Source organism: Rhizobium leguminosarum bv. viciae USDA 2370 (genome assembly GCF_002008365.1).
Taxonomy (GTDB): Bacteria; Pseudomonadota; Alphaproteobacteria; order Rhizobiales; family Rhizobiaceae; genus Rhizobium; species Rhizobium leguminosarum.
Genome location: NZ_MRDL01000047.1, coordinates 164,821 through 389,617, shown reverse-complemented (window position 1 = coordinate 389,617; position 224,797 = coordinate 164,821). Strand labels below are relative to the sequence as shown.

General features: G+C 61.3%; 225 protein-coding genes, 1 tRNA gene and 2 pseudogenes (2 of these 228 running past the window's edge). 126 read left to right on the top strand and 102 right to left on the bottom strand.

All coding sequences use genetic code 11. The features are described 5' to 3' along the window. On the bottom strand, positions 1-1,713 hold the 5' portion of the coding sequence (locus BS629_RS25935) for a molybdopterin oxidoreductase family protein (RefSeq protein ID WP_018241484.1). The gene continues 492 nt to the left of window position 1, outside the view; 1,713 of the gene's 2,205 nt are visible here — the first part of the coding sequence; it begins with the start codon at positions 1,711-1,713; its stop codon lies beyond the left edge, outside the window. A 16-nt stretch (positions 1,714-1,729) separates the two neighbouring features. Here BS629_RS25935 and BS629_RS25930 point away from each other — a divergent pair, with 16 nt between their 5' ends. Continuing rightward, on the top strand, positions 1,730-2,599 hold the full coding sequence (locus BS629_RS25930) for a 23S rRNA (adenine(2030)-N(6))-methyltransferase RlmJ (protein WP_018241483.1): 870 nt from the start codon (positions 1,730-1,732) through the stop codon (positions 2,597-2,599). Between the two features lie 62 nt (positions 2,600-2,661). After that, positions 2,662-3,258: a glutathione S-transferase family protein gene (locus BS629_RS25925; protein ID WP_018241482.1), complete on the top strand. Its 597-nt coding sequence runs from the start codon at positions 2,662-2,664 to the stop codon at positions 3,256-3,258. A gap of 77 nt (positions 3,259-3,335) precedes the next feature. Here BS629_RS25925 and BS629_RS25920 read toward each other — a convergent pair whose 3' ends face one another. Further along, complete coding sequence (locus BS629_RS25920; RefSeq protein ID WP_018241481.1) at positions 3,336-3,971, bottom strand: outer membrane protein; 636 nt, start codon at positions 3,969-3,971, stop codon at positions 3,336-3,338. A gap of 365 nt (positions 3,972-4,336) precedes the next feature. On the opposite strand from BS629_RS25920, the gene BS629_RS25915 reads away from it, so the two are divergent. The 5 genes from BS629_RS25915 to BS629_RS25895 all read left to right on the top strand — a co-directional run bounded on the left by BS629_RS25915 (position 4,337) and on the right by BS629_RS25895 (position 8,920). Beyond that, positions 4,337-5,104 carry an SDR family oxidoreductase gene (locus tag BS629_RS25915; RefSeq protein WP_018241480.1) on the top strand — a complete coding sequence of 256 codons (768 nt, stop codon included), beginning with the start codon at positions 4,337-4,339 and terminating at the stop codon, positions 5,102-5,104. Next, on the top strand, positions 5,101-7,143 hold the full coding sequence (gene uvrC, locus BS629_RS25910; protein WP_018241479.1) for an excinuclease ABC subunit UvrC: 2,043 nt from the start codon (positions 5,101-5,103) through the stop codon (positions 7,141-7,143). Before BS629_RS25915 ends, uvrC begins: the two co-directional genes overlap by 4 nt. A gap of 215 nt (positions 7,144-7,358) precedes the next feature. Then, positions 7,359-7,949 carry a CDP-diacylglycerol--glycerol-3-phosphate 3-phosphatidyltransferase gene (pgsA, locus tag BS629_RS25905; RefSeq protein ID WP_003547103.1) on the top strand — a complete coding sequence of 197 codons (591 nt, stop codon included), beginning with the start codon at positions 7,359-7,361 and terminating at the stop codon, positions 7,947-7,949. After that, complete coding sequence (gene moaD, locus BS629_RS25900; RefSeq protein ID WP_017959832.1) at positions 7,946-8,200, top strand: molybdopterin converting factor subunit 1; 255 nt, start codon at positions 7,946-7,948, stop codon at positions 8,198-8,200. The genes pgsA and moaD overlap by 4 nt, the downstream gene beginning before the upstream one ends. 258 nt (positions 8,201-8,458) lie before the next feature. After that, the gene (locus BS629_RS25895; RefSeq protein ID WP_018241478.1) at positions 8,459-8,920 is read left to right on the top strand and encodes a molybdenum cofactor biosynthesis protein MoaE; all 462 of its coding nucleotides are present in this window, start codon (positions 8,459-8,461) and stop codon (positions 8,918-8,920) included. 102 nt (positions 8,921-9,022) lie between these two features. On the opposite strand, the gene BS629_RS25890 is transcribed toward BS629_RS25895, so the two are convergent. Next, positions 9,023-9,919 (bottom strand): branched-chain amino acid ABC transporter permease, encoded by an 897-nt coding sequence (locus BS629_RS25890; RefSeq protein ID WP_018241477.1) that lies wholly within the window; start codon positions 9,917-9,919, stop codon positions 9,023-9,025. A gap of 65 nt (positions 9,920-9,984) precedes the next feature. Between BS629_RS25890 and BS629_RS25885 the strand changes: the two genes are divergently transcribed. Together BS629_RS25885 and BS629_RS25880 are read left to right on the top strand one after the other, a co-directional pair. Further along, on the top strand, positions 9,985-10,530 hold the full coding sequence (locus BS629_RS25885) for a CGNR zinc finger domain-containing protein (RefSeq protein ID WP_026188347.1): 546 nt from the start codon (positions 9,985-9,987) through the stop codon (positions 10,528-10,530). Continuing rightward, a complete protein-coding gene (locus BS629_RS25880; RefSeq protein ID WP_018241475.1) occupies positions 10,527-11,030 on the top strand; it encodes a hypothetical protein in 504 nt (167 codons plus the stop codon). The genes BS629_RS25885 and BS629_RS25880 overlap by 4 nt, the downstream gene beginning before the upstream one ends. Positions 11,031-11,114: 84 nt before the next feature. Here the strand turns inward: BS629_RS25880 and ndk are convergent, their stop codons facing one another. Both ndk and BS629_RS25870 read right to left on the bottom strand, forming a co-directional pair. Beyond that, positions 11,115-11,537 carry a nucleoside-diphosphate kinase gene (ndk, locus tag BS629_RS25875; protein WP_003547097.1) on the bottom strand — a complete coding sequence of 141 codons (423 nt, stop codon included), beginning with the start codon at positions 11,535-11,537 and terminating at the stop codon, positions 11,115-11,117. Between the two features lie 81 nt (positions 11,538-11,618). Further along, entirely contained in the window at positions 11,619-12,308 is a 690-nt protein-coding gene (locus BS629_RS25870) for a glutathione S-transferase family protein (RefSeq protein ID WP_018241474.1), read from the bottom strand. 139 nt (positions 12,309-12,447) lie between these two features. Here BS629_RS25870 and BS629_RS25865 point away from each other — a divergent pair, with 139 nt between their 5' ends. The 13 genes from BS629_RS25865 to BS629_RS25805 all read left to right on the top strand — a co-directional run bounded on the left by BS629_RS25865 (position 12,448) and on the right by BS629_RS25805 (position 27,239). Beyond that, a complete protein-coding gene (locus BS629_RS25865; RefSeq protein ID WP_018241473.1) occupies positions 12,448-12,957 on the top strand; it encodes a DinB family protein in 510 nt (169 codons plus the stop codon). A 210-nt stretch (positions 12,958-13,167) separates the two neighbouring features. Next, on the top strand, positions 13,168-14,217 hold the full coding sequence (locus tag BS629_RS25860; protein ID WP_026188346.1) for a GGDEF domain-containing protein: 1,050 nt from the start codon (positions 13,168-13,170) through the stop codon (positions 14,215-14,217). Positions 14,218-14,352: 135 nt separating this feature from the next. After that, complete coding sequence (locus BS629_RS25855; RefSeq protein WP_018447434.1) at positions 14,353-16,236, top strand: ABC-F family ATP-binding cassette domain-containing protein; 1,884 nt, start codon at positions 14,353-14,355, stop codon at positions 16,234-16,236. 128 nt (positions 16,237-16,364) lie between these two features. Beyond that, a complete protein-coding gene (locus BS629_RS25850; protein WP_018241470.1) occupies positions 16,365-17,210 on the top strand; it encodes a polysaccharide deacetylase family protein in 846 nt (281 codons plus the stop codon). 469 nt (positions 17,211-17,679) lie between these two features. Beyond that, complete coding sequence (locus BS629_RS25845; protein ID WP_018241469.1) at positions 17,680-18,510, top strand: transporter substrate-binding domain-containing protein; 831 nt, start codon at positions 17,680-17,682, stop codon at positions 18,508-18,510. A 24-nt stretch (positions 18,511-18,534) separates the two neighbouring features. Further along, positions 18,535-19,281 carry an amino acid ABC transporter permease gene (locus tag BS629_RS25840; RefSeq protein ID WP_018241468.1) on the top strand — a complete coding sequence of 249 codons (747 nt, stop codon included), beginning with the start codon at positions 18,535-18,537 and terminating at the stop codon, positions 19,279-19,281. After that, entirely contained in the window at positions 19,278-20,060 is a 783-nt protein-coding gene (locus BS629_RS25835; protein ID WP_018241467.1) for an amino acid ABC transporter permease, read from the top strand. Before BS629_RS25840 ends, BS629_RS25835 begins: the two co-directional genes overlap by 4 nt. A gap of 11 nt (positions 20,061-20,071) precedes the next feature. Further along, a complete protein-coding gene (locus BS629_RS25830) occupies positions 20,072-20,854 on the top strand; it encodes an amino acid ABC transporter ATP-binding protein (protein ID WP_026188345.1) in 783 nt (260 codons plus the stop codon). A gap of 9 nt (positions 20,855-20,863) precedes the next feature. Beyond that, a complete protein-coding gene (locus BS629_RS25825) occupies positions 20,864-22,222 on the top strand; it encodes an MmgE/PrpD family protein (protein ID WP_026188344.1) in 1,359 nt (452 codons plus the stop codon). Positions 22,223-22,236: 14 nt separating this feature from the next. Next, positions 22,237-23,541 (top strand): LLM class flavin-dependent oxidoreductase, encoded by a 1,305-nt coding sequence (locus BS629_RS25820; RefSeq protein ID WP_026188343.1) that lies wholly within the window; start codon positions 22,237-22,239, stop codon positions 23,539-23,541. A 54-nt stretch (positions 23,542-23,595) separates the two neighbouring features. After that, entirely contained in the window at positions 23,596-25,638 is a 2,043-nt protein-coding gene (locus BS629_RS25815) for a prolyl oligopeptidase family serine peptidase (protein ID WP_020493382.1), read from the top strand. A 98-nt stretch (positions 25,639-25,736) separates the two neighbouring features. Continuing rightward, a complete protein-coding gene (locus tag BS629_RS25810; RefSeq protein WP_018241461.1) occupies positions 25,737-26,663 on the top strand; it encodes a Gfo/Idh/MocA family protein in 927 nt (308 codons plus the stop codon). A 72-nt stretch (positions 26,664-26,735) separates the two neighbouring features. Beyond that, entirely contained in the window at positions 26,736-27,239 is a 504-nt protein-coding gene (locus BS629_RS25805) for a hypothetical protein (RefSeq protein ID WP_018241460.1), read from the top strand. Positions 27,240-27,324: 85 nt separating this feature from the next. On the opposite strand, the gene BS629_RS25800 is transcribed toward BS629_RS25805, so the two are convergent. Both BS629_RS25800 and BS629_RS25795 read right to left on the bottom strand, forming a co-directional pair. Continuing rightward, on the bottom strand, positions 27,325-27,774 hold the full coding sequence (locus BS629_RS25800; RefSeq protein WP_018241459.1) for a DNA polymerase III subunit chi: 450 nt from the start codon (positions 27,772-27,774) through the stop codon (positions 27,325-27,327). After that, on the bottom strand, positions 27,774-29,264 hold the full coding sequence (locus BS629_RS25795) for a leucyl aminopeptidase (protein ID WP_018241458.1): 1,491 nt from the start codon (positions 29,262-29,264) through the stop codon (positions 27,774-27,776). Before BS629_RS25795 ends, BS629_RS25800 begins: the two co-directional genes overlap by 1 nt. Positions 29,265-29,408: 144 nt before the next feature. Between BS629_RS25795 and BS629_RS25790 the strand changes: the two genes are divergently transcribed. The 7 genes from BS629_RS25790 (at position 29,409) to rsmA (ending at position 37,867) form a co-directional block, all read left to right on the top strand. Next, the gene (locus tag BS629_RS25790) at positions 29,409-30,182 is read left to right on the top strand and encodes a phosphatase PAP2 family protein (RefSeq protein WP_018241457.1); all 774 of its coding nucleotides are present in this window, start codon (positions 29,409-29,411) and stop codon (positions 30,180-30,182) included. Between the two features lie 100 nt (positions 30,183-30,282). Further along, positions 30,283-31,464 carry an LPS export ABC transporter permease LptF gene (gene lptF, locus BS629_RS25785; protein ID WP_026188342.1) on the top strand — a complete coding sequence of 394 codons (1,182 nt, stop codon included), beginning with the start codon at positions 30,283-30,285 and terminating at the stop codon, positions 31,462-31,464. After that, positions 31,461-32,549 carry an LPS export ABC transporter permease LptG gene (gene lptG, locus BS629_RS25780; RefSeq protein ID WP_018241455.1) on the top strand — a complete coding sequence of 363 codons (1,089 nt, stop codon included), beginning with the start codon at positions 31,461-31,463 and terminating at the stop codon, positions 32,547-32,549. Before lptF ends, lptG begins: the two co-directional genes overlap by 4 nt. Further along, on the top strand, positions 32,549-34,876 hold the full coding sequence (locus tag BS629_RS25775; protein WP_018241454.1) for an LPS-assembly protein LptD: 2,328 nt from the start codon (positions 32,549-32,551) through the stop codon (positions 34,874-34,876). Before lptG ends, BS629_RS25775 begins: the two co-directional genes overlap by 1 nt. Positions 34,877-35,060: 184 nt before the next feature. Further along, entirely contained in the window at positions 35,061-36,005 is a 945-nt protein-coding gene (locus BS629_RS25770) for a SurA N-terminal domain-containing protein (RefSeq protein ID WP_018241453.1), read from the top strand. 6 nt (positions 36,006-36,011) lie between these two features. Next, positions 36,012-37,040 carry a 4-hydroxythreonine-4-phosphate dehydrogenase PdxA gene (gene pdxA, locus BS629_RS25765; protein ID WP_018241452.1) on the top strand — a complete coding sequence of 343 codons (1,029 nt, stop codon included), beginning with the start codon at positions 36,012-36,014 and terminating at the stop codon, positions 37,038-37,040. Next, positions 37,040-37,867 (top strand): 16S rRNA (adenine(1518)-N(6)/adenine(1519)-N(6))-dimethyltransferase RsmA, encoded by an 828-nt coding sequence (rsmA, locus tag BS629_RS25760; protein ID WP_018241451.1) that lies wholly within the window; start codon positions 37,040-37,042, stop codon positions 37,865-37,867. Before pdxA ends, rsmA begins: the two co-directional genes overlap by 1 nt. 42 nt (positions 37,868-37,909) lie before the next feature. Here rsmA and gmk read toward each other — a convergent pair whose 3' ends face one another. From gmk to fabD, 7 genes are all read right to left on the bottom strand, one after another. After that, positions 37,910-38,572, bottom strand: coding sequence for a guanylate kinase (gene gmk, locus BS629_RS25755; RefSeq protein ID WP_018241450.1), 663 nt, complete (start codon positions 38,570-38,572; stop codon positions 37,910-37,912). A gap of 3 nt (positions 38,573-38,575) precedes the next feature. Next, positions 38,576-39,463: a YicC/YloC family endoribonuclease gene (locus tag BS629_RS25750; RefSeq protein WP_018241449.1), complete on the bottom strand. Its 888-nt coding sequence runs from the start codon at positions 39,461-39,463 to the stop codon at positions 38,576-38,578. Between the two features lie 18 nt (positions 39,464-39,481). Beyond that, complete coding sequence (gene mltG / locus BS629_RS25745; RefSeq protein ID WP_020493381.1) at positions 39,482-40,699, bottom strand: endolytic transglycosylase MltG; 1,218 nt, start codon at positions 40,697-40,699, stop codon at positions 39,482-39,484. 180 nt (positions 40,700-40,879) lie between these two features. Next, entirely contained in the window at positions 40,880-42,142 is a 1,263-nt protein-coding gene (gene fabF, locus BS629_RS25740) for a beta-ketoacyl-ACP synthase II (RefSeq protein ID WP_018241447.1), read from the bottom strand. Between the two features lie 93 nt (positions 42,143-42,235). After that, positions 42,236-42,472, bottom strand: a complete 237-nt coding sequence (locus BS629_RS25735) for an acyl carrier protein (protein WP_003547058.1) — start codon at positions 42,470-42,472, stop codon at positions 42,236-42,238. A gap of 287 nt (positions 42,473-42,759) precedes the next feature. Next, positions 42,760-43,497 (bottom strand): 3-oxoacyl-[acyl-carrier-protein] reductase, encoded by a 738-nt coding sequence (gene fabG / locus BS629_RS25730; protein ID WP_018241446.1) that lies wholly within the window; start codon positions 43,495-43,497, stop codon positions 42,760-42,762. Between the two features lie 30 nt (positions 43,498-43,527). Beyond that, the gene (gene fabD, locus BS629_RS25725) at positions 43,528-44,472 is read right to left on the bottom strand and encodes an ACP S-malonyltransferase (RefSeq protein WP_018241445.1); all 945 of its coding nucleotides are present in this window, start codon (positions 44,470-44,472) and stop codon (positions 43,528-43,530) included. Positions 44,473-44,673: 201 nt separating this feature from the next. Here fabD and BS629_RS25715 point away from each other — a divergent pair, with 201 nt between their 5' ends. The 6 genes from BS629_RS25715 to BS629_RS25690 all read left to right on the top strand — a co-directional run bounded on the left by BS629_RS25715 (position 44,674) and on the right by BS629_RS25690 (position 50,428). After that, positions 44,674-45,717 carry an aldo/keto reductase gene (locus BS629_RS25715; protein ID WP_018241443.1) on the top strand — a complete coding sequence of 348 codons (1,044 nt, stop codon included), beginning with the start codon at positions 44,674-44,676 and terminating at the stop codon, positions 45,715-45,717. A gap of 369 nt (positions 45,718-46,086) precedes the next feature. Further along, complete coding sequence (gene rpsF / locus BS629_RS25710; RefSeq protein ID WP_003547040.1) at positions 46,087-46,554, top strand: 30S ribosomal protein S6; 468 nt, start codon at positions 46,087-46,089, stop codon at positions 46,552-46,554. A gap of 14 nt (positions 46,555-46,568) precedes the next feature. Then, positions 46,569-46,817 (top strand): 30S ribosomal protein S18, encoded by a 249-nt coding sequence (gene rpsR / locus BS629_RS25705; RefSeq protein ID WP_003547038.1) that lies wholly within the window; start codon positions 46,569-46,571, stop codon positions 46,815-46,817. 155 nt (positions 46,818-46,972) lie between these two features. Then, positions 46,973-47,959 carry a DUF2232 domain-containing protein gene (locus BS629_RS25700; protein WP_018241442.1) on the top strand — a complete coding sequence of 329 codons (987 nt, stop codon included), beginning with the start codon at positions 46,973-46,975 and terminating at the stop codon, positions 47,957-47,959. Positions 47,960-47,981: 22 nt separating this feature from the next. After that, positions 47,982-48,560, top strand: a complete 579-nt coding sequence (gene rplI / locus BS629_RS25695) for a 50S ribosomal protein L9 (protein WP_018241441.1) — start codon at positions 47,982-47,984, stop codon at positions 48,558-48,560. A 371-nt stretch (positions 48,561-48,931) separates the two neighbouring features. After that, positions 48,932-50,428, top strand: a complete 1,497-nt coding sequence (locus BS629_RS25690; RefSeq protein ID WP_026188341.1) for a replicative DNA helicase — start codon at positions 48,932-48,934, stop codon at positions 50,426-50,428. 24 nt (positions 50,429-50,452) lie between these two features. Here BS629_RS25690 and BS629_RS25685 read toward each other — a convergent pair whose 3' ends face one another. The 3 genes from BS629_RS25685 to BS629_RS25675 form a co-directional block, all read right to left on the bottom strand. Then, positions 50,453-50,755 (bottom strand): AzlD family protein, encoded by a 303-nt coding sequence (locus tag BS629_RS25685; RefSeq protein WP_018241439.1) that lies wholly within the window; start codon positions 50,753-50,755, stop codon positions 50,453-50,455. Beyond that, positions 50,752-51,414 carry an AzlC family ABC transporter permease gene (locus BS629_RS25680; RefSeq protein ID WP_018241438.1) on the bottom strand — a complete coding sequence of 221 codons (663 nt, stop codon included), beginning with the start codon at positions 51,412-51,414 and terminating at the stop codon, positions 50,752-50,754. The genes BS629_RS25685 and BS629_RS25680 overlap by 4 nt, the downstream gene beginning before the upstream one ends. A 67-nt stretch (positions 51,415-51,481) precedes the next feature. After that, positions 51,482-52,303 (bottom strand): AraC family transcriptional regulator, encoded by an 822-nt coding sequence (locus BS629_RS25675; protein ID WP_018241437.1) that lies wholly within the window; start codon positions 52,301-52,303, stop codon positions 51,482-51,484. A 190-nt stretch (positions 52,304-52,493) separates the two neighbouring features. Here BS629_RS25675 and alr point away from each other — a divergent pair, with 190 nt between their 5' ends. Beyond that, on the top strand, positions 52,494-53,657 hold the full coding sequence (gene alr, locus BS629_RS25670; RefSeq protein WP_018241436.1) for an alanine racemase: 1,164 nt from the start codon (positions 52,494-52,496) through the stop codon (positions 53,655-53,657). Positions 53,658-53,667: 10 nt separating this feature from the next. Here alr and BS629_RS25665 read toward each other — a convergent pair whose 3' ends face one another. Further along, a complete protein-coding gene (locus BS629_RS25665; RefSeq protein WP_018241435.1) occupies positions 53,668-54,303 on the bottom strand; it encodes a LysE family translocator in 636 nt (211 codons plus the stop codon). A gap of 164 nt (positions 54,304-54,467) precedes the next feature. Here BS629_RS25665 and radA point away from each other — a divergent pair, with 164 nt between their 5' ends. From radA to BS629_RS25645, 4 genes are all read left to right on the top strand, one after another. Continuing rightward, positions 54,468-55,868, top strand: a complete 1,401-nt coding sequence (gene radA / locus BS629_RS25660; protein WP_012756823.1) for a DNA repair protein RadA — start codon at positions 54,468-54,470, stop codon at positions 55,866-55,868. A gap of 90 nt (positions 55,869-55,958) precedes the next feature. Then, positions 55,959-56,585 carry a CvpA family protein gene (locus tag BS629_RS25655; protein WP_018241434.1) on the top strand — a complete coding sequence of 209 codons (627 nt, stop codon included), beginning with the start codon at positions 55,959-55,961 and terminating at the stop codon, positions 56,583-56,585. Between the two features lie 148 nt (positions 56,586-56,733). Continuing rightward, positions 56,734-58,224 (top strand): amidophosphoribosyltransferase, encoded by a 1,491-nt coding sequence (gene purF, locus BS629_RS25650; protein WP_018241433.1) that lies wholly within the window; start codon positions 56,734-56,736, stop codon positions 58,222-58,224. 75 nt (positions 58,225-58,299) lie between these two features. Then, positions 58,300-59,040, top strand: coding sequence for an SDR family NAD(P)-dependent oxidoreductase (locus BS629_RS25645; RefSeq protein WP_018241432.1), 741 nt, complete (start codon positions 58,300-58,302; stop codon positions 59,038-59,040). A 113-nt stretch (positions 59,041-59,153) separates the two neighbouring features. On the opposite strand, the gene BS629_RS25640 is transcribed toward BS629_RS25645, so the two are convergent. Next, positions 59,154-59,903, bottom strand: coding sequence for a glycoside hydrolase family 25 protein (locus BS629_RS25640; protein WP_018241431.1), 750 nt, complete (start codon positions 59,901-59,903; stop codon positions 59,154-59,156). Positions 59,904-60,234: 331 nt separating this feature from the next. Between BS629_RS25640 and cysS the strand changes: the two genes are divergently transcribed. From cysS to rarD, 7 genes are all read left to right on the top strand, one after another. Continuing rightward, complete coding sequence (gene cysS / locus BS629_RS25635) at positions 60,235-61,626, top strand: cysteine--tRNA ligase (RefSeq protein WP_018241430.1); 1,392 nt, start codon at positions 60,235-60,237, stop codon at positions 61,624-61,626. Continuing rightward, positions 61,623-62,099 carry a GFA family protein gene (locus BS629_RS25630; protein WP_018241429.1) on the top strand — a complete coding sequence of 159 codons (477 nt, stop codon included), beginning with the start codon at positions 61,623-61,625 and terminating at the stop codon, positions 62,097-62,099. Before cysS ends, BS629_RS25630 begins: the two co-directional genes overlap by 4 nt. Further along, positions 62,096-62,584 carry a GFA family protein gene (locus BS629_RS25625; protein WP_026188340.1) on the top strand — a complete coding sequence of 163 codons (489 nt, stop codon included), beginning with the start codon at positions 62,096-62,098 and terminating at the stop codon, positions 62,582-62,584. The genes BS629_RS25630 and BS629_RS25625 overlap by 4 nt, the downstream gene beginning before the upstream one ends. Further along, the gene (locus tag BS629_RS25620; protein ID WP_018241427.1) at positions 62,581-63,057 is read left to right on the top strand and encodes a GFA family protein; all 477 of its coding nucleotides are present in this window, start codon (positions 62,581-62,583) and stop codon (positions 63,055-63,057) included. Before BS629_RS25625 ends, BS629_RS25620 begins: the two co-directional genes overlap by 4 nt. Next, entirely contained in the window at positions 63,054-64,016 is a 963-nt protein-coding gene (gene pip / locus BS629_RS25615) for a prolyl aminopeptidase (RefSeq protein ID WP_018241426.1), read from the top strand. Before BS629_RS25620 ends, pip begins: the two co-directional genes overlap by 4 nt. A 124-nt stretch (positions 64,017-64,140) precedes the next feature. Next, a complete protein-coding gene (gene cimA, locus BS629_RS25610) occupies positions 64,141-65,754 on the top strand; it encodes a citramalate synthase (protein ID WP_018241425.1) in 1,614 nt (537 codons plus the stop codon). Between the two features lie 219 nt (positions 65,755-65,973). After that, complete coding sequence (gene rarD / locus BS629_RS25605) at positions 65,974-66,888, top strand: EamA family transporter RarD (protein ID WP_018241423.1); 915 nt, start codon at positions 65,974-65,976, stop codon at positions 66,886-66,888. 72 nt (positions 66,889-66,960) lie between these two features. Here rarD and BS629_RS25600 read toward each other — a convergent pair whose 3' ends face one another. Beyond that, positions 66,961-67,584 (bottom strand): LOG family protein, encoded by a 624-nt coding sequence (locus BS629_RS25600; RefSeq protein ID WP_018241422.1) that lies wholly within the window; start codon positions 67,582-67,584, stop codon positions 66,961-66,963. Between the two features lie 154 nt (positions 67,585-67,738). Between BS629_RS25600 and BS629_RS25595 the strand changes: the two genes are divergently transcribed. The 5 genes from BS629_RS25595 (at position 67,739) to BS629_RS39345 (ending at position 74,105) form a co-directional block, all read left to right on the top strand. Then, positions 67,739-69,763: a LysM peptidoglycan-binding domain-containing protein gene (locus tag BS629_RS25595; protein ID WP_018241421.1), complete on the top strand. Its 2,025-nt coding sequence runs from the start codon at positions 67,739-67,741 to the stop codon at positions 69,761-69,763. Between the two features lie 310 nt (positions 69,764-70,073). Continuing rightward, positions 70,074-71,951 (top strand): ABCB family ABC transporter ATP-binding protein/permease, encoded by a 1,878-nt coding sequence (locus BS629_RS25590; protein WP_018241420.1) that lies wholly within the window; start codon positions 70,074-70,076, stop codon positions 71,949-71,951. Further along, positions 71,849-72,784 (top strand): phosphatidylserine decarboxylase, encoded by a 936-nt coding sequence (locus tag BS629_RS25585; RefSeq protein WP_280950473.1) that lies wholly within the window; start codon positions 71,849-71,851, stop codon positions 72,782-72,784. Before BS629_RS25590 ends, BS629_RS25585 begins: the two co-directional genes overlap by 103 nt. An 18-nt stretch (positions 72,785-72,802) precedes the next feature. Then, positions 72,803-73,648 carry a CDP-diacylglycerol--serine O-phosphatidyltransferase gene (gene pssA / locus BS629_RS25580; RefSeq protein ID WP_018447395.1) on the top strand — a complete coding sequence of 282 codons (846 nt, stop codon included), beginning with the start codon at positions 72,803-72,805 and terminating at the stop codon, positions 73,646-73,648. Positions 73,649-73,958: 310 nt separating this feature from the next. Continuing rightward, positions 73,959-74,105, top strand: coding sequence for a hypothetical protein (locus BS629_RS39345; RefSeq protein WP_018241418.1), 147 nt, complete (start codon positions 73,959-73,961; stop codon positions 74,103-74,105). A gap of 225 nt (positions 74,106-74,330) precedes the next feature. Here BS629_RS39345 and BS629_RS25575 read toward each other — a convergent pair whose 3' ends face one another. Together BS629_RS25575 and BS629_RS25570 are read right to left on the bottom strand one after the other, a co-directional pair. Continuing rightward, on the bottom strand, positions 74,331-75,095 hold the full coding sequence (locus tag BS629_RS25575; RefSeq protein ID WP_018241417.1) for an SOS response-associated peptidase: 765 nt from the start codon (positions 75,093-75,095) through the stop codon (positions 74,331-74,333). A 41-nt stretch (positions 75,096-75,136) separates the two neighbouring features. Next, positions 75,137-75,457 (bottom strand): YnfA family protein, encoded by a 321-nt coding sequence (locus BS629_RS25570; RefSeq protein WP_026188339.1) that lies wholly within the window; start codon positions 75,455-75,457, stop codon positions 75,137-75,139. 182 nt (positions 75,458-75,639) lie between these two features. Between BS629_RS25570 and BS629_RS25565 the strand changes: the two genes are divergently transcribed. The 8 genes from BS629_RS25565 (at position 75,640) to BS629_RS25530 (ending at position 80,721) form a co-directional block, all read left to right on the top strand. Continuing rightward, entirely contained in the window at positions 75,640-76,056 is a 417-nt protein-coding gene (locus tag BS629_RS25565; RefSeq protein WP_018241415.1) for an NUDIX hydrolase, read from the top strand. Between the two features lie 34 nt (positions 76,057-76,090). After that, complete coding sequence (locus BS629_RS25560) at positions 76,091-76,534, top strand: TIGR02301 family protein (protein ID WP_018241414.1); 444 nt, start codon at positions 76,091-76,093, stop codon at positions 76,532-76,534. Between the two features lie 103 nt (positions 76,535-76,637). Further along, positions 76,638-76,895 carry a hypothetical protein gene (locus BS629_RS25555; protein WP_003546972.1) on the top strand — a complete coding sequence of 86 codons (258 nt, stop codon included), beginning with the start codon at positions 76,638-76,640 and terminating at the stop codon, positions 76,893-76,895. 18 nt (positions 76,896-76,913) lie between these two features. Further along, the gene (locus BS629_RS25550; RefSeq protein ID WP_026188338.1) at positions 76,914-77,666 is read left to right on the top strand and encodes a hypothetical protein; all 753 of its coding nucleotides are present in this window, start codon (positions 76,914-76,916) and stop codon (positions 77,664-77,666) included. 98 nt (positions 77,667-77,764) lie between these two features. After that, positions 77,765-78,646, top strand: a complete 882-nt coding sequence (ygfZ, locus tag BS629_RS25545) for a CAF17-like 4Fe-4S cluster assembly/insertion protein YgfZ (RefSeq protein ID WP_077988538.1) — start codon at positions 77,765-77,767, stop codon at positions 78,644-78,646. After that, the gene (locus tag BS629_RS25540) at positions 78,643-79,251 is read left to right on the top strand and encodes an HD domain-containing protein (protein WP_018241411.1); all 609 of its coding nucleotides are present in this window, start codon (positions 78,643-78,645) and stop codon (positions 79,249-79,251) included. The genes ygfZ and BS629_RS25540 overlap by 4 nt, the downstream gene beginning before the upstream one ends. Beyond that, positions 79,248-79,778 carry a tyrosine phosphatase family protein gene (locus tag BS629_RS25535; RefSeq protein WP_018241410.1) on the top strand — a complete coding sequence of 177 codons (531 nt, stop codon included), beginning with the start codon at positions 79,248-79,250 and terminating at the stop codon, positions 79,776-79,778. The genes BS629_RS25540 and BS629_RS25535 overlap by 4 nt, the downstream gene beginning before the upstream one ends. A gap of 58 nt (positions 79,779-79,836) precedes the next feature. Further along, a complete protein-coding gene (locus tag BS629_RS25530) occupies positions 79,837-80,721 on the top strand; it encodes a mechanosensitive ion channel family protein (RefSeq protein ID WP_018241409.1) in 885 nt (294 codons plus the stop codon). Between the two features lie 103 nt (positions 80,722-80,824). Here BS629_RS25530 and BS629_RS25525 read toward each other — a convergent pair whose 3' ends face one another. Then, complete coding sequence (locus tag BS629_RS25525; protein WP_018241408.1) at positions 80,825-81,340, bottom strand: superoxide dismutase family protein; 516 nt, start codon at positions 81,338-81,340, stop codon at positions 80,825-80,827. A gap of 219 nt (positions 81,341-81,559) precedes the next feature. After that, positions 81,560-81,913 (bottom strand): hypothetical protein, encoded by a 354-nt coding sequence (locus tag BS629_RS25520; protein WP_020493380.1) that lies wholly within the window; start codon positions 81,911-81,913, stop codon positions 81,560-81,562. A gap of 428 nt (positions 81,914-82,341) precedes the next feature. Here BS629_RS25520 and BS629_RS25515 point away from each other — a divergent pair, with 428 nt between their 5' ends. From BS629_RS25515 to BS629_RS25505, 3 genes are all read left to right on the top strand, one after another. Further along, positions 82,342-84,246: a putative bifunctional diguanylate cyclase/phosphodiesterase gene (locus BS629_RS25515; RefSeq protein WP_018241406.1), complete on the top strand. Its 1,905-nt coding sequence runs from the start codon at positions 82,342-82,344 to the stop codon at positions 84,244-84,246. Between the two features lie 137 nt (positions 84,247-84,383). After that, on the top strand, positions 84,384-85,043 hold the full coding sequence (locus BS629_RS25510) for an HD domain-containing protein (protein WP_018241405.1): 660 nt from the start codon (positions 84,384-84,386) through the stop codon (positions 85,041-85,043). A 9-nt stretch (positions 85,044-85,052) separates the two neighbouring features. After that, a complete protein-coding gene (locus tag BS629_RS25505; RefSeq protein WP_018241404.1) occupies positions 85,053-85,910 on the top strand; it encodes an MOSC domain-containing protein in 858 nt (285 codons plus the stop codon). A gap of 99 nt (positions 85,911-86,009) precedes the next feature. On the opposite strand, the gene BS629_RS25500 is transcribed toward BS629_RS25505, so the two are convergent. From BS629_RS25500 to rpoZ, 12 genes are all read right to left on the bottom strand, one after another. Further along, the gene (locus tag BS629_RS25500; protein ID WP_018241403.1) at positions 86,010-87,005 is read right to left on the bottom strand and encodes an aldo/keto reductase; all 996 of its coding nucleotides are present in this window, start codon (positions 87,003-87,005) and stop codon (positions 86,010-86,012) included. Positions 87,006-87,106: 101 nt separating this feature from the next. Next, positions 87,107-87,877 (bottom strand): DNA repair protein RecO, encoded by a 771-nt coding sequence (gene recO / locus BS629_RS25495; protein WP_018241402.1) that lies wholly within the window; start codon positions 87,875-87,877, stop codon positions 87,107-87,109. Positions 87,878-88,001: 124 nt separating this feature from the next. After that, positions 88,002-88,487 carry a response regulator gene (locus BS629_RS25490; RefSeq protein ID WP_018241401.1) on the bottom strand — a complete coding sequence of 162 codons (486 nt, stop codon included), beginning with the start codon at positions 88,485-88,487 and terminating at the stop codon, positions 88,002-88,004. Positions 88,488-88,634: 147 nt separating this feature from the next. Beyond that, positions 88,635-89,387, bottom strand: coding sequence for a Crp/Fnr family transcriptional regulator (locus BS629_RS25485; RefSeq protein ID WP_012756790.1), 753 nt, complete (start codon positions 89,385-89,387; stop codon positions 88,635-88,637). Between the two features lie 151 nt (positions 89,388-89,538). After that, positions 89,539-90,480, bottom strand: a complete 942-nt coding sequence (era, locus tag BS629_RS25480) for a GTPase Era (protein ID WP_018241400.1) — start codon at positions 90,478-90,480, stop codon at positions 89,539-89,541. Between the two features lie 7 nt (positions 90,481-90,487). Then, complete coding sequence (gene rnc / locus BS629_RS25475) at positions 90,488-91,207, bottom strand: ribonuclease III (RefSeq protein ID WP_003558092.1); 720 nt, start codon at positions 91,205-91,207, stop codon at positions 90,488-90,490. Beyond that, positions 91,204-91,947: a signal peptidase I gene (lepB, locus tag BS629_RS25470; protein ID WP_018241399.1), complete on the bottom strand. Its 744-nt coding sequence runs from the start codon at positions 91,945-91,947 to the stop codon at positions 91,204-91,206. The genes rnc and lepB overlap by 4 nt, the downstream gene beginning before the upstream one ends. A 198-nt stretch (positions 91,948-92,145) precedes the next feature. Then, entirely contained in the window at positions 92,146-92,550 is a 405-nt protein-coding gene (gene acpS / locus BS629_RS25465; protein WP_018241398.1) for a holo-ACP synthase, read from the bottom strand. Between the two features lie 38 nt (positions 92,551-92,588). Further along, entirely contained in the window at positions 92,589-93,179 is a 591-nt protein-coding gene (locus tag BS629_RS25460; protein ID WP_018241397.1) for a DUF2062 domain-containing protein, read from the bottom strand. 161 nt (positions 93,180-93,340) lie between these two features. Beyond that, positions 93,341-93,490, bottom strand: a complete 150-nt coding sequence (locus tag BS629_RS25455) for a DUF3563 family protein (protein WP_003558084.1) — start codon at positions 93,488-93,490, stop codon at positions 93,341-93,343. Positions 93,491-93,673: 183 nt separating this feature from the next. After that, positions 93,674-95,908 carry a RelA/SpoT family protein gene (locus tag BS629_RS25450; RefSeq protein ID WP_018070607.1) on the bottom strand — a complete coding sequence of 745 codons (2,235 nt, stop codon included), beginning with the start codon at positions 95,906-95,908 and terminating at the stop codon, positions 93,674-93,676. A 206-nt stretch (positions 95,909-96,114) separates the two neighbouring features. Further along, positions 96,115-96,519: a DNA-directed RNA polymerase subunit omega gene (rpoZ, locus tag BS629_RS25445; protein ID WP_018241396.1), complete on the bottom strand. Its 405-nt coding sequence runs from the start codon at positions 96,517-96,519 to the stop codon at positions 96,115-96,117. A gap of 297 nt (positions 96,520-96,816) precedes the next feature. Between rpoZ and BS629_RS25440 the strand changes: the two genes are divergently transcribed. Further along, positions 96,817-97,398, top strand: coding sequence for a LabA-like NYN domain-containing protein (locus tag BS629_RS25440; protein ID WP_018241395.1), 582 nt, complete (start codon positions 96,817-96,819; stop codon positions 97,396-97,398). 72 nt (positions 97,399-97,470) lie between these two features. Here BS629_RS25440 and smpB read toward each other — a convergent pair whose 3' ends face one another. Both smpB and dapA read right to left on the bottom strand, forming a co-directional pair. Continuing rightward, positions 97,471-97,950: an SsrA-binding protein SmpB gene (gene smpB / locus BS629_RS25435; RefSeq protein ID WP_018241394.1), complete on the bottom strand. Its 480-nt coding sequence runs from the start codon at positions 97,948-97,950 to the stop codon at positions 97,471-97,473. Positions 97,951-98,051: 101 nt separating this feature from the next. After that, positions 98,052-98,936 (bottom strand): 4-hydroxy-tetrahydrodipicolinate synthase, encoded by an 885-nt coding sequence (gene dapA, locus BS629_RS25430; protein ID WP_018241393.1) that lies wholly within the window; start codon positions 98,934-98,936, stop codon positions 98,052-98,054. A gap of 214 nt (positions 98,937-99,150) precedes the next feature. Between dapA and BS629_RS25425 the strand changes: the two genes are divergently transcribed. Together BS629_RS25425 and BS629_RS25420 are read left to right on the top strand one after the other, a co-directional pair. Further along, complete coding sequence (locus tag BS629_RS25425) at positions 99,151-101,226, top strand: lytic transglycosylase domain-containing protein (protein WP_018241392.1); 2,076 nt, start codon at positions 99,151-99,153, stop codon at positions 101,224-101,226. 65 nt (positions 101,227-101,291) lie between these two features. Beyond that, positions 101,292-102,188: an alpha/beta fold hydrolase gene (locus tag BS629_RS25420; RefSeq protein ID WP_018241391.1), complete on the top strand. Its 897-nt coding sequence runs from the start codon at positions 101,292-101,294 to the stop codon at positions 102,186-102,188. A gap of 103 nt (positions 102,189-102,291) precedes the next feature. On the opposite strand, the gene BS629_RS25415 is transcribed toward BS629_RS25420, so the two are convergent. From BS629_RS25415 to BS629_RS25400, 4 genes are all read right to left on the bottom strand, one after another. Continuing rightward, the gene (locus tag BS629_RS25415; protein ID WP_077988532.1) at positions 102,292-103,395 is read right to left on the bottom strand and encodes a porin; all 1,104 of its coding nucleotides are present in this window, start codon (positions 103,393-103,395) and stop codon (positions 102,292-102,294) included. A 555-nt stretch (positions 103,396-103,950) separates the two neighbouring features. Continuing rightward, positions 103,951-104,041 (bottom strand) — tRNA-Ser (locus BS629_RS25410). A 168-nt stretch (positions 104,042-104,209) separates the two neighbouring features. After that, entirely contained in the window at positions 104,210-105,427 is a 1,218-nt protein-coding gene (locus BS629_RS25405) for an NAD(P)/FAD-dependent oxidoreductase (RefSeq protein ID WP_026188336.1), read from the bottom strand. Positions 105,428-105,612: 185 nt separating this feature from the next. Next, a complete protein-coding gene (locus tag BS629_RS25400) occupies positions 105,613-106,728 on the bottom strand; it encodes a Gfo/Idh/MocA family protein (RefSeq protein ID WP_018241388.1) in 1,116 nt (371 codons plus the stop codon). Positions 106,729-106,936: 208 nt separating this feature from the next. Here BS629_RS25400 and BS629_RS25395 point away from each other — a divergent pair, with 208 nt between their 5' ends. The 8 genes from BS629_RS25395 (at position 106,937) to BS629_RS39340 (ending at position 115,454) form a co-directional block, all read left to right on the top strand. Beyond that, entirely contained in the window at positions 106,937-107,812 is an 876-nt protein-coding gene (locus BS629_RS25395) for a MurR/RpiR family transcriptional regulator (RefSeq protein WP_018241387.1), read from the top strand. 92 nt (positions 107,813-107,904) lie between these two features. After that, positions 107,905-109,839 carry a bifunctional 5-dehydro-2-deoxygluconokinase/5-dehydro-2-deoxyphosphogluconate aldolase gene (locus BS629_RS25390; RefSeq protein WP_018241386.1) on the top strand — a complete coding sequence of 645 codons (1,935 nt, stop codon included), beginning with the start codon at positions 107,905-107,907 and terminating at the stop codon, positions 109,837-109,839. 206 nt (positions 109,840-110,045) lie between these two features. Next, positions 110,046-111,896 carry a 3D-(3,5/4)-trihydroxycyclohexane-1,2-dione acylhydrolase (decyclizing) gene (gene iolD, locus BS629_RS25385; RefSeq protein ID WP_026188335.1) on the top strand — a complete coding sequence of 617 codons (1,851 nt, stop codon included), beginning with the start codon at positions 110,046-110,048 and terminating at the stop codon, positions 111,894-111,896. Positions 111,897-111,960: 64 nt separating this feature from the next. Next, positions 111,961-112,881: a myo-inosose-2 dehydratase gene (gene iolE, locus BS629_RS25380; RefSeq protein WP_018241384.1), complete on the top strand. Its 921-nt coding sequence runs from the start codon at positions 111,961-111,963 to the stop codon at positions 112,879-112,881. Between the two features lie 209 nt (positions 112,882-113,090). After that, positions 113,091-113,888 carry a 5-deoxy-glucuronate isomerase gene (gene iolB / locus BS629_RS25375; RefSeq protein ID WP_018241383.1) on the top strand — a complete coding sequence of 266 codons (798 nt, stop codon included), beginning with the start codon at positions 113,091-113,093 and terminating at the stop codon, positions 113,886-113,888. Between the two features lie 89 nt (positions 113,889-113,977). Beyond that, entirely contained in the window at positions 113,978-114,205 is a 228-nt protein-coding gene (locus BS629_RS25370; RefSeq protein ID WP_018241382.1) for a DUF1127 domain-containing protein, read from the top strand. A 51-nt stretch (positions 114,206-114,256) separates the two neighbouring features. Next, entirely contained in the window at positions 114,257-115,093 is an 837-nt protein-coding gene (locus BS629_RS25365; protein WP_018241381.1) for a helix-turn-helix transcriptional regulator, read from the top strand. Between the two features lie 199 nt (positions 115,094-115,292). Beyond that, positions 115,293-115,454: a hypothetical protein gene (locus BS629_RS39340; protein ID WP_018241380.1), complete on the top strand. Its 162-nt coding sequence runs from the start codon at positions 115,293-115,295 to the stop codon at positions 115,452-115,454. Between the two features lie 106 nt (positions 115,455-115,560). Here the strand turns inward: BS629_RS39340 and BS629_RS25360 are convergent, their stop codons facing one another. Then, entirely contained in the window at positions 115,561-116,928 is a 1,368-nt protein-coding gene (locus BS629_RS25360) for an MATE family efflux transporter (RefSeq protein ID WP_018241379.1), read from the bottom strand. Positions 116,929-117,013: 85 nt separating this feature from the next. After that, positions 117,014-117,454, bottom strand: a complete 441-nt coding sequence (locus BS629_RS25355; RefSeq protein WP_018241378.1) for a glyoxalase superfamily protein — start codon at positions 117,452-117,454, stop codon at positions 117,014-117,016. Positions 117,455-117,809: 355 nt separating this feature from the next. On the opposite strand from BS629_RS25355, the gene BS629_RS25350 reads away from it, so the two are divergent. After that, the gene (locus BS629_RS25350; RefSeq protein WP_018241377.1) at positions 117,810-118,142 is read left to right on the top strand and encodes a hypothetical protein; all 333 of its coding nucleotides are present in this window, start codon (positions 117,810-117,812) and stop codon (positions 118,140-118,142) included. Here the strand turns inward: BS629_RS25350 and BS629_RS39995 are convergent. Then, the gene (locus tag BS629_RS39995) at positions 118,093-118,356 is read right to left on the bottom strand and encodes a hypothetical protein (protein WP_018516529.1); all 264 of its coding nucleotides are present in this window, start codon (positions 118,354-118,356) and stop codon (positions 118,093-118,095) included. The genes BS629_RS25350 and BS629_RS39995 overlap by 50 nt on opposite strands. A 91-nt stretch (positions 118,357-118,447) precedes the next feature. On the opposite strand from BS629_RS39995, the pseudogene BS629_RS25340 reads away from it, so the two are divergent. Beyond that, positions 118,448-119,314: pseudogene (locus BS629_RS25340) on the top strand (LysR family transcriptional regulator). A 64-nt stretch (positions 119,315-119,378) separates the two neighbouring features. Here the strand turns inward: BS629_RS25340 and BS629_RS25335 are convergent. Then, on the bottom strand, positions 119,379-119,825 hold the full coding sequence (locus BS629_RS25335) for a baeRF12 domain-containing protein (protein WP_026188334.1): 447 nt from the start codon (positions 119,823-119,825) through the stop codon (positions 119,379-119,381). A 162-nt stretch (positions 119,826-119,987) separates the two neighbouring features. Between BS629_RS25335 and BS629_RS25330 the strand changes: the two genes are divergently transcribed. The 3 genes from BS629_RS25330 (at position 119,988) to BS629_RS25320 (ending at position 122,236) form a co-directional block, all read left to right on the top strand. Further along, the gene (locus BS629_RS25330) at positions 119,988-120,389 is read left to right on the top strand and encodes a DUF2177 family protein (RefSeq protein WP_018241374.1); all 402 of its coding nucleotides are present in this window, start codon (positions 119,988-119,990) and stop codon (positions 120,387-120,389) included. A gap of 234 nt (positions 120,390-120,623) precedes the next feature. Beyond that, positions 120,624-121,025, top strand: a complete 402-nt coding sequence (locus BS629_RS25325) for a pilus protein PilZ (RefSeq protein WP_003578226.1) — start codon at positions 120,624-120,626, stop codon at positions 121,023-121,025. A 95-nt stretch (positions 121,026-121,120) separates the two neighbouring features. Then, the gene (locus tag BS629_RS25320; protein WP_018241372.1) at positions 121,121-122,236 is read left to right on the top strand and encodes a pyridoxal phosphate-dependent aminotransferase; all 1,116 of its coding nucleotides are present in this window, start codon (positions 121,121-121,123) and stop codon (positions 122,234-122,236) included. Positions 122,237-122,360: 124 nt separating this feature from the next. Here BS629_RS25320 and BS629_RS25315 read toward each other — a convergent pair whose 3' ends face one another. Beyond that, on the bottom strand, positions 122,361-122,627 hold the full coding sequence (locus BS629_RS25315; protein ID WP_018241371.1) for an SEL1-like repeat protein: 267 nt from the start codon (positions 122,625-122,627) through the stop codon (positions 122,361-122,363). 443 nt (positions 122,628-123,070) lie between these two features. On the opposite strand from BS629_RS25315, the gene BS629_RS25310 reads away from it, so the two are divergent. From BS629_RS25310 to BS629_RS25300, 3 genes are all read left to right on the top strand, one after another. Further along, a complete protein-coding gene (locus tag BS629_RS25310) occupies positions 123,071-123,409 on the top strand; it encodes a DUF2147 domain-containing protein (protein ID WP_003558027.1) in 339 nt (112 codons plus the stop codon). A gap of 269 nt (positions 123,410-123,678) precedes the next feature. Next, positions 123,679-123,858: a hypothetical protein gene (locus BS629_RS25305; RefSeq protein ID WP_018241368.1), complete on the top strand. Its 180-nt coding sequence runs from the start codon at positions 123,679-123,681 to the stop codon at positions 123,856-123,858. An 87-nt stretch (positions 123,859-123,945) separates the two neighbouring features. Then, a complete protein-coding gene (locus BS629_RS25300) occupies positions 123,946-125,448 on the top strand; it encodes an AMP nucleosidase (RefSeq protein WP_018241367.1) in 1,503 nt (500 codons plus the stop codon). Between the two features lie 9 nt (positions 125,449-125,457). Here the strand turns inward: BS629_RS25300 and BS629_RS25295 are convergent, their stop codons facing one another. Then, the gene (locus BS629_RS25295) at positions 125,458-125,673 is read right to left on the bottom strand and encodes a hypothetical protein (RefSeq protein ID WP_245268222.1); all 216 of its coding nucleotides are present in this window, start codon (positions 125,671-125,673) and stop codon (positions 125,458-125,460) included. A 155-nt stretch (positions 125,674-125,828) separates the two neighbouring features. Between BS629_RS25295 and BS629_RS25290 the strand changes: the two genes are divergently transcribed. Genes BS629_RS25290 through BS629_RS25275 form a run of 4 tightly spaced genes read left to right on the top strand, consistent with a single transcriptional unit; the run spans position 125,829 to position 128,172 of the window. Then, on the top strand, positions 125,829-126,188 hold the full coding sequence (locus BS629_RS25290) for a YciI family protein (protein ID WP_018241365.1): 360 nt from the start codon (positions 125,829-125,831) through the stop codon (positions 126,186-126,188). A 10-nt stretch (positions 126,189-126,198) separates the two neighbouring features. Further along, the gene (locus BS629_RS25285; protein WP_018241364.1) at positions 126,199-126,558 is read left to right on the top strand and encodes a YciI family protein; all 360 of its coding nucleotides are present in this window, start codon (positions 126,199-126,201) and stop codon (positions 126,556-126,558) included. 3 nt (positions 126,559-126,561) lie between these two features. Next, positions 126,562-126,921 carry a YciI family protein gene (locus BS629_RS25280; protein ID WP_077988531.1) on the top strand — a complete coding sequence of 120 codons (360 nt, stop codon included), beginning with the start codon at positions 126,562-126,564 and terminating at the stop codon, positions 126,919-126,921. A 9-nt stretch (positions 126,922-126,930) separates the two neighbouring features. Beyond that, positions 126,931-128,172 (top strand): RNA polymerase sigma factor, encoded by a 1,242-nt coding sequence (locus tag BS629_RS25275; RefSeq protein ID WP_018241362.1) that lies wholly within the window; start codon positions 126,931-126,933, stop codon positions 128,170-128,172. Here BS629_RS25275 and BS629_RS25270 read toward each other — a convergent pair. Then, positions 128,140-129,102 (bottom strand): lysylphosphatidylglycerol synthase domain-containing protein, encoded by a 963-nt coding sequence (locus tag BS629_RS25270; protein WP_026242299.1) that lies wholly within the window; start codon positions 129,100-129,102, stop codon positions 128,140-128,142. The genes BS629_RS25275 and BS629_RS25270 overlap by 33 nt on opposite strands. 181 nt (positions 129,103-129,283) lie before the next feature. Between BS629_RS25270 and BS629_RS25265 the strand changes: the two genes are divergently transcribed. From BS629_RS25265 to BS629_RS25250, 4 genes are all read left to right on the top strand, one after another. After that, complete coding sequence (locus tag BS629_RS25265; RefSeq protein ID WP_018241360.1) at positions 129,284-130,777, top strand: ArnT family glycosyltransferase; 1,494 nt, start codon at positions 129,284-129,286, stop codon at positions 130,775-130,777. Between the two features lie 137 nt (positions 130,778-130,914). Beyond that, the gene (locus BS629_RS25260; protein WP_018241359.1) at positions 130,915-131,931 is read left to right on the top strand and encodes a glycosyltransferase family 2 protein; all 1,017 of its coding nucleotides are present in this window, start codon (positions 130,915-130,917) and stop codon (positions 131,929-131,931) included. A 12-nt stretch (positions 131,932-131,943) separates the two neighbouring features. Next, positions 131,944-133,443 (top strand): glycosyltransferase family 39 protein, encoded by a 1,500-nt coding sequence (locus BS629_RS25255; RefSeq protein WP_018241358.1) that lies wholly within the window; start codon positions 131,944-131,946, stop codon positions 133,441-133,443. A 1-nt stretch (position 133,444) separates the two neighbouring features. After that, complete coding sequence (locus BS629_RS25250; RefSeq protein ID WP_018241357.1) at positions 133,445-134,932, top strand: glycosyltransferase family 39 protein; 1,488 nt, start codon at positions 133,445-133,447, stop codon at positions 134,930-134,932. A 6-nt stretch (positions 134,933-134,938) separates the two neighbouring features. Here the strand turns inward: BS629_RS25250 and BS629_RS25245 are convergent, their stop codons facing one another. Together BS629_RS25245 and BS629_RS25240 are read right to left on the bottom strand one after the other, a co-directional pair. Further along, a complete protein-coding gene (locus BS629_RS25245) occupies positions 134,939-136,306 on the bottom strand; it encodes an aspartate aminotransferase family protein (protein ID WP_077988537.1) in 1,368 nt (455 codons plus the stop codon). A gap of 266 nt (positions 136,307-136,572) precedes the next feature. Beyond that, entirely contained in the window at positions 136,573-137,073 is a 501-nt protein-coding gene (locus BS629_RS25240) for a hypothetical protein (RefSeq protein WP_018241355.1), read from the bottom strand. A gap of 261 nt (positions 137,074-137,334) precedes the next feature. On the opposite strand from BS629_RS25240, the gene BS629_RS25235 reads away from it, so the two are divergent. Further along, positions 137,335-137,856: a tetratricopeptide repeat protein gene (locus BS629_RS25235; protein WP_026188332.1), complete on the top strand. Its 522-nt coding sequence runs from the start codon at positions 137,335-137,337 to the stop codon at positions 137,854-137,856. A 118-nt stretch (positions 137,857-137,974) separates the two neighbouring features. Here BS629_RS25235 and BS629_RS25230 read toward each other — a convergent pair whose 3' ends face one another. From BS629_RS25230 to BS629_RS25165, 14 genes are all read right to left on the bottom strand, one after another. Next, positions 137,975-138,535, bottom strand: a complete 561-nt coding sequence (locus BS629_RS25230) for a hypothetical protein (protein WP_018241353.1) — start codon at positions 138,533-138,535, stop codon at positions 137,975-137,977. Between the two features lie 79 nt (positions 138,536-138,614). Next, the gene (locus BS629_RS25225) at positions 138,615-139,919 is read right to left on the bottom strand and encodes an ATP-binding protein (RefSeq protein WP_018241352.1); all 1,305 of its coding nucleotides are present in this window, start codon (positions 139,917-139,919) and stop codon (positions 138,615-138,617) included. 15 nt (positions 139,920-139,934) lie between these two features. Beyond that, the gene (locus BS629_RS25220) at positions 139,935-140,879 is read right to left on the bottom strand and encodes a type II secretion system F family protein (protein ID WP_018241351.1); all 945 of its coding nucleotides are present in this window, start codon (positions 140,877-140,879) and stop codon (positions 139,935-139,937) included. A 7-nt stretch (positions 140,880-140,886) separates the two neighbouring features. Then, positions 140,887-141,840 (bottom strand): type II secretion system F family protein, encoded by a 954-nt coding sequence (locus BS629_RS25215; RefSeq protein WP_018241350.1) that lies wholly within the window; start codon positions 141,838-141,840, stop codon positions 140,887-140,889. Next, positions 141,837-143,285, bottom strand: coding sequence for a TadA family conjugal transfer-associated ATPase (locus BS629_RS25210; protein WP_018241349.1), 1,449 nt, complete (start codon positions 143,283-143,285; stop codon positions 141,837-141,839). The genes BS629_RS25215 and BS629_RS25210 overlap by 4 nt, the downstream gene beginning before the upstream one ends. Positions 143,286-143,304: 19 nt before the next feature. Further along, on the bottom strand, positions 143,305-143,877 hold the full coding sequence (locus BS629_RS25205; RefSeq protein WP_018241348.1) for a L,D-transpeptidase: 573 nt from the start codon (positions 143,875-143,877) through the stop codon (positions 143,305-143,307). Further along, the gene (locus BS629_RS25200; protein WP_018241347.1) at positions 143,874-145,016 is read right to left on the bottom strand and encodes a P-loop NTPase family protein; all 1,143 of its coding nucleotides are present in this window, start codon (positions 145,014-145,016) and stop codon (positions 143,874-143,876) included. Before BS629_RS25200 ends, BS629_RS25205 begins: the two co-directional genes overlap by 4 nt. 28 nt (positions 145,017-145,044) lie before the next feature. Next, positions 145,045-145,668 (bottom strand): TadE/TadG family type IV pilus assembly protein, encoded by a 624-nt coding sequence (locus BS629_RS25195; protein WP_018241346.1) that lies wholly within the window; start codon positions 145,666-145,668, stop codon positions 145,045-145,047. After that, on the bottom strand, positions 145,662-146,141 hold the full coding sequence (locus tag BS629_RS25190; protein ID WP_018241345.1) for a TadE/TadG family type IV pilus assembly protein: 480 nt from the start codon (positions 146,139-146,141) through the stop codon (positions 145,662-145,664). The genes BS629_RS25195 and BS629_RS25190 overlap by 7 nt, the downstream gene beginning before the upstream one ends. After that, positions 146,138-147,739 (bottom strand): TadE/TadG family type IV pilus assembly protein, encoded by a 1,602-nt coding sequence (locus BS629_RS25185; RefSeq protein WP_018241344.1) that lies wholly within the window; start codon positions 147,737-147,739, stop codon positions 146,138-146,140. The genes BS629_RS25190 and BS629_RS25185 overlap by 4 nt, the downstream gene beginning before the upstream one ends. 92 nt (positions 147,740-147,831) lie before the next feature. Further along, positions 147,832-148,137 (bottom strand): hypothetical protein, encoded by a 306-nt coding sequence (locus BS629_RS25180; protein WP_026188331.1) that lies wholly within the window; start codon positions 148,135-148,137, stop codon positions 147,832-147,834. Continuing rightward, a complete protein-coding gene (locus BS629_RS25175; protein ID WP_018241342.1) occupies positions 148,121-149,608 on the bottom strand; it encodes a type II and III secretion system protein family protein in 1,488 nt (495 codons plus the stop codon). The genes BS629_RS25180 and BS629_RS25175 overlap by 17 nt, the downstream gene beginning before the upstream one ends. Positions 149,609-149,663: 55 nt before the next feature. After that, on the bottom strand, positions 149,664-150,581 hold the full coding sequence (cpaB, locus tag BS629_RS25170) for a Flp pilus assembly protein CpaB (protein ID WP_018241341.1): 918 nt from the start codon (positions 150,579-150,581) through the stop codon (positions 149,664-149,666). A gap of 98 nt (positions 150,582-150,679) precedes the next feature. Beyond that, positions 150,680-150,877, bottom strand: coding sequence for a Flp family type IVb pilin (locus BS629_RS25165; RefSeq protein WP_018241340.1), 198 nt, complete (start codon positions 150,875-150,877; stop codon positions 150,680-150,682). A gap of 258 nt (positions 150,878-151,135) precedes the next feature. On the opposite strand from BS629_RS25165, the gene BS629_RS25160 reads away from it, so the two are divergent. Together BS629_RS25160 and BS629_RS25155 are read left to right on the top strand one after the other, a co-directional pair. Next, complete coding sequence (locus tag BS629_RS25160; RefSeq protein WP_018241339.1) at positions 151,136-151,666, top strand: A24 family peptidase; 531 nt, start codon at positions 151,136-151,138, stop codon at positions 151,664-151,666. A gap of 267 nt (positions 151,667-151,933) precedes the next feature. Continuing rightward, a pseudogene (locus BS629_RS25155) lies at positions 151,934-153,256 on the top strand (glutamine synthetase family protein). A 19-nt stretch (positions 153,257-153,275) separates the two neighbouring features. Here BS629_RS25155 and BS629_RS25150 read toward each other — a convergent pair. Continuing rightward, complete coding sequence (locus tag BS629_RS25150; RefSeq protein ID WP_018241337.1) at positions 153,276-154,220, bottom strand: diacylglycerol/lipid kinase family protein; 945 nt, start codon at positions 154,218-154,220, stop codon at positions 153,276-153,278. 301 nt (positions 154,221-154,521) lie between these two features. Here BS629_RS25150 and BS629_RS25145 point away from each other — a divergent pair, with 301 nt between their 5' ends. After that, the gene (locus BS629_RS25145; RefSeq protein ID WP_018241336.1) at positions 154,522-155,766 is read left to right on the top strand and encodes an MFS transporter; all 1,245 of its coding nucleotides are present in this window, start codon (positions 154,522-154,524) and stop codon (positions 155,764-155,766) included. On the opposite strand, the gene BS629_RS25140 is transcribed toward BS629_RS25145, so the two are convergent. Beyond that, positions 155,725-156,129 (bottom strand): winged helix-turn-helix transcriptional regulator, encoded by a 405-nt coding sequence (locus BS629_RS25140; protein WP_018241335.1) that lies wholly within the window; start codon positions 156,127-156,129, stop codon positions 155,725-155,727. The two genes, BS629_RS25145 and BS629_RS25140, sit on opposite strands and share 42 nt — an antisense overlap. A 103-nt stretch (positions 156,130-156,232) precedes the next feature. Between BS629_RS25140 and BS629_RS25135 the strand changes: the two genes are divergently transcribed. Next, a complete protein-coding gene (locus BS629_RS25135) occupies positions 156,233-157,246 on the top strand; it encodes a zinc-binding alcohol dehydrogenase family protein (protein WP_018241334.1) in 1,014 nt (337 codons plus the stop codon). Between the two features lie 305 nt (positions 157,247-157,551). Beyond that, positions 157,552-158,925: a magnesium transporter gene (mgtE, locus tag BS629_RS25130; protein WP_018241333.1), complete on the top strand. Its 1,374-nt coding sequence runs from the start codon at positions 157,552-157,554 to the stop codon at positions 158,923-158,925. 23 nt (positions 158,926-158,948) lie between these two features. Here the strand turns inward: mgtE and BS629_RS25125 are convergent, their stop codons facing one another. Beyond that, positions 158,949-159,470, bottom strand: coding sequence for an Lrp/AsnC family transcriptional regulator (locus BS629_RS25125; protein WP_018241332.1), 522 nt, complete (start codon positions 159,468-159,470; stop codon positions 158,949-158,951). A gap of 96 nt (positions 159,471-159,566) precedes the next feature. On the opposite strand from BS629_RS25125, the gene BS629_RS25120 reads away from it, so the two are divergent. Beyond that, positions 159,567-160,472, top strand: coding sequence for a DMT family transporter (locus tag BS629_RS25120; protein ID WP_018516526.1), 906 nt, complete (start codon positions 159,567-159,569; stop codon positions 160,470-160,472). A gap of 97 nt (positions 160,473-160,569) precedes the next feature. Here the strand turns inward: BS629_RS25120 and BS629_RS25115 are convergent, their stop codons facing one another. Together BS629_RS25115 and BS629_RS25110 are read right to left on the bottom strand one after the other, a co-directional pair. Next, the gene (locus BS629_RS25115; RefSeq protein WP_017990864.1) at positions 160,570-161,184 is read right to left on the bottom strand and encodes a L,D-transpeptidase; all 615 of its coding nucleotides are present in this window, start codon (positions 161,182-161,184) and stop codon (positions 160,570-160,572) included. 135 nt (positions 161,185-161,319) lie between these two features. Continuing rightward, entirely contained in the window at positions 161,320-162,984 is a 1,665-nt protein-coding gene (locus BS629_RS25110) for an electron transfer flavoprotein-ubiquinone oxidoreductase (protein ID WP_018241330.1), read from the bottom strand. Positions 162,985-163,236: 252 nt separating this feature from the next. On the opposite strand from BS629_RS25110, the gene BS629_RS25105 reads away from it, so the two are divergent. Then, positions 163,237-164,025 carry an SDR family oxidoreductase gene (locus BS629_RS25105; protein WP_018241329.1) on the top strand — a complete coding sequence of 263 codons (789 nt, stop codon included), beginning with the start codon at positions 163,237-163,239 and terminating at the stop codon, positions 164,023-164,025. Positions 164,026-164,035: 10 nt separating this feature from the next. On the opposite strand, the gene BS629_RS25100 is transcribed toward BS629_RS25105, so the two are convergent. Then, complete coding sequence (locus BS629_RS25100) at positions 164,036-164,914, bottom strand: phosphotransferase family protein (protein ID WP_018241328.1); 879 nt, start codon at positions 164,912-164,914, stop codon at positions 164,036-164,038. A 306-nt stretch (positions 164,915-165,220) separates the two neighbouring features. Here BS629_RS25100 and BS629_RS25095 point away from each other — a divergent pair, with 306 nt between their 5' ends. From BS629_RS25095 to BS629_RS39335, 6 genes are all read left to right on the top strand, one after another. Further along, a complete protein-coding gene (locus tag BS629_RS25095; RefSeq protein WP_018241327.1) occupies positions 165,221-166,516 on the top strand; it encodes an efflux RND transporter periplasmic adaptor subunit in 1,296 nt (431 codons plus the stop codon). Continuing rightward, positions 166,513-169,629, top strand: coding sequence for an efflux RND transporter permease subunit (locus BS629_RS25090; RefSeq protein WP_018241326.1), 3,117 nt, complete (start codon positions 166,513-166,515; stop codon positions 169,627-169,629). The genes BS629_RS25095 and BS629_RS25090 overlap by 4 nt, the downstream gene beginning before the upstream one ends. Positions 169,630-169,847: 218 nt before the next feature. Beyond that, complete coding sequence (locus tag BS629_RS25085; RefSeq protein ID WP_018241325.1) at positions 169,848-171,140, top strand: Hsp70 family protein; 1,293 nt, start codon at positions 169,848-169,850, stop codon at positions 171,138-171,140. 68 nt (positions 171,141-171,208) lie between these two features. Beyond that, positions 171,209-172,111: a uracil-DNA glycosylase gene (locus BS629_RS25080; RefSeq protein WP_018241324.1), complete on the top strand. Its 903-nt coding sequence runs from the start codon at positions 171,209-171,211 to the stop codon at positions 172,109-172,111. A gap of 131 nt (positions 172,112-172,242) precedes the next feature. Further along, entirely contained in the window at positions 172,243-172,434 is a 192-nt protein-coding gene (locus BS629_RS25075) for a hypothetical protein (RefSeq protein WP_003546802.1), read from the top strand. 97 nt (positions 172,435-172,531) lie between these two features. Next, a complete protein-coding gene (locus tag BS629_RS39335) occupies positions 172,532-172,690 on the top strand; it encodes a hypothetical protein (protein ID WP_017990856.1) in 159 nt (52 codons plus the stop codon). Between the two features lie 99 nt (positions 172,691-172,789). On the opposite strand, the gene BS629_RS25070 is transcribed toward BS629_RS39335, so the two are convergent. Together BS629_RS25070 and BS629_RS25065 are read right to left on the bottom strand one after the other, a co-directional pair. Next, positions 172,790-173,662, bottom strand: a complete 873-nt coding sequence (locus BS629_RS25070) for a hypothetical protein (protein ID WP_026188329.1) — start codon at positions 173,660-173,662, stop codon at positions 172,790-172,792. A gap of 244 nt (positions 173,663-173,906) precedes the next feature. Beyond that, positions 173,907-174,845, bottom strand: a complete 939-nt coding sequence (locus BS629_RS25065) for a DMT family transporter (protein ID WP_018241322.1) — start codon at positions 174,843-174,845, stop codon at positions 173,907-173,909. 344 nt (positions 174,846-175,189) lie between these two features. On the opposite strand from BS629_RS25065, the gene BS629_RS40255 reads away from it, so the two are divergent. From BS629_RS40255 to BS629_RS25045, 3 genes are all read left to right on the top strand, one after another. Then, entirely contained in the window at positions 175,190-176,296 is a 1,107-nt protein-coding gene (locus BS629_RS40255; protein WP_032980168.1) for a methyl-accepting chemotaxis protein, read from the top strand. Positions 176,297-176,484: 188 nt separating this feature from the next. Further along, positions 176,485-179,133 carry an aminopeptidase N gene (gene pepN / locus BS629_RS25050; RefSeq protein ID WP_018241320.1) on the top strand — a complete coding sequence of 883 codons (2,649 nt, stop codon included), beginning with the start codon at positions 176,485-176,487 and terminating at the stop codon, positions 179,131-179,133. A 192-nt stretch (positions 179,134-179,325) separates the two neighbouring features. Continuing rightward, the gene (locus tag BS629_RS25045) at positions 179,326-181,635 is read left to right on the top strand and encodes a PAS domain-containing sensor histidine kinase (RefSeq protein WP_018241319.1); all 2,310 of its coding nucleotides are present in this window, start codon (positions 179,326-179,328) and stop codon (positions 181,633-181,635) included. 20 nt (positions 181,636-181,655) lie between these two features. Here the strand turns inward: BS629_RS25045 and BS629_RS25040 are convergent, their stop codons facing one another. From BS629_RS25040 to BS629_RS25015, 6 genes are all read right to left on the bottom strand, one after another. Continuing rightward, complete coding sequence (locus BS629_RS25040) at positions 181,656-182,003, bottom strand: hypothetical protein (RefSeq protein ID WP_018241318.1); 348 nt, start codon at positions 182,001-182,003, stop codon at positions 181,656-181,658. A gap of 98 nt (positions 182,004-182,101) precedes the next feature. Then, a complete protein-coding gene (locus tag BS629_RS25035) occupies positions 182,102-185,059 on the bottom strand; it encodes a bifunctional [glutamine synthetase] adenylyltransferase/[glutamine synthetase]-adenylyl-L-tyrosine phosphorylase (RefSeq protein ID WP_018241317.1) in 2,958 nt (985 codons plus the stop codon). Between the two features lie 133 nt (positions 185,060-185,192). After that, positions 185,193-186,602: a sensor histidine kinase gene (locus BS629_RS25030; protein ID WP_018241316.1), complete on the bottom strand. Its 1,410-nt coding sequence runs from the start codon at positions 186,600-186,602 to the stop codon at positions 185,193-185,195. Then, positions 186,599-187,354 (bottom strand): response regulator transcription factor, encoded by a 756-nt coding sequence (locus BS629_RS25025; RefSeq protein WP_018241315.1) that lies wholly within the window; start codon positions 187,352-187,354, stop codon positions 186,599-186,601. Before BS629_RS25025 ends, BS629_RS25030 begins: the two co-directional genes overlap by 4 nt. Positions 187,355-187,420: 66 nt before the next feature. Beyond that, a complete protein-coding gene (locus tag BS629_RS25020; protein ID WP_018241314.1) occupies positions 187,421-189,016 on the bottom strand; it encodes a Do family serine endopeptidase in 1,596 nt (531 codons plus the stop codon). 338 nt (positions 189,017-189,354) lie between these two features. After that, positions 189,355-189,831, bottom strand: a complete 477-nt coding sequence (locus BS629_RS25015; protein ID WP_063824127.1) for a MarR family winged helix-turn-helix transcriptional regulator — start codon at positions 189,829-189,831, stop codon at positions 189,355-189,357. A 58-nt stretch (positions 189,832-189,889) separates the two neighbouring features. Here BS629_RS25015 and BS629_RS25010 point away from each other — a divergent pair, with 58 nt between their 5' ends. Further along, positions 189,890-190,309 carry a cupin domain-containing protein gene (locus BS629_RS25010; RefSeq protein WP_018241312.1) on the top strand — a complete coding sequence of 140 codons (420 nt, stop codon included), beginning with the start codon at positions 189,890-189,892 and terminating at the stop codon, positions 190,307-190,309. Positions 190,310-190,399: 90 nt separating this feature from the next. Here BS629_RS25010 and BS629_RS25005 read toward each other — a convergent pair whose 3' ends face one another. The 8 genes from BS629_RS25005 to BS629_RS24970 all read right to left on the bottom strand — a co-directional run bounded on the left by BS629_RS25005 (position 190,400) and on the right by BS629_RS24970 (position 197,576). Next, positions 190,400-190,855, bottom strand: coding sequence for a cytochrome c-type biogenesis protein (locus tag BS629_RS25005; protein WP_018241311.1), 456 nt, complete (start codon positions 190,853-190,855; stop codon positions 190,400-190,402). Next, a complete protein-coding gene (locus BS629_RS25000) occupies positions 190,852-192,849 on the bottom strand; it encodes a heme lyase CcmF/NrfE family subunit (RefSeq protein WP_018241310.1) in 1,998 nt (665 codons plus the stop codon). The genes BS629_RS25005 and BS629_RS25000 overlap by 4 nt, the downstream gene beginning before the upstream one ends. After that, complete coding sequence (ccmE, locus tag BS629_RS24995; protein WP_018241309.1) at positions 192,846-193,343, bottom strand: cytochrome c maturation protein CcmE; 498 nt, start codon at positions 193,341-193,343, stop codon at positions 192,846-192,848. Before ccmE ends, BS629_RS25000 begins: the two co-directional genes overlap by 4 nt. Then, the gene (gene ccmI, locus BS629_RS24990; protein WP_425338006.1) at positions 193,340-194,485 is read right to left on the bottom strand and encodes a c-type cytochrome biogenesis protein CcmI; all 1,146 of its coding nucleotides are present in this window, start codon (positions 194,483-194,485) and stop codon (positions 193,340-193,342) included. Before ccmI ends, ccmE begins: the two co-directional genes overlap by 4 nt. Before the next feature lie 181 nt (positions 194,486-194,666). Continuing rightward, positions 194,667-195,089, bottom strand: coding sequence for a lipA protein (locus BS629_RS24985; protein WP_018241307.1), 423 nt, complete (start codon positions 195,087-195,089; stop codon positions 194,667-194,669). A 118-nt stretch (positions 195,090-195,207) separates the two neighbouring features. Then, complete coding sequence (locus tag BS629_RS24980) at positions 195,208-196,611, bottom strand: sensor histidine kinase (RefSeq protein WP_003546769.1); 1,404 nt, start codon at positions 196,609-196,611, stop codon at positions 195,208-195,210. Further along, positions 196,601-197,272, bottom strand: coding sequence for a response regulator transcription factor (locus BS629_RS24975; protein WP_018241306.1), 672 nt, complete (start codon positions 197,270-197,272; stop codon positions 196,601-196,603). The genes BS629_RS24980 and BS629_RS24975 overlap by 11 nt, the downstream gene beginning before the upstream one ends. Positions 197,273-197,327: 55 nt before the next feature. Next, positions 197,328-197,576 carry a hypothetical protein gene (locus BS629_RS24970; RefSeq protein WP_018241305.1) on the bottom strand — a complete coding sequence of 83 codons (249 nt, stop codon included), beginning with the start codon at positions 197,574-197,576 and terminating at the stop codon, positions 197,328-197,330. A 374-nt stretch (positions 197,577-197,950) separates the two neighbouring features. Here BS629_RS24970 and BS629_RS24965 point away from each other — a divergent pair, with 374 nt between their 5' ends. Further along, complete coding sequence (locus BS629_RS24965; protein WP_026188327.1) at positions 197,951-199,174, top strand: MFS transporter; 1,224 nt, start codon at positions 197,951-197,953, stop codon at positions 199,172-199,174. Between the two features lie 282 nt (positions 199,175-199,456). On the opposite strand, the gene BS629_RS24960 is transcribed toward BS629_RS24965, so the two are convergent. After that, a complete protein-coding gene (locus tag BS629_RS24960; protein ID WP_003546748.1) occupies positions 199,457-199,762 on the bottom strand; it encodes a Dabb family protein in 306 nt (101 codons plus the stop codon). Between the two features lie 20 nt (positions 199,763-199,782). Beyond that, a complete protein-coding gene (locus BS629_RS24955) occupies positions 199,783-200,469 on the bottom strand; it encodes a hypothetical protein (protein WP_018241304.1) in 687 nt (228 codons plus the stop codon). A 131-nt stretch (positions 200,470-200,600) separates the two neighbouring features. Here BS629_RS24955 and BS629_RS40250 point away from each other — a divergent pair, with 131 nt between their 5' ends. Continuing rightward, on the top strand, positions 200,601-200,732 hold the full coding sequence (locus BS629_RS40250) for a hypothetical protein (protein ID WP_018241303.1): 132 nt from the start codon (positions 200,601-200,603) through the stop codon (positions 200,730-200,732). Positions 200,733-200,856: 124 nt separating this feature from the next. On the opposite strand, the gene BS629_RS24950 is transcribed toward BS629_RS40250, so the two are convergent. The 4 genes from BS629_RS24950 to BS629_RS24935 form a co-directional block, all read right to left on the bottom strand. Then, positions 200,857-201,417, bottom strand: a complete 561-nt coding sequence (locus BS629_RS24950) for a TetR/AcrR family transcriptional regulator (protein WP_018241302.1) — start codon at positions 201,415-201,417, stop codon at positions 200,857-200,859. Between the two features lie 22 nt (positions 201,418-201,439). Further along, on the bottom strand, positions 201,440-201,901 hold the full coding sequence (locus tag BS629_RS24945; RefSeq protein WP_018241301.1) for a nuclear transport factor 2 family protein: 462 nt from the start codon (positions 201,899-201,901) through the stop codon (positions 201,440-201,442). A 107-nt stretch (positions 201,902-202,008) separates the two neighbouring features. After that, entirely contained in the window at positions 202,009-202,962 is a 954-nt protein-coding gene (locus BS629_RS24940; RefSeq protein ID WP_018241300.1) for a pyridoxamine 5'-phosphate oxidase family protein, read from the bottom strand. Between the two features lie 60 nt (positions 202,963-203,022). Beyond that, positions 203,023-203,634 (bottom strand): glutathione S-transferase family protein, encoded by a 612-nt coding sequence (locus BS629_RS24935; protein WP_018241299.1) that lies wholly within the window; start codon positions 203,632-203,634, stop codon positions 203,023-203,025. Positions 203,635-203,777: 143 nt separating this feature from the next. Between BS629_RS24935 and BS629_RS24930 the strand changes: the two genes are divergently transcribed. Then, the gene (locus BS629_RS24930; RefSeq protein ID WP_018241298.1) at positions 203,778-204,677 is read left to right on the top strand and encodes a LysR family transcriptional regulator; all 900 of its coding nucleotides are present in this window, start codon (positions 203,778-203,780) and stop codon (positions 204,675-204,677) included. Positions 204,678-204,777: 100 nt separating this feature from the next. On the opposite strand, the gene BS629_RS24925 is transcribed toward BS629_RS24930, so the two are convergent. Further along, positions 204,778-205,146, bottom strand: a complete 369-nt coding sequence (locus BS629_RS24925) for a DUF983 domain-containing protein (protein ID WP_026188326.1) — start codon at positions 205,144-205,146, stop codon at positions 204,778-204,780. 314 nt (positions 205,147-205,460) lie between these two features. Next, positions 205,461-206,864 carry an aminotransferase-like domain-containing protein gene (locus BS629_RS24920; RefSeq protein ID WP_026188325.1) on the bottom strand — a complete coding sequence of 468 codons (1,404 nt, stop codon included), beginning with the start codon at positions 206,862-206,864 and terminating at the stop codon, positions 205,461-205,463. Between the two features lie 387 nt (positions 206,865-207,251). On the opposite strand from BS629_RS24920, the gene BS629_RS24915 reads away from it, so the two are divergent. Beyond that, on the top strand, positions 207,252-208,157 hold the full coding sequence (locus tag BS629_RS24915; RefSeq protein ID WP_018241295.1) for a S1C family serine protease: 906 nt from the start codon (positions 207,252-207,254) through the stop codon (positions 208,155-208,157). 72 nt (positions 208,158-208,229) lie between these two features. Here BS629_RS24915 and BS629_RS24910 read toward each other — a convergent pair whose 3' ends face one another. After that, entirely contained in the window at positions 208,230-209,231 is a 1,002-nt protein-coding gene (locus BS629_RS24910) for a LacI family DNA-binding transcriptional regulator (RefSeq protein ID WP_018241294.1), read from the bottom strand. Between the two features lie 203 nt (positions 209,232-209,434). On the opposite strand from BS629_RS24910, the gene BS629_RS24905 reads away from it, so the two are divergent. The 3 genes from BS629_RS24905 to BS629_RS24895 all read left to right on the top strand — a co-directional run bounded on the left by BS629_RS24905 (position 209,435) and on the right by BS629_RS24895 (position 212,586). Continuing rightward, positions 209,435-210,349: a sugar phosphate isomerase/epimerase family protein gene (locus tag BS629_RS24905; protein ID WP_018241293.1), complete on the top strand. Its 915-nt coding sequence runs from the start codon at positions 209,435-209,437 to the stop codon at positions 210,347-210,349. A 42-nt stretch (positions 210,350-210,391) separates the two neighbouring features. Beyond that, on the top strand, positions 210,392-211,315 hold the full coding sequence (locus BS629_RS24900; protein WP_018241292.1) for a TIM barrel protein: 924 nt from the start codon (positions 210,392-210,394) through the stop codon (positions 211,313-211,315). 107 nt (positions 211,316-211,422) lie between these two features. Further along, positions 211,423-212,586: a Gfo/Idh/MocA family protein gene (locus BS629_RS24895; protein WP_018241291.1), complete on the top strand. Its 1,164-nt coding sequence runs from the start codon at positions 211,423-211,425 to the stop codon at positions 212,584-212,586. Positions 212,587-212,688: 102 nt separating this feature from the next. On the opposite strand, the gene BS629_RS39330 is transcribed toward BS629_RS24895, so the two are convergent. The 4 genes from BS629_RS39330 to BS629_RS24880 form a co-directional block, all read right to left on the bottom strand. Next, a complete protein-coding gene (locus BS629_RS39330) occupies positions 212,689-212,859 on the bottom strand; it encodes a hypothetical protein (protein ID WP_018241290.1) in 171 nt (56 codons plus the stop codon). 66 nt (positions 212,860-212,925) lie between these two features. Beyond that, positions 212,926-213,318 (bottom strand): hypothetical protein, encoded by a 393-nt coding sequence (locus BS629_RS24890; protein ID WP_018241289.1) that lies wholly within the window; start codon positions 213,316-213,318, stop codon positions 212,926-212,928. Positions 213,319-213,382: 64 nt separating this feature from the next. Beyond that, positions 213,383-215,017 (bottom strand): chaperonin GroEL, encoded by a 1,635-nt coding sequence (gene groL, locus BS629_RS24885; RefSeq protein WP_018241288.1) that lies wholly within the window; start codon positions 215,015-215,017, stop codon positions 213,383-213,385. A gap of 48 nt (positions 215,018-215,065) precedes the next feature. Further along, positions 215,066-215,383, bottom strand: coding sequence for a co-chaperone GroES (locus BS629_RS24880; RefSeq protein ID WP_003557889.1), 318 nt, complete (start codon positions 215,381-215,383; stop codon positions 215,066-215,068). Between the two features lie 512 nt (positions 215,384-215,895). Between BS629_RS24880 and BS629_RS24875 the strand changes: the two genes are divergently transcribed. The 6 genes from BS629_RS24875 (at position 215,896) to BS629_RS24850 (ending at position 218,507) form a co-directional block, all read left to right on the top strand. Further along, positions 215,896-216,159 (top strand): hypothetical protein, encoded by a 264-nt coding sequence (locus BS629_RS24875; RefSeq protein ID WP_018241287.1) that lies wholly within the window; start codon positions 215,896-215,898, stop codon positions 216,157-216,159. After that, positions 216,156-216,491 (top strand): hypothetical protein, encoded by a 336-nt coding sequence (locus BS629_RS24870; RefSeq protein WP_018241286.1) that lies wholly within the window; start codon positions 216,156-216,158, stop codon positions 216,489-216,491. The genes BS629_RS24875 and BS629_RS24870 overlap by 4 nt, the downstream gene beginning before the upstream one ends. Continuing rightward, the gene (locus tag BS629_RS24865) at positions 216,488-216,805 is read left to right on the top strand and encodes a hypothetical protein (protein WP_018241285.1); all 318 of its coding nucleotides are present in this window, start codon (positions 216,488-216,490) and stop codon (positions 216,803-216,805) included. Before BS629_RS24870 ends, BS629_RS24865 begins: the two co-directional genes overlap by 4 nt. After that, positions 216,796-217,071 (top strand): DUF1488 family protein, encoded by a 276-nt coding sequence (locus tag BS629_RS24860; RefSeq protein WP_018241284.1) that lies wholly within the window; start codon positions 216,796-216,798, stop codon positions 217,069-217,071. Before BS629_RS24865 ends, BS629_RS24860 begins: the two co-directional genes overlap by 10 nt. A gap of 27 nt (positions 217,072-217,098) precedes the next feature. Beyond that, positions 217,099-217,941, top strand: a complete 843-nt coding sequence (locus BS629_RS24855; protein WP_018241283.1) for a transglutaminase-like domain-containing protein — start codon at positions 217,099-217,101, stop codon at positions 217,939-217,941. Positions 217,942-218,126: 185 nt separating this feature from the next. Next, entirely contained in the window at positions 218,127-218,507 is a 381-nt protein-coding gene (locus BS629_RS24850; RefSeq protein ID WP_018241282.1) for a VOC family protein, read from the top strand. A gap of 7 nt (positions 218,508-218,514) precedes the next feature. On the opposite strand, the gene BS629_RS24845 is transcribed toward BS629_RS24850, so the two are convergent. Beyond that, entirely contained in the window at positions 218,515-219,477 is a 963-nt protein-coding gene (locus BS629_RS24845) for a LysR family transcriptional regulator (RefSeq protein WP_018241281.1), read from the bottom strand. A gap of 123 nt (positions 219,478-219,600) precedes the next feature. Between BS629_RS24845 and BS629_RS24840 the strand changes: the two genes are divergently transcribed. From BS629_RS24840 to BS629_RS24825, 5 genes are all read left to right on the top strand, one after another. Next, a complete protein-coding gene (locus BS629_RS24840; protein WP_077988530.1) occupies positions 219,601-221,001 on the top strand; it encodes an MFS transporter in 1,401 nt (466 codons plus the stop codon). 96 nt (positions 221,002-221,097) lie between these two features. Next, positions 221,098-221,475 (top strand): hypothetical protein, encoded by a 378-nt coding sequence (locus BS629_RS24835; RefSeq protein WP_018241279.1) that lies wholly within the window; start codon positions 221,098-221,100, stop codon positions 221,473-221,475. Positions 221,476-221,710: 235 nt separating this feature from the next. Continuing rightward, positions 221,711-222,046 carry a hypothetical protein gene (locus tag BS629_RS24830; RefSeq protein WP_018241278.1) on the top strand — a complete coding sequence of 112 codons (336 nt, stop codon included), beginning with the start codon at positions 221,711-221,713 and terminating at the stop codon, positions 222,044-222,046. 476 nt (positions 222,047-222,522) lie between these two features. Next, positions 222,523-222,666, top strand: a complete 144-nt coding sequence (locus BS629_RS39325) for a hypothetical protein (RefSeq protein ID WP_003557866.1) — start codon at positions 222,523-222,525, stop codon at positions 222,664-222,666. A 294-nt stretch (positions 222,667-222,960) separates the two neighbouring features. Continuing rightward, positions 222,961-224,013 carry a fatty acid desaturase gene (locus tag BS629_RS24825; protein ID WP_020493379.1) on the top strand — a complete coding sequence of 351 codons (1,053 nt, stop codon included), beginning with the start codon at positions 222,961-222,963 and terminating at the stop codon, positions 224,011-224,013. Between the two features lie 126 nt (positions 224,014-224,139). On the opposite strand, the gene BS629_RS24820 is transcribed toward BS629_RS24825, so the two are convergent. Continuing rightward, positions 224,140-224,797, bottom strand: the 3' portion of a protein-coding gene (locus BS629_RS24820; protein ID WP_018241275.1) for an SDR family oxidoreductase. Its footprint extends 257 nt past the window's final position; only the last 658 of its 915 coding nucleotides appear in the window; its start codon lies beyond the right edge, outside the window — the gene reads right to left on this strand; its stop codon occupies positions 224,140-224,142.

Genomic DNA, 224,797 nt, shown 5'->3' with positions numbered 1-224,797 from the left:
GAAATGGAACTTGCCATCCGGATGGGCAAAGCCGTTCAGATAATGCGCCTCCTCGAAAACGGGCTGGCGATCGAACCATTTGTATTCGAGGAAATGGTCGTAATCCGGCAAGCCACTCGATTCGAGAATGCGGTCGACCATTTCGCGGGCAGTGAAGCCGAAGCCGGGGCGATCGGCGACACCGAGGCGTTTGGCCAGTTCCTCGATGACGAAGAGATTGGTGCGCACGGTTGGCGGCGGCTCGACCAGCTTCGGCCCCAGCAGGATATGGTTCTGGCCGCCGGCCCGGTAGATGTCATCGTGCTCGACGAACATCGTTGCCGGGATGACGATATCGGCGACCTCGGCCGTCTCGGTCATGAACTGCTCGTGGACGGCAACGAAAAGATCGTCGCGGGCAAAGCCGCGTCTGACGAGGCGCTGCTCGGGCGCGATGTTTGCGGGATTGGTGTTCTGGATCAGCATTGCCGTCACCGGGCCGCGATGGCGTAGCGCCACCGGATCGCCGGTCAGGACGCGGCCGATCTGCGACTGATCGAGCATGCGGATATCGGCATCCTTCATCGACCGGCCGGTCAGTTCGGCGCTGTTCATGCGGAAGATGTCGCTGTTCGAATGGAAGGCACCGCCGCCCTCATATTGCCAGGAGCCGAGAACGGTGGCGATCGAGGCAGCCGCATGCATGGCGACCGCGCCGTTGCGCTGGCGAGTGAAACCATAACCCAGGCGGAAGAAGGTTTTCTTCGTCGTGCCGACGAGGCTGGCAAAGGCTTCGATCTCCTCGACAGAAAGGCCGGTGATGGCAGCGGCCCATTGCGGCGTCTTGGTTTTCAGATGCGCCTCGAGACCGGCGGGATCATCGGCATATCTCGCCATGTATTCACAGTCGGCGTAACCGTCGCGGAAAGCGATGTGCATGACGGCGCAGGCGAGTGCGGCATCGGTGCCCGGTTTGACGATCAGCGCCATGTCGGCCTGCTTCATCGTCGGATTATCGTAGATGTCGATGACGACGATCTTCGCGCCGCGCTCCTTGCGCGACTTGATGGCGTGGGTCATCACGTTGACCTGCGTCGAGACCGCGTTGGTGCCCCAGATGACGACGCAATCGGTGCGGCCCATCTCGCGCGGATCGGGACCGCGCAGCGTGCCAGTCGCCATGGTGAAGCCGGTCCAGGCGGGGTTGGTACAGATCGAGGAGAAGAAGCCGGAGTAACGCTTGGCATGACGCAGGCGATCGATGGAATCGCGCTGCACCCAGCCCATGGTGCCGGCGTAGAAATAGGGCCAGATCGCCTCGCTGCCGTCCCTTGCCTCGGCCTTCACAAAGGCTTCGGCGATCTCATCCAGCGCATCGTCCCAGGAAATCTGCTGCCACTGCCCTGCCCCTTTGGCGCCGGCGCGGCGTAGAGGATGCATTAGGCGGTCGGGATGGTAGAGCCGCTCGGCGTAGCGGGCGACCTTGGCGCAGATGACGCCGGACGTGTAAGAATGGTCATTGGCGCCGCGCACACGGCCGATGCGGCCATCCTCCGATATATCGACCTCCAGCGCGCAGGTGGAGGGACAGTCATGCGGACAAGCGGTGTGGCCCACCCTTTTGTCCGGCTTGGATGATTTGGCGTGGATGGGGGTCGCAATGTTCATGGCATTTGTATATTCCAAGGCTTGCACGGCCAAAAGCCACAAAAATTCCCCATGACGCGAATTCATACGGACATCAGCAAAAATGAACTACCGCCACATCTATCACGCGGGCAACTTTGCCGATGTGCTGAAACATGCCGTGCTGACGCGGCTGATCCGCTACATGCAAAAGAAGGATGGCGGATTCCGCGTGCTCGACACGCATGCCGGCATCGGGCTCTACGACCTTTCCTCCGAAGAAGCGCAGAAAACCGGCGAATGGGTCGATGGCATCGGCAAGCTGATGGAGGCAGACCTCGGCCCTCAGGTTTCCGAACTGCTGGAGCCCTACCTCTCGGCAATCCGCGAACTCAATCCTGAGGGCGGCATCCGTTTCTATCCCGGATCGCCGAAACTTGCGCGCATGCTGTTCCGGCCGCAGGACCGGCTGTCGGCGATGGAACTGCATCCCGAGGACTACGTCAGGCTGCACCGGCTGTTCGAGGGCGATCACCATGCCCGCATCACCGAGCTCGACGGCTGGCTGGCGCTCGGCGCGCATCTGCCGCCGAAAGAGAAGCGCGGCATCGTGCTCGTCGATCCGCCCTTCGAGGAAGAGGACGAATATCAGCGCCTGGCCGAGGGGCTGGAAAAGGCCTATCGGCGCTTTCCCGGCGGCACCTATTGCCTGTGGTATCCGCTGAAGAAGGGCGCGCCGATCAAGGAATTCCACGAGACGCTGCAGGCCCTCGACATCCCGAAAATGCTCTGCGCCGAACTCACGGTTCGCAGCGACCGCGGCATTACGGGACTGACGGGCTCAGGCCTCGTCATCGTCAACCCACCTTTCACGCTGAAGGACGAGTTGCACCAATTGCTGCCCGCATTGAAGGACCATCTGGCGCAAGACCGTTTCGCCTCGCACCGTGCCTTCTGGCTGCGCGGAGAGAACAAGGCCGTCAAGGACGATTGACCGCTTAAGCTGCTTGCGGAATAGTCCGCGCCGCAGCTCCACAATCTCATCAGGTGTCCCCCATGAAGCTCCTTTGTTCGCCCGCCTCGCCCTATTCCAACAAGGTGCGGATGGCCGCGCATTTTCTGAGCCTGGAGTTGAACGCCATTCGGGTCGACACCAATACCGCACCGGCAATCCTGGTGGACAATAATCCGCTCGGCAAGATCCCGACGCTTCTGACCGATGACGAGGTCTCGATATACGACAGCGTGGCGATCATGCATTATTTCGACCGGCTGACGAAGGGCGGGCTCTACCCTTCCAAGAAGGGCAAGCGCACGGATGCGGAAATCCTCGAGGCGCTCTGCGACGGCATCTGCGATTGCCTGCTGGCGATCGTCTACGAGCGGCGCTTCCGCGACGAGGAAAAGGTTCACCAGCCGTGGATCGACCGGCAATGGAAGAAGGCGACGAGCGGTCTCGCTCATCTCAGCGCCAATCCGCCGAAGCTCGGCAAAAAGCTCAACGGCGGACATTTTGCACTGGCGGCCACGCTTGATTATCTCGAGTTGCGCTTCAAGGACCAGTGGGAAGCCGATCATGCGCCGCTGACTGACTGGCTGCGGCAGTTCGACAAGAAATTCCCTGCCCATAGCGAGCTCAAGTCCCAGGGCTGAGCGCTTCAGAACAATGAGCAGACAGCAAAAAGCCGGGCGACGTGCCCGGCTTCTTTATGTCAGTATGTTCAGTCGGCTTAGAACTTGACGCCGATACCGAGCTTGACGCTGTTCTCGTCGTAACCGCGCGAGAAGCTGCCGGAGTCGAGGTCGTAGTCCTTGCTCTGGTAGTCGGTGTAGCGATATTCCAGGCGCGTCGTGATGTTGTTGGTCACGAAGGCTTCGACGCCGGCGCCGACCGTATAGCCATAGTTCGTCTTGCTTTCGTCCGAGGTGTCGTCGGAAACCTTGACGTCGCCGATGGCAAGACCGGCCGTGCCGTAGAGCAGGAAGGGGTTCATGTCGTAGCCGACGCGGCCACGGACGGAGCCGTTCCAGCCATACTTGTTCTTGACGCCGCCTGAGGAGACGTCGTCGCCGCTGTAGCCGAGATCGGATTCAACGCCGTAAACGATCTGGCCCTGCTGCCAGTTGTAGCCGGTGAAGACCTGGCCGCCGAAACCATAGGTGTGACGGTCGGAACCGAAGTCACCCATGTTGTAGGTGCCAGCGCCGCCGAGATAAAAGCCTTCCCAGTTGCCTGCCGGCTTGACTGGAGCGTCCTGGGCGACCGGTGCTTCCGGAACCTGGTCGACGGCATCGGCCGCCTGAGCTGCCGAGACGCCCGCAATTGCAAAAACGGAGGCCATGAGGCCAGCAATGAGTACACGCATACTTAGTCTCCTTTCAGTCCCGCGCCGCTTGTCATCTGTCTATCAGTGAAGCATTGGCGGGATATTGCCAGATGTCCCTTCCGGATCGAGACTGAAATTGGAACTCAAATGCGGATTTGAAAGAGCCAAATTGTGATATCATTGTGGCTGCCGCATGGCTGAAATTCGATGTTGCTTTGGCGCAACATACACTTCATTAACCCTACTGAAGTGTTAAACTGAAAATACTTATTTTAAGAAATCGTATTCTTAAATAATACATAGAATATCCGGCTCCCGGACGCAACCGCAACGGCCTATTTATATAATCTCCGTCGGCCCCTATATAGTCTGCAGACAGACTCGCGGGATCAGAAGGCAAGATTTTGAACCACAAAAGACTTCGCTCGGCCCTTATAACAGGGGCTGCTAAAAGAATAGGCCGGGCAATCGCCGAAGACCTTGCTGCAAATGGCTTTTCCGTTGCGATCCACGCGAACGGCTCCATCGGTGAGGCCGAAGAGCTGGTGGCGGAATTGCGGCGAAAGGGATATCGGGCGACCGCCCTGCAGGCCGACCTCACCGATATCGGCGAAACAGCCGCCTTGGTCGCGAAGGCGTCGGAAGCGCTCGGGCCGCTCGATCTGCTCGTCAATAATGCGTCGGTCTTCCAGCATGATTCAGCGCGTAGTTTCAATGCCGCCACCTGGGCATTGCACTTCGACCTGCATGTACGTGCGCCCTCTATCCTTGCGGCCGCCTTCGCGCAGCAGATGCCCGCTGAGGCATCGGGGCAGATCGTCAATATCATCGACCAGCGGGTTTGGGCGCTGAGGCCCAGCTTCTATTCCTATACCCTCTCCAAATCCGCGCTGTGGACGGCGACGCAGACGCTTGCACAGGCATTGGCGCCACGCATCCGCGTCAATGCCATCGGCCCCGGCCCCTCGATGCCGAGCGAGCGGCAGGCGATGGAGGACTTCCAAGCGCAGGTCTCAGCCCTTATCTTGCAGCGAGGGCCGGCGCTGGAGGAATTCGGACAAACGATTCGCTTCCTTTACGACACGCCCTCGATCACCGGCCAGATGATTGCCCTCGACGGCGGCCAGCACCTCGCCTGGCAGACGCCCGATGTGGCGGAGATTACGGAATGAACGGACGAAAGCTGCCGGATGGCGGCGTTCTCTACGACGAGACGGATGAGAGCGAAGACGATATCGAAGTGGAAGGCGACGTTTCCGCCGCCGCCCCGCTTGCGGCGACGGTCGACTGGAATGCGGGCAGCCTCAATGAAACCGGGCTCATCGGCGCGGAACTGATCGGCGAATTCGTCAAGCGGCTTCCCAACAGTCCCGGCGTCTACCGCATGTTCAATGCCGAGGGCGACGTGCTCTATGTCGGCAAGGCGCGCAGCCTGAAGAAGCGCGTCAACAATTACGCCGTCGGCCGGGTGCATTCCAACCGCATCGCCCAGATGGTGCGCCAGACAGCCAATATGGAATTCGTGACGACGCGCACGGAAACCGAAGCGCTGCTTCTGGAAGCGAATCTGATCAAGCGCTTGCGGCCGCGCTTTAACGTGCTTTTGCGCGACGACAAGTCCTTTCCCTATATCCTCATCACCGGCGACCACCGGGCGCCGGCGATCTTCAAGCATCGCGGCGCAAGGGCGCGAAAGGGCGACTATTTCGGACCTTTCGCTTCGGCAGGCGCGGTCGGGCGCACGATCAATTCGCTGCAGCGCGCCTTCCTGATCCGCACCTGCACCGACAGCGTCTTCGAAACGCGCACACGACCCTGCCTGCTCTACCAGATCAAGCGCTGTTCGGGGCCGTGCACCCACGAGGTCAGCGATGGGGGTTACGGCGAACTGGTGCAGGAGGCGAAGGACTTCCTGTCCGGCAAAAGCCAGAAGGTGAAGTCGCATATGGCCGAGGCCATGAACCAAGCGGCCGAGGACCTCGACTTCGAGCGGGCGGCGATCTATCGCGATCGCCTGGCCGCACTTTCGCATGTGCAGAGCCACCAGGGCATTAATCCGGCCGGCGTCGAGGAGGCTGACGTATTCGCCATCCACCATGAGGGCGGCATCTCCTGCATCCAGGTGTTCTTCTTCCGCACCGGCCAGAACTGGGGCAACCGCGCCTATTTCCCAAAGGCCGACCCGCAGCTTTCCGGCGCCGAAGTGCTGAATTCCTTCCTGGCGCAGTTCTACGACGACAAGCCGGTGCCGAAGCAGATCATGCTGTCGCAGACGGTCGAGGAGCTGGAGCTGCTCGCGGCAGCGCTCAGCGAAAAGGCCGGCCACAAGGTTTCCATCCTCGTGCCGCAGCGCGGCGAAAAGCGCGATCTGGTCGACCATGTCGTCGGCAATGCGCGCGAGGCGCATGGGCGAAAGCTTGCCGAGACGGCGTCGCAGTCGCGGCTGCTCGAAGGTTTCAAGGAAACGTTCGGGCTTACCTATGCACCGCAGCGCATCGAGATCTACGACAACTCGCATATCATGGGCACCAATGCCGTCGGCGGCATGGTGGTCGCGGGGCCGGAAGGTTTCGTCAAGAACCAGTACCGCAAGTTCAACATCAAATCGACCGACATCACGCCCGGCGACGACTTCGGCATGATGAAGGAGGTGATGACGCGGCGTTTCTCGCGGCTGATCAAGGAGGAAGGCATTCCTGACCGGACGGCGCAGACGGCCACTCCCGATGCAGCCGACATGCCCTTCCCCACCTGGCCCGATGTGATCCTCATCGACGGCGGCCAGGGTCAGATGACAGCGGTGCGCGCCATCCTTGCCGAACTCGGCATCACCGACAGCGTGACGGCGATCGGCATCGCCAAGGGCGTCGACCGGGACGCCGGGCGCGAACGCTTCTTCCCGCCGGGACGCGAGAGCTTCACGCTGCCGCCGCGCGATCCGGTGCTCTATTTTATCCAGCGCATGCGCGACGAGGCGCACCGTTTCGCGATCGGCTCGCATCGGGCACGGCGCAAGAAGGAAATGATCAAGAACCCGCTCGACGAGATCGGCGGCATCGGGCCATCGCGCAAACGCGCGCTGCTCCAGCATTTCGGCACGGCAAAGGCGGTTTCGCGCGCAGCCCTGTCCGACCTGATGGCGGTGGAAGGCATCTCGGAAGCCGTCGCCAAGCAGGTCTATAACCATTTCCACGACGACGCCGCGAAATAACCGGCGTCCGTCGCAAATTCCACGCAAAGGCGGTGAAAAGACAGAAAGAATGTTGACGGTCCGCAGCCAAAGCCGTCATCTACCGCATCGGCCCGAAAATCGGAATCGACTTTCGGAAAGCTCGATGCGGATATTCTAAAGTGTTACAGCGTCCTTTGCGCGCCTGAAAAGACGTGCGGCGCTGTAGCGGCGCATCAATTCAGAGAAACGATCCCATGGCATCGCGTGCGTACAGCATTCCCAATCTTCTGACCTACGGCCGTATCCTCGCCGTGCCGCTGATCGTTCTCTGCTTCTTCATCGAGGGCAGGCTGTCGATCAGCAACACGGCGCGTTGGGTGGCGCTGTGGATCTTCGTCATCGCCTCGCTCACCGATTTCCTCGACGGCTATCTCGCGCGCATCTGGAACCAGACGTCGAATATCGGCCGCATGCTCGATCCGATCGCAGATAAGCTGTTGGTCGCTTCGATCCTTCTTCTCGTCGCGGCCGACCAGACCATCGCCGGCTGGTCGATCTGGGCGGCGATCACCATTCTCTGCCGCGAGATCCTGGTTTCGGGCTTGCGCGAATATCTGGCGGCGCTGAAGGTCAGCGTACCGGTGACGCGGATCGCCAAGTGGAAGACGACGCTGCAGCTCGTCGCCATCGCCTTCCTGCTCGCCGGCCCGGCCGGAGACGAAATTTTCCCCTATACGACGCAGACGGGCATTGCGCTGCTGTGGATCGCGGCGCTGCTGACCATCTATACCGGCTACGACTATTTCCGCGCCGGCGTGAAACATATCGTGGATGACGAGGAATGACGCGGCTTGTCTATTTCGCCTGGGTGCGCGAGCGCATCGGCAAGGGCGAGGAGGAGATTGACCTCCCCTCCTCCGTCGTCACCGTCGCCGATCTCTTGAATCATTTGAAGACGCTGGGTGAAGAATATGAGACCGCACTTCAATATCCCGACGTGATCCGCGTGGCGCTCGACATGGAGCATGTCGAACATGACGAGCCGATATCAGGGGCGCGCGAGATCGGGATCTTTCCGCCGATGACGGGGGGATGAGGCAGTGATGGTGGTGCCACATCACCCCCCTCTGCCCTGCCGGGCATCTCCCCCACAAGGAGGGAGATTGGCTGGGCGCACGGGTTTCCTCCAACAATCGACATTTCAGCCCGGCGAAACGGTACGTGGGCAGGAAGAGCGCGCCACTTGTGATCTCCCCACCTGTGGGGGAGATGCCCGGCAGGGCAGAGGGGGGCTTCCGCGGCACAGCCTTTCGGCATTCTTTGCAGCAACATCAAAGCAGCGGAGGATTTCGCTGTGACCGTCACTCCCACCATCCGCGTCCAGCGCGAAGACTTCGACCTGCAGGCCGAGGTCGATCTGCTTTCCAAAGGCAAATCCGGCATCGGCGCCGTCGTCACCTTTTCCGGCCTCTGCCGCGATGAAGGCGGCACGCTTGCAGCCCTCGAACTCGAGCATTATCCCGGCATGGCCGAAGCAGAGATGCGGCGCATCGGCGATCTTGCCATCGCGCGTTTCGGACTTCTCGGCCTCACCGCCATCCACCGTTACGGGAGGATCGCCGCCGGCGAGAATATCGTGCTCATCGTCGCAACCGCACCGCATCGGCAGGCGGCGTTCGACGGCGCCAATTTCGTCATGGATTTCCTGAAGACTGCAGCCCCCTTCTGGAAGAAGGAGCACGCTAGGGATGGCGCCACCGGCGACTGGGTCGCGGCGAAAGACGCCGACGACGCGGCGCGCGACAAGTGGAAGTAAATTAGCGCATTTCCTGATTTATCCGAGTGACGGAAATGCTCCACCTTTTTGTTTCACGCAATTCCAGACGCAAAACCGCTGCGCACTTTTACTGGAATTGCTTCAGAGAACCACGCGCTCCCTGCGGCTCATGACCAAGAGCAGGACGAGCAGCGAGAAGATGACGAGATCCCGCCAGACGAAGGGGCCGTAGGCGCCCCACATGGTTTCGACGACGGCAAGCCCGGCGGCGCCGCCTGCCGAGCGCAATGGATCGGAATAGCCGCCGACAGCTGCGATCAGCAGCACCTTCAGCCCGAACATCAGGCCGGCGCCGAAATCCATCGAGCCGTAATAGAAGGTGGCGAGGATGCCGCAGATAGTGGCGACGAGGGCGGCGGCCGCATAGGCGACGAGGAAGACGCGGTCGGCGCTGGTGCCGCAGAGCTCGGCGGCCAGCGGATCATCAGTGACGGCGCGCCAGATGCGGCCCCAGCCCGTGCGCCTGAGGATCAGCGTACCCACAGCGACAATGGCGCACATCAGCGCCGTGTTGATCAGCTGGATATGGGTGAGCGTCACTTTGAACAGGCCGTCGCTCCAGAAGACGACCGTTTCGTTCAGAAATGGCGGCAGCCAGATGGCGCGGGTATTGGCGGCAAGCCGGGCGGTCTCCATCAGCACGATCATGATGCCGAGGGCAGCGACGATGACCGTATTCGGCGATTTATTGACCAGCGGCAGCATGATCGAACGGCCGATCCATAGGCCCGCCGCCAGCGAATAGACGATGGAAGCGCAGGCACCGACGGCAAGTGCCGCCGGCAGCACCAGCCAAAACCTGACATAGGCGAGTTCGCTGAAGAGCAGCAGGATCTGGCCCGCGAAGGCGAAGATCGCCCCATAGGTGATGTCAGCCCGCTTCGTCACACCGAAGGCTACGGCATAACCGAAGGCGAGCGCGGCATAGAGAGCAGCGAGCGGAACCGCATTCGCCAGTTGCTGCAGAAGATAGGCCATTCCAGACACTCCGCGTCACCAAAATTATAACTGGTAAAACCTATTTCGCTAGTTATAATTTCATGATGAGCTTTTCCTGGACCCCTCACCGCTTTGCCGGCGGCGCGCTGGCGCTCGATGTCGTCAACAGCGTGGTTCTGCGCCACGATGCAACGCGGCGGATCGACCGCTTCGCGGACAGGGACCAGATGCGGAGCTTTCCGCGCGCCGCTGCCGAATTCTGCGCCGAGCGCGCCCTCTTCGGCGACATCGCGCCGGTGGCCAGGGAAAACGAGGCGGATTTCATCGCGCTGCGGGAAGCAATCGACCTCTATTTCCGCAAGCGTATACTGAATGGCGGCGACGACCAATTGCTGGCCAGCCTGCTGGAGGCGCTGGCGAAGGTGTTGCGCGAAGCAAGCCCTGGCAGCGTGGCCGCGGCGACCGCCCATTCGGCGCTGCGGCTGATCGCCATGCCTGATCCCCAACGCATGAAGATCTGCGGCAATTGCGGCTGGCTGTTCATCGACCGCAGCAAGAACAGGAGCCGAGCCTGGTGCGACATGGCGGTCTGCGGCAACCGCGCCAAGGCGAACCGTCACTATCGCCGCAAGAAGGAGGAGACGCCATGAGGAAATATATGATCGTAACGGTGGCAGCAGCCGGCCTTCTGCTTGCCGGCTGTCAACGCCAGGCTGAAAACCTGGTCGAGGTCACCGGCCATCTCTTCGTCTTCAACTATCGGGTGGCCAGCGCCACCTATCTGCTGACGCTGAAGAAGACAGGGCCTATCCCCGACGGTTCTGTCATCATCGCCGAATTCGAAAATCCTGAAGGCGGCGATCCGCTGGTGCTGAACCAGAAAATCTACCCGATCGACGACAAGATCGCGCTGCAGAGCGAAAAACTGCACTGCGTGCGCAAGGACCGCCCCTATTCCGTGAGTGTCCGGCTGGTCGACAAGGACGGCAAGGTGCTGCAGGAATTGAAGACGCAGTTCCGGTCCGACCTCGACCAGACCGTCCTGCCGAGCAAGCCGCTCGTCCTCGGCGCGCTTTATGAAAAGAACCCGGAGGTCTTCAAGCCTGACGGCAGCGTCGATTTCTCGAACACCGACAAATGCCCGGCATAGAGAAGTGCATAGAAAAAGCCGGAGCAAGGCCCCGGCTTTCGAGAGTCAATTCAAGGGATTGCCGGCGAATGCCGAAGCGCAGCCTCAGCCGACGATTTCGGTATCGGAGAACCAGTACTTGATTTCCTGGGCGGCCGTTTCAGGAGCATCCGAACCGTGAACCGAGTTTTCGCCGATCGACAGAGCGTGAACCTTGCGGATCGTGCCTTCGTCAGCGTTTGCCGGGTTGGTCGCGCCCATGATTTCGCGGTTCTTGAGGATCGCGCCTTCGCCTTCGAGCACCTGAACGATAGTCGGGCCGGAGGTCATGCCTTCGACCAGTTCGCCGAAGAATGGACGATCCTTGTGAACGGCGTAGAAGCCTTCGGCTTCGCGACGGCTCATCCAGACGCGCTTGGAAGCGACGACACGCAGGCCGGCATCTTCGAGCATCTTGGTGATGGCGCCCGTCAGGTTGCGCTTCGTTGCGTCCGGCTTGATCATCGAGAAGGTGCGTTCAATCGCCATAGTCAAATCCTCTGTTTTCTCGGGAAAAGTGGGCGGTCTTTACCCGCCCCAACGCCCGAAAACAAGAGGTAGGCGGCAATTTCACGCCGCTGTCACAGTCCTGCCGCGGCTTTGGTGAAGATCGAGGCAGCGTTCGAACCAAAGCGTGACGGGATCGTTGGCGGCCAGCATGGCGAGACCGGCGGAGACACGCAGCCATTGCAGCGCGCCGAAGACGATATAGTCGGCAAAGAGCGGTGTCTGCCCGCCGATGAAGGGCTGGAACTTCAGCATGTGCCGCAGCGGCTCCAGCTTGGCGCCGAAGGCTGCTTTCTCCGCCTCGCTGTCGGCGGCAACCACTTCCAACGGCTTGCCGAGCCGAGCCTCCCGGCTTTGACGGAAATAGGCCTTGTCTTCCTCGTCGAGGTTCGCATGGATATCGAGAAGGGCGATGCGCATGATCGCCGGATGGATGATCATCTGCGAATAGCCTTCCACCATTCGCGATAGCGCCTTGCCGCCCTCGCCGTTGAACAGTGACGGCCGCTCAGGATAGGTTTCCTCCAGATAAAGGGCGATGTCGAAACTGTCGGGGATCAGCCGGCCGTTATCGTCGAGAACGGGCACAATCGACGAGACGCCGCCGCCGATCGCGCGGATGCGGGCATAGGTCGTCGGAATCTCCTCGAAATCGAGCCCCTTATGCGCCAGCGCCATCACCGCCTTCCAGCAATGGGGCGAAAAGAAGCGCCGCTCGTCGGCGCCACAGAGGGAATAGAGGGCTCTGGTCATAACAGTCCTTTCGAGATCGCAGCTCGATCCATTCCACGACAGAAAGCGGCTGCGATCAAATCAGGAAATTTCATGGGCGCATCACTGCGATTTCCGGGAAAACGGGCTAGACTGCCGCGACCAATCCGGGAGGGACTGAATGCTCAGACATTACAGGATGTTCGCCGCCTATAATCGCTGGGCCAACACGCAAGTCTATGCGGCTGCCGCCGAACTCAGCGATGCGGAATTCCGCAGCGACCGCGGCGCTTTCTTCGGCTCGCTTCATCGCACGCTCAATCACCTGCTCGTCGCCGACCGGATATGGATGAAGCGCTTCACCGGCACCGGCGAAGCGCCGACGACACTCGATGCCGTGCTCTTCGGAGAACTGGATGCTCTTGCCGCCGCACGCAAAGCAGAGGACGAGCGGATCATTGCCTGGACAGGCATGCTGGACGATAGAACCCTCGCCGCCAACTTCACCTATGTAACGGTGGTACAGCCGGTCGAGATCACCCAGCCTCTGTCGGCAGCGCTCGCGCATTTCTTCAACCACCAAACCCATCATCGCGGCCAGTGCCATATGACGCTGACGGCGCTCGGCAGGCCGAGCCTCATGCTTGATCTCATCTACTTCCTGCGCAGCGAGGGCCGCGAGTGGATGTGAGGCCCGTTCCAAATTAAAGAGTGAGAGCATGATGTCATCCGGAAAACCGCTCACACTTTTCGGCATCATGTTCCGGCCATCAAGACTGAATTAACCGCCTTCGCCGGTTCTGCCGCCAATCCAGGGCTTCGCCGTTGAAAATTCAGCCTCTCTTAAAAGCTTGCGGGCATAGCGGATGTGAGAGATGAGGCCGGGCCGCGAGGGATCGTCATGCAGAATGCAAGCGCAAACGCACTGGTGCCGCGCGAGGCTGTGCGCCCGACGCCGATGGCGGATATTCAGAAGATCGCCCAGCACATGGCGCGCCTGAACGTCGCGGCACTACCGCGTAATTACGAACTCTTTCACGAGGCGATCATCGGGCTCAATGCCGGCCTTGCGCAGGATATCGCGGCACTCGGGCCGCAGCCGCAGCAGCCGATGCTCGACGAACTCGGCCTGAAATACCGCCTCGTCAGCCATTGCGGGCTGGCGGGCGAGACATCACGCAACGAAGCGAGCCGGATGTTGCGCGACGTGGCGGAAAGACTTGCCGAAGGGCTGAAACACAAGAACGCCTTTGCGCGCGCCTGCGGCACGATCCTGAAATCCGTTTCCGGCCATGACGACCAGAGCCTTGCCGCTTTCCTCGGCGAGGTCGACTACCTCACGGCTTCGCTTTCGACCGTTCTTGCAGCGGAGATGGAAATCGGCGCGAAGCTGCAGGACGATATCAAGACGCTGGAAACGCTGGAGCGCGGTATTTCGGCTATGCAGTCGGCCGCGATCGCCGACAGGATTACCGGGCTTCCGAACCGCATCGCACTGAACCGGATGATCGCCGACCTCTACGAGCGGGAAGAAGGTGCCGCCGGCAGCGCGCTGATCATGGTCGACATCGACAATTTCACCGATCTCAACAACAAATACGGCACCCAGGCAGGCAACAAGCTCCTGAAGAAACTCGCCGGCCTCCTCCAAAAGTCGATCAAGAAGAACGATTTCGTTGCCCGCACCGAGGCTGACGAATTCGCCCTCTTGTTTTCCAATGTCGGCATGCAGGATGCAATGACGATCGCTGAACGCCTGCGCTCCTCCGTCGAGGACAATCTGGTCTTTGCGACATCCGACAAGGCCGATCCCGGCAGGCTCACCATCTCGATCGGCGTGGCGCTCAGCACAGATGCGGCAACGCCAGGACAGTTACAGGCCAATGCCCGGGTGGCGCTTCTCGCCGCGCAATCGAACCCCCGACTGCCGGTGCAGACTTTCGGCCGCTGAGGCGGCGGACGAGCGCGCTTGCGGTGGGACAAGCAGGCTTGTCCCCGGGATAAGCAGGCTTGTCAGCGCACAAGCAAGCTTGGCGCGGGATAAGCGCTCTTGCCTTGGCGAGCGCTTTCGGCCAAAACGCCGGCCATGATCACGCTCACCGACATTTCCGCCCGCATCGCAGGGCGCCTGCTTCTCGACAATGCCAGCGTTTCGCTGCCTTCAGGTACGAAGGCAGGGCTCGTCGGGCGCAACGGCGCCGGCAAGTCCACGCTTTTTCGCGTCATCACCGGCGATCTCGGCTCGGAGAGCGGATCGGTGTCGATCCCGAAGGCCGCACGCATCGGCCAGGTGGCGCAGGAAGCACCGGCGACTGAGGACGCTCTGATCGAGATCGTGCTTGCCGCGGACAAGGAACGCACCGCCCTCGTTGCCGAGGCGGAAACCGCGACCGACCCGCACCGCATCGCCGAAATCCAGATGCGCCTTGTCGATATCGACGCGCATTCGGCCGAAGCGCGCGCGGCGAGTATTCTTGCCGGCCTCGGCTTCGACAAGGCAGCGCAAGCCCGCCCCGCCTCCTCCTTCTCCGGCGGCTGGCGCATGCGCGTCGCCCTTGCCGCCGTGCTGTTTTCCGAGCCGGATCTGCTTCTGCTCGACGAGCCGACCAACTATCTCGACCTCGAAGGCACGCTGTGGCTGGAAGACTATGTCAGGCGCTATCCGCACACCGTCATCATCATCAGCCATGATCGCGACCTCTTGAACAATGCGGTCAATGCGATCGTCCATCTCGACCAGAAGAAGCTTACCTTCTATCGCGGCGGATACGACCAGTTCGAGCGGCAGAAGGCGGAAGCCGACGAATTGCAGACGAAGGCCAAGGCCAAGAACGACGCGGCACGCAAACATCTGCAGGGCTTCATCGATCGCTTCAAGGCCAAGGCTTCCAAGGCCCGACAGGCACAATCGCGTGTCAAGGCGCTCGAGCGGATGGGAACGGTCGCTGCGGTGATCGAGGACCATGTGCAGCCGATCACTTTTCCCGAGCCGGAAAAGCAGCCGGCTTCGCCGATCGTCGCGATCCAGAGTGGCGCCGTCGGCTATGAGCCCGGCAATCCGATCCTGAAGAACCTCAATCTTCGTATCGACAATGACGACCGGATCGCCCTGCTCGGCTCGAACGGCAACGGCAAATCGACCTTCGCCAAATTCATCTCCGGCCGGCTCGCGCCGGAGAGCGGTGAAGTGAAGATCGCGCCGAGCCTGAAGATCGGCTTCTTCGCGCAGCACCAACTCGACGACCTCATCCCCGAGCAATCGCCGGTGGAGCATGTGCGCCGGCTGATGCCGGGTGCGCCGGAAGCCAAGGTGCGCGCCCGCGTCGCCCAGATGGGGCTTGCGACCGAAAAGATGGCGACGGCCGCCAAGGATCTTTCCGGCGGCGAAAAAGCCCGCCTGCTGATGGGGCTCGCCGCCTTCAATGCGCCGAACCTGCTGATCCTCGACGAGCCGACCAACCACCTCGACATCGACAGCCGCCGCGCGCTGATCGAGGCGCTGAACGACTATGAAGGCGCCGTCATCCTGATCTCGCACGATCGCCATCTGATCGAGGCGACGGTCGATCGGCTGTGGCTGGTCAATGGCGGTACGGTGACGACCTTCGAAGGCGATATGGACGAGTACCGCGACCTCATCGTCACATCCGGTAAAAAAAAAGAAGAAAAGCCGCAGCTAACTGAAGACGCGACATCGAAGGCCGACCAGCGCAAGCTCAATGCCGAACGTCGCGCCTCACTGACGCCACTTAAGAAAAAGATCAACGAAATCGAATCCTTGACGGCGAAGCTGGAGAAACAGATTCAGGCGCTTGACGCGGAACTTGCGGATCCGGTCCTTTACGAGAAGACGCCCGCTAAAGCCGCCGAGAAGGCAAAACAGCGCGGCGAAGCTGCTGCAAAACTGGCTGCCGCCGAGGAAGACTGGCTGATGCTGTCGGCCGAATACGAAGAAGCGATGGCGGGATAGCCACAGGTCTCATCGAATGCGTGGCGAAGTGCCGCGCATCAACGCAATTTGGGCCATTATCAACCGATCGTTAACCATAATCCGAAAGGTTGTCTCAACATTCGTTACCGATTTGTTGAGCCCTTTCCATGTATCGTCTTTTCGTTCTGTCCTGCATGGCCCTCACGGCCGCCCTCTCCGCCTGCAGCACCACCAGACAATCCGCTCCTGACACATCGATCAAGACCTCCTCGGTGATCGCGCCCGAAGAGCGGAAACTTGCCTATGCCGGCGACGATGCGACGCCGCGCCTAACCGGCTGGCACCATCTGGCCGGACGAACGCTGGAGGTCTCCTCGCTCGCCGATCTCAAGCTCCAGGACAAGGAAGTGATCCTCAGCTTCGACGATGGCCCGATCCCCGGCCGGACCGATAAGGTGCTGGCAATCCTCGACCAGTTCGGCGTCAAGGGCGCCTTCATGATGGTCGGCGAGATGGCCGAGATGCATCCGGCGCTCGCCCGCAAGGTCGCCCAGGACGGCAACACGATCGGCAGCCACACTTATGACCACGCCAACCTCGCTTCGCTGAGTTTCGACGCGGCGATGGCCGAGGTGATCAAGGGCGAATTGGCGGTGACCAAGGCGACCGGAACCGATGTCTCCTTCTTCCGCTTCCCTTATCTTGCCGAGAGCCACAGGCTGCGCGCCGCGGTCGCCATGCGCGACATGGTGGTCATGGATGTCGATATCGACAGCAAGGACTACTTCACCACGACGCCGGTCTCCATAACGCAGCGGACAATGAACCTCTTGCACAAGCGCGGCCGCGGCATCATCCTGATGCATGACATCCACAAACGCACGGCGACGATGCTACCAACCCTGCTCTCGAAACTCGAAACCGAAGGCTACAAGGTGGTGACGCTGAAATTCAAGAAGACGCCGGCGCCGAACAACGTCCTCGCCTCGGCCGATTTCGTGACGATCCGCTAAAGCGGGTTGCCCAGTCGGGATTAGCCGCAAGACGGCCGGAGTTCGGCCGAGCAAAATCCGATTTTTGATGCCATTACCGGGCGGGAAGGTTGCCGATCAGCAACCCTCTCGTGCACAAGATTTTTCAACGAACGCGCCAATTTCAGAAAATAAAATCTACATAATCCATCACAATGATGATTTTCTCTGAGACAGAACGTTCCTTCTCTCTCTCATCGGTTCCCTATGCCTTTCAAAGCCGTCCAGTTGCCGATTCGCGCAGGAAAGCGATGCGGTCAGCGTCCTTTTCTATCAGCGCGGAGAAGCATGACCAATATTGCGCGGGAAGCCGACGTCCATCTCATCACCAGCCTTTTCGGCTTCACCTCAAAGTGGTGCACATCCACGCCATAGCAGTCGAGCCAAAGAGTGCTGCAACTGCTCGGGGACCTGAACCGGTCCTTCTACCTTCCCAAGACGGAGCTCAAACATGTCACGCAAATTTCTCCCGAAGGCGCTCCTCGCCATGTCGATTGCCTTGCTGGCGGCAACGCAGGCATCCGCGGATGCCACGCTCGACCGCATCAAAGCCCGCGGCACCCTTACCGTTGGCGTCATCCTCTCGGGGGCGCCCTTCGGCTATATCGATCCCACATCGCAAACGCAGAAGGGATACAATCTCGATATTGCAAAAGCGCTCTCGGACGATCTTGGCGTCAAGCTGGAAACAGTCACCGTCACGCCCCCGAACCGGGTGCAATTTCTCCAGCAGGGCAAGGTCGATATCCTGATTGCGAACATGCAATATACCGAGGACCGCGCCAAAGTTCTTGATTGGGTGGCGACGCCGTATGATCGCAGCGGCGGTGCTGCCGTCGGACGCAAGGACAGCGGCCTGAAGGACTGGGCAGATCTCAAGGGAAAGCCGGTCTGCGTTTCGCAAGGGTCGAACTTCACGCAGCCGCTCATCGAACAATACGGCGCCGAGGTAAAGGGCTTGCCGAGCCAGCCGGAATCGCTGCTGGCGCTGCAGGGCGGCAATTGTGTCGCCGCCGTCCATGTCGGCGCAACCGTCGGCCTTCTGCTGGAGGACCGGCCAGAGGAGTGGAAGGACTACACTATTCTCTTCCCGACCGAACTGCTCCCTTCCGACTCGGTGATCTGGGTGCGAAAAGGCGAAAAGGAGACGGCCGAGGCACTCGATAAGTCGATCCGGCAGCTCCATACGTCAGAAAAGCTCCTGGAATTTGCGAAGGCGAACCGGCTCCGCAATACCGACTATCTCGAACAAGAGCGCAAGACCCTGTCGGCTGGCAAGTAAGACAGGTTACACTGGCGGATCGACATGCAGGACACCAGCATGACCAGCCTGTTCGTCAACCTGACGAACAGGCTTGGCCTTAACTACGAGTTCCTGGCGACGGGGTACGAGGCGCAGATATGGCGTGATGGTTTCATCACCACGCTCTTTCTGATTGCCCTCTTGATTCCCGTCAGCCTGATTGCCGGGCTGCTGTTTGCCGCCTGCCTGACATCCGGCAAGCCCTGGCTATCGACGCCGGTCCGCGCTTTCGTGGAAATCACCCGAAACACGCCGACGCTGGTACAGTTGATGTTCAGCTTCCTCGTTCTCAATACATTCGTATCGAACCTGGTCGGCGGGACGCAGAACAATCCGCTGACACCCTTCTTTTGGGTGGTGGCGGTGGTCGGACTGCACATCGCCGCCTTGCATGCCGAGGCGATCCGCGCAGGTATCGAGGCGGTGCCGTCGGCCACGGTGGAAGCGGCGCGCGGCATCGGCTTCAGCACGCTGCAGATCCTCCGTTACGTCGAAGTTCCCCTGGCATTGAGGGCATCGCTGCCCGCGATCGTCAACAATCTCATCAATCTCGTGAAGTTGACGACGGTGGGTAATGCGATTGCAGTCAGCGAGATTACCTATGCCTCGATCATGGTCTGGACGCAGCGCGACAACGTGGTGTCACTGATGATCGTCATCCTGCTGTTCTTCAGCATCATCAACCTTGCCGTTGCCCGCATCGGCCTGTGGGTGGAGCGCAAGCTCGCCATTCCGGGGTATGGCCTATGACGACTGCGGTACTTTCCGAGCAGCGCAGGAGTGGTCGCCTGCTGCGCAATATCGGCTTTACGGCACTCCCGCTTGTTATCGTCCTCTGGTCGCTGGCCGACCTGACGCTGGGGCGCGAACTGGTGACGTGGCTTCCCTATCTCGGCTCGGGCTTCATGATGAACGTCGTCATCAGCCTGTGCGCGATGACGCTTGGAACGACCGTCGGAGCGGTGTTCGGCATACTGGAACTGGTTCCCTTCAAGCTGGTGCGCTACCCGGTCGTCGCCTATGTGCAAGTCTTCCGCAATGCCCCGCATCTCGTGCTGATCTTCGCGACGACTTACATCTTTCCCTTCGAAATCGTGGTGGCCGGCAACTATCTGCCCTTCCCGGATTGGATGAAGGCGGTGATCGGCCTTGCCATACCGGCCAGCGCCTATGTGGCCGAGATCACCCGCGGCGCCATCCTTTCGATCCCGACCACGCAATGGGAAGCGGCAAAGGGGCTCGGTTTTTCGCGCGGCCAGGCCCTGCGCTGGATCATACTGCCGCAATGCCTGCGGCGCTCGCTGCCGCCATGGATGAACATATTGGCCTCCATCACCATGGGCACGTCGCTCGCCTCGCTGGTTGGCGTGCACGAACTATTGCATGCGGCAACCGATGCCAGCACATCCGTGCGCCGCCTCGATTTCACGATCATCGCCTATATCGTGGTGATGGCCGCCTTCTTCACGCTTTGCTACCCGATCGCCCGCCTGACCCGACGCCTCGAGCGGCGCTTCAAGACGGCCTGAGGATTTGAATGATGAACGCAAAAACCGACGAAACGATCGTGCGACTGGAAGACGTGCACCTGTCCTTCGGCCAGACGGAGGTGCTGAAGGGCATAGACCTCACCGTCAACAAGGGCAATGCGGTTTCCATTATCGGCCCGTCCGGTTCGGGAAAGTCGACGATCCTGCGCTGCATCAACGCATTGGTGGCGCCGCAGCGCGGCCGCATCACGGTCGACGGCACCCGCGTCGATCAACTGGCCAAGGAGAGCGAACGCATCGCGCTGCGCAAGCGTATCGGCATCGTCTTCCAGCAGTACAATCTCTTTCCGCACCTGAGCGTGCTGGACAATATCGTGCTGGCCCCGACCCGCATCCTCGGCGTCGAGCGGCGCGAAGCGGAAAAACTCGCACGCGAACTGCTCGACAAGGTGAGGCTTTCGGAAAAAGCCGGCGCCTATCCCGGCCAGCTTTCCGGTGGTCAGCAGCAGCGCGTCGCGATCGCCCGCGCGCTGGCGATGAAGCCGGAACTGGTGCTGTTCGACGAAGTCACCTCGGCGCTTGACCCCGAGACAGTGGGCGAAGTGCTGTGGGTGATCCGCGACCTCATCCGCGACGGCATGACCAGCATCCTTGTGACCCACGAAATGCGGTTCGCCGAGGAGATCAGCGACATCGTCGTCTTTACCGAGAACGGCCGCATCGTCGACCAAGGCTCGCCTGAACAGATTTTCCACACCTTCGACAATCCCCGTATCCGCCAATTCGTCGGCGGGCTCGCCAGTGGGCGCGGGCCAGTGCGCGAAGGCATCTAGGATTTTTTCATGACGAGCACATTCGCGCCCCTGACTTCGGCATTTGCCCAGGCGATCATCTCCTCGGATCCATCGAAAGATCCCGTGGCATTGGACGCGGCGCGCACGGCGATCATCGATTTTCTCGCCTGTGCGATCGCAGGCGCCGGCGACCGCACGACCGGCATTCTGGCAGATACCGTCGGTGCCAATCTGGCGGGCGAAGCGATCCTGCTCGGCAGCTCGCGCCGAACCGATCCGCTGGTCGCGGCGCTCGTCAACGGTCATGCCGGCCATGTGCTCGATTATGACGACGTGCATGCAAGCGTGCGCGGCCATCCGACGACCGTGATCATCCCGGCCCTGCTGGCGTTCGCCGCCGAGCGCGAATTTTCCGCAGATGCGCTGATCGCCTCCTATATCGTCGGGCTCGAAGCCATGGCGCGGCTGGGGTTGTCGCTCGGCTCAAAGCACTACGAGAACGGTTTCCATGCCACGGCGACGCTCGGGACGATCGGCACGGCGGCGGCAATCGCCCATCTGACCCGTGCCTCCATCGACGAGACCGCCGTCGCGCTGGGCCTTGCGGCAACGCAATCGTCCGGCTTGCGGCTGCAGTTCGGTACGGACGCCAAACCTTTCCACGCTGGCATGGCGGCGCGATCCGGGCTCCTGTCGGCGAGGATGGCCGCTGCGGGTTTCGGCGGCGCGCCGGATTTCCTCGACAATCCGGTCGGCTTCCATTCGGTCTATGCCTTCGGCGCGGAACGCCCGTCCGCCGTGACCGAGAACTGGGGTTCGCCATGGCAGATCGTGACGCCCGGGCTGACGCTGAAGGCCTATCCCTGCTGCACCGCCAGCCATCCGGTCGCGTCTCTCGGCATCGGCCTCAACCGGGAAGGTCTGGAGGCTGATGCGATCGAGCATATCACCTTCACCTACCCGCCCGGCGCCGATGCCGCCCTGGTGGTGAGCAAGCCCGACAATGGGATCGAGGCGCGCTTCAGTCCCGAATACGTGTTCGCCGCCGCCCTCATCGACGGGGCTCTGCGGCTCGACCATTTCGACGAGCGGCCTGTCTTGCCGCGCCTGATGGACCTTGCCCGGCGCGCCGGCCGCCGCCACGACGAGACTGCGCCGCGCATGTCGAGCGATCCACGCACCCGCTTCGTGATCGTCGATATCGTGCTTCGCGACGGCAGCGCGATACAGCGCCGCTTCGACGGCCTGCCGGGGCTGAGCGATCCGGCCGAAAAATTTCGCGACGCAACTGCGCGCAATCCCGCCTTCGCGGATGTCCCGTCGCTCGTCCGGACAATGAGCAGCACGGCCGACCTTCGCCAACTTCTGGCGCTGCTCAACCAGGATGCCGCCCAAAATCCAGAATGACGAAGGATATTGTCATGACTCGCAAAAGAGAAATCCACCTGGGCCTGTTTCTGCAAGGGGCCGGCCACCACGTATCCGGCTGGCGTCATCCTCACGCCGAGGCGGGAAGCGAGAATTTCGACTTGCTGAGACGCGTGTCCCAGATCGCCGAAGCAGCGAAATTCGACATGGTCTTTCTGGCCGACGGATTGACCAGCGGCATCGATGCTCATCCCTCGACGATCGCGCGTTTCGAGCCTTTGACGCTGCTTTCGGCGCTCGCCGTGGTGACAGACAAGATCGGCCTCGCGGCAACCGCATCCACGACCTATGGGGAGCCCTATCACACTGCCCGCGCCTTCGCCTCGATTGACCACTTGAGCCACGGCCGGGCCGCCTGGAACGTGGTCACGACATCCTATGCCCGCACGGCGAACAATTTCTCCAAGGCGCACCCGGAGCACGATGAGCGTTACGCCGTGGCCGAGGAATTCGTCGACGTCGTGCGCGGACTGTGGGACAGCTGGGATGACGACGCCTTCGTCAAGGACAAGCAGAGCGGCGTCTATGCCGACCCTGCCAAGCTCCATGTGCTCGATCACAAGGGCAAGTATTTCTCAGTCAAGGGGCCGCTGAACATTCCGCGCGCACCGCAGGGCCATCCGATCCTGATCCAGGCCGGCTCATCCGGCCCCGGCCAGGATCTTGCCGCCCGCACCGCCGACGTGGTGTTCACCGCGCAGCAGAGCCTCGAAGAGGCGCAGGCCTTCTACAAGAGCGTCAAGGAGCGCGTCGCGCGCTTCGGACGTCAGCCGGACGAGGTCGCCATCATGCCGGGCTTCCTGCCGGTGATCGGCCGCACCGCCAGGGAAGCCGCGGACAAGCTTGCAGAACTCGACAAGTGGACTGACATCAAAAGCGCCATGCCGCTTCTGGAAGAACGCATCGGCCACAGCCTTGCCGATTACGATGTCGATGGCCCTCTGCCGGACCTTCCGATCTCCGACCAGTTGCGCAGCCGTGCCGAATTGCTGACCGCGCTTGCAAGGCGCGAGAACCTGACCATCCGTCAGTTGGCGCTGCGCGTTGCCGCCGGCCGCGGCCACCATATCGTGCTTGGCACGCCGGTCGAGATCGCCGACCGGATGCAGCAATGGTTTGAAAGCCGCGCCGCCGACGGCTTCAACGTCATGCCGCCGTTTTTTCCCGAAGGGCTCGAAGACTTCACGCAGATGGTCGTGCCAATCCTGCAGGAACGCGGCCTGTTCCGCACCCAATATGATGGCTCGACACTGCGCGAACATCTCGGCCTTGTGCGGCCGGCACTATTTTCGCCCTAACTGTGCGAAATATTGGCTAGATACATCACGTCAATGGAATCAGGCAGGTCGAACATGAACCTTCATCTCGAAACGGACGATGATCCGCGTACCCGCCAATTCATCGACGAACATAACGGGCTTTCCGACAAGGCACTGAGAACACCGGAATTCGCTAGGGATCGCGATGCGATAAAAGCATTGATCGAACGGCAGGACAGGCTGATTGTCCCGATGCGCCGAGGCGGGTGGCTGTTCGATTTCCGGCAGAGCAAGGATAATCCGCTCGGCGTCTGGCTCCGCCTGCCCGCGGATCAGCAGCCCTTGCCCGATGCCGGCTGGGAACCAGTCTTCGATCTCGATGCCTTCTGCGTGCGCGAAGGCAAGCGCTGGAACTGGCGCGGCGCCGTCACCTGCCCATGGGAACCGACACGGGTACTGCTCACACTTTCGGACGGCGGCTCCGACCTTCTCCGGCTGCTCGAATTCGACGCCGGGCGGAAACAGGTTGTCGAGGGCGGCTTCGATACGCCGGCTGCACGATCGCATGCCACTTGGCTGAGCCGCGACGAAATCTGCTATTTCGGTTCCATCGACCGATTTTCGGCGACCCGCTCCGGATGGCCACGGGTCGGGCGGCGATTGAAGCGCGGTCAGCGACCGGAAGAGGCTGCCGTCATGTTCGAAGCAGCAGATGAGGACGTCTACGGCTTCAATCTCATCATCGACCCTGCTCTATCAGGCGCTTCGGCGGATCATGGATTGATCGACATTTTCGTCGCCGCCCACGAGATCGGCGTCGCCAGCGCTTTCCTGATCGCCAACGACGGGACGCAGCGGCGCATCGATCTGCCTAAGGAAGCCGATTTCCAGTTCAATCATGATCATTGCCTTTGGCGGGCAAAGACCGATGAGCGCGTTGCGACCGGCAGCCTCGTGCTGCAGCGCTTCGATCCCCGCTCGGAGACAGCTTTGCTTGGGCCGGAGCGGATCCTGTTTCAGCCTGGCGAGGGCCAGTCGGTCTCGCAGATGATGCTGATGCGCGAGTGGTGCGTCTTCCTCATCTCCGATCGGCTGCGTCCGCGTCTCGTGGTGCTGGACCTGACGAGGCCCGACGCCGAGCAGCGCGAAATCGCACTGCCGGCGGACATGCAGACGGCTCATTTCAGGCCGCTCCATGCGGATCTGCATCTTGGCGACGATACGCTCTACATCGTCGGCCAGGGCTTCCTGCAGCCTCCGGCCTGTTACCGCCTCGAGCTGTCGGATCGCGGCAAGCAGGCCGAACCGATTTTCGTCGCCACAGCGCCGAGCTATTTCGATGCGACCGATATGTCATCCGAACTGCTGGAGGCTGTTTCCGAGGACGGAACGAAGGTTGCCTACCGGCTGGTCCTGCCGAAGCAGTGGACCAAGGGCGCGCTGCCGGTACTGCTTTACGGCTATGGCGGCTTTGATGTTTCGCTATCGCCGAACTATTCCGGCGTAACAGGACGCTGGCTGGAGCAAGGCGGCGCCTATGTGCAGGCCTATATCCGCGGCGGCGGCGAATTCGGGCCCGACTGGTATCGCAGCGCCAAGCGGCAGGGGCGAGACCGGGCGTTTGCCGATTTCGTCGCCATCGCCCGCGATCTCGTCGCCCGCGGCTATACCGTGGCGTCGCGGATCGCCTGCCAGGGCGGCAGCAATGGCGGTCTGCTGACCGGCGTGATGCTGACGCGCTATCCCAATGATTTCGGCGCTGTCTGGTGCCAGGTGCCGGTCCTCGATATGACACGTTTCCACCTGTTCAGCGCAGGGCAAGCCTGGATGGACGAATACGGCGACCCGGAGACGCCGGTGGACCGGGATTTCATGCTCGGCTATTCGCCGCTTCACAATGTCAGGCCGGCGACCGAGGTCACCTATCCGCCGATCTATGTCGAAAGCTCAGCCAATGACGACCGTGTGCATCCCTCGCATGCGCGCCGCTTTGCCGCGCGGCTGGAGGAAGAAGGACACCGGCCGCTCTTCCATGAATTCGGCTCCGGCGGGCATGGCGGCGACGGCAACTCCGAAGAGCGCGCCGCCCGCGCAGCGATGGGTTACAGCTTCCTTCGCCAAACTATCATGCGATAGGATGTCATAGAATGGAGGAGGAGAGCTTGTCGGCACGCCTCTTTCTGATACAAACGCGTCAATAATCATACTTTTCATACAGGCTCGAGCGAAACACCATGTCTCCTATCAATCTCGCCATCGTCGGCGTCGGCAAGATCGTCCGCGACCAGCACCTTCCCTCCATCGCCAAGAACCCGGATTTCGCGCTCGTCGCCACGGCAAGCCGCCACGGCACGGTCGAAGGCGTCAAGAGCTATACGACGATCGAAGCGATGCTCGACGCCGAGCCCTCGATCGATGCCGTTTCGCTCTGCATGCCGCCGCAATACCGCTACGAGGCAGCCTATAAGGCGCTCGTCGCCGGCAAGCACGTCTTCCTGGAAAAGCCGCCCGGCGCCACGCTGAGCGAAGTGGCCGATCTCGAAGCACTGGCGAGCAAGCAGGGGGCGTCGCTCTTTGCCAGCTGGCATTCGCGCTATGCGCCGGGCGTCGAGGCCGCCAAGGCGTTTCTTGCCTCGACAACGATCAAAAGCGTGCATGTGATCTGGAAGGAGGATGTCCGCCACTGGCATCCGAACCAGGAATGGATCTGGCAGGCCGGCGGCCTCGGCGTTTTCGATCCCGGCATCAATGCGCTGTCGATCGTCACCCATATCCTGCCGCGGCCGATCTTCATCACCGAGGCCGTGCTCGAATTTCCCGAGAATCGCGATGCGCCGATCGCGGCCGACATTCACTTCCGCAATGCCGACGGCCTGCCGGTTCACGCCGAATTCGACTGGCTTCAGACCGGCAAGCAAAGCTGGGACATCGTCGCGGAGACGGCAGCCGGCCAGATGGTGCTCGCCGAGGGCGGCGCCAAGCTTCTGATCGACGGCGCGCTGAGATTCGCCGAGCCGGAGCAGGAATATCCCTCGCTCTACCGTCGCTTCGCCGAAATCATCAAGGCCGGCAAATCGGATGTCGACCTCGCGCCGCTACGCCACGTCGCCGACGCCTTCATGCTCGGCAAGCGGAAATTCGTCGACGCGTTCCACGACTGAGGGTCGTAATAACGTCATAGAAACCGGCAAGATTTGCCGGCCTATGGCAATAATGTTCGGGGGCAGCCGCTCATGAGCAACAAAATCCGCCGCATGGGCCGATTTTTCCGCGTGTTGAAGATTGGCATCCTTGCGGTGCCGCTTCTCGGCCTTGCAGCATGTTCGGGCGAACAGGTCGTCATGCCTCCTGATGCACCGGGCGTTTCCCGATCCGAGGAATATTCCTTCGGATCGGCGACCCAGGCCCAGGATTGGCAGGCCACCAAAAAGGTGCTGGACCAACTGGAAGGGCGGTTCGGAGAGAAATCCGTGCGTATCCTGGCGCGCAATCTCGACAGCACCACCAACCCGCAGAGCATCAAGGCTTATTATGCCGAACGCCTTGTCCATCAAGCCGGCTGGGCGGAAATGCCGGTCAGCCCTTTTGCCGACAGCGCGTGGGCATTCGCTTTCGTCAGTCCGAGCGGAAAGCGGGTTTTGGCAGTGGAGGCGCTCAATCCGTCGGAAGGTGCGGGAGGGATCGTCCCCCTCAACATCCTGACGAACCTCGACGAGGACAAAGGGTCGAACGGGTAACGGCTTCCATCGGCCGGTGAGAGGGAAGTTGGACGACTTCATGCAACAATTCAAAGTGTTACAGCGTCGTGTCGCGGTAAACCGCTCAGGCCTTTTTCTCCCACCGCCCCTCTGACGTCTGCTGCCAATAGGTGAGGTTATGCCCCTCGCCCTTCAGCTTCTTCCATTGCGCACGGGCGGCTTCCAGCTGCACCTGGTCGTGACCGTCGAACATGAAGACGATTCGCTCATAGGCATCGGCCGGCGGCGGCTCGGCGCCGTCGACGATGAAACGCACGGTCGCCGCATTGGCATTGTCTGATGTCACCGTCAAAAGCACCGGCTGGCTTTCGGCAAAATCCGCCTCGTCGGTGCCGTGCGGCAGGAAGCTCTCCTCGCGGAAAGTCCAAAGATGCTGATCGAGAGCATCACGCCGCGCCGGCTCGCGTGTCTGGACGGCAACGCGCCAGCCGCGCTCGACGCTTTTGTCGATGAGCGGCGGAAGCGCGTCCTCCAGCCTGGTTTCGGTCAGATGATAGAAGAGAACGTCGGTCATCAGGATTCATAATGGGCGCGAACGAGCTCGTCGAGCAGGCGCACGCCGAAGCCGGAACCCCAGGACTGGTTGATCTCGTCCTGCGGCGAGCCCATCGCCGTGCCGGCAATATCGAGATGCGCCCAAGGCGTCTCCTGCACGAAGCGCTTGAGGAAATGCGCCGCCGTGATCGAGCCCGCCTGTCGCCCGCCGGTGTTTTTCATATCGGCGAACTTGCTGTCGATCAGCTTGTCGTAGTCCCTGCCGAGCGGCATGCGCCAAAGCTTCTCATTGCTCGAAAGGCCGGCTGCCGTCAGTTGGGCGGAAAGCTGGTCGTCATTGGAGAACAAGCCGGCATGCACATTGCCGAGCGCCACGACGATCGCCCCGGTCAGCGTGGCGAGATTGATCATGAACTGCGGCTTGAAGCGGTCGTTGCAGTACCAGAGCGCATCGCAAAGCACGAGGCGACCCTCGGCATCGGTGTTGATCACCTCGATCGTCTGGCCGGACATCGACGTGACGATGTCGCCTGGACGCTGGGCGTTACCGTCAGGCATGTTCTCGACCAGGCCGATGATGCCGACCGCGTTGACAGCGGCCTTGCGGGAGGCGAGCACATGCATGAGGCCGGTGACGGCTGCCGCACCGCCCATATCGCCCTTCATGTCCTCCATGCCGGCGGCCGGCTTGATCGAAATGCCGCCGGTATCGAAGACGACACCCTTGCCGATGAAGGCGACGGGACGATCCTTGCCCTTGCCGCCCTTCCACTGCATGACCGCCAGGCGCGGCGGGCGCACGGAGCCCTGGGCGACGCCGAGAAGAGCGCCCATCCCAAGACGGCGCATCTCCCGCTCCGTCAGGATTTCCACTTCGACGCCGAGCTTTTCCAGTTCCTTCGCCTTGGCGGCGAACTCGACGGGGCCGAGCACGTTCGGTGGTTCGTTGACGAGGTCACGGGCAAGATTGACGCCACCGGCGATCGCTTCGGAATCGGAAAACGCCTTCTTGGCACCACCCGGATCGGCGGTGACGATCGTCACCTTGACGGATTTCGCCGGTTTTTCCTCCTCGTCGCCCTTCTTTGTCTTGTAGGTATCGAAGCTATAGGCGCGCAGCAGCATGCCCAGCGCGAAATCGGCGGCTGCCCGCGCGCTCGTCTCGAGCCCGGGCACGTCGATGAAGACAGCGGCCTTATCGGTATTCTTGATTCTCGATGCTGCGGCACCGCCGGCCTTCAGCCAGTCATGGGCGGTGAGTTCGGCGACCTTGCCAAGCCCGATAACAACGATGCGGTCGACGGGCGCACCTTCGGGGGCGACAATATCGAGCGCGCCCATGGATTTCGCGGAGAATCGGGCGATCCTGGCAGCCTTGGCGATCACGCCTGCCGGGTCGACTGTTTCGGCACCGGCAGCGCTGTCGGCCTCCGCAGTCTTCAACAGGATCGCCAGGCCGCCACTGAGCTTTGCCGACTTCGAGAATGAAATTTCCATCTTTACTGACATGTCTTCTCCGCTGGGATTCTTTGAAATCCGTCCCTGGCGGATAATTTCGCGTTTAGCGGGTCTGTCAATGGCTTGCGACAATTGTTATGGTCGCCCGCGGCCATCACGGCCCTCATGTTTTCGTCAGTTTCGTAGATATTCGCGTTGACAGTTTTTTCGAAAAATCGATGGTGGGACCTCGCAATCCGCCTGCCGAAAACGACTTTCGGTGCATTCATGCTGCTGTTTTGGATGTGGTGGGCGCTGCTTGCCGTCTTCCGGGCTTTCCCCGAAATAGACATCTATTTTTCCCAGCTTTTTTTCGTAGGCGCAGATTGCGACGCGGCTGCCGCCGCTGGGAGCATCTGCGGCGGCTTTCCCTATCGCGACGTCGCGGCCTTCGACCTACTGCGCACCCTCTTCTTCCGCTTGCCCTATGTGGTGGCGATCGTGATGCTGTGGAAACTCGTCGAATGCTACCAGCAGCATGGCGCAACCTTTAACACCGAGCGGGCGCAGAAGCTCAAAGTCGCGCTCGGAACGCTGCTGATCGGGCCGGTGCTGCTCGTCAATGTCATCTTGAAGGAGCATTGGGGCCGGCCGCGGCCGATACAGACGGACATTTTCGGCGGTGCGCTGCATTTCGCCGAGGCAGGTTCGCTTGCCGGAAAATGCGTTTCGAACTGTTCGTTCATATCAGGCGAGGCAGCAAGCGCCGGCTGGCTCTTCTGCCTTCTGCTCTTCGTTCCGAAGCCCCTGCGTTATACGCTGGCGGCGCCTGTGGCGGCGATCTCGATCCTCACCCCGGCGATGCGGCTATCCTTCGGCGCGCACTATCTTTCCGACGTCGTTCTTGGATGGCTTTCATCGCTTGTCGTCTTCGCCGCGTTGATGGCGTTAACTGAGTCGCAACAGCATCAAAAAAATTCTGAAATTTGAATGAATTTTCCACACCAGCTTGTCGCAAAAGCGCGACAAAGAGCGTAGAGGGATTCTCCTGCAAAGCCGTTTGGGCGTGCAGGTGCTTTCAAGGGCAGGCATGAAACTACTCGAGACATACATATTGCGGCGCGTCGGCCAGATGTTTCTCGTGGCGCTCCTGCCCGTTCTGGCGATCATTTGGACGACTCAGGTTCTGCAGCGCATCAATCTGGTCACCGACAGCGGCCAGTCGATCGGCTCGTTCGCCAAGCTCGCGACGATGATCCTGCCGTCGATCATTCCCGTCGTGCTGCCCTTCGCCCTCGTTATCGCGATCACCCAGACGCTGACGACGATGAACAACGATTCCGAGCTGACCGTCATCGACGCGGCCGGGGCGCGGCGCAGCGTGTTGATCCGCCCGATCCTGCTGCTTGCCGCCGTCATCAGCGTCTTTTCCTTCTTCGTCGACAACGTCGTCGAGCCGCGCGCAAAAACCGTCGTGCGCCAGATGATCGCCGAGACCTATGCTGATCTCCTCTCTTCGGTGATCGAGGAAAAGACCTTCCGCAAGCTTGATGAAGGCCTCTATGTGCAGATCTCGCAGCGGATGGCCGGCCGCATGCTGAAGGGCCTTTTCGTCGCCGACGAGCGCGATCCGGCCTACGAACTGATCTATTATGCGAAGGAAGGCGCCGTCGACGATACGGGCACGACCCTGATCATGCATGAAGGCGAAGTGCACCGCAAAACACCCGATGGCAACGTCTCGGTCATCAATTTCGATTCCTATTCCTTCGACCTCTCGGACATGACGGAGAGTCGCGGTCAGGCGACGTTGCGCGCCAGCGACCGTGACCTGTGGTTCCTGTTCAATCCAGATCCGGCCGACAAGGACTATACGATCCGGCCGCAAAGCTACCGCGCCGAACTGCACCGCCGGCTGACGGACTGGATCCTGCCCGTCGTCTTTGCACTGTTTTCACTGGCGATCGCCGGCGATGCGCGCTCGCACCGCGAAGCGCGGCTGCATCCGATGGTGAGCGCTCTCGCCTATGCCTTCGCGATGCGATGGGCGGCCTTCTACGCGGCCAATCAGATCGACACCGACCCTGAATATATCGCCGTCCTCTATGCCATACCGATCGTCAGCAGCATCGTCTCGATCGTCTTCCTCGGCCTGCACAAACGACTGGTCATGCCTTCGTTCATTCGGGACCGGATTTCGTCTTTCTGGAGACAGATGCAGGAAAGGCTGCTTGCCGCGACCGGCAGGACCGGCGGGGGCACTGCCCAATGATGTTCGGGACATTGTCGCGTTATTTCTTTCGCCGCTACCTAGTAACGACGGGCTGGTTCCTGATCGGCGTCTCGGCGATTTCTTTCCTCCTCGATTTCAGCGAGACGGCAGGCCGCATGTCCGGTCTGCCCGGCTACACGATCAGCGGCGGCGTGCTGATGACCGCCGTGCGCCTGCCGCTCATCCTGCAGCAGACGGTGCCGTTCATCGCGCTTTTCGTCGGCATGACGGTGCTGATCGGCCTCAACCGCAAATATGAGCTCGTCGTGACGCGCGCAGCCGGGATTTCGGTCTGGCAGTTCATGTTCCCCTTCATCGCCGGCTCGCTGGCGCTCGGCCTGTTGACGATGGCGGCGCTCAACCCGCTTGCTGCCTGGGGACAGCGCCAGGCACTGCTGGTCGAATCCGACTGGCGCGGCGAGAACGCAGTTCTGCGCAAAGCCCCGCAGATTCCGTGGCTGCGCCAGATCAGTGGCCGGGACGATGTCATCATCGGCGCCCAGACGGTCCAGGATAACGGAACCAAGCTGATCGACGCCGTGCTGATCCATTTCGATTCAAGGGGTCAGGTCATTCTGAGACAGGACGCGGCCACGGCAAAATTGGAAGATGGTTACTGGCAACTTAACAACGTTGTCGAACGCCAGCCTGGCGAAATCCCGGTGCGTAAAGCTTCGGTTCAACTTCGCACCAATCTGAAACAGGACTTCGTCCAGGAGCGGCTGACAGCGCCGGAAACAATTGGTTTCTTTGACCTTTCCAACCGGATTGCGGCGGCCAAATCCTTCGGCATCTCAACCAAGGCGTTGGAGACGCAATTCAACTCCCTGTTGTCCCAGCCATTGCTGCTGGTGGCCATGACTCTCATTGCTGCAACAGTGTCCCTAAAATTTAGCCGGTTCAACCAATCCCGCTCCGTGATTCTGGGTGGCATCCTTTCGGGCTTCATGCTTTATGTCATCACCGTGCTTGTAAAGGCATTCGGAAGCAGTGGAGTCGTGCCTCCCTTCGTGGCGACGTGGATACCGGTGGTCGTCGCGCTGGCCTTGGGTGCGACTATTCTGCTTCATCAGGAGGACGGCTAGTGGCGGTAGGCGACCGCAAGTATTTTAGTAATCAGCTGGTTGCCCTGCTTGTCGGCGCGACTCTATGTTCCTATTTCGGCAGTGTCCCGGTCTCATACGGCCAGGTCAGCGCGCCCGAACAAACGATCGAGAAGAAGATTCCTGCAGAGGCCAAGCTTCTGCTTTCGGCCAATGAACTCGTCTATAACCGTGACGCCGATCTGGTGTCGGCGGTCGGCGGCGTGCAGATCAATTATGCCGGCTACAAGATGGTCGCGCAGAAGGTCGAGTACAATCAGAAGACCGGCCGGATGATGGCGATCGGCAATATCGAACTGGTCAGCCCCGACGGCAACCGCATCTATGCCGACAACCTTGACGTGACCGACAATTTCGCTGACGGGTTCATGAACTCGCTGCGCATCGAAACTGCCGACAATACCCGTATCGTCGCCGAAACCGGCGAGCGCGTCGGCGGCACGCAGATGATTCTCAACAAGGGCGTCTACACGGCCTGCCTTCCTTGCGCCGAAGATCCGAAGCGCGCGCCCTTCTGGCAGGTCAAGGCCAAGCGTGTGATCCAGAACGGCGTGACCCACACGATCCGCCTGGAGAGAGCCCGCTTCGAGCTGCTCGGCTATCCGATCGCCTTCGTGCCGGTCATGGAAGTTCCCGACAATACGGTGAAGCGCAAGTCGGGCTTTCTCTTCCCGACGATGAGCCTGTCGCAGAATCTCGGCTTCGGGCTTTCCGTTCCTTATTATTATGTGATCTCGCCGAGCATGGATGCGACGGTCACCGCCACCGGCTACACCGCCCAGGGCTTCCTCGTCGAAGGCGAATTCCGCCAGCGCTTCGAAAATGGCACGCATATCCTGCGCGTCGCCGGTATTGACCAGGCAAAGCCGGACAATTTCAGCTCCGGCACCAGCGATGCCGAAGCCGGCCAGCGTGGCATGGTGGCATCGAAGGCCGAATTCCGCATCAATCCGCGCTGGACGTTCGGCTGGGACGTCATGATGCAGAGCGACAACAATTTCTCGCGCACCTACAAGCTGCGCGGCCTGAGCAGCGCGCGGCGCACCAACCAAGTCTACCTGACGGGGCTTGGGAAACGCAATTATTTCGACATGCGGGCGTTCTATTTCGACATCCAGGATGCCGACCGGACGAACACAGCCGAAAAAAAGCAGGCGATCGTCTATCCCTCGATGGACTATCACTATGTGGCGCCGCAGCCGCTTGCAGGCGGCGAGCTTTCGGCTGATGTCAACCTGACAAATATTTCGCGCACCCATGACGACTTCTATACCGTCGACGGATTCGACCGCTTCCGCGGCCTGAAGGGCCAGACCTCACGGTTGACTGCCGAGCTGCAGTGGAAGCGCACCTATGTCACGCCAACCGGCCTGGTGATCACGCCGCTACTGGCCGCGCGCGGCGACGCCTTCGCGCTGAACATGGACGATCCCACAGGTTACACCGGCAACTATGTCGACGGCAATTCCGCCACCCGCTCGATGTTCACGGCTGGGCTGGAGATGCGTTATCCGATCCTGATGACGACAGATAACAGCACTCATATCCTCGAGCCGATCGCACAGATCTATGCCCGCCCCGACGAGCAGCTCGCGGGCCGCCTGCCGAACGAGGATGCGCAAAGCTTTGTCTTCGACGCCACCTCGCTGTTCGACCGCGACAAATTCTCGGGCTACGACCGCGTCGAAGGCGGTACGCGCGCCAATGTCGGCATCCAGTACACCGGTACGTTCGACAGCGGCTACAAGCTGCACGGCATCTTCGGCCAATCATACCAGCTCGCCGGCCAGAACTCGTTTGCGACCGATGATCTCGTCAATGTCGGCGCCGATTCGGGCCTTGAAACCACTCGCTCCGACTATGTCGGCCTCGGCGGTGTCGAGACGCCGTTCGGCGTTTCCGTGACCGCCTCCTACCGCCTCGACGAGAAGGATTTCGAGTTCCGCCGTGGCGACCTGACGACGGCTTACCAGAATGACACCTTCTCTTCGCAGGTGACCTTCACCCATCTCAGCGCCCAGCCGGCATATGGCTTCGACGAGGACAATGACGAGATCCAGACCAGCAGCAAAATCAAGTTCAAGGATTACTGGTCGATCTTCGGCGGCATCGCCTGGGATCTGAACAATGATGTGATCAGCCGCCGGACGCTTGGCCTGTCCTATGAAGACGAATGCACGATCTTCACGATCGCCTATACCGACAGCAGGGATTCTGACGACGAGACGGCAAGCGACTGGACGATCGGCGCACGGCTGACCTTCCGCACGCTCGGCGACATCAAGATCGGCTCCGACAGCCTGGAGTGACGGGCGGCGGGCGCAAACATGGCCTGAAGCCATTCTTTCGCCGCAAGCCTGTGCAGGACATTGCCGCCAGTCGGTATCTGAGGCATAGGGGTTTCGCGCCGTGATGGAAGCGATTTCCGCGTGTCTCGCACTGTGGTAAGAACGCCGCGAACAACGTCTCGCGGCGCTATCGGGAGGTCAACAGATGATTGACGCGAAAAAAGCCATAACCAAGTTCCTCGCCGGGGCAGCGCTTGCATTGCTGACAGGCCTTGCCGGTCCAGCGCTTGCGGCAAGTGAAGTCAAGGCCGTGGTGAACGGCACCGCCATCACCAGCGGCGATGTCGCCAAGCGCCAGGCCTTCCTGCGCCTGCAGCATACGAAGGCCGATGCCAAGGCCGCTGAGGAGCAATTGATCGACGAGGCGCTCAAGCGGCAGGAAGTCGCCCGCGTTCATATGTCGGTTTCGCAGCAGGACGTCGATGCGTCTTTCGCGCGCTTTTCGAGCGGCAACAAGCTTTCCCCCGAGCAGATGTCGCAGATCCTCGATCGCGCCGGTGTCGGCGTCGACCATTTCAAGGGTTTCATCGCCGTGCAGATGAGCTGGCCGCGTGTGGTCAACGCCCGCTACGGCTCGACGTCGCGGCTGTCGAACTATGATCTCGTCTCGCGCATGATGCAGAACAACAAGCAGAAGCCGGTGACGACGGAATATATGCTGCAGCAGATCATCTTCGTCATTCCGCAAGCCAAGCGCGGGGCCATCACCGGCAAGCGCAAGGGCGAGGCCGAGGCGTCGCGCTCGAAATTTCCGGGCTGCGACCAGGCAAAGGTATTTGCCGCGACGATGCGTGACGTTTCCGTGCGCGATCTCGGCCGCATGCTCGCCCCCGAGATCCCGCCGGATTGGAAGCCGTTGGTCGAGCAGGCCAAGGGCAACACGACAGGGACCCGCGTCACCGACAAGGGCGTCGAATACCTGGCAATCTGCAGCCAGCGGCAGGTCTCCGACGACCAGGCCGCCGAAATGGTCTTCCGCCAGGAAGATCTCGACAAGTCCAAAGGCGGCAAGGACGCCAGCCCGGAAAACGAAAACAGCAAGAAATACCTGGATGAACTGCGCAAAAAGGCGCAGATCGCCTATCGCTGACCGACAATGGCGATACCGTTTTCGCGACCGCTTGCGCTGACCCAGGGCGATCCCGCCGGCATCGGGCCGGACATTACTCTGATGGCCTGGCTCCGGCGGCGTGAACTCGGGCTGCCGCCTTTCTTCCTGATCGGCGATCCTGATGTCTTGGCGCTGAGAGCCCGCCAGCTCAATCTGGCGGTTTCGATCCGCGAGACCGATAAAGCCAGCGAGGCTGCCGGCATGTTTGCCGACGCGCTGCCCGTCATGACCGTACCGGCCGGTATCGAGGTGGTGGCCGGCGAGCCGCATGCGGCAACGGCGAAAGGCACGATCGCGGCGATCGAGAAAGCCGTGTCGCTTGTCATCACCGGCGAGGCGCTCGCGGTCGTCACCAATCCCATCTCCAAGGCCGTGCATTACGAGGCGGGTTTCCGATTTCCCGGCCATACCGAATTTCTCGCCGATCTCGCCGCCAGGGCGACCGGCCGGCCGGTGACACCGGTGATGATGTTATCAGGACCGAAGCTCCGGGCGATTCCCGTCACCATCCACATTCCTGTTAGGGACGTGCCGCAGGCGCTGACAGGCGAACTGATCGTTGAAACCTGCCGGATCGCCCATGAAGACCTGAGGCAGCGTTTCGGCATCGAGACGCCGCGGCTCGCCGTTGCTGGCCTCAACCCGCATGCGGGTGAAGGCGGGGCGATTGGCAAGGAGGACGAGGATATCATCCGACCGGCGATCGAGCGCCTGCGCGACGAGGGCATCGATGCGATCGGCCCCCTGCCCGCCGATACGATGTTCCATGACGAGGCGCGGGCGCGATACGACGTCGCCGTCTGCATGTATCACGACCAGGCACTGATCCCAGCCAAGGCACTTGGTTTCGACGACAGCGTCAACGTGACGCTCGGGCTTCCCTTCGTGCGCACCTCGCCGGATCACGGCACCGCCTTCGGCATCGCCGGCAAGGGACTGGCGCGCGAGCAGAGCCTTGTTGCGGCGCTGAAGCTCGCCGCCCAACTCGGCCGCAGTGCGGAAAGCCGCCGCTGATGGCAGCACTCGATGGCCTGCCGCCGCTTCGCGACGTGATCCAGCGTCACGGCCTCGACGCGCGCAAGGCGCTCGGGCAGAATTTCCTGCTCGATCTCAACCTCACCCAGAAGATCGCCCGCACGGCGGGGGCGCTCGACGATGCGACCGTTTTCGAAGTCGGCCCCGGCCCCGGCGGGCTGACGCGCGCGATCCTGGCGCTCGGCGCCAGGAAGGTTATCGCCATCGAGCGGGATACACGCTGCCTGCCGGCGCTCGCCGAGATCGCTGATCATTATCCCGGCCGGCTGGAGGTGATCGAAGGCGATGCGCTGAAGACGGATTTCGAGAAATTAACGCCGGAAGGCCCGATCAAGATCATTGCCAACCTCCCCTACAACGTCGGCACGCAGTTGCTGGTCAACTGGCTGCTGCCGAAAGCCTGGCCACCGTTCTGGCAGTCGCTGACGCTGATGTTTCAGAAAGAAGTCGGCGAGCGCATCGTCGCCAACGAAGACGACGACCATTACGGCCGTCTAGGCGTGCTCTGCGGCTGGCGAACAGAGGCACGCATGGCCTTCGACGTGCCGCCGCAAGCCTTCACGCCGCCGCCGAAGGTGACGTCGACGGTCGTGCAGCTGACCCCTCGCGAAAACCCGATCCCCTGCGTTGTCGCCAATCTGGAAAAAGTGACGCAGGCCGCATTCGGCCAACGTCGCAAGATGCTGCGCCAAAGCCTGAAATCGCTCGGCGGCGAGAGCCTGCTTGTCAAGGCCGGGATCGATCCGGCGCGGCGGGCGGAAACCCTATCTGTCGAGGAATTCTGCCTTCTGGCAAACAGCCTGTAGGGCAATTCAGGAACGTGCGAAGCGGTTTTCCCAGGAGCTGCTCTAAAGCGAGGGCGTCTCTTCCAGCAATGCACGGACGAAGTCGAACATGCCATGGCGGCGGTCGCGGCGCAGGCGTTCGGCCTTGACGATCGACTGGACGGCGTCGAGGGCGGCGTTGAGATCGTCGTTTATGATGACGTAGTCGTATTCGCGCCAGTGGGCGATCTCGGCGCGGCTATTGGCGAGGCGCGTCTGGATGACCTCCTCGGAATCCTCGGCACGGCGATGCAGCCGCGACTGGAGTTCCGTCATGGTCGGAGGCAGCACGAAGATCGAGACCACGTCGGCCGACATCTTCTCCTGCAATTGCTGGGCGCCCTGCCAATCGATGTCAAAGAGCATGTCGCGGCCTTCGGCCATGGCCTGCTCGACCGGCTCGCGCGGTGTGCCGTAGAAATTGCCATGCACCTCGGCCCATTCGAGCAGCGCGTCGCTATCGCGCAGCCGCTCGAACTCGCGCACACTCTTGAAGTGGTAATGCACATCCTCGACTTCGCTCGGGCGGCGCTGACGTGTGGTGACGCTGACGGAAAGACCGATTTGCCTGTCGGTCTCCAGAAGCGTGCGCGCGATGGTGGACTTGCCGGCGCCCGACGGCGACGAGATGACAAGCATCAGACCGCGGCGGGCGATCTGCACGGGCGAGGATTTCGCCGGGTTCATGTCTTACTCCAAATTCTGGACCTGCTCGCGGAACTGGTCGATCACGACTTTCAACTCGATGCCGGCAGCGGTGACCGCCGAGGCGTTCGACTTCGAGCAGATGGTATTCGATTCGCGGTTAAATTCCTGTGCAAGGAAGTCCAGCCGGCGCCCGGCAGGCCCACCTTTCACCAGGAGATCGCGCGCTGCGGCGACATGAGCCTTGAGACGATCGATTTCCTCGCGCAGATCCGCTTTGGTCGCCAGCAGTGCGGCTTCGGCATGCAGCCTGTCGCGGTCGAGTGCGGCCATGCCATCCATCAACAAGGCGACCTGCGCGACCAGCCGCGCGGCGATCTCCTGCGGCGAGCGAGACGGATCGAGCTCGATCGTTCGTGTCAGGCCTTCGATCGTCGTGACATGGTCGAGGAGGATACGCGTCAGCGCCGAACCTTCCTGTTCGCGCATTGCTCTCAGATCGGAAAGCGCGGCCAGCAAGCCGGCAGCGATCTCGGCGTCACGGGCGGCAAGCGCCTCCTCGCCATCCTCGCTTTCGCGGAATTCCACGATGCCGCGCACCAGGAGCAGCGTATCGAGCTTCAGTGGCGACGGATCGATGACACCGTCCAACTGCTCGCGCATAGCCAGCACGGCAGCGAGCGCCTCCTTGTTCAGCACCGCCTCGAAACGGTTCTCGTCGGCGGTGACGGATAGCGATGCCTGCAGGTTGCCGCGGCTGAAGCTCTCCCCGGCGAGGCGGCGGACGTCTGCCTCCATGCGTTCGAGGCCAGGCGGCAGGCGCAGGCGCAGGTCGAAGCCCTTGCCGTTGACCGAGCGCAATTCCCATGCCCAGCGCCAGCGGCCGCTCGTTCCCTCGCGCCGCGCAAAACCGGTCATGGACTGCAAAGCCATGCGTGCCTCCCGAAAGTATCAGTTGATCTTCTTTTTCTTCGGCGGCACGACGGTGGCGCCATTATCCGCCGGCTGCTCTTCCGGCTGGCCGTCGACTGCGATGTCCGGGTCCGAGCCCTTGTCGGCTTCGAGCTTGCGCCAGCGCTTGACGTTGGCATTGTGCTCCTCGAGCGTCGCAGCGAAAACATGGCCACCGGTGCCGTCGGCGACGAAATAGAGGTCCTGCGTCTTCCAGGGATTGGCGACGGCTTCCAGTGCATCCTTGCCGGGATTGGCGATCGGCGTCGGCGGCAGACCCTTGATGACATAGGTGTTGTAAGGTGTGTCCCGCTTGAGGTCCGACTGGTAGATCGGCCGGTCGGCGGGTTTGCCCTCGCCGCCGAAGAGACCGTAGATGATCGTCGGATCGGACTGCAGGCGCATGCCCTTGCCGAGCCTGTTCAGGAAAACGGAGGCGACATGGGCACGCTCGTCGGGAACGCCGGTTTCCTTTTCGACGATCGAGGCGAGTGTCACGAATTCCACTTTGGATCGCAGCGGCAGCGAGGAGTCGCGCTTGTCCCAGATCTGATCGACGAGCTTCTGCTGTGCAGCCGCCATCTGGTCGATGATCTCCGCGCGCTTGGTGCCGCGCGAGAATTTGTAGGTATCCGGACGCAGGCTGCCCTCGGTCGGCAGTGCGGCCGGCAAGTCACCTTCGAGCACGGTGTCCTGCAACATGCGGTCGAACATCTGGCGGACCGTCAAGCCCTCAGGGAAGGAAACGGAATAGAGAATGGACTTGCCCGATTTCAGAAGCTCCATGATATCGCTCATGGAGGCCTTCGCCTTGATCTCGTACTCACCCGCCTTCAGGCTCTCACCGGCAGAAAGATGCGTTGCCGTGAGATAGCGGAAAATGCGGGCATCGCTGATGATTGCGTTGCGCTCGAGGTTCGAGGCGATTTCGGCCAGACCAGCGCCGTTGCGGACGATGAAATTGGTGTTGGTCTGCAGCGGACCCGGGTTCCGATAGGTCGATGTGGCATAGTAGAAGCCGATGACGGCGACGACGCAGACCAGAACCGCCAGCGTCATGATGAAGTTCAGGAAAAGAACGACCTGGCCGCGGGCTTTCCTGGACCGCCGCGGCGGCTCCGGGACACGCTCAGGACGCAGGGCTTCGTTCGGCGACTTCGGGATGATCGGTCCCTTCTGCGCCTGGCTATCGTTGCTCTGGTTCGTCGTATCGCTCACCGGCAATCCTCTAAAACTTGACCCTCACTTCGCTATTTCGCGAAGCAATGCGGCAAAAGCAGGTTCTGCCGCCGTTCAAAGACGCCGTTGCCGGTCGTTATGCTTTCGCACGCCCTCCTACGCAACGTAGAGGACGGCCGGTTGCGGTGTAAGGGAGACCCGCTCCACCGCACAGGACTTTTATTGCGCGTAACGGCGCAGCACGAGCGACGCGTTCGTGCCGCCGAACCCGAACGAGTTGGACAGCGCCACATTGATTTCCCGCTCACGAGCCTGATGCGGAACAAGATCGATCGCCGTCTCACGTTCGGGATTGTCGAGATTGAGCGTCGGCGGAGCGATATTGTCGCGGATGGCGAGCGTGGTGAAGATCGCCTCGATGGCGCCGGCTGCACCGAGAAGGTGTCCAGTCGCCGACTTGGTCGAAGACATGGAGATCTTCGATGCCGCGTTGCCGACCAACCGCTCGACGGCGCCGAGTTCGATCGTATCGGCCATGGTCGAGGTACCGTGGGCGTTGATGTAATCGATATCGGCCGGCGTCAGCCCGGCGCGCTTCAGCGCCATCGCCATGCAGCGGCCGGCACCCTCGCCGTCTTCGGACGGCGCAGTGATGTGATAGGCATCGCCTGACAGGCCGTAGCCGACGATTTCGGCGTAGATCCTGGCGCCGCGCGCCTTGGCGTGTTCCAGTTCCTCGAGCACGACGATGCCGGCGCCTTCGCCCATGACGAAGCCGTCGCGGTCGCGATCATAGGGGCGCGAAGCCTTCTGCGGGTCGTCGTTGTGCTGGGTCGACAGCGCCTTGCAGGCGGCAAAGCCTGCAAGCGAAATGCGGCTGACGGGGGATTCCGTGCCGCCGGCGACCATGACGTCGGCGTCACCCAGCGCGATCAGCCGCGCGGCATCGCCGATCGCATGCGCACCCGTCGAGCAGGCGGTGACGACCGAATGATTGGGTCCGCGCAGCTTGTGGCGGATCGAGACCTGGCCGGAGACGAGGTTGATCAGGCGGCCGGGAATGAAGAAGGGCGAGATACGGCGCGGGCCCTTGTCGCGCAGGGTGTAACCCGCCTCGACAATGCCTTCGATACCACCGATGCCAGAGCCGATCAGCACGCCGGTGGCGATCTGGTCCTCATCGGTTTCAGGATGCCAGCCGGCATCGGCAAGCGCCATATCGGCGGCGGCCATGCCGTAGATGATGAAGGGGTCGACCTTGCGTTGCTCCTTCGGCTCCATCCACTGGTCGACATTGAAGGTGCCGTCGGTGCCGTCACCGATAGGAATACGGCAGGCGATCTTGGCGGGAAGGTCATCGACCTCGAATTCGGTGACGAGGCGGGCGCCGTTCTGACCGGCAAGCAGCCGCGACCACGTCACCTCGGTTCCGCATCCCAAGGGTGATACCATGCCGGTACCGGTGATGACGACACGTCTCATCGCGTGCTTTCCCCCGCCTCTTATGTTCTATGGAGAAGTATGCCGAAAAGAAAAGGGCGGACTCCAGGCCCGCCCTTTCTCAAATTCACAGGATCAGGCCTGGGCCTTCTCAATAAACTTCACGGCATCGCCGACCGTCAGGATCGAGTCGGCAGCGTCGTCAGGAATTTCAACGCCGAATTCTTCTTCGAAAGCCATGACAAGTTCGACCGTGTCGAGCGAGTCAGCGCCCAGATCGTCGATAAAGCTGGCGCTCTCGACGACCTTGTCGGCATCAACGCCAAGATGATCAATAACAATTTTCTTTACGCGTTCTGCGATATCGCTCATGTCGGTTTCCTCGACCTTATGTCCTGATCGGAATGCCATCGCGGCACCCCTACCCTGTTTCAGCCTGCGATGTTTTCAGACATCCTCGGCAAACTCGTTTACCCGGCTTCAGAGATGTCCCAGGCTTGCAAAAAAGCCCGCCGGTCCGTCTGCTTTCTCGGGACGACTGTTGACAGTCATGGCCCGCTTAACATGCTTTATGTCTGCCGCAAAGCCAGAAAATCAACGGTTCGTGATTGCTCAACATGCTATTGGCGGAAATATTCCCATGCCAACAGTTTGTCGTTTCAGATCATCGCCATGCCGCCGTTTACGTGCAGCGTCTGACCCGTCATGTAAGCAGCCTCGGAGGACGCAAGGTAAGCAACCGCCGAAGCGACCTCGCCGCCCGTGCCCATGCGCTTCATCGGGATCGCCCCCATGATCGCTTCCTTCTGCTTGTCGTTCAGCTTGCCGGTCATGGCGCTCTCGATGAAGCCCGGTGCCACGCAATTGACCGTCACGTTGCGGGTGGCAATTTCCTGCGCCAAGGACTTGGTGAAGCCGATCATGCCGGCCTTGGAGGCGCAGTAATTGGCCTGCCCTGGATTGCCGGTGACGCCGACGACGGAGGTGATGTTGATGATGCGGCCATAGCGGCGACGCATCATCGGATGCGTCAATTCGCGCGTCAGGCGGAACGTCGATGTCAGGTTCACTTCGAGGACGGCGTCCCAATCCTCGTCGCTCATGCGTACAAAGAGCCCGTCGCGGGTGATGCCGGCATTGTTGACGAGAATATCGACGCCTTCGAGGTCGGCTTCGGCCTTCTGGCCGAGCGCCTTGACCTCATCGCGGTCGGACAGATTGGCCGGGAAGATCTTGACGCGCTCGCCGAGATCGGCGGCCAGCGCTTCCAGTTTCTCGACGCGGGTGCCGTGCAGGCCGACGATAGCGCCCTGCTTATGAAGAAGGCGGGCGATTTCCTCGCCGATACCGCCGGATGCGCCGGTGACGAGAGCCTTGCGGCCGGAAAGATCGAACATGGAAACGTTCCTTATATCTGGAGATACCAATCAGGCCATGAGGGCGGCGACGGCCGCGTCGATATCCGCCGGACCGTTGACGGAGATGCCGTTGATCGTCTTGTCGATGCGGCGGGCAAGGCCGGTCAGCACCTTGCCGGAACCGAGTTCATAAAGCGTCGTGACGCCATTTCCGGCGAACCATTCCACCGTCTCGCGCCAGCGGACCTGGCCGGTCACCTGCTCGACCAGGAGGCTGGCGATCTCGTCGGCGCCTGTCACGGGCGCAGCACGGACATTGGCGATGACAGGCACGACCGGATCGGATTTGGCGACCGTTGCCAGCGCTTCGCGCATGGCGTTGGCGGCCGGCGCCATCAGTGTCGAATGGAACGGAGCGGAGACCGGCAGCAGGATGGCGCGCTTGGCGCCCTTGTCGGTCGCAAGGCCGGCCGCCTTTTCGACGGCTGCCTTCTCGCCCGAGATGACGATCTGGCCGCCGCCATTGTCGTTGGCGATCTGGCAGGCGCCGGCAGCGGCCGCTGCCTCGCAAACGGCAACGACGTCGGCATGTTCGAGGCCGATGATCGCGGCCATAGCGCCGACGCCGACTGGGACGGCCGCCTGCATGGCATTGCCGCGGATGCGCAACAGCCGCGCGGTGTCGGCGAGCGAAAAGGTGCCGGCGGCGCAAAGTGCCGAATATTCGCCGAGCGAATGACCGGCGACGTAGGCGATCTTCGACTTCAGATCCAGCCCTTTGGCTTCGAGAACGCGGACGACGGCGATCGAGACGGCCATCAGCGCCGGCTGGGCATTCGCCGTCAACGTCAACGTATCCTCGGGACCGTTGAACATGACGTCCGAAAGCTTTTCACCGAGCGCCTGATCGACCTCTTCGAAAACGGCGCGAGCTTCCGCGAAATTCTCGGCGAGATCCTTGCCCATGCCGACGGCCTGACTGCCCTGACCGGGAAAAGTGAAAGCGATGGTCATTTTCATGTCCCTGATTACGCCCCTTAAGGCTGTTTTGCCTCCAATTGACATTCTTTCCGGCAGAGTCAAGTGGCGCCTCATTCTCCGCAAAGCCTTTCGCACCGGCGCAAAAGCCCGGTTTTTGCTCTTGCGCTCCGCCAAATCCAGCCTAGATTTGCGCGGACCTCCCCAAGGCTTTCACCTCTCTCCCAAGGTTTTTTCATGAAGTACAATTCACTAGGCCGCACTGAGATTTCCGTTTCAGAGATTTGCCTTGGCACCATGACCTGGGGTTCGCAGAACAGCGAAGCCGATGCTCATGCGCAGATGGACTACGCCGTCGAAAAGGGCGTCAATTTCTTCGACACGGCCGAGCTTTATCCGACCACCCCGGTTTCGGCGGCGACACAGGGCTGGACCGAAGACTATATCGGCAGTTGGTTCAAGAAGACCGGCAAGCGCGGCGATATCGTGCTCGCCACCAAGGTCGCAGGCCGCGGCCGCGACTATATACGCGGCGGCGAAGGTGCCGATGCAAAGAATATCCGCCTGGCGCTCGAGGCCAGTCTGGCGCGGCTGAAGACCGATTATATCGACCTCTACCAGATCCACTGGCCGAACCGCGGCCATTTCCATTTCCGCCAGAACTGGAGCTACAATCCCTTCAACCAGGATCGCGACAAGGCCGTCGCCAATATGCTCGACATCCTGGAAACGCTCGGTGCGCTGGTGAAGGAAGGCAAGATCCGCGCGATCGGTCTTTCCAACGAGACCACCTGGGGCATACAGAAATATCTGACGCTCTCCGAACAGAAGAACCTGCCGCGCGTTGCGAGCGTCCAGAACGAATATAATCTGCTCTACCGCCATTTCGATCTCGATCTCGCCGAGCTCTCGCATCACGAGGATGTAGGGCTGCTCGCTTATTCGCCGCTCGCCGGCGGCATCCTCTCCGGAAAATATGTCGATGGTGTCAGGCCGAAGGGTTCGCGCGGTTCGATCAACCCCGATATCGGAGGCCGCCTGCAGCCCCTGCAAGAGCCGGCGACCAAAGCCTATCTGCAGATCGCGGCCAAATACGGTCTCGATCCGGCAGCGATGGCGCTTGCCTTCTGCCGATCAAGGCCGTTCATGGCTTCGGTCATCATCGGCGCGACGTCGATGGAGCAGTTGAAAGTCGATATCAGTGCGGCCGACCTAACGCTTTCGGACGAGGTGCTCACGGAGATCGCCAAGGTGCACCGGCAGTATCCGCTGACGCTTTGATCATATTCCTTTAACGCCTGCCCGACGCCGAACGGGATGAGAGCATGATGTCGCCCGAAAACCGCTCACAGTTTTCGGCATCACGCTCTACTCACCGGTCTGGTTCGATTGTCCGATTGCGCTTGCCTTTCCCCGAAAAATCCGTATAAGCCGCGCTGTTCGTTAACCCGGTCTTCTGGCTGGTGGCTGAACGGAGGGCCGGTTTCCTTTCGGAAATCGTTCGGAACGGAAGCGTTCCAGCCTCCCGTGTCTCCGCTCTCGACCGTCTCGGAAACGCTTTCTTGCCTGGGTCCGCCCAATCAGGAGCAGTCGTTGAGGCTTAGCCGCCGAATATCGGGTTGAACCAAACGCAAGAAAGGCAAAGCTGTCATGGCTCTTTATGAACATGTATTCCTTGCCCGGCAGGATATTTCCGCTCAGCAGGTCGATGCCCTCGTAGAACAGTACAAGGGTGTGATCGAAGCGAATGGCGGTAAGGTCGGGCGTATCGAGAACTGGGGCCTCAAGTCCCTCACCTACCGCATCAAGAAGAACCGTAAGGCGCACTACGCCCTGATGGACATTGATGCCCCGGCTGCTGCCGTCCAGGAAATGGAACGTCAGATGCGCATCAGCGAAGACGTTCTTCGCTACATGACGATCGCCGTCGAGAAGCATGAAGAAGGTCCGTCTGCCATGATGCAGAAGCGCGACCGTGACGACCGTCCGCGTGAAGGCGGCCGTGGCCCGCGTGAAGGCGGCTTCGGTGATCGCGACCGCGGCCCGCGTCCGCCGCGTGAAGGTGGCTTCGGCGACCGTGACGACCGTCCGCGCCGTCCGCGCGAAGACCGTGTATAAGGGAGATCTGAGATATGTCTGAAACTTCCTCCGCTCCGGTCCGCCGCCCGTTCCATCGCCGCCGCAAGACCTGCCCGTTCTCCGGCGCCAATGCGCCGCGGATCGACTACAAGGACGTACGCCTGCTGCAGCGCTACATTTCCGAGCGTGGCAAGATCGTTCCGTCCCGCATCACGGCCGTTTCCCAGAAGAAGCAGCGCGAACTCGCCCAGGCGATCAAGCGCGCCCGTTTCCTCGGCCTGCTGCCCTACGTCGTCGCCTAATCGGTCGACGCCGACACCTTTAGGGAAGGCATTCGTGCCTTCCCTTCTCCCTTCCGCGATGGGCGCGGATCGGAACTCTTAAAACCCATGTTGAGACGTTTCTGAATTTGATTCAGCAACATCCTCTAACTGCTTGATGAAGCAGGACAGCGACCTTGAAACGACCGAACATTAGAACGCTGCTGATCGGCGCACTCGCCGGATTGACCGCCGCCCTGCTGGTGCTGGGCGCGAGCATGCAGCCGTCGTTTTTCAGCGCGCTTCTCTACACGGCCTCGGCGCTGCCGATCCTGATCGTCGGGCTCGGATGGGGCAATGCCGCCGCGGTCTCGGCCGTCGTCACCGCTGCGGCCCTCGGGGCGATCTTGATCTCGCCCTCCTTCGCGCTGATCATGACGCTGGTGACGCTTCTGCCGGCCGGTTGGCTCAGCCATCTCGCCAATCTGGCGCGTCCGGCCGCCGAACTCGGCGGCCCCGACCATCTGCTTGCCTGGTATCCGCTCTCCGATATCCTGCTGCATCTCTGCGGTCTGGTGACGCTCGCCGTCATCGTCATCGGTGTGATCATCGGCTACGGGCCTGAGATTACCGATCCGATCGTCGATCTGCTGATCACCTCGCTCAAGCAGCAGCAGCCGGAATTCATGCCCGATCCGGCGGCGACTGCGCAGACCAAGTCGCTGATCCTGCTGATGCTGCCGGCTTTGCAGGGCGGCATGTGGGTCAGCATGTTATTTGCCGCCTATTACTTCGCCGTGCGCATCGTCTCAGCGTCCGGCCGCGGCCTTCGCCCGCGCGAGGATATTCCCTCGTCGCTGCGCATGAACCGCAACTCGATCTTCATCTTCCTGGCCGGGCTTGCCGCCTGCTTTTTCGGCGGCATTCCGGCGCTGGTCGGTGCGACCGTGATCGGCACCTTCGGCGCCGGCTTCATGCTTTCCGGTTTCGCCTCGCTGCATTTCCGCACGCGCGGCAAGGACTGGCGCATACCGGCTCTCATCCTCTGCTATCTGGCCTCGATGCTCATGCTGCTGCCAGCTCTCCTCATCCTCGTTCTCGGTCTCAGCGATACGCGCAAGGCGATCGCGCTGACCCCGACGAAAGATGCTGATGCCCCCAAACAATCCGATACGAAAATCTGAGACACAAGAAAGGAAAAAGAAAATGGAAGTCATCCTTCTCGAACGCATCTCCAAGCTCGGCCAGATGGGCGAAACCGTAAAGGTTCGCGACGGCTTTGCCCGTAACTACCTGCTGCCGCTCGGCAAGGCGCTGCGCGCCAACGCCGCCAACAAGACCCGCTTCGAAGCCGAGCGTGCGACGCTCGAAGCCCGCAACCTCGAGCGCAAGTCGGAAGCCCAGAAGGTCGCCGACGTTCTCGACGGCAAGTCCTTCATCGTCGTGCGTTCCGCCGGCGAAACCGGCCAGCTCTACGGTTCGGTTGCTGCCCGTGACGTCGTCGAGATTCTCGCCGCCGAAGGCTTCAACATCGGCCGCAACCAGGTTCACCTCAACACGCCGATCAAGTCGATCGGCCTGCACAAGGTCGAACTGCAGCTGCATGCCGAAGTCGAAATCCACGTCGAGCTGAACGTTGCCCGTTCGGCCGAAGAGGCAGAGCGCCAGTCCAAGGGCGAAGAACTCACCTCGGTCGACGCGATCTACGGCGTCGACGAAGACGCGCTGCGTCCGGAAGACTTCTTCGATCCGGAAGCCGACGGCGTCGACGAAGACGAAGCATAATTTCGTCGGAGCGATCCGCGACAGGGAAGCCCGGCCACCGCGCCGGGCTTTTTCGTTTCCATCCCTTCCATAGGCGTAGTGGACTGGGTCGCTTTTTAAGGGGATTGTCCGGATGTTTTTGCTGCGTGCCTTATGGCATCGCGCTAAAGTAGCGTTCTCCGAAACGGATGGGCTGAGTCGGCGCCATACCGTGTCGTGCGGGTGACACTGCCAGTATTTCTCCTTTGTGTCGCCCAAGACTGTGGAGAAGTCGAACAACGTGCACAGCGTTCAGGATTTAGGCGAAGCGAGCCCCCGCTCCTTTCGTAGCCTCTTGATTTTCGCGTCCGGAATTGCAAATCCGGAGCTGGAAAAAGACAGAACGGATGATGATGAACGACGCCGCTCGAAAGATTACAGCTGTTGCCCCGTCGGAGCAGCATTATCGCGAAGCACCCAACAATATCGAAGCCGAGCAGGCGCTTCTGGGTGCGATCCTGATGAACAACGACGCCTATTACCGGGTGTCGGACTTCCTGAAACCGATCCATCTCTATGAACCGCTGCACCGGAAGATCTTCGAGGTTGCCGGCGATATCATCCGCATGGGTAAGATCGCCAACCCGGTGACGATCAAGACCTTCCTGAAAGCCGACGAGAAGGTCGGCGACATGACGGTTTCGCAATACCTGGCGAGTCTCGTCAGCAATGCCGTCACCGTCATCAATGCCGAGGATTACGGCCGGGCGATCTACGACCTGGCGCTGCGCCGGGCGCTGATCACCATCGGCGAAGATGTCGTCAATATCGCCTATGACGCGCCGCTCGACATGCCGCCGCAGTCTCAGATCGAGGATACGGAACGCCGCCTCTTCGAATTGGCGGAGAACGGCCGCTACGACGGCGGCTTCCAGGCCTTCAACGATGCGGTTGCGCTAGCCATCGACATGGCGGCTGTCGCCAAGGAACGTGACGGCGGGCTTTCCGGCATTTCCACCGGCATCCATTCGCTGGATTCCAAGATGGGCGGCCTGCAGCGTTCGGACTTGATTGTGCTGGCCGGACGCCCCGGCATGGGCAAGACCTCGCTTGCCACGAACATCGCCTACAACATCGCCGCCGCTTACGAAGGCGAAGTCCAGTCGGACGGCAGCATGAAGGCGAAGAACGGTGGCGTCGTGGGCTTCTATTCGCTCGAAATGTCGTCGGAACAGCTCGCCACCCGTATCATCTCCGAGCAGACGGAAGTCTCCTCCTCGAAGATCCGCCGCGGCGACATCAACGATGCCGATTTTGAAAAGCTCGTCGCCTGCTCGATGATGATGCAGAAGGTGCCGCTCTATATCGACCAGACCGGCGGCATCTCGATCGCCCAGCTTTCGGCGCGCGCCCGCCGCCTCAAGCGCCAGCGCGGCCTCGACGTGCTTGTGGTCGACTACATTCAGCTGATGACCGGTTCGGGCAAATCCAGCGACAACCGCGTGCAGGAAATCACCCAGATCACCACCGGCCTCAAGGCGCTCGGCAAGGAGCTCAACGTTCCGATCATCGCGCTGTCGCAGCTCTCGCGTCAGGTCGAAAGCCGCGACGACAAGCGGCCGCAGCTGTCCGACCTTCGCGAATCCGGCTCGATCGAGCAGGATGCCGACGTTGTGCTCTTCGTGTTCCGCGAGGAATATTACGTCAAGAATTCGGAGCCGCGCGACATCCACGATCCGAAATATCCGGAATGGGAAGCGCTGTTCGACAAGGTGAAGGGCACGGCCGACGTCATCATCGCCAAGCAGCGCCACGGGCCGACGGGCACGGTGAAACTCGCCTTCCAGTCAGAATTCACGCGCTTTGCCGATCTCGCCGATCCTTCCTTCACACAGTACGAGGAACATTGACGCGGTTTTCCGGGTCAATTTCCCTTAGAAAACTGCGGCCCGCAACAAGGCCACCGCCACAACGCCGACGACGACGCTGGCAAGCATCGGCAGGCGGCGGGCGGCCAGCGCCGTTGCGGCACATGCCAGTGTCTCCGCCCAGCCGGTCGCAAAGGCGGTCGGAGCTATCACGGCCATCAGGACCGCCGGCGGGATCGCCTCAATCGCCGTTTTCCAGCGTTCGTCCAGCTGCACATGACGGATGAGGACGAGACCACTGATGCGCGTGAAAATCGTCGCGAATGCCATAGCGAGGATGGCAAGCAGGGTATTGATATCAAGCGTCATGCGGCCTGCTCCTGTACCCGCCCCTTCCAGAAAGCCATCACCAGGAAATGATGGACGACAACGGCTGCAATTCCGCTCGCGGCCAGAATTGCGCCCGTTTCCGGTCCCTTCCAGAAGCCCATGACCAGCACGACAAACACGGCCGGAAAGGCGAAATCGAGACCGATGACCGCGGGATCGCCCAGAAAGGCGCCGAGCAACGCGCCTGCCAGCGAAGAGCCGACCCAGGCGGCATAGAAGGGCGTGACGATACCGGCATACCATACGGGCGTCAGCCGTGTGCTGCCGGCGCGGAACTCCGCCATGGCCCAGAGTTCGTCGGCAAGGAACAACATGGCGGCATAGCGCCTGATGGTGGAGAAGGACTGCATCTTCATGCCGATGGAGGCGCTCATCAGCACATGGCGGATGTTGACCAGCAGGGTGGCAAAGCCGACGCCGACCCAGCTTGCCGGATGCGCCCATATATCCATTGCCACGAACTGCGAGCCACCGGCAAAGACCAGCGCGCTCATCAGCGCTGTTTCCAAGACCGAAAGCCCCTTGGTGGCCGAAATCGCGCCGAAAACCAGGCCGATCGGAGCAACGGCGACGACAAGTGGAAAGATGGCGCGCATTCCGGCAAGAAATTCGCCGGCCGGCCGGCTCTGCTGCAACATGGCAACCTCCCGATTAAGATCGCGGAGCAGTAGCCCAGCCCGACCCAGCCGTATTGAACGTAAGTGATCAGCCCGTTCGGAATTGACCGGGTGTTACGCCTGTGCGCGCCTTGAAGTGCCGGGTGAAATGCGCCTGATCGGCAAAACCGCATTCGAACGCAATATCGGCCGGCATGCGCCCCTGCCGCAGCAACCTGCGGGCCACCTGCACGCGCCGGTCCGTCAGGAAGGCATGCGGCGTGATGTGGTATTCCTTGCGGAAGGCGCGGATGAGATGCGCGCGGCTCAACCTCGCCACCCCGGCCAGTTCCTCAAGGCCGACGTCGCTGTCGAAATTCTCGATGAGGTATTCGCGGGCGCGGGCGACGGCGCTTCGCTCCTGCGTATCGACAGGCACGACCATGGTGCTGCCGTGGCGCGCAAAGATCGCCGCCAGCACCGAGAACATGCTTTCATCGGACTCCAATGCACCTGCACCCCTTTCGAGCGTGCGATGGGCGGAGTGAAAAGCATTGGCGAGCTGCGGATCGCGTGGAAGCCCGCCGGAAAAAGACGGCGTCGCGTGAAAGGCCTTGCCGGTCACATCCTCCAGAATATCGATGAATAATTTCATGTCCGGATAGATCATGCGGTAACGGTAGCCCTCGCCGCCGGGAGCACCGTCATGAATGACGCCGGGATCGATAAGATAAAGGTCGCCGGGGCCGGTTTCCTCCCGCCTGCCGCTCAGCGTGGCGATCTGGCTGCCGCTTTCAATCGCGCCGATGCTGAATGTATCGTGCGCATGCGGCGCATATTCATGAGTGAGGAAGGTAGCGCTCAGACACTCCATATCGCGGAAGCGGCTGTCCCGCCAAAAGCGGGCCGATTCCACGTTGGCGAGCGGCATAGCCTCCGCCGCCTCTTTCTGAGATACGTTCTGCATGCGGGTAGATTAGCGCCGAAGCCGCCATGCGTCTTGAACAAAAGTGATCGTACAGGCGGCAAAGGATGGTATGTGACCGCCCGCGCTTTCCCTTGGTCGCAATGCTCACTAGACTGGGTGAGGTGATTTTCCCTTCATTTCTTCACGGCGATTCATGACAGATTTTCCCATTCCCTTCGACGACGACGATCTTTTCGCTTCCGCAGGCCTGCGGCTGACCGTCGACTTGACCGCGCTGACGGAGAACTGGCGCGATATGGCGCGCCGCTCCGGTGCAGCGCGCGCCTCGGCCGTCGTCAAGGCGGATGCCTATGGCATGGGCATCGAGGATGCCGGCGAAGCGCTCTATATGGCGGGCGCCCGCGACTTCTTCGTCGCGACCGTCGACGAGGGCGTCACCCTTCGCCTCTATGCGCCGGAGGCGCGCATCTTCGTGCTCTCCGGCATCTGGCCGGGCACCGAGCGGCGCTTCTTCGACAATGATCTGGTGCCGGTGATTTCCTCCGACGAGCAACTCGCCTTCTGGATGGCGGTGCTGGCCGATTACGGCGACTATCCCTGCGCGCTGCATGTCGATACTGGTTTCAATCGGCTCGGACTGCATATCGACGATGCGATCGCGCTCGTCGACGACGTTTCGCGGCCGGCGAGTTTCGCGCCGGTGCTTGTCATGAGCCATCTCGCCTGCGGCGACGATCCCAGCCATGCGATGAACCGGCGGCAGCTCGAATCATTCCACAGGGTTAGCGCCGCCTATGAAGGCATCGATTCAAGTCTTGCCGCCTCGGCCGGCATCTTTCTCGGCGAGGATTATCACTTCGACCTGACCCGCCCCGGCATTGCGCTTTATGGCGGCGAAGCGGTCTGCGGCATGACGAACCCGATGCGGCCGGTGGCAACAGCGGAAGCGCGCATCATCCAGGTGCGAAATGTCGAGGCCGGCGAGACCGTCAGCTATGGGCGAGCGCTGCAGCTCAACCGCAAAAGCCGGCTGGCGATCGCCTCGGCCGGTTATGCCGACGGCTATATGCGCAGCCAGTCGAGCGGTGGCGTGCCGCTGCGCCAAGCGGTGCCGCAAGGCGGGCAAGGCTTCATCGCCGGACACAAGGTGCCGGTTGCCGGCCGCATCACCATGGACCTGACGATCTTCGATATCACCGACCTGCCTGACAATGCCGTGCGCGCCGGGGATTATGTCGAGCTGTTCGGCAAGAATATGCCAGTCGACGACGTGGCGCGGGCAGCAGGCACGATCGGATACGAGATCCTGACCAGCATGGGGCTCCGCCACGAGCGGCGCTATGTCGCCGAGGAGTAGAGTTCGCCCGTCAACGGCTGCTGAGCGCAAGCCGGACCCCGAGCGCCACGAAGAGCGCGCCGAGGCTGCGATCGAGCCATAGCCCGACTTTCTGATTATGCCTGAGCGCATCGGCAAGGCGCCCTCCGAGAAGGACGAGCGGCGGCTCGATGAAGGCAGCGACGACAATGATGAGCCCGCCATGCAGCAGGAGTTGGGCCCATGCCGGTCCTGCCCCTTCGACGACGAATTGCGGCAGGAAGGCCAGGAAGAAGATCGCCACCTTCGGATTGAGCAGCGACACAAGGATTCCTTGCCGGTAGATCCTTGCGACCGGCATTTCTTCACCGTCAGCCTTTATCAGTCCATTGCCGCCGCCGGCGCGCAAAGCCTGAATGCCGAGCCAGACGAGATAAGCGGCACCGATCCATTTGACTGTCGAGAAGGCGACGGCGGAAGCGGCAAGTATGGCCGAAAGGCCGAGTGCCGCCATCAGGACATGCAGACAGGCGCCGGACCAGACGCCGAACAGCGCGGAAAAACCGGCACGTTTTCCGCTTCTCATCGTGTGGCCGAGGATGAAGGCGATATCGGGGCCAGGCGAGAGGTTGAGCAAAACCGCCGCCGACAGAAATGCAAGCCAGTGTGCGAGCGAATAATCGAACATCTTCCACCGTTCCGGATGACTAGGAGCAAAGGATAGGCACGGGTGCGCTGATGGGGAAATCATTAGTTTTGATCCGTCACGACAGCCATTATCTCAAGCACGATATTGATTCGATGAGGCGGCGCGTCTGCTTCACTTGGAAACCCGGACTGAAAGAGTAATTGATGGCGAAGGCCAGGACACAATTCATCTGCCAGAGTTGCGGCACGGTTCATAACCGCTGGGCCGGCAAATGCGAAAACTGCGGCGAGTGGAACACCATCGTCGAAGAGGACCCGATGGGCGGGATCGGCTCCGGTCCCGGCAAGACACCGAAAAAGGGCCGCCCTGTAGCGCTGACGGCGCTGTCGGGCGAGATCGAGGAGGCGCCGCGCATCCATACCGCCATGTCGGAGCTCGACCGGGCGCTCGGCGGCGGCTTCGTGCGCGGCTCGGCGGTGCTGATTGGCGGCGACCCCGGCATCGGCAAATCGACGCTGCTGATGCAGGCAGCCGCCGCCCTTGCCCGGCGCGGCCACAAGATCATCTACGTCTCCGGCGAAGAAGCCGTGGCGCAGGTCCGGCTGCGGGCGCAACGCCTCGCGGCGGCCGATACCGACGTGATGCTGGCGGCCGAAACCAATGTCGAGGATATTCTGGCGACGCTCGCCGAGGGCAAGCGGCCGGACCTCGTCATCATCGATTCCATCCAGACGCTATGGAGCGAACTTGCCGAATCCGCGCCGGGAACGGTGACGCAGGTGCGCACCGGCGTCCAGGCAATGATCCGTTTCGCCAAGCAGACGGGCGCCGCCATGGTGCTCGTCGGCCATGTGACCAAGGACGGGCAGATCGCCGGACCGCGCGTCGTCGAGCACATGGTCGACGCCGTGCTCTATTTCGAAGGCGACCGCGGCCATCACTACCGCATCCTGCGCACGGTCAAGAACCGCTTCGGCCCGACCGACGAGATCGGCGTCTTCGAAATGTCAGACAAAGGCTTACGCGAAGTCGCCAATCCCTCGGAGCTCTTCCTCGGCGAGCGCAACGAGAAATCGCCGGGTGCTGCCGTCTTCGCCGGCATGGAGGGCACGCGTCCCATTCTCGTCGAAGTGCAGGCGCTTGTTGCGCCGACCTCGCTCGGCACGCCGCGGCGCGCCGTGGTCGGCTGGGATTCGGCCAGGCTGTCGATGATCCTGGCGGTGCTTGAGGCTCATTGCGGCGTCCGGCTCGGCCAGCACGACGTCTACCTCAACGTCGCCGGCGGTTACCGTATCTCCGAACCGGCGGCCGATCTCGCCGTTGCCTCGGCGCTCGTTTCCTCACTTGCCGGTATTGCCCTTCCTGCCGATTGCGTCTATTTCGGCGAAGTCAGCCTGTCGGGCGCCATCCGACCGGTTGCGCACACCGCCCAGCGTCTCAAGGAAGCCGAGAAGCTGGGTTTTTCCGCAGCACTGCTTCCATCCGCCTCCGCCGAACTGCCGAAGGGCTCCGGCGGGCGCTGGAGCGAAGTCGGAAGCCTGCCGGATCTGGTCGCGCGCATCGCCGGATCGAAGGGAGCGCTGCGTGTGGAAGACGATGTTTGATCCTTTCATTGCCAGGAATGGTGATGATATAGGAGGCACACGATAAGGCACGACACGGCCGCCAAGCGGCAGTCCTGGAGTTGAATTTACATGCCCATTACGATTTTCGACGGTATTGTCATCGGCGTCGTGCTCTTCTCCGCCGTGCTGGCGATGGTCCGCGGCTTTTCGCGCGAGATCCTCTCGATCGCCAGCTGGGGCGGTTCGGCCGCCGCTGCCTATTACCTCTATCCCTACCTGCTGCCCTACGCGAAAAAATATACCGATGACGACCGCATCGCGATCGTCGGTTCGGCAGCGGTCGTCTTCCTGATTGCGCTCATCGTCATCTCCTTCATTACGATGAAGATCGCCGATTTCATCATCGACAGCCGCGTCGGCGCGCTCGACCGCACGCTCGGCTTCCTGTTCGGGGCAGCGCGCGGCGTGCTGCTCCTGGTCGTCGCCGTCGCCTTCTGGAACTGGCTGGTCGATGTCGACCACCGCCCGGCCTGGGTTAACGAAGCGAAGTCGAAACCTTTCCTGGATTCGATGGTCGTGAAGCTGAAATCCGTTCTGCCGGAGCAATTTGCCCAGATGATACCGGAAAGCATCCGTGATAAGCTGCAGCCGCCGACACAGGGCGCCGAAGGTACCACTCCGCCGGCGGGCGACCAGGCTCCGGCGGAAGACGCACCGACCGCGCCTGCAGACGGCGCACAGCAGCCGGCGAATTGACACAGTGTTCAAGAGCTTGACCCGCCTTCCGGCAATTGCCATTTGAGCGGAACATGAAATGAGGGTCCGGCCGGGCATTCCAGCTCCGCCGGGCTCAGCTATTTCTGGAAATGCCGATCCATTCTTGTGAGAGCAGAGGCCCGCAGAAATGAACCAGTCCCATTCCTTCCCGACCGACGATCCGCTCGACGGAGATACGCTGCATGAAGAATGCGGGGTTTTCGGAATTTTGGGACATCCCGATGCCGCCGCGCTCACGGCTCTTGGCCTGCATGCGCTTCAACATCGCGGACAGGAAGCAGCCGGCATCGTCTCCTTCGACGGCAAGCGCTTTTATCAAGAGCGCCATATGGGCCTCGTCGGTGACCACTATACCAATCCGATGACGCTCGCCCGCCTGCCCGGCAGCATTACGATCGGTCATACCCGCTACTCGACAACCGGCGAAGTGGCCATGCGCAACGTGCAGCCGCTCTTTGCCGAACTGGAAGAAGGCGGCATCGCCATTGCCCATAACGGCAATTTCACCAACGGCCTGACGCTGCGCCGCCAGATCATCGCGACCGGCGCCATCTGTCAGTCGACGTCCGATACTGAAGTCGTCCTCCACCTCATCGCCCGTTCCCGCCACGCTTCCACATCCGACCGCTTCATCGATGCCATTCGCCAGATGGAAGGCGGCTATTCGATGCTCGCCATGACGCGCACGAAGCTGATTGCCGCGCGCGACCCGACCGGCATCCGCCCGCTGGTGATGGGCGAACTCGACGGCAAGCCGATCTTCTGTTCGGAAACCTGCGCGCTCGACATCATCGGCGCCAAGTTCATCCGCGACGTTGAGAACGGCGAGGTCGTCATCTGCGAAATCCAGCCTGACGGCTCGATCAGCATCGATGCGCGCAAGCCCAGCAAGCCGCAGCCGGAGCGCCTCTGCCTGTTCGAATATGTCTATTTCGCCCGCCCGGACTCGGTCGTCGGCGGCCGCAACGTCTATACGACGCGCAAGAGCATGGGCATGAACCTTGCCAAGGAATCGCCCGTCGATGCCGACGTGATCGTGCCGGTGCCGGATGGCGGCACGCCTGCGGCGCTCGGCTATGCCCAGCAGAGCGGCATTCCCTTCGAATACGGCATCATCCGCAACCATTATGTCGGGCGCACCTTCATCGAGCCGACGCAGCAGATTCGCGCCTTCGGTGTGAAGCTGAAGCATTCCGCCAACCGGGCGATGATCGAAGGCAAGCGCGTGGTGCTGGTTGATGATTCCATCGTGCGTGGGACGACGTCTCTCAAGATCGTCCAGATGATCCGTGAAGCCGGCGCGCGCGAAGTCCATGTCCGCGTCGCAAGCCCGATGATCTTCTTCCCGGATTTCTACGGCATCGACACGCCTGACGCAGACAAGCTACTGGCAAATCAGTATGCCAATGTTGAAGCCATGGCCAAATATATCGGTGCGGACTCGCTCGCCTTCCTGTCGATCGACGGCCTCTATCGCGCCGTTGGCGGCGAGGATCGCAATCCGGCCCGGCCGCAATTCACCGATCACTATTTTACCGGCGACTATCCGACCCGCCTGCTCGACAAGAACGGCGAGTCCATGGGCAACAAGATTTCCATGCTCGCCAGCAACGGCTGACACGGCTCGGCTTTCCCATTATCCATCCCGAGGGGTTCACCGCACCCCTCTCCCCTCGTGAGGGAACACGACATCATGAATATCAATCTTGAGGGCAAGATCGCACTCGTCACCGGTGCGTCGCGCGGCATCGGATATTTCACGGCGCTGGAGCTTGCGAAAGCCGGCGCACATGTGATTGCCTGCGCACGCACGGTCGGCGGGCTCGAGGACCTCGACGATGCGATCAAGGCCATTGGTGGCGCGGCGACGCTCGTGCCCTTCGACCTTGCCGACATGAACGCGATCGACGCGCTCGGCGGCTCGATCTTCGAGCGCTGGGGCAAGCTCGACATCCTCGTCGCCAATGCGGGCGTGCTCGGCGTCATTTCGCCGATCGGCCATATCGAAGCCAAGGTGTTCGAGAAGGTGATGACCATCAACGTCACCGCGACATGGCGGTTGATCCGCTCAGTCGACCCACTGCTTGCTCGCTCGGATGCCGGTCGTGCGGTGATCATCTCTTCGGGTGCTGCCCACAAGTGCCGCCCCTTCTGGGGCGCCTATTCCGCTTCCAAGGCTGCGGTCGAAGCGCTGGCACGTACATGGGCCGGCGAAAGTCAAAGCACACCGCTGCGGGTCACCAGCGTCGATCCGGGAGCGACACGCACGGCGATGCGAGCGCAGGCGGTGCCGGGCGAAGATCCGCAGACGCTACCGCATCCCTCCGAGGTCGCAAAGGCGATCCTGCCATTGCTGGGGCCTGGTGTGACCGAGACGGGTAAGCTGTTCATTGTGCGGGAGAACAAGCTCGTCGATTACCGCCTGCCGGAATAAGCACCTGCATAATTCCTTAAGTCGGAATCGATTCAAGGACAAAATGATGCGGCAATTCAAAGTGCTACAGCGTCCTTTGCGCGTCCGAAAAGACGCGCGGCGCTGTCGACGTCTCAGTTCGCTGCAACGGCTGGGAACAGATGCGCCAGGCCCGCTTCCGACGGGCAAAGCGCATTGAGGTCAACCGGTCCCTGGATGCCGTCCAAGGTGCCGTTGTCGGCAAATTGCCAGATTGACCAACGACTGCACTCTTCCTGTCTCGGTTCCCTGAACACACTGCGCAGCCACAGATAGTGGTCAGGAAAGCGCGATTCATTGCCTTTCAGAAATTGATCGAAGAACTCCTGAGTGACGTAAAAAATAGGTTTCTCCGGAAAAGTGCCCTTCAGCTCGGTGAAGAAGGCGTTCACCTCGGCAGCCATTTCCTCGAGCGTCGGGATTTTGTTGCAATTGCCGACAAACTCCAGATCGATGGCGATGGGCAGAGTTCCCTGCTCCTTCGGCACAGTCGCCAGGACATTCTGCGCCTGATCCTTGCCCGGTCGGCAGAAGGTGAAGAAATGATAAGCGCCCCTGACCAATCCAGCATCTCCGGCGCGCTGCCAGTTGTCGGCGAATTTGGAATCCCGATGATCTCCACCTTCGGTCGCCTTCATGAAGGCGAAGCGGACATTCGCCTGCGAGGCAACCACCTTCCAATCGATATCACCTTGGTGATGGCTGACATCGATGCCTTGGATCGGATAGCTGCTTAAGGAGGGATTGTTGAAGCGAAGCATTCCGAAATCGTATGCGAAATATGCCGCGAATGCGACAACCAGAATTGCAGTCGCTCCGATCGCCGATCGAGCCAGTCTCCGCATCCCTTCCTCCCAATTAACAACAGTTTCTCAACCGGCTATGCGAATTTTGCGCCGCGAAAATGGCGAGGGAATTTCAAGGGCGCGCCAACGGGTTTCATCATCGCATGGATGGATCCTGTTGCCGCTGGATCGCTCTTCGCCCCCCTTGACCGGAAGCGCGAACCGGGCCATAAAACCCGCCATGAAAACGGTTATCTGCATTATCTGCCGGAAGATTATTCGCTAGCGCGAGCGCTGGCCCGGCCGTTTTCGTCTCCCAAATAGTCAAGATGCGAAACGCCCCGGTCCGCCGGTCGCGATATTTTTCTGATCGTGCATTTGGGAGAGTGAAATGGACGCGACGCCGGAACTGAAGCTGTACAACACGCTGACACGGGAAAAATCGGTGTTTTCGCCGATCGATCCCAACAATGTCCGCATGTATGTCTGCGGCCCGACCGTCTATGACTTCGCTCATATCGGCAATGCCCGGCCGGTCATCGTCTTCGACGTGCTGTTCCGGCTGCTGCGCCATGCCTATGGCAAAGACCACGTCACTTATGCCCGCAACATCACCGACGTCGACGACAAGATCAATGCGCGGGCGCTTCGGGACCATCCGGGCCTGCCGCTCAATGACGCGATCCGCGCGGTCACCGAAAAGACCGAGACGCAATTTCACGCCGATGTCGCCGAACTCGGCTGCCTGGAGCCGAGCTTCGAGCCGCGCGCCACCGACAATATCGTTGAGATGACCGAGATCATCGAGAAGCTGATCGGCAACGGCCATGCCTATGTCGCATCGGGCGAAGTGCTGTTCGACACCAAATCCATGGCGGATTACGGACAGCTTTCGAAGCGCCCGCTCGACGAGCAGCAGGCCGGCGCGCGCATCGCCGTCGACGCACACAAGAAGAATCCTGGCGATTTCGTGCTCTGGAAACTGTCGAGCCACAACGAGCCCGGCTGGGAGAGCCCCTGGGGCCGTGGCCGGCCCGGATGGCACATCGAATGCTCCGCGATGAGCAAGCGTTATCTCGGTGATGTCTTCGACATTCACGGCGGCGGGCTGGACCTGATCTTCCCGCATCATGAAAACGAAATCGCCCAGTCGCGCTGTGCCCACAGTACCGAGGTGATGGCAAATGTCTGGATGCATAACGGCTTCCTGCAGGTCGAAGGCCGCAAGATGTCGAAATCCGAAGGCAATTTCGTCACCATCCACGAGTTGCTGCACACGGAAACCTTCGGCGGCCGCAAATGGCCGGGCGAGGTGCTGCGCCTTGCCATGCTGATGACGCATTACCGCGAGCCGATCGATTTCTCGATCAAGCGACTGGAAGAGGCCGAACGTCTGCTCGCCAAATGGCCGGCAGCAGATGCCGGCGATGCGACGCCTGATGAAAGCGTGCTGAACGCGCTTTCGGACGACCTCAATACAGTGGCGGCGGTGCAGGCATTGCATGCGTTGGCGCAAGCTGCCCACACGGATCCTGCCTTGGGCGCCACTTTTGCGGCAACGGCCGACCTTCTGGGCCTGCTGCCGAAAAAGATGGAGATCGACGAAGCCGTCGCATCGGCAATCGATGCGCTGATCGCAATGCGTCTCGAAATGCTGAAGGCGAAGAACTTCACTGAGGCCGACAAGATCCGCGACGAGCTGACGGCGAAGGGCATCCAGCTGAAGGACGGCAAGGACCCGGTGACGGGCGAGCGCGTGACGACGTGGGAGGTCAAGAGATGACGACCTTTAGCGGCGGCTGCCAATGCGGAGCGATCCGTTTCCGCGTCAGCGGCGACATCAAGGATTCGTCGATCTGTCATTGCCGCATGTGCCAGAAGGCGTTCGGTGCCTATTATGCACCGCTGGTCTCAGTACGCGGCGCCGATTTCGAATGGACACGCGGAGAGCGCAAAAGATTCCGCTCTTCCAATTTCGTCGAGCGTGGCTTCTGCGGCGATTGCGGCACGCCGCTGACCTACGAGGCGCCGGATGGTATGGCGATTGCCGCCGGCGCCTTTGACGACCCTTCGGCGTTTCCGCCGGTGATCCAATTCGGCATCGAGGGCAAGATCGGTTTCGTCGATCATCTGCATGAATTGCCGGGGCACCGGACGGAGGAGGATGCGCAGGCGGCCCCCTTCCTGCTCGAACTCGTCTCCTACCAGCATCCCGATCATGAGACGCAGGCATGGCCACCGAAGGAGCTCAGATGACGGCGGAATCAGACAGAAGCGGCGGGTGTCAGTGCGGGGCGGTGCGCTACCGCGCAAAAGGCGAACTCGGCTATCCCCATCTTTGCCATTGCCGCATGTGCCAGAAGGCGGCCGGCAACTATTTCATGCCGCTGGCCGCCGCGATGCGCCGCGATTTCACCCTGACGCGCGGCGAACCGAAATGGTTTCAGTCCTCGGATCTGGTACGGCGCGGCTTCTGCGGCGATTGCGGCACGCCGCTGTTCTACGACATTCCGGAGACAGATTTCATCAATCTCACACTCGGATCGCTGGATAATCCCGATACGGTCAAGCCGGTGATGCAATCGAACACCGGCCGCAAGATGTCCTGGTTTCACGCGCTCGACGGCCTGCCGCTTGAACCACAGTCTGAAACACCCGACCGCGAGAATGCGATTGCGGCAAGCAACCATCAGCACCCCGACCACGACACGAAAAGCTGGCCCCTCGGAGAAAGCTCATGACGGACACGATAAAGACAGGCGGATGCCAGTGCGGCGCCGTGCGCTTCCGCATCTCGGGCAAACTAGGACGCCCCTCGATCTGCCATTGCCGCATGTGCCAGAAGCAGTTCGGCGGTTTCTTCTCGGCGCTCGTCACCGCGCCTGAGGAAGGGATGGAATGGACGCGCGGCGAGCCGAGCTACTTCCAGTCCTCGGTCAACATCGACCGCGGCTTCTGCAGCAATTGCGGCACGCCGATGACCTATCGTCATCCGGGCGGGCTGGAGCTTGCGATCGGCACCTTCGACGACCGCAGCGACCTCGCACCGCTGATCCAGGTCAACTATGAGGCCCGCCTGCCCTGGGTCGAGGAAATCTTCGAGGCGCCGGTGCTGAAGGATCAGGATTTCTACGCACGGCAGGAGGCGATCATCTCCTTCCAGCATCCCGATCACGACACAGAAGTCTGGCCCGCGAAAGGCGTGAAGATATGACCGAGATACTGCGCATGCTCTATCCCGAAATCGAACCCTATGCTTCCGGCCATCTCGATGTCGGCGACGGCCATGTGATCTATTGGGAGCGCTCGGGAACGCCTGGCGCCAAGCCCGCCGTCTTCCTGCATGGCGGCCCGGGCGGCGGCATCTCGCCCGCCCATCGCCGGCTTTTCGATCCCGCTCGCTACGACGTCATGCTGTTTGACCAGCGCGGTTGCGGCAGGTCGACACCGCATGCGGAACTCCATGCCAACACGACCTGGCACCTCGTTGCCGATATCGAGCGGCTGCGCGAGATGGCCGGCGTCGACAGCTGGCAGGTGTTCGGCGGCTCCTGGGGCTCGACGCTGGCGCTCGCCTATGCCGAGACGCATCCAGAGCATGTCTCCGAGCTCATCCTGCGCGGCATCTATACGCTGACCAAGGCCGAACTCGACTGGTATTATCAATTCGGCGTCTCGGAGATGTTCCCTGACAAGTGGGAGCGCTTCGTCGCCCCCATTCCGCCGGAAGAGCGGCATGAAATGATGCATGCGTATCATCGGCGTCTGACGCATGAGGACAGGAACGTCCGCCTCGCGGCCGCGCAGGCCTGGAGCATCTGGGAAGGCGAAACGATCACGCTGTTGCCGGAACCTTCGACGAGCTTCAAGTTCGAAGAGCCGGAATTCGCCTATGCATTTGCGCGCATCGAGAACCATTTCTTCGTCCATGCCGGCTGGATGGATGAGGGACAGCTGATCCGCGATTCCGGCAGGCTCGAGGATATTCCCGGCGTCATCGTGCATGGCCGCTACGACATGCCCTGCCCGGCCAAATATGCCTGGCTGCTGCACAAGGCCTGGCCGAAGGCGGAATTCCACCTGATCGAGGGCGCGGGCCATGCTTATTCGGAACCGGGGATTCTCGATCGACTGATCCGGGCGACGGATAAGTTTGCCGGGAAGCAAGACTGATCGCTGGAATTGGGGCGGCCCTCACCCCAGCCTCTTTCCGTGAGAAAACCGGGAGAGGTGGCGGCAGCCGGATGATGGGCAGCATCCGCACTTCATAACAACCCGCTTGGCGGGAGGAAACGACATGAAAGAACGCATCTACCTCTTCGACACGACGCTCCGGGACGGGCAGCAGACGCCCGGCATCGATTTCTCCGTCGAGGACAAGATTGCGATCGCGGCCATGCTGGACGAGTTCGGCCTCGACTATGTCGAGGGCGGATATCCCGGCGCCAATCCGACGGATACGGTCTTCTTCAGTGAGAAGCGCACCAGCCAGGCCCGCTTCGTCGCCTTTGGCATGACGAAGCGGGCGGGCGTTTCGGTCTCCAACGATCCCGGCATTGCCGGGCTGCTTCAGGCCAAAAGCGATGCCATCTGTTTCGTCGCCAAGAGCTGGGATTATCACGTCGCGGTGGCGCTTGGCTGCACCAACGAGGAAAACCTCGAATGCATCGCCGAAAGCGTCAAGGCGGCGGTTGGCGCGGGCAAGGAGGCGATCGTCGATTGCGAGCATTTCTTCGATGGCTTCAAGGCCAACCCGGTCTATGCGCTCGCCTGCGCCAAGACGGCCTATGAGAGCGGCGCCCGCTGGGTGGTGCTCTGCGACACCAATGGCGGTACGCAGCCGCCGGAGGTGCGGGCGATCGTCGAGGCGGTGATCGCCTCGGGCGTTCCCGGGCACTGTCTTGGCATCCATGCGCATAACGACACCGGCCAGGCGGTCGCCAATTCGCTTGCCGCCGTCGAAGCCGGTGTCAGGCAGATCCAGGGCACGCTGAACGGCATCGGCGAGCGCTGCGGCAATGCCAATCTGGTGACGCTGATCCCGACGCTGGCGCTGAAGAGCGCCTACAACACACGTTTCGAAACGGCGATCGACGAGGAGCGGCTGCTTAACCTCACCCGGCTCTCGCATGCCTTCGACGAACTGCTCAACCGCTCGCCCGACCACCAGATGCCCTATGTCGGCGCTTCCGCCTTCGCCACCAAGGCCGGCATCCATGCATCGGCGCTGATCAAGGACCCGCGGACCTATGAACACGTGCCGCCGGAAACCGTCGGCAACTTCCGCAAGGTTATGGTCTCCGACCAGGGCGGCAAGGCGAACTTCATCAATGCGCTGAAACGGCGCGGCATCGCGGTCGCCAAGGACGATCCGAAGCTCGACCTGCTGATCTCCATCGTCAAGGAACGCGAATCCATCGGCTATGCCTATGAGGGCGCGGATGCGAGCTTCGAGCTGCTGGCGCGCCGCACGCTCGGCACTATCCCGGAATTCTTCACCATCGAAGGCTTCCGCGTGATGATCGAGCGCCGCTTCGACAGTCTCGGCCGCGTGAAGATCGTCTCGGAGGCGGTGGTCAAGATCACCATCGACGGCCAGACGCTGATGTCGGTTGCCGATGCCGAAGGCCCGGTCAACGCGCTCGACCTCGCGCTACGGAAGGATTTCGGCAAGTACCAGCACGAGATCGACGATCTCGTGCTCGCCGATTTCAAGGTGCGTATCCTCAATGGCGGCACGGAGGCGATCACCCGCGTGCTGATCGAATCCACCGACAGCGACGGTGTGCGCTGGTGGACGGTCGGCGTCTCCGAGAACATCATCGACGCTTCGTTCCAGGCGTTGATGGATTCCGTCATCTACAAGCTGATGAAGAACCGGCAGCTGGCGGGCAAGATCGCGGCGGAATAAACCTATTCCGCCGGCTCGGCGATGAGACCCCAGCCCTCGCCCGAATACCATTCGCTTCCTTCGGCCTCCGCTCTCCACCACAGGGCGTCGGATATCTTCTCGTCCATCGCTTCGTCTCCCGCTTCAAATCCTCTCACCCTTCATTCAATGAAATGAATTGGCCTATTCACGGCGCTTAAGCTAGGCCGGATCAGAAGAAGAACAAAGATGGAAACACCGATGTCGACCGATGCATCCGTTCCCTTGGCCAAGAACGAAGACAGTCCGCGCGGGTTCGCCTTCGCGCTGACGGCCTACCTGCTCTGGGGCTTCCTGCCGATCTACATGAAGGCGGTGGCGCATATCTCGCCGGCCGAGGTGATCGCGCATCGCATCGTCTGGTCGCTGCCGCTGGCGGGCATCGTGCTGCTCGTGCTCGGGCGCACTGGGGATATCCGCACAGCACTCAGCTCGCCGCGCATGCTGGCGATGGCGGCGCTGACGGCGTCGCTGATCACCGTCAACTGGGGCACCTATGTCTGGGCGATCGGCGCCGGCCATTCGCTCGATGCAGCACTCGGTTATTTCATCAATCCGCTGTTCAGCATCTTCCTCGGCGCGGTGTTGCTCAAGGAAAAGCTGCAGCCGTTGCAGATCGCGGCGATCGTGCTTGCGGCGCTTGCCGTCGGCATTCTCGCGCTGGATAGCGGCGGCATCCCGTGGGTGGCGCTGACGCTGGCGATCAGCTGGGGTTTCTACGCCCTGTTGCGCAAGACGCTGCCACTCGGGCCGAACCAGGGCTTCTTCCTCGAAGTGCTGATCCTCAGCGGGCCGGCCCTCCTCTATATCCTCTATCTGGAATTCGGCAGCGGCCAAGGCCACCTCTATCGCACCGGTCTTGCCGACACGACCCTGCTGCTCGGCTGCGGCGTCATCACCGCCGTGCCGCTGATGATTTATGCGAACGGCGCCAAGCTATTGAAACTCTCGACGATCGGTATCATGCAGTATATCGCGCCGACGATGATCTTCCTGATCGCCGTCTTCGTCTTCCACGAGCCGCTCGGTACGGCGCGCATGATCGCCTTCCCGCTGATCTGGGCGGGGCTGTTCCTCTATAGCTGGTCGATGCTGAAGGGAAGTCGCGGGCGCTAGAGCCTTTCCAGCAAAAATGCGCAGCGGTTCTGCGCTTGCGCGACAGCCGAACCGCTCCAAAGGCGCGCCCGCCTACATCTTCGAAATCACCTCGTCCTCGCCGTTACGATCGGCAGCGAGTTGGGCTGCCTGGGCCATGATCGCCGGAATGATGCCGGAGATCTCGTCGACGACGAGCGGCTGCACCCGATGGGCGGTGTGCAGGAAGCCTTCTTCGGTCATATGGCGCATCAGCTCCATCATCGGATCCCAGAAACCGTTGACGTTGGCAAAGACCATCGGCTTCTCGTGGCGGCCGAGCTGCGCCCAGGTCATGATCTCGACGATCTCCTCCAGCGTACCGATGCCGCCGGGCAGCGCGACGAAGGCATCGGAGCGCTCGAACATGGTGTGTTTGCGCGCATGCATGTCAGGGGTTACAATGAGTTCGTTGAGTTGACCAAGCGAATGGCGAGTCGCTTCCATATCGATCAGGAATTCGGGAATGATGCCCGTGACCTGACCGCCGCCTGAAAGCACGCCGCTTGCAACCGCGCCCATGATGCCTTTGGTACCCCCGCCATAGACGAGGCGCAGGCCGTATTCGGCGATCTCTCTTCCGAGAGCACGCCCGGCCGCCATGTGGGAAGGATCGCGTCCCGGCCTTGAGCCGCAGTAAACGCAGATGGATCGAATCGATACAGATTGTTCGGTCATAGAGGCAAACAACTATTCCATTTCAATGCAGTCAAGAAAATTGACTGAAAAGCAGCGTGCCTAGCTTGCCTAATTGCTTTGAATGCTTGTGAAAAGCAACGGGAATCGCTAGCAATTTCGGTTACTACGGCAAATTGCCGCTCTGGGAGACATAATGATGAAGAACCGTGCCGGCTTGCTGGCCCTTGCAGTGCTCGTAATCGCAATCCTACTGATGGTATTTTTCGTCATGCCGCGCATCGGCGGCGATGCAACCAAGGTCGGCGACGCCATCAACCAGGCGAGCACGGAGCTCAAGAACACGGTTAACGAGGCCGCAAAGACATCGCGCTCCGCCGTTGCCGACTCGGCTGCGGTCGCCGACCAGGTGGGTCGCCTTTCGGCCGATGCAGGCGTGTCGCTCAGCGAGCTCAAGGCGCTGTTTGCCGACGGCAAGGGCCCCGCCATCGATGTCTTCACCGCCGCCAAGACCAAGGCCGTCAGCGCGCTGACCGCACTTGCCGATTTCACAATTCCCGAGGGCCTAGATCCCGCGACCCAGACCCTTGCCGCCAAAGCCAAGGACGGCGGCGCGAAAGCGCTCGCCATCGTCCAGTCGCTGCCCGAGAATATCGCCGATGCGCTTGCCGCGATCGCCAAGGCCGAAACTGCGCTGACCGGTGCGCCGGAGCCTGCCCCTGCGGCGAACACGGCAGCGGAGAATACCGGCCCGAAGCTTCCGGCCTTCGACGTATTGCGCGTTGAGCCCGACGGCTCGACGGTGATTGCCGGCTCCGCCGAACCGAACGGCAAGCTCGAGGTGCTCGATGGCGAAAAGGTGGTGACGACGGCCAATGTCGATGCGAGCGGTGATTTCGCCGCCGTCCTCGACGATCCGCTTCCGGCGGGCGACCACCAGCTCGTGCTCAAGTTCACGGGCAAGGACGGCAAGAGCATGCTCTCCGAAGAAGTCGCGACCATTTCCGTGCCGAAGGACGGCAATGGCGCCAACCTGCTCGCCATGGTCTCCAAACCCGGTGCGGCGAGCCGCATCATCACCGCGCCGAAGGCCGGAACCGAAGTTGCCGATGCCTCCAATCCGATGGCGCCGCCTGCGGACAAGCCGGCAGCGGGCGAAAGCTCGGCTGCGCCTGCTGCAACACCTGCACCAACCGGCGAGCTGGCGTTGCAGACGCCGAACCTCACCGACACCTCCTCCAATGGCGCAGCTACGGCACCGGATAAGACCAATGTGCCCGATGTGATGGTCAATGCCGTCGAAATCGAGGGCAACAAGATCTTCATCGCCGGCACGACGCGTTCCAATGCCAAGGTCATCGGTTATGCCGACGACAGCCTCGTCGGCCAGGATACCGCCGGCTCCGACGGGCATTTCGTCATCGACGGTGTGGTGTCGCTCTCGGTCGGCGACCACAAGATCCGCGTCGATGTCGTCGATCCCACAGGCAAGGTGATCGTGCGTGCGGCGGTGAACTTCAATCGCCCGGCCGGCGATCAGGTAAGGGTCGCCGCGCAATCGGTCCCCGCCGACGCGAACGGCGCTTCCTCGATGGTGCCGCTCGACGAAGGCGAGCTTGGCAAACTCAAAGCGGAGGCCGGCAAGGCCTACGGCCTGCTGAAGGGACTGTTTGCCGATGGCAAGTTGCCCGGGGCCGAACAGCTTGCGGCGGCGCGCTCGGCAACGGAATTCGCGCTGCGCTCCGTCGCCGACTTCCGCCCGGCCGCCGATGCGCCGGACAGCTTCAAGCAAGCGTCCGGCTCGTCCTCGCAGATCGCCGGCAAGGCGCTGAAGCTGCTGCAGGGCCTGCCTAAGGATGCAAAGTCCGTCGGCGCCGCGCTCGAAAGACTGGGCGGGATGATCGCCGAACTCACCGCTGCACCCGCGCCGGCAGCGCCATCTGCAAACGATGTCGGAAGCAGCCAGCCAAAGACGATCGAACAGGCGCCGCTGACGGCGAACAACGCGGCGGTCATCATTCGCCGCGGCGACACGCTGTGGCAGATCTCGCGCCGCACCTATGGCCTCGGTGTTCGTTACACGACGATCTACATCGCCAACGAGGACAAGATCATCAATCCCGATCGCATCCGCCCCGGTCAGATCTTCGGCCTGCCGAAGGATGTGTTGCCGAATGCCGAAGAGCTGCACCGCAAGCGCCTTTCCGGCCAGCACCTCTAAGCAGCAGACATCATGACGAGGCCGGGCAGGCTACTGCATAATTTCTTAAATCGGACTCGGTTTAAGGATAAAATCATGCAGCAGTTCAAAGTGCTACAGCGTCCTTTGCGCGTCTGAAAAGATGCGCGGCGCTGTCGTCGCCCGGCCTGTCTTTTCCTCGGCCCTGCAATTGTTGTATTCGTCCGCCTGGCACCCTATCTGGCGGTGGCGGCTGCGGGCTATGGGAAGCTTCAGGCACATCCCGGTTCCGTGCTCTTGCCGGCATCGAAGCGCTGCAGTCGCGGCAAGCCCATCCGGGCTGGAGACAAGCATGGCAAACGGCAAGACAGTCTCGGAATCCAACCTGCTGCAGACGCTTCTCAACCTCTGGCCCTATATGTGGCCGGCCGGCCGGCCCGACCTCAAGATGCGCGTCGTCTGGGCCTCGGTCTTTCTGCTGATCTCAAAGTTCGTCTTGCTGCTCGTTCCCTATTTCTTCAAGTGGTCGACCGATGCGCTGAACGGCAGGATGGATCTTGCCGGCTCTGTGCCGCCGCTGCTGGCCGGCGCCATCGCGCTGGTGATCGCCTATAACATCACCCGGCTGATCCAGCTTGGCCTCAACCAGCTGCGCGACGCGCTCTTTGCCAGCGTCGGGCAACATGCCGTGCGCCAGCTCGCCTACAGGACCTTCGTGCATATGCACGAGCTGTCGCTGCGCTTCCATCTGGAGCGCAAGACTGGCGGGCTTTCGCGCATCATCGAGCGCGGCACCAAGGGCATCGAGACGATCGTGCGCTTCACGATCCTCAATTCGGTCCCGACGGTCATCGAATTCCTGCTGACGGCAGTGATCTTCTGGTGGGGCTACGGCTTCTCCTATCTCGCCGTTACCGCCTTTACCGTCTGGGCCTATATCTGGTTCACGATCCGTGCATCCGACTGGCGCATCGCCATCCGCCGGTCGATGAACGACAGCGATACAGACGCCAATACCAAGGCGATCGACTCCCTCCTCAATTTCGAGACCGTCAAATATTTCGGCAATGAGGAGATGGAGGCCAAGCGCTTCGACAAATCGATGGAACGCTACGAGAAGGCCGCGACCGATGTCTGGACCTCGCTCGGCTGGCTGAACTTCGGCCAGGGCGTCATCTTCGGCATCGGCACGACCATCATGCTGGTTCTGTCGGCGCTGGCCGTGCAGCGCGGCGAGCAGACGGTCGGGGATTTCGTCTTCGTCAATTCGATGCTGCTGCAGCTTTCCGTGCCGCTCAACTTCATCGGCTTCGTCTATCGCGAAATCCGCCAGGGGCTGACCGATATCGAGCAGATGTTCGACCTGCTTGAGGTGAAGGCCGAGGTCCATGACGCGCCCGATGCGACGGAGCTTCGGATCGGCCAGGGCGCGATCTCTTTCAAGGACGTGCACTTCTCCTACGATCCGGCCCGCCCAATCCTGAAGGGCATTTCCTTCGAGGTGCCGGCCGGCAAGACGGTCGCCGTCGTCGGCCCGTCGGGTGCCGGCAAATCGACGCTGTCGCGCCTGCTCTATCGTTTTTACGATATCCAGAGCGGCGCGATCACCGTCGACGGCCAGGATATCCGCACGGTGACGCAGAAGAGCCTGCGTACGGCGATCGGCATGGTGCCGCAGGATACGGTGCTCTTCAACGACACGGTCGCCTACAACATTCGCTACGGCCGCACATCGGCCAGCGACGGCGAGGTCTTTGCAGCCGCCGAGGTGGCGCAGATTGCGCATTTCATCGAAATGCTGCCCGAGGGGTTCGAAACCAAGGTCGGCGAGCGCGGGCTGAAGCTTTCGGGCGGAGAGAAGCAGCGGGTGGCGATCGCCCGCACCATCCTCAAGGCACCGCCGATCCTGATCCTCGACGAGGCGACGTCGGCGCTCGACACGACGACGGAACGGGAAATCCAGGAGGCACTCGACCTGGTTTCGAAGAACCGCACGACGCTTGTCATCGCCCACCGGCTTTCGACGGTGATCGGCGCCGATGAAATCATCGTGCTCAAAAGCGGCGAGATCGCCGAGCGCGGAACACATGCCGCCCTCCTCGAAAGAAACGGCCTTTATGCCTCGATGTGGAACCGCCAGCGCGAAGCGACACAGGCGGAGGAACATCTGAAGCAGGTGCGCGAAAGCGACGACCTCGGCGTGATAACGCGGCTTGCTCCGGCAAGCTGAGCCGGGAGACCGACGCCGGCCGGCTTTTGTTGTTCAGAACCCCGGCATGGGAACCAGGGCCGAGGCCGCAGCATTGCCCCGGAGACGGTTTTTCGCTAACCAGCAAAAATGAAAACGCAAGGAGACCGGCAGCCATGAGCCTGTTCAACACGGTTCGCAACACGATCGTTCCCGTGCACAAGGAGGGTTATCCCTTCGTTGCCGCCTTCTTCGTCGCGTCGCTGGTCTTGGGCTGGATCTTCAAGCCGCTCTTCTGGATCGGCATGATCTTCACGCTCTGGTGTGCCTATTTCTTCCGTGATCCCGAGCGCGTGACCCCGCAGGACGACGACCTGGTGATCTCTCCCGCCGACGGCAAGGTCTCGGCGATCCAGATGGTGACCCCTCCGGCAGAACTCAACCTCGGCTCCGAGCCGATGCTGCGCATCTCGGTCTTCATGAACGTCTTCAATTGCCATGTGAACCGGGCGCCGATGCGCGGGCGCATCGTCAGCATCAACTACCGCTCCGGCAGCTTCGTCAACGCCGAGCTCGACAAGGCGAGCGAGGACAATGAGCGCAATGCACTGGTGATCGAAACCCGCCACGGCCAGATCGGCGTCGTGCAGATCGCCGGCCTCGTGGCGCGACGCATCCTCTGCTGGGCGAACCCCAACGAGCCGGTGGATGCCGGCGAGCGCTTCGGGCTGATCCGTTTCGGCTCGCGGCTCGATGTGTTCCTGCCCGCCGGTGCCGCGCCACGCGTCTCGCTCGGCCAGACGGCGGTTGCGGGAGAAACTGTCATCGCCGAATTCGCCTCCGCCAAGGGTCCCGTCATCAGCCGCCGCAGCTAGGAACGATTGGAACGCGATATGGAAACGCCTTTTCCGCCTTTCGAGCCCAACGGGCCGGATGATTCCGCCCGCGGCCCGCGTCTGCGCGAAATCCCGCTCCGGCTCGTCTTTCCGAACCTCATCACCATTCTGGCGATCTGCGCCGGACTGACCGGCATCCGGCTGGCTTTCGAGAATCGTTATGAGCTCGCCGTCTCCATGGTGCTGCTCGCTGCCTTCCTCGATGGCATCGACGGGCGCGTAGCGCGGCTGATGAAGGCGACTTCGAAGTTCGGCGCGCAGATGGATTCGCTTGCCGACATCGTCAATTTCGGCGTCGCGCCCGCCCTCGTCGTCTATGTCTTCGCGCTCGACCAGGCACGCTCGCTCGGCTGGATTGCCGCCCTGATCTATGCGATCGCCGCCGGGCTTCGCCTTGCTCGCTTCAATGTCATGGCCGAACGCGAAAACAAGGCGAGTTGGCAATCGGAATATTTCGTCGGCGTGCCGGCGCCGGCCGGCGCCATGCTGGTGCTGCTGCCGGTCTATCTCGGCTTCCTCGGGCTGGCGACGGACCGCACCTTCGCCTATCTCTCGTCGATCTACACCGTGCTCATCGCCTTCCTGCTTATCAGCCGGCTGCCGGTCTGGTCGGGCAAATCGGAAGGCAACCGCCTGCGGCGCGATCTCGTGCTGCCGATGATGCTCGGCGTCGTGCTCTATGTGGCTCTGCTGATGAGCTACACCTGGGAAGTGATGGTCTTCACCGTTGCCGCCTACCTCGTATCGCTTCCCTTCGGCGCCCGGAAATGGCGGCGGAAATACGGGACGCTGACGATCGAGGAGCCGGGCATCGGCGACGACGATATCGGCCGGCACATCTGACCTCCGAGCATTTCCGGATTTCTTCGAATGACGGAAATGCTTCTCTCCCTTCGGTCTGACGGATCCCCGGGAAAAGCATGCGCTTTATCCGGGTGAAAACCGTTCCGCGCTTTTCCCCGAAAACCGCTTTCGGACTTTTATTGGAACTGCTCTCTTCAGTAAGTATTAACCAACGTAGGCTTCAGTTAAGCCTCGCGAATTATGGTGGGCGTTTACAAATCCTGATAAGCGACGCCCCCGTTTTGTCGCTATTCGTGACGAAACATCAAACTATAAAATACCCAGGGAAGAACCACGCAAGGAGAGTATCGTGACTTCGAAGAAGAGCAGTACCGGCGAACAGCAGGTGGCCAAGCCAGACCTCGCCGCCAACTATCGCCCCGTCGCCCTGAAGGCTGTTGCCGCAGCATCGCTGATGGCCAAGCATAAGCCGACCGGCGTCAAAAAATCCGCTTGAGGCGGAAAGCTTCAAATCGGAATCATGCGTGCTTTCGGGTTACATGCGTTAGGCACCGCTGACGAAGTGAGTGACGAGGCGATCGCCGGAAATCTCCCGACAACGCTCTGGCGACATAAGCACAACCCGAAAAACCTGATGGACGAAGCGACGCATCGCCGCCGCCTATGTGAGACGTCGGCGCCGATCGGTCACCGACGGGCCCGCAGGTGCGGCGGATAGTGTTCAGAAGAAGCTGAGCTGGCCGTCGTCAGGCTTTTGCTTCTCGGGCGCCCTCAGCGGCTTTTCGATGACGACCGGCTCCTGCAGGTCGGGACCCATATTGGCGACCTTGTTGACCTTGTCGGAGACCGGGACGGCCTCGAAGAAATCATCCTGAACGGGCTGCAGCAGGTCGGCCACCTCGCGCGGTTCCTGGGTCTTGCAATCGAGCCAGCGGGAGAAATCCTCAGGTCTGATGACGACAGGCATGCGATCGTGGATCGCTGATATGGCTGAATTGGCTGCTGTCGTCAGGATCGCGCCGGTATCGACCTCGGAGCCGTCGGCCGACGACCATGTCTCCATCAACCCGGCAAAGACGATGACCCCACCCTGGCGCGGCCTGATCCAATAGGGCTGCGGCCGCTCGCCGCTTTCCTTGGACGGGCGATGCCATTCATAAAAACCGGAGGCCGGAATGAGCACGCGACGATGACGCATGGCTGCGCGGAAAGAGGCTTTGCCGATCGCGGTTTCGGAGCGCGCGTTGATTAGCAGCGGGAAATCCTTCGGGTCCTTGACCCAACCCGGCGTGAGGCCCCAGCGCACGAGCACGGCGCGCCGGTCGGCCAAATTGCTGCCCTGCTCCCTGCCCTCGCCTGATATGACGACGAGGATCGGTTGCGTCGGCGCGATGTTGTAACGCGCCGGAAAGTCGTCGAGATCGAGACCGGAGAAGACGTCGCGCAGGTCGGCGCTGGAGATTGTCAGGGCGAAACGTCCACACATCGGCTTGTCTTTGCACCCGGCTGGTGTTCGGTCAAGACACCTCAGCCTCTCGGCGCGAAGAGGATGAGGCTGGCGCCGGCAAGGCAGATCAGCGCACCGCCGATATCGTAACGATCAGGCACGCGGGCTTCGACCAGCCACAGCCAAAGCAGCGAGGCGAGGATATAAATGCCGCCATAGGCCGCGAAGGTACGGCCGGCGACCTCGCTCGGCACCAGCGTCAGAAGCCAGGCGAAAAGCACCAGAGAGACCATGCCCGGCGCCAGCCACCAGATGGACTTTTCGAGCTTCAGCCATGCCCAGAAAGCAAAGCAGCCGGCGATCTCGAAGACCGCGGCAAAGGCATAGATGATGTAGGTCACGGAAGCCCTTTCGAATCCTTCGGCTTTTTGCTTCATGCATGTCGCTTTCTCAAAACCGCTGCACACTTTTGAGCGACATGCATTGGCAACTATCCCTGCGAAAAGTGTGGAAGCCAAGCAGCGCCGGCATGCAAATGTCGGTTCATCGGATAGGATAGGCGATCACAGCAAGAGCAGTCACGATGACCTCCACCGCCAAACCCGGCTCCGCCGCCATTCTCGAACGCGACGGACGATTCCTTCTGGTGTTGCGCCGCAACCCGCCTTCCGCCGACATGTACGCCTTTCCCGGCGGGCGCGCCGAGCCCGGCGAAACGCCGGAGCAAACGGCACTGCGCGAACTCCATGAAGAGACCGGCATTTCGGCACGGAATCCGCGGTTATTTTCGACCTACGACCTGAAGACGCATGCGGCCGACGGCAGCGTCAACAGCCATTTCCTGCTGTCGGTCTTCCGCGTCGACGCGGATCGGGACGCGGTGGCGGAAGCCGCCGACGATGCAGCCGCCCTCGGTTGGTACACGGTGGAGGAAATCCGGCGGCTGCCCGTGCCACAGAGCGTACTTGAATGCGCTGAGCGGCTGGCGGGCGGCGAATAGACGTGGAAACTTTCAAGCACGCCTTGTTGCCGTCATGCTCAGCGTATCAACTACGAACATGATTCCCGTTCGACGTGTTTTTCTGTCCCTGCTCGTCCTCGCCGGCCCCACGATGGCGCAGGGCAAGAATACGCCGCCTCCACAGGAGGAGCAGATTGCACCGCCGATCGTGAACGTGCCCTATGACGACAAGCTGGCGCGGTTCGCCGAGGTGCTGGGTTCGGTGCATTATCTCAGAACGCTCTGCAAGGCGCCTGGCGGCGACGAGTGGCGAAACGGCATGCAGCAGCTGCTCGATTCGGAGACCGGTAACGAGCAGGAGCGCAAGGAAAAGCTCACAGCGGCCTTCAATCGCGGCTATCGCGCCTTCGCCTCGGTCTATACGGATTGCACCCCGGCGGCCATCGTGGCAGAAGAGCGCTACCGTAACGAAGGTGCAACACTTGCCACAGAAATTACCTCGCGCTTTGGAAATTGACGTTTAATTAACCTGTTTTCGCATGCGGACGTGTCGTTTTGGGAAAAGGCTGTTAGTGTTGTTAACGGTGCAGTAAGACATGAGAAGTGCTGAGGAAAAAACAATGGAAGCAAGCCTCAACGACATCGACGACATGATCGTCCACGAAAAGATGCAGGCAGCTCTGGAGTACCAGAACGAGGCTTGGGCCGACGGCATGGCCGACGGGATCGAGCCTGAAATCATCGCTGATGCCGCCATTGCACATGCGCTGCGCGAGACGATCAGATTGCATGGGGAAAAGAGCGCCGAAGCCCTGCTGGATTCGCTGCGTGAGCGCATGCTTGCCGGCGAATTCTCCGCGAACCGCACCCTGCAATAATTGTTATCAGAGAGTTTGATGCACACCGGTAAAGAGAAAGTTTCGCGAATTTCGCTCGCGCCGGTGCTGCTTGCGTTCAGCCTTGCCGCCGGCAATGTTTTCCTTGCGCCGGCCGCCTACGCGCTTTCCGAACTGCACAACATCCCCGGCCAGGCGGCTAACGAGACGCCGCCCGCACAGGGAAGCGCTCAGGGACAGAGCCAGCCGCAGACCACTCCCGGCGTTCCCATGGCCGATCCGCTGGTCAACAGCCAGAACAATCAGGGTGTCGACAAGACGCCCGGCGCCCAGGATAATTCCAAGCCCACCGAGGTGATCTACGACATCAGCAAGGTGCCAGAGCCGGTTCGCAAGATGCGCGAGCAGATCGTCGAAGCGGCCGCCTCCGGTGATCTCGAACGGCTGCGGCCGCTGATGGGCACCGGCGCCGACCAGACACAGGTGACTGTGGGCGAACCGACCGACGACCCGATCGGCGCGCTGAAGGATCTGTCGGGTGATCCTGATGGCGACGAGATCCTTGCCATCATGCTCGATATCGTCTCGACCGGCTTCGTGCATGTCGGCCAGGGCACAGCAGACGACATGTATGTCTGGCCCTATTTTGCCGAGAAGGACCTGAAGTCGCTGACGCCGCCGGAGCGTGTCGAGCTGCTGCGCATCGTCACGGCCGGCGATCTCTCCGACATGCAGGAGTTCGGCGGATATAATTTCTACCGCCTCGGCATTACGCCTCAAGGCAAATGGAAATTCTTCACAGCAGGCGATTGATGCCCGTCTCGCCTGCGCTTTTCACGTTACGCATGGCGCTTGCGATCCACCTCATGAAGACATACCTCTGAGCGATGACCAACGCGACAGGTTCCGCCATGCCAGCCGTATTCCTGAATGACCGCTCATTGCTCCTTGTCAGCGGCGCGGAAGCCCAATCCTTCCTGCACAACCTGATCACAACCGATATCACCTCGCTCGGCGCCGACGAGGCACGGCCCGGGGCACTCTTGACCCCGCAGGGCAAGATCCTGTTCGACTTCATGATCTGGCAGGACGGCGACGGCTACATGATCGAAACCGATGCCGGCCAGCGCGACGGCCTGCTGAAGCGGCTGACAATGTACAAGCTGCGCGCCGCCGTCACACTTGCGACAAGCACTGAAGAAGGCGTCACCGTTTCCTGGAGCGAGGATGCCGAGGGCAGCCGGGGCGTCCGGGACAGCCAGGGCGTCCGAGACAGCCAAGGTGTCCGAGACAGCCGCTTCGCCAAGGCGGGCGTCACGCTGATCCGCCGGCCCGGCAAACATGGCGATGGCAAAGAGGCGCTCTACGACGCGCTGCGCATCAGCCACGGCATCGTCACATCAGGATCGGACTTCGCCCTGCAGGACGCCTTCCCCCATGACGTACTGATGGATTTCAACGGCGGCCTCTCCTTCAGGAAAGGCTGCTATGTCGGGCAGGAGGTCGTCTCGCGCATGCAGCACCGCGGCACCGCGCGCCGGCGCGTCGTCACGGTGTCCGCCGCGACAACCTTGCCGGAGACCGGGACGGAGATCACCGCCGGCGGCAAGCCCGTGGGAGCGCTCGGTTCGGTCGAAGGCGGCAGCGGCCTTGCGATCGTGCGCATCGACCGCGCCGGCGCCGCGATGGCGGCAGGTACGCCGCTGCTCGCCGGCGAAACGCCCGTTTCCCTCGTCCTGCCGGCATGGTCCGGCCTTGTCTTTCCCACAAGCGGCGACGAGGCCAGCGCGTGACAACGACGAAAGCTCCGCGTGCCTGGCAACGCATGCTGTCCGGGCGCAGGCTCGACCTGCTCGACCCCTCGCCGCTCGATGTCGAACTCATCGACATCGCCCATGGGCTTGCCCGGGTTGCCCGGTGGAACGGCCAGACCTCCGGCGATCATGCTTTTTCGGTGGCGCAACACAGTCTCGTCGTCGAGGATATCTTCCGCCGCTTCAACGATGCGCGGCCGCAGGAGTGCCTGATGGCGCTGCTGCACGACGCACCCGAATATGTGATCGGCGACATGATCTCGCCGTTCAAATCGGTGGTCGGCGGCGGCTACAAGACGGTGGAAAAGCGGCTGGAGGCGGCCGTGCACTTGCGCTTCGGCCTGCCGCCGCATCCTTCGCGCGACCTCAAGGACCGGATCAAGAAGGCCGACACGATCGCCGCCTATTTCGAGGCGACCGTGCTTGCCGGTTTCACACCCGCCGAGGCGCAGAAATTCTTCGGCCAGCCGCGCGGCATCAGCAAGGACATGCTGATGATCGAGCCCCTGCCTGCGCTCGAAGCGCAGCGATTGTTCTGCGCGCGCTTCGCGGCGATCGAGGCCGAGCGGGGGATGGTATCGTGAGCTTCATCGTCGTCTCGCCGCTGTCGCGCATCGCGGAAATGGCGGTGCGCCATAAGGCGCGCGATATGATCAGCCTGATCGCCAAGAATCAGGCCTTTCACCGGCCGGGCGTGATTGCGGCCGAACGTCATCTGACACTTGGTATGAACGATATCCTCTTCAAGGGCACCGGCGATCTCGTGGCGCCTGACGAGACGCATGTCCGCGGAATTATCGACTTTGCCGCATCGTGGCAGCAGGAGACGCCGCTGCTCATTCATTGCTGGATGGGCGTGTCGCGATCACCGGCCGCAGCCCTCATCGCCGCGCTGTCGCTGGCACCGGATCAGAGCGATGAAACGCTTGCTCGCCGACTCCGAGCCGCCTCACCTTTCGCGACGCCCAACGCCCGGCTGATCGAGATCGGTGACGCGCTGCTCGGCCGCAGCGGCCGGCTGGTCGCGGCGGTACGGGCAATCGGACGTGGTGCGGATGCCGACGGCAATGCGCCCTTCGTGCTTGCGATCCGGGACGCCGTTGGCGGTTGACGCTGCCGCCAGCCGCTCCATCTAGCCCCCGACCACGCACAATCGACAGGGCCAGATCATGGAACAACAGGCAGCCGATGTCCTCCTCGCCACGCAAACGGCACTCAGCCAGGCAAGCGCGCTTGCGGTGCAATATTCCTTCTCCGTCCTCGGGGCGGTGATCCTGCTCGTTCTTGGCTGGGCGCTGGCCGGCTTTACCAGCCGCTGGGCCTATGAAGGCCTGTCGCGCGTTCATGGCATTGACGAGACGCTGGCGCGTTTCTTCACCAATGTGCTGCGCTATGCGCTGCTCATCCTGGTGTTCATCACCGTCCTCGGTCAATTCGGCGTCCAGACCGCCTCGATCATCGCAACCCTCGGCGCAGCGGGCCTGGCGATCGGACTAGCGCTGCAAGGGACGCTGCAGAATATCGCCGCCGGCATTATGCTGCTGATCCTCAGGCCTTTCCGCGTCGGCGAATATATCGAGACCAGCAGCGTGGCCGGCACGGTGCGCGAAATCGGATTGTTTGCCACCGAGCTCAAAACCGGCGACGGGCTCTACCGGTTGGCGCCGAATTCGACGCTCTGGAACACGCCCATTACCAATTTCACCCGCGAGCCCACCCGGCGGAACGAGCTGAAAATCAGCGTCGCCTATGAGGATGACATCGATCTGGCAATGGAGACGCTGATGAACCTTGCCAAAGCCGATTCCAGGGTGCTGACGTCACCGGCACCCAGCGTCTTCATCGACAGCCTCGGTGATGGCACGATCTCCGTCGCGCTGCGCTACTGGGCAAAGACAGGTGACTGGTGGCTGGTCAGCCGTGACATGGTGAAACGCGTGAAACTCGCCTTCGATGACAATCCTGACGCCGTGCCGGATGCTTCAGATGCCGCGCCGGCAAAAAAGTCCAACGGCAAGGTGACGGCCGAAAAACCGACGCCGACGCGGCAGTAAGACATTGCAGCGCCACGGATCTTTTTAAGACCCGTGGCGCTGTGCAGTTTGAATTGCTAATTTTGTCCCTAAATCGATGCCGATCTAAGAGTTGCGCCGTAGCCTATTGGATGACGCCGCAGGAGAGTCTTTCCCCGGCATCACCCGAAGGCTGGCTGCGATAATCATCCGAATTGGCGTGCACCATCAATGCGCGGCCGCGAATGCCGTCAGTCTTGCCGTCGAGCGTGACCATGCTGTCGAAGATCTGTGCCCGCAACCTGCCGTCCTGCCCGACATATTGATTGGGCATATCGCCGGCGTGCGGTCCCTTGGCGGCAAGGATGCCATGCTCGGCCTTATCAGGGTTGAAGTGACCGCCCGCTGATTCGTGATGGGTCGCGGCGTCGCAGCGGCCGGTCTCATGAACATGGAACGCCACCCATTTGTTCGCCGGCAATCCCGATATCTCGACTTCGATCAGGACGCCGCCATTGGCGGCAGCCGTCAGTTGCGCGCGACCGTCCTCCTTGCCGTCCTTCCCGACGAAATTGGCGACCGCCGTTTGCTTGTCCTGAGCGCCTGCCGGCAATGCAACCGCAAGCAGGCTCAAGGTGGCGATAATGCTCATGGCTTTCATGGAGATCTCCTTGCGTCCGGTTGTCCTTCTGAACGTGTCAAACCGGAAGGTGTTCCTGAGCCGCGCGTCCGATAGGACGCGCTAAGGACGCTCCAGCACTTTGCGTGGCGCATAATCCTTTCCGAAAATCACTCCGATTTTCGGGTTATGCGCAGGAATATCGAACGAGAAAAGCCGGCCAACCGGCCGGCTTGCAGATCTCTCGAATTGAGACGCCGCTCAGGCGACGGCGTCGAAATCGAATTGACCGTAGGTCTTGCGGTAGAGATCGTCGGACTGATCGCCTGATGTCGGCGCGGCCTGCTGCAGCGGATACGGAACGGCGATGCTGCTTGCACTGCCGCTGTCACGGGTGTCCATCATCAGCGCAATCAGGCTGCCGGAAAATTTCGGCTGCGTGTCGCTGGCCTTATCGTCTTCGAGGAGTTCCTTGATGATGCCTGGCTTCTCATCGGCGGCACGTTCGCCGCGGCTGAGTACGCCATCGCCATTGGCATCGAGCCGCGAAAGCGTCGCCAGATATGCGTATGAGGTGTCTGAAACGGATGTGGTGCTGGTCATACAAACCTCCATTCACCGCCTTCTGCCGGTGGTGTTTGTACGCAATACGAGCGTTGGAAAATCACTGTTGACTCGGTGGTTAAACTGATTTGCGCAGTGCGTCAATAAGTTGTTAACTTCTCATTAACGATGATTGACAAAAGTTAACGGAACGCCTGAACGCAGGCCTCCGCCAGCGTCAGAAGGCCGCTTTCCTGCGTATTTCAGCTATTTTTCACATATAAAACAAACGTCTAACGCATCGACCCCGCTGCTGCACTGCAACCGAATATTAATCCGGCCCATACAAAATGGACATCACGCATCACCAGCAGGCGTCCAGCGTATAAAAAATCAATCTCTGTATTCATTTTAGAAAGGTCTTTCATGTCCGGCGAAATGAGGCACGTTCATCAAACGAGGACGCTTTCCTCTGCTGTCGTCCCGCGAGACGTATGCACATGAAAGCTGAAGCGCTCTTCTGGCGGCAATGCACCGAGGCCGTCACCGCCGACGGATCGATCGATGCGCAGCGCCTGATGGATCTTGTGATCGCGACCTATCGCGTCCATGAAAGCGACTATGACGAAATCGAGAGAAGCGCGGAAACGCTGCTGAGGGAAAACCATGCGCTGAGGGGCAATATATCAGCCCTTAGCCAGGCGTTCGACGGACAGAAGAAACTCTTCGAAGTCATTCTCAACAACCTGCCGCTCGGTCTCAGCGTCTTCGACGCCGACCAGCGACTGACGCTTTCCAACATCCGCTTCCGTCAGCTCTTCGACCTGACGGACGAAGATGTCATTGCCGGCGCGACAATCGCCGATCTCACGGCTAAAATGCGCGGCACGGAGAGCGCTAGCACCAAGCCCGGCCGGCGGACCGGGCGACATTCCTCCGCAACCACAAGAAGCAGTAGTCTCCGTCGGCGCGAATGGTTGATGGACGATGGCCGCATCATCCAGAGCATGGTGACCATCCTTTCCGACGGAAGCAACATTTCCATTCACGCCGACATTACCGAGGATCGAAGGGCGGCCGAACGCATCACCTATCTCGCCCACCACGACCCGCTGACCGGCCTTCCGAACCGCATCCATTTCCGCGAGCAGGTCGATGCGACGCTCGCAGAGCGCAGGCCAGATCAGCAGATTGCCCTCGTTCACCTCAATCTCGACGGTTTCAAATCGATCAACAACACGATGGGCGTTTCGGCCGGCGACAAAATCCTGCAGCAGGTCGCCGAGCGCATCCGAGCCTCGGCCGGTTCGGAAAACACCCTGGCGCGCCTCGGCTCGGACGAATTCGCCATCCTGCAGACGGGCAAGCAGCAGCCGCGGAACGTGACGGCGCTTGCCGAGCAGATCCGCCGCGAGCTTTCCGCGCCATTCCTCCACGGCGAGAAACAGCTGGAGCTCAGCGTCTCTATGGGCATCGCAATCGCCCCTGGAGATGGCGAAGAAACCGATATCCTGCTGAAAAATGCCGGCGTGGCGCTGTCACATGCCAAGGCGGACGGGCGCAAACGCGAGCGCTTCTTCGCCAGTGAGATGGAAGCGCAGATGCAGTTGCGACACGCGCTGGAGGCAGACCTCCGAGCAGCCGTTGAGAAAGAGGAATTCGAGCTGCATTATCAGCCGCTCTATGACCTCTCGCAGCGACGTATCTGCGGCTTCGAAGCGTTGATCCGCTGGAACCATCCGGTCCGGGGCCGCGTTCCGCCGATGGATTTCATTCCGCTGGCCGAGGAGGTCGGCCTCGTCGTCGATATCGGCCGTTGGGTTTTGCGTCGGGCCTGCAACGATGCAGCGCAATGGCCGGAGGGCATCAAGATCGCCGTCAACGTTTCGGCAATCCAGTTCAGCAGCAGCGACCTGACGCGAGATGTCAGCGAGGCACTTGCCGCCGCCGCGCTGTCGCCGTCGCGGCTTGAACTCGAAATCACCGAGAGCGTGCTGATGGAAAATCTCAGCGAAGTGCTGCCGATCCTGCATGCGCTGAAGGAGCGCGGCATCCGCATCTCGATGGACGATTTCGGAACCGGCTATTCCTCACTGAGCTATCTCTCGAGCTTCCCCTTCGACAAGATCAAGATCGACAAGTCCTTCGTCAACGACATCGTCGACAACAAGGAAGCGCATGCGATCATGCACGCGATCATCCTGCTCGGCGATGCGCTCGGCATGCGCGTCACCGTCGAGGGCGTCGAGACGGCCGCGCAGCTGGCGCTGCTCGAATGCGAGGAATGCGACGAGATCCAGGGCTATCACATCAGTCCGCCGCGACCGGCGCGTGACGTGCCCCATCTTCTCTCCCTGCCGCCGAAGAACGGCGGCGTGACGCATCTTCCTGAAGCCAAGCACTGAGATCCCCCTCGATTGCGACTCGCATGGCAAGTCGCTACAAAATCGGTTGCGATTCCTGAGATCTTCGTTCTCGCATCCTTTTACCGCCCGCATTCAATTCAGCGCCGATGCCCTATCGGCGGAAAACGATCTTCCTCATGACAGGTGGCGCTATGTTCGCGGCTGAAGCCTTCTCCCCACACGAAACGCTTGCGGCGGCGCTGATTGCACATGCGGCCGATGGCGACGACGGCTCGCACGACCTTGCCCATATTCTGCGCGTCTTCAGAAATGCCATGCGCATCCATGCGGGAGAAGGCGGCGACGGGCGGGTGCTTGCCGCTTCCGTGCTGCTGCATGACTGCGTCGCCGTCGAGAAGAATTCGCCGCTGCGGGCAAAAGCATCGACTTTGGCGGCTGAGAAGGCATCGGCGATCCTGGCGGAACTCGGCTGGAGCGAGGCGGATATCGAAGCCGCGGCCCACGCAATCACTGCACACAGTTTCTCCGCCGGGGTGGCACCGCAAACGCTGGAGGCGAAGATCCTGCAGGATGCCGACCGGCTGGACGCGATCGGCATGGTCGGCGCCGCCCGCTGCTTCTATATCGCCGGGCGACTGGGATCCGGGCTCTACGATCCATTCGACCCGGCGGCGGCGGACCGCCCGCTTGATGACAAGCGTTATGCCATTGACCATTTCCAGACGAAGCTGTTCAAACTGGCGGAAGGTTTCCAGACCGAGACCGGCCGCAGGCTGGCCGCCGCGCGTGATAAAAGCCTGCGCGACTTCCTCTCGGCCTTCATGGACGAAATCTAGGAGCACAAGATGCGTGTCAGCGACCTCTTCATCTACCCGCTCAAGAGCGCCCGCGGCATTGCGCTGCCGGCCGCCGACATTGACGCCTATGGGCTTCCCGGCGACCGGCGGGCGATGATCACCGATGCCCAAGGGCACTTCATCACCCAGCGCGAGTTGCCCGACCTCGCACGCATCGAGGTACGACCGGAGGCGACCGCCTTTCGGCTGCTGATGCAGGGGAAAACGGACATATCGGTAACACCGCCTCAGCCCGAAAACCGCATGGATGTGACCGTGTGGAAATCTGCCGTCAGCGCCGCCGTCGCCGATCCGGAGAGCAACCGGCAGCTTTCCGAATGGCTTGGCCGCGAGGTGCGCCTGGTCTTCTTCGACGGCCAGGCACGGCGGACGGCAAATGCTGAATGGGCCGGCGAAGCCACGCCCGTCACCTTTACCGACGGTTATCAGATCCTGGTGACGACGACGGGCTCGCTGAAGGCATTGAATGCCGATCTCGCCGCCCATGGCGAAGGCAGTGTCGGCATGGAACGCTTCCGTCCGAACATCGTCATCGATACCGACGAGGCCTGGCCGGAGGACCGCTGGGCGGCGATCGAGATCGCCGGCATCCGCTTCGATCTCGTCAAACCCTGCTCCCGCTGCATCATGACGACTCAAGACCAGTTGACCGGGTCCCGCGAGGGACCAAACCCAATGCCGGCCATGGGCCGCATCCGCATGTCCGCCGACCGGCGCGTGCCCGGCCCGCTTTTCGGCTGGAACGTCACGCCGCGCGGCAACGGCAAGGTCACGATCGGTGACACCGTCAACATCGTTGAAGAGAGGCCGGAAGGCTGGGCGCTCAAACGTCGAGCTGCAGCCTGAAGCGCATCGCTTCAAACCGGATTCATCCGTGCGCTTTGAGTCTTTGACTTATGCATGTCGCCCAAAAGCATGCTTTTTGGGCGACATGCATTAAAACCCTCAGAAGCGATCGAGCGCGGCATCGATCCCCGCCATGACATCGGCTGGCAGTGGTCCCTTCTCCAGCGCGCCAGCATTTTCCTCCACCTGAGCGACGGTGCGGAAGCCCGGAATGGGAAGGGTGCGCGGCGAGCGTGCCCAGAGCCAGGCAAGCGCGCCCTGCGTCAGCGTGCGGCTGCCTGACGTCAGGAGATCGCGGACGGCATCGAGCCGTGCGGCGAATTCCGGGGCCATACGTCCATCCTTGAAATAGACCATCCAATCGAGGGCAGCACCGCGGACATCCCTCGCGCCCACCGCTTTGTCGGCGGTGAACTTGCCGGTCAGCAGCCCCATCGCCAGTGGGCCACGATTGATGGAGATCAGGCCCTTCCCCTCGATCACCGAGATCATCTCCGGCACCGGTTCGAAAACATTCATCGTATGCTGGATCGAGACATAGCCCTGTCGGCCGACATGACGGGCGGCACGATCCGGAAAATCGGTACTCCAGCCAAACGCATCGATCTTGCCTTCGGTGCGAAGCGCCTCCAGCGTATCGAAGACGGCATCCGATTGATCCATCGGAAAATCATTGAGGTGGAACTGCAACAGATCGAGGCGATCGCGCTTCAGGCGGCGCAACGAGGTCTCGACCGAACGGCGGATGAAGGCCTCGTCGGCAAAGGCGCCGGTTGCCTGCTTGCTTGCCGGATCGGTGGCGAAGCCGAACTTGGTGGCGATGACGACATCGTCGCGATTACCGATCGCCCGGCCGAGCACTTCCTCCGAGTGGCCGGCACCGTAGTTCGAGGCCGTGTCGAAGAAGCGGATGCCGAGTTCGATGGCACGGTCGATCGCCTCCACGGATTCATCGTCGTCGACATCGCCCCAGCCGAGCGGCGTGTCGCCGGCGAAGAAGGGGCCGCCGATCGCCCAGCATCCCATGCCGAGACGCGGAATTTCGCGGCCGTTCCAGAGCGTGATCGTCGTCGATGATGCGGTCTTGGTTAGCATGGGGTCCTCCTTGATTGGCAATCCTGTGAAGACATAGGAAGCGCTCATCAGCAGGTAAACCGCCAAATCCGGAGGATGTTTTGCACCCGTAAAAAACGAGGTCAGGCGGAAATACCGTTCGGGCCGGAAAGCGTCCGCAAGGCTGGATTAAGCGCCTTGAGCGCCGCCTGAACGAAACCGTCGCGGGCAGCTGCCGCCTCGATGCCGCGCGGCTCGTAGACATGACGATGCAGAAAGAACCCTGTCAGGCGGAATGCAGCCGAGAGACTATCAAAGTCGGCTGCATGGTTGTCTTCGATGCTGAGGAACGGCGGCAGGAGCAGCATTTTGTCCGCCCAGGGCTCACCCGCGGTGCGGCTGACGGCGCGGCCGGATTTCGGCGAGACATAGACGAGATCGGAACGGGCGCCGGTCGCAGCGCATTCGGCAAGATCGAGGCCGAAGCCGAGATCATTCAGCACAGCAAGCTCGAAACGCACGAAGAGTTCGCCGGCATCGGCCGGATTATGCAGGTGATCGAGGATGACCTCCAGCGCTTCGAAGAGGTGTGGATGCGGGTCACGCTCCGGCAGCAGCCGCAGCAGCGCGCCCATCGCCTGGACACCGTAGACGGCGGTCGCCGTTTCCATCAGGCGGGCGGCGCGCAGTGTCACCGGCTCGACTCGGAATTCACCGAGATGTTCGTCAAGCCGGGCACGCCAGTTGACCTCGACGGCATTGCCCGCCTGCAGCACCGGCTGCATGGCGCGCGAGCGGCCGGAACGCACCAGGCCGAGATGGCGGCCGCGATCACGCGTCATCACCTCGGCGATGACGCTCGTCTCGCCGTGGCGCTTGACGCCCAGAATGATCGCCTGGTCCTGCCATTGCATCGAAAGAAGTCCCTGCGGGTGACGAATCCATCCTACTGCATAATTCAACGCGTTACAGCGTCCTTTGCACGTCTGAAAGACGCGCGGCGCTGTCAGCAAGGACTGGATTCTGTCACGGACCGTGTCAGGCGACAGCCGGGAAAAGTCTCTGCAGGAATTCCCGCATCGCCGTTTCGTCGAACGGCTTCACCAGAAGCGGTATCTGTTGCAGGTCGGGCGGGAAATCGCCGGTATCGGAATAGCCACTGACGAAGCCGAAGGGGATGCCGATATCGAGCAGGTGGCGGGCGAATCCGAAACTCATGCCCTCGCCGAGATTGACGTCGAGAAGGGCGAAATCATATGTCTCCGCCGCGATGGCAGCCCTTGCCTGCTCCACACTGCCGACGATATCGATGCTCTTGACGCCGGCCAGGCGCAAGATGTCCTCCGCCTCCATCGCGATGATCAGACTGTCTTCAAGAACCAGAACACGGACTGCGCTCATGATTCCATGCCCCTCGTCGGCCGCCTGTCGCAGCGCCCCGGCCGTTTCGCCAACATCATTGCCCTCCGGTGCCCCGCATGGCACGCCATCGGTGAATTCCGCCACCTTTTCTGAGTAAACCATTTTTCTGTCCGGTCGGTAAGAATCAAAATCGGAGGATAAGATGACGACCGACTTTATTTTCCCTGCTGCTAATCTGCATTTAAAAAAGACATAACCAAACTGATTGGCCGGAGCAATTCCAGCCAAACGCCGAAAGCCAGGAATGCTCTAGATGAACGGGCGTTTGCCCTCTCCGAGCCCTTCCCAGCCGGCGATCGCCATCAATTCCTCGCCGTTCAGCACCTCGCAGCCGCGTTCCTGCCAGCGGATCAACCCACGTTCGCTGAGCTTTTTCAAAGTCTTGTTGGTATGAACGATCGAAAGACCGAGCGTGTCGGCAATGTGCTGCTGGGTGATGGGGATGAATTTGCGGCCGTTGAAGATATTGAGCTTGCGACCACGCTCGAACAGGAAAGCGATCAGGTAGGCTGCTCGTTCCAGCGCCGTGCGGCGGCCTATGCTCAAGAGATGCTCATCCAGAATGCGCTCCTCGCGCGCGGCGATCCAGGTGATGTCGAAGGCGAGCGAGGCGTGCTTGTTGTAGAGCGTCATCAGCCTGTCACGCTCGAAGACACAAAGGGACACGGGCGAAAGCGCTTCGACGGAATGCTGCATCTCACCGGCGATCGTTCCCTGCAGGCCGACCAGGTCGCCCGGCATGATATAATTCAGAATCTGGCGGCGTCCGTCCTCCAGCATCTTGTAGCGGAAGCCCCAGCCGGCGAGCACCGTGAAGAGATGAGCGCTATGTGCGCCCTCGACGAGGATGGTGGAGCCGGCGTCGACGGCAAGCTCACCCCTCTTGAAGCTCGAGACGAACTCTAACTCATCACGGCTGAACTCCCTGAAATGCGGCAGAGGCCGCAAGGGACATTGCTCGCAAGGGGTCTTGAAAGAATTGATGGGTCTCGACGTCGCCATACTTGCCCTTGCCGTCGCAAAATCGGCGCGCCAACAGTGGCGCGCCGTTCATGAACGGAATGCGCAAGGCACGGATATGTTCCATGAGCGAGGCGGATTTTTTATGCGGAAACAAAGGGCTGGCGCCAACCCGCCGAAATCCTTGCCGTGCTTATTTCGGGAAATCGAGACCCATTTCGCGGAACCGCTCGGGATCATCACCCCAATTCTCGCGAACCTTGACGAACAGGAAGAGATGGACCGGCTGTTCGAGGATCTCCGACAATTCCTTGCGCGACGCAGTCGATATCGCCTTGATGGTTTCACCACCCTTGCCGAGCGCGATCTTCTTCTGACTGTCGCGCTCGAGATAGATCACCTGCTCGATGCGCACCGAGCCGTCCTTGCGCTCTTCCCACTTCTCCGTTTCGACATGCGAGGCATAGGGAAGCTCCTGGTGCAGGCGCAGAAACAGTTTCTCGCGGGTGATCTCGGCGGCGAGCTGGCGCATCGGCAGATCGGAAATCTGGTCTTCCGGATAATACCACGGCCCCTCCGGGAGCGTTTTCGCCAGATAGTCCATGAGGTCGTCGCAGCCGGAGCCGTTTTCGGCTGATATCATGAAGGTGCGCTCGAAAGCGATCTTCTCGTTGGCGGCAGCGGTCAGCGCCAGCAGATCCTCACGGTTGACGCGGTCGATCTTGTTGAGCAGCAGGATCTTCGGCTGCCGGACTTCCTTGAGGCCTTCGAGGATGGCTTCGGCATCGCCGCGCAAGCCGCGCTCGCTGTCGATCAGCAGCACGATCAGATCGGCATCCCTCGCACCGCCCCAGGCCGAAGTCACCATGGCGCGGTCAAGCCGGCGGCGCGGCTTGAAGATACCAGGCGTATCCATGAAAACGATCTGGGCATTGTCGTGGATCGCGATGCCGCGAACGATGGCGCGCGTCGTCTGCACCTTATGGCTGACGATCGAGACCTTGGCACCGACGAGGCGGTTCACCAGCGTCGACTTGCCGGCATTGGTCGGACCGATCAGCGCGACGAAGCCCGAATGCGTCGGACCATTGGTTTCTGCGGCAGCTTCGGCCGCGATATCTTCTTCTTGTGTCATTGTCCCGTCAGTTTCCGGCAGACGATTGCTGCCAAATGCCTTCGCGCTCGAGCATCTTCGTTGCCGCGACCTGTTCGGCGGCACGCTTCGACCGCTCTACGCCGGTTTCCGGCTTAATGCCAGCAACTTCCACCGTCACCTTGAAGCGCGGATCATGATCCGGTCCGCTGCGTTCATCAACCCGGTAGATCGGCGTGACGCCGAATTTCGCGTGCGACCATTCCTGCAGCTCGGTCTTGGCGTCGCGCTTAGCGCCATCGGCCCGCACTGCCCTGCCCTGCCAGTAACGCAGAATGAACCGGCGGGCAACTTCGAGGCCACCGTCGAGATAGATCGCGGCGATCAGGCTTTCGACGACGTCGGCGCGCACGTTCATCATGCGCTTGCCGGTCAACTTCTTCACATCGGCGCCGGTACGGATATAGAGGTGAAGATTGAGTTCGTCGGCAACCGCAGCGCAGGTTTCAGCGCTGACGAGTTGGTTGAGGCGAACCGAGAGCTCGCCTTCTCCCGCCGTCCCGAAGGTGCGAAACAGAAGCTCGGCGATGCAGAGCCCAAGAACTCTGTCGCCGAGGAATTCGAGCCGTTCGTAATTGCCGCCCTTTTCGGTACGGGCGCTGGCATGGGTCAGCGCGCGATCCAGGCGTTCCTTTTCAGCGAAGTCATGACCGATCAGGCCTTCAAGCTTTGCGCGGTCCGCCGCAGAAAGCGTCTGCGCCTTGCTCATTCAACAACCTTGAAGAGGCGGTCCCAACGCATGTTCGTCGGCCACTTCCAGATTTCGCGGAAGGAGGTATCGTTGCCAAGCGAGAAGAAGATAACGCTGGCGCGGCCGACAAGATTTTCGGCGGGCACGAATCCGACGTCGAAGCGGCTGTCGAGCGAGTTGTCGCGGTTATCGCCCATCATGAAATAATGGCCTTCCGGCACGATGAATTCGCGGGTGTTATCGCCGCGCGACACCGGAGACTGATCAAGCGTGTCGTAGGTCTTGCCGTTGTCGAGCGTTTCGCGGAACACCGGCACATCCGCGCCCGGATCAAGCTTGTAATCCGAAGTGAAGCTGCCGTCCGCCACCTTCGGAACCGGCTTGCCGTTGACGTAGAGCACACCGTCGGTAACCTGGATATGGTCGCCCGGCAGGCCGATGCAGCGCTTGATGTAATCGATCTCGGGGTTTGGCGGGAAGCGGAAGACGACGATGTCGCCACGCTTCGGATCGGCGCCGAACAGGCGGCCGCTGAAGAGATCAGGCGAGAAGGGCAGCGAATATTTCGAATAGCCGTAAGCGAACTTGTTGACGAAGATGTAATCGCCGACGAGCAGCGTCGGCATCATCGAACCGGACGGAATGGTAAAGGGCTGGAATAGCACCGTTCGGATCACCATCGCCAAAATCAGCGCCTGGATGATGACTTTGATATTTTCCCAGAGGGCGTTCGGCTTGGCTTCGACTTTTTCGGACACGCAGTCTTATTCCTTCAAGACGCCGCGGCGGCGCAATTCTTTCTGTCGTTCTCTCTAGCGGCTTCGGCCGGTTGCGGCAATGGCGACAACATCAAAAGCGACGAGAGGTCGCGTCAAACGCTTCCGGGGTCGCGTCAAACGCTTCCGGGGTCGCGATCAACGCTCCCGAGGTCGCGATCAACGCTCCCGAGGTCGCGATCAGAGGCTCTCGGGCAACGCCTCGATAATGACGAAGGCCTGCGCCAAGGGATAATCATCCGTTATTGTCAAATGAATGGCGGGCCTGTGGCCCGCGGGCAGCAGCGATTCGAGGATCAGGGCGGCCGCGCCTGACAAAACCATGGTCGGCTTGCCGCTTGGCAGGTTGACGACGCCCATGTCCTTCCAGAAGACGCCCTGCGCTATGCCGGTGCCGAGCGCCTTGGAACAGGCCTCCTTGGCGGCGAAACGCTTGGCATAAGATTCGGCACGGTTTGCCCGGCGGTCGGAACGCGCGCGCTCGATCTCGGTAAAGCAGCGATGGGTGAAGCGCTCGCCGAAGCGCTCGATGGATTTCTCGATACGGCGAATGTCGATCAGATCGCTGCCAATGCCGATGATCATGCCGGAACCTTCCGTCGCTTAAGAATTCTTGATCGGGTTCATATGCTCGGCATGTCGCCGGCCGGAACGGCAAGGCGCAGGCGCGCCCGCTCCATCAGCCGTATATGGCGGCGCGTCTGAAAACCCTTCACGGTGTAGAATGTCAGCGCATAGAGCGCAACGGAGGTGACGGCCGCCGGCGGAATGGCGCCGACCAGCATCGGCTCCAGCACCGGTTTCCATAGCTCAGTGAAATTCAGCTTGTGGAAAAGGGCGGCGAGATCCACCGTCTGTCCGGCCAGGTGATCCTCGCGGCTCAACAGCAGATGTCCGATCTCCCAGGTGATGCCCCAGATGAAGGGATAGGTCAGCGGATTGCCGAAGGCGGCGCAACCGAGGGCGGCGGCCACCATGCTGCCGGAGAGGAAATAGGTGATGACGAAAGCCATGACGAAATGTACGCCGATGAAAGGCGTCCACGAGACGAAGACACCCGCAGCGACGCCGGCGGCAACCGCATGCGGCGAAGCGCTCAGGCGCAGGACGCGCATTGTCAGGTAACGGATCGGGCGAAGGAAACCCTTGCGAGGCCATAAAAGCTCTCGCATCTTTTCCTTGAATCCCGCAGGTTTGCGACGGCGAAACAACATGGCCGGTATTTAGTGCAGCGCACACGGCCATGACAAGAGCGGCAAATGATACCGCTCGAAAAACAGCCCCTCAGTTCTCTCTGCGAAGAGGAGCTTCTTCATGCCGAGGGGCGTCCGTTATGTATAACGTCCCTCACCCGCCTCAAGTATTAAGTTCAGTATCAGCGATTGCGGAACAGACCGCGGTCGACCTGGCGCTGACGAAACTCGAGATCGATACGATCGAGCGAGCCGTTCAAATATGCCATTTCACGTTCCTGCGTGGTCGGAGCGCGAAAGGCGCGAGCGAATTTCTTGATAGGGTCAAACATTACCTTGTCTCATCTTCTGTTTGCGTTTCGAAGACCAGAAGATAGGCTCGGCAAAGGTTAATTACCACCGCCGCAACATGGAGACAGCCATGCGCTGAGCGCATCGCTTGCCTTTTTGATGCGCCGCCAAGATCATAAAATGTGCAATTTTCCGTCCAAACCCCTGAAGGGCTTAACAAAAGCTTACTCGTAGAGCCGCCGGACCGTGGCGATGCAATCCAGTTCCTTCATCTGGGCGAGCAACTGATTGAGCTGGCGCAGATCCCAGACCTCAACCTCGAGCATCATTTCGGTGAAATCGGCAGCCACCCGCACTGTGTTCAGCAAGCGGATATTGACATCGAGGCCTGCGACCGTCTGGGCGACCTTGGCAAGCGTGCCGGGTTCATTCAGCCCATTCACCATGATGCGCGCCATGAAACGCGACTTGTTGGCTTCGTCGAGATCCCAGCGCACGTCGATCCAGCGGTCGGGCTGATCGTCGAAGCGCTGCAGGCTCGGCGACTGGATCGGATAGATGGTGATGCCCTTGCCTTGGTCCATGATGCCGACGATGCGATCGCCGGGCACGGCGCCGGTCGGCGCGAACTTGACGTCGACATTGCCGGACAGTCCGCGGATCGGCCCGATATCGGCATCCGCGTCGATTTCCGAATGGCCACCGTCGTGCCCGGCCTTGGTCTTGCCGGGGATCTTGAAGATCATGCCGGCGGCACTGCGGACGTTGAACCAACCGTCGTCGCCGGAGGGCTTCACGGTGACGCGCTCATCCTGATGATCGGGATAGACGGCGCGCAGCACGTCGAGCGAGGACATCTCGCCGCGACCGACGGCGGCGATCGCATCCTCGACATCCTTCTGGCCAAGACGGTGCAGCGCCGGCTTCATCGCCTCACGCGAGAAGATCTTGCCGGCCCTATTGAAGGTGCGCTCGAGAATGCGGTGGCCAAGGCCGGCATATTGCTTGCGGATCGCCATACGGGTGGCCCGGCGGATGGCGGCGCGCGCCTTGCCGGTCACGACGATTTCCTCCCAGGCGGCGGGCGGAACCTGCACGCCGGAGCGGATAATCTCGACCTCGTCGCCATTGGCAAGCCGCGTCACCAGCGGCATGATACGGCCGTTGATCTTGGCGCCCACGGTGGTATCGCCGATGTTGGTGTGAACCGCATAGGCGAAATCGATCGGGGTGGCGCCACGCGGCAGGGCAATCAGCTTGCCCTTCGGCGTGAAGCAGAAGACCTGATCCTGGAACAACTCGAGCTTGGTGTGCTCGAGGAATTCTTCCGGGCTGTCACCCTCGGCTAGGGCCTCGATCGTATGGCGCAGCCAGGAATAGGCATTGGATTCGCGAGAAAGGATGTCGCCATCGGCATTGGTGGCGCCATCCTTATAGAGCGTGTGGGCGGCGATGCCGAATTCGGCGATTTCGTGCATGCGCTTGGTGCGGATCTGCAGTTCGATGCGCTGGCTGGAAGGACCGACGATGGTGGTGTGCAGCGAACGGTAATCGTTCTGCTTCGGCGTCGAGATATAGTCCTTGAAGCGGCCGGGCACAACGCGCCAGCGCGTGTGGACGATGCCGAGCGCCCGATAACAGGAAGGGATATCCTCGACGATCAGGCGGAAGCCGTAGACATCGGAAAGCTGCTCGAACGAAAGCGACTTCGACTGCATCTTGCGGAAGACCGAATAGGGCTTCTTCTGCCGGCCCTTGACGTAGGCGCTCGTCAGGCCGCTTGCCACCAGCAGGTCGCGCAGTTCGGCCTCGATCTTCTTGACGATGCCCTCGTTGCGCTTCGAAAGCTCTTCCAGTCTTTTGGTGACGGTCTCATAGGCTTCCGGGTTCATATGCCGGAAGGAGAGTTCCTCGAGTTCCTCGCGCATGTCCTGCATGCCCATGCGGCCGGCGAGCGGCGCATAGATTTCCATCGTCTCCTCGGAAATGCGGGCACGCTTGTCGGCCGACATGTGATCGAGGGTGCGCATATTGTGCAGGCGATCAGCCAGCTTGACGAGCAGTACGCGCACATCGTCAGAAATGGCGAGCAGCAGCTTGCGCAGGTTTTCCGCCTGCTTGGCCTTCTTGGTAACGAGATCGAGCTTCTTGATCTTCGTCAAACCCTCGACCAGGCGGCCGATATCCTCGCCGAAGAGTTCATCGATCTCGGCGCGTGTCGCCGTCGTATCCTCGATCGTATCGTGCAGCAGAGCAACCGCGATCGTCGATTCATCGAGGTGCATGTCGGTGAGGATGGCAGCGACCTCGAGCGGATGGGAAATATACGGATCGCCGCTCGCGCGTTTTTGCTGGCCGTGCTTCTGCATGGCGTAGACATAGGCTTTGTTCAGCAGTGCTTCATTGGCATCGGGCTTGTATTGCTGAACCCGCTCCACGAGCTCGTACTGCCGCATCATTCCAAAGCCACTCCGATAAAAATAAAAGCGCGCCAATCAACGATTGGCGCACACATGGGCAATAATATGCCTAAGCAATAAAGGTGCAAGATTGACGATTGGTAATCGTCGCTCTTTTGCATCGCATGAAGCATTTTTCCGGATCGCATCAATGCGACCGGGAGGATCATACTCAAGCGATGCGACCGGCGATCCGGCCGACGCGCTTAGTAGTCGTCGCTCTTTTCCGGCGGCACGAGGCCTTCGATGCCGGCAAGCAGCTCTTCTTCCGACATCTGGTCGAACGTGATCGTCTCCGGCAGGTCGTCCTGCTCTTCGCTGTCGGCTGCGGCGACACTGCCGGCGGCGATCATGCTTGCCGGATCGGGCTCGGGCTCGTCGACTTCGACATGCTTCTGCAGCGAATGGATCAGATCTTCCTTGAGGTCGTCGGGCGAAAGCGTCTCGTCGGCGATTTCGCGCAGGGCCACAACGGGATTCTTGTCATTGTCACGATCGATGGTGATCGAGGCACCCTGGGAAATCAGCCGGGCGCGGTGGCTGGCGAGCAGAACCAGCTCGAAGCGGTTCTCCACCTTGTCGATGCAATCTTCAACTGTGACACGGGCCATTGCCTGTCCTTTACGGTCGTCATTTCGGGATTAGCACGCCCGATACAATTAAAACCGGGCAAATACAAGTTTTTCATTCCGGCTCCCCTCGTCTTTATCCGCGGCTGAGCTAGATTTCCATGGAGAATGTCATAATTCCACCGAAGGTTGCTTGGAATATGTCGAATCGTGCCCTAAATCTTTCATATATGAATAATTCATAAAGTAAGGATCAAATCGAAATCGAAACACAAGCTATTGTTTTTATTGAAGTTTGGCACCTGCGAATTTCGATTGCTCTCATTGGATTGGTAAGCGATGTTTGACCCACGCGAAAAAATTGCACTCTTCATTGACGGCGCCAACCTCTACGCTGCATCCAAGAGCCTGGGATTTGACATAGATTACCGCAAGCTCTTGAAAGCATTCCAGAAACGCGGATACCTGCTGCGCGCATATTATTATACCGCTCTGATCGAGGATCAGGAGTATTCATCGATCCGGCCTCTGATCGACTGGCTCGATTACAACGGCTACAAAGTCGTCACCAAGCCCGCCAAGGAATTCACAGATTCCATGGGTCGCCGAAAGATCAAGGGCAACATGGACATCGAGCTTGCGATCGACGCGATGGAACAGTCCGAAACGGTCGATCATCTCGTCATCTTCTCGGGCGACGGCGACTTCACGAACCTGGTCGAGGCGTTGCAGCGCAGAGGCCGCAAGGTCTCGGTGATCTCAACCATGGCAACCCAGCCGCCGATGATAGCCGACGACCTGCGCCGTCAGGCCGATCATTTCATCGATCTCTTGTCTCTGAAGGCTGAAATCGGTCGCGATCCCTCGGAGCGGGCGCCACGCCAGGCCGAAGTCGCCCCGGCCAGCGATTTCGAAGACTGATCTCGTCGGGCGTCTCGAAGTCGCGCGATAAGGGCCGGATTGGACTGGTGATCGTCAGCCACGGCGTCGTGGTTAGCCTCTATCCTTCAGCAGGCGGCTCTTCTGCCGATTCCAATCGCGTTCCTTCTCCGACTCGCGCTTGTCGTGCAATTTCTTGCCCTTGGCCAGCGCCAGCTCCATCTTCGCCCGACCGCGATCGTTGAAATAGATCTTCAACGGGATCAGCGTCATGCCTTCGCGGTTGATGGCCGAGCGCAGGCGATGGATTTCACGGCCCGACAGCAGCAGCTTGCGGCGTCGGCGCGGTTCGTGATTGAAGCGGTTGGCTTGCAGATATTCCGGCAAGTAGGAATTGATCAGCCAGATCTCGCCGCCCTCATCCGAGGCGTAGGATTCGGCGATATTGGCCTTGCCTTCGCGCAGCGCCTTGACCTCCGTGCCCATCAGCACGAGGCCGGCCTCGTAGGTATCGATGATCTCGTAGTTGAAGCGGGCCTTGCGGTTTTCGGCCACGACCTTGTTCACCACGCGCTGGCTGCCTTTGGGGGCCATGACGACATTCCAATTTCTTTTTAGGGCGCGAAAAGCCGCGCCCTCATTTCTTGCCCTTTATGTAAGGGAGAGACCCCGTCTTGTGAAGAAGGCCGGTCCCGTCAGTTCAAAAGGCCTGCATGGCGCATGGCGGCGTCGATCGCTGATTCCGTTGCCGGCTCCAGCGTCGAAAGCAGCGGCGAGCGGACGTTGCGGCTCATCCGACCAAGCTTGGAGAGCCCGTATTTGGCACCGCAAAGACCCGGCTCAAGGAAGATCGCCTTGTGCAGCGGCATCAGCCGATCCTGAAATTCCAGCGCGCGGGCATAGTCGCCTGCCAGTGTCGCCGCCTGGAAGTCGGCACAGAGGCGCGGGGCGACATTGGCGGTTACCGAAATACAGCCGACACCGCCATGGGCGTTGAAGCCGAGCGCCGTCGCATCCTCTCCGGACAGCTGCCTGAAATCCGTGCCGCAGGTGATGCGCTGTTCGGAGACGCGCTCGATCTTGCCCGTTGCATCCTTGACGCCGACAATATTCTTGTGCGCCTTGGCGAGCGCACCCATCGTTTCCGGCGTCATGTCGACCACCGAGCGGCCGGGGATATTATAGATATAGATCGGCAGATCGACGGCCTCGGCGATGGCTGAAAAATGCGCGATCAAACCCTTCTGCGTCGGCTTGTTGTAATAGGGAGTGACGACCAAAACGGCGTTCGCACCGACCTTTTCGGCATGCTGGGCGAGCTCGATCGCCTCCCGCGTATTGTTCGAGCCGGCGCCGGCCATGACGGGAACGCGCTTTGCGGCAACTTCGATGCAGAGTTCCACCACCCGTTTGTGTTCGGCATGCGACAGCGTCGGGGATTCGCCCGTCGTGCCGACCGGGACGAGACCGGCGCTGCCTTCCTTGATCTGCCAGTCGACATGCGCGGCGAAGCTATCTTCGTCGATCAGTCCGGCATCGGTGAAGGGGGTGACGAGGGCGGGAATGGACCCATTGAACATGCAAAGCTCCTCACGACCAAATCCTTGCTTCGGCCGCATTCCATGAATAAGAGTTGCGCACCATAGAGCGCCGAAATCATCGCGACAAGCGCGTAGAGTTCGGTTTAGGGCAAATTCCGATAGCAGATGTGAATGAATTTTACCTGGTACGGTAAGGTTTCGTTAAGATGCCTCTAGCCTAATGGCAGGGCGTGTTTTCGTTGCGAGATCCCGGATGAAGAAAGCTGTCCTGATTCTGTCCGCCTTCGGCTTTGTTGCCGCCGCGTGGGGCAGTGTTGCGTCGCCGCTTCCCGGCGAGAGCACTCCTATGCCTGATGTCAAGCCGCTCGGCTTCATTCCCGAGACAGCCATACCGGAATCGATGACAACGGGCGCCATTCCGCGCAACCCGGCTATCGCGCCTGTCAGCGGCGACCTGAAAGCCGGCCTGGATGCGCTTTCCGACAAGGACCCGCAACTGGCTCTTTCGATCCGTGACAGCATGCGCGACGCTACGCTCGACCGGCATATCCTCACCTGGGCGATTGCCGTTTCCGGATTAAAGGGCGTTCCCTCCTATGAAATCGCCAGCGCCGCGCAGGAGCTCAAGGGCTGGCCGGGTCTTTCGCGGCTGCGCGCCTATTCCGAGCGCGCGCTCTATGACGAAAATCCCGCCCCTTCCGCCATACTTGCCGCCTTCAGCGATACCGCGCCTGAGACGATGCAGGGCGCCGTCATCCTCGGCCGGGCGCTGGTTGCATCAGGCAAGCAGGCGCAGGCGGCAAAATATATCCGCAAAGTCTGGCGAGGGGAGGCTCTCGACAAGGCGACCGAGGACAAGATCCTCGTCGAGTTTTCCGCGCTGTTGACGCCCGCCGACCATAAGGCGCGGATGGACTATCTGATGTATCGCGGCCGGGTGGCGCAGGCCAAGCGCTTCGGCGACATGGGCCAGGCCCAGTCGCTCTACAAGGCCTGGGCTGCCGTTGACGCCAAAGCCGGCAATGCCGGCGCCTTGCTCAACGCCGTCGATGCGAAGTGGCGAGCCGATGCCGGGCTGTTGTTTGCGCGGATCGAATATCTGCGCAAACAGGACAAATATGCCGAGGCGGCAGCACTTCTCGAGCAGATGCCGCCCGAGCGTAGCGAACTCGTCAATTCCGGCGAATGGTGGAACGAGCAACGTATCGTCAGCCGTGGTCTCGTCGACCAGGGACAATTCAAGCCGGCCTATCGCATCGTCGCAAACTACGCCGCAACGAGCCCGACGGATATCGTCGAGGCTGAATTCCACGCCGGATGGTACGCGCTTCGCGGCCTGCAGGACCCGACAACGGCAGAAAAACACTTCCGCAAGATCCTCGAGACCTCAAACGGGCCGATCTCGGTCTCACGCGCCTGGTATTGGCTGGGACGCGCAGCGGAGGCCGGAGGCCCCGGCAAATCCAGCGAATTCTATGCGAAGGCCGCGAATTTTCCCGGCACCTTCTATGGCCAGCTCGCGGCGGAAAGGCTGGGGCGAAAGACGCTTAATGTCACCTATCCTGCACCGAGCACGGCTGACCGGCAACGCTTCCAGGCACGCGAAGCCGTGCAGGCGATCGCCCGACTGGAGGCCGCCGGCCATGGATGGCGGGCCGCCATTCTCTATCTCGCGCTCGCCGACCAACTGCAAAGCCCCGGTGAATTGGCTGTCCTTGCGGCCCAGGCCGAGCAATCCGGCGATCATCATCTGTCGCTGCAAATCGGCAAGATCGCCTATGGGCGCGGCATCGATGTCGCAGCGCTTGCCTTTCCGATCGGCGTGATCCCGGCGAACGCCAATATATCTGGCTCCGGCAAGGCACTCGCCTATGCCATCGCCCGGCAGGAAAGCGCCTTCAACCCGGCCGCCGTTTCGGCGGCGAATGCGCGCGGCCTGCTGCAGCTTCTGCCGGGCACGGCCCAGGCGGTAGCCAAGCGCAATAACATCGCCTTTTCCAAGGACAAGCTGACGGCCGATGCCGGCTATAACGCCACACTCGGTGCGCATTATCTCGGCGAGCAGATCGACGCCTTCGGCGGTTCCTATATCCTCACCTTCATTGCCTATAATGCCGGGCCGAAGCGGGTGCCGGAATGGATCGGCCGCTACGGCGATCCGCGCGGCAGGCCGATCGACGAGATCGTCGACTGGATCGAGCGCATCCCCTTCCCCGAAACGCGCAACTATGTGCAGCGGGTGATGGAGAATTACGAAGTTTACAAGGCTCGCCTCGGCCAGCCCACCGATATCGAGCGTGACCTGATCGGCGGACGCAGCGCCTCCTGAAGCCGTTTGGCGCGGCTTGAAAAGCAAGTTACATCTTCGGGGTCAAACAGGTCTTGAGGGATGTGATGCCGGATACGGATGCAGGTGGTTTCCAGGAGCGATTTTTCACTTCTTCTGATGGCCTGAGGCTTTATGCCCGCGACTACCCACCCGACCAGCCAGCAACCGCCGGATGGCTGCCGGTAATCTGCCTGCCCGGCCTGACCCGCAATACACGGGATTTTCATCCGCTTGCGCTGCTTCTCTCCCGGGATATGACAGCACCGCGCAGGGTGATCGCACTCGATTCGCGCGGGCGGGGAAACTCGGCATGGGACGACAACAAGGCGAACTACAATCTCGCCGTCGAGGCTGGCGACGTCATTGCCGCCTGCGCAGCGCTAGGCATCGAGCGGGCGATTTTCATCGGCACGTCGCGCGGCGGGCTGATCCTGCACCTGATCGCGGCGACACGGCCGGATCTCCTCGAAGCCGTCGTCCTCAACGATATCGGACCTGTACTCGAGGCTGAGGGGCTGGCACGGATCCGCGATTACCTCAACAGCGGCAGGAAGCCGGCGGACTGGAACGAAGCGGTCGATCTATTGAAGGAAAATCATGGCGCGTCGTTTACCGCGCTTGCGGAGCAAGACTGGCGCGAGATGGCGCTTGCCCTTTATCGCGATATCAGCGGAAGGCCGATCGCCGATTTCGACCCGGCGATCGCGGAGGCACTGAAATCGATCGATTTCAGCCAGCCGCTGCCTGATCTCTGGGGGCAATTCGAAAGCCTGAGCCGGTTGCCACTCATGCTGATCCGTGGCGAAAATACGTCGCTGCTTTCACAGGAAAGCGCCGGCGAAATGGCGCGGCGGCATTCGGGCTTGATCCGACATACTGCCGAAGGGCAAGGCCATGCCCCGCTCCTGCATCTCGATAACATCCCCACAGCAATTCGCACTTTTCTCGCCACCTGCCGATAACCTCATCGACACTGGTCAGCTGGCACAACGTGCCAGTCTCGCCCAAATACAAAAAGCCCGGCTCGAGAGCCGGGCTTTCCTGATTGACCGAAGTCAGATCAGATTAGAACGAACGCTGCAGACGGAAGTAGCCCGTCGTGGAGTCGTCAGCATCTNGCAGACGGAAGTAGCCCGTCGTGGAGTCGTCAGCATCTTCCGGATCGAGGTACTGAACCGAAGCCTTGGCGTAGAAGTTGTCGACGATCTGGTAATCAACGGTCAGACCGACCTTCCATGCATCACCGGCACCGTCGTAATCGGTAGGAACGGTGTCAAACGCGCTGGCACCGCCGATGTAGTTGGCGTAGTACTGAACACCCGGGGTGATTTTCAGCTTGTCGGTTGCCTTGATGGCGTATTCGGCAGCAACTGCCCATTCAGCCGTCGAGTAGTAGGAGTTCGGGCCGGAAGAGTACACAGCAGCGAGGCCGAGCGTACCGGGACCGATGTCAACCGTACCCATTGCACGGACAGCGCCGTCTTCGTTGTCGACGTCCCAGCCGGCAGTGACCTGGTAGCTGAAGGCACCAGCCTTGCCACCGATACCAACGGCAACGCCGACATTGTTCGGACCATCGTTCGGAACAAGGAGGCCGGTGACGGGATCCACGTCACCCTGATAAACGCCGTCTTCCAGTTCATCGACGCTGATGCCAGCGTAGAAATCGCTGGTTTCATACTGATAGCGGATCGAGTTGTGGAGCGTTACGACCGAGCCGATGTCGTCGGTTTCGCCGGAGAGGCCATCGTCCCACCAGCTGTAGAACAGACCGGCGCGGAAGCCGGCGATGTCGAGGTAAGCGGAGTCGAGCTTGGACGTCTGAACCGTGGCGTTGTCAGCATTGAACTGCATGACGATGACGCCGGTCAGCGGACCATATTCGGTGTCGCTCTTGGCCGTGAACTGAACCTGACCGCGAGTAACGGCATCCCAGTCCGAATCGCCGCCGACGTCTTCGCCAACGTTAACCTGGAAACGGATGTAACCGTTGATCTTGAGGCAGGTTTCAGTGCCCGGGATGTAGAAGTAGCCGGTGCCGTAGGCGTCGCAGACGCGAACATATTCAACCGGTTCCGGTTCGGCAGCAACGATAGCGTCAGCAGCCTGAGCACCGGAAACTACTGCGAGAGCAGCAGCGGAGCCGAGAAGAAGGCTCTTGATGTTCATAAATGACCTCCAATTCAAAGTTTCGATCGGGTTTGGGATCTTTCGCTGAGCAGCGTTCCCTGCCCCATCCCCGTGTTTCAAGAAGTGGACGATCAGTCGCCCTTGCTTCCGAGGTTGAAAATACAAGACGGAAGCCGTCACGCAATCACCAACTTACTCGGATGGGGGATTTGAGGGAGCCTTCCCGACATTCTGTTGCTGAAAGGACACAAGTCGGGCAACCAGCCTCGATTTCCTTTATGCTTTGTTAAGAAAACGCTGATTTTGCGGAGGCTTAGGTCCAGCCAACAAAGAATTGGACATGCGCCCTGCGACACATTCGTGACACTTTTTTGGCAAAATGCGGCTCTTGCGGGGATTCAGGATTGCCGAAAGCGTAACCGGACGTGCACCGATCCATTTCGCCACCTGCCGGTGGTTTGAGCGCGGGAGGTGATTCCCGCAGGCGATTCTCTCGCTCAAGGCAGAGAGATTTTTCGTCGCCGGCCTAGCCGACTAAGCGAACGTGATTCCCTGCCGGAAACTAACGATCGACGCACACTCAGGAAATCGGAATGGCGGAGAAGATGGGATTCGAACCCACGATACGCTTTTGACGTATACTCCCTTAGCAGGGGAGCGCCTTCGACCACTCGGCCACCTCTCCGGTGCGGCCTAACTATGGCGACCGCTCTGTGAATGCAAGGGTTTTTTGAGTTTTCACCAGAAGAAATGCAGCGGCTGGCATTTCGGCCGGTTACGCAAACAGTCCACATTTCCTGCCGCGTTCCGCGGAATTTGATCGCGCTTCGTTCTCGTGATGAAGAAGCCGAGCTCAGCCGAGCAGGCTCTTGAGGTCAGCAGAAGGGTCGGCGAGAATCGTTTTATCGGGGTTGGTCCCGGATTCCAGCAGCTTTTTGCCGGTCACATAGGCTTTCGCGTCGTTGATCGCATCGACGGCGATCAGCCGGCCTTCCCTGAAGTACCAGACCGAATGGGCGCCTTCGCGGGTGCCGGGGCGCAGCAGCGTCTCGTCATAGCCGAGATTGAAGCCGGCAATCTGCAGCTTGACGTCATACTGGTCGGACCAGAACCACGGCTTCGGCGCATAAGGCTCGCTGCCGCCAGCGATGACGGCCGCCGCTGCTTCGGCCTGGTCGACGGCGTTCTGCACCGATTCGAGCCTGATGCGGCCGCCCTCCCAGGGAAGTGCGGCGCAATCACCGGCCGCAAAGATCGCCGGATCGGAGGTGCGGGCGAATTCGTCGACCACAATGCCGTTGGCGACTTCGAGGCCGGCTTCCTTGGCGAGCTGGTCGTTCGGCGCGACGCCGATGCCGACGACGGCGAAATCGATGTCGATCACCGATCCGTCTGAAAGCGCGGCACCAACGACACGGCCATCCTTGCCGACCAGATGCTTGAGCCCTGTCTTCTCGCGGATCACCACGTCATGGGTCTCGTGAATCCTGCGCATGATGTCGGCGGTCTCCTTCGCCGCGACGCGCTGCAGGATGCGGTCGGCCATCTCGATGACGGTGACTTCCAGGCCGCGATGGCGGGCAACGGCTGCCGCCTCGAGACCGATATAACCGCCGCCGATGATGAGGACGCGGCGACCGGGGCGCATCTCGTCAGCAAGCAGGTCTGCATCGCGCTTGTCGCGGGCGACATAGACGCCTTCGAGATCGCCGCCGATTGCGGCCGGCAGCCGGCGCGGCGTCGAGCCGGTGGCCAGCGCCAGCGTGCCGTAATCAAGAACGGAGCCGTCCTGCAGCAGAACCTGCTTGCTGTCCGGCTTGATCTGCTCGGCCCAGGTCGACAGGCGAAGGTCGACGTCATTGTCCGCATACCAATGCTCGGCACGGAACAGTAGGCGGTCGAAGGCCATTTCGCCGAGCAGGTATTTCTTTGAAAGCGGCGGGCGCTGATAGGGCGCGACGTCTTCCGCGCCGATGAGGGTGATCGGGCGCGTATCCTTCAACGCACGCAGCTTGGCCGCCAATGCGAAACCGGCCTGTCCCGCGCCGATGATCACCAGTCTATCCGTCACGATCTCACTCCTGAAGCTGCGCCCGACAACCACGCCAAGGCCTATCCCCTACACCGCCGCGCGTCTTTCAGACGCGCGAACGACGCTGTCGCATTTTGAGTTTCTGCATAATCCCTGAAATCGATTTCGATTTCAGGGATTATGCAGTAGCCCGTGCGCCGTCAACGGAAAGCGGCCTCTTACATTCAGGCGATCTCGATCCAGCGGCGCTCGTGGAAGGACTGTGCCATGGCATGTACCGACTTCTCTATCCTGAGACCGTCTTCGAATGTCACGATCGACGACGGTCCGCCTGAAATTGCCCGGATCAGCTCGCGGCATTCGATGATCTTCAGATCGTTGAAGCCGAGGCCATGGCCGGGCGCTGGAATGAACCGATCATAAGGCCGATGAGCGGGTGCCGCCAGTATCTTGCGGAAACCCTGTTCGGAGCCGCGACCCTCGGCCTGATAGAGTTCGAATTCGTTCATGCGCTCCTGATCGTAGACGATCGAGCCCTTCGAGCCGAAAATCTGCATGGCGATGCGGCCCTTACGACCCCAGGCGGCGCGATTCGCCATCAACACGGCTGAGATGCCGCCGCCAAGCCGCATCAGCACGTTGGCGCCATCGTGGTTTTCGACGGCACGGCGACCACCCTCGCTCAGCGGGCGGTCGGCATAGGGTTTTACCATATCCGTTATGACGGCCTCCACATGGCCGAAGAGATACCAGAGCAGCGACAGCGGGTGCACGGCGAAATCGTCGAGCGCGCCGTAGCCGGCGGAAAGCTCGCTCTTCCAATAAAAGAAGACATCGGGATCGGCCATGAAATCCTCGTCCATCTCGACGCGGATATGATTGACCGTGCCGATGGCGCCCTCGCCAATCAGCGTCCTGATATGCCGCATGACGGGATTCTGAATGTAATTATAGCCAAGAGCGGCAACCTTGCCGGATCGCTTCGCCGTTTCCAGCATGCGCTCGGCATCGGCATAGGCCGGCGCCATCGGCTTTTCGCACCAGACATGCTTGCCGGCCTCAAGGGCAGCAATCGCCATCTCGGCGTGGAACTGATTGGGCGTAGTGACGGAGACGACGTCGACCTCGGGGTCGGCGATCAGCGCCCGCCAGTCGGCCGTCGCCTTCTCGAAACCGAATTCACCGGCACGAGTCTCAGCGAGCCCGGCATTGGCTTCGGCCAGATGCACAAGACGCGGACGCTCGACATCGCCGAACACCGTCTTTACCGCGTTCCACGCCAGCGCATGGCACTTGCCCATATAACCCGTGCCGATCAAACCGATGCCGAGTGGCTTCATTTCCGTCTCCTCCAGAGCTGCGCGCGGATTTTTGGAATATTTGGATCATTTTGACAAGGGACCTATTCACAAGCATTTCTGCGCCATTCCCGAATGGAACTGTTCAAAAGCCTTCAATTACAGGGGATTAAAAACAATTAGCCGTGCCGTTTGAAATCGTTTATGTTCAATAATATGGAATATTTGTTTCATCTCCCGAGCTGCAAGCATGGATAACGATCCCCAGAGGCACGCGCGCGTACCGCGCGATTTCGAGAGCCTGCGCAGTACCATCATCGAGCGCAAGGCGAACATGCCGAAGCGGCTGGCGCAGGTCGCCGCCTTCGCCCTCGGCAATCCCGACGAGATCGCCTTTGGCACGACGGCGAGCATCGCGGCCGCCTCCGACGTCCAGCCCTCGACGCTGGTGCGCCTGGCGCATCATCTGGGTTATGGAGGGTTTTCCGACCTGCAGAGCATCTTTCGCGAAAGATTGCGCGACCGGACGCTAAGCTACGAAGAGCGCCTCGTTACGCTGGAGCAATCGAGCGGCGACGATGAGGACGCCAATCTGCTCTCCGGCTTCATCGCCGCGGCAAACCAGTCGGTCAATCGGCTGGCGGCGACGGTGCAGAGCGATACTTTCACCAAAGCCGTGGATATCCTTGCTAACGCCGAGACGATCTATCTGATCGCCAAACGGCGCTCCTATCCGCTGACGGCGCACATGACCTACGCTTTTTCCAAGCTCAACATCCGCCACCAGATCGTCGCCTCGCCGAACGGCGTTGACCCTGAGATGGTGCAGTTCGCAACACCGAAGGATGCGGCGATCGCGGCGAGCTTTTCGCCCTACGCGGCCGACAGCCTCAACCAGAGCCAGGAGCTTGCCGACCGCGGCGTCCCCGTCATCGCGATCACCGATTCGGCCTTCTCGCCGCTTGCCGCCTGCGCCACGCACTGGTTCGAGGTGGCGGAAGCCGATTTCGCCGGCTTCCGCTCGCTTTCGGCCTCGATGGCGCTCACCATGGCACTGCCGGTTGCAATTGCCGAGCGCCGGCGCAAGCATCAACAGTCGAAACCTGTAAAAGGCAAAATGGAATAAACATTCCGAATTGACAAAATATCGGAACCAATGTTTCATTATTGAAAATTCGCAGGCACTGGAAGCCGCGCAAAATCTAGCGGGAGGACATCATGGTACAATCGAATCCGGGTTCACAGCCGGAGCCGGCGCTTGATGTGATAACCATCGGCCGTTCCTCGGTCGATCTTTACGGCCAGCAGATCGGTTCGCGGCTGGAGGATATCGGCTCCTTCGCCAAGTCCGTTGGCGGCTGCCCGGCCAATATCGCCATCGGCACGGCACGGCTCGGCCTCAAATCTGGCCTCATCACCCGCGTCGGCGACGAACAAATGGGACGCTTCATCCGCGAGCAGTCGGCGCGCGAAGGTGTGGCGACAGACGGCATCGTCACCGACAAGGAGCGGCTGACGGCGCTGGTGCTGCTTGCGGTCGAGGCAGAGGGCGTGTCGCCGATGATCTTCTATCGGTCGGACTGCGCCGACATGGCGCTCGATGAAGGCGATATCGACGAAGATTTCATCAGATCGTCGCGCGCCGTTCTCGTTTCCGGCACGCATTTCTCGCGGCCGAATACCGAGGCCGCCCAGCGCAAGGCTATCCGAATCGCCAAGGCAAACGGCCGCAAGGTGATCTTCGACATCGATTACCGGCCGAATCTCTGGGGCCTTGCCGGCCATGCGGAAGGCTTCGAGCGCTACGTGAAATCCGACCGGGTCTCCTCGAAGATGAAGGAGACGCTGCCGGATTGCGATCTCATCGTCGGCACCGAAGAGGAAATCCTGATCGCGTCCGGCGCCGACGATGTGCTCGGCGCGCTGAAGGAGATCCGCCGCCTTTCGCCGGCGACGATCGTGCTCAAGCGCGGCGCCATGGGCTGCATCGTCTATGACGGGCCGATCGCCGACGATCTTGAAGCCGGCATCATCGGCCAGGGTTTCCCGATCGAAGTCTTCAACGTACTTGGCGCCGGCGACGCCTTCATGTCCGGCTTCCTGCGCGGCTTCCTGCGCGACGAGCCTCTGAAGACCTGCGCCACCTGGGCCAATGCCTGCGGCGCCTTCGCGGTCTCCCGACTGCTCTGCTCGCCGGAATATCCGACCTGGGCGGAACTCGACTTCTTCCTGACGACCGGCAGCAAACATCGGGCGCTGCGCAAGGACGAGGAGATGAACCATATTCATTGGGCATCAACCCGGCGCGGCGAAATCCCGCTTTTGATGGCACTGGCGATCGACCATCGTTCGCAGCTCGTCAGCGTCGCCGATGAACTCGGCGTCGGCCACGAGAAGATCGTCGCCTTCAAGCGGCTGGCAGTCGCGGCAGCGGCGCGGGTTTCGAACGGCCGCGACGGCTACGGCATGCTGATCGACGAACGTTTCGGCCGCGACGCCTTCTTCGATGCGGCGACGAAGAATTTCTCCTGGATCGGCCGGCCGGTGGAATTGCCGGGCTCGAAGCCGCTGCGCTTCGAATTCAGCCAGGATATCGGCTCGCAGCTGGTGGAATGGCCACTCGCTCATTGCATCAAGTGCCTGTGCTTCTATCATCCCGACGATCCGGCTGAATTGAAGACGGAGCAGCAGGAGAAGCTGCGCACGCTGTTCGAGGCTGCCCGCAAAGTCGGGCGCGAGCTGCTGGTGGAGATCATCGCCGGTAAGAACGGGCCGCTCACCGACGATACTATTGCGACCGCGCTGGAGGAGCTCTATGCGCTCGGCATCAAGCCGGACTGGTGGAAGCTCGAGCCGCAGGCATCCCGTGAAGCCTGGAAAAAGATCGATGCGGTGATCGCCAAAAATGATCCATGGTGCCGCGGTATCGTGCTCTTGGGGCTCGAGGCGCCCGCCGACGAGCTGATCTCCTGCTTCGAGGCGACGCTGGCGGCTCCCTCCGTAAAGGGTTTCGCCGTCGGCCGAACGATCTTTGCCGATCCGGCACGCGCCTGGCTTTCGGGCGAAATGAACGACGAGGAGGCGATCGCCGACATGGCCGGTCGCTTCCGGCAACTGACGGAGGCGTGGCTGAAGACCCGCGGACATCAGTAGAAACCGAATTGAGACCCCTCCCCAACTCCTCCCCATAAGGTGGGAGGGACTTAACTTGGGGCACTATCTCACGCCGTGAACGAGCGTCCTTTTGGACAAGACGTTGCGGCGAGAATGTAGAGAGCCCGGCAGGTTAGCCCCTCCCCTTGTGGAGAGGAGTTGGGAAGGGGAAAACAGATAGAGAGTCAAAAGTCCGGGAGGACCCGATGGGCAAGACGATACGGTTGACGATGGCGCAGGCCGTCGCGCATTTCCTGAAAGTACAGATGACGATCGTCGACGGCAAAAAGGTGCCGATCTTCGGTGGCGTCTGGGCGATCTTCGGTCACGGCAACGTCGCCGGCATCGGCGAGGCGCTCTATCAGGTGCGCGGCGAATTGACGACCTATCGCGCCCACAATGAACAGGGCATGGCGCATGCCGCGATCGCCTATGCCAAGGCGAATTTCCGCACGCGCTTCATGGCCTGCACGAGTTCGATCGGCCCCGGCGCGCTGAACATGGTGACGGCCGCCGGCGTGGCGCATGTCAATCGTATTCCCGTTCTCTTCCTGCCGGGCGATGTCTTCGCCAACCGCGCGCCGGATCCGGTGCTGCAGCAGATCGAAGATTTCGGCGACGGCACGGTTTCAGCCAATGATGCATTCCGTTCGGTTTCGCGCTATTTCGACCGCATCACCCGGCCCGAGCAGATCATTACGGCGCTGAAGCGCGCCATGCAGGTCCTGACCGACCCGCTCGATTGCGGCCCGGTGACATTGTCGCTCTGCCAGGACGTCCAGGCAGAAGCCTACGATTATCCGGAAAGCCTGTTCGATGAAAAAGTCTGGATGACCCGCCGGCCGCAGCCGGATGCGGACGAACTGGCGAATGCCATCGCACTGATCAAGGCGTCGCAGAAGCCGGTGATCGTTGCCGGCGGCGGCGTGCTTTATTCGCAGGCGACGAAGGAGCTTGCTGCCTTTGCCGAGGCGCATGGCGTTCCCGTCGTCGTCACCCAGGCCGGCAAGTCGGCGATCAACGAGACCCATCCGCTGGCACTCGGCTCGGTCGGCGTCACCGGCACGTCGGCGGCCAATGCGATCGCCGAAGAGACGGATCTTGTCATTGCCGTCGGCACACGCTGCCAGGATTTTACCACCGGCTCCTGGGCGCTGTTCAAGAACGACAGCCTGAAGATGATCGGCCTCAACATCGCCGCCTATGACGCAGTGAAGCACGACAGCCATCCGCTGGTGACCGACGCCCGCGAAGGGTTGAAGGCGCTTTCGGCAGGGCTTTCGGGCTGGAAGGCGCCGGCCGCACTCGCCGAGAAGGCGACTGCGGAGAAGAAGGTCTGGATGGAGGCCGCTGCCAAGGCGATGGCGACGACCAATGCCGCCCTGCCCTCCGATGCCCAAGTGATCGGCGCGGTGGCTCGCACGCTCGGCGGCGAGAATACGACGGTGCTTTGCGCTGCGGGCGGCCTTCCCGGCGAATTGCACAAGCTCTGGCCGGCGACGGCGCCGGGCAGCTATCACATGGAATACGGCTTTTCCTGCATGGGTTACGAGATCGCCGGCGGGCTCGGCGCCAAGATGGCGCATCCTGAACGGGATGTCGTCGTCATGGTCGGCGACGGTTCCTACATGATGATGAATTCCGAGCTTGCCACCTCGGTCATGCTTGGCCTCAAGCTCAATATCGTCGTGCTCGACAATCGCGGTTATGGTTGCATCAACCGGCTGCAGATGGGAACCGGCGGCGCCAACTTTAACAATCTGCTGAAGGACTCCTATCACGAGGTGATGCCGGAGATCGATTTCCGGGCGCATGCCGAAAGCATGGGCGCCATCGCCGTCAAGGTCGCCTCGATCGCCGAGCTGGAGCAGGCGATCGCCGACTCGAAGAAGAACGACCGGACCTCGGTCTTCGTCATCGACACCGATCCGCTTGTTACCACGGAGGCCGGCGGCCACTGGTGGGATGTCGCGGTGCCTGAGGTCAGCTCGCGCGAACAGGTCAACGAAGCGCGCAAGGGCTACGTCGAAGCACGCGCCGCCCAGCGCATCGGCTAATTATCGCCGTCATTTTTCGGAAGAGCGGAGCCGCTCTTCCGCAATGCTTTTAAGGAGAATGTTGATGAAGGCCAAACTCGGCATGTCGCCCATCGCGTGGTGGAACGACGATCTTCCTGAGCTTAGCGACGATGTGTCCCTCGAGGAATGCCTGCGGCAATCGCGCAGCGCCGGTTTCACCGGCATGGAGCAAGGCCGCCGTTTCCCTAGCAATCCGGAAGAGATGCTCCCGATCCTGCGCGCCGCCGACGTGACGCTATGCGGCGGCTGGTTCTCCGGCACGCTGGTCAATGAGGAGCTTTCCGCCAACAAGGACCGCATCGCGCCGATGATCTCGCTGTTCAAGGCGGTCAATGCGCCTTGCATCGTTTATGGCGAAGTCGGCCGCTCGATCCAGGGCGACCGTTCCAAGCCGCTCGCGACCAAGCCGCGCCTCTCCGATGACGAGATGAAGGCCTATGCGCGCCGTGTCACGGAATTCGGGGAATGGTGCGCCGAGCAGGGCATGCCGCTTTCCTATCACCATCACATGGCCGCCGTCGTCGAAACCGAGCCGGAACTCGACGCCTTCATGCGTTACTCGGGCGAAGGTATTCCGCTGCTGCTTGATGCCGGGCATCTTGCTTTTGCCGGCGGCGACGTGTTGCGCGCCATCGAGAACCACCACGCCCGTATCAACCATGTTCACGTCAAGGATATCCGCAAGCCTGTCGTGGATGGGCTGGACCGCAGCCGGCAGTCCTTCCTCGATGCGGTGGCACTTGGCGCCTTCACCGTGCCGGGCGACGGCTCGCTCGATTTCGGTGCCATCGTCCAGCGGCTGGCCGATCACGGCTATGAAGGCTGGTTCGTCGTCGAGGCCGAACAGGATCCGCGCAAGGCCCCTCCGCAGAAAATGGCCGAGATCGGTCACGCCGAGTTGATGCGCGTCATGACGGCTGCTGGCTATACCGTGGAAACGGAAGGCTTCCCCAAGGGGTCGTAAAGCCTGGTTGTCCGGGCGTCCTCCCACAAGGGGCTCGCCTTTCCGGACCGCTGGAGCAAGAAGCCCTCTCATCCGCCCTCCGGGCAGCTTCTCCCCGGTGGGGAGAAGAGGAACGGAAAGGGCGCGGCATGTCGCTTCTCCCCTCGGGGAGAAAGGTGGCGGCAGCCGGATGAGGGAGCCGCACCCGCCAACTTACGAGGAAAACACCAATGCCAAATCTCAAGGTGAAACCGTCCGGCACGCGCGGCCGTGTCACGCATGTCACTCCGGAAAATGCCGGATGGACCTATGTCGGCTTCGATCTGCATCGGATGAAGCCGGGCGAGACCGTTTCGGGAGAGACGGGCGATCGCGAAGTCTGCCTCGTCTGGGTAACCGGCAAGGGCAAGGCATCTGCCGGCACCAAGGATTTCGGCACGCTCGGCGGTCGCATGAGCCCGTTCGATGGTGCGCCGCATGCGCTCTACATCCCGATGGAATCGACGTGGTCGGTGACGGCGGAGACCGACCTGGAACTCGCCGTCTGCTCGGCGCCCGGCGGCGGTACCTATCAGGCAAAGGCAATCCCGCCCGGCACGCATCCGCAGGTGACGCGCGGCAAGGGCACGAACGTGCGCTATGTCAACAATATCATGCCGGAAGACGACAGCTCGGCGCATTCGCTGCTCGTCGTCGAGGTGATCACGCCAGGCGGCCACACCTCCTCCTATCCGCCGCACAAGCACGACCAGGACGACCTGCCGAACGAAAGCTTCCTGGAAGAGACCTATTACCATCGCCTCAACCCGCCGCAGGGGTTCGGCTTCCAGCGCGTCTACACCGACGACCGCTCGCTCGACGAAGCGATGGCGATCGAGGACGGCGATGTGACGCTGGTGCCGAAGGGCTACCACCCCTGCGCTGCCTGCCATGGCTATGATCTCTATTACCTCAACGTCATGGCCGGCCCGCAGCGGATCTGGAAATTCCACAATGCCGCCGAGCATGAGTGGCTGCTGAAGGCGTGAAGGCGTCCTCAGATCGCTAAATAATCTGACAGCGCGAAACTGCCGCTGATGGTTCACTGCCTCCATCCAAACACGGATGGAGGATCACCATGTACAGCTCGAATTTCACGATACCGGCCCGGAATATTCGCTCTTCGCGTCATATCCGACCCGGCTTGCTTCTTGCAGTCATCACGGCAGCCCGCTGGCTGGCGCGCAAAATAAACGAACGACGCAACCTGAATGCGTTGATGGAGCTTTCCGACGAACAGCTGAAGGATATCGGCCTTTCCAGGGGGCAGACGGAAAGCGATGTTCATGTCTACAGCCGTTACTAAAGTGCTGTTATAAGTACTGTCGGTTCTGGCCAGTCTGATACGGAATATGCAATGTCGCAGTTCTCAACGGCACCGCTTCTGAAAACGAAGACGGTCACCATTCGTGACATCGTCTGCAATGGCGAATGCCGCCACAGGAGCGACGAGGAATGCGCCCACAGGACGAGCCTCGTCTATCCCTATCGCGGCGTCTTCATGCGGCATGTCGGCCGCAATGATACGGTGGCCGAAGCCAATCAGGTCCTGTTCTTCAATGCCGGCCAGGGATATCGAATCAGCCACCCTATCGAGGGTGGCGACGCCTGCATCGATTTGGCGATCGACCAGACCATGCTCGAAGAGCTTACGCCGAAGGAGCAGGCGCAGCCCGGCGAGGTCTTTTCCTTCCGCCGCCAGCGCCGGCGGATCGATCCACGCGCGCAGGCGCTGGTCGCGCTCCTGCGTCATGGTTTGCGGCGCAACGTCGCCGAGACGCTGGAGGCCGAAATATTGGCGCTGACGCTGGTGCGCCGCTCGCTCGGCGAGCGCACATCGCATGCGGCGGGCGCCAGCGCCGGCCGGCAGAAACTCGTCGACCGGGCAAAGCTGGTGCTTTCCTCCGATCTCGCGCGGCGCTGGACACTTTCAGAAATCGCCTCAGAAGTGGGCGTCTCGCCGGTTTACCTCACCCAAGTCTTCCAACAGGTCGAGGCGACGCCACTTTACCGCTACCAATTGCGGCTGCGGCTTGCCCGTGCACTCGATCTGCTCGGCCAGTATGAGGATCTGACCGCGCTCGGTCTCGATCTCGGCTTTTCCAGCCACAGCCATTTCAGCGCTTCCTTCAAGCAGTCCTTCGGGCAGACTCCGGCCGAATTCCAGCGTTCGGCGCAGCTGCGGCGCAGGTGAAAGCCTACAGCGCCGCGCGTCTTTTCAGACGCGCAAAGGACGCTGTAGCACTTTGAATCCCCGAATAATTCCTTAAATCGATCCCGATTTAAGGAATTATGCGGGGTCGATCGCTAAAGATTTCGACAGCGGCAATGCGGTCTTCGATGATCTTATGAGCCTGTCCCGATCCGGGGACGACCAACAGGAGGATCACCAGATGAAGAACACCACATGCGCTGCCTGCGACTGCGAACTCGGCGCGGAGACCATCACCGTCAAGCTCGGCGGCAAGACTGTCGAAGTCTGCTGCCAGGAATGCGCCGAGGCGTTGAATGAGGCGGAAGCTGCGACATCGGCCGCTTCGAATGGCAAGGAATAGCCGACAATCGGCAAAAGCCGCGCTCCGGAGCGCGGCTTTTCCGTCTAAATCTTTGTTTTGCGCAATTCCGGACACAAAACCGCTGCGCACTTTTACTGGAATTGCTCTAGACGGGCAGAAGCCCATAACGCAAGCCGCGGCGTTTCGCGTTCTGCGACAGCACCAGGAAAGCAAGGATGAACATGCCTGCCTCGGCAAAGACCGGCACCATCCAGATTCCCTGTTCACCGAAGACGAAGGGCAGCAGGAAGGTGAGCGGCAGGGTGAGCAGATAGGGCCGCGACAGACCGAAGATCGCAGCGCGCGGCGCATCGCCGATCGACTGGAAATAGGACGACAGGATCAGCATCTGCCCGAAGAGAAAATAGGCGCCGATCGTCCAGGGCAGAATTCGCCTGACCTCGGCGATGATCGCCGGATCGGTGACGAAGACCGCACCGAGGCGGCTAGCCAGCAATTCGACGGTGATCTCCACCAGGGTGCAATAGACGAGTGCTGCGAGCATGGCGATCTGCAGGCTGCGGCCGACGCGCAGCCCGAGGCCGGCACCGTGATTGTTGCCGGCAATCGTCTGCAGCGCGATGCTGAGTCCGAGCAGCGGCAGATAGGTGAAGGTCATGATCCGGGTGATGATGCCGTAGGCGGCCACCGTCGCGACATAGTCATGCGCGCTCCAGAGCGAGACGTTGATTAGAATGGCGGCCGAGGCCAGCGATATGCCGATGAAACCGAGGCTCATCGGCGCGCCGAAGGCGACGATGCCGCGCCATTCGGCGAGAGCCAACCCCGGGAAAGGCCTCAGTGCCGCCGGCCGGCGCCAGCGATAGGCGAGCACGGCTGCGAGGCAGACGAATTGCGACGCGATGGAGCCGACCGCCGAACCGAGCACGCCCCAATGCATCACCGCCATGAACAGCCAATTGGCGAGGATGTTGAGCAGCGAGGCCGACAGCGTCACCAGCGTCATGAAGCCGATCTTGCCTTCGCAGCGCAATGCGTCGAGATGCAGCGATAGGAAGAAACTGATCGGCGCAAAAGCGATCATCGCGCCCATGAACAGCATCGCGCCATGGGTAACAGTGGCATTGCCGGCAGCACCGGTACCGATGACCTGTCGGCCCACGCTCCAGTAGACCAGATTGAGGATGAGGGTGACGGCGAGTGCCAGCGCATGCGCGCCGGCAAACACCCGACGTGCCCCATCGCGATTGCCGGCACCCAGCCGGCGGGCGAGGATACTCGCCATGCCGTTCGAGACCAACGATTGCAGAGCGATCAGTAGCATCAGCCCCGGGAAAATCAGGCTGACGGCAGAGAGCGCGTCCGGGCCGACATAGGCGCCGAGGAAATAGGCGTCGACGACGGTGAACAGGCCGCTGACGGTGGTGATCGCGACGATCGGTGCCGCCGTTTTGATGAAGACGCCCGTCAGCCAGCCGGTAAGAAAGGCATTGCCTTGGGAAAGATCGGTCATGGAGAAATCCGTGCGATATGAGGCAGGGTCCGATCCGGCTTAAAAGTCATGCGGATCCGGACGGCCTCAAAAGGACAAAAACAATCTAGAGATCGAGCACCAGATGCGGCACGCCGTTCGAGGTCTTCCTCGGCGAGACGCCGTCGGCATCGATCTGCGCGTTCACACGCTGGCGAAAGGCCGAAAAGCTCTCGAAGGTGACGACATCCACCGGCTCGTCGAAATGGATGGTGATCCTGTGCAGATCGCCGCCCGGCAGGGCCGAAAGCGCCAGAACTTCGCCGGTGAAGGGCTGATTGAGATAACGGCCGCGAATATGCGCGCCGACGAAGAGCGGCGTCTTCGGAGCGGTATTGGGCTTTGCCGCCAGGGCTGCGAGCGTATTCCAATCGCGTGCGCCATGCTGGCGTGCAATCATTTCCAGGGCCGCACTGTGGGTGAGCGGGGTGCCGCGATCATTCATCGCCTGGCGCAGGCGCTTGGCCTGGGCCTTCAATTCTTCAATGGCAGGATAGGTCGTCGTCATGGCGTGAGCCTTCGAAAGGCATGCTCTTCGACTGCGGATGGGAGCTCGCATTGCCGCCAGTCAGCATGCACAAGGGGCCGTGACCATGATCGCGAGGGCTTCACCATGGATTTTCATCCGCGAGCGGCCGGTGCCTCGAACCGGCCTTTGTATGCGCGAACGCCGCCGACATGTCAAGAATGGCGCGGATGCGCTGGGGAATGCGCAACTTTGGGGCAAATCTGCACGAAATCGGTGCGATTTTCCCGCAGGTTTCCCAGAGTCATTCAATTTTACCGATGTTCTTCAGCAAGTGTCAGCATTCTTCCGCTAATATCTTGTCGTAGAACAAGCGGAGGCTAAAAGGGCCTTTCAGATGCACCTCGACACAGAACACCCCAAGCCGGAACGTGCTTACAGGGAATTCAATCTCGACAGGCCCGGCAACATCATCTTCGTCGGCCATCACCTCAGCACCGGAACGCAGGTGCGCTGCCTGATCCGCACGATCACGCTTGCCGGCGCATTGCTCGAAGTCAGCCCGAACCTGGAAATACCGAGCCATTTCTTCCTCGAAATCCTCGGCATCCATGACGAGATCGGCGCGACCGTGGTCAAACGCGAAGGCGAATTGGTGACGATCAGCTTCAACATGCTGATCAATCCGGAATTCCTGCACCACGTGTTGCGATTGAACTTCGAAACCTGAGGCTTTTTCCGATCCGTGAATCATCGCGGCACGTCTCCTTTGTTTCGCCGCTTCGTCTTGCGGCGAGACGTGCGATGATCGGAACGGCCCAGAGAAATCCGCGCCATTCCGGACGATCAAGCGGGTCGGCAAGCGGATCGGTCAAGGGACCGCGGCGGATCCGCCGATTGCGGATTTCGATTTCCCTGAAGAGAACAACCCAGTTGAGATCCATAGCTTCATCCTCCATCTATTTCCTGGAGCACTTGAGCTAAGCCTTCGCGCCCTTCCGATGTAGAGGCGCCGGAGAAAGGGGGTTTTCATCCATGAAAGATGCGAGCTGGGACGACCTGCAACTTTTCTTCCATGTTGCGACAGGCGGCGGGCTTTCGGCGGCGGCGGCCCGCACTGGGCTCAGCGCGCCGACGATCGGCCGGCGCATGCTGGCGCTCGAACGGGTGACGGGGCGCTCGCTGTTCAGCCGCGGCCCTACCGGCTATCTGCTGGCCAAGGATGGGCAGGCGTTGCTCGATCGCGTCCGGCTGATGCAGGATGCGGCGCGCGCGATCTCCGACTGGCGCGGCGAGGTGCTGACGCTGCCGATCGTCTCGACGGCCACCGACAGCTGGACCTCGCGCTTCATCGCCGACCATCTGGCCAACGTCTGGACGCCGAAGGACAGTTTCCGCATGTGCTACAAGACCCGCGACACGGGCGTCGATTTCACTTACCGCGAGGCGCATATCGCCATTAGCCATAGCCGGCCGGAGAGCGGCAACGTCGCCATCCGCCGTTCGGTCTAGGTGGCGCATGCGGCCTATCAGTCGGCCGGCTATGACGAGACGAATTGCAACTGGATCTCGCTCGGCACCGATACCGCCGTCACGCCGGCCGACAAATGGACTTTCGAGCAGCCGGATTATTGGATCACCAGCTGGACGAACACGCCGCATATGCTGTTTTACCTCATCCGCGGCGGTGCCGGCCGCGGCGTGCTTCCCTGTTTCATCGGCGATCAGGAGCGCAGGCTCGTCCGCGCCGGGCCAGTGATCGACGAACTGACTTACGAGATGTGGATCGTTGCGCATGACGACGAACGGCAACGGCCGGAGGTCAGGATCGTCATCGACCGTCTGGCGGCGCTCTTTGCAGATCATGAAGAGCTGTTTGCCGGGCAGAGACCGTCCGCTTGACGCGGCGGAATGAGAAACGCGGGCCATTCGACCCGCGTTCACTAATAGGTAGGCTCTTGCCGGCTCAGGCGGCGAGATGCCGCTCGATCTCGTCGACCGGCATATTGGTATAGTCTTTCGCCACTTCCGCGGTGATCACCGCCTGCGTATCGGCGCGGAGTGCCGGCCGCAGCGTGCCAAGCGCCTTCGGCGGTGCAACGAGGACGATGCGACGGGCCTTCTTTTCCTGCACCAAGTCGTCGAGCTTTCCCGCCACCTGTTTCAGAAATTCGGCTTCGGCCTGATCCTGCCAACTGGTCTCCTCGACAGCGCTGCCGCTCAGTCCGTCTGCAGCATGGGTTCGGCCAGGCTTATCGGCGCCAATCTCGCGATCCGGCGCGCTCGGCTGCGTCAGGGTTTCCAGCACCTTCAGGTTCACCAGTTGGGCATCGCCGGCATTCTGCATGATCAGAGCCTTGGCTCCATCGCAGACCACGACCCATGATTCCCAAGGGATTTTGACATCAGTCATCTTCAACTCCTCGCTGTCGTCATTCGAAGCGCGCCGTGCTTCATCGATCAAGACACAACGCTCGGCCATTGAAAGAGTTCGGGAAAATTGCGCCGAAATCGAACGGGGCGGCGATCCGGCCGGTCCTTGCTGCGTAGAAAGGCCAAGTTCGGGAGATTGACAATGAAGACATCACTGCTCGCCTATGCCGGCGCCTTTCTCACCCTTCTCATCTGCGACGGGATATGGCTCGGCCTCATCGCCCGCAACTTCTACCGCGACCAACTGGGAACGCTGATGCTGCCCTCGCCCAATCTTGCGGTCGGCGCACTGTTCTACCTGTTCTTCGCCGCCGCAGTGGTTGTGCTTGCAATGCTGCCGGCGCTGTCGGCAGGCTCGATCGCCACCGCATTTCTCCACGGTGCCATTCTGGGACTAGCGGCCTATGGAACCTATGACATCACCAATCTTGCCACGCTTCGCAACTGGCCAGTCGTCATGAGCCTGGTCGACATGGCCTGGGGCACGGCTCTAACGGCGCTGACCGCCGCCGGCGGATATCTTACCGTCAGATTTTTTGGCTGAAACGGGAGGCTCGGAATGGAAACCGCGTCCCGATAATGAACATGAAGGCGTCCCGCTTGGGAACAAAGTTTGAACTCGTTAAAATTGTAATTTTATATTTGACGAATGTGCAAAACATTCATGTGACCTTGGTTGGGATCAAGACCAGTTGCTCGATCAAGCCAGCCTGAATGAGATCAAGGTCAGCTTGATTGAGATAAACCCCCAATGCGTCCTGACTGACGGAGAATGTGAATGACTATGCTCCGCGCTACACACCTTGCCACGGTCAAATCCGCCGTCTACGACCTGCGCTGGGAAGAATTCAGCGTCAAACGGCCAGCCCGCATCGTCGCCGTCCGGCCATGCCTCACAGGCGTCTCCATGCGAAGCGCCGAGATCATCGATATCTCCCAGGGTGGCGCCACCTTCGTCGTCTCGACCACGGCCGGCCTGCCAAAGCACTATTATCTCAACATTCTTGGCCTCGCCTATCGCATCGGCTGCGCCGAGGTCTATCGCCATAAGGAACGCATCGGGGTGCGGTTCATCAACATCATGGACCCCGAGGTTCTGCGCCGCGTCGTCCGCACCGATTTCCTCGTCGGCAACATGGAGGCAATTGCCGCCCGGCGTGCGCCGATCTTCCGCGCCTGAACAGGCCGCAGTTGCGGAAATAATCTTGCTTGCGTTGGCCGTGCCCGGGCCTATTGTTTCGCCAATTGTCATTATGTCCGGGAAACTGCCGTCGCATGTCCGCCTTTTCGCGCTTCACACCTCTTGCCAGCGCCCTGCCTTCCACAGTCCCTTTCGTCGGCCCCGAGGCGATCGAGCGCCAGCGCGGGCTTGCCGTTTCGGCGCGCATCGGCGCCAATGAGAACGGCTTCGGCCCAGCCGCCTCCGTGTTTGCAGCGATGCGCGAGGAAGCCGGCAATATCTGGAAATACAATGATCCGGAGAACTTCGCGCTCAGGGAAGCGCTTGCAGCCCATCTCGGCGTCTCGGCCGCCAATGTCGCCATCGGCAGCGGCATCGACGAATTGCTCGGTCAGATCGTCCGGCTGGTGATCGAGCCGGGCGCGCCCGTCATCACCTCGCTCGGCGCCTATCCGACCTTCAATTTCCATGTCGCCGGTTTCGGCGGTCGGCTGGTGACCGTTCCCTACGCAAACGACCGCGAGGATCTCGACGGCCTGCTCGATGCCGTCAAGCGCGAGAATGCGCCGCTCGTCTATTTCGCCAATCCTGATAATCCGATGGGCAGTTGGTGGGATGCCGACAGTATCGTTGCTTTCGCCCGTTCGCTGCCCGAGACGACACTGATGGTGCTCGACGAGGCCTATAGCGAAACGGGGCCGGCAGGTTCGCTGCCGTCGATCTCCTCGCTGATCGAGCTGCCGAACGTCGTTCGCACCCGCACCTTCTCCAAGGCCTACGGACTTGCCGGCTCACGCACCGGCTACGTGATCTCGACAGCAGGCACGGCGCAGGCCTTCGACAAGATCCGCAATCATTTCGGCATGAACCGGCTGGCAACGGCCGCAGCGCTCGCCGCCCTCAAGGACCAGGCCTATCTCGTCGAGGTGGTCGGGAAAATCCATGCGGCGCGGGAGCGGATCGGCGGTATCGCCCGGGCGAACGGTCTTGAGCCCCTGCCCTCGGCCACGAATTTCGTGGCGATCGACACCGGCCGCGACGGTGCTTATGCCAGGGCGATCGTCGACGGGCTGATGGAGCACGGGGTTTTCATCCGCATGCCTGGCGTGGCGCCGCTCAATCGCTGCATTCGCGTCAGCGTCGGGCCGGAAGCGGATATGGCGTTGCTCGAAGAGACGCTGCCGCAGGTCCTGAAAGAGATCGGCCGATAAAACGGAAAAACCGCGGCCGGTGGAGGATCCGGTCGCGGTTCCGTTCTCCCTGCGTCGGCCCCGTCCAAAGCGCCCCGCCAGCTCCCTCTTTCCGAGGTTGTTATTGCTGCTCTTGTCGAATTCCTTAGTGAACCGTCATCCACTCGCGGGCGGCGCGCAGCGCTGCTGCGAGCTGCATCTTGTCCATGGCGGCGGCCACGTCGGCACGAAGCTCGGCGGCGCGATCGTTGCCCTTGATTGCGGCGATGTTCAGCCATTTGTGGGCTGAGACGAGATCGACTTCGCAGCCGCGGCCGGTCGCATACATCAGACCCATTTCGCAGAAGACATCGGCGCTGTTGTCGCCACCCATGGTGGCCGTTTCAGCATTGTGCATTTCAAAGCGTGCCATCGGTTTTATCCCTGTTAGCCTGTTTATGACTTACCCTGTTTTACCTCTGGGCCTTGCCGTCTATCGCGGCTTGTGGCCCTTGCGGTCCGGCGGGTTTGCCCCGCTCGTTTGATGGGTTCACTATGCCAAACGGCTTTCAAAAAACGCCTAAAATGCATGATTAATTTGAGACAAACAAAGTGCAAACACTTGGTAAAATTGGATTTTCGTTAAACATCGGACTCCCTGCGAATTAAGGATTTTCGAGCGGATTTTACGAAAGATTCAGATTTGAAAATAAAGGGATTGTTCATCATGAAATCAGCAGGCGATCTCTTTGGAAGCTGGACGAACGGCTTTTTCTCGCGTTTTTCAGCCGGCCAGCATGATAGCGATTGACCCTGTTTACCTTTACGTTCGCGTCAGTTATTTTCGCCGCGATCAAGGACATCATGGAGGAAAAGATGATCCGCAGCTTCGTTCTCGCCGGCGCCATCGCAATGATCGCGGGTATCGCGCATGCCGAGGAGCCGATCGTAGGCAATTGGAAGACGGCCGCCGGCGATACGGCGGTGATCGCATCCTGCGGCGGCAGTTATTGCGTGACACTGAAAACCGGTAAATATGCCGGCCGGAAGATCGGCACACTGGCGGGAACCGGCGGCAGCTATGCCGGCGAGATCACCGACCCGGCCGCCGAGAAGACCTATAGCGGCGCGGGCAAGGTTTCCGGCAATTCGCTGAGGATGCAGGGCTGCGTGATGAAGATCCTCTGCAAGTCGCAGACCTGGACGCGGCTCTGAGGCCATAAGAAGGCGCAACGATCATCCCAAACGCTGAAGCATGCCGGCACGCCGGCATGCCTCGAAGCCCTTTGCGGTCTCCTCCGCTACGCCAGCCGGCGAATTCTTATGGCGTCGAATTCGCCCAGCGACCCCTTCTAATCCTCTCCGCAACCTGGCCGAGCCTGCCCGGCAAGCTGAACGGCTGATGAACCGGCATCTCAGCACTCGTTCAGCCATCGCATGGCAAAACTATTGTCACGATAGAGTTGCGTGTCGGGGACAAGGGGATGAACATCTATATTCTGGCAAGACGCTTTAGCATCATCACGCTGTTTGCGGCGATCTTCGCTATCACGTTTTCGGCGGTCGTGGTGCACCAGGGTGGCGGCGGGGCGCAGTCGCATTTCGGGGCGAGCTATACCTGCCTGGAGAGAAACGGCACCTTCTGCGCGCCTACGGTGCGATGACTGGAATCCGACACGGAAAAGGATAAAAAAACGGAATCCGCCGGCGCGCGTCGTTTGCTTGTCAAAAACAACTCTCTATAATGCGTCATGAACAAACGAATCTCCCCTTTGTCGCCCCTCGAAATATCCTCTCCACCACCTTTCCAGCCTGAGAGTTTCGATGATCCCGCCAAGGCGGTCGAGACGCTGATGGCGCTTTACGAGCGCAATACGGCGTTCCTGATCGAGAGCTTCGCCGAACTTGCGCAGGGCGCTCCGATCTCCTCGCGCTACCGCGCTTTTTATCCGCAGGTCAGCATCGAGACAACAAGCTTCGGCCATGTCGATTCGCGGCTTTCCTATGGCCATGTCACGGCACCCGGCATCTATACGACGACAGTCACCCGGCCGAAGCTCTTCAAGCATTACCTGAAGGAGCAGCTGGCGCTCTTGATGAAGAGCCACAATGTTCCTGTCATCGTCTCGGAATCGACGACGCCGATCCCCTTGCACTTCGCCTTCGGCGAGGGTGCGCATGTGGAAGCATCGACGACCGCATTCGTCGACATTCCGATGCGCGATATCTTCGACACGCCCGACCTCAATACCACCGACGACGAGATCGCCAATGGCGAATATATCCCGCCGCCGGGAGAGCCCTCGCCGCTCGCGCCGTTCACCGCGCAACGCATCGACTACTCGCTCGCCCGATTGTCGCATTATACGGCGACGCATGCCGAGCATTTCCAGAATTTCGTGCTGTTCACGAACTATCAGTTCTATATCGACGAATTCTGCAGCTGGGCGCGCAAGATGATGGCGGAGGACGGTGACGGCTATACTGCTTTCGTCGAGCCCGGCAATGTCGTCACCCTGCCCGGCTCGAAGGCACCGGAAACGGATGCCGCCCTCACCCGCCTGCCGCAAATGCCGGCCTACCATCTGAAGAAGAAGGGCCATGCCGGGATCACCATGATCAATATCGGCGTCGGCCCGTCCAACGCCAAGACAATCACCGACCACGTCGCAGTGTTGCGTCCGCATGCTTGGCTGATGCTCGGCCACTGCGCCGGTCTTCGCAACAGCCAGCGGCTCGGCGATTATGTTCTGGCCCATGCCTATATGCGCGAGGACCATGTTCTCGACGACGACCTGCCGGTCTGGGTCCCGATCCCGGCGCTGGCCGAGGTGCAGGTGGCGCTCGAAGCCGCCGTTGCCGAAATCACCGGCTATGAGGGTTTCGAGCTGAAGCGCATCATGCGCACCGGCACCGTCGGCACGATCGACAACCGCAACTGGGAACTGCGCGACCAGCGCGGGCCGGTGAAACGGCTCTCCCAGGCGCGCGCGATCGCGCTCGACATGGAATCGGCGACAATCGCCGCCAACGGCTTCCGCTTCCGCGTGCCTTACGGCACGCTGCTATGCGTCTCCGACAAGCCGCTACACGGCGAATTGAAGCTGCCGGGCATGGCAACGGCCTTCTATCGTACACAGGTCAACCAGCATCTGCAGATCGGCATCCGCGCCGTCCAGAAGCTTGCCGCCATGCCGAAGGAAGCGCTGCATTCACGCAAGCTGCGCAGCTTCTTCGAAACTGCCTTCCAATAGGCCGTTTGCTCATCTGCCCGTCACGACAGGCGACGAACCGTCTGCCAGCATCTGCGGCCTGCCGGCGGCGAGGTTCAGCCCTGATATCAGCAGGGTGAAGGCCACGAAGACGAAAGCGATGCGCAGAAGAACCTTCAGCGCATCGGCATCGTCGAGTACGAGCTGACGCTTTTCACGACGGCGTGCCCAGATGTGGCTTGCCAGGGCGATTTCAAGAATGCTCATTACAGGTCTCCTCGACAGGTTTCGATGAAGCCTTGTCGAGTGCTGCCTTGCGATTTCGACAGCCGGCCGGCACAAAGATTTTTTCCGCCGCTGTCGAAATGCGTGGAGCTCGGTCGTCCAGGGTTATTGAAACGCTCACAAGGAGGCTGTCCGCGATGAAATATCTCTGTCAGGTCTGGTTCGATGGCGGGGTACTCGACGCCATGACGAAAGAAGAGAAGGCCGAACTCGACACCAATTCCTTGAACTATGACAAGGACCTCGTCGAAAGCGGCCATATGATCGTCGCCCAGGCACTGCAGTCGCCGAAATCGGCAGTGACTGTCCGAGTGCGCAACCGCGAGATGTCGGTGACGGACGGTCCCTTCGCCGAGACGAAGGAGGCGCTCGGCGGCTTCATCCTGATCGAGGCCAAGGATCTCAACGAAGCGATCCGCATTGCCGCCGGCATCCCGCTCGCCAGGCTCGGCGCGATCGAAGTGCGGCCCATTCATTCCTTCGGCAAAGACGCGTGAGGAGACGGCGATGAAATATCTCTGCCAGGTCTGGTTCGAAACCGCAAAGATCAGTGCCATTTCAGCCGAGGACGGCGAAAAGCTGACACGGGATTCGATCATCAACGACGACAGGCTAAGCGACAGCGGCCACCTGCTGGTGGCGTTGGCGCTACGCGAACCTTCGACGGCAATGACGGTCAGGGTCCGCAACAATGCGGTGACGACGACCGACGGTCCCTTCGCCGAAATCAAAGAGCATCTCGGCGGCTTCGTGCTGATCGAGGCGAAAGACATGGAAGAGGCAACTGATATCGCCGCCACTTTTCCCGTAGCGCGATACGGCTCCATCGAAGTGCGGCCAGCCTATTCGATCAAGGAGGAATGCTGAGCCATGCGTTACATCTGCCTGATCTACAATTGCGCCGACACCGACGGCACGCTGACATCGGAAGAGACCGATGAACTCGTCAAAGCGCATTTCGCCTTCGTCGATGAGCTGCGCCGCGACGGCATCATGATCCATGCCGATGCGTTGGAGACGCCTGTGACGGCGACCGTGCTGCGCGTTCGGAACAACACGCTGTCGGCCACCGACGGCCCCTATGTCGAGACGAAGGAGCATTTGGCCGGCTTCTATGTCATCGAGGCACCGGATATGGTGAAGGCTAGGGAAATTGCCGGTCGGATCCCTTCGGCACGTTACGGCGCCGTCGAACTGAGGCCCGTGCGAATGCTGACCCTGCCGGACTGAGGTGCCCTTTTGGAACGCGTCATCGAGGAGATCTACCGAACGCAATCGCGCCGGGTGCTGGCGACGCTGATCCGCCTGCTCGGCGATTTCGACCGGGCGGAGGAAGCGCTTCACGACGCCTTCGCCGCGGCTGCCCGGACATGGCCAACGGACGGCATTCCCGGCAATCCCTTCGCCTGGCTCGTTTCCACGGGGCGCTTCAAGGCGATCGACACGATTCGGCGGCGGGCGCGTTTCGATGCTTCACAGCATCACATCGAGGACAGCCTCTACTCGCCCGACGCAACTTACATCGGCGATATGGAACCGATCGAGGACGACATGCTGCGGCTGATCTTCACCTGCTGCCATCCGGCCATTCCGGCCGATGCGCAGATGGCGATGGCACTCAGAGAAATCTGCGGGCTAACCACCGAAGAAATCGCCCACGCCTTCCTCACTCCGGCGCCGACGGTAGCCCAGCGGATCGTGCGCGCCAAGAGCAGGATCCGGGCTGCGAAGATCCCCTACGAGGTTCCGGGCCACGAGGCGCTGCCGCCGCGGCTCGACCAGGTGCTGCACGTCATCTACCTGGTCTTCAACGAGGGCTATTCCGCCTCTTCGGGTGAAGACGTGGTCCGGGCCGACTTGACCGCAGAGGCGATACGTCTGGCGCGGCTGCTTCTGGCGCTGCTGCCGCATCCCGACGTCTCCGGCCTGCTGGCGCTGATGCTGCTGCAGGATTCCCGTCGCACCGCCCGCCGCGGCGAGCAGGGATCGCTGGTGCTGCTTGCCGATCAGGACCGCTCGCTCTGGGACCGTGCGAAGATTGCGGAAGGCCTGGCGCTGCTCACAGAAGCAATGCGGACGGGAGAGGTCGGCACCTATACGCTGCAGGCGGCGATCGCCGCCGAGCATGCCAAGGCGCCGGCTGCCGAGGAAACCGACTGGCGACGGATTGCCTTCTATTACGATCTGCTTCTGGCGGCGCAGCCCTCCTCGATCGTCGAGCTCAACCGCGCCGTGGCGATCGCGATGGCGGAAGGGCCGGCCAAGGGGCTGGAACTGGTCGATGCCATTCTGGCACGCCGGGAGCTGCAGGCCTATCACCTCGCCCATTCGGCACGTGCCGATTTCCTGCGCCGTCTCGGCCGGAAGCAAGAGGCGATCGCGGCCTATGAAACGGCGCTGTCGCTCTGCCGGCAGGAGCCGGAGCAGGCGTTTCTGAGAAAACGGATATCAGAGCTTGCCGCGACGTCCGAACGGCAGTGAGATCGCGGTGCCGGTCAGCGCCGAGACGATGATCAGCAGGTGGGCATTGACGCTCGCCTGTGCCAGCGCGGCAAGGGCCGGCCGCTCGCTCGATGCTCCCAAGGCGATGGCGCCGGCGGTGATGCCGGCCGGATAGGTGCCGACGCCGCCGGGCGCATGCATCGGCAACACCGAGGAGAGTTCACCGCCGAGCGCGCCGCCGAAGCTCGCCGCCATTGGCAGCACGCCCATCAGGCCGAGCGCCCATGCCAGCACCATCACCTTCACCAGCCAGTTGACGATGGTCATCGCCCAGGCGCGCGCAAAGGCGATGGCATCGAGCGGCAAGCCGTTTTCGATCTCGGCGACGAATTTCTGCGCTTTCTTCGGTAGCAGCTTGGCGGCAAGGCGCAGCAGCGGCTTGCGGGCGGCGAAGGCTGCGACCGGCAACAGCAGAAAGGCTGTCCAGAGCGACCAGGCCACAGCCGGATCGGCTGATGCAACGGCAAAACCGATGCCGGCAGCGGCCAGGAGGGCATGCAGGTCGAGCAGCCGCATGACGAACAGCGCCGAGGTTCCGCGCGTCAGCGGAATGCCGAATTCGGTGCGCATCAGCAGCGGAAAGCTGGTCTCGCCGGTGCGGAAGGGCAGCATGATGTTCAGCAGGTTGTGGATCTGCGTGACGCGGAAGAGGACCGCGAACCGGCCGGCCGTTTCGTTCGGAAAATAATCATAGATGCGCCAGGTGCGCAGGAAATAGGTGCTCGTCAATAGCACGAGCGCGCCGATCACCGGACCCGCGCCGACATCGGCCCACTGCCTGATGATAACAGGCCAACCCCAGAACCATTGGATGAAGAGGCCATAGGCTGCGACGATGACGACCGTCAGCACCGTCATGCGATTGCGCATAAACCAGGATTGCCGGCTTTCAACGATCGAAGTCTTCATGTAGTAGGCATTCCTCGCTTGGGTCGGCATGGGCCCGGTCCCATCGCCAGGCCTTTTAAGAGAAATGAAGGTTGCGCACAACGGCGGAGTGATGGCGATGGCGGTGAAAACGCCTCCACGCCGACGATCCGAGCGGCCGACCGGTAAATGATGGCGCCTTGCCGGCTTGACGTGGAGATCGATGTTGAAGCGGATTACCAGAAGCATTACCAGCGCAAGCATTTTTCTGGCAGCCTATTTCCTGCTGAACATCGCGCTTCGCATCGCCTTGCCGCATACGCTCGATCTCGACGAGGCGGAGCAGTCCTTCTACTCGCAATATCTGCTTGCCGGCTACGGTCCGCAGCCGCCCTTCTACAACTGGATCCAATATGCCATCGTTTCGGTGACCGGCATATCGATGTGGGTGCTCTCGGTGCCCAAGAACATCATTCTCTTTGGCTGCTATCTCTTCTACGGGCTTGCTGCCCGCGAGGTGCTGAAGAGCCGTTCGCTCGCAGCCGTCGCCATGCTGAGCCTGATTACCCTGCCGCAGGTTGGCCTGATGGCGCAGCGCGAACTGACCCATACGGTTGCCCTGCTGTTTGCGACCTCGCTCTTCCTCTTCGGTTTTTTCCGCACGCTGCGCCAGCCGACGATCGGGAGCTACCTCCTCATCGGCATCGCCACCGGCATCGGGCTCATCTCGAAGTATAATTTCGCCATCCTGCCATTTGCCGCCCTCATTGCCGTGCTGCCGGAGCGGGAATGGCGCAGCCGTCTCATCGACTGGCGTTTGCTGCCCGCGGCCGTCCTTGCCATTCTGATCGTGCTGCCGCATGCGCTCTGGCTGCCTGACAATCTCGCCAGCGCGTCTGCGCCGACACTGGAGCGGATGACCGCCGAACACCTGGCCCCGGCCGGCCTCCCCCGCATCGGGCAAGGACTGCTGTCTCTCATCATCGCCGTCCTCGGCTTCGTCGCATTGCCGATCGTTCTCATCGCGGCCGCTTTCCGGCGCGACTTCCTTCGCGCGCTCTCCTCTTCCAGCCCGATGATCCGGGTGATCGAGCGGATGATGATCATCAGCCTGCTCGCCTTCGTCGGCGTGGTCCTCTTCGCCGGCGCCAGCGATATCCACGAGCGCTGGCTCGACCCATGCCTGCTCGTCCTTCTGATCTATCTTTTCCTGAAACTGGAAACCGCAGGTCTCGATCTTTCCGCCGGTCTTGCGCGCTTCCGGCCCGTGGTGCCGGTCTTCATGGTCGTCATCCTGTCGATCCTTCTCTTCCGGATCGTCGGCATTCAATATATCGGCACGTATACAAGAACGAACGTACCCTTTTCCGGTTACGTGGCTGAATTGACCGCGACCCGCAAGCCGGTTCTCATCGTGGCGGGAACCAAGTTCGTGGCCGGCAACATGCGGCTGGAGTTTCCCGATGTTCCCGTCGTGATCCCGTTCTTCCCCGGTCCAGGGGTTCCCGAATATGCGGACGCGAAGGGGCCGGTGCTGGTTATCTGGCGCGGCGAGACCGCAGATGATCCAACAATTTCCCCCGGTTTCGCCAATGACCTCGTCAAATCGGGCATTCATCTGCAAGAGTTGAAGACGCTGACGCTGCCCTATCTCTTCGGTGACGGCAAACGCAGCTTCTCCATTGGTTACTCCTGGGTGGAAGGCGGCGCGAAATAGCGCCCAGGCAGATCAGCCGATTGCGGGAAACCGGCATTGCCCGCTGGCAACCGGCGGACACTTCATGTAGTAGCCTTCCGCAAGTGCGGCGGCAGCATTAAAGATTGCTCGGCCGTCCGGCCTTTTGGAGATGAAAGTTGCAGACAACGGTAGAGCCCATTCGCGGTACGAATGACCCGGTACAATCGCTCGAGCTGTCGCTGGTCGTACCCATTTTCAACGAAGAGGAAAGCGTCGGCCCGCTCATCGAGCGTGTCGTGGCTGCGATGGTTAGCTACCCCCATCGCTGGGAGCTGATCCTCGTCGATGACGGCAGCACGGATGCGACGCTCGTCAACGCCCGAAAGTACGTCGGGCGCGAGGGGCTAGCGCTCAGGATCGTCGAGTTGCAGCGCAACTTCGGTCAGACCGCAGCCATGCAGGCCGGCATCGACACGGCCCAGGGCCGCCTGATCGCGACGATGGACGGCGACCTCCAGAACGACCCGAAGGACATTCCTTCGATGGTCTCCGAGCTGGAACGGCGTGAACTCGACCTCTTGGTCGGCTGGCGCAAGAACCGCAAGGACGGCCTGTTCCTGCGCAAGATCCCCTCCTGGTGCGCCAACTATCTGATCGGCCGCATCACCGGCGTCAAGCTGCATGATTACGGCTGCAGCCTGAAAATCTACCGTGCCTCGATCATCAAGCAGGTGAAGCTGATGGGCGAGATGCACCGCTTCATCCCGGCCTGGGTCGCCGGTGTCGTTCCGAGCTCGCGTATCGGCGAGATGGCCGTCACCCACCATGCCCGCGAGCACGGTGTTTCGAAATACGGCATTTCGCGCACCTTCCGCGTCATCCTCGACCTGCTGTCGGTGATGTTCTTCATGCGCTACAAGGCGCGGCCGGGGCATTTCTTCGGTTCGCTCGGCCTAGGTCTCGGCGCGCTCGCCATGCTGATCCTGCTCTATCTCGGCTTCGACAAGTTCATCATGGGCAACGATATCGGCACGCGCCCGATGCTGATGGTCGGCGTCGTGCTGCTGCTGTCGTCGGTGCAGATGATCACCACCGGCATCCTGGCGGAAATGATCGCGCGCACCTATTATCGCGACGACGCCTCTCCGAACTACATCGTGCGGCAGATCTTCGACGATCAAAGCCAAGCCTAAGCCGGCAGCACGATGCTGGAGCGCGTGACGAGCACGATCAGAACCGCAGGCCTGCTGCTTGCAGCCTATTTCGTGCTCAACATCGCGCTGCGCATCGCGCTTCCGCATTCGCTGGAGCTCGACGAGGCCGAGCAGTCCTTCTTCTCGCAATATCTGCTGGCCGGCTACGGTCCGCAGCCACCTTTCTACAACTGGATGCAATATGCCGTCGTTTCGGTGGCGGGCATGTCGATCGGCGCGCTTGTTGTCCCGAAGAACATCCTGCTGTTCCTATCCTATCTCTTCTACGGCCTCGCCGGGCGGCGGGCGCTGAAGGATCAGGCGCTTGCCGCCGTCGCCATGCTGGCGCTGATCACCCTGCCCCAGGTCTCCTACATGGCTCAGCAGGACCTGACCCACACGACGGCGCTGCTCTTTGCCAGCTCGCTGTTTCTCTACGGCTTCTTCCGCACGCTCGATCGGCCCGATATCGGCAGCTATCTCCTGCTTGGGCTTGCGACCGGCATCGGGCTGATCTCGAAATATAATTTCGCGCTGATGCCTGTCGTCGCTTTGATCGCCATCCTGCCCGATGCCGAATGGCGGCGCAGGGCGCTCGACTGGCGCATGCTGGCGGCGATCACTGTCGCGCTCGTCATCGTCCTGCCGCACGCGGTCTGGCTGCAGGGCAATCTCGCATTCGCCTCCTCCGACACTCTGGTCAAGATGGCCGCCGGCAGCGAACCGGCCGGCGCCGTGCGGATCGGCAAAGGCCTTGTCGCCTTTCTCGTCGCCATCATCGCCTTTGCGGCGCTGCCGATGCTGATCTTCGCCGCCACCTTTCGCCGGGATTTTGTCCGGGCGCTTTCGGCGGGCAACCGCTGGACGGGGATGATGGAGCGGATGATGCTCGCAAGTCTCGCCGGCATTGCTCTCATCGTGCTTTTCACCGGCTCCACCACGGTGCGCGAGCGCTGGCTCGACCCGTTCCTGCTGGTGCTGCCGATCTATTTCCTGGCGAAGATGCAGGCGGCCGGGCTCGACCTTTCCGCCGGGCTGCGCCGCTTCCGGCCGGTGCTGCCGGTGCTGATGGCCTGCGTGCTGATCGCCCTCGGTTTCCGTGTCGTCGGCGCCGGGCTGATCGGCACCTACAGCCGGCCGAATGTGCCGATGGCGGGTTTTTCGCGCGAAATGACGCGACAGGCGCAACCCGCACTGGTGATCGCTTCCGACCCCTATATCGGCGGAAACATGCGGCTGCAATTTCCCGATGTGCCGGTGGTGATCCCGGATTTTCCGGCACCGGGCATTCCGGCCTATGCCGAGGCCAAGGGGCCGGTGCTGATCGTCTGGCGCGGCAAGAAAACGGCGACGGCTGCCGATGCGATCATGCCGGAGCGGTTTTCATCAGCGCTGACGGCGGCCGGCATCGCGCTGCAGGAGATCGGCTCGCTGTCGCTTCCCTATTATTTCGGCCGCCAGGGCGACAATTTCGCGCTCGGTTACGCCTGGGTTCGGCCGGAGAGCAAATAGAATGACCGAGAGCAACCGTCGCGACATCAGTTGGATCTTTGCCCTGCTGGCGGCCTATTTCGTGCTTCAGGTCGGCGTGCGGCTCGCAACCTCGCATTCTCTCGATCTCGACGAGGCCGAACAGGTCTTCCGCTCGCAATGGCTTGCCGCCGGGTACGGCCCGCAGCCGCCCTTCTACAACTGGCTGCAATACACCGTCTTCCAGTTCGCCGGTGTCTCGCTAACCGCCCTTTCGGTGGTGAAGAACCTACTGCTGTTCAGCTCCTACGTGCTCTACGGCCTGACCGCGCGGCTTATCCTGCGCGACAAGGCGCTGGTGGCGATCACCACGCTCGGGCTGCTGACGATCCCGCAGATTGCTTTCGAGATGCAGCGCGACCTGACGCATACGGTCGCCGTGTTCTTCTCGGCCAGCATCTTCTTCTACGGCTTCATCCGCAGCCTGAAGCAGCCGAGCCTCGCCTCCTATCTCATCGCCGGCATCGGCATCGGTTTCGGCCTGCTTGCTAAATATAATTTCGCGATCTTGCCCGCGGCAGCCCTGATTGCCGCGCTTTCGGATGCGCGCCTGCGGCCGCGGATCTTCGACTGGCGGCTGATGCTGACGGCGGCGGTGGCGCTCGTCATCATCCTGCCGCATCTCTTCTGGCTGAAGGACAATCTCGATTTCGCCACCGCACGCACCCTGGAGAAGATGACCGCGAGCGGCCATGCGAGCTATCTCACCCAGGTGGCCATGGGCGTCAGTTCACTGGCTCTCGCCATCATCAGCTTTGCCGGATTGACCGTGGCGGTATTCACGCTCGTCTTCGGCAGGAGCCTTCGTCCGGCACTCGGCTCCGGTTCGGAATGGACGCGGCTACTCGAGCGGATGATGCTCGTCTTCTTGGCCGGCATTCTGCTTCTGATCGTCTTCGGCGGCGCGGCCGGAATCAAGGATCGCTGGCTGGTGCCGATGCTCTTCATCCTGCCGCTCTATTTCTGCCTGAAGATCGAGGCGGCAGGCGTCGCGACGGACAGGGCGTTCCGGCGTTTTATGCCCCTCGTCGCCGTCATCATGATCGGTGTGCCGGCGGCCCTTTACGGGAGCGTCGCGACTGCACGCTTCACTGGCCATTACGAGCGGCTGAACAGGCCCTATGCCGGCATGCTGGAAACCTTGCGCAGGCAGGCCGAACCGGCGGCGGTCCTTGCCGGGGACAGCCTGCTCGCCGGCAATCTCAGGCAGGATATTCCCGGCGTGCCGGTCCTCTCCGCGGATTATCCCGGCTTCCACCCGGATCTTGCTGGTCGGCGACCGCTTCTCCTCGTGTGGCTCCTCCCGCGGAAGGGGGGAAGCGAAGCGCTTCCGCCTGATATGGCTGAATGGCTGCAGGCCAATCTCGGCGCGTCCGCACCGCAGGCGTCGGTGATCGACGTGCCCTATTTCTATCGGCGCGGCGGCGACAGCTACCGTTTCGGCTATGCCTGGGTCAACCAGCCGGGCTGAGCGAAATCAGGATTTCAGCTCCTTCCAGGCCAAATCCAGCGCCAATCGGGTGATCCTCGCCATCTCGTCCACCTCTGCGTGGCTGATGACGAGCGGCGGCGAGGCGAGCATGCGGTCGCCGGTGGCGCGCAGCACGAGGCCGTTTGCCAGCGCGTGGTTGCGCACCAGCGCACCGACCTGATCGGGCTTGGCATAACGGGTGCGCGTGCTCTTCTCGGCGGCAAGCTGCAGGCCGCCCATCAGGCCGATGCTGTCGGCCTCACCGACGAGATCATGTTCAGCGAGCGCTGCCCAGGCCTTGCCGAAATAGGGTCCGATATCATCGCGCACCCGTTCGACCAGTCTTTCCTCTTCGATGATGCGCAGGTTCTCGAGTGCAGCGGCGGCGCAGACCGGGTGGCCGGAATAGGTGAAGCCGTGATTGAATTCGCCGACCTCGTTGATCAGCACATCGGCGATGCGGTCGCTGACGAGCACGCCGCCGATCGGCAGGTAACCGGAGGAAAGCCCCTTGGCGATCGGCGCGAGATCGGGCTCGACGCCGAAATGCTGGTGGCCGAACCAGGCGCCCAGCCGGCCGAAACCGCAGATCACCTCGTCGGTCACCAGCAGGATATTGCGCGCCTTGCAGATGCGATCGATCTCCGGCCAGTAGGTCTCGGGCGGGATGATGACGCCGGCCGCCCCCTGCACCGGCTCGGCGACGAAGGCTGCGACATTCTCCTCGCCCAGCTCATCGATCTTCGCTTCGAGCTCGCGGGCGACGTTCAGACCGAATTCGGCGGGCGTGAGATCGCCCCCCTCGCCGTACCAGTAGGGCTGGCCGATATGGACGATACCCGGTATCGGCAGATCGCCCTGCTCGTGCATGTATTTCATGCCGCCGAGGCTGGCGCCGGCAACGGTCGAACCGTGATAACCGTTCTTCCTCGATATCATGATCTTCTTCGACGGCTTGCCGACGGCGCTCCAATAGACACGCGCCATGCGAAACCAGGTGTCGTTCGCCTCCGAGCCGGAGCCGGTGAAGAAGACATGGTTGAAACGCTCGCCGGCATGCGAGGTGACCTTCTGCGCCAGCAGCGTCGTCGGCGTCGAAGTCGTGCCGAAGTAGGTGTTGTAATAGGGCAGCTCGTTCATCTGCCTGGCCACGGCGTCGGTGATCTCCCGGCGGCCATAGCCGATATTGACGCACCAGAGGCCGGCGAAACCGTCGAGATATTTTTTGCCGTGATTGTCGAAGATGTGGACGCCCTCGCCGCGCTGGATAATGCGCGTTCCCTCGGCATTCAGCTTCTTCATGTCGGCGAAGGGATGCAGGTGGTGTGCGGCGTCGATCGCCGCCAGGTTCGAGGGTGGGTAGGTATCGGGCATGGTGGTAAAGACCCTCGCGGATTGAAAGGCTGATGTCGATGGGATGGGAGCTTGGCCTTGTCCCGGAGGATTTTCAAGGTCATGGCGAGCGACAGGATGGACAGCAAGGCCGAAGGCGGCGACCCGGGCGAAACCGAAAATCTTCAAGGCGGCTGCGCCAAGCTTCGACTTCTCCTGCGCCTTGGCTCGAGCCGGTCCTGCCTGCGCTGCCGCGACTCGAGGTGCGTCTTGCCGCGCCTCCGGCGGGGCGGTTCAACCCTTTTCTATCACGCCGATATTGCACGCTTGATGACTGTTAAATGGCTGCAGATGCAGGCCAAAAACACGGATATGAAAAGGAAGGTCCCAAGCGGTTGGGATAGCGGCAGGAACGACCAGTCGCCCCGTTGAAATTGAGGCAGCGCAAACTCCGAAAGGCCGGCTTGCGCAACGGCTCCCCGCACCATGGTTAGACCGGTCGCGATCAGCGCGATATGGGCATGGATGAATCCTGACCGGCGGTGTCTTTGCGGCTGCATGGCCACTCGAATCCCGAAAATCGATGCCAGCATCAACAGGACCGTGGCGCTCCAAATTCCAACGCCGGGTATCGCCAAAAGCAGATAGATAGGCTCGCGCATGACCGGAAGTATCGTCATATAAAGCCACCAGGCGAAGGCACTTGAGGCGTGGCTTTCCAGGAGCGGTATGCTGAGAACGAAGATCGATGCTGTCGCGTAAGTCAGCGATGGCCCGAGTCGCATCAGCGTGAAAATAGCGATCCGCATGCGGCGTTCCATCCTTTGACCTGAGGAGGGGGATAGGCGACGTTGATTGATTTCCACTCAGGGAGTCACCGGGGGGAAGATGATGCCTACCTTGGATAGCAGGCATTTTTATCACGCTGTCGCGTTCCGGCGAAGATCGCCTCTGTCGCTTTTTTGTGAGTATGTGCTTAAATTCTTGAGTTGTTAGCTTTTTTTTACGATGATCGCCGGTGAGCGCATCCGAGTCTTAGGTAAGAGTGTCTGATGGGGATCAAATTGCCAATATTGCAGATCAGAGCTGGGACTAAATGCATTGCGCTTTTGATAGCGACTGGAGCGATTTTAGCTGGTTGCCAGTCATCCGGCGTTGATGGCCTGGCTGCTTATGGCGATAGTGCAAAGACCCTTGAGGATGACTCAGCCGTCGCCTTCTATAAGAACGACGAGTTGATAACCACCGGCAAATTGCAGTTTCAGGAAAAGAACTACGGAAAATCTTATGCCATTTACAAGCGAGCGGTTGACGTTTTTCCGCAGGATCCGGCTGCTTGGTTAGGCTTGGCGGCCTCCGCCGACATGGTTGCCCGCTTCGACACGTCCGACCGCGCCTACCAGCAACTCTCGCGAATGATCGGCAACACCCCGGTCTACTACAACAATATCGGATATTCTCACCTGTTGCGCGGTGACTTGCGCACGGCCAGGCGGTATTTCCTGAAAGCCTATGAGCTTGATCCCGGAAACGAAGTCACTGCCCGTAATCTCGAATTGATGAAGAACAGCGTAAATTACGCTCAGCGGTGATAGGCCCTGCAGCGATCGACAATCTGGGTCGAGATGAGATTGCCCTTGCGCATTGCGAGCATCGGCGCCCCCTGGCAGCATCCACCGATTGCTTTGGAGATTTCGGCGAACGCGGGGTTTACCGGGCCTTCCGAAGGATGAGCTGGCCTTCCGGCGAGAGTGTGCGCTCGTAACGCGGCAGGTCACTGACGGCAATGCCCCCGGCTTCGAGGGACGCAAGGCTGCTATCCGAAGCTTGAGCTTCCGCCGGCACGGCACGGGGTGCGAAAAATTGTGCCGGCTCCTTGCCGGGTGCGCTAAGGACCAAAGCTGAACCCATCCGAAGACCACTTGTGTCGTTTCGCCGTTCGTTCATCATAGTCTTTTGCAGCTCATCCATCCCCTGGCGGATAAGTGCGACTTCGTCAGCCTTGGCATTATCCGCGATGTTGCCCGACTGCTTTTCCATTTGTCCCCTCAGACCATCGATGGACCTCTTAAGCGCGGCGATGGTCTCGCGGCTCTCGCGAACATCGGCTGAGTTTTTGGCGGTATAGATGAGAACGCCAGCATTCACAGGCAAGAGCATCAGCAGCAAACCGACGAGTAGCGAGCTTTTTGAGCCCCGCTGCTCTATCACTCGCAAATTGCTTGGTTTTGCGCGGTCTGCTTCGACCTCAATGCCCGGAATGCTAGTCATTCGTTTACTCCCCGTAAGTCATCAAATCTGCGTTGGACACATTGTCCAGGAACACGCCGTGTCAGTGACAAGCCCGCAATCACTCCGATGTAAACACGCCTTCCCACGCCCGTTCGAGCATATCGAGCGAAGCGTTTCCGGCTATGCCGTTGAACTCGCAATAAGAACCGACGAAATCCAGAAGATATTTCGGATGGTAGCAAGACGCCAGCACATCGCCTTTGTACTTGCGATCGTAGAACAGGTTCAGGTCTGGATCACACACAGCCAATCCGGTGCTGCTGGCATAGGATTTGAAAATTCTGATATATTCGTCGCGCGACGGCGTGTTCACAAAGATCTTATACTTGAGTCGCCGCAAGCCCGCCTCGTCGGAAAGGTCCTTGGGTGCGATATTCGTCGAAAACACCACCAGCTCGTCAAAGGGTACCCTGAATTTCTTGCCGGTGTGCAGCGTCAGGAAGTCATATCCGCGCTCCAGCGGCACAATCCAGCGATTGATAAGCGCCTGCGGCGCCACTTGTTGGCGCCCGAAGTCGTCGATGATGAAAACGCCGCCTGATGCCTTCAAGTGTATGGGCGCTTCGTAGACATTCGGTCCTTCGTTGAAGGTGAGGTCGAGCTGATCGAGGGTCAATTCCCCGCCCGTCTTGATCACCGGACGGCGGCATTCGATCCATCGTTGATCCGCTTTCGGATGGGATTCCGTGTCAACCTCCGATACGGGGTGATGCACTGCTTCGTCATAGAAACTGATGACATGGCCGCCGACCTCGATGGCATAGGGCACCCAGATCGTTTGGCGGAACAGTTGCGACGTCCGCTCGGCGATGCTCGTCTTTCCGTTGCCCGGTGGGCCGTAAAGCAGGATAGAGCGACCGGAGTTGATGGCCGGGCCGAGCTTTTCGACCAAGGCATCCGAGAGCACCAGCCCGTCAAGGCTGTCGTTCAGCCGCTCCGGGGTCACGCGCTCGTGATGGATGGACTGCAAACCGACTTGCCGGCAGAACGCGTCCAGCGACACCGGCGCCGGGCCGACATATTGGCATTGACGCGACGCCGCGTGGGCATATTCGAACCCCTTCATGGAAAGCGCATATCGAATATCGGATCTCACATCCTCACCAGCCAAGCCGCGCGCCTCGAGATAGGCGAGTTTCACGAGCTCCTTGATCAGGATATTGACGATCACTTTCGGCAATTTCATTCGGTCAGCGAGATGGGATGCCGTGGTGGTGTCCTGCTCGGCCGCGCATTTTGACGCCAGCCGAAGCAGGAACGACGGATCCAGTCCGGCTTGTTCTATGCTTGCCGGTGCCATTGGCATACGCGGATCGATGGAAATGATGGCATCCTTACGATTCTGTTCGAGCGAATACTGCATATGACCTCGCTTGGCTCAACCGCCGGGTTTCATGCCGATGAGAAGACTGATGACACGGATAACAATGGGAACGAGAACGATGATAAGGCTTACCGGAAAAAGAAACGCGCCGAGCGGCAGCAGCATCTTGACCGGCAGGGCGTTTGCCTTTTCCTCGGCGCGAATAATACGGAGGTCGCGCATTTCCTTGCAGTAGACCCTCAGCGTCTGCGTTACGCTGGTCCCGAGCTCTTCCGATTGACGGAACAGAACGGACAGGGCCCGGGCCTCGTCGATCCTCAGGCGGACGGCAAGGTTGGCGAGCGCCTCGCGCAATCGCCGGCCGCCCCGCACTTCCAGCATCATGATCGAGAGATGCAGGCCGAAGTCCTGCTGCTTGGCAACGAATTCCCGGGCAACGCGGTTCGCCGCCGCCTCGATGCTCATCCCCGCATCAAGGCAGACGATCAGCATATCCATGAAATCGGGAAAGAGGCGGCGGTACTCCCTCTCCTTGGCGGCGCCGCGCCGGTCGATATAGATGTTGACCAGAATAAAGGTCGCGCCCGCAGCAAACATGCCAAGGATCAGCGTCACTATCTGCGACATATCAGGCGCGAACCGGTTTAAGGCCCAGACCGCTACGACCAGCATGCTGATACAAATCACCGCGCGAACCACCTGGAAGGTGGTCACGGCGCCGGCAGCGAAATACCCCGCCCGGATCAGCCGGTTCTGGGTGGAGTTCACATTGGTGTCACGTCGCGTAATCTCGAAATAGCGACGGATCAGGCGGTTTTCCGCCTCGCCGAGATCGGCAATCGTCGTATCGCCAAGGTGGAACTCCTCGCCTGATGCCGCCGAGCTCTTCGACACCCGGACCGAGACCTCGCGCTGTCGAAAAAACAATTCCGATGCTGTTGCGGAAAAGATCAGCACTGCAAAGAAGACGATGAGGTAAATTCCATACTCACTCGACATGACTGCCTCAGTACTCGAAGTTGACCATCTTGTAGAGAATGACGTTCCCGATCGCCATGACGGCCAGCAGCACGCTCACCACCATGGTTCCGTGGCCGCTATCCCAGACGGGATCGAAGTAGGTCGGCGACAACGCCTTGATCATCGCGTAAAGCAGGAACGGATAGCCCGACATGAAGATCGCCGTGATGCGTCCTTCCGAGGAAATCGCCTTGACCTTTGCCTTCAGCATATACCGGTCGCGCAGCGTCTTCGAAAGGTTCTGCAGGATCTCCACGAGGTTTCCGCCGGTTCCGGCCTGCACGCTCAGCGATATCGCAAGCAGGTTCAGATCCTCGACGCCGACCCGGTTCGCCAAGTTGACAAGGGCATCGTCCAGCGTCACGCCGTAGGTGAGCTCATCCGAAAGGAGGCCGAACTCGGTGCCGATCGGATCGGGCATCTCACGTGCCACCAAAGAAATCGCCGCCGGCAGCGGGTGGCCGGCGGCCAAGCTGCGATTGGCGACATCGAGCGCTTCAGGAAGCTTCAGTTCGAACTTCCGCATGCGGCGCGCCCGGGCGCGCCAGACGACGAGCGCCGGGATGAGGAGACAGATCAGGAGAAAGACGGGGATCCTGAACAGAGTGCTGGGCACGAGGAACCCCGCGGCCAGCCACGTCAAAAGGGCGCCCGCGATCGCGAAGAGAGCAAATCGCCTGGCATCGAACTTGATTCCCGACTGGGCGTAGAACTGCAGCAGCCGCTGCGTGATGGGGGTTTGCCGCCAACCGCCGCCGGCACCGCGCTCCTTCAGCATATCGCTATAGGTCTTGCGATGATCATCGCTGACCTCGAGCAAGCTCAACCGATGGTTCACGGCGCGGTGTCGTTCGGAGCTCTTGAAGTAGTTGCGCATGATCGCTTCGACAGCGACAAGGGCGGCGGTGAAAACGGCGGCGTAAAGGAGAGTCAGGGTCATTGGACAGGTCCCGTTTGCAGCGGTTTGCCGGGATCAAAAATCGCCACAGGGATCTCGATCCCGAGTTCGGCAAATTCCTCGACGAACCGCGGCCGGATGCCGGTGGCGCGGAACTCTCCATGGATCCGCCCACCTTCATCGGTGCCGATTTTCTTGAATTTCATAATCTCCTGCATCTGCACGACTTCGCCTTCCATGCCGGTGATCTCGGAAATCGAGACGATCTTGCGGCTGCCGTCGCTCAGGCGCTGGACCTGCACGATCATGGTGATGGCGGACGAGATCTGCGAGCGAATGCTCAACTGCGACATCGGCATCCCTGCCATGCCGACCATCTGCTCAAGCCGGCCGACGGCGTCGCGCGGCGTGTTGGCGTGAATGGTCGTCATCGACCCCTCGTGACCGGTATTCATCGCCTGCAGCATGTCGAACGCCTCGTCGCCGCGTACTTCGCCGACGATGATGCGGTCGGGACGCATGCGCAGGGCGTTTTTCAAAAGTTCGCGTTGACGGATTTCGTTGCGCCCGTCGAGCGTTGGCGGCCGGGTTTCCAGACGCCCGACATGCGGCTGCTGCAGTTGAAGCTCGGCTGCATCCTCGATGGTGATCAGGCGCTCCCTTGGAGAAATCTGCGACGAGAGAGCGTTCAGCAAGGTGGTCTTGCCAGAACCGGTGCCGCCTGAAATGACCATGGACACCTTGCCCTTGACCGCGGCGCTGAGAAGGACGCGCATCGCATCGGCCATAGCGCCATATTGCACGAGGCGCTCCATTGTCAGCGGCTTGCGCGTGAATTTGCGAATGGAAACGAGCGGTCCGTCGACCGAGATCGGCCTGATGGCGACGTTGACACGCGATCCATCCTTGAGGCGGGCGTCAACCATCGGCGTTGACTCGTCGACACGGCGGCCAACCGCCGAGACGATCTTGTTGATCACCCGAAGCAGGTGGTCCTCGTCTTTGAACCGCACGGCGGTGCTCTCGAGCTTGCCGCTTCGCTCGACATAGACGCTGTTGTAGCCGTTGATGAGAATATCTGCGATCGTGTCATCGGCCAGCAGCGGCTCGATCGGTCCCAGCCCCAGCATCTCGTCGGTGATATCGCGGATCAGATCATTGATTTCCTTGGCATTCAGCGGAAAGTTGTTGTTCCGGATATAGTCCTTGACCAACGGCCGGATCTCGGTGGCGATCTCCTCGTTGTCGAGTGTGTCGAGGATCCCGAGGTTGATGCGATCGAGCAGGTAGCGGTGCAGATTGACCCGCTCGGAAACCATGTCCGGCCCGAACGAAGCCTCTTCGCCGCTCGCCGTGGCGCTGTCGGAGGCCGGTTGGGCAGGCATGTTTTCAACTGCGCCGACCAAAGACAGTTCGGCCGCCTCCAGATGTTCCCGGCTTTCTGGCTCCCGCTGCTTGTAGAAACGCCCAATGATACCGTTCGCCATGTTTCCCACCCCTGAACTCTTATTTTACAATGACCGTGGAACCGACTTTCACCCTCGCATAGAGATCGATGACGTCGGCATTGCTCATGCGAAAACAGCCCGATGACGCGAAACCGCCGACCGTCGACTGCTCGTTCGTTCCATGAATGCGATAGAGCGTGTCGGTCCCGCCCTTGTAGAGATAGATCCCGCGGGCACCCAAGGGATTAAGCGGTCCGGCAGGTACCAGGTCCGGAAGTCCGGCTGAGCGCGCCTTCATCTCGGCAGGCGGGCGCCAGTCAGGCCACTCTGCCTTGCGTCCAACCTTGACGGTACCGCTCCAGCGAAATCCGTCTCGTCCGACGCCGATTTTGTAACGGATCGCGCGTCCTTCGGAGATGACGAGATCCAGCGTACGATTGCCGCTGACGATGACGATTGTCCCAGCCGCATAGCTTTTTTCGATCGTCACCACGGCGCTTGTCGTCGGCCCAAGGCTTCGCGGCACAAGCCCGCCTGCCGCAGCGTTCCCGACAGCGGCCAGAATTGCCAAAACCGCAAGACCGACATCGGCGGCGCGGGACCGTATGCGCCCACTGTCGATCGCCGTCATCGCACCAGTGCTCCAAGTTTGCCGACCGCGCCGCAGAAGCGCGCCCGGGAATTCACTTGAGCTGGCAGCACGCCGCGGTTGACTGCCTCGCTCAGAGTATCCCAGTCATCCGCAATGACATGCGTCGGGATCTCCTTGAAGATCTTCTCCGTTTGTTGTCGGCGCAGGCCGAGGCCGAAAAGCTTGCTGCGGTATTTGTTGATGACGATCAATATCTGATCCGAACTGCCGCGCAGCCGTACCAGATTGGCAAACAAATCCTTGGCTTGAGAAAGCGCAGGGACCGTCATTTCGGTGACGATGCAGATGCTGTTGACCGAGCTGAGCACCTCGTATTTCCACGGCGTGTCATAATAGGGAATGTCGATGATCGTGTGGTCGCTCTCGAAGGCGGCTACGTCGAGCATACGCAGCACGAGTTCCCGGCCCTTGGGTGCCAGAAGGACTGCTGGCTGCTTGAAGGACAGCAGTGAAAAGCCCCCCGAATGACGCTTTCGAACCAGATCGATGAATTCCAGATCGACCCGGGAAGGATTGGCGATGACTGGTTTTAAGTCGTAGTCGTTGACGAGGTTGAGATAATAGCCAAGCATCCCGGAGCAAAAATCCGTGTCGAACAAGTCAATCCGCGGCGTCGAGTTCTTGGTCGGCTGGGCCAGCGCATGCGCAAGCGACGAAGCGATCATGCTGGCGCCCGCGCCACCGACGGCTGAGACCACGGCATGCACCCGGCTGTCGCTGGCCCCAGTGCCTGGCGCATGGGTCGAAATCATGTCGATCAGTGCGCGGCGCTCGAGGGGTTTCTTCAGCCAGTCATTGCCGTTCAGGCGGAAGAGCAGCCGCAGCATGTCGTCCGGTAGGTCTTCGGAAACGACGACGAGCGGAATGTCCCGATAGCTGGTGCGAAACGCGAAGAGCTCCGGCTGGTGCAGCAATTTCCCGTTGTCGACGTCGAGAACGATCAGGTCGAACTGCGTCGGATCGAACCGACCCTTTTCTCCGAGCGCCTTCAGCGAGAGATGGCGGACATCGTAACGCGAAAGCGACCCAAACGTATCGAGCATGAAGCTCGCTGCTGCCGCGTCGTCGGAGAGAACCAGGATCTTGGTGGATGCGGCAATGTTCATGTGAGCTGTCATTTCGCTTTCCTACGCGTAATTTAAGGAGTCAGCAGGTTGAGCAGGTCTTCAGATCTTCCGTCGTGATCGTCACCGGATGGGCCGGGATGGTGACGTCGTTCAATCCCAACAGCCCGCCAAGGATCGGCAGATCGAAGGTGATGTTGCGCACCTCCAGCCGCATCGTCAGCACGGGCCCGTCAGGCCGGCCCCAATAGCCGAGCCCCGATCGCTGGTAGGTGACCATCAGCTTATCCGGCGTGATGCGCCAATTGAGGTCGCAAATGCCGGGGCGAGGATCGGTTCCCGCGTTGCAAACGCCGTCGCTTCCCCGGACAATCCGGTTCAATGCCGCCGTGCAGTTTGCCAGAGCCGGTCCGCAGGTCGAGGATATTGTTGCATCGTTCGGCGCCGCTTTGCCGTTGTTGAGTGGATCGGCGGCATCTGTTGGGAAAACGGCATTGAAATTCGTGGTCAGCGGATCGGATACCGCCGCCAAACGGGCGCCATATTGCAGTGCCTTGACCGTCTGATTCCACTGCGACATGGCATAGCCGAACTCGATGAAGGCGGCGAATACCAGCATGACGATCGGAAAGGTCAGCAATGCTTCGACAAGGCTGACACCACTGCTATCCTGCCAGAATGTCTTGATCGCCCTAGAGGTCACCATCCGATATATCTCTCTTCGTGGGAGGAACTGATCGTGATGGCACCGATTCCCAGAAAGCCGAACACTGGCGAGTTCTTGTAGAGATGAGCAGTGGAAAGGGTGATGTTCCCGTCTGCATCGGGTGCAGTGATGGTGATGTCGGAAGGATCCTTCCAGTCGGGGACGCGGGGTTGAGCGTTTGCCGCAGGTGTTTGCGTTCCGTAAAAGGCGATCGTCTTCGCCGTCGCCTGATTGCATGTCGGCACATAGGTTCCCGACACCGGTCGGCACCGCGAAAGGTAACGCCCGGCATCGCGCAAGCCTGCGTCGATCTGCATGCGCTGCCAAAAGATGCTGCCAAACTCCAGTATCCCCGCCGCAAAGAGCGTCACAAAGGGGATGGCGAGCAGCGCTTCGGCAAGCACTGCGCCTTCCTGCCGCCGCCAGAAGCCGAGGCCAAGCCGATGCAAGATAAAATTGCGGAGCGCCATCATCTGACCAGCTCCGCTTCTTCCCGGAGGAAATCTTCGAGTGTGCCCCGTCCACCCTTGCCGCTGATGTCGATCACTTCAAGCGACAGATAGCGCTCGTTGCCAGCCTTGATCGCCGGTTTGGTCATGAACATGCGTGCGAAGGCAACCGCCTGCGTCTGCTTGTGGCCGTTCAAATGGTCGACCGAGGCCTCGTAGCCGCAATTGACGATGGCGGCGAAAATCTCGCGGCGGTCGCCATATTCGCCCGCCGTGTAGTTCGACAGGGCCGGCCCCGAGTAGCACTGTCCGCCGCCTGTCGTCGGATTGCCGATTTCGCCGTTTGCCGAGGCATGATTGAGCAGCGCCGCGGTGTTGAGCTCGTAACGATAGACGTCATAGGCGGAGGGCCGGCTCGGTGTTCCGCCGGCCTGCGGCGGATAGCTGGAATAATTGCTGAGAATCGCGCTGACCGATGGGGCCGTGCCGCCCTGCGCGACGGTCCAGTAGTTTGCATAGTTCCAATTGTTGCTGGTGCTGATCTTGCCGCCGCCGAGGGGCGACATGGCTGCACCGTAACCCAATGGCACCGCCTTGGTGACATCGCCAACGGTGCTGCCGACCAGCACCGGGTCGTAGGCCTTGCAGCCGTTCTGTCCCGTTTGCTTTTGTGCGGAGCGCACGTTCTGGGCCGGGCGGTAGCGGCCATCATTGCGCAAGCCCTTGAACGACCCCTGATAAATACCGAATCGCGTGTTGACGCCGTCTTCTACTGGCCCGGCCATGGCACCCGTTTCGGTATCCAGCTTGTCCTTCGTATAACAGGCCCCCGGATTCCCGGTAGCCAAAGCGTCGGCCATCACGCTTGCGCCATTGCCCAGAGGGGTTCTCAGGAACCCGAAATTGCCAGGCCCGGGGCTGGACGAAGACGTGCTGTACATTTCGATTTGCCGGCCGTAGAGATTGCCGGCCGCGAAGTTGGTGTGGAGATCCGCCGCCGCCTGTTCGTTGGCGGCCGGGCTCGTATTGCCAGCCGGCTCATAGGGATTGCAGATGAAGATCGGCGTGATATCACAGGCGCTGGCATGGTATACGGCCACGGCGTCGGCAGCGATGTTGATCGTATCGCGGGTGAAGCCGACCGGGACCGGAAATATCGTCTGCATCGCCTGAGGCTTGGCGATGACCCAGGCGTAGGAAGCGTCGTTGGCCGCTGTCGTTTGCATCGAAGACGGGATGGGCGTGTCGTCGTTGGCCGGGATGCTCTTCAGAAAAAGCACGGTGACCGTGCTCCCGGCATCGTTGCCGGCGTGGTAGGCCACGGTAATATGCGAGCCAAGCGACATGCCGGCCCCGCCCCCGGAAAAAGCCGCGCTATTGGCGATTTTCTCGATCGCCGTCTGCGCCCTCGAAATGGCATCATCGCGGCCGTCGAGTTCGCGGGCTCCGGCCAGCGCCATCGCATCGACGGCGTTCTGAAGATCGGTATGCAGGTTGCTGCTGCGGCCGACATCGATGATCAGCAGCGAAAAACCGAGAAGCATCGGCATGGCGATGAGCGTCAAGGCGATGACATAGCCACGATGATCGTTCCAGAACCGTCTGATAACCCTGCTCAGCATTGGCATACCCCCATCGCGGCGCTATCGCCGTGACGACCCTCTATCGTGCATTTCCCCTTCGGCGCGCTACCGCCGTTCATGCCTTTCGCCAGCTATTGGCTAACGGTAGCCACACTGGACGCCCCATTAGCCCCCATGGCCGGCGACGGCGGAACAACGCCCATCCCGCCGTTCTGGTACTGCGTGACCACCCTGCGGATCACCTTGCCGTCGCTTGCGATTCGGGTTCGCTGGGCTTCCGGCGGGAACGGGTCCTCGATATGGATGGCCTTGTTTGCTTCCACAGCATTCCCGAGCCCGAAGGTGATCGAGTCGCGATGGTTCATGTAGTCGGCGCAACCGGAAGCAAGGCCGGCGGCTGCGAGGAGGAAAAGGACGCGCTTAGCGTTTTGTAACAACAACTTGGGCTCCCTGGTTCAGGTCGAGACGATGGCCATAGGGCCCAGTCACGCCGACGCCATTGCGAAAGCGTCGGAGCATGTCCTTGTCGACTTCCAAGACACCGAGCGCGAAAAGTTCGACGTCATTAGACGAGCGCGTCTGATCGAGCGGACTGTAGAGGTCCTCACCCGGGCGGGCCGGTCGCACAATGTGCGGGGTGACGACGATAACGAGGTCGGATTCCTTCTTCTGGAAACTCGTCGAACGGAACAGTGCGCCGAGGATCGGTATCTTCCCGAGGCCCGGCAGTTGCTGGATATCTTTGGCATTGATCGACTGCAGCAGGCCCGCCATGGCAAAGCTCTGGCCGTCACGAAGCGCTACCGTCGTGCTGGCAGCGCGTGAGATGAAACCCGGATTGCCGTTGACGCTGATCGACGGATCAAGCTCGGAAACCTCAGGCTCGATCTCCAGATTGATGACGCCGTCGTCAAGCACCACCGGCTTGAAGGTCAGCCGCACACCAAAGGGGCGATAGTCCGTCTCGGTGGCGACTGTCGTGCCGTTGTTCGTCGTCTTCAGGATCGGCACTTCACCGCCGGCATGGAAGCTGGCGGTCGAGCCGCTCATGGCGATAAGGTTCGGCTGAGCCAGACGACGCACCAATCCCTTCTGCTCGAGCGCATTGATGACCACGTCGATGCGGCCGCCGGAGATTTCCAGCACCTTGGCGATCAACTGGCCGAAGGGCAGCATACCCGTTGCCGCACCCTTGGGGTCAAGGAGGCTACGGGCCAGGCTGCCGTCATCATTCACGGTGATACCCTGGCTAGTCGTTGCCTTGCCGATGCCGTTGTTGCCGTGCCCGGACCAACCGATCCCGAGGTCACGACCCGTCTGGCGTGAGGCTTCGATGATACGGACCTCCAGCATCACCTGCTGGCTGTCGCTGACGCGCAACTGGTTCAGCACCGGTTGGTCGGAATAGGACTGGGCGACTTCCATCACCCGCTGCAATTCAACGCCGTCACGGACCATGCCTGTCAGGCGAATGCGATTGTTGGAGTTGACCACGGTAACCCGGGCCGAGGGCGCGGCAGAGCGAATGGCGGCGGCGACTTCGGTGAAATCGCTGGCAACGCGGATGTCGATGACACCGAGAAGCGACTTGTCGTCGCCATAGACCGAGATATTGGTGGCGCCGATCTGCTTGCCGCGAATGAACAGCGACCGGTCGGAGAGCGGCACCACGTCGATCATATCGGCGCTGCCGATAACGAGATCGCCGAAGGGCTGGCCGGTATTGAGCGTCAGCGTCGCGTTCGGAGGCAACGTCACACGCTGGACCGATTTGCCAAGCGTGACGGACTTTTCCTGTGCGTTGGCGCAGCCGGCAAATCCGGGCCCTAAACACACACAGGCCGAAAACACTGCCGCCAGTGCCGCAAGGCTTTTCATCCTTGCGATTCGTCTCTTGCCGTTCGCCATGCCTGCTTTAGCCCCCTCCTTCGGCTGGCCGCACCCGCGGCAGGCCGCATAAACATCACTGGATCAGGCCGACTCGGTGCTCCTCGCGCTTCGTCGTGTTCCAGACCCCCACTGTTACCCACTTAGGCTCGACCGACAATACCGGCTCAACCTTTGGCTCCACAATCTGCACTTGTTTTTCGGGTTCTGGCAACTTATTCTTTTCCAGATCATTGCCGAGCTCCGCCGCCATCGCCCCGCCACCGAGGTCGGCGACGGTGATCTGTCGTGTTTGCTCGATAGAGGAAGAGGCAATATTGCGAAGCGCCAGCGACAGCGTGCCGATACTGGAGCCGAGAGTAAGGCGCTGCGCCTCATCGGTCGTGACCTCAAAGGTCACGGTTTTCACGACGGACGGCTCGTCCTTGCGCTCGTCTGCCGTCTGGTCCACCGCCAGCACCTTGACGCCTTGCAGCAGCACATCAACCAAGCTCTGATCGTTGCCCGCCGGCCCGCGTACGACCCGTGTCAGAAGCACGTCGACGCGATCGGAAGGCCTGACGAAGCCGGCAACGCCGAGCACGTCGTTGACGCGGATGGAAACCGCCTTCATGCCCTGGTCGAGCGCCGCCGACAGCGTGGCGCGTTCGCCGGCACCAGTGATTTTCGAGGATAGCACCGGCTCGCCGGGGTCGATCGCCGCCATGGCATAACGCGGCTGGGCATCGCTGCCAACGACCGCCTCGATGCTGACGAACGAGCCTGCGGGTGTTTCATTCGAGGGCCACGGAATGGCTCTGAGATTTTCGGATCGGATCCGGTCACCGAAGCGCATTGGCTTGTCGGCGACAACGAGTGTTCTTTCCTCGGCCTTCATGCCGTTCATCGCCAGCAGCAGGGCCTTCTGATCGGAGAGATACTCGCGCATGCCGAAAACGGCTGCTGCTGCGAGCACAAACGCAATAACGAGACTTAAAATCGTTGAGGAACGCATCGCGGTTACTCGCTACACTGGACGGAGCGCATCCATTCATTGATGCTAATTTAGAAGAGAGGGGTTAATAAAACCCCTCGCTTTTTCGAACGCCAATATCAGGCTGCCGGGGCGGTCAGGTTGGTCGTAAACCAGCCTGCCCAGCCGTTCCAAACGGTAGCCAGATTGGTGCCGGCCAATGTCACGGCCGTGATCACACCGCCAACAAGCAAGGCAAGCAGAATGAGGTATTCAGTGAGTGCGACGCCGTCTTCTTCCCGCGCGAAAGCGCGTACGCTATTTACAAAGGCTTTCATCGAGAATTTCCTCCCAGATAAGTTGTGCGCCGTATTCCCCCCGGCCGCCTTGTCGTCGAGACCGCCTCTTCGACTGGGACCATTAATAATCTCTTAACTCTAATTTAGTCAATCGTTTTATACGCAAGCTCTCGACATCTATACTTTATGGTTAAGACCAAAGTCCCGGTGCCCATTCGTAAAAACTGACTCAGTCGTCTGGATTTACTGTAGAGCAACTTGAAAATCAGGCTATAATAGCCCAAAAGGGTGAATACCATGCCGCAAATGATCGATGTTATTAGTTCGCTTTCGGTATTTCTTTTTCTCTACGCCGCCTGGACCGATTTCCGCACATGGAAGATCCCCAACACGATCGTGCTCGCGCTCGTTGCACTTTATGCATTGCGCACGGTCGCCGTGATCCTTAGCTCACAGGATGTCGGCGCTGCGCTGTTTGCTTCAAGCGGAATTGGCGGCGACGTCGGAGCCGGTCTGCTGATGTTCGCCCTTGGGGTGGCGCTCTGGGCGTTCCGGCTGTTTGGCGCAGGAGACGCCAAGCTTTTCCTGCCGATCGGCCTTTTTATCGGATGGCACGGAATGCTGCCGTTTTCGTTTTTGCTCCTCGTGCTCGGCGTCGTGACGCTCCTGGTCCTGCGGCTGCCGGTGCCGCTGCCCGTCGCACATCTCGCCTTTTTCATGCGCGTCGAGGAAATCCGGGCGAGCCGGAAGGTACCTTATGGTGTCGTCATGGTTTTCGCCGCGCTCCTCACCTTGGCTTTGCCCATTATCCGACAGCAGCTACGTTGACCCGGCATCGACATAGCTGCTTTCTCGCAAGAGCCCCATTGCCAAAGGAGGATGTTGCGCGCCTTGCGGATGCGGTCGATCTCTGGCCAATAGGCATTCAGCTTCCTGATGTCCGCGAAGGGATGCAGATGGTGCGCGGCGTCGATCGCGGCAAGCTTGGAGGGGGGGGGCAAGTGTCGGGCATGACTGGGAAAAGAGCCCCGCGGATTGAAAGGCCTCTATCGATGGGATAGGAGCTTGGCCTTGCCCCGGAGGATTTTCAAGGTCATGGCGAGCGACAGGATGAACGGCAAGACCGATGGCGGCGAACCGCGTTTCGAGGTCCTGATCGTCGGCATGAACGGCGACCTGCGCGGCAAGCAGCTTCCGCTCGACGCACAAGGTAAGGTCTGGGCCGGCGAGATCCGCCTGCCGACCTCAACGCAATCGCTCGACATCTGGGGCGACGACAATGACGACATCACCGGCCTGTCGCTGACGATCGGCTCGCAGCCTGGCGCCGATGCCCTGGGCGCCGGAGGGCTCGATGCAGGTGCTCGCCAGCATGCACGAATTCGACGGCAGCCCGAGCTTCATGGATCCGCGCGCCATCCTCGCCGCAGTGCTGGAGCGCTATGCCTCGCGCGGACTGACGCCCGTCGTAGCGACCGAGCTGGAATTCTATGTGATGTCGGGAGACTGGCGCGAGACCGGACGCCCTTCCCCGCCCGAAAACCTCACTTATCGCGGCGAGCCGAACGGTTTCCAGCTTTACGACATGAGCGCCGTCGATGCGCTCGACGGCTATCTCAGTACACTGAGGGCCTATGCGAGCGCGCAGGGACTGCCGGCGGATGCGACGACGGCGGAATTCGGTCCGGGCCAGTTCGAGGTCAACCTGCTGCACCGCGCTGACGCGCTGGCAGCCGCCGATGATTGCCTCTATCTCAAGCGCATCGCCGAACAGTCGGCGCGCCGCCACGGGTTGAAATCGACCTGTATGGCCAAGCCTTATTCCGACCATGCCGGCTCCGGCCTGCATGTGCATGCGAGCATCATCGACCGGCAAGGCCGCAACATCCTCGACGCCAAGGGCGGCGAGCCGAAGCGGCTCAAATCGGTGACAGCGGGCCTGCTTAACACCATGCGCGAGGCGCAGTTGATCTTCGCTCCCTTCGCCAATTCCTACCGGCGCTTCCAGCCGGGCTCGTTTGCGCCTGTTGATCTGACCTGGGGCAGCGGTCATCGCGGCACGGCGATCCGCATACCCGACAAGGATGGGCCGGCCGCACGCACCGCGTCGCCGGCGCCGGCGCCGATGCCAATCCCTATCTGCTGCTCGCCGCAATCCTTGGCGGCATGCTCACCGGTCTCGATGGCGAACTCGACCCCGGCGAAGAGACGACGCCCTCGCACACGCCGGTGAATACGACGCGACTGACGCATGATTTCCTCAGCGCCGTCGAGACCTTCCGCACCTCGCCCTTCATCGCCGATATCTTCGGCCCACGTTACCAGGCGCTCTATGGCGACACCAAGCGCAAGGAAGCGCTCGCGCATCTGCGCACGGTCTCGGATTTCGACTACTGCACTTATCTGCCGCGGTTCTGAAGCCTCTGTCGCGGCCGAGTTACGCAGCCGGCTCGCGGCGTTCGCTGGCGTCCACCTGGGCGGCTAGACCCTGCTTGACGAGAACCTTCAATTCGCCTGGATGCAGCCGGATCGAGACGTCGCGTTGGAGCGGCAGCAACTCGCCGTCCATGACGCAATTGGCCTTGAAGCGCAGTTTGGGGAAATGCAGGTGCACTTCGGCCGGGTGCAGCACCATGACATCGGCATTCTCGCGGACCTTGCCGCGCAGCATGTCGATGGCGAGTCGGGCGACACCCAGAGGCTTCAGCGGATTTGCCGTGTAGAAGCCGAGTTCGCCGCTTGTCAAATTATCGGCGTAGAGCAGCGCATTCTCACCGAAGGGATTGTTGGAGACCGAGATCGCCGACACCCTGCGGCGCTCCCGCATGCCGGCCGCCTCGAACTCGACCTCGAATTCCGGCGGGTTGAAGATAACACCCAAAGCCGCCTTCGTGCTTGCCCGGATCTTGCCCAGCCGGGAACGATAGCTGTAGGCGTTGCGGTAGCGCACCATACGGGCATGCAGGCCGGCGGAAAACTGGTGGATGAAGGGACGGCCGTTGGCGCTGGCGATATCGACATTGTCGACCTCGCCGGAAGCAAGCACATCGAGCGCCTGCCAGATATCGAGCGGCACCCGCAGCGAGCGGGCAAAGAGGTTCATCGTGCCGGCGGGCACGACGCCGAGCGCAATTCCGTTTTTCCAGGCGATCGATGCCGCTGCCGAAATCGTGCCGTCGCCACCGCCGGCGACGATACCGTCGATATCATCGCGCTTGGCCGCCCGCTCCATGGCGGGAATGATTTCCTTTCCTGAGAAGACGATGGCGTCGAAATCGTGTCCCGCTTCGCGGAAAGCCGCTTCCGCCCTCTTCTCATAGGCCAGCATGTCGGTGGTCTTGAAGGTACCGCCGTCGCGATTGAAAAAGCCTACAAGCTTCATGAGAGCTCCCGTCTCTGGCGCGGAAAATGCTCCTGCCTTGCCCTTGAGATGGTTGCGGTATCGGCGATTTCAAGCGCAGCCATCTTTCCGGAGAAAGGGCAGAAATGCAAAAATTGCAATAGACGTATGCACATAGCAGGACGCTGCACTGCAAAAAATGCACTCGACGGCGGCCGAGAGGTCACGGATAGATGGCGTATTGGAGACCTCGTCTCCACCTCCCGCCATTTCCACCGATCGGCTCGCGGCCGCGCCTGCGCCAGGGGCCATTGCCAAGCAGAAACCGCCTCGAGGAGCTCTCGTGAGTGAGATTGCCGCCAATATTTCAGTCGATAGTCGGGACTCCATTGATAGCCAGGATGAAGAGCTGCCGTCGGCAATGACCGTGGCGCTGGTCCAACTGGCGCTCGCCTGCGGCGGCTTCGGCATCGGCACCGGCGAATTCGCGATCATGGGGCTGCTGCCCAATGTCGCCGACACCTTCTCGGTCACGACGCCACAAGCCGGCTACGTCATCAGCGCCTATGCGCTCGGCGTCGTCGTCGGCGCACCCGTCATTGCCGTGCTCGCCGCGAAGATGGCGCGCCGCACCCTGCTTTTGACGCTGATGCTGATCTTTGCCGCCGGCAACATATCAAGCGCCATGGCGCCGACCTTCGAAAGCTTCACGCTGCTGCGCTTCGTCAGCGGCCTGCCGCACGGCGCCTATTTCGGCGTCGCTGCCCTTGTCGCCGCCTCGATGGTGCCGGTGCATCGCCGCGCCCGTGCCGTTGGCCGCGTCATGCTCGGCCTGACCGTTGCGACACTTCTCGGCACGCCGTTGACGACATTCTTCGGCCAGTCGCTCGACTGGCAGGTGGCGTTTTTCTCGGTCGGCGTGCTCGGCCTGCTGACGGTGGCGCTGATCTGGTTCTACGTTCCGAAGGACAGGGTTTCCGAGGAAGCTGGCTTCCTGCGCGAACTCGGCGCCTTCCGCCGGCCGCAGGTGTGGCTGACGCTCGGCATCGCCGCCGTCGGTTACGGCGGCATGTTCGCGATGTTCAGCTATATCGCCTCGACGACGACTGAGGTGGCTATGCTGCCGGAAACAGCCGTTCCGATCATGCTGGTCCTTTTCGGCGTCGGCATGAATGCGGGCAATTTCATCGGCTCGTGGCTCGCCGACAAATCGCTGCTCGGCACGATCGGCGGGTCGCTCATCTATAATGTCGTCGTGCTGACCACCTTCTCGCTGACCGCCGCCAACCCCTATATGCTCGGCCTTTGCGTCTTCCTCGTCGGTTGCGGTTTTGCCGCCGGTCCGGCGCTGCAGACGCGGCTGATGGATGTCGCCGCCGATGCGCAGACGTTAGCGGCAGCTTCCAACCATTCCGCCTTCAACATCGCCAATGCGATCGGCGCCTGGCTCGGCGGTCTCGTCATCGCCGCGGGCTACGGTTTTGCGGCGACCGGCTACGTCGGTGCGGTGCTATCCTTTCTCGGCCTCTTCGTCTTTGCAGCCTCGCTACGCCTCGAGCGCCGCGACCGGAGCGCGCAGGCCGTCTGAGGCCAGGCGCAGCTCGCGGCCCTCCGGGCTGCAGAAGACATAATCGTCACCCCAGGCGGCCAACGCCTGGATGACAGGCTTCAGCGTCATGCCGAGCGGCGTCATTGCATATTCCACCCTCGGCGGCACGACCGGATAGACGGTGCGTGATACCAGACCGGACTCTTCCAATTCACGCAGTTGCTTGGTCAGCATGCGCTGGGTCACGGCCGGCAGCTTACGCCGCAATTCATTGAAGCGCAGGGTTCCTTCCATCAGATGAAAGAGGATGACGCCCTTCCACTTCCCGTCGAGGTAAGTCAGCGTCGCTTCGACCGGGCAGCCGGGGAAATTCTTGACGAGCTTGGCGCGCGGCAATGACATTTTACAGTATCCTTTTGGGTACTACGTACAGAATTTGTGCATTCTTGCGTTGTCAGACCATAGTGCGCATCTAGCTTCCGTGCAACGAACACAGGAGTTTCCCATGCGCGCCGTCGCCTATAAAACGCCCCAACCGATCTCCGCCGAGACCTCGCTGATCGATGTCGAGCTGCCGATGCCGGAGGCTAGGGGCCACGATCTGCTCGTCGAGATCAAAGCCGTTTCGGTCAATCCCGTCGACGTGAAGGTGCGCGCCCATTCCGCACCGCCCGCGGACGAACTGAAGGTGCTCGGCTGGGATGCCGCCGGCATCGTCAAGGCCATCGGCGCTGATGTCACCCTGTTCAAGCCCGGCGACGAGGTGTTCTACTCCGGGGTCATCAGCCGCCCGGGCAGCAATGCCGAATTCCATCTCGTCGACGAGCGCATCGTCGGCACCAAACCGAAGAGCCTCGATTTCGCTGCTGCGGCCGCTCTGCCGCTGACCTCGATTACGGCCTACGAAGCACTGTTCGACCGGCTAAAGGTGCAGGACGCGGTTTCAGGAGCGGGACGCTCCATCCTGATCATCGGCGGCGCTGGCGGCGTCGGCTCGATCGCCATTCAGATCGCCCGAGTCTTGACCGATCTGACGGTGATCGCCACGGCCTCGCGGCCGGAGACGCAGGACTGGGTGAGGGAACTCGGCGCGCATCACGTCGTCGACCATTCCAAACCGATCGCGCCGCAGGTGGCAGCGCTCGGCATCGGCGCGCCGGGATTCATATTCTCGACCACCAATACCGACAGCCATATTGGCGACATCGTCGAAGCGATTGCGCCGCAGGGCCGCTTCGCATTGATCGACGATCCGAAGACGCTCGACATCGTGCCCTTCAAGCGAAAGGCCGTCTCAGTTCATTGGGAGTTGATGTTCACCCGCCCGCTCTACGGCACGCCTGACATGATCGAGCAGCATAAGCTGCTGAACAGGGTTTCCGAGCTCGTCGACGGCGGAAAGATCCGCACGACGCTTTCAGAGATCGTCGGACCGATCAATGCGGCAAACCTCAAGACGGCGCATGCCATGGTCGAAAGCGGCAGGATGAAGGGCAAGGCTGTGCTTGCAGGATTCTGAGATTCCAGCCAGCAGGCCCGGCATTTCCCGCAAGGTCGTATAAACCCGCCTGGAATGCCGCATCGCAGGGTGCGACATTCTGGCGTTAAGCATTTACCCCGCTTGACTTTTTCCGCGTTCGGGACCACCTAGCACTCACGTGGACGACACTCGTCAGCCACGGATTTCAACGGAGCCATCATAACGATGCCAAGCGACAGTAGCAGTCGATTGCCCTTGCCGTACGCGACCCTCGTGCGCTGACCGACTCCTGTCGGCTCGCCCGATCGGACGCTACGGCGGATCGACGGAAAGGCGAGCCTCAAATGAATATCAATCGCTTCCCTCTTCGGGCAGGCCATGCCGCCCGTGCCTTCATCAACAACAGCCGCGGCGCAACGATCGCCGAACGCGTCGAAGCGTTGAACGCGCTGAGCGTCCAGGACGCCGGGCGTGTTCTATGCGGCATGCCGCTCGACTATGCGGTCAACATTCTCGACCGGCCGGAGCTTCGCAACGCCCCACAGATTCTTGCGCTGATCAGCGCCGAGGACGCCGCACGGCTGCTGCACGGCATGTCCAACGACCGCGTCGCCGACGTGCTGCTTGAACTCGACGGCGAGACTCGCGCCCGGCTGTTCTCCAGCCTCGACGAACCGGTGCGCATCGCGATCCAGCACCTGATGGGCTATCCGCCGCGCACGGCCGGCGGCATCATGACGACGGAGTTCGTCAGCGTGCCTGATAGCTGGACCGTCGCCCGCACACTCGACCATGTTCGCCAGGTCGAACGCTCGCGCGAGACCGTCTACGCCATCTATGTGCTGGACGAGGTCAGCCATGCGCTGCTGCATGTGGTGACGCTGCGTCGCCTCATCACCGGCGAGCCGGACGCTTCGATCCTCTCGGTGGCACAGAAGGGCGCGCCGGTTTCGGCGGATCCGCTGATGAAGCAGGAGGATGTCGCCCGGCTGATCCGCAAGCACGACCTGCTCGCCCTGCCGGTCACCGACGAACATGGGCAGATGCTCGGCATCGTCACCGTCGACGACGTGATCGACACGATGATATCGGACACGACGGAAGCAGCCCAGAGGTTCGGCGGCATGGAGGCGCTCGGCCAGCCCTACATGAAGATCAGCTTCGCTGGCATGATCCGCAAGCGCGCCGGCTGGCTCGCAGCCCTGTTCCTCGGCGAGATGCTGACGGCAAGCGCCATGCAGCATTTCGAAGGCGAGCTGGAAAAGGCCGTGGTGCTGACGTTGTTCATCCCACTGATCATGAGCTCGGGCGGCAATTCCGGTTCACAGGCAACCTCGCTGATCATCCGGGCGCTGGCGCTCGGCGAGCTGAAGCTTTCGGACTGGTGGAAGGTGCTTTTGCGCGAACTGCCGACGGGCGTCGTGCTCGGCGCGATCCTCGGCCTCGTCGGCTTCGTCCGCATCGTCTTCTGGCAGTCGGCCGGGCTCTACGATTACGGCCCGCACTGGCAGATGGTCGCCGTCACGGTGTTTGCCGCCCTGATCGGGATCGTCACCTTCGGCTCGATCTGCGGCTCGATGCTGCCCTTCTTGCTGCAGAAGCTCCGGCTCGATCCGGCCAGCGCCTCGGCCCCCTTCGTCGCCACGCTGGTCGATGTCACCGGGCTCGTCATCTACTTCTCCGTGGCGCTGCTCATCCTCAGCGGGACGCTGCTCTAACCTGCAAGCATGCCCGAGGGGAATTATTTTCCCTCGGGCAGTTTCAGCGGCCCGTGCGTCTTGATGCTGCGGATGGCGAAATTCGAGCGGATGTCGCTGACATTCGGCAAGGTCAACAGCGTTTCGGTCAGAAGCCGTTCGTAGGCGGCGAGATCCTCCACCACCACTTCGGCAAGGAAATCGGCCGTGCCTGAAATCAGGAAGCAGGAGACGATCTCGGGGATGGCGAGCAGAGCCTTCTGCTGCGCCTCGGAATTTTCGCGGCTGTGCTGGACGACCTTGAATTCGACGAAGACGGTGAGGCCGAGACCGACCTCCTTGCGATCGATATCCGCGGTGTAACCGCGGATGATCCCGGAGCGTTCGAGATTGCGGATGCGGCGCAGGCAGGGCGACGGCGAAAGGTTCACCTTCTCGGCGATCTCGACATTGGTGGCCCGCGCATCCTCCTGCAGGCACTTCAGGATGGCGATATCGAATTTATCGAGATTTGGCATTTTCGCGATCCCTGTTGGCATTAATTGGCAGAAGATTGCGCATAGCATGATTTTTGAGCTAGAGATAGCAAGGACATGCCCTGACCTCTGGCGCTAGTCTTCTCTTCAACCGGACAGGCTCCGGATGAAAGAAAGGACAGGACGATGACCACCATTGCTTTCACGAACGACAAGTCGCCGTCGCAGGTACTGGGTTATGCCGGCGGCACTATTACCGTGCTGATCTGGGCGACATGGTTTCTTGTCACCCGCCACAGCGCAGCAACGCCGCTCGGCTCGATCGACATCGGGCTGATCCGCTTCGGAATTCCGGCGCTGGTGCTTTCACCCGTCTGGCTGAAGACGGGGCTGCTGCCGAAGGCCCTGCCACTTCACCTGCTGGCAATCATGGTGTCAGGCTCCGGCGCCGTCTTCTTCCTGCTGACGACGCTGGCAATCCACTCGACGCCGGCCGCCTCCTCAGGGATCCTGCTCGGCGGCTCCATGCCGCTTGCCGCGGCGCTGATCGGCATTATGCTGTTTCGCGAAAGACCCGACAGCACCCGCATCGCTGGGCTCGTTGCGATCGTCGCCGGCGTGCTGATCCTGCTCACGCGCAGCCTTGCGGACGCCTCGCTGCCATGGACGAGCTTCGTGCTGTTGCCGGCCGGCGCCGTTTTATGGGCAAGCTATACGCATGCCTTCCGCCGCTCGGGCCTGACCGCCGTGCAGGCGAGCGCCTTGATCGCCGTCTGGTCCTTCCTGATCATGGGCGCGCTCGCCCTCATCTTCGGCATCTCGCTGCCACAGGTTCCTCTTCAGGAGATCAGCCTGCAGGTGCTGAGCCAGGGCGTTCTTTCCGGCCTCGTCGCCATGGTCGCCTACGGCACCGCCGTCAGAACACTCGGGGGAACACAGGCCGCCGCCTTCACGGCGCTGACGCCGGTGCTCGCAACGCTTGGCGGCGGCTTGCTGCTTGGCGAAGCCATCGGCATGACGGAAATCAGCGCCGCCGTGATCACCGGCATCGGCGTGGCGCTTTCGACTGGTATTGCGGCACCGCGCCGCTGAAATCCAACACCAACGGCAGATGAAAGCCGCCTGCAGCCATCGCTGCGGCGGCTTTTTCAATGGAGACGGCGTCCTTACCGAGCTTCGAACGGCCAAGTCAGGCCTGGATGACGACGACCCTGGCGCCGACCTCGACGCGGCTATAGAGGTCGATCACGTCGTGGTTCATCATGCGGACACAGCCGCTCGACATGGCGAGACCAATCGATTGCGGCTGGTTGGTGCCATGAATGCGAAAATGGGTATCGTTGCCGCCGCGAAAGAGATACATGGCCCGCGCACCGAGCGGGTTGTTCGGGCCGCCCGGCATGCCGCCGGCAAGCTTGCGATAGCGCTCTTCACGGCGCTGCATGTTTTCGGTGGGCGTCCAGCTCGGCCACTCGGCCTTGCGGCCGATATAGGCGTTACCTGCAAAGGCCAGCCCCTCGCGACCGACACCGACACCATAACGCATCGCCCTGCCCCCGCCGAGGACGTAATAGGCGCGGCGCGCGGGTGTATCGACGATCACGGTGCCGGCAGCATGGGTGGTTTCGTAGGCCACTTCCTGGCGGCGGAGCTCCGGCTTGATCTTGTCGATCGGCACCTGCTTCAACGGGAATTTTTCGTCCGGAAGTGCAGCATAATTGGTCTGGCTGTTCAGACCGGTCGAAGAGCAGCCGGCCACGAAAAGCGGCAGGGCGATCAGGAAGCCCCGGCGGGAGATCGTCATGAATGTGTCCTTAGTGCGTCAACACGATGTCGCAAGCTAAGGAAATTATGGTTAACGAACGGCTAACAGCCTCCGGCAGGAGGCGATCACGAAGGCGTCAGCACGTGAAATTGTCGGCCGCGAGGACAAGCCGCCTCACATGTTCGGATAGACCGGCCCCTCGCCGCCCTGCGGCGGCACCCAGTTGATGTTCTGGTTGGGGTCCTTGATGTCGCAGGTCTTGCAGTGCACGCAGTTCTGGGCGTTGATGACGAAGATGTCCTTGCCATCCTTTTCCACCCATTCATAAACGCCGGCCGGACAGTAGCGCGTCGACGGGCCGGCATAGATGTCGTGTTCCGAAGTCTTCTGCAGCGCCATGTCCTTGACCTGCAGATGCACCGGCTGGTCCTCCTCGTGATTGGTGTTCGACAGGAACACCGAGGACAGCCGGTCGAAGGTCAAGACGCCATCGGGTTTCGGATAGGCGATCGGCTTGTGCATCGAGGCAGGTTCGAGCGACTGCGCATCGGTCTTGCCATGTTTCAGTGTGCCGAAGACGGAAAGGCCGAACAGCGTGTTGGTCCACATGTCGAAGCCGCCGAGCGCTACGCCAAGTGCGGTGCCGAACTTCGACCATAGCGGCTTGACGTTGCGCACCCGCTTCAAATCCTTGCCGATGTCGCCCTTGCGCCATTCAGTCTCGATCTCGGTCACTTCGTCATGACTGCGGCCTGATACAATCGCGGCGGCGATCTTCTCGGCGGCCAGCATGCCCGACAGCACCGCATTGTGGCTGCCCTTGATCCGCGGCACGTTGACGAGACCGGCCGAACAGCCGATCAGCGCGCCGCCGGGGAAGGAAAGCTTCGGCACCGACTGGTAGCCGCCCTCGGTGATGGCACGCGCCCCATAGGACAGCCGCTTGCCACCCTCAAAGGTGGTGCGGATCGCCGGATGGGTCTTGAAGCGCTGGAATTCCTCGAAGGGATAGAGATAGGGGTTCTTGTAATTGAGGTGGACGACGAAGCCGACGGCCACCAGATTGTCTTCCAGGTGATAGAGGAAAGAGCCGCCGCCGGTCTTCATGCCGAGCGGCCAGCCGAAGGAGTGCTGCACCAGGCCCGGCCTGTGGTTCTCGGACTTCACCTGCCAGAGCTCCTTGATGCCGATGCCGAATTTTTGCGGTTCACGGTCTTTCTGCAGATCGAACTTGGCGATCAGCTGCTTGGCGAGCGAGCCGCGCACACCCTCGCCGATCAGCACATATTTGCCGAGCAGTTCCATGCCGCGGGTATAGTTCGGGCCGGGTTCGCCGTTCTTCTCGATGCCCATGTCGCCGGTGGCGACCCCGATGACGGCACCCTCGTCATTGTAGAGCACCTCGGTTGCTGCAAAACCCGGATAGATTTCGACGCCGAGTTCTTCGGCCTTGGTCGCCAGCCAGCGACAGACGAGCCCAAGCGAGACGATGTAGTTGCCGTGATTGTTCATCAGGGGCGGCATCAGCACATTCGGCAGGCGAACAGAGCCGGCCGGACCGAGCAGCAGGAAGTGATCTGATGTGACCTTGGTCTTGAACGGATGATCGGCCTCGTCGCGCCAGCCGGGCAACAGCCGGTCGATGCCGATCGGGTCGACCACGGCGCCCGAGAGGATATGCGCGCCGACTTCCGCGCCCTTCTCCAGCACGACGACCGACAGCTCCGGATTGACCTGCTTCAACCGGATCGCCGCCGCAAGACCGGCAGGACCGGCGCCGACGATCACCACGTCGAATTCCATGCTCTCGCGTTCGGGCAGCTCAGTCGTCTCGGTCATTCACTCGTCTCCGCTTGGCGGCACGCGGCCGTCATCCCCGTCATGGCACTTTCTTGTCAAAACGAGAAAGCATTGTCGAGCCGGGATACGACAGCCAATCTTCCAATTCGCACAATGATGACGTCTCATAAGGCAGAATTACATAACGCTTACGTCAACGTCAATTATCAAACGCTGCCGAACCGGTCACATTCCCTTTCCTTTTCCGCTGCTTGCGCCTTATACATCGCTCTGACATATCGGAGGACAATCATGGATCTCGGCATCAAGGGCAAACGGGCACTCGTCCTCGCCTCTTCGCGCGGCCTCGGCCTCGGCATCGCCGTAGCACTGGCGCGGGAAGGCGCAAACGTGCTGCTCTGCGGGCGCAGCGGCGAACAGCTGGACGCCAATTGCAAGGCGATCAATAGCGAAGGCAAAGGCCGGGCCGACTGGATCTGGGCCGATCTCGGGGACGAACGCTTCGTCGAGATGACGACGACGGCGGTGAAGGAGAAGTTCGGCGGGCTGGATATCCTCGTCAACAATACCGGCGGACCGACGCCCGGCACGACGGAGGACATGACGGGCGAAAAGCTCGAAAGCTATTTCCTCTCCATGGTCGCTCGGGTGATCACGCTCACCAATGCGCTACTGCCCGGCATGAAGGCGCAGGGCTGGGGCCGCATCCTCACGGTTGCCTCATCCGGCGTGATCGAACCGATTGCCAATCTGGCGCTGTCGAATACGCTGCGCCCGGCCCTTGCCGGGTGGAGCAAGACGCTTGCCTCCGAAGTGGCGAGCTTCGGCGTCACCACCAACCTGCTCCTGCCGGGCAGTATCCTGACTGCGCGGCTCGACGATCTCGATGGGGCTGCGGCAAAGCGGACTGGCAAGAGCCTCGAGGAGATCCGTACCGACAAGGAAGCGCGCATTCCGGTCGGCCGCTACGGCAGGGTCGAGGAATTTGCCGCAACCGCTGCCTTCCTGTGCAGCCAGCCGGCAAGCTACATCACCGGCTCGCTGATCCGCTGCGACGGCGGCGCGGCGCGGTCCGTCTGACCATTCCCTCTCAGCCGACGCGGGCCGCCGCCGCCCATGTCGCCGCACTTAGGATCATCTGTTCGACGTAAGCCGGATCGTCCGCAAATTCGGCGAGTTCGGAAAGACGATGGAATCCCGTCAGGATCGCAATGCGCCGCCGGTCGAGCCTGCGTCCAGTCAGCATTTCATAGGCCGATACGATGCGGGCGGTCAGATCGGGCGAGATGAAGTTCGAATAGATGAATTCCTGGTGCAACGGGCCAAAGCCTGAATCGCCAAAATCATAAATGCCATTCAGCCGCTTTTGCGTATGGTCGAAGGCCATGTTCCAGCCGTGACCATCGAAGAAGCCGTAGATGCTGCCGTAAGGATCGGGCGGCAAGGCTTCGAAATCGGAAATGATGGCCTGGGCAAAGCTCTCGATGTCAGGCGGCAGCAGCGGCAAAGCCCTCGTTCGCACCGTCTCCGGCGATTGCCATGGCTGGATCGCGCCGGCACCGGCCGAGCGCAGGCGATCGGCATCGAGCACGTGCAACTCGGCGTAAAAGCGGGCGAGATCTTCGGCGAGATGCTGACGATCGCCTTCGCCAAGCGCATCGTAATCTTCGGCGATGAGATGTTCGCCGTCGAGCTTGGCATGGCTGGAGAAGATCGGCGGCCCGTCATGAATGCGCATGTCTGGAACCGCCATCGACAACGACGGCCGAACGATGTCGAGCAAGGCGGCTTCCTTCTGAAGCGCTCTTTCCGCGCCGAGATTGCGAGGAAACTTGAAGATCAGCGTGTCGTCAACGTCGACCGCCATCGAATCCCAGCCCTTCGCCGCCAGCTTGAAGACGGAGGCCGTGAGTTCAGGAAACACACTTATGATGAGAGAACGAAATTCGCTGGCGTCCAACTCGGTCATGACGACCTGCCTTCTCTAGTTTTTTCCGTGTTCTTCGCGGGGGGCAAATGACGGCGCACGGATCGACATCGTCTTGTCGCGAGCCGCCTGCCCTCCGCCGTCAAACGGCGTCGGGTTACACTGGGACTATATTAGTATAATTTGAATATTACGGAATATTCATTACAAAAATTTAAGCCGTTATAACCACTTAGTGATCGCGACCCGGAAATTATGTCTTTTTTGCGCCGCAATATAAGTGGCTCAATCGGGGCATAAATTCGCAACCTTGCCCCCCGCAACCTTGCCCAAAGACCGGTATCGCCCATGAAGAAATTTTGGATCACCATCAGCGTTATCGCCGTTGCCGCCGTCGGCGTCTGGCAATTCGGGAATCGGGTCCCTTATGCCTCTCGCATTCCCTACCTCTCGCAGTTCATCAAGCAGCCGGAAACCGGCAATGGCGGCGGGCAGCAGGCACAGGCAGATCAGGGGCAAGATGGCGGGCAACATCAGGGCGGCGGGCGCAGACGCGGTGGCGGCGGCCCGACCGTCGTCAAAACAGTCGCGGCCGTAAAGACGACGCTGCCTATGGATGTGACGGCGTCCGGCTGGGCCGATGCCGATGACAATACGACCATTGCCGCACAGGAGCAGGGCCTGATCGTCAGCATCAATGCGCAGGATGGGGCGACGGTCAAAGCCGGTGACCTGATCGCCAAGCTGGACGACCGGACGGCCAAGGCGACCGTCGACAAGGACAATGCGATGGTCGTGCGCGACACGGCAACCCTTTCGGAAGCCGAGACCGCATTAACGCGTGCACAGGATCTCTTCGATCAGAAGGCCGGCACCCAGCAGAGCCTCGACCAGGCGGTCGCCGCCCGTGATACCGCTGCAGCCACGGTCGACGCCGACAAGGCGTCGCTGGCCTCCGATCAGATCTTGCTCGAGCACACCGATATCCGCGCTCCCTTCGACGGCCGGCTCGGCGATATCGCTGTCAGCAAGGGCGCTTTCCTCAGTGCCGGCGCGGCAATCGTCACTATTGCGAAATACGATCCGATCTACGTGAAATTCCACCTGCAGGAACGCTATCTCAGGGAGCTGAAGAGCGCCTTGGCAGCCGGTCCGGTCGAGGTCAGCACCTCCCCCAATTCCACAAAGGGGCAAGTGCGAAAGGGCGAAATCAGCTTCTACGACAACACGGTCGATACGGCCTCGGGCACGATCCTCGCCAAGGCGAAATTCGAGAATGCCTCCGGCGCGCTCTGGCCAGGCCAGTCGGTCAACATCGTCGTGCATTTCAACAATGACGAACAGCAGGTGGTGGTGCCGACGGTTGCCGTCAGCCCTGGTCCGGAGGGTTTCTTCGCCTTCGTCGCCAAGGACGGCAAATCGCATCTGACGGCCGTCACCGTTGCCCGCGCAAATGGCGGCTTCACCGCCATAGAATCGGGTCTTCAGGCAGGCGATCACGTCGTCGTCGAGGGCCAGGGCCAGCTCAGCGACCGGCAGGCGATCAACGAGCAGTTCGATGAAAAGACGCTTGATGTCGCCTCCGCCGAAGAGCCTCGGCAACAGCAGCCCTCCGAGACGATCGCGGTGGGAGCTCAGCAATGATCCCGAATTTCTGTATCCAGCGCCCCGTCGCGACGACGCTGCTTGCGATCGGCGTCATTCTGGCCGGTCTTGCCGGTTATCAGCTCGTACCCGTCGCAGCGCTACCGCAGGTCGACTTTCCCACCATCAACGTTTCGGCGCAGTTGAGCGGTGCCTCGCCGCAGACGATGGCGACCTCGGTTTCGACACCGCTGATCAAGCAGTTCGAGACCATTCCCGGGATCACCGAAATCAGCGCCTCCAGTTCGCTCGGCAGCACCAGCATCGTGCTGCAGTTCGACCTCAGTCGTAATATCGATGCGGCCGCAGCCGACGTGCAGGCCGCGATTTCGCATGCCACCCGGCAACTGCCCGACAATCTGACCACGCCGCCCAGTTATCGCAAGACGAACCCGGCCGATGCGCCTGTCATGCTGCTCTCGGTGCAGAGCAACACCATGCCGCGCAGCAAGCTTGACGACATCGCCGAGAACATCATCTCGCCGTCGCTTTCGACGCTTCCCGGCGTTGCCCAGGTCAGCGTCTACGGTGCGCAGACCTATGCCGTGCGCGTCGAGGTCGATCCCAATAAGCTTTTGACCCGCGGCATCGGCATCGACACCGTGAACAAGGCGCTTGCTGCCGCCAACAGCCAGCAGCCTGTGGGAACGCTGCAGAACAATTCGCAGAGCATGACCATCACGGCGAACACGCAGCGCACCAGCGCCGAACAATTCCGTTCGCTCGTCATTGCCAATCCGAACGGCGCGCCGATCCACCTCGGCGATATTGCCGATGTGCAAGACAGTGTTGAGAACCAGTATACCGGCAGCTGGTATGACGGCCAACGCGGCATCATCCTCGCCATCCAGCGCCAGCCGGATGCCAACACCGTCGATGTCGTCGATGCGATCAACGCCAAGCTGCCGCAGCTTCACGCCGAAATCCCGCCTTCCGTCAACACGGTCGTCATGAATGACGCCGCAAAGCCGATTCGCGATGCCATCTCCGACGTGAAGTTCACGCTGCTCCTAACGATCGGCCTCGTCGTTCTCGTCATCTACCTCTTTACCGGCCATGCGACAGCAACGATCATTCCCGGGCTTGCCGTTCCGCTGTCGCTGATCTCGACCTTCGGCATGATGTATGTGCTCGGCTACAGTATCGACAACATCTCGCTGCTCGGGCTAACGCTCGCGGTGGGGCTCGTGGTGGATGACGCCATCGTCATGCTCGAGAACATCCTGCGCCATGTCGAGGATGGCATGCCCGTGCGGGAAGCGGCGATCAAGGGTGCGGGCGAAGTCAGCTACACCATCATTTCCATGTCGGTTTCGTTGATCGCGGTCTTCATCCCGATCCTGCTGATGGGCGGCGTTGTCGGCCGCGTGTTCAACGAATTCGGCATGGTGGTTGCGATTGCGATCATCTCTTCGGCAATCGTCTCGCTCACCGTGACGCCGATGCTCGCCTCGCGTCTGTCCAACCACCAGAGCCGCCCGCCGCTCATGATCCGCATCTTCGATGCCGGCTTCGAACGGACGCTGCGCGGCTATGACAGGGCTGTCGGCTGGTGCCTTCGCCACCGCCCCACGATCCTCGGCGTTTTCCTCGCCTCGGTGGCACTGACGATCTATTTCTTCATGACGCTGCCGACAAGCTTCTTCCCACAGGAGGATATCGGCCGCCTGACGATCAGCACGCAGGCCCGGCAGGACATTTCCTATTCGGCCATGGCGGCGCTGCAGCAGCAGGCGGCAGCCGTCGTCAAGGCGAACCCGGCGGTCAACCATGTGATGTCGACGATCGGCGGCAACCCCAACAAACCGCAGAACAACGGCTCGATGTTCGTCGAACTCAAAGACAAGACGGAGCGTGCGCCGCTTGACCAGACGCTGCGCGAGCTGCGCACGGCGATCAACAAGATCCCCGGCCTGCAGGCGTTCGTGACACCGAACCAGAGCCTGCGCTTCGGCGGTCGCCAGACGGCCAGCCAATATCAGCTGGTGGTGCAGGCGCTGAGTGCTGATCAGACCAACCTGTGGGCCGGCAAGATCCAGGCGGCGATGCGTAAGGACCGGCTGTTCACCGACGTGACCTCGGACGCCCAGAACAACGCCCTGCAGGCCAACATCGTCATCGATACCGAGCGGGCAGCCGCGTACGGGATCGACAATGATACGCTGCGCACGACGCTGCAGGAATCCTTCAGCGGATATGCAGCGGCGGAAATCCAGTCTACCGGCGACAGCTACGACGTCATCGTCGAATACGACACGAGCAAGCCCTGGGACGACCAGAAGCTCTCGGAAATCCGTGTCGCCTCGGCCAATGGCAGCCTGGTGCCGCTTTCAAACTTCGCGCATGTCGAGCGCACGGTCGGCCCTGTAACAATCAACCAGACGGGCCAGCTCGTCTCGACCACCGTTTCCTTCAACCTGCCGGAAGGCGTCTCGCTCAGCGACGCGACGGCGGCAATCGACCAGATCAAGACGGAAATGAGCATGCCGGCCGACGTTTTCACCTCCTATGGCGGTACAGCTGAGATTTTCGAGCAGTCTCAGGGCAATACGCCATACCTCATCCTGGCGGCGGTGCTGACCATCTATGTCGTGCTCGGCGTACTCTACGAGAGCTTCATCCACCCGCTCACCATTCTGTCCGGTCTGCCGGCCGCGGCATTCGGTGCGCTGCTGGCGCTTGATATCATGGGTTTCGACCTGTCGATCATCGCCCTTATCGGCCTGCTGATGCTGATCGGCATCGTCAAGAAGAACGCGATCATGATGATCGACGTGGCGGTGGAGACCATGCGCACGACCGGCGAAAAGGCGACGGTGGCGATCCACGAGGCCTGCGTGCGACGCTTCCGACCGATCATGATGACGACCTTCTGCGCCCTGCTCGGCGCCCTGCCGATCGCGCTCGGCACCGGCGCAAGTTCCGAACTGCGCCAGCCGCTCGGCATCGCCGTCGTCGGCGGCCTGATCGTCTCGCAGATGCTGACGCTCTTCATCACCCCGGTCATTTTCGTCGAGATGGACCGCTTCGGAAGCTTCCTCGGCCGACTGATCGGCCACAAGAAGGTCGAGGAGCCGGAGGTGCAGGAGGCAAGGGCAATGGCCGCCGAGTGATGACGGCCCTCTGAGTTCGGCATTGCCGATTGACCTTGCGGCGCACTTCTTCTTCCAACCGGGAGAAGAAGTGCGCCCGCGATCACATCAACTTCCGCTCCTCTTGAATGTGTCACGCCTCTGTGGCATCACCCGCCCTCCTGAATCCGGGCGTCCTGACGCCCTTTCGCGGAGCGATGCTCCGCCTCCAATAACAATCGGCATGAAGAGGTGCGGGCATGGCTCAGGCGCTGGGTTTCGACTTCGGCACGACGAATACGGTTCTCGCCATGGCGGATGGCGGGGCGACGCGCTCGATGGCGTTTACGAGCACGGAGGGTACGGCCGACAGCATGCGCACGGCGCTTTCCTTCATGAAGGATGCCCAGCTCGGCGCTTCGGCGCTGAAGGTGGAGGCGGGCCATGCGGCGATCCGCCAATTCATCGACAATCCCGGCGAATGCCGCTTCCTGCAGTCGATCAAGACCTTTGCGGCGAGCGCGCTGTTCCAGGGCACGCTGATCTTCGCAAAACGGCATAATTTCGAAGATCTGATGGAGATCTTCGTCCGGCGCCTGCGCAACTATGCCGGCGACCACTGGCCTTCCGATGTCAGCCGTATCGTCACCGGCCGGCCGGTGCATTTTGCCGGCGCCAGCCCCGATCCGGCGTTGGCGACCGAACGATACAATGAGGCGCTATCGCGCTTCGGTTTTCCCGAGATCCACTATGTCTATGAGCCGGTCGCCGCTGCCTTCTACTTCGCGCAGAACCTGAAGCAGGATGCCACCGTACTGGTTGCCGATTTCGGTGGCGGCACGACCGACTATTCGCTGATCCGCTTCGAGACCGTTGCCGGCAAGCTGACGGCAACACCGATCGGCCATTCCGGCGTCGGCGTCGCCGGCGATCACTTCGACTACAGGATGATCGACAACATCGTCGCACCGCTGATCGGCAAAGGCAGCCATTTCAAGAGCTTCGACAAGATTCTCGAAGTGCCGTCCAACTACTATTCCAGTTTCGGCCGCTGGAACCAGCTGTCGATCTTCAAGACGACGCGCGAATTCGAGGATCTGAAGAAGCTGGTACGCACCAGCCTGGAACCGGAAAAGCTCGAAATCTTCATCGACCTCATCGACCATGACGAGGGCTACCCGCTCTATCAGGCCGTGTCAGCGACGAAGATGGCTCTCTCGGCCTCGGAGGAGGCGCCTTTCGATTTCGCGCCGCTTGGTCGCGGTGGACATCGCAGCATCAAGCGTAGCGATTTCGAAGGCTGGATCGCCGATGATCTCGCCCGCATCGAAGGCGCGCTGGACGACGTGCTCGACAAGACCGAGACGAAGCCTGCGGAGATCGATAAGGTGTTCCTCACCGGCGGCACCTCCTTCGTGCCGGCGGTGCGCCGCATCTTCACCGAACGCTTCGAGCGCGACCGGATCGAAAGCGGCGGCGAGCTGTTGTCGATCGCCCACGGCCTGGCGCTGATCGGCGAACGCGAGGACATCGCACAATGGACTGTGCAATAGCACCGGCAAGGGCGGGCAATCTGCCGCCCACCCTTTCAATGCCCCTGTCACTCCGCTAAGCTTGCCGCATGATCTCCGCCAACGACCTCTCCCCCGCCGAGCTTGCAGCGCTTCTGCATTTCCATGCGGATGCCGGCGTGGAATGGCTGCTGGAGGAAGAGGCTATCGACCGTTTCGCCGAGTTCGAGGCGATGAAGGCCGCCCGCCGCCCGGCGGCGGCACAGGCGCAGCCGCAACGTCCTGCCGCTGGGGAACGCCCTGCCCCAGGCCAGGTACCGCCGCGTCCGAATACAGCGGCACGCCCGGCGCCTGCCGAACGTGCATCTTCCAGCCCGCAACCGGCGATCCCGGATGGCGAGGCGGTGCAGCAGGCGCGCTTCGTCGCCGAAACCGCGCGATCGCTCAGTGAGCTCAAGACCGCGATCGAATCTTTCAACGGCTGCAACCTCAAGCACAGTGCCCGCTCGACCATCTTTGCCAGCGGCAATGCCGAAAGCGGGATCATGGTGATCGGCTCGGCGCCGAGCGCCGAAGACGATCGCGAGGGTGTGCCCTTCTCGGGAAAATCCGGCCAGCTGTTCGACAAGATGCTGACGGCGATCGGGCTGACGCGCTCAGCCATTCTGTTGACGCAGGTCATCCCCTGGCGACCACCTGGCAATCGTGCGCCCTCGGCGGCGGAAATGGACATCTGCCGCCCCTTCATCGAGCGGCAGATCGCGCTTGCCGAACCCAAGGCGATCCTGCTGCTGGGCAATTTTTCGGCGCGCTTCTTCTTCGGCGAAAGCGATACGATTCACGGCCTGCGCGGCCATTGGAAAGAGATTGGCGTTGCGGACTGTGTCATTCCTGCCATAGCCAGCCTGCATCCGCAGGATCTGTTAACCGCACCTGTAAACAAGCGGCTGGCCTGGAATGACCTGCTCGCCTTTCAAGCGAAGCTTAAGTCCCTCTCTTTGCTTAGAAATTAGCCAAAGTTGAATAATTTGTGAATCAATCTATGCGATTTTCGCATGGCTGCATCCCGCCGTGATGCATTGCGGAATCTATGTTGCATCGCAATATCAGCTGTGTCTTGGGAGGAATCACAGGAACCAAGGCCATGAACAAGCGTTTTCGTCCTATCCATAGCGGGTTTGAAACCCTTCGCCTCGCCGGCGACCAGGTTCGTTCCACTCAAGGCTACAGCCGTTTCGGCTTTGCCACGAACGAACAGATGATTGCCCGCGGCACCGGCATCAACAGCCGCACGGCGCGCCCGAACGCCATTTTTTCGGACTTCCAGCAATATTGAGCAGGAATTCAACGTGTCGCAGCGTCCTTTGCGCGTCTTAAAAGACGCGCAGCGCTGTAGGCGCTTCGCCTGCCCTTCGTCTCAAGAGTACCCCAACATGTCGACGATCCTGATATCGCTTCTGCGCAACATCGAAACATTCGAGCATATCCGCGTTGCCGTCTGCGCCGCGCGGGAATATGAGCGCGAGCTTTCGGTCAAGCCGGCCGATGCCGGAACGCGCAATGGCGCAGGTACAGCGGCGATCGTTCTCTAGAGCAATTCCGTTTTTCCGAGTCACGGAAATGCTCTATCTCCTTGTTTTCGCGCATTCCGGACGCAAAACCACTGCGCACTTTTACTGGAATTGCTCTAATCAGATGGCCATCTCGTCGATCTGGGCCTTCGCCCATTCGAAGGCTTCGTCGACATAGGCGAACTTGACCGCCTGCCAAGCGCAATATTCCTCGACGAAATCCCGCGATATCCATAGGTGCGTCTTGCGCGGCTCGTCATACCAGCCGACGCAGCCGCGTTGCGCCGCTTTTGCCAGCAGCCGCTGCAGATGGGTGCGCGACATCATGAAATCGGCAGCGAGCGCACGGGTTTCGACACGGCCGACAGACAGCCTCCCCGGCTCGCTGCTTTCCAAATCCATCCGGGCGATGAAGTTGTCGACGACGAGGCCGCCGGCTTCCGTCCAGAGGAACAGCGCCACCTGCTCCGGCGGTTCGCGCCAGGCGGCATCTTCGAGGCAATGGCGGGCAATGCGCGGCTGAATGAGCCGCATCAGTGATGGATTTGCCTGAAAAAACACTGCCCTTTGACCGCCGTCGAGCAGGTCGAGGGCGCCGAGATTGGAGAAAATCCAGGCAAACATCCCCTGATGGCTGACGTCGGCCGGTTCGAAATGACGTGGCCGCCGCCGCTCGTCGCCGGGCGTGTGAGTTATGAAGCGGTAGGTATAGAGTTCCTCGATGAAGGCGAGCACGGTGTTGCGGCTCGCCACCTTGTGCGCGGTGATGCGCCCGGTCAGCCGCACGGCGGTGAAACCCGACGTCGGGTCGCGCGGATCATATTCCAGGTGGAGGGCATAGGCAGTCTGGGTCAGAAGCCAGCGCTGATGCGAGGCGAGCAGTCGCGCCAACCGCGGACCAGCATCAAACATGCCGCGCATCTGCCCAGCCAAAAAGCGAATGCTCATCAGAAAGGAAGAGTTCCCCACCAATTGCTCCGCTGTGAATGCCATTATGCTTTTCTCCACCTCCGCTCGCCGGCCAGCGTTCGGAGCAACGACACCCAGAGCCCCTCCGGCATCAGCGGCCATTCAGACATGCACAGCTTGGAATAAATGATACTCTCTCATGTTCAACAATCATATTCCACAGGCCGGCGGTATCCCAAGAATTCACCATTCTTTTCACCCTGTGAGCGCAAGTTTCAACCCACCGCAATCGCCGCGTTAAAACCTTCTATATCATACGCTTGCCGCGTCAGGCTTGCGGCGTCGTGGCCTTGCGCGCCTCTCTCTGCTCGATGCCCAACTGATGCTCGCGAAAGATGATGAAGATGCCGGCGGCGATGACGATGACGGTGCCAATCAGCATGGTAACGCTCGGCACGTCGCCGAAGACAAAATAGGCGACGATACCGCCGAGCAGGATCGACGTATATTCGAACGGCGCGATGGTGGAGACGTCGGCATGGCGGTAACTTTCCGTCAGCAGGATCTGCGCGACGCCGCCGCAAAAACCGGCGGCGATCAGACAGAGCGCTGTCGGCCATGGCAGGATGAGCCAGCCGAAGGGAACAGAAGCCAGCGAGAAGACCGAGGCGGTGATCGAGAAATACAGCACGATCGTCGCCGTCTTCTCTTCCTCGACGAGGCGGCGCACCTGGATCATCGCCATGCCGCCGAGAACGGCCGAGAGCAGCACGCAGAGTGCGCCGACGGCCTGTTCTGCTTCCATGCCGCCGTCGCGAAACAGCGTGAGTTTCGGCCAGGAAACGATGGCGACGCCGACGATGCCGACCAGGACGGCGCTCCAGCGATAGATGCGCACGGTCTCGCCGAGAAAAACGGCAGCGAAGATGACGGCGACGAGCGGCAACGCGTAGCCGAGCGCGATCGCCTCCGGCAGCGGCAGATGCAGCAGGCCATAGAAACCGAAAGCCATCGACAAGATGCCGATCGTGCCGCGCTTCAGGTGACCGATTGGGTTGGCCGTGTAGAAGGCGGCGCGCAGCTGCCTGTTATAGGCGAGATAGGCCATGATCGGGAAGAGCGCGAAGAACGACCTGCAGAAGGTGACCTGACCGGGCGGGATGTCTGAGCCGGCCAGCTTGATGAAGGTCTGCATGGCCAGGAAGACCACGACCGACGAGACTTTCAGCGCAATGCCTCTCATCGGGTTTCTGAGAACCGAGTGCATGATCCTGGCTCTTAATACTGCTCAAGCGGAACGGGGGACGCGTTCGACTCGGGAACGCAGCGGGTGACGTCTCCCATCGTAGCGAAAGAAAAAACCGATTGGCGAAAAAACCGCAAGCAACATCAGAGAATCACAGAAACGCCGTCAGCGGCAGGCTCAACCGTGCTGCTTATGCGCCACCGCTCTGAAATTTCTCGTTTTCAGCGATTCACCCCGAAAATGTTCATCTCGCGGGGCCAGCCGTTAACCAATTGAAAACCATAGGCAAGCATCGTTTTTTATCGCTGATCTCGAAATTTTCTTCACCACACAAACAATTGCCCGCTCCTTCCAGGATCCTTTTGATGAAGCCGCTTAGCGCCGAAACCATTGCCCAGTCGCAGAATGCGACACCGCGGTCCATGCGCGTCGTCACGGACGGCATCAGCACCGATCTCGAGCGCTTCAGCGCCGACAACACCAATATCGTCAAGCAGATTAAGCTGCTGGCGATCAATGCGCTGATCGAGGCAGCCAGAGCCGGCGAGACCGGAAAGGGCTTCGCTGTCGTTGCCAACGAGGTGCAGCGGCTGGCGCAGATCGCAACCGACATTACCGGCAGGTTCGAGAGCAACGTGCTTGGCCGCATCGGCCTCAGCCGCGCCATGGCGGATTCGCTGGTCGAGGAGATGGAGGGCGTTCGCCTTACCGATCTGGCGCAGACACTGGTGCAGCTCATCGTCCGCAACCTTTTCGAACGCACGGCCGATGTGCGCTGGTGGGCGACGGACCCGGCACTCTGGCAGGCACTGCAGGAACCGGGCCGGGAAACCGTAGCCTTTGCGGCGGAGCGTCTCGGCGCCATCAACCGCTTCTACACCGTCTATCTCGATCTCGTCATGACCGATCTCTCGGGCAAGGTGATCGCATCCGCCAATCCCAAGTTCCAGCACAAGATCGCAGGCACGAGCCTTGCCGGCGATCCGTGGTTCCGGGCGGCGTCGGCCTGCTCCTCCGGCGACGCGTATATCGTCGACGATGTCAAAGCGAGCCCGCTGCACGACAACAGGCATGCGCTCGTTTATGCCACAGGCATCCGCGAAGAGGGCAAGCTCGATGGGCGGCTGATCGGCACCCTCGGCGTCTATTTCGACTGGCAGAACCAGGGCCAGGCGATCGTCGAGAAGGAGGCCAACCTGCCGCCGCAGTTGGCGGAAAGAACGACTGTCATGCTGCTCGACGGCAAGAGCCGGGTCATCGCCACCACCAATCCCACCTTGCTCTTTTCCCATTTCGCGCTCGCCAACCCGTCCGGCCAGGCGAAAGGCAGCTACTACGACAATAACGGCTCTATCGTCGCCTTCGCGCGCACCCTCGGCTACGAGGATTACGACGGGCTCGGCTGGTACGGCGTCGTCGTGCAACAGACGGAAAACGACGCGACGATCAAGGCGGCACTCAATCTGAAGTAGTGTCCATCTCCTTGTGGCCGTGTTCATCCGTTGCCAATAAGATATTTTGCCCGCGAACTTGGCGTTCGCGGGCAATTTGCTTTAAGTTTAGTTCAGACTTTAATGTAATCATGCCCGGCAAAATTTATGGCAGAGTGCGCCCGCCTCTGTATTCCGCGGTTGTCCAATAACGGTCTTCAGGAAACACCATGCGAACAGATACCGGCCAGGTCATTCATCTGGCAGATTACCGTCCCACCGACTTCGTGCTGGAACGCGTGGACCTCACTTTCGAACTCGACCCAACGGAGACAAAGGTCGAGGCGCGTCTGATCTTTCATCGTCGCCCGGGCGCCGATCCGACAGCGCCGATCGTTCTCGACGGCGACGAACTGACGTTGTCGGGGCTGCTGTTCGACCAGGTGGAGCTGGACCCTTCGCGTTACGACGCAACACCGGAAGGCCTGACAGTGCGCGACCTGCCGGAGAGCGCGCCCTTCGAACTGACGATCACCACCATCATCAATCCTGAGGCCAATACCAAGCTGATGGGCCTTTACCGCACCGGCGGCATCTACTGCACGCAGTGCGAGGCGGAGGGGTTCCGCCGCATCACCTATTTCCCCGATCGGCCTGACGTGCTTGCGCCGTTCACGGTCAACATCATCGCCGACAAGGACGCCAACCCGCTGCTTTTGTCGAACGGCAACTTCCTCGGCGGCGCCGGCTACGGCCCCGGCAAACATTTCGCCGCCTGGTTCGATCCGCATCCGAAGCCGAGCTATCTCTTCGCGCTCGTCGCCGGCGATCTCGGCGTCGTCGAAGACACGTTCACGACCATGTCCGGCCGCGAGGTGGTGCTGAAGATCTATGTCGAGCACGGCAAAGAGCCGCGCGCTGCCTATGCCATGGACGCGCTGAAACGCTCGATGAAGTGGGACGAAGAGAGGTTCGGCCGCGAATACGATCTCGATATCTTCATGATCGTCGCCGTCTCGGATTTCAACATGGGCGCGATGGAGAACAAGGGCCTCAACGTCTTCAACGACAAATACGTCCTTGCCGATCCCGAGATCGCGACCGATGCCGACTATGCCAATATCGAGGCGATCATCGCGCATGAATATTTCCACAACTGGACCGGCAACCGCATCACCTGCCGCGACTGGTTCCAGCTGTGCCTCAAGGAAGGCCTGACGGTCTATCGCGACCACGAATTCTCGTCCGACCAGCGCTCGCGCGCCGTCAAGCGCATCGCCGAAGTGCGCCACCTGAAATCGGAGCAGTTCCCGGAAGATGGCGGCCCGCTCGCTCACCCGGTGCGGCCGACGAAATATCGCGAGATCAATAATTTCTACACGACGACCGTCTACGAAAAGGGCAGCGAAGTTACGCGCATGATCGCGACGCTGCTCGGCAAGGACGGCTTCAAGAAAGGCATGGACCTCTATTTCGACCGCCACGACGGCCAGGCCGTGACGATCGAGGATTTCGTCAAATGCTTCGAAGATGCAAGCGGGCGCGACCTCAGCCAATTCTCGCTCTGGTACCATCAGGCCGGCACGCCGCTCGTCACCGCATCGGGCAGCTATGATGCGGCAGCCGGCAGCTTCACCCTGTCGCTCGAACAGATGATCCCGGCAACGCCCGGCCAGCCGAGCAAGGAGCCGATGCATATTCCGCTCAGCCTCGCGCTGTTTGGCGAAAACGGCGGCAAGATCGAACCGACTTCGGTCGACGGCGCGGAATATACCGGCGAGGTGCTGCATCTCACTGGCCGCACACAGACGGCCGTGTTCCATGGCATTGGCACGCGGCCGGTCGTTTCGATCAACCGCAGCTTCTCGGCGCCGATCAACCTGCATTTCGATCAGAGTCCAGCCGATCTCGCCCGCCTCGCGCGCCATGAGACCGATCATTTCGCCCGCTGGCAGGCGCTGACCGATCTGGCGCTGCCGAACCTCCTGAAAGCGGCTCGTGACGCCCGCGAGGGCAAGCCTGTTGTCAGCGAGGCGACCTTCGTCGAGACGCTGATCGCGGCCGCCGCCGACGAGAGCCTCGAGCCTGCCTTCCGTGCCCAGGCACTGGCTCTGCCGAGCGAATCCGATATCGCCCGCGAACTCGGCGGCAACAACGATCCCGATGCCATCCATGCCGGCCGGCAGGCGATCCTGAAACAGATCGCCGATACCGGAAAGGACGTCTTTACCGGCCTCTACGCGGCGATGACGACATCAGGCGATTTCAGCCCGGATGCGAAGAGCGCCGGCCTGCGCGCGCTGCGCAATACCGCCCTCACCTATCTCTCACATGCCGAACAGACGCCGGCGCGCACCAAGTCTGCCTTCGATGCGGCCAACAACATGACCGATCTCAGCCATGCGCTGACGATCCTCGCCCATCGTTTCCCCGATAGCGCCGAGACGCGCGAGGCGCTCGCCACCTTCCGTGACCGCTTCGCGGAAAATGCGCTCGTCATCGACAAATGGTTAGCGATCCAGGCCGGCATTCCGGGTGCAAAGACCCTGGGCCGTGTCCGCGGCCTGATGGACGATCCGCTCTTCAAGCGGACCAATCCCAACCGGATGCGGGCACTGGTCGGCACCTTCGCCTTTGCCAATCCGACCGGATTCGGCCGCGCCGACGGCGAAGGCTATCGTTTCCTCGCCGAGCAGATTCTCGATATCGACCAGCGCAACCCGCAGCTTGCCGCCCGCATCCTCACCTCGATGCGCTCCTGGCGCTCGCTGGAACCGACGCGTGCCGATCACGCCCGCTCGGCCCTCATCGAGATCGAGCGGGCCGCCGCTCTTTCGACCGACGTGCGCGATATCGTCGAGCGCACGCTTAAAGGGTGATTTGCTTCGACCGGCCGTCCCGAAAAATTCGGCGGCCGGTCGCCCAGCACGTCGAATCACCTGGAAAAACCCGAAATTATAAATAGTTAACGGATTTTTACCTTTGCCTCTGGACAAGGCGAATCACCCATGATTCTCTAGGTCAGGTTCGAGCGAGCGGCGCGCGAATCACACGAGGGACAAGGCGAAGAGATGATGGACGTGCGGCGGGCAACCGTGGCCGAAGGACGGCTGCGTGTCGATTTTGACGGGCTGAAAGCCTGGCGCGACAGCCTTTCCGGTCATGCGACATCGGAACCACTTCTCCGTTATCTGCCGAAGGCCGAGCTGGTCTTGAAGCGAGCCATTCCGGCGCTGATCGTCGCCTTCCTCTTCGTCGTCGCCGCCTCGCATTTCTTCGGCATGATGAGCGAGTACGGGCGCCTGGAGGCCTCGGCGCGCCATGCCACCGCCCTTTCGGCGGCGACCGCCTCTGCCGTGTTTGCCGATGCGGCCGACATTTTCGACAACGGCGATATGACCGAGGCGCAGGCCCGCCTCGCCAAATTCCTGCCGCAGGACCGGCTGGACAGCGGCGCCTTCGTGCTGCTCGTGCAGGCAAGCGGCAAGGTTTTTGCCGCGACCACCGCCGGGCTTTCGCATGTGGGCAGCAATGTCGGTGATTTCTTCCCCGAAGTCTCGGCGATCCGGCGCTTCGGCGATCGCGCCGGCGTCATCGAAACGACGATCGGCGGCGTGCCGCATTATGCCGAGATCACGCTGGTGGGCAATGCCGGCGGTTATGTCGTCGCCGCCACCTCGCTCGACGAGATCGGCCGGCTCTGGCGCGAGGAGCTGGCGCTCAACGTCACGCTGTTTGCCGGCATCTCCTCGATCCTGCTCGTCATCCTCTATGCCTATTACACGCAGGTGAAGCGCGCCCGCGATGCCGACGACATCTTCCTGGAATCGAACCTGCGCGTCGAGACGGCGCTGTCGCGCGGCCGCTGCGGCCTCTGGGATTTCGATTTCGAGAACCGCGAATTCTTCTGGTCGCGCTCGATGTACGACATGCTCGGCCTGCCGGGCTCCGACAAGACGATGGGCTTCGGCGAAGCCGCCCGGCTGATGCATCCCGATGACGGCGGGCTCTACGAGATCGCACGCGCCATCGGCAAGGGCGCTTCCGGCCAGGTCGATCAGATCTTCCGCATGCGCCATGCCGGCGGCCACTATGTCTGGATGCGGGCCCGCGCCCAGGTGATCCGCAGCAATTCCGGCCGCATGCACCTGATCGGCATCGCCATGGACGTGACCGAACAGCATCGGCTCGCCCAGCGCTACGCAGAAGCCGACCAGCGCCTGGCCGACGCCATCGAATGCACCTCGGAAGCCTTCGTGCTCTGGGACAAGAACGATCGCCTCGTCATGTGCAACACGCATTTCCAGCAGGCCTATGGCCTGCCGGACAGCGTGCTTGTGCCCGGCACCGAGCGCTCGACCGTCAATGCCGCCGCCGCCCGTCCGGTCATCGAGCGGCGGATTTCCGATGCCGACGGCTCCGGCTATTCGCGGACGACGGAAGTACAGCTTGCCGACGAGCGCTGGCTGCAGATCAACGAGCGGCGCACCCGCGACGGTGGCAGGGTCTCCGTCGGAACCGACATCACTCTGATGAAACGCCATCAGGAACGGCTGCGCGAATCCGAACGCCGGCTGATGGCAACGATCGGCGACCTTTCCGCTTCGCGCCAGACGCTGGAGAGCCAGAAAGCCGAGCTCTCGACGGCCAACGCCAACTATCAGGCGGAGAAGGAACGCGCCGAAGCCGCCAACAAGGCGAAATCGGAATTCCTCGCCAACATGTCGCATGAACTGCGCACGCCGCTCAACGCTATCCTCGGCTTCTCGGAAATCCTGCAGAACCAGATGTTCGGGCCGCTCGGCTCGCTGAAATACGACGAATATGCCCGCGATATCCATGACAGCGGCAAACATCTCCTCAACGTCATCAACGATATTCTCGACATGTCGAAGATCGAGGCCGGCCACGTCAGACTGCATTGCGAGCGCATCGATCTTGTGCCTCTGATCGAGGAAAGCCTGCGTTTCACCGCCATTCCGGCGGCTGAAAAGAACATCGTCATCGAACAGCGCATCTGCTCCGGCTTGACGCTGACGGCCGACCGCCGGGCGATGAAACAGGTGCTGCTCAACCTGCTCTCCAATGCGGTGAAGTTCACCAATAGCGGCGGCCGCATCGCGGTGCGTACGCGCCGCGTCGACGGCTTCGTCGTCGTCACCATCGCCGATACCGGCATCGGCATTCCACGCTCGGCGCTTGCAAAGATCGGCCAGCCCTTCGAACAGGTGCAGAACCAGTATGCCAAGAGCAAAGGCGGCTCCGGCCTCGGCCTCGCCATTTCTCGCTCGCTGACCTCACTGCATGGCGGTCGCATGAAGATCCGCTCACGCGAGGCCGTGGGTACGGTGATCTCGCTGCGGATTCCGGACGACGTCTAGCAATTGGCTTTTCAAATCGTTCATCGATTTTCCGAGCGATCCTGGGACTGCTTTCGCCCCTGCCTTTCCTTTATCTGGCGAATCTCGGCAAGCTGGCCTTTGAGTACGACCAAGGCGTCTTGTTCCTCTTGTGAAAGGTTCTCCAACGGAACATGTTTCAGCAGCACCTCAAGCGCATCGCCAATGCGGCCGATCTGCCGACCATAGCTCCCCACCTCGTCCAGAATCGTTTGTTCCGTTTCGGGCGCCGGCGTCGATCCAAGATCAATGTTGACGAAGCCGATCTGTGATCCCTGCTGATAAAATGTCCACGGATTGATGGCCTGCCAGAGTCTTTCAGGCGCCAGTGCTAAATTGAAGGTTTTCATTTTCCATTCCCCGCGATTGAAACGGCAACATAGGAGAAGTCGGTCAGTCAGGCGATTGCGGCGCGGACAATCTCTGCATATTTCCGCGGCGACATCCGTCAGGCCTTCACGATGCTCAGGAATATCTTCCTGACCGCTTTTGCCAGCCGCTTCACCTCCCCCTCCAGCGTCTTGATATCAGGGCAATCGCCGGCGCGGTAGACGAGTTCAACGAGGCCTGATGGCGCGTCCTTGGGATCGAATAGGCCGTCAATGCAGAGGCGGATCAACTGCGAAAGACCGGTATAGAGCGCAAAGGCCTCAAGGCAGGTATCGAGATCTGCCGGCGCCATCAGCCGGTCGCCAAGGGCCTTCAAGGCCTCGCCAGTACTAAGCCCGTTCACGGGCGTGCCGACACCTTTGGACGGAGCGATCAGCGCCAGGTACTGGGCGATGAATTCGAGATCGATGACGCCGCCGGGGATCTGCTTCAGGTCCCATGGACCGCCCGGCGGCTTTTCCTTGTCGATCAGTTCGCGCATCTCGGCGACGTCATGCGCCACCTTGGCAATGTCACGATCGGCCGACAGCACCTCCCGGACGATCAGTTCCGCTTCGGCGATCAGGCTCTCATTGCCGCAGATCAGCCGGGCGCGGCTGAGCGCCATATGCTCCCAGGTCCACGCCTCTTCGCGCTGATACTTGCCGAAGGCATTGATACGGGTGGCGACCGGCCCCTTGTTGCCTGACGGGCGCAGCCGCATGTCGACCTCATAGAGCACACCTTCGGCGGTCGGCGCCGACAAGGCGGCCATCAGCCTCTGGGTGATGCGGGTGAAGTAACGGGTCGCGTCGAGCGGCTTCGGCCCATCGGATTCGGAGGCCGTGTCATCATAGTCATAGAGCAGGATCAGATCGATGTCGGAACCGGCCGTCAGCTCGAAGCTGCCGAGCTTGCCCATGCCGGCGACTGCGATGCGCCCGCCGGGATAGTCGCCGTGCGCGGCCCGCATCTCGCCGATCACGGCATCGAGTGCCGCTGCGATGACGAGGTCGGCGAGATGGGTGAAGGCGCGCGCCGCCATCTGGCCGTTGATCGCGCCGGTGAGCAGGCGGATGCCGATCAGGAAGCGCTGCTCGGCGGCGAAGATGCGCAGCCGGTCGAGCACCTCTTCATAATGGCGGGCCTGGGCAAGCGAGCCCTTCAGCCGTTCGCCGAGATAATCACGGGTCGGCAGCTCTGCCATCAGGCCGGGATCGAGCATGCCATCGAAGACGTGCGGCTTGGCGGCGATCACCTCGGCAAGCCGGGGTGCCGAGGACATGATGTTGACGATCAGCGATAGCAGCGCCGGGTTGCTGCCGAGCAGCGAGAAGAGCTGGATGCCGGAGGGAAGACCGGAGATGAAGCTGTCGAAGCGCAGCAGCGCCTCGTCGGCGCGCTTGCTTTCGCCGAAGACCCGCAGGAGCTCCGGCGCCAGCTCCGTCAGCCTTTCACGCGCCTCGACCGATTGCGTGGCGCGGTAGCGGCCATAGTGCCAGGTGCGGATGATGCGGGAAATGTCGGACGGCCTGTTGAAGCCGAGTTTCTTCAAGGTCTCCAGCGTGTCCGGATCGTCACCCTGGCCGGTGAAGACGAGGTTTCCGGTATCGGTGGAAAGCCTGCTCTCCTGTTCGAAGAGGTGGGCATAACGCCGCTCGACCGTCTTCAGCACGCCGACCAGCCGTTCTGAGAAGCTCGGCGTGTCGGAGAAGCCCATCATGAAGGCGATGCGCTTCAGGTCGGCATCGGTTTCCGGCAGCAGGTGGGTCTGCTCGTCGCGGACCATCTGGATGCGATGCTCGACATCGCGCAGGAACCAGTAGGCCTCCGTCAGTTCGTCACGGGTTTCCGCGTCGATCCATTTCGCCTTGGTGAGTTCACCGAGCGTCTCCTCCGTCGCCCGACCGCGCAATGCCGGCATGCGACCGCCGGCGATCAGCTGCTGGGTCTGGACGAAGAATTCGATCTCCCGAATGCCGCCGCGGCCGAGCTTGACGTTATGGCCCTTGACCGCGATCGCACCGTGGCCCTTATGCGCGTGGATCTGCCGCTTGATCGAATGGATATCGGCAATCGCCGCGTAATCGAGATATTTGCGGAAGACGAAAGGGGCGAGCCCGCGCAGGAAATCGCCGCCCGCCGCAAGGTCGCCGGCAACGGCGCGCGCCTTGATGAAGGCCGCCCGCTCCCAGTTCTGCCCCCTGCCCTCGTAATAGATCATCGCCGCATCGACCGGGATCGCCAGCGGCGTAGAACCGGGATCGGGGCGCAATCTGAGATCGGTGCGGAAGACGTAGCCGTCCGCTGTCCGCTCCTGCAGGATGCGCACCAGCCGGCGCATCATCCTCGGGAAGACCTCGATCGCGTCATCCGGGTCAGGCACGATGCCCGCCTGTTCGTCAAAGAAGACGACGAGGTCGATATCGGAGGAATAGTTGAGTTCCGACGCGCCGAGTTTGCCCATGCCGAGCACGATCAGCCCGGAGCCGTCGCTCGGTGCTGCCAGATCCCGCAGCCGCAGCTTTCCACCCTCATGCGCCGCCAGCAGCAGATGGTCGATCGCGGCGGCAACCGAAGCTTCGGCAAGCTCGCTCAGCCAGGCCGTCGTCGCCCGCCCGTCGAAGATGCGTGCGAGATCTGCGAGTGCGACGAGGAAGGCCACCTTGCGCTTGATGATGCGCAGCCTGCTCATCACCACGGATTCCGAAGGCGCCGCCCCCTCGCCGTCCCTTTGCCAGCAGCGCCGCGCCTCGGCAACCAGCGCCTCGATCTGCGGCTCCAGCGGTTCAGTGACGGCGCCAGCGAGGATGGCGGGATCGAGATTGACGATTTCACGTAGATAAGGCGACAGCGTCAGAACGGCCGCGATGAAATCGCGAAGCGGGCTTTCCGTCTTCAGCATCGCAGCCACCGACGGCTCGCTCTTGCCGGCCTCCTGAAGGTCGGCCAGTGCCAGCTTCAACTCCGTCTGGTTCAGCGGACGCAGCAGCCCTTCGGCGACATCCTTCAGGCCATGCGTCGATTTCGTCAGCATGCACTCTCCCTGCTTTAGCGCCTAGGGAAACGACCACGCAGAATCGCGGGAACGCCTCCCTGACCGGCATTAAACTAGGGTCTTGGCGGAAAACCGCCAATACGCGATTCAGCTGATCATCGACTTCGAGTCATCAGGCAGCCTTGGCCGGGAAGATCATGCTGACGGTCAATCCGCGCTGTTCGGGCTTGTCAGGATCGGTATCGGAGAGCTCCAACCGGCCGTTGTGCAGCTCCATCACCGCCTCCACCAGCGAAAGCCCGAGCCCTGTGCCGGGCTTCGACCGGCTTTCATCGAGGCGGACGAAGCGCTTCACCACGTCGTCGCGCCTGTCGGCCGGAACGCCCGGCCCATGGTCGGCGACCGAAAGGCAGATGCCATCCGGGCGGCGGGCAAGCTTCAGTGACACCTTGCCCGCTCCTTCCGTGTTAGAGGAATATTTGATGGCATTGTCGAGCAGGTTGAAGATTGCCTGGCCAATCAGCTCGCGATTGCCCTGGACCTCGACATCAGGCTCGATGCTAAAGCTGAGGCCGAGCCCGGCCTCCTCCGCCGCCGGTTCGTAAAGCTCGGCGCTATCGGAGACGATGGTCGAAAGCTCCACCTGCGACATCTCGGCCGCGACCGATCCGGCCTCGACGCGGGAGATCATCAACAGCGCGTTGAAGGTGCGGATCAGTTGGTCCGATTCGGAGATGATGCCTTCGAGCGCGGTGCGCCGCGTCTCGCCATCGGCGATATCGAGCGCATCGGCCGCCTTGTTGCGCAGCCGCGTCAGCGGCGTCTTGAGATCGTGGGCGATGTTGTCGGAGACTTGCCGCAGGCCCTCGTTCAGCTTCTCGATGCGCTCCAGCATGGTATTCAGAGACATCGACAACCGGTCGAATTCATCGCCCGATCCGCCCACCGGCAGGCGCTGCGACAGGTCGCCGGCCATGATCTTCTTGCTGGCATCCGACATGCGGTCGATGCGTTTCAGCGCGTTGCGGCCGATGGCGAACCAGATGATGATTGCGCCAAGCCCCATGATCGCCAAGGCTACCATCAGCGCCTGGCGCACCAGCAGGCGGAATCGCTCGGGGTCGCCGAGGTCGCGGCCGATCAATATTCTCAGGCCGTTGTCGAGCACGAAGATATTGGCGATCGCCCTGTGGCGGCGCTCGACGCCACTGTCGGTATAACGCTGATAGATGAAGGGCGCGGAGGTCCAGCCGATCTCCTCGAAGACACCCGGCTGCACCGAGGCGACGTTGCCGGCGAGAATATCGCCCGAGGGACCGGCGATGATGTAGAGATTGGCGCCCGGCTGGCGGGCACGCCGCTCCATCGTGCGCAGCAGGAGGTTCATGCCGCCGGTGTCAAAGGCGCGCTGCACCTGCTCCACCTCCTGCCTGACGGCGTCGCGGATCTGGCCCGTCAGCAGCCGTTCCGACATCGCCGTCACATAGAAGACGAGCGTCGCGGCGCAGATGGCGAAAAGCAGGATGTAGAGTGCCGAAAGGCGGACTGCGGTGGACTTGAAGAGAACCTTGAAACGGCTCATCCCTCATCCTTGATCATGTACCCCGCGCCGCGAATGGTCTTCAGCAGCGGCTGGCTGTAGTCCTTCTCGATCTTCGAGCGCAAGCGCGAGACATGGACGTCGATGACGTTGGTCTGCGGGTCGAAGTGGTAGTCCCAGACGTTTTCGAGCAGCATGGTGCGGGTCACCACCTGGCCGGCATTCTTCATCAGATATTCGAGCAGGCGGAATTCGCGCGGCTGCAGCGGGATCTCCTTGCCGCTGCGGCGCACCTCGTGGGAGAGCCTATCGAGTTCGAGATCGCCGACGCGATAGACAACGTCCTGATCCGGCGTGCCCTTGCGACGGCCGAGCACCTCGACGCGCGCCAGCAACTCGCTGAAGGCATAAGGCTTCGGCAGATAATCGTCACCGCCGGCACGAAGGCCGGTCACGCGGTCATCAACCTGGCCCAGCGCGGAGAGGATGAGGACCGGCGTATGGATGGCCTTGCGGCGCAACTCACTGATGACGGAGAGCCCGTCGCGGCGCGGCAGCATGCGGTCGATGACGATGACGTCATAGGTATTTTCCGACCCCATGAACAGACCGCTCTCGCCGTCGCTGGCGTGATCGGCGACGATGCCCGCCTCGCGAAAGGCTTTCGTGAGGTAGACCGCGGCTTCGAGATCATCTTCGATGATGAGAATCTTCATGCGGCCGACATTACCCACCGGCTGCGTTTCGGCAAGGCTCAAAGCATCTTCCTGCGGGGCGGCGCTCATGGCGATCATCCTTCAAAGGTCAGAAGAATCGAGCCGCGCGGACTTTCGTCCGCACGGCTCCCGTTGTCTTGAGGATCAGCCCTGGCCGTTGATCGGAAGCGCGACGAAACGGCTTCCTTCGTTGGACTGGATCTGGAAGAGCGCGCGGGTGCGACCGTCCTTCTTGGCCTGGTTCAACACCTTGACGACCTCGTCGGGGCTGGAGACCTCCTGGTTGTTGACCGAAGTGATCTTTTCGCCTTCCTTGATGCCCTTGTCGGCGGCGTCGGAGTCCGGGTCGATGGCGGTGATCGCCAGGCCCTTGCCGTCATCGGACGGACCGACCGTCAGGCCGAGATCGGCAAGCGCCTTCTCGGAAGCCGGCGCCTCGGGCTGCTGCGGCTGGCTGTTGTCATCGGCGGACGCATCCTTCTGGTCGACCGGCAGCGTGCCGAGTTCGACGGTGAGAGGCTGGGCCTTGCCAGCACGCCAGACCGAAAGCTCGACCTTGCTGCCCGGCTGCATCGCGCCGATGCGGCGGCTGAGATCACGGGCATCCTTGATCGTCTCACCATTCAGCGCGGTGACGACGTCGCCAGCCTTCATGCCGGCCTTGTCACCCGGTGAACCGGCCTGCGGGGCGACGACGAGGGCGCCGCTCGGCTCGGAAAGGCCGATGGATTCGGCGATGTCCTTGGTCACCGGCTGGATCTGGACACCCAGCCAGCCGCGCGAGACCTGGCCGTCCTTCATCAGATCGGCGACGACATCCTTGGCGGTCGAGGCAGGAATGGCGAAGGCGATGCCGACGCTGCCGCCCGACGGCGAGAAGATCGCAGTGTTGATGCCGACGACCTCACCGCTGAGGTTGAAGGTCGGACCGCCGGAGTTGCCGCGGTTCACGGCGGCATCCACCTGCAGATAATCGTCATAAGGTCCGGAGCCGATATCGCGACCGCGAGCCGAGACGATGCCGGCTGTGACCGTGCCGCCGAGGCCGAAGGGATTGCCGACGGCAACGACCCAGTCGCCGACGCGGACATTGTTGTCGTCGGCCCAGTTGACGTAGGTGAACTTCTTGCCCTTGCCGTCAACCTTCAGCACGGCGAGATCGGTGCGCGGATCCTTGCCGATCAGCTTGGCATCGAGTTCGGTGCCGTCATTCATGACCGCGACGAAGGCCTGACCATCGGAAACGACGTGATTGTTGGTGACGATGTAGCCGTCCTCGGAGATGAAGAAGCCGGAGCCTTGGGCCACGGGGCGGAGGCGGCCCTTGCCGCCCGGACCATTCGGACCACCATTCGGTCCGTTCTGGCCGAAGCGCCTGGGATGGCCCTGCTGATCATTCGGATCCTGACCGAACTGCTTGAAGAACCGCTTCAACGGATGATCGTCGGGAAGGTCGTCGAAGCCGCGGCCGTTGAAATCGAAGGAGAAGCCGTCATTGTTGTTGTCGGAGACGGGATTGACGCGATTTTCGACCCGGACGGAAACGACAGCCGGTGAAACGGCGTCGACGACATTGGCGAAGCTCGGAACGGCGGGCGCCTGAACTTTGACAGCTTCAGCATAAGACCGGGTAATTTCGAGCGGAACGCCGGTTGCGAGCACAGCGGCTGCGATACCGGCGACGGTAGAAGCCTTGAGCACAGTGGCGAGGGACGGACGTCCGTTGAAATTCTTGAGCATTGGAGCACCTTCTCTTGTTCTTAGTTCTCAGAGCCGGCGATGCCGGATCAGTCGATGAGTAAAGATATAGGACGCCGCACCTTACTGCGAACTGTCCGGCCAATGAAAAGTTGGTAATGTTTGCAATGTTTGGCAAACGGCCGAACGTATATGGGCCTTCACCCGCGGCGGCTCCGGCTCAGGTAGACTGCGCTACACGCGCTCCTTTGCGGAAGCGGCCTTCAATTCCCGTGGACTTCGGTCGGCTAATATTTATGCTTTCAGGCCGGCTCACCTTCAGAGGTACGGTTCTCGAACCATTCTGAGACAGTCCTTACCACCGTCGCAAAGTTGAGTTTTCAGCGGTTTGTCGGTTCTTGTGCTTTGGTCGACAGCTGCTTCAGCACATCCACGAAGTCATCGAAGCGCTCCTTTCCAACCTCTGTGGACCATTGCTCATGCAACTGCCGAAGACATCCGAAAATGGCTGCGACTACTTCATGTCCCCGTGGCGTCAGATAGACCAGTCGGCGATCGCTGCCGTCGGCTGCACGACGCTCGACATAGCCCAGGTCTTCAAGCTGGCTGAGCAGATAGTTCACAGCTTGGCGCGACATCCGCTTCTGACGCGCGAGCTCGGACGGTCTCATGCCATCCGGCAGCGGAAACGAGAACACGGCAAAATGCGTCTCCTGGAAGTCAACAAACCCCGCCTCGTGAATGGCTTGCAGCATACGGTCGCGCACATGCTGCCAGACAACGCGCAGCAGCGCGCCGAAGAACGGCGGACCGGGCAATGCGTCGGGAATTGAATCCGGGGACAATGGGATTGACATATATGTAAAGTCACTTTACGTTTTGATGTAAAGTTACTTTACATTGTGGGGACCTTGGATGGAAGCGGTGCGAAACGATATTGTGCGGATCGGGCAACTCGAACTGCGTTTTCTCATCTGTGAAGTCGGCGCGACGGTGTTTGAATTCACAGTGCCATCTCGGGCGCGCGTCCCCGCTCCGCACAGTCATCGGGATGCTGACGAATTCCTCTACGGCCTTGAAGGCGCGCTCACTGTCATCGTCGACGGCCAAACGCACGAGATTCGCGCCGGCGACGCCATATTCATTCCGCGAGGGGCGGTGCACCATCACGAGAACCTGCATGATGGCGCAGCCAAGGTCTTGGCGACCATCACGCCGGGTACAATTGGACGGCGTTATTTCGAGGAAATTGCCGAGGTGGTGAACGTGCCCGGCAAACCGGACCTCGCTAAGGCCAATGAGATCATGCTCCGCCACGGACTGGTCCCGGTCTGATCAGCTCGCCCAAGCCTCGCAATTTTCCAGTTGATTGCGCATCACCCGCCGCGGTGCACAAGTCACGCTGGGGAGTTGCCGGCTGGCCGGTTATTTTTTCAGAAGCTCGCTCAGCCGTGCCTGCTCGTCCGCCGTTAGCTTGCTGCCGGTCGGCTTGCCCGCCCTCTTGCGCGCAAAGACCAGCAGTGACAGCCCGCCGGCCAGCACCAGCAGCACCGGTGCGCCCCAGAGCAGCACCGTCTTCATGCCGACACGCGGCTTCAGCAGCACGAACTCGCCATAGCGCGAGACGATATAGTTCAGCACCGCCTCGTCGCTGTCGCCATCGGTGATGCGCTCGCGCACCAGCAGGCGCAGATCCTTGGCCAGATCGGCGTTGGAATCGTCGATCGACTGGTTCTGGCAGACCATGCAGCGCAGTTCCGCTGAAAGGGCGCGGGCCCGCGCTTCGAGCGCCGGATCGGCCAGCACCTCGTCCGGATTGACGGCAAAGGCGGGGGCGGCCATCAGCAGCAAAGCAAAAGCCAGGAGGAGACGCCGCATCATTCCGCCGGCTCCATTGCGGGAGCTGCCGGCTTTGCCGGCTTCGCCTTGCGGCGCGGGGCGCCGACACGCAGGCGCCGGTCGCTGAGCGAGACGAGGCCGCCGAAGGCCATGAACACCGCGCCGCCCCAGATGCAGAGAATGAACGGCTTCCACCAGATGCGTACGACGATGCCGCCGTCCTTGGTGGCATCACCCAAAGAGACATAGAGCTGGCTCAGCCCGAAGGTCAGGATGCCGGCCTCCGTCGTCGGCATCTGCCGGGCGGTATAAAGGCGCTTGGCCGACCAGGTATCGGCAACCGCGACGCCGGCACGTCGGATGGTGAAGTGGCCACGCTCCTCGGTATAGTTCGGTCCGGTCCCCGGCTGCATGCCGTCGAAATGCAGGCTATAACCGCCGGCCTCGGTCACCTCACCCGGCTTCATCTCGATGACATGCTCGCTCTGGAACGTCGTCACCGCGACGATGCCAAGCACGGTGACGCCGAGTCCGGCATGGGCAAGGGCGGTGCCGAAGGCCGAACGCGGCAGGCCGGAAAGCCGGCGCCAGGCAAGACGGCCGGCGACCTTGCCGATGCCGGCGCGATACCAGAGATCGGCGACGGCGCCGAGGATCAGGAACAGCCCGGCGGCGAGGCCGAGCACTGACAGCACCGGCCCGCCATGTTCGATGTAGAAGAAGATTACTGCGGCAAGGAAGGCAAGACCTGCCACGACATAGAGCCGCTGCAGGGCACCGAGCAGATCGCCGCGCTTCCAGGCCAGCATCGGCCCGAAGGGGACGATGACGATCAGCGGCGCCATCAGCAGGCCGAAGGTCAGGTTGAAGAAGGGCGGCCCGACGGAAATCTTGTCGCCGGTCAGCGTTTCCAAGAGCAGCGGATAGAGCGTGCCGGTGAGCACCGTGCCGCAGGCGACCGTCAGGATCAGATTGTTGACAACGAGCGCGCCCTCGCGCGAGATCGGCGCAAACAGCCCGCCTGCCGACAGCCGCGGCGCGCGGAAAGCAAATAGCGACAGCGCCCCGCCGATGAAGATCAGCAGGATGCAGAGAATGAAAACGCCGCGGGATGGGTCGCTGGCAAAGGCATGCACCGAGGTCAACACGCCGGAGCGCACCAGGAAGGTGCCCATCAGCGACAGCGAAAAGGTGAGGATGGCCAGCAGCACCGTCCAGATCTTCAGCGCCTCGCGCTTTTCCATGACGAGGGCAGAATGCAACAGTGCGGTACCGGCGAGCCATGGCATGAAGGAGGCGTTTTCCACCGGGTCCCAGAACCACCAGCCGCCCCAGCCGAGCTCGTAATAGGCCCAGTAAGAGCCCATGGCGATGCCAAGCGTCAGAAAGGTCCAGGCGGCAAGCGTCCAGGGCCGCACCCAGCGGGCCCAGGCGGCGTCGATCCGCCCTTCCAGCAGGGCCGCGACCGCAAAGGAGAAACAGACGGAGAAGCCGACATAGCCGAGATAGAGCAGCGGCGGGTGGATCGCCAGACCGACATCCTGAAGGACCGGGTTGAGATCGCGGCCCTCGGCCGGCGCCGGATCGAGCCGGAGGAAGGGATTGGAGGTCAACAGAATGAACAGCGTGAAGGCGACCGATATCCAGGCCTGCACGGAAAGTACATTGGCCTTCAGCGTCTCCGGCAGATTGCGGCCGAAGACGGCGACCAGGGCGCTGAACAGCGTCAGGATCAACAGCCAGAGCATCATCGACCCTTCGTGATTGCCCCAGACGCCGGAATATTTGTAGAGCAGCGGCACCAGAGAATGCGAATTCTCCCAGACGTTCTCGACCGAGAAATCCGAGACGACATGGGCATAGGTCAGCACGCCGAAGGAGAAGGCCACCAGCGAGAACATCGCCAGCGAGCCGATCGTCGCCACATCCATCATCGCCCGGTCGTGACGACGGGCTCCGATTACCGGCACGATGGAGAGGATGAGCGCCGTTGCCAGCGCCAGCACCAGCGCGTAATGGCCGATCTCGATGATCATGGCGTCGCCTTCACTTCCTGTCCTTGAGCTTGCTTCCCCTGAGCTTCCTGGCCTTGACCTTCCTTCCACAACCCCTGGGATTTGAGCCTGTCGGCGACGTCCTTTGGCATATAGGTCTCGTCATGCTTGGCAAGCACGGTGTCGGCGACGAAGACGTTCGTTCCAGCGGCAAACATGCCTTCGGTGACGACGCCCTGGCCCTCGCGGAAGAGATCGGGAAGGATGCCGGTATATTTGACCTTCACGGCATTGGTGCTGCCGTCGGTGACCGCAAATTCCACCGTCGAACCGGTGCCGCGCACGACACTGCCCTCGCCGACCAGACCGCCGAGCCGGATGCGGGTTTCCGGCGCCACCGGCGTCTTGGCGAGATCGGCCGGCATGTAGAAATAGGCGACCGACTGGCTGAAGGCGAACATCACCAGCAGCACGGCGGTGAGGATGAAGCCCATGCCGCCCGCAATCACCGCCAGGCGCTTCTGCTTGCGCGTCATTGCGTCGCTCCCTCCGTGGCTATGCCGAGTTCCCTGGCAAGCGCCAGCAATTGCCTGCCCTCTTCGCCAGGCAGCGGAAAGGCCGCAAGTCCGCGCTTCAGGGCGCCGGCGGCGCGATCCTTGTCGTTCAATACGGCGTAAGAGCGGACGAGCCGCACCCATCCCTCGAAATTGTTCGGATCCTCGCTGAGCTTGGCGTCGAGGCTCTCGACCATGCCGCGGATCATCTGCTGCCGGTCGCCGGCACTCATGTTCTCGGCCGCCGCCACATCTTGCTGCGTCGGATTGCCGGGAGCGCCTGGTGCAGCCGGATTGGCGCCTGCCGGCGCGCCGCCGTTCATGGCGATATGCTGGTTGACCAGCGGCAGCCACGGCGCATCTGATGGCGATTGTTTCGCCAGCGCTTCGAAGGCCTGGCGCGCCTCATCGGGCTGTCCCGCCTGCTCCATGCTGAGGGCGATGTAGAAGCGGGCACGCGGATTGTCAGGCTGCAGCGTCAGCGATTGTTCCAGCACTTGCCGTGCCTCCTCGGTCACCACGCCGTCGGAGACCGCCATCAGCGTCTCGGCAAGGCCATCGAGCCGGACCGGGCTCGGCCCGAGAAGCCGGATGGCATTGCGGTAGGCCACTTGCGCATCGTTGACGCGCATCGTGCGGAAATAGATCGGCGCCAGCACATCCCAGCCCTTGCCGTCATCAGGTTTCTCAGCCAGGTGCCGTTCCGCCTTGGTGATCAGCACCGCCACGTCGTTGCCAGGGTTTTCCAGCCGCGCTTCCAGCGGCTGCGAGGGCAGGTCCGGCCTGCCCGTCGTCAAATAAAGACAGAGCCCGAGAACCGGCAGGACCAGGAGGACGAAGGCCTCGGTGAAACGGTGATGCCGTGCGGGTTTCGGCGTCTCAGCCGGCTCGTCGGCAGAGACGGCGATCAGCCGCCGGCCGATTTCCGCTCTGGCGTAATCAGCCTCCTCCGGGGTGATCAGCCCGCCGTCGAGATCGCGGTCGAGTTCGCGCAACTGGTCGCGATAGACAGCCGCCTCGCCCGCACGGATATTATCCGCCGCCTTCGCTCCGCGCAGAAGGGGGTAGAGCAGGATGACGGCGAGGGCTGCCGTCAAAGCGGCAACGAGAATCCAGAACAGCATGTCGCCCAAATACGTGAAGCGCGCCATCATTCCAACTGCCAAAGCCGGAATGACGAAGATTTGAGGCTAGCGCATAACCCCGAGAATCGGAATCGATTTCGCAAAGGATTATGCGCCATTTAAAGTGATAGAGCGTCCTTGGCGCGTCCTGTCGGACGCGCGGCGCTCTATTGGCCGCAATTCAGAGCGGCGACCAGCTGCCGTCGTCGTTGCGGCAGGCAGCGCCGCGCGCCACCGTGTCCTTGCCGTCGACGGTCAGCGTGTGGGTATATTGCCGGCAGTTCTGCGAGCCGACCTGATAGGGTGCCGCCGCGACGACCTTGCCGGTGACGTCCTTGCCGGTCCAGAGCACCGGCTGGCCGACGGCGGCTCCTTCCAGCGCCCGATATTCCGCCTCGAGCGCCCGCTGCTTGTCGCTGTCGGTCAAGCTCACGCCGCTGCGGCCGACAATGCCGCCCTGCAGCGCGGTGATGAAGGCGGCCGATGCCGAGGGTTTGCTCGAAAAAATCCCGCGCGAAGCGGCACTCTTCGTCGTCGTGCAGCCGGATAGCGCGACGGCGAGGAGAAGAGCGGAAACGATCATGCCTTGCGAGCGTAAAATCATTGCGTCGAACCACGATCAGGGGTCAATTTCAGCCGATCGAAGTGCAGCGTCCCCGTGTCAGCATTAAGGCAAAGCATGCTATACATTTGCCAGTATCTTTGTGACATCAAGCAGTTGCTCATGCAACATCCTTTGTGACGCCAGGCAGGATAAGCTTCGCCTTCAGCCCGCCCCATTCACCGCGGGAAAGCTCGAGCCGTCCCTGGTATTCGTTGGAAATCTCGGTGACGATCGAAAGGCCGAGCCCGGTTCCGGGCTTGCTTTCGTCGAGCCTGCGGCCGCGCTTCAGCGCCTCGCGGATCTGGTCCGGCTCCAGGCCAGGCCCATCATCCTCGACGGCGAGCTCCACCCAATGGCGGCGCGCGCTCGCCTCCACCCCCTTCACGTCCTCGCCGGCCTCGACGGCCGAAAGCCGCACCCTGCTCTTGGCAAAACGCGCCGCATTTTCCAGGAGATTGCCGACGGTCTCCTCGAGATCCTGCTGCTCCATGGCAACGGCCAGATGCGGCGGCGAGACGACGAGATCGAATTCGGTATCGACGTTCAGACGGCGCATGACGCGCACCAGCCGCTCCAGCGCCGGCTCTGCATCGGTGCGGGCGAGCACGGATTCGCGCTGCGCGGCGATGCGCGCCCGATTGAGATAGGACTGCACCTGCCCCTGCATCGCTTCCGCCTGGCTGCGCACCAGCTCACCATGGGATTTCTCCAGGACCCGCGCCTCGTTGAGGAGCACGGCGATCGGCGTCTTCAGCGAATGCGCGAGATTGCCGACCTGCATGCGGGCGCGCTCGACGATACGGCGGTTGCTGTCGATCAGCGCATTCACCTCGTTGGCGAGCGGCAGGATTTCGCGCGGGAAGTCGCCCTTCAGCTGCTCGCTCTCGCCGGCGCGGATGCGCTCCAGCGCGGCACGCGCCTTGTCGAGCGGCTTCAGGCCGTAGAGAATCGCCAGCGCGTTGACGATCAGACTGCCGACGCCGAAACCGGCGAGCGCCAGATAGAGGCTGTGGGAAAAGGTGCGCACGTCGTCCTCGACGACATCGACATTACCGGTGACGCGGACGCGCGCTGCACGCCCGTCGGTATCGAGCACCACTTCGGTCTCGGCCACCTGCACGCGGTTCCCGGAGGCGTCCGTCACCTGATAGTAGCGCTCGTAATTCTTGTCGAAGGGCGCCTCGACGACCGAGGGAACCGGAATGAGCGCCGAGCCGAGCGAAGGCGAGACCAGCGGAGCGGTCGTATAGGTGCCGAGCGGCTCCACCACCCAATACCAGCCGGTCTTCGGCTGGGCAAAACGCAGGTCGCCGAGCTGCGGGCTGCCGCTGAGTGCGCCCTGATCGCCGATCGTCACCGAATTGATGACGTTATAGAGCTGCGCCCGCAACAGATCCTGGAAACCGCGTTCGGCGCTCTTGCGGTAGAGGGTGGAGATCAACAGACCGATCACCACCAGCGCCACTGTCGACCAGACCGTGGTCAGCAACAAAACACGTGCGGTGAGCGACTTAATTCGCATGTTTCGGCGCTTGGATGCGGTAACCGAGACCGCGCACCGTTTCGATCAGGTCGACGCCCATTTTCTTGCGCAGGCGGCCGACGAAGACTTCGATCGTATTGGAATCACGGTCGAAATCCTGGTCGTACATATGCTCGACCAGTTCCGTGCGCGAGACGACCTCGCCCATGTGATGCATGAGATAGGCGAGCAGGCGATATTCGTGCGAGGTCAGCTTCAGCGTCGTGCCGTTGACCGTCGCCTTCGAGGACTTGGTATCGAGCCGCACCGGCCCGCAGATGATCTCAGATGAGGAATGCCCGGCTGCACGCCGGATCAGCGCCCGAATGCGCGCCAGCACTTCCTCGACATGGAAGGGCTTGGTGACGTAGTCGTCGGCACCGGCATCGATGCCGGCGACCTTGTCGCTCCATCGGTCGCGCGCCGTGAGAATCAGCACCGGCACGCCGCGGCCGGCGCCGCGCCATTTTTCAAGAACGGTGACCCCGTCCATCTCCGGCAGGCCGATATCGAGGATGATGGCGTCATAGGGTTCGGTGTCGCCGAGGAAATGGCCTTCCTCGCCGTCGAACGCCTGGTCGACGACATATCCCGCCTCCTTCAGCGTGTCGGCCAGCTGCCGGTTCAGATTAACGTCGTCTTCGACTACCAGGATGCGCATCGGTCCGCCTTCGTCCGCTTCAAATCGATCAATGTCCTGAATAAGCCGATTCCGCTTACATCGGAACCTTTACCGTCACTTTGCGTGGGCGCTGGCCGTTGCCCTGCACAAGAACGGTGATGATGCAGGTATCGCCCACCGGTTGCACGGACAGCAGCTGGCCGCCCGTCTGCTCAACGACCTGGGCTGCGGCGGCGCTGCAATCGCCTCCCACACGCAGGACAAAACTGCCCGTGGCGTCCGGTGAGGGCGCCGATACCACCAGTCCGGCGGCCAATGCTGCGACGCTCAGAGGAAAGGCCATGTGTTATGCTTTCAAGGTAATGCCAACTTGCCTCGAATATGTACTCACGCGACCTGAATGGCAAATGAATGCGCTGTAATGCAGGGTGTTTAGAACTGTTCTCGACTCTTCGGGACAGCCTGTTTCAGCGCCTGGAAATCGCCGCCGCGGCAAGGTCCGGCGGCGCCGTTGCGTCCAAGAACGATAGCCTCCAAACTTGGGATCCACGCATTCTTCGTCAGCCCCGTAAAGGCGGTGAGTTGACGGGACCGACTCCACAGCCGTCATTTGCGAATCGGCCGCGCCGTTCCGATTCCTGCCGACCGCAGCTTTCACGGGCCGGTTGAAACTGTTATGTCCTTGCTGCCCCCGCATTTCAGACCGTTTCAGCACCAATGCCAAAATCCTCCCGCTTCCGCTCGGCGCAGACGGTCACCGTCCTTGCCGTTACCCAGCTGATCGGCTGGGGCACGACTTTCGACATGCTCGGGGTCATGGGCCGCGTCGTGGCGCCGGATCTCGGCCTGCCGAACGAGGTGGTATTTGCCGGCCTGACGATCATGATGGTGGTCAGCGCCATTGTCGGTCCGGCGACCGGCCGCTGGCTCGGCCGCTATGGTGCTGCTCGGGTACTTTCGGCCGCCTCGCTGACCTTTGCGCTTGGCCTGCTTGTGCTTGCCGCCGCAAACGGCATCGTGCTCTATGCCAGCGCCTGGGTCATCATCGGCATCGGCGGCGCATTTGGCCTCTCGGCACCGGCCTATACCGCCGTCGTTGAGCGCGAAGGGGCGAACGGAAAACGCGTCATCGCCATCCTGATGCTGTTCACCGGACTTTCGAGCGCCATCTTCTGGCCGATCCTCAGCCTGCTCAACGAGGCGGTCGGCTGGCGCCTCACCTTCCTGGTCTGCGCGGCGCTGCAATTCCTCGTCTGCCTGCCGCTGCATCTTTTCGCCCTGCCGAAGCCGCTCGCAACGCATATCGAAGGCAGCGCGGCCGAAATCGCCCCGGTGCCGCTGTCGAAGGCCGAGCAACGCAAAGCCTTCCTGCTGATTGCCGCGGCGACGACGATCTCGACTTTCATCACCTTCGGCATCTCCCCATCGCTGCTCGAAATCCTCCGCCAGTGCGGCGCCTCGCCAGCCCTAGCGCTGCAGCTCGGCTCGGCACGCGGCGTCCTTGGCATCTCGGCACGTTTCCTCGACATGCTGCTCGGCCGGCGCGGCAATCCCATGCTCAGCGCGGCCATGGGCATCAGCCTGATGATGATCAGTTTCCTGATAATGCTGGTCGCCAGCCCGTCGACACCGCTGCTCGTCACCTTCATCCTGCTCTACGGCTTTGGCGCCGGTGTCATGACTGTCGCCCGCGCGCTGCTGCCGCTGGCGCTGTTCTCACCGCGCGAATTCGGACTGCAATCGGCCAGGCTGTCGCTACCGCAAAATCTCGCCAACGCCATCGCCCCGGTCATCTTCACCGCCATCCTCGACCGCGCCGGCACCGGCCCGGCGCTCGCCGCCTGCGCCGTTCTCGCAGCCTTGTCGCTGGCCTTCGTGCTGATGCTGATGGCGCTGGTGCGCGGCGCCCATGCATCGCAGCCGAGCCCGGTCGCTCCGTGACGGCCTGCACCCAAAAGTCAGCCATTCTTAATCTGTCTTGATTATCATCTGCGCAGAAACGAGAGCACTTTCCGTCCACACATCGCGGCCATTGCGGCGACCTGATGACGAACGGACGCCCGCTTTTCCCGAGTCTTTTGAATCGCTTGCCGCCGCTTTTTCGAAAGTTGAATCCGGTGGCTCAGAAGTTGAGTCAGCTTCGCGACGAACCGAATCCGGACAATCATTCATCCATTTGAAATTTAAACGGAATGCGGCTCGGCAGCCGGATGCCTGCAGGCGTCAGAGCGGCCGCGTCACCGCCGTGCGACTGTCGTAGTCGGCGGCGATGCGCTTTTCGCGGAGCGGCCGCACGCGGTCGATCGAGAGCTGATAATCGGGATGCGCCTTATAGGCGGCAAGGGCCGCTTCATCGTCGAATTCGCCATAGACTACAAGATCGATCTCGGTGCCCAGCTGATCGGTCTTCACATTGGTGCCGATTTCCAGCAGCCGCGCATGCGGAATGCCGGTCAGTATAGAAAGCCCGGCCCTCACCTCCTGCAGATGTTCCTCCTGCACGGTGAAAAAGACGATATGGCGGATCACGCGGAAGCTCCTGTCAGATTTCAGAGTCTCAGCCGGGCGATAACACGCGAGCCCCAGGCCTTCAACCGCGCGCGCATGCGATGCGCAGCATCGGGACGTATCGCCGCATCGAAGGCCATGGCATAGCTTGCCAGCTTTTCCGCCCGGTCGGTGCCATTGACGATGCGGCGGGCATTCACCCAATCCGCGGTCGTCGCGTTCAGATGATCGGCGAGCTTGTGGCCGGTAAAACTGCCCTGCAGCATACCTTCGATCAGGATCGTCACCGCCGCATCCATCTCCATCGCCCGGTCGGGATCGGCAACGAGGTCGATCCCGGTCAGCACGCTCATCGCCTCATAGTTCCGCTTATGGGTGAGCTGCACCAGGCCGCGGCCGAGCCAGCTGCAGCCATCCTCGTCCGGCCGCCAGTAGGGTGTCTTCACCCAGGAGAGCCTGCCTGCCGCGAAGGCCGTCTCCAGGATCTCGACCGCGCGCGCATCGCTTTCCGCCAGCGTCTCCCGCACCGGCTGCATCGTGTAGGCGGTCTCATGGTAAGCGGTTGCGAGGATATAGGCGAGCCACCGCCGGTCGGCCCCAGCAAACCGCTCTTCCCAGGCGTCGAGAATCGCCGTGATGCCCACTACCTGAGGCTGAGTCAGGTTTCCTTTGAAGAGCTGGTGCCGTACCGTATCGAAAAAGAATGTCCGGTCCATGTGGACAACCATTCCGCGCTTCCCTCGAATATCATGGTTAAAACCGTCTTAATCGATTAAATTCGATTTAATCGTTTAAAGTGTTTAAACCACTGATTTACTTCACTGCCCCGAAGCCTTACTACGAACAGAGGAGACTTCCGATGCAGACGCCGGCCAATACCCAAACCACCATTCCCCAGCATGTCGTCGACCAGATGGAAAACGAATGGCGCCAGATTCGCCCTGAACGGGAAAATACGCGCCCGGCCCAGCAGCCTCAACAACAACGCTGAAATATACGCAAAGCGGTACCAATGTAAGCTCGAGCGCCGCCCAGCGCCCGATCAATGCCCCGGCCAGTCGATCGTGGCCGGGTGAATTTTCACAGAGCAGTAGACGTCCCAGCGGTTTGCCCCCTCATCGCATCACAGCATCAAGCCGTTTTGCCAGCGTGTCCAACGATCGGGTGAAAACCATCTTATCGTCCAGCGCACGCGACAGCACCAGCGCTCCCTGAATACCGGAGACGCTCTCCTCGGCGAGCATTTGCGCCTGCTCCTCAGTACAGCCTGCCCGCATCAGCGCCGAACGCAAGGCTTCGATCCAGCGGCTGAAATAGTCGCCGATCGCTGCCGAAAACCGCTCGCGGGTCTCGTCAAGCGCAAAGGCACCGACCAGGCAGATGCGGCGGCCGGAGCGGAAGTAGTCGTTTATATTCGTCCACATCGCCGCGATCGCCTCACGGGCATCCCCATTTCTCAACGGCTGATAGATCGCATGTTCGAACCATGCATCGACATCGGCGAGCACCGAGCTTGCCATCTCCTCCTTACCGCCGGGAAAGAAGTGGTAGAGGCTGCCCTTGCCGATGCCGGTGCGTTCGGTGATGCGGCTGAGCGACGTGCCTTCATAGCCGAGCTCGCGGAAGATTTCGGCGAGCAGCGGGACGATGTCGGCGCGTTCGTAGACGGTTTTCACCCGCGAACTTCCCTTGGCTTGATCAGAGACGGAGTTCGGTCAGACCGGGATGGTCATCCGGCCGCCGGCCGAGCGGCCAGTGGTACTTGCGCTCCGATTCCCGGATCGGCAGGTCGTTGATGCAGGCGAAGCGGCGCTGCATCAAGCCGGCGGCGTCGAATTCCCAGTTCTCGTTGCCATAGGAGCGGAACCAGTTGCCGCTGTCATCATGCCATTCATAGGCGAAGCGCACGGCAATGCGATTGTCGGTGAAGGCCCAGATCTCCTTGATCAACCGGTAATCCAGCTCCTTGGCCCATTTGCGGGTGAGGAAAGCGACGATTTCGGCGCGGCCGGTGATGAATTCGGCGCGATTCCGCCAGCGGCTGTCCGGCGTATAGACGAGCGAGACGCGCTCGGGATCGCGGCTGTTCCAGCCATCCTCGGCAAGGCGGACTTTCTGGGTGGCGGTTTCGAGGGTGAAGGGCGGGACAAGGCTGGACATGATCACTCCTGTACTGAACGGTTATCACTGTACTGATTGGTACAATTATTGGCAAGCCGCTTCGAAGCGATGTTCGCCCGGGATCGAGAGGCAGCCAAGGGGCACCCTCACCCGCGGGAACGGCGCAGCAGATCCACGCTCTCCTTCCGCCACCGCAGCGGCAGAGCATCCGGGCGAAGCACGATCTTTTCCGGCGTGAAACGCCATAGCCGTTCTGCTCCCTGAAAGGTGGCGATATCGGGGGAATCCAGCAGCACTTCGGCATTTCCCGTCATCTGCAGCATATCGCCGGTTTCGAAATCGACGAAGACCAACCCTGCCTTCGAATTGACGAGGATATTGCCAAGCGTGTTGAAGAACCGATTGCCGGCAAAATCGGGAATGGTCAGCACGCCGTCGGCGCCGACACGCACGAAGCCGGCATTGCCGCCGCGATGGGACACGTCCACCTGCCGCTCGCCATTGGCGCGGTCGACATAGGAAGCGACGAAAAACGTATCGGCGCCCTCGACCATCCCTAGCGCCCGATCGTCGAGTTGACCGGAATGAAGCGGCTGCGTCGCCGTCGGCATATCGGGATCGCGGACAAAGGCGGCAGAGCGAGGCTGGATATATTGCGGGCAATTGCCGAAGCTCTGGCCGACGCGAACGTCAAAACCTTTAGCGTCCGTCCTGCGGATCACGCCGTTCAGGCGGTTACGCCGCCGGGTCTCGAGCTGGATGCCAAGCATGGCGATCGCGTCGCCATGCTCCATGCCGGCATCGGCAGGATCGGCCGGGTCGCGCGGCAGGCCGACCTCAAGGATCTCCGGCTCAGGCGAGGCCATGAAGCCCGGTCGCTCAGCCCTTACCGTTGCCCAGACATCACCCTTGGCATCGACGGCGCCGAGCACAACGAAAGGCAGCATCGGAAAAAAGGCGCGGTGCTGTTCCGGCATGGCCTTGCGGACGAAATTCCGTCCCGGCCCGTCCATGCGTTCGACGACACCGACGCTGCGCTGGATGGCGAGTTCACCCTCATGCCAGGGTGACGGCGCGTCCTGTTCTGTCTGCTCCAGCATCTCGATCTCCTTGCAGGTATCGTTGGGGAAAGCGGGACGGTAATCCGTCCCGGCGGTTTCTCATGCGGCAAGGCCGATTTTCGTCCTGCGAAAACCGACGAAGCCCGGCAGCGCCTCGATACGCGCAAGCCAGGCGCGCACCGCCTGATAGGCCGAGGTGTCGACATTGCCCTCCGGCGCATTGGCGATGTAGCTGTAGAGTGCAATATCGGCGATCGTCGCATTGTCGCCGAGCAGAAAGCGGCGAGCGCCCAGTTCCGCCTCGACCAGTGCGAGAATGCGGTGCGCCCGGGCGATCACCTCGTCGGTGCGAAAATCGGCGCCGAAGACGGTAACCAGGCGAGCAGCACAGGGTCCGTAGGCGATCTCGCCCGCGGCAACCGAGAGCCATTTCTGTATCCGGGCCGCTGCCACCGCTTCTTCCGGCAGCCAGTCGGTGCGGCCGTATTTGCGCGCGAGATAGACGAGGATGGCAGAGGAATCGGCAATGACCGTGCCATTGTCGTCGAGCACCGGCACCTGGCCAAAGGGATTGAGCTTCAGAAAGTCCGGCGCCTTGTGAGCGCCGGCTGCCAGGTCGACCTCGACCAGTTCATAGGGCACGCCAAGCAGCGACAGGAACAGATGAGCCCGGTGTGCATGACCGGAGAGCGGGTGATGGTAGAGTTTCATGATGGTTCCTCTGGTCTTTCGATCGACGGGACGCGGTTGGCGATGGCCGCTTCGAACCATCTGCGGCGTAATTTACTGCCTTCCACCAGACTGCAGTAGAATGCTAATCTGGAAGGCATGTTACCAATTCATGGAAGGATAGAATGGACCGTCTCGACGCCATGACCGTGCTTCTTGCCGTTGTCGAACAGGGCAGCCTCTCGGCCGCCTCACGGCATCTGCGATCCCCGCTCGCAACCGTCAGCCGCAAGGTTTCGGAACTGGAAGCACATCTCAACGCCCAACTGCTGCAACGGAGCAACCGGAAGATCACGCTGACGGAGGCCGGCCGCTCCTATGTCGAGGCGGCGCGGGAAATTCTCGATCGGGTGGAAGAGGCGGAACGGACGGCGGCCGGCGAATATAGTGCGCCAAAGGGCGAACTGACGATGACCGCGCCGATCGTCTTCGGTCGGCTGCATGTCTTACCTGTCGTGGTGGATTTCCTGAAAGCCTATCCCGATATCAATCTGCGGCTGATGCTTGGCGACCGACTGTCGAACCTCGTCGAGGATCATATCGACGTGGCGCTTAGGATCGGCAACCTGCCGGACAGCAACCTGATCGCCACAAGGCTCGGCGCGATCCGCCGCACGGTCTATGCCAGCCCCGATTATCTCAAGCGGAACGCCCTCCCTCGGCATCCAGGCGATCTCGCCGCGCATGACTGCGTCACCTTCGAGGGCATGGCCTCGATGCTCAGCTGGACATTCACCGAGGGGAAACGCGATCTCACAGTACCGATCCGCTCGCGGCTTGCCGTCAACACCGCCGAGGCGGCGGTAGACGCAGCTGTTGCCGGCCTCGGCATCACCCGCGTGCTCTCCTACCAGGCCGCACACGCCGAGAGCGCCGACCTGCTGGTGCCGCTGCTTGCCGATTTTGAACCACCGCCGGCGCCGGTGCATCTCGTCTATCCCGCGCAGGGACTGGTGCCGCTGAAGCTGCGGGCGCTGCTCGATTTCGCAACGCCGCGCCTGCGCGGGACGCTCAACAGGCCCTAAAGCGCGTCGCGATCTTTCAGATTCGCCCCTCGCGCTTTTGGTCTTTGTTTTGACGCATATCGTTATCGCGAAACCGCTGCACAGGTTTGCGCGACATGCTTTAGGCGAGCTTGCCCTCTTCCGCCTTGTAGAAATACTGGCTGGCGACCAGCCAGCCCTTCAGCGGCCGCAGCGGCGGAACGCAGGTGGCGAGCATGAAGGGGCCGGTGACCAGAAGCTGCACCCAGATCGGCGCCGAAAAGGCCACCTCCAGCCAGACGCCGAGCAGCACGCTCGGTATGCAGGCGAAGCAGATGACGAAGAAGGCCGGACCGTCGGCAGGATCGGCGAAGGAATAGTCGAGGCCGCAGACCTCGCATTCCGGCTGCAGTGTCAGGAAGCCCTTGAACATATGACCCTGGCCGCAGCGCGGGCAGCGCCCCCTGATGCCGGTCTGTATCGGAGGAAGTGGGGGATATTCCGTATCCATGACGATCTCGCTTTCCTGTGCCGCGGACATTGATGCACTCAATGTCTTAAATGAATGCATGCAATATAATTACATTGGAAAGAAATTACCAGTCAATTCGCCAGAATGCCGCAGAACTCCCGGCGCAGGCCGGCAGCAAAGCTGACTGCAGATTTCTGAAGCAGCATTTGGGGCTGCAGCCAGGCTTGGCAGGGCAGTTCAAACGTGAACGTGACGGATATGCTTCGCCATCCCCGGACAGCTTAGGGTGCGGCCGATCTGATTCCCGACTGCTTCCGGATTTCGTCAGTGCCAGCCCGTGGCGGAATTCTGCGTCAGAAGAACGACGCCGCCATTTCCGGTGGGCCTTCCAGCGCATGGGCCATGAATTCCAGTGCGCCCTGCAGTTTCTCCCGGGTGATCGGTCCGCCAAGGCAGACGCGTACGGCCTCGGGTGCGACGCCCTCGACCGTGAAGGCATCGCTTGCGACGACGCCGATGCCGGAAGAACGAGTATGGCTGCCGAAGGTGGAGCGGGTCCAGCCGTTGGAGAGCGGCAGCCAGATGTTGAAGCTGATCGGATCGGCGCGGTAGCTGCCGGCCGGCAGGATGGCAGCAACCATTTGCTGGCGGGCGGCCGCCTCAGCACGGATGAAACGCAGGATCGTATCGGCGGTGCCGTCCTCGATCCAGCGGGTGGCGAGCGCCACGGTCAATGGCGAGGCCATGACATTGTTGGCGCGCATGGCGCTGACGAAAGGCCACACGGCCTTGCTGTCCGGCGCCACGACATAGGCAAGGCGCAGACCCGCGCCGATGCATTTCGCCAGCCCGCCGATATGCCAGGTCAGATCGGGCGCCATGGCGGCGAGCGGCGCCGGGCCTTGCTGTGGAATAAAGCCGTAGGCATCGTCTTCGACGATCGGCACGTGATATTTGCGGGCAACGGCGCAGATCTCCTCGCGGCGCCGGGCCGGGATGGTCAGCGTCGTCGGGTTCTGCAGCGTCGGATTGAGATAGAGCGCTTTCGGTTTCAATCTCTCACAGGCGTCTGCAAAGGCGTCCGGCAGGATACCGTCCTCGTCCATCGGCAGGCCGGTCAGATTGAGCCGCAGTTGGGCGGCGATCGAGCGCATACCGGGATAGGTGATGACTTCCGAAAGCACGGTCTCGCCTGGTTTTGCCAGTAGGCCGAAGATCGCCAGCAGGGCCGGATGGGCGCCTGGTGTGACGAAGATCCGCTCCTGCGAGGGCACCAGTCCGCGACGGCTGAGCCAGGAGGCTGCGGCCTCCTTGTCCATGCTGGAGCCGCCGAAACCCTGGTAGCGCAGCAGCGGAATGAGGCTCGCCACCACTGCCGACATGCCCTCGCGCATGCGGGCGATCAGTTCCGGATCATCCGGTTCCGGCGGCATGTTCATCGAGAAATCGACGACGGAGGCGCGGCGGGGATCGGGCGCGGCGTCGGGTGCGAAGCCCTGGCGCTCCTTGTCCGCACCACCGGTGACGAAGGTGCCGCGGCCGACATGCGAATCCACAAGCCCGCGCTTCTGCGCCTCGACATAGCCTCTCGCCACCGTCGTGAAATCGACATTCAGCCGCTTGGCGAGTTCACGTTGCGGCGGCAGCCGGTCCCCAACCACCAGGTGCCCGCTGCGCAGATCCATTTCGATCACATCGGCGATCGCCATATAACGGGGGCTGCTGCTGCGGCTGAGATCGGGATGCCAGTCTTTCATGTCGTGATCCGTGTCAGTCTGATTCCTGATAGGATTGACCGTATATTGTTGCACAGTGCCACTGTCATCAAAAAATATCATACCCACAAGTTTGAAGAGGATGGTCGACGGAATGACGCAGCGTTGCGCTGCGTGAGATTTTACGAAAATCGCAGATTCCAAGCGATTTGATCGCGGATTGAATGCGTTGCGCATTCCCCTACGGAATTGGCGATTCCCCGCACCGATAGCCGCTTGGATCTTTCCACGTTTCCAGCGCATCATCAAATGCGGTGGCGGAAATTCCCTGCGCCACAGCCTTGCCTCCGCCCATCCATCTTCTTACTTATTCAGGGTGGAATGCGCCGGATTTCGGCCTTTCGCGCCGGCGCCCATCGGGATGAAAGTATGAATATCGATCCGATTTTGCGGTCAGTCGTGGCCGTCCGTTCCTCCATTCCGGAAGATGCCTTCACGGCGGAGACGCTCGGCACTGTCCGGGAAGGCAGCGGCGTGGTTATTCGCGACAACGGGCTGGTGCTGACCATCGGTTATCTCATCACCGAGGCCGAAGAGGTCTGGCTGACGACCCATGACGGGCGCGTGGTTCCCGCGCATGCGCTTGCCTATGATCAGGAAAGCGGCTTCGGCCTGGTCCAGGCGCTCGGGGCCCTGAATGCCCCGGCGGTGGATCTCGGTGACGCGGCGACAGCCAAGCCCGGCGATCCCGTCGTGCTTGCCGATGGCATCGGAGAATTCGTCGAGGCAAATATCGTCGCCCGGCAGGAATTCGCCGGCTATTGGGAATATCTGCTGGACGAGGCGATTTTCACGGCACCGGCCCATCCCTCATGGGGCGGTGCGGCGCTGATCGGTTCGGACGGCAAGCTTCTCGGCATCGGTTCGCTTCGGCTGCAGATGAGCGATGGCGACGAGGTTGCCGATATCAACATGGTCGTGCCGATAGACCTTTTGCCGCCAATCCTTGACGATCTCTTGAACCGCGGCCAGGTCAACAAGCCGCCGCGGCCTTGGCTCGGCGCCTTCTCTGCCGAGAGCAATGGCGGCGTGGTGGTCATGAGCGTGGCCGAAGGCGGTCCGGCCGCCCAGGCGGGCCTGCGTCAGGGCGATATCATTTCGGAGATCCGCGACGAAGAGGTCGATGGCCTAGCCGATTTCTACCGCAAGCTCTGGAGCAGCGGCCCGGCCGGCGCCGAAATCCCCATGCGGATTCTCAGGAACGGCCGGGAAGCCTGGCTCCGCATCAAATCCGCCGACCGCAACAGCTTTCTCAGAAAGCCGCAGCTGCAGTAAGGCTGCGCCCAGTGTCGTGAGAAAGCCGCTAGCGCTCATTCGAGCGGATTGTCCGGGCATCCTTATCTCGCCTCAGAGATTTTCCGACGTGATCGTCAGGAAGCGCACCGGCTCGGCGCTGACCTCCACCTCGATGAGACCGAGCCTGTTCAGCGCAAGGTCTATCGATCGCCTTGCCTGCACCTCCGGCGCCTGATCGAGGACGATCGACATGATGCCGTGGCGCAGGTAGTGCTGCGTCTGCTCCGTCAATTCGTGACCGACCCAGAACGGCCGCCTAGCCTTGTTTGCCTCGAGCACCCTGGCAACACCCTTGTTGTCGCCGCCGGCACTATAGACGCCGATGATGCCGGGCTCCCGCAGAAGGGCCGCTTGCAGCAGTTCCATGGCATTGTGCTCATCATCAAGGTCGAACATGACCTCGATGAAACGATGTTCGTTTGAACCATTCTCCGAGAGATAGCTGGAGAAGCCACGGATCCGCTCCTTATGGTTCTCATAGGCGCCGCTGTGGCAGAGTGCGACGAACGAACCGGGGCGCTGCGCCAGCATGCCCGACATGTAGTAAGCCGCGGTGCGTCCGGCAGCATAATTGTCGATGCCGACATAGGGCAGTTCGGGGGCCGGACGGGTCATGATCTGAACGACGGGGATACCGAGACCGGCCGCCTTCCGCACGCTGGTGACGACATCGGCATGGTCGGGCGCAACCACGATCAGCGCCGACCGGCGTGCCGTCGGGTTGGCGATGTAGCGGGCGAATTGCGCCGGCTCGTTCTCGCGGACGAAGGTGCGGTGAACGGTGATGCTGTCGTCGAGCGAGGCGGCGATGCGCTCGAACGCCCGGTTCAAACGCGAATAGAAGCTGGTCTCCGGGCGAACCAGGATCACTTCTATCCGGATCAGGCCGCGATGGACGACCGGCAGGCTTTGCCGGTATTCAAGCCGTCTTGCCGCCAGGAAGACTTTCTCCACCGTCTCTGGCCGCACGCCGCCGCGGTCGTTGAGAACGCGCTCGACGGTCGCGGTGCCAACGCCGGCTTGCCGTGCGACATCCTTCAAAGTCACCTTCATCAGGTCTCACTCACTCCCAAAGCTGACACAGAGAGCATCGGCATGCTCTGGGGTCAATGATCAAATTTGATCAAGGAAGCATTGGAGTATCGGGGCGCCGCAGCAGTATCGTGCCAGCAATCCGGGAGGAGCACCGGACGGTCCAAAACGAGATCAAGGATCATCCGCCGGCGCGAAGCGGCCGGGGATGACGGAGGAGCCAGATGAAGATCGCACTCGACCCGCATATGCACCGTCACCTCAACCTGCGCGACCTCTGCCGCAAGGCGGCGGAGCTTGGCTATGAGCATATCGAGCTTTCACCGCGCGACGATTTTCTGCCCTGGTGGGTGCGCCCGCGGGCACACAAGGAACGCATTACGGAATTCAAGGCGGCCCTGAAGGATCACGGCGTCCAGCTCGCCTCGATCCTGCCGATGTATCGCTGGGCGAGCCCGCATGAGGACGAGCGGCAGGCCGCAGTACGCTACTGGAAGGAAGCAATCGCGATCGCCGCCGAAATGGGCTGCGATACGATGAACTCGGAATTCGGCCGCGGCCCGTCGCCGGATCGCAGCCACCGCGCCAGCTGCTGCGGCGGCATGCATACCCACGAGCACAGCGAGGCTGCCTGGTGGCGCTCGATAGAAGAGCTCGTTCCGGTGTTCGAGCGCGAGGGCGTCACGCTCAACATGGAACCGCATCCGGAAGACTGGTGCGAAACGCTGCATCCGGCGATCGACATGCTGAAGACCATCGGCTCGAAGAACGTCAAATTCCTCTACTGCGCGCCGCATACCTTCTATTTCGGTGACGATATGGCGCGAATGATCCGCGATGCCGGCCCGCTGATCGCCCATGTGCATGTGGCCGATACCTATAATCACAAGGCGTCATCCGGGCTGCGCTACATCATCAATCCACCGGGCGCGAAGGTCACCATCCATCAGCACATGGATATGTACCAGGGCGAGATCAATTGGGATGTCTTCTTCTCCTCGCTCGCCGCAGTCGGGTTCGACGGCATCATCACCGCCTGCGTCTTCGGCTGGGAGGAGCGCGCCGACGATTCCGGGCGCTTCATGCGCTCCGAAATTCAAAAATATGTCGACAAATACTGGCCCGGGAAACTTGGCTGATCGCCAACATCCGCCCCGGCACCCACTATCAGGAATAAAACTGTGACCATCACGATTACGACAGCCCCCTGCTGCTGGGGCGTTGATGACGTCAACAATCCAAACCTTCCCTCCTGGGAACGAGTCTTCCACGAGGCGGCGGCAGCCGGCTATGGCGGCCTTGAACTCGGGCCCTATGGTTACGTGCCGCTCGATGATGCGCTCGTCGCAAAGGCGCTCACCGAGCGCAATCTCTTCATCGTCGCCGGCACGATCTTCGACGATCTGGTCTCTCCTGAAAATCGGGAGACATTGCTGCGGCAGACGGACGAAATCTGCGCCGTTATCACCAGGCTGCCGCAGCCGGAACAGGTGGCGGGCCAGCGGTTCAGGACGCCCTATCTCACGGTCATGGACTGGGGGCACGACGAACGGGACTATGCTGCCGGCCATTCCGATCGTGCGCCGCGTCTCGATGACAAGGCCTGGGCCGGGATGGTCGCCAACATCACGGCGATCGCCGAACTCGCTCGGCGGAAATACGGCGTGCGCGCCGTCATCCACCCGCATGCGGGCGGCTATATCGAATTTGCCGATGAGATCGAGCGGGTGGCAGGTGACATTCCGCAGGAGATCGCCGGCTTCTGCCTCGACACCGGCCATAGCTATTATGCCGGCATGGATCCCGTGGAGATGCTTCGCCGCTATGCCGACAGGCTGGACTACGTCCACTTCAAGGATATCGACCAGGGCGTCTTCGACCGTGTGCTAGGTGAAAGGATCCGCTTCTTCGAGGCCTGCGGACAGGGCGTCATGTGCCCGATCGGCCGCGGCGTCATCGATTATCCCGCCGTCAAGCGAACGCTCGAGGAGATCGGCTATCACGGCTTCATCACCGTCGAGCAGGAGCGCGATCCGCTCAATGTCGCCGGCAGCCTCGAAGATGTGAAGCAAAGCCGCGATTACCTCAGGTCGGTCGGGTTCTAGAGCATTTCCGTTTTTCTTCGAAACACGGAAACGCTCCACCTCTGTTTTGCGCAATTCCGGACGCAAAACCGCTGCGCACTTTTGCTGGAATTGCTAGGGAAAAAACTATGACGAATAACAGGAAAAAGCCGATCCGCTGGGGCATGGTCGGCGGCGGCAAAGGCAGCCAGATCGGCTATATTCATCGCTCGGCGGCGCATCGCGACGACGTCTTTGTCCTTGTGGCGGGTGCCTTCGATATCGATCCCGAACGCGGCCGCGCCTTCGGCCTCGATCTCGGGCTCGACGAAGCCAGGAGCTACCGGGACTATGCGACTATGTTTGCAGCCGAAGCCGGGCGGGCCGACGGCATCGAGGCCGTGTCGATCGCGACACCCAACAACACCCATTTCGCGATCTGCAAGGCAGCACTCGAACATGATCTGCATGTGATCTGCGAAAAGCCGCTTTGCTTCACGATCGCCGAGGCCGAAGAACTGAAGACGCTTTCCCAGGCGCGCGGCCGTATCGTCGGCGTGACCTACGGCTATGCCGGCCACCAGATGATCGAGCAGGCGCGCGCCATGGTCAGGAATGGTGATCTCGGCGAGATTCGCGTCGTCAACCTGCAATTCGCCCATGGCTTCCATAGCGCTGCGGTGGAGGAGCAGAACCCCTCGACGCGCTGGCGCGTCGATCCGAAATTCGCAGGCCCCAGCTATGTCCTCGGCGATGTCGGGACCCACCCGCTTTACATCGCCAAGGTCATCCTGCCGCACCTGAAGATCAGGCGTCTGCTCTGCACCCGCCAGAGCTTCGTCAAAAGCCGAGCGCCGCTGGAAGACAATGCGGTGACCCTGATGGAATATGACAATGGCGCGATCGCCACCATCTGGTCGAGCGCCGTCAATGCCGGCTCCATGCACGGCCAGAAGATCCGCATCGTCGGCTCGAAGGCCAGTATCGAATGGTGGGACGAGCGGCCGAACCAGCTGTCTTACGAGATCCAGGGCGAACCGGCTCGCATCCTCGAGCGCGGCATGGACTATCTCTATCCCGAGGCCAGGATCGACGACCGGATCGGCGGCGGTCACCCGGAAGGTCTCTTCGAAGCCTGGGCGAACCTCTATCGCCGCTTCGGCTTTGCCATCAACAGAGAGCGCGGCCTCGCCCCTGCGGGGATCGAAGACCTCGTCTTTCCCGATGTCGATGCCGGACTGGAAGGGGTACGCTGGGTGGAAAACTGCGTGCGTTCCGCCGACGCTGGCGGGATCTGGCTGGATTATCGCTAGGTCTTCAAGGAGCCCTGGTGCGTCCCTGCCCTCAGACCGCGCCATATGCCGGCTTACACGGCTGCGCTGGAGACCTGTTCAAAGACGCTTTTCCATACCCTCTCAGATAAGCGGATCGTCATCTTCCCTTGCCTGCGGCGGGCGGCGTCGCGTGCTGTCGTTGGCGGCCTTCTTATGCTCGTCGGCAGCTGCCTCGCGGATTTTCTGGAAGCGGTTGTCGCCGGCGTCGTCTGCGGGTGGCTGCGGGTCGCTCTTTTTCACAAAACGGATCATTGGTCATTTCCTGCTTTGAGAGTGGAAGCGCTCCGCACACACATCGGAGCGCTCTGAAAAATGGTGTCAGATGGCAAGCGCGGTGGCGCAGGCCTGAACACTTCGGCTGTCGGGTGAGGTCTGCCCAGGCATGGTCGCCCAACCGCCGGCCTCGACGAACTGACGCTGCTTGTAGCCTTCGGTAATCGCCTTGAACTCGATCAGTTTAGCGCCCGCATCCGGCGCCGCATTGAACCGTTCGACGCAAATGGCGGACGCCAGTTCTCCGCGTGCAACGTCGCCGGCGGCCGCTGCCGCTTTGCTTGACGTGCCGCCTGTTACCCAACCTCCCCAGCTGAAGCCGATAATCATCGTGGCGATTGCCGTGACGACGCAGGCCCAGACGAGAAGCGTCTTGGATGGCTGGTAACTGTCGAAACGCTGGGTGATCGATGTCTTGCTGCTGCTCTGAACGGACATTGGAATTCTCCCTGTCTATTGTTCGGGTTCGCCGTCCGGCCACGCCGGACGGTTCAGGCTGTTCTCAGTATCCCATATCGCCCATGCCGCCATTTCCGGCTGCAGGGGCGGAGTCTCTTGCGGGAATGTCAGCGATCATCACCTCGGCGGTGATCAGAAGCGCCGCAATCGAGCCGGCGTCCTGCAGAGCGGTGCGCACGACCTTGGCGGGATCGACGATGCCGGCCTCGATCATATCGACATAGGTCTCCGTCTGTGCGTCGAAGCCCTGATTGTGGTTATTGCTGCCCGCGAGTTTTCCAACGACGATGGAGCCCTCGAACCCGGCATTGTCGGCGATCTGCCGGATCGGGGCTTCGAGCGCCCTGAGCACGATCGAGATGCCCGCCGTCACGTCGGCGTTCTCCCCGGTCAGGCCCGTGAGCGCCGACTTGGCGCGCAACAGTGCCACGCCGCCGCCGGGCACGATGCCCTCTTCGACCGCCGCACGGGTGGCGTTCAGCGCATCGTCGATGCGGTCCTTCTTTTCCTTGACTTCCGTTTCGGTCGCGCCGCCGACGCGGATAACCGCGACGCCACCGGCGAGTTTCGCCAGGCGTTCCTGCAGCTTTTCCTTATCGTAATCGGAAGTGGTCTCCTCGATCTGCGCCTTGATCTGCTGGATACGTGCCTGGATGGCCGCTTTCTCGCCGGAGCCGTCGATGATCGTGGTGGATTCCTTGTCGATCAGCACGCGCTTGGCGTGGCCGAGCATATCGAGCGTGACGTTGTCGAGCTTGATGCCGAGATCCTCGGAAATCATCTGGCCTGATGTGAGCACGGCAATGTCTTCCAGCATGGCCTTACGGCGATCACCGAAACCCGGCGCCTTGACGGCTGCGACCTTCAGGCCGCCGCGCAGCTTGTTAACAACAAGCGTCGCCAGCGCCTCGCCTTCGACGTCCTCCGAGATGAGGAGCAGCGGTTTGCCGGTCTGTACGACGGCTTCCAGGATCGGCAGCATCGCCTGCAGACTGCCGAGTTTCTTCTCGTGAACGAGGATATAGGGATCCTCCAGTTCCACGCGCATCTTCTCGGCATTGGTGACGAAATAGGGTGAGAGATAGCCGCGGTCGAACTGCATACCCTCGACGACGTCGAGTTCGGTCTCGGCGGTTCGCGCCTCTTCGACTGTTATGACGCCCTCATTGCCGACCTTGTCCATCGCCTTGGCGATCATCTCGCCGATGGCGGCGTCGCCATTGGCGGCAATGGTGCCGACCTGGGCGATCTCGCTTGACGATTTGACCTTCATCGCCCTCGCCTTGATTTCCTTGACGACGGCGGTAACGCCGAGATCGATGCCGCGCCGGAGATCCATAGGGTTCATGCCGGCAGCGACGAGCTTTGCGCCTTCGCGGAATATGGAGGCGGCGAGCACCGTTGCCGTCGTCGTGCCGTCGCCGGCAAGATCATTGGTCTTCGAAGCCACCTCGCGCACCATTTGCGCGCCCATGTTCTCGAACTTGTCCGCGAGCTCGATCTCCTTGGCGACGCTGACGCCGTCCTTGGTAATGCGCGGTGCGCCATAGGCCTTGTCAATGACGACGTTGCGACCCTTCGGGCCAAGCGTCACCTTGACGGCGTTGTTGAGCAATTCGACGCCGCGCAGCAGGCGGTCGCGCGCGTCGTTGGAGAATCTGATTTCCTTGGCAGACATGATATTTCTTCCCAGTTCAGTCTTGAGATGCGGTCACAAATTCGACTCTCAGGCGGCTTTGTCGGCAGCCGCCTCGGTCTTTTCGACGATGCCCATGATGTCGGTCTCCTTCATGATCAGAAGGGTTTCGCCATCGATCGTGACCTCTGTCCCCGACCATTTTCCAAACAGAATGAGATCACCGACCTCGACATCGAGCGGGACCAGATTGCCGCTTTTGTCGCGCAGGCCCGGGCCGACTGCGACCACTTCGCCTTGCTGCGGCTTCTCCTTGGCGGTGTCTGGAATGATGATCCCGCCCTTGGATTTGACATCGCCTTCCGCACGTCGAATGACGACGCGGTCGTGAAGTGAACGGAATTTCATAGAGGTCTTTCTGCTGCCGGCGCGTATGGCGGCTGCAACTCATAAATAACACTCGTGGCACTCGATTGATAGGAGTGCCAAGAAATATTATTCGCGGAGGAATTTTTTTGAGATATTCAGGAAATCAATCCGGCCGGATATTTTGTAATAATCAGGAAATGAATAGAATTTTATACGCCATCTCGCTTCATTTTATTTTCCTGAACGAAGAGTTAATTTGGCGTTTTTTATAGATAAATCAGAATTTATCTTGATTTAAACTCAATAGAGGCGCAATGATAGGTCTCGTCGATTTGGCCAACTTGGCTTCGCGGTGTCAGAGACCTACGACCCGCCATCACCACTGAATTCTCGACAGCGATCCATGACGTCGTTCCGGCGTTGAGTTCGCCTGTTCCGATCCGGAATGAGCTTGGCGCTGACCGCGGATGTACCGGCAGCCTCGAGTTCGTCCGGTTCGGATCTCAACGATACAGGAAACGCATCGGTGTATTCCTGCGGAGGCCTCAGCAGTGACAAGTCGCACCACACAAACCGTCGTCCGCTTTTCATCCCCATTCCGCCTGCCCGGTTTCGACGCGGCGCAGCCAGCCGGAGAATACCGCGTCGATTATGACGAGGAATTGATCGGAAGCGTTTCCAGGCTTGCCTGGCGACGGGTCGGCGCCTTCATCCACCTGCCGGCGATCGCCGCGCAGAGTTCGACGCAGCAGATGATGCCTATCCACCTGTCAGATCTCGAAACCGTGCTCGAAAAGGACCACAAACCGTCATGACCGCTACGCGCATCCCGCAACGCAATGGACGCTCAGTCCGGCGCGAGGCAGCAACACATATCTTCAAGGTGGGGCAGACTGTCCGGGTGAAGGACGGGTTCTTGGTCGTTCCCTCCAAGCTTCCCGACACATACCGCATTACCGCCACGCTGCCTCTGAGAGGAAATATGCTGCAATACCGCATCCGTAGTGACGATGAACGTCATGAGCGGGTCGCGACGGAAGATAGCCTGGAACTGGTAAACCTATCGCCCGCCGGCAGCGGCGCAACACTGATCGAGAGGACGTTTGGCCAAGGCCGCGGCCCGAATGACGAAAGGTTGACATCGTGAACAGCCATGGAGACGAAGCCGAACGAAGACGGAATGCATTTGCCGTCCACACATGGGAAGCGCCCGGCCGCTACTCCATGGAGATCGAACACGACCGCCGGATCGAATCCGCCCGTTCGTGGACCGTCTATCGTGTTTCTGCAAGCGTTCCCGTACACGCCGACCATGCCATGATCGGCAAGAGCCGTTCGGAGGCCGGGAAAGACATGATGTCCTTCAATCTCCTCAACATAGGATACCGGAAGGAATGGTTGAGGCTGTCGGGCGCCGCTCGGAGTGCTCGTAAGAGCCCGCCGGTCCAACCATGGCGCTAGCGTTTCTGAACCAAAGCCGTAGCTTCGATGCGGCGAGAAATGCTGTGCGCTTCGTCGGCCATGACGGCATGTTCCAGGTGTTGTTCTTCATCGAGGTTGGCGCGCTGGCGAAATCCGATGCCGCCTTGCAAAGAACCGAGCCGTCGGAAACGAGGTGGCTTTCCTCCTTCGACGCCCTGCGCAACTCCATTCAGGACGTGGCGCACAAAGCCTATTCCTACCGCCGCCGCGCCTTTTATACTCTAACTGCGGCGGATTTCCGCTAGACGGATCCGGACGCGCGAGAACGCTCCATGTTGATCCGTTACGGCTATGAAATGACGCTGACCTGCCCACAACCGACCGCATTGGTATGTCTGTTGTCGGTGCATGAGGATCGTGCGGCCGACATCAGAATTCCGGAAACGGTATTCACCACGCCCGATGTTCCCACTTCGACTTATCGCGACCTCTTCGGCAACCGCTGTCTTCGGCTGGTTGCCCCGACGGGCGACCTGACCATATGGGGCGATGCGACGATCGAAGACGACGGCAAACCGGACAGGTCGCTGCCAGGCGCCAGGGAAGTCCCGGTTTCGGAGTTGCCGGATGATTGCCTCGTCTACCTGATGGGCAGCCGCTATTGCGAGACGGATCGTCTCAGTCAAATTGCGTGGGATATGTTCGGCACCGTCTCACCCGGCTGGGGCCGCGTTCAGGCGATCTGCGACTTCGTTCACGGCCATATCCAATTCGACTACATGCAGGCGCGATCGACGCGGACAGCCTTCGAGGCGTTCCACGAACGCGTCGGCGTCTGTCGCGACTTTGCGCATCTCGCGGTGGCGTTGTGCCGTTGCCTCAACATTCCTGCCCGATATATCAATGGCCATCTCGGTGACATCGGTATTCCCGTCGTCGATCCGATGGACTTCAGCGCCTGGATTGAGGTCTTCCTTGACGGTGCATGGCATGCATTCGATCCGCGCAACAACACACCACGGATCGGTCGCATCATCGTCGCACGCGGGCGCGATGCCGCCGACATACCGCTCATCAATTCCTTCGGACCGCATGTGCTGAAGGCGTTTCGAGTCTGGACCTATGAGGTGACGGAGCTGCACCAGATGCAAAGCGTCGCCGAGGGCGCTGTTTAGAACGAGACCTGGGTGGATGCGGCAATGTCCGGCCGCAGGCTTTGCCGCAGGCGGCAGCGGTCGTGGGGCTGCCTATCCCACACATTTTTGCGCGACATGCTTTAGAACAGCGGTTGAAAGATGTTGGCGTCGAGCCATCTTGGGTGTGAGCAGTCATTAGCGGAAGATAGGGAGTTTCGCAGTCCATGTTCGATCACATTTCCATCGGCGTAAAAGACCTCGAAAGAGCCCGCCGTTTCTACGATGCGGCACTGGCGCCGCTCGGATATGAGCGCCTCTCCAATTCCGACACCATGATCGGCTACGGGCCGGAAGGGGTCGGCCTTTGGGTGATGCAGGTCGAACAGCCTGTTGTTGCCGACATGCGATCCGGGCTGCATTTCTGCTTCGTCGCCCCGAATGAGGCTGCGGTCGATGCCTTTCACGCGGCGGCCGTCGCATCCGGCGGCACGGATAATGGTGAACCGGGTATCCGGCCGGATTACGGGCGCTTCTATTATGCCGCCTTCATCATCGACCCCGACGGCTATCGCCTCGAAGCTTATTTCCACAAAGGCGAGCTATAACGGACCGTCAGGCAGCGGCTCTCGGAATGGATACGCAGCAGCCGGAAGCTTCGAGCGCCTTATTGGCTACATCGATGAACAGACGACGGAACCAGCGCGCCCGGCCGTCCGTCTGGTCGACTCGGCGATAAAGCATCGTCACGGGATCGGTCGGCAGCGAAAGCGGCGGCTCGCAAAGCATCAGCCCATGTAACTGCGCCATGCAGCGACCGATCGATTCCGGCACGGTAGCAATGGCGGGCATCGCCTTCAGCACCATCGGCAGAGCGGAAAAGCGCGGGACGGTCGCCACCACCTGTCTCACATCGCCGGTGCGGTTCAGCGCCATGTCGATACCGGTCGAGGTGTTGCCTTCGAACGAGACGGTGACATGCGCGACATTGGCGAAATCCTTGAGGCTCAACGGCGCCTTCAGCCCGAGCTGAGCTTCATCGTAGATGCAGATCGAGACTTGGTCGAACAGCGGCGCGCGAATGTGCCAGGAGGCGGGTTCGTCATGCATCGCGACGCTAAAATCGAAGACGCCTTCATCCAGCCGGCGTGCGGCATCGCGCTTGTCGGAAGCGATGCCGATCAGCCGGGCGCCGGGTGAAAGCTGGAGAAGACGGGCGGCAAGCGGGCCGAAGAAGGCCGATTCAAGATTGTCGCACATGCCGATGCGGAACTCGCCCTGCCAGCTTGCCGGATCGAATTCGGCCTGCGGGCGGATGGCACGCTCGATGCCCGACAGTGCATCCTCGATCGCCGGGGCGATGGAAAGGGCGCGCGGCGTCGGCTGCAGGCCGCGGCCGACACGCACGAACAATTCGTCGTCCAGCGCTTCGCGCAGGCGCCGCAAAGCGGCCGACAGGCCCGGCTGGCCGAGCAGCAGGCGCTCGGCGGCGCGACTGACATTGCGCTCCTGCATCAGCACCGAAAAGGCCAGCAGGAGATTGAGGTCGATCTTGCGAAGCGTGGCATCATTCATCATCGTCAGTAATACCTGGCATAGCTACTATCAATTTGCAATAGGAAAGGAAGCTGTACATTTTCTCGTTCCCTGCCGCCCGGCAACCTCCCCCGATGAGGCGGCAGCAAAGAAGGAACGATTTCGATGACTCTTTCCAAATCGCGAAGCGGGGCGGGGCTGGCATTGCTGCTGCTCTGCACCGCCAACTTTCTAGACGCCATGGACGTCTCCACCATCGGCGTTGCCTTGCCTGCCATCCAGGCCGAACTCGGCATGGAGGCGACATCGCTGCAATGGGCCGTCAGCGCCTATGTGCTCGGCTATGGCGGCTTCCTGCTGCTCGGCGGCCGCGTCGCCGACGTCTTCGGCCACCGCCGCGTCTTCCTCTGGTCGCTGGCGATCTTTGCCGGCGCCAGCATAGCCGGCGGCTTCGTCGATAGCGGGCCGACGCTGATCGCCGCCCGATTGATCAAGGGCATTGCGGCTGCCTTCACCGCGCCTGCAGCCCTTGCGCTGCTGCTCTCCGTCTTCGGCGAGGGAACCGCGCGGGCAAAGGCGCTCGGCGTCTTCGCCTCTACCGGCGCCACCGGCTTCGTGCTCGGCATGGTGCTCGGCGGTGCCGCGACGATCTTCAGCTGGCGGGCGACGCTTGTCATGGGCGCGCCCGTCGCCATCCTGACACTCTTTCTGGCGCCGCTGGCGCTGCCAGCCGACCCCAAAAGGACGGGACCGCGGCCCAGTTTCGACCGGGCCGGCGCGCTGACGATCACGCCAGGGCTGCTGCTCTTCGTCTTCGGCATCACCAATGCTGCGGCCGCCGGCTGGCAAGCCTTCCCGACTTGGGGTTCGCTGCTGGCATCGCTGGTGCTGATCCTGCTCTTCCTCGTGGTCGAAGCGCGGCATGCCGATCCGATGGTGCCGCTCGGCATGTTCCGCCGGGCCAAGCTCCGGCATGCCAATGCGATCGCCGCTCTCTTCCAGGGCGCCTATGTCGGCTTCCAGTTCCTGGCGACGCTCTATTATCAGAACGTCATCGGCTGGTCGGCCTTCACCACCGGCTTCTGCTTTGCGCTTGGCGGCGTCTTCGTGATGTTCCTGGCGCCACGTTTTGCGACGCTTGCGCAAAATCGCGGCGCCACCGGGCTGATGGCGGCGGGTGTCGGCCTGCAGGCGTTCAGCTATATCTTCTGGGTGACAGCACTCGGACATGTCGACCCGATCCTGCTCGTGCTGTTTTCGCAGATCCCGCTCGGCCTCGGCTACGCCATGACCTACCCCTCGGTGCAGGTCGCGGCTCTTTCCGACGTGGAGGACGACAAGTCAGGGCTCGCCTCCGGACTGCTTTTCGCCTCCTTCCAGATCGGTGGCGGCATCGTGCTCGCGGCCGCCTCGGCAGTCTTCGGCGCCGCGCCGCATTTCGGCTGGAACCCCTATGTCGCCGGCATCGCGTTCGTGGCCCTGCTTGCGGTGGCGATCACCCTGCTTGCAGCCGCCGGTCCGCGGACATCGGCTGCCCGGAGGCCCATCTATCAGGCGGCGGAATGACCGTCATCGGCCCGCACCCTGACCGGTGCGGGCTACTCATCAACCGCAGCGATATTTGCTGCAAGAATCCCGTTGCGTTGCCTGGGTGAAAGGCGCATGGTCTCAACTTCGGCAGCCAGTGTACGGGCGCTGCCGACTGAGGGTTTTTATACCCTTGCCCCGATGAAAGGAGGACCGATGTCTTCCACTTTCGAAAAGCCGCATCTGACTTCGTCCGATCTCGACATGCTGCAGGGCGTGCTCGACGACGCCGGCTACGACGCCAAAATCCTGATCGGCAACGAACGTGTCTTCAACGTCGCGGCCATACTGTTGATCAGGCTGTTCGAAGAGGGCGTCACCTCGCCGGCCTTGCTCTCACAAGCGCTCGAACACCATTTCGGCAAGCTGAAGACGCCGCCGAAACCGGTAACCCCCGTCTTTAACCGATATGCGATACAGGGATTGCCCCGCGAAAGACGCGCTGTCGGCTAGAGCAGTGCCAGCAAAAGTGCGCAGCGGTTTTGCCTCCGGATAGCGCAACAAGAAAAGATTGAGCATTACCGTCACTTGGAGAAACCAGGAAATCCTCCTCTACATAATTCCTTAAATCGGAATCGATTTAAGGGCAAAATTATGCAGCAATTCAAAGTGCTACAGCGTCCTTTGCGCGTCTAAAAAGACGCACGGCTGTAGAGGCAAGCGAGCCGCCCGGCTCCGAAGGACTATTGTGCGGAAAACCCTCTTGCTCTGTATCTGCGTCGCAGCGGCCGGTTATTTCGGATGGGTGCAATTCGGGGCTTACCAACAACGGCAACGGGCTAGGGATCTCGCAGACATCGACAGGGAGCGCCGGGTGGCGCTCCTGGAAATCGATGGCTGCCAGGCGAAAGTGGATCTGCTTCTGTCGATGACAGACCGCCTGCTCAAGGCCGGCGGTATGCTGGTGCCGCTCGATATCGGACGGGACATAGAACTCTGTTTGGCCCGCGGCATCATGTCGACATCAGGCTTGGCGGAGATGGAAAGAACGAAGCTGATCCGCCTGTTTCCGGTGAATGACTAAGGCGATCGCAATCTTTCAGATCCGCTCCTCGCGCTTCAGCTCTTTGTTTTCACGCATGTCGTGATCGCAAAACCACTGCATAGTTTTTGTGCGACAGGCGTTATGCCCTGTGGAAATATGGCTTTCCTGCGGCGACGGCCTTAATGGCACCTCAATTTTACTCTATAAGGAGGGCTCGCTGATTTGGCCGATGCGGCATTTGCGGTGACCGGATTTCCGGCCCGCCATTTTCCCGATCGCGAAAGCATGGTGACGTCCCGTCTCAACGTCGGGTTTGGCTTTCGGTGACCTCTCCGGTCATCCGCCTCCAGACAGCGATGCGGTTTCAGCAGGCATCATTTTCATTCCATCCCTGCGGCCCGGTGTTGTCGGGTTGCCCCTCATGACGATCCCGCGATCTCGATCGCGACCGACAAACGGGGCGAATACCACGCAGGCTGCGGCTTTCAATTTCGATCTAAAGGGAGATTTTATCCATGGCAAAAGGACAGGTAAGAAGCAATCGCGAGGTCCGGAAGCCGAAGAAGGACAAGCAGGAAGCGAAGGTGGAAAGCACATTCGCCAACCAGATGAAGACGGCGACCAAAACCGCCCCGCAGGGCAGTGCTCCAAAGAAATAGAACCTCTTATCGAGCCGCCACTCTCGCCCTCGCTGCGCGTAACGGCGCAAGTGATAGCGCGTCCTGTCGGACACGCTGGCGTGACATCATCACCCATTGACATCTTCTCGAAAAAGGAATTGCTGCAACCATGACCACTCTTCATACAATGTACCACTTCGACTATCCGCTCTTCCTCATTCGCTCGGCCGTAGTGATTGCACTCGGCCTTTCGGCCATCGCGGCCTTTCACGGCGTCACTCTGTGATCGAATCTGCGCGCCGCAGCGAGTGCGAGGAAATCCAGGTGGCCCCTTTGGGCGAGTCTGACGAAAATCCGGAGCGATCCCGAGGGAATGCCGAGCTTTTCGCTGAAAAACGCTGGCTGAAGATCCTTGCCGGATATCGCCAGCCACGAGCCGGACGCAGCGCTTTCGAGCTTGTCGTCACCGTCATCCCTTTCGCGCTGTTCTGGGCTGCCGCCTGGGCAGCGGTTCATTACAACTTCTGGCCCGGCCTGATCCTCGTCCTTCCCGCCGCCGCCTTCCTGCTCCGGTTGTTCATGATCCAGCATGATTGCGGCCACGGCTCGTTTTTCGCCCGTCGCCGCGTCGACGACTGGGTTGGACGCACGATCGGCATCTTGACGCTGACGCCCTACGACTATTGGCGCCGGGCGCATGCGGAACACCACGCCTCGGCCGGAAACCTGGACGAACGCGGCGTTGGCGACATCGAAACCCTGACAATCGCCGAATACAACGCGCTGTCGCGTTGGGGCCGGCTTGGTTACCGGCTCTACCGGCATCCAATCGTGATGTTCGGGATCGGACCGGCCTGGCTGTTCCTCTTCAAGCAGCGCCTGCCTTTCGGCATGATGCGCTCCGGCGCCCTGCCCTGGGTCTCGACCATGGCGACCAATCTTGCCATCGCGCTGGTCGCCGCGCTGCTGATCTGGGCGGTCGGAATCGTCCCCTTTTTGCTGGTGCATCTGCCGACCGTGCTTCTGGCCGGTGCTGCCGGCGTCTGGTTGTTCTACGTGCAGCATCAATTCGAGGAAACACATTGGTCGAAGAAGCCGGACTGGCAGTTCCAGCATGCGGCCCTCCACGGTGCCTCGCATTACGACCTGCCGCCAGTGCTGCGCTGGATCACCGGCAATATCGGCATCCACCACGTGCATCATCTGTCGAGCCGAGTGCCCTACTACCGGCTGCCGGAGGTGCTGCGAGACCATCCTGAGCTTGCCGATATGGGCCGCATCACGCTCATGGAAAGCCTGCGTTGCGTCAAGCTGGTGCTGTGGGACGAACAGACGAAGCGACTGGTCTCGTTTCGCGACGCAGCGCGCCTCGCCGCCGCACGATAACAAGGCCCTAGAGCGGTTTAGCCTTCACGGAAGCGCAGAGCCGCTCTAGCCTTCTGTTCCTGGAATTGCTCCAGAGCATGATGCCGAAAGGTGTGAGCGGCTTCGCAGAGCCTTTCTCGAAAGGTTCTAGCGATAGCCCGTCACATCCGCCGGTCTGCCGGGCTCCTGCACTTCCACCATGTAGCGCCAGCAATCCGGCCGCGAACCGTCGATATCGTCGAAGCCATAGGTCTTGGCGATCGCGCCGCTCGATAGCGATTGTCCGTTCCAGCGGGCGCGGTCGGGATCGGCAGCGATAGCGGCAACGGCGCGGCCGACAAAATGCGGGGTTTCGGAAATGGCGAAATGCGGCTGCACCTTCGTCGCCTCGCGCCAGTTCTCCTCGCTGACGCCATAAGCATCCAGCATCATTTCGGAGCGCAGCCAACCGGGCGTGATCGAAACGGCGGTGGCGCCGTGTTTCGCCAAATCTTGCGCATGCGCCCAGGCCATGCGGGTGACACCGGTTTTGACGAGGTCGTAAAAGGGCGACAGCCGGTAATGGGTGGCATTGTATTCGGCCGTGCCGTCGGTCATCTCGACCAGCAGCCCGCCGGGCCGCTCGATCATCAGCGGCAGGGCGTAGTGGGCGGTAATCAGATGCGTCTCGATGCCGAGCCGCAGCATACGCAGGCCCTTGTCCAGCGAATGCTCCCAGACGGCCTTGTCCCATTCGAACAGTTTCTCGCAGCCCCAGATATCGTTGACGAGAATATCGAGCCGGCCGGCTTCGCCGCGAATGCGG

What these genes read in the sequence shown, in the direction of transcription:
- BS629_RS40250 (WP_018241303.1), top strand. Translation starts at nt 200,601, where the DNA reads ATGCAGACGCCGGCCAATACCCAAACCACCATTCCCCAGCATGTCGTC.
- BS629_RS39340 (WP_018241380.1), top strand. Translation starts at nt 115,293, where the DNA reads ATGAAGAACACCACATGCGCTGCCTGCGACTGCGAACTCGGCGCGGAG.
- BS629_RS25715 (WP_018241443.1), top strand. Translation starts at nt 44,674, where the DNA reads ATGAAGTACAATTCACTAGGCCGCACTGAGATTTCCGTTTCAGAGATT.
- BS629_RS25420 (WP_018241391.1), top strand. Translation starts at nt 101,292, where the DNA reads ATGCCGGATACGGATGCAGGTGGTTTCCAGGAGCGATTTTTCACTTCT.
- BS629_RS25735 (WP_003547058.1), bottom strand. Translation starts at nt 42,472, where the DNA reads ATGAGCGATATCGCAGAACGCGTAAAGAAAATTGTTATTGATCATCTT.
- BS629_RS25250 (WP_018241357.1), top strand. Translation starts at nt 133,445, where the DNA reads ATGACCGAGAGCAACCGTCGCGACATCAGTTGGATCTTTGCCCTGCTG.
- rsmA (WP_018241451.1), top strand. Translation starts at nt 37,040, where the DNA reads ATGGCAGCACTCGATGGCCTGCCGCCGCTTCGCGACGTGATCCAGCGT.
- BS629_RS24970 (WP_018241305.1), bottom strand. Translation starts at nt 197,576, where the DNA reads ATGGCCTTTCCTCTGAGCGTCGCAGCATTGGCCGCCGGACTGGTGGTA.
- BS629_RS25305 (WP_018241368.1), top strand. Translation starts at nt 123,679, where the DNA reads ATGAACATCTATATTCTGGCAAGACGCTTTAGCATCATCACGCTGTTT.
- BS629_RS25440 (WP_018241395.1), top strand. Translation starts at nt 96,817, where the DNA reads ATGTTTGACCCACGCGAAAAAATTGCACTCTTCATTGACGGCGCCAAC.
- pip (WP_018241426.1), top strand. Translation starts at nt 63,054, where the DNA reads ATGACCGAGATACTGCGCATGCTCTATCCCGAAATCGAACCCTATGCT.
- BS629_RS25925 (WP_018241482.1), top strand. Translation starts at nt 2,662, where the DNA reads ATGAAGCTCCTTTGTTCGCCCGCCTCGCCCTATTCCAACAAGGTGCGG.
- BS629_RS25830 (WP_026188345.1), top strand. Translation starts at nt 20,072, where the DNA reads ATGAACGCAAAAACCGACGAAACGATCGTGCGACTGGAAGACGTGCAC.
- BS629_RS24930 (WP_018241298.1), top strand. Translation starts at nt 203,778, where the DNA reads ATGGACCGTCTCGACGCCATGACCGTGCTTCTTGCCGTTGTCGAACAG.
- BS629_RS25685 (WP_018241439.1), bottom strand. Translation starts at nt 50,755, where the DNA reads ATGACGCTTGATATCAATACCCTGCTTGCCATCCTCGCTATGGCATTC.
- BS629_RS25100 (WP_018241328.1), bottom strand. Translation starts at nt 164,914, where the DNA reads ATGACCGAGTTGGACGCCAGCGAATTTCGTTCTCTCATCATAAGTGTG.
- BS629_RS25555 (WP_003546972.1), top strand. Translation starts at nt 76,638, where the DNA reads ATGGAAGCAAGCCTCAACGACATCGACGACATGATCGTCCACGAAAAG.
- ygfZ (WP_077988538.1), top strand. Translation starts at nt 77,765, where the DNA reads ATGCCAGCCGTATTCCTGAATGACCGCTCATTGCTCCTTGTCAGCGGC.
- BS629_RS25300 (WP_018241367.1), top strand. Translation starts at nt 123,946, where the DNA reads ATGAACAAACGAATCTCCCCTTTGTCGCCCCTCGAAATATCCTCTCCA.
- fabG (WP_018241446.1), bottom strand. Translation starts at nt 43,497, where the DNA reads ATGTTCGATCTTTCCGGCCGCAAGGCTCTCGTCACCGGCGCATCCGGC.
- BS629_RS24985 (WP_018241307.1), bottom strand. Translation starts at nt 195,089, where the DNA reads ATGATTTTACGCTCGCAAGGCATGATCGTTTCCGCTCTTCTCCTCGCC.
- BS629_RS24840 (WP_077988530.1), top strand. Translation starts at nt 219,601, where the DNA reads ATGACTCTTTCCAAATCGCGAAGCGGGGCGGGGCTGGCATTGCTGCTG.
- BS629_RS25090 (WP_018241326.1), top strand. Translation starts at nt 166,513, where the DNA reads ATGATCCCGAATTTCTGTATCCAGCGCCCCGTCGCGACGACGCTGCTT.
- rpsF (WP_003547040.1), top strand. Translation starts at nt 46,087, where the DNA reads ATGGCTCTTTATGAACATGTATTCCTTGCCCGGCAGGATATTTCCGCT.
- BS629_RS25320 (WP_018241372.1), top strand. Translation starts at nt 121,121, where the DNA reads ATGTCCGCCTTTTCGCGCTTCACACCTCTTGCCAGCGCCCTGCCTTCC.
- BS629_RS24910 (WP_018241294.1), bottom strand. Translation starts at nt 209,231, where the DNA reads ATGAAGGTGACTTTGAAGGATGTCGCACGGCAAGCCGGCGTTGGCACC.
- BS629_RS25845 (WP_018241469.1), top strand. Translation starts at nt 17,680, where the DNA reads ATGTCACGCAAATTTCTCCCGAAGGCGCTCCTCGCCATGTCGATTGCC.
- BS629_RS39335 (WP_017990856.1), top strand. Translation starts at nt 172,532, where the DNA reads ATGTCGACGATCCTGATATCGCTTCTGCGCAACATCGAAACATTCGAG.
- iolD (WP_026188335.1), top strand. Translation starts at nt 110,046, where the DNA reads ATGGGCAAGACGATACGGTTGACGATGGCGCAGGCCGTCGCGCATTTC.
- BS629_RS25750 (WP_018241449.1), bottom strand. Translation starts at nt 39,463, where the DNA reads ATGGCTTTGCAGTCCATGACCGGTTTTGCGCGGCGCGAGGGAACGAGC.
- BS629_RS25690 (WP_026188341.1), top strand. Translation starts at nt 48,932, where the DNA reads ATGAACGACGCCGCTCGAAAGATTACAGCTGTTGCCCCGTCGGAGCAG.
- BS629_RS25485 (WP_012756790.1), bottom strand. Translation starts at nt 89,387, where the DNA reads ATGGCGACGTCGAGACCCATCAATTCTTTCAAGACCCCTTGCGAGCAA.
- alr (WP_018241436.1), top strand. Translation starts at nt 52,494, where the DNA reads ATGACAGATTTTCCCATTCCCTTCGACGACGACGATCTTTTCGCTTCC.
- BS629_RS25815 (WP_020493382.1), top strand. Translation starts at nt 23,596, where the DNA reads ATGAACCTTCATCTCGAAACGGACGATGATCCGCGTACCCGCCAATTC.
- BS629_RS25630 (WP_018241429.1), top strand. Translation starts at nt 61,623, where the DNA reads ATGACGACCTTTAGCGGCGGCTGCCAATGCGGAGCGATCCGTTTCCGC.
- BS629_RS25850 (WP_018241470.1), top strand. Translation starts at nt 16,365, where the DNA reads ATGTATCGTCTTTTCGTTCTGTCCTGCATGGCCCTCACGGCCGCCCTC.
- BS629_RS25640 (WP_018241431.1), bottom strand. Translation starts at nt 59,903, where the DNA reads ATGCGGAGACTGGCTCGATCGGCGATCGGAGCGACTGCAATTCTGGTT.
- BS629_RS25455 (WP_003558084.1), bottom strand. Translation starts at nt 93,490, where the DNA reads ATGTTTGACCCTATCAAGAAATTCGCTCGCGCCTTTCGCGCTCCGACC.
- BS629_RS25270 (WP_026242299.1), bottom strand. Translation starts at nt 129,102, where the DNA reads ATGAAGACTTCGATCGTTGAAAGCCGGCAATCCTGGTTTATGCGCAAT.
- BS629_RS25290 (WP_018241365.1), top strand. Translation starts at nt 125,829, where the DNA reads ATGAAATATCTCTGTCAGGTCTGGTTCGATGGCGGGGTACTCGACGCC.
- BS629_RS25205 (WP_018241348.1), bottom strand. Translation starts at nt 143,877, where the DNA reads ATGACGGCGATCGACAGTGGGCGCATACGGTCCCGCGCCGCCGATGTC.
- BS629_RS39325 (WP_003557866.1), top strand. Translation starts at nt 222,523, where the DNA reads ATGGCAAAAGGACAGGTAAGAAGCAATCGCGAGGTCCGGAAGCCGAAG.
- uvrC (WP_018241479.1), top strand. Translation starts at nt 5,101, where the DNA reads ATGAACGGACGAAAGCTGCCGGATGGCGGCGTTCTCTACGACGAGACG.
- ndk (WP_003547097.1), bottom strand. Translation starts at nt 11,537, where the DNA reads ATGGCGATTGAACGCACCTTCTCGATGATCAAGCCGGACGCAACGAAG.
- BS629_RS25810 (WP_018241461.1), top strand. Translation starts at nt 25,737, where the DNA reads ATGTCTCCTATCAATCTCGCCATCGTCGGCGTCGGCAAGATCGTCCGC.
- BS629_RS25110 (WP_018241330.1), bottom strand. Translation starts at nt 162,984, where the DNA reads ATGACCGAGACGACTGAGCTGCCCGAACGCGAGAGCATGGAATTCGAC.
- BS629_RS25140 (WP_018241335.1), bottom strand. Translation starts at nt 156,129, where the DNA reads ATGTCATTGCCGCGCGCCAAGCTCGTCAAGAATTTCCCCGGCTGCCCG.
- BS629_RS25770 (WP_018241453.1), top strand. Translation starts at nt 35,061, where the DNA reads ATGATTGACGCGAAAAAAGCCATAACCAAGTTCCTCGCCGGGGCAGCG.
- BS629_RS24940 (WP_018241300.1), bottom strand. Translation starts at nt 202,962, where the DNA reads ATGCTGGAGCAGACAGAACAGGACGCGCCGTCACCCTGGCATGAGGGT.
- radA (WP_012756823.1), top strand. Translation starts at nt 54,468, where the DNA reads ATGGCGAAGGCCAGGACACAATTCATCTGCCAGAGTTGCGGCACGGTT.
- BS629_RS39330 (WP_018241290.1), bottom strand. Translation starts at nt 212,859, where the DNA reads ATGATCCGTTTTGTGAAAAAGAGCGACCCGCAGCCACCCGCAGACGAC.
- BS629_RS24855 (WP_018241283.1), top strand. Translation starts at nt 217,099, where the DNA reads ATGTTGATCCGTTACGGCTATGAAATGACGCTGACCTGCCCACAACCG.
- rpsR (WP_003547038.1), top strand. Translation starts at nt 46,569, where the DNA reads ATGTCTGAAACTTCCTCCGCTCCGGTCCGCCGCCCGTTCCATCGCCGC.
- fabD (WP_018241445.1), bottom strand. Translation starts at nt 44,472, where the DNA reads ATGACCATCGCTTTCACTTTTCCCGGTCAGGGCAGTCAGGCCGTCGGC.
- BS629_RS25840 (WP_018241468.1), top strand. Translation starts at nt 18,535, where the DNA reads ATGCAGGACACCAGCATGACCAGCCTGTTCGTCAACCTGACGAACAGG.
- BS629_RS25565 (WP_018241415.1), top strand. Translation starts at nt 75,640, where the DNA reads ATGACCTCCACCGCCAAACCCGGCTCCGCCGCCATTCTCGAACGCGAC.
- BS629_RS25525 (WP_018241408.1), bottom strand. Translation starts at nt 81,340, where the DNA reads ATGAAAGCCATGAGCATTATCGCCACCTTGAGCCTGCTTGCGGTTGCA.
- BS629_RS25120 (WP_018516526.1), top strand. Translation starts at nt 159,567, where the DNA reads ATGACCACCATTGCTTTCACGAACGACAAGTCGCCGTCGCAGGTACTG.
- pgsA (WP_003547103.1), top strand. Translation starts at nt 7,359, where the DNA reads ATGGCATCGCGTGCGTACAGCATTCCCAATCTTCTGACCTACGGCCGT.
- BS629_RS25185 (WP_018241344.1), bottom strand. Translation starts at nt 147,739, where the DNA reads ATGCTGAGCAGGGTTATCAGACGGTTCTGGAACGATCATCGTGGCTAT.
- BS629_RS25035 (WP_018241317.1), bottom strand. Translation starts at nt 185,059, where the DNA reads ATGCTGACGAAATCGACGCATGGCCTGAAGGATGTCGCCGAAGGGCTG.
- groL (WP_018241288.1), bottom strand. Translation starts at nt 215,017, where the DNA reads ATGTCTGCCAAGGAAATCAGATTCTCCAACGACGCGCGCGACCGCCTG.
- BS629_RS25920 (WP_018241481.1), bottom strand. Translation starts at nt 3,971, where the DNA reads ATGCGTGTACTCATTGCTGGCCTCATGGCCTCCGTTTTTGCAATTGCG.
- BS629_RS25220 (WP_018241351.1), bottom strand. Translation starts at nt 140,879, where the DNA reads ATGTCGAGTGAGTATGGAATTTACCTCATCGTCTTCTTTGCAGTGCTG.
- BS629_RS25325 (WP_003578226.1), top strand. Translation starts at nt 120,624, where the DNA reads ATGACTATGCTCCGCGCTACACACCTTGCCACGGTCAAATCCGCCGTC.
- BS629_RS25095 (WP_018241327.1), top strand. Translation starts at nt 165,221, where the DNA reads ATGAAGAAATTTTGGATCACCATCAGCGTTATCGCCGTTGCCGCCGTC.
- BS629_RS25070 (WP_026188329.1), bottom strand. Translation starts at nt 173,662, where the DNA reads ATGGCATTCACAGCGGAGCAATTGGTGGGGAACTCTTCCTTTCTGATG.
- BS629_RS25370 (WP_018241382.1), top strand. Translation starts at nt 113,978, where the DNA reads ATGTACAGCTCGAATTTCACGATACCGGCCCGGAATATTCGCTCTTCG.
- BS629_RS25285 (WP_018241364.1), top strand. Translation starts at nt 126,199, where the DNA reads ATGAAATATCTCTGCCAGGTCTGGTTCGAAACCGCAAAGATCAGTGCC.
- BS629_RS25870 (WP_018241474.1), bottom strand. Translation starts at nt 12,308, where the DNA reads ATGACCAGAGCCCTCTATTCCCTCTGTGGCGCCGACGAGCGGCGCTTC.
- BS629_RS25005 (WP_018241311.1), bottom strand. Translation starts at nt 190,855, where the DNA reads ATGATGCGGCGTCTCCTCCTGGCTTTTGCTTTGCTGCTGATGGCCGCC.
- BS629_RS25390 (WP_018241386.1), top strand. Translation starts at nt 107,905, where the DNA reads ATGGTACAATCGAATCCGGGTTCACAGCCGGAGCCGGCGCTTGATGTG.
- BS629_RS25600 (WP_018241422.1), bottom strand. Translation starts at nt 67,584, where the DNA reads ATGACCGAACAATCTGTATCGATTCGATCCATCTGCGTTTACTGCGGC.
- BS629_RS25265 (WP_018241360.1), top strand. Translation starts at nt 129,284, where the DNA reads ATGTTGAAGCGGATTACCAGAAGCATTACCAGCGCAAGCATTTTTCTG.
- BS629_RS25625 (WP_026188340.1), top strand. Translation starts at nt 62,096, where the DNA reads ATGACGGCGGAATCAGACAGAAGCGGCGGGTGTCAGTGCGGGGCGGTG.
- cysS (WP_018241430.1), top strand. Translation starts at nt 60,235, where the DNA reads ATGGACGCGACGCCGGAACTGAAGCTGTACAACACGCTGACACGGGAA.
- rplI (WP_018241441.1), top strand. Translation starts at nt 47,982, where the DNA reads ATGGAAGTCATCCTTCTCGAACGCATCTCCAAGCTCGGCCAGATGGGC.
- BS629_RS25520 (WP_020493380.1), bottom strand. Translation starts at nt 81,913, where the DNA reads ATGGAGGTTTGTATGACCAGCACCACATCCGTTTCAGACACCTCATAC.
- BS629_RS25310 (WP_003558027.1), top strand. Translation starts at nt 123,071, where the DNA reads ATGATCCGCAGCTTCGTTCTCGCCGGCGCCATCGCAATGATCGCGGGT.
- BS629_RS25575 (WP_018241417.1), bottom strand. Translation starts at nt 75,095, where the DNA reads ATGTGTGGACGTTTCGCCCTGACAATCTCCAGCGCCGACCTGCGCGAC.
- BS629_RS25190 (WP_018241345.1), bottom strand. Translation starts at nt 146,141, where the DNA reads ATGATGGCGCTCCGCAATTTTATCTTGCATCGGCTTGGCCTCGGCTTC.
- BS629_RS25880 (WP_018241475.1), top strand. Translation starts at nt 10,527, where the DNA reads ATGAGGAAATATATGATCGTAACGGTGGCAGCAGCCGGCCTTCTGCTT.
- BS629_RS25225 (WP_018241352.1), bottom strand. Translation starts at nt 139,919, where the DNA reads ATGCAGTATTCGCTCGAACAGAATCGTAAGGATGCCATCATTTCCATC.
- mgtE (WP_018241333.1), top strand. Translation starts at nt 157,552, where the DNA reads ATGAATATCAATCGCTTCCCTCTTCGGGCAGGCCATGCCGCCCGTGCC.
- BS629_RS25215 (WP_018241350.1), bottom strand. Translation starts at nt 141,840, where the DNA reads ATGACCCTGACTCTCCTTTACGCCGCCGTTTTCACCGCCGCCCTTGTC.
- BS629_RS24945 (WP_018241301.1), bottom strand. Translation starts at nt 201,901, where the DNA reads ATGTCCAGCCTTGTCCCGCCCTTCACCCTCGAAACCGCCACCCAGAAA.
- BS629_RS40255 (WP_032980168.1), top strand. Translation starts at nt 175,190, where the DNA reads ATGAAGCCGCTTAGCGCCGAAACCATTGCCCAGTCGCAGAATGCGACA.
- BS629_RS25450 (WP_018070607.1), bottom strand. Translation starts at nt 95,908, where the DNA reads ATGATGCGGCAGTACGAGCTCGTGGAGCGGGTTCAGCAATACAAGCCC.
- BS629_RS25085 (WP_018241325.1), top strand. Translation starts at nt 169,848, where the DNA reads ATGGCTCAGGCGCTGGGTTTCGACTTCGGCACGACGAATACGGTTCTC.
- BS629_RS25280 (WP_077988531.1), top strand. Translation starts at nt 126,562, where the DNA reads ATGCGTTACATCTGCCTGATCTACAATTGCGCCGACACCGACGGCACG.
- BS629_RS24850 (WP_018241282.1), top strand. Translation starts at nt 218,127, where the DNA reads ATGTTCGATCACATTTCCATCGGCGTAAAAGACCTCGAAAGAGCCCGC.
- BS629_RS25865 (WP_018241473.1), top strand. Translation starts at nt 12,448, where the DNA reads ATGCTCAGACATTACAGGATGTTCGCCGCCTATAATCGCTGGGCCAAC.
- BS629_RS25040 (WP_018241318.1), bottom strand. Translation starts at nt 182,003, where the DNA reads ATGAAAACCTTCAATTTAGCACTGGCGCCTGAAAGACTCTGGCAGGCC.
- BS629_RS25590 (WP_018241420.1), top strand. Translation starts at nt 70,074, where the DNA reads ATGGCAAACGGCAAGACAGTCTCGGAATCCAACCTGCTGCAGACGCTT.
- BS629_RS25330 (WP_018241374.1), top strand. Translation starts at nt 119,988, where the DNA reads ATGAAGACATCACTGCTCGCCTATGCCGGCGCCTTTCTCACCCTTCTC.
- recO (WP_018241402.1), bottom strand. Translation starts at nt 87,877, where the DNA reads ATGCAATGGCAGGACCAGGCGATCATTCTGGGCGTCAAGCGCCACGGC.
- BS629_RS24835 (WP_018241279.1), top strand. Translation starts at nt 221,098, where the DNA reads ATGGTCTCAACTTCGGCAGCCAGTGTACGGGCGCTGCCGACTGAGGGT.
- BS629_RS25505 (WP_018241404.1), top strand. Translation starts at nt 85,053, where the DNA reads ATGCGTGTCAGCGACCTCTTCATCTACCCGCTCAAGAGCGCCCGCGGC.
- BS629_RS25885 (WP_026188347.1), top strand. Translation starts at nt 9,985, where the DNA reads ATGAGCTTTTCCTGGACCCCTCACCGCTTTGCCGGCGGCGCGCTGGCG.
- BS629_RS25795 (WP_018241458.1), bottom strand. Translation starts at nt 29,264, where the DNA reads ATGTCAGTAAAGATGGAAATTTCATTCTCGAAGTCGGCAAAGCTCAGT.
- dapA (WP_018241393.1), bottom strand. Translation starts at nt 98,936, where the DNA reads ATGTTCAATGGGTCCATTCCCGCCCTCGTCACCCCCTTCACCGATGCC.
- BS629_RS25255 (WP_018241358.1), top strand. Translation starts at nt 131,944, where the DNA reads ATGCTGGAGCGCGTGACGAGCACGATCAGAACCGCAGGCCTGCTGCTT.
- BS629_RS25550 (WP_026188338.1), top strand. Translation starts at nt 76,914, where the DNA reads ATGCACACCGGTAAAGAGAAAGTTTCGCGAATTTCGCTCGCGCCGGTG.
- BS629_RS25030 (WP_018241316.1), bottom strand. Translation starts at nt 186,602, where the DNA reads ATGAGCCGTTTCAAGGTTCTCTTCAAGTCCACCGCAGTCCGCCTTTCG.
- BS629_RS25230 (WP_018241353.1), bottom strand. Translation starts at nt 138,535, where the DNA reads ATGACTAGCATTCCGGGCATTGAGGTCGAAGCAGACCGCGCAAAACCA.
- BS629_RS25115 (WP_017990864.1), bottom strand. Translation starts at nt 161,184, where the DNA reads ATGACGATCTCCCGCCGGGGCTTCCTGATCGCCCTGCCGCTTTTCGTG.
- rarD (WP_018241423.1), top strand. Translation starts at nt 65,974, where the DNA reads ATGTCGACCGATGCATCCGTTCCCTTGGCCAAGAACGAAGACAGTCCG.
- BS629_RS25460 (WP_018241397.1), bottom strand. Translation starts at nt 93,179, where the DNA reads ATGTTGTTTCGCCGTCGCAAACCTGCGGGATTCAAGGAAAAGATGCGA.
- rpoZ (WP_018241396.1), bottom strand. Translation starts at nt 96,519, where the DNA reads ATGGCCCGTGTCACAGTTGAAGATTGCATCGACAAGGTGGAGAACCGC.
- BS629_RS25515 (WP_018241406.1), top strand. Translation starts at nt 82,342, where the DNA reads ATGAAAGCTGAAGCGCTCTTCTGGCGGCAATGCACCGAGGCCGTCACC.
- BS629_RS25825 (WP_026188344.1), top strand. Translation starts at nt 20,864, where the DNA reads ATGACGAGCACATTCGCGCCCCTGACTTCGGCATTTGCCCAGGCGATC.
- BS629_RS25595 (WP_018241421.1), top strand. Translation starts at nt 67,739, where the DNA reads ATGATGAAGAACCGTGCCGGCTTGCTGGCCCTTGCAGTGCTCGTAATC.
- BS629_RS25045 (WP_018241319.1), top strand. Translation starts at nt 179,326, where the DNA reads ATGATGGACGTGCGGCGGGCAACCGTGGCCGAAGGACGGCTGCGTGTC.
- BS629_RS25150 (WP_018241337.1), bottom strand. Translation starts at nt 154,220, where the DNA reads ATGAAGCTTGTAGGCTTTTTCAATCGCGACGGCGGTACCTTCAAGACC.
- BS629_RS25645 (WP_018241432.1), top strand. Translation starts at nt 58,300, where the DNA reads ATGAATATCAATCTTGAGGGCAAGATCGCACTCGTCACCGGTGCGTCG.
- BS629_RS25195 (WP_018241346.1), bottom strand. Translation starts at nt 145,668, where the DNA reads ATGGTGACCTCTAGGGCGATCAAGACATTCTGGCAGGATAGCAGTGGT.
- BS629_RS25655 (WP_018241434.1), top strand. Translation starts at nt 55,959, where the DNA reads ATGCCCATTACGATTTTCGACGGTATTGTCATCGGCGTCGTGCTCTTC.
- BS629_RS25125 (WP_018241332.1), bottom strand. Translation starts at nt 159,470, where the DNA reads ATGCTATGCGCAATCTTCTGCCAATTAATGCCAACAGGGATCGCGAAA.
- BS629_RS25490 (WP_018241401.1), bottom strand. Translation starts at nt 88,487, where the DNA reads ATGGTTTACTCAGAAAAGGTGGCGGAATTCACCGATGGCGTGCCATGC.
- BS629_RS25020 (WP_018241314.1), bottom strand. Translation starts at nt 189,016, where the DNA reads ATGCTCAAGAATTTCAACGGACGTCCGTCCCTCGCCACTGTGCTCAAG.
- BS629_RS24955 (WP_018241304.1), bottom strand. Translation starts at nt 200,469, where the DNA reads ATGGTTGTCCACATGGACCGGACATTCTTTTTCGATACGGTACGGCAC.
- BS629_RS25805 (WP_018241460.1), top strand. Translation starts at nt 26,736, where the DNA reads ATGAGCAACAAAATCCGCCGCATGGGCCGATTTTTCCGCGTGTTGAAG.
- rnc (WP_003558092.1), bottom strand. Translation starts at nt 91,207, where the DNA reads ATGAGCAAGGCGCAGACGCTTTCTGCGGCGGACCGCGCAAAGCTTGAA.
- ccmI (WP_425338006.1), bottom strand. Translation starts at nt 194,485, where the DNA reads ATGCTGTTCTGGATTCTCGTTGCCGCTTTGACGGCAGCCCTCGCCGTC.
- BS629_RS24925 (WP_026188326.1), bottom strand. Translation starts at nt 205,146, where the DNA reads ATGGATACGGAATATCCCCCACTTCCTCCGATACAGACCGGCATCAGG.
- BS629_RS25350 (WP_018241377.1), top strand. Translation starts at nt 117,810, where the DNA reads ATGCACCTCGACACAGAACACCCCAAGCCGGAACGTGCTTACAGGGAA.
- BS629_RS25855 (WP_018447434.1), top strand. Translation starts at nt 14,353, where the DNA reads ATGATCACGCTCACCGACATTTCCGCCCGCATCGCAGGGCGCCTGCTT.
- BS629_RS25425 (WP_018241392.1), top strand. Translation starts at nt 99,151, where the DNA reads ATGAAGAAAGCTGTCCTGATTCTGTCCGCCTTCGGCTTTGTTGCCGCC.
- lptG (WP_018241455.1), top strand. Translation starts at nt 31,461, where the DNA reads ATGATGTTCGGGACATTGTCGCGTTATTTCTTTCGCCGCTACCTAGTA.
- BS629_RS25510 (WP_018241405.1), top strand. Translation starts at nt 84,384, where the DNA reads ATGACAGGTGGCGCTATGTTCGCGGCTGAAGCCTTCTCCCCACACGAA.
- BS629_RS25000 (WP_018241310.1), bottom strand. Translation starts at nt 192,849, where the DNA reads ATGATCATCGAGATCGGCCATTACGCGCTGGTGCTGGCGCTGGCAACG.
- BS629_RS39995 (WP_018516529.1), bottom strand. Translation starts at nt 118,356, where the DNA reads ATGGATCTCAACTGGGTTGTTCTCTTCAGGGAAATCGAAATCCGCAAT.
- BS629_RS25355 (WP_018241378.1), bottom strand. Translation starts at nt 117,454, where the DNA reads ATGACGACGACCTATCCTGCCATTGAAGAATTGAAGGCCCAGGCCAAG.
- pssA (WP_018447395.1), top strand. Translation starts at nt 72,803, where the DNA reads ATGGAAACGCCTTTTCCGCCTTTCGAGCCCAACGGGCCGGATGATTCC.
- BS629_RS24915 (WP_018241295.1), top strand. Translation starts at nt 207,252, where the DNA reads ATGAATATCGATCCGATTTTGCGGTCAGTCGTGGCCGTCCGTTCCTCC.
- BS629_RS25240 (WP_018241355.1), bottom strand. Translation starts at nt 137,073, where the DNA reads ATGCGGATCGCTATTTTCACGCTGATGCGACTCGGGCCATCGCTGACT.
- BS629_RS25665 (WP_018241435.1), bottom strand. Translation starts at nt 54,303, where the DNA reads ATGTTCGATTATTCGCTCGCACACTGGCTTGCATTTCTGTCGGCGGCG.
- BS629_RS25835 (WP_018241467.1), top strand. Translation starts at nt 19,278, where the DNA reads ATGACGACTGCGGTACTTTCCGAGCAGCGCAGGAGTGGTCGCCTGCTG.
- BS629_RS25395 (WP_018241387.1), top strand. Translation starts at nt 106,937, where the DNA reads ATGGATAACGATCCCCAGAGGCACGCGCGCGTACCGCGCGATTTCGAG.
- BS629_RS25065 (WP_018241322.1), bottom strand. Translation starts at nt 174,845, where the DNA reads ATGCACTCGGTTCTCAGAAACCCGATGAGAGGCATTGCGCTGAAAGTC.
- iolB (WP_018241383.1), top strand. Translation starts at nt 113,091, where the DNA reads ATGCCAAATCTCAAGGTGAAACCGTCCGGCACGCGCGGCCGTGTCACG.
- BS629_RS25245 (WP_077988537.1), bottom strand. Translation starts at nt 136,306, where the DNA reads ATGCCCGATACCTACCCACCCTCGAACCTGGCGGCGATCGACGCCGCA.
- BS629_RS25890 (WP_018241477.1), bottom strand. Translation starts at nt 9,919, where the DNA reads ATGGCCTATCTTCTGCAGCAACTGGCGAATGCGGTTCCGCTCGCTGCT.
- ccmE (WP_018241309.1), bottom strand. Translation starts at nt 193,343, where the DNA reads ATGACGCGCAAGCAGAAGCGCCTGGCGGTGATTGCGGGCGGCATGGGC.
- smpB (WP_018241394.1), bottom strand. Translation starts at nt 97,950, where the DNA reads ATGGCCCCCAAAGGCAGCCAGCGCGTGGTGAACAAGGTCGTGGCCGAA.
- BS629_RS25015 (WP_063824127.1), bottom strand. Translation starts at nt 189,831, where the DNA reads ATGTCAATCCCATTGTCCCCGGATTCAATTCCCGACGCATTGCCCGGT.
- BS629_RS25860 (WP_026188346.1), top strand. Translation starts at nt 13,168, where the DNA reads ATGCAGAATGCAAGCGCAAACGCACTGGTGCCGCGCGAGGCTGTGCGC.
- BS629_RS25135 (WP_018241334.1), top strand. Translation starts at nt 156,233, where the DNA reads ATGCGCGCCGTCGCCTATAAAACGCCCCAACCGATCTCCGCCGAGACC.
- pepN (WP_018241320.1), top strand. Translation starts at nt 176,485, where the DNA reads ATGCGAACAGATACCGGCCAGGTCATTCATCTGGCAGATTACCGTCCC.
- BS629_RS25165 (WP_018241340.1), bottom strand. Translation starts at nt 150,877, where the DNA reads ATGAAAGCCTTTGTAAATAGCGTACGCGCTTTCGCGCGGGAAGAAGAC.
- era (WP_018241400.1), bottom strand. Translation starts at nt 90,480, where the DNA reads ATGACACAAGAAGAAGATATCGCGGCCGAAGCTGCCGCAGAAACCAAT.
- purF (WP_018241433.1), top strand. Translation starts at nt 56,734, where the DNA reads ATGAACCAGTCCCATTCCTTCCCGACCGACGATCCGCTCGACGGAGAT.
- lptF (WP_026188342.1), top strand. Translation starts at nt 30,283, where the DNA reads ATGAAACTACTCGAGACATACATATTGCGGCGCGTCGGCCAGATGTTT.
- BS629_RS25010 (WP_018241312.1), top strand. Translation starts at nt 189,890, where the DNA reads ATGGAAGCGGTGCGAAACGATATTGTGCGGATCGGGCAACTCGAACTG.
- BS629_RS25530 (WP_018241409.1), top strand. Translation starts at nt 79,837, where the DNA reads ATGGAACAACAGGCAGCCGATGTCCTCCTCGCCACGCAAACGGCACTC.
- BS629_RS24845 (WP_018241281.1), bottom strand. Translation starts at nt 219,477, where the DNA reads ATGATGAATGATGCCACGCTTCGCAAGATCGACCTCAATCTCCTGCTG.
- BS629_RS25025 (WP_018241315.1), bottom strand. Translation starts at nt 187,354, where the DNA reads ATGATCGCCATGAGCGCCGCCCCGCAGGAAGATGCTTTGAGCCTTGCC.
- moaD (WP_017959832.1), top strand. Translation starts at nt 7,946, where the DNA reads ATGACGCGGCTTGTCTATTTCGCCTGGGTGCGCGAGCGCATCGGCAAG.
- BS629_RS25315 (WP_018241371.1), bottom strand. Translation starts at nt 122,627, where the DNA reads ATGGCACGCTTTGAAATGCACAATGCTGAAACGGCCACCATGGGTGGC.
- BS629_RS25365 (WP_018241381.1), top strand. Translation starts at nt 114,257, where the DNA reads ATGTCGCAGTTCTCAACGGCACCGCTTCTGAAAACGAAGACGGTCACC.
- fabF (WP_018241447.1), bottom strand. Translation starts at nt 42,142, where the DNA reads ATGAGACGTGTCGTCATCACCGGTACCGGCATGGTATCACCCTTGGGA.
- BS629_RS25680 (WP_018241438.1), bottom strand. Translation starts at nt 51,414, where the DNA reads ATGTTGCAGCAGAGCCGGCCGGCCGGCGAATTTCTTGCCGGAATGCGC.
- BS629_RS25335 (WP_026188334.1), bottom strand. Translation starts at nt 119,825, where the DNA reads ATGACTGATGTCAAAATCCCTTGGGAATCATGGGTCGTGGTCTGCGAT.
- iolE (WP_018241384.1), top strand. Translation starts at nt 111,961, where the DNA reads ATGAAGGCCAAACTCGGCATGTCGCCCATCGCGTGGTGGAACGACGAT.
- BS629_RS25200 (WP_018241347.1), bottom strand. Translation starts at nt 145,016, where the DNA reads ATGACAGCTCACATGAACATTGCCGCATCCACCAAGATCCTGGTTCTC.
- BS629_RS24880 (WP_003557889.1), bottom strand. Translation starts at nt 215,383, where the DNA reads ATGAAATTCCGTTCACTTCACGACCGCGTCGTCATTCGACGTGCGGAA.
- BS629_RS25800 (WP_018241459.1), bottom strand. Translation starts at nt 27,774, where the DNA reads ATGACCGACGTTCTCTTCTATCATCTGACCGAAACCAGGCTGGAGGAC.
- BS629_RS24935 (WP_018241299.1), bottom strand. Translation starts at nt 203,634, where the DNA reads ATGAAACTCTACCATCACCCGCTCTCCGGTCATGCACACCGGGCTCAT.
- BS629_RS25075 (WP_003546802.1), top strand. Translation starts at nt 172,243, where the DNA reads ATGAACAAGCGTTTTCGTCCTATCCATAGCGGGTTTGAAACCCTTCGC.
- BS629_RS25105 (WP_018241329.1), top strand. Translation starts at nt 163,237, where the DNA reads ATGGATCTCGGCATCAAGGGCAAACGGGCACTCGTCCTCGCCTCTTCG.
- BS629_RS25620 (WP_018241427.1), top strand. Translation starts at nt 62,581, where the DNA reads ATGACGGACACGATAAAGACAGGCGGATGCCAGTGCGGCGCCGTGCGC.
- BS629_RS24980 (WP_003546769.1), bottom strand. Translation starts at nt 196,611, where the DNA reads ATGCGAATTAAGTCGCTCACCGCACGTGTTTTGTTGCTGACCACGGTC.
- BS629_RS25295 (WP_245268222.1), bottom strand. Translation starts at nt 125,673, where the DNA reads ATGAGCATTCTTGAAATCGCCCTGGCAAGCCACATCTGGGCACGCCGT.
- BS629_RS25210 (WP_018241349.1), bottom strand. Translation starts at nt 143,285, where the DNA reads ATGGCGAACGGTATCATTGGGCGTTTCTACAAGCAGCGGGAGCCAGAA.
- BS629_RS25930 (WP_018241483.1), top strand. Translation starts at nt 1,730, where the DNA reads ATGAACTACCGCCACATCTATCACGCGGGCAACTTTGCCGATGTGCTG.
- BS629_RS24890 (WP_018241289.1), bottom strand. Translation starts at nt 213,318, where the DNA reads ATGTCCGTTCAGAGCAGCAGCAAGACATCGATCACCCAGCGTTTCGAC.
- acpS (WP_018241398.1), bottom strand. Translation starts at nt 92,550, where the DNA reads ATGATCATCGGCATTGGCAGCGATCTGATCGACATTCGCCGTATCGAG.
- BS629_RS25500 (WP_018241403.1), bottom strand. Translation starts at nt 87,005, where the DNA reads ATGCTAACCAAGACCGCATCATCGACGACGATCACGCTCTGGAACGGC.
- BS629_RS24870 (WP_018241286.1), top strand. Translation starts at nt 216,156, where the DNA reads ATGACCGCTACGCGCATCCCGCAACGCAATGGACGCTCAGTCCGGCGC.
- BS629_RS24860 (WP_018241284.1), top strand. Translation starts at nt 216,796, where the DNA reads ATGGCGCTAGCGTTTCTGAACCAAAGCCGTAGCTTCGATGCGGCGAGA.
- BS629_RS24905 (WP_018241293.1), top strand. Translation starts at nt 209,435, where the DNA reads ATGAAGATCGCACTCGACCCGCATATGCACCGTCACCTCAACCTGCGC.
- cimA (WP_018241425.1), top strand. Translation starts at nt 64,141, where the DNA reads ATGAAAGAACGCATCTACCTCTTCGACACGACGCTCCGGGACGGGCAG.
- BS629_RS25160 (WP_018241339.1), top strand. Translation starts at nt 151,136, where the DNA reads ATGCCGCAAATGATCGATGTTATTAGTTCGCTTTCGGTATTTCTTTTT.
- gmk (WP_018241450.1), bottom strand. Translation starts at nt 38,572, where the DNA reads ATGAACCCGGCGAAATCCTCGCCCGTGCAGATCGCCCGCCGCGGTCTG.
- BS629_RS25080 (WP_018241324.1), top strand. Translation starts at nt 171,209, where the DNA reads ATGATCTCCGCCAACGACCTCTCCCCCGCCGAGCTTGCAGCGCTTCTG.
- BS629_RS25400 (WP_018241388.1), bottom strand. Translation starts at nt 106,728, where the DNA reads ATGAAGCCACTCGGCATCGGTTTGATCGGCACGGGTTATATGGGCAAG.
- BS629_RS24895 (WP_018241291.1), top strand. Translation starts at nt 211,423, where the DNA reads ATGACGAATAACAGGAAAAAGCCGATCCGCTGGGGCATGGTCGGCGGC.
- BS629_RS24920 (WP_026188325.1), bottom strand. Translation starts at nt 206,864, where the DNA reads ATGAAAGACTGGCATCCCGATCTCAGCCGCAGCAGCAGCCCCCGTTAT.
- BS629_RS25820 (WP_026188343.1), top strand. Translation starts at nt 22,237, where the DNA reads ATGACTCGCAAAAGAGAAATCCACCTGGGCCTGTTTCTGCAAGGGGCC.
- BS629_RS25175 (WP_018241342.1), bottom strand. Translation starts at nt 149,608, where the DNA reads ATGGCGAACGGCAAGAGACGAATCGCAAGGATGAAAAGCCTTGCGGCA.
- cpaB (WP_018241341.1), bottom strand. Translation starts at nt 150,581, where the DNA reads ATGCGTTCCTCAACGATTTTAAGTCTCGTTATTGCGTTTGTGCTCGCA.
- pdxA (WP_018241452.1), top strand. Translation starts at nt 36,012, where the DNA reads ATGGCGATACCGTTTTCGCGACCGCTTGCGCTGACCCAGGGCGATCCC.
- BS629_RS24965 (WP_026188327.1), top strand. Translation starts at nt 197,951, where the DNA reads ATGCCAAAATCCTCCCGCTTCCGCTCGGCGCAGACGGTCACCGTCCTT.
- BS629_RS24975 (WP_018241306.1), bottom strand. Translation starts at nt 197,272, where the DNA reads ATGCGCATCCTGGTAGTCGAAGACGACGTTAATCTGAACCGGCAGCTG.
- BS629_RS25360 (WP_018241379.1), bottom strand. Translation starts at nt 116,928, where the DNA reads ATGACCGATCTTTCCCAAGGCAATGCCTTTCTTACCGGCTGGCTGACG.
- BS629_RS25675 (WP_018241437.1), bottom strand. Translation starts at nt 52,303, where the DNA reads ATGCCGCTCGCCAACGTGGAATCGGCCCGCTTTTGGCGGGACAGCCGC.
- BS629_RS25560 (WP_018241414.1), top strand. Translation starts at nt 76,091, where the DNA reads ATGCTCAGCGTATCAACTACGAACATGATTCCCGTTCGACGTGTTTTT.